Annotated in this window: 185 protein-coding genes, 2 tRNA genes, 1 rRNA gene and 3 pseudogenes (1 of these 191 only partly in view); 82 read left to right on the plus strand and 109 right to left on the minus strand. The window is 68.3% G+C overall.

Annotation, left to right across the window (positions count from 1 at the left end; genetic code table 11):
• Positions 1–233 precede the first annotated feature (233 nt).
• Together AB3X08_RS01495 and AB3X08_RS01500 are read left to right on the plus strand one after the other, a co-directional pair.
• Positions 234–1,037 carry a pseudouridine synthase gene (locus tag AB3X08_RS01495; RefSeq protein WP_369938376.1) on the plus strand — a complete coding sequence of 268 codons (804 nt, stop codon included), beginning with the start codon at positions 234–236 and terminating at the stop codon, positions 1,035–1,037.
• Positions 1,038–1,206: 169 nt separating this feature from the next.
• Positions 1,207–1,536 (plus strand): hypothetical protein, encoded by a 330-nt coding sequence (locus AB3X08_RS01500; RefSeq protein ID WP_369935751.1) that lies wholly within the window; start codon positions 1,207–1,209, stop codon positions 1,534–1,536.
• A 292-nt stretch (positions 1,537–1,828) separates the two neighbouring features.
• Here the strand turns inward: AB3X08_RS01500 and AB3X08_RS01505 are convergent, their stop codons facing one another.
• On the minus strand, positions 1,829–2,356 hold the full coding sequence (locus tag AB3X08_RS01505) for a DUF2059 domain-containing protein (protein WP_369935752.1): 528 nt from the start codon (positions 2,354–2,356) through the stop codon (positions 1,829–1,831).
• Positions 2,357–2,868: 512 nt separating this feature from the next.
• Between AB3X08_RS01505 and arfB the strand changes: the two genes are divergently transcribed.
• Both arfB and AB3X08_RS01515 read left to right on the plus strand, forming a co-directional pair.
• The gene (gene arfB / locus AB3X08_RS01510) at positions 2,869–3,300 is read left to right on the plus strand and encodes an alternative ribosome rescue aminoacyl-tRNA hydrolase ArfB (RefSeq protein WP_179571101.1); all 432 of its coding nucleotides are present in this window, start codon (positions 2,869–2,871) and stop codon (positions 3,298–3,300) included.
• Positions 3,301–3,303: 3 nt separating this feature from the next.
• Positions 3,304–3,906 carry a lysophospholipid acyltransferase family protein gene (locus AB3X08_RS01515; protein ID WP_184413894.1) on the plus strand — a complete coding sequence of 201 codons (603 nt, stop codon included), beginning with the start codon at positions 3,304–3,306 and terminating at the stop codon, positions 3,904–3,906.
• 615 nt (positions 3,907–4,521) lie between these two features.
• Here AB3X08_RS01515 and AB3X08_RS01520 read toward each other — a convergent pair.
• The 3 genes from AB3X08_RS01520 to AB3X08_RS01530 form a co-directional block, all read right to left on the minus strand.
• On the minus strand, positions 4,522–7,560 hold the full coding sequence (locus tag AB3X08_RS01520) for a TonB-dependent receptor (protein WP_369935754.1): 3,039 nt from the start codon (positions 7,558–7,560) through the stop codon (positions 4,522–4,524).
• Between the two features lie 106 nt (positions 7,561–7,666).
• A complete protein-coding gene (locus tag AB3X08_RS01525; protein ID WP_369935756.1) occupies positions 7,667–8,803 on the minus strand; it encodes a FecR family protein in 1,137 nt (378 codons plus the stop codon).
• A complete protein-coding gene (locus AB3X08_RS01530; protein WP_369935757.1) occupies positions 8,730–9,302 on the minus strand; it encodes an RNA polymerase sigma factor in 573 nt (190 codons plus the stop codon). The genes AB3X08_RS01525 and AB3X08_RS01530 overlap by 74 nt, the downstream gene beginning before the upstream one ends.
• Before the next feature lie 346 nt (positions 9,303–9,648).
• Between AB3X08_RS01530 and AB3X08_RS01535 the strand changes: the two are divergent.
• The 3 genes and pseudogenes from AB3X08_RS01535 to dcp form a co-directional block, all read left to right on the plus strand.
• A pseudogene (locus AB3X08_RS01535) lies at positions 9,649–10,170 on the plus strand (cyanophycinase); the annotation flags it as partial.
• Positions 10,171–10,431: 261 nt separating this feature from the next.
• On the plus strand, positions 10,432–11,397 hold the full coding sequence (locus AB3X08_RS01540; protein WP_369938378.1) for an isoaspartyl peptidase/L-asparaginase family protein: 966 nt from the start codon (positions 10,432–10,434) through the stop codon (positions 11,395–11,397).
• A 300-nt stretch (positions 11,398–11,697) separates the two neighbouring features.
• Positions 11,698–13,854 (plus strand): peptidyl-dipeptidase Dcp, encoded by a 2,157-nt coding sequence (dcp, locus tag AB3X08_RS01545; protein ID WP_369935759.1) that lies wholly within the window; start codon positions 11,698–11,700, stop codon positions 13,852–13,854.
• 114 nt (positions 13,855–13,968) lie between these two features.
• Here the strand turns inward: dcp and AB3X08_RS01550 are convergent, their stop codons facing one another.
• Positions 13,969–14,940: an IS110 family transposase gene (locus tag AB3X08_RS01550; RefSeq protein ID WP_369934106.1), complete on the minus strand. Its 972-nt coding sequence runs from the start codon at positions 14,938–14,940 to the stop codon at positions 13,969–13,971.
• Between the two features lie 412 nt (positions 14,941–15,352).
• Between AB3X08_RS01550 and lepB the strand changes: the two genes are divergently transcribed.
• Positions 15,353–15,982, plus strand: coding sequence for a signal peptidase I (gene lepB / locus AB3X08_RS01555; RefSeq protein WP_369935760.1), 630 nt, complete (start codon positions 15,353–15,355; stop codon positions 15,980–15,982).
• Between the two features lie 46 nt (positions 15,983–16,028).
• Here the strand turns inward: lepB and AB3X08_RS01560 are convergent, their stop codons facing one another.
• Together AB3X08_RS01560 and AB3X08_RS01565 are read right to left on the minus strand one after the other, a co-directional pair.
• Positions 16,029–16,958, minus strand: a complete 930-nt coding sequence (locus AB3X08_RS01560) for an oxidoreductase (protein ID WP_369935761.1) — start codon at positions 16,956–16,958, stop codon at positions 16,029–16,031.
• Positions 16,955–17,989 (minus strand): MBL fold metallo-hydrolase, encoded by a 1,035-nt coding sequence (locus AB3X08_RS01565; protein WP_369938379.1) that lies wholly within the window; start codon positions 17,987–17,989, stop codon positions 16,955–16,957. The genes AB3X08_RS01560 and AB3X08_RS01565 overlap by 4 nt, the downstream gene beginning before the upstream one ends.
• 114 nt (positions 17,990–18,103) lie before the next feature.
• Here AB3X08_RS01565 and AB3X08_RS01570 point away from each other — a divergent pair, with 114 nt between their 5' ends.
• Complete coding sequence (locus tag AB3X08_RS01570) at positions 18,104–18,736, plus strand: TetR/AcrR family transcriptional regulator (protein WP_369935762.1); 633 nt, start codon at positions 18,104–18,106, stop codon at positions 18,734–18,736.
• Positions 18,737–18,839: 103 nt separating this feature from the next.
• Here AB3X08_RS01570 and AB3X08_RS01575 read toward each other — a convergent pair whose 3' ends face one another.
• From AB3X08_RS01575 to AB3X08_RS01590, 4 genes are all read right to left on the minus strand, one after another.
• The gene (locus tag AB3X08_RS01575) at positions 18,840–19,190 is read right to left on the minus strand and encodes a VOC family protein (RefSeq protein ID WP_369935763.1); all 351 of its coding nucleotides are present in this window, start codon (positions 19,188–19,190) and stop codon (positions 18,840–18,842) included.
• Positions 19,191–19,260: 70 nt separating this feature from the next.
• Positions 19,261–19,995 carry a helix-turn-helix domain-containing protein gene (locus AB3X08_RS01580; protein ID WP_369935764.1) on the minus strand — a complete coding sequence of 245 codons (735 nt, stop codon included), beginning with the start codon at positions 19,993–19,995 and terminating at the stop codon, positions 19,261–19,263.
• Positions 19,996–20,127: 132 nt separating this feature from the next.
• Complete coding sequence (locus AB3X08_RS01585) at positions 20,128–21,390, minus strand: cation:proton antiporter (RefSeq protein ID WP_369935765.1); 1,263 nt, start codon at positions 21,388–21,390, stop codon at positions 20,128–20,130.
• Between the two features lie 251 nt (positions 21,391–21,641).
• Complete coding sequence (locus AB3X08_RS01590) at positions 21,642–22,610, minus strand: LysR family transcriptional regulator (protein ID WP_184413905.1); 969 nt, start codon at positions 22,608–22,610, stop codon at positions 21,642–21,644.
• Positions 22,611–22,718: 108 nt separating this feature from the next.
• Here AB3X08_RS01590 and aceB point away from each other — a divergent pair, with 108 nt between their 5' ends.
• The 4 genes from aceB (at position 22,719) to AB3X08_RS01610 (ending at position 29,738) form a co-directional block, all read left to right on the plus strand.
• On the plus strand, positions 22,719–24,362 hold the full coding sequence (aceB, locus tag AB3X08_RS01595; protein ID WP_369935767.1) for a malate synthase A: 1,644 nt from the start codon (positions 22,719–22,721) through the stop codon (positions 24,360–24,362).
• Between the two features lie 120 nt (positions 24,363–24,482).
• Positions 24,483–25,778: an isocitrate lyase gene (gene aceA / locus AB3X08_RS01600; protein WP_369935769.1), complete on the plus strand. Its 1,296-nt coding sequence runs from the start codon at positions 24,483–24,485 to the stop codon at positions 25,776–25,778.
• 289 nt (positions 25,779–26,067) lie between these two features.
• A complete protein-coding gene (locus tag AB3X08_RS01605) occupies positions 26,068–27,114 on the plus strand; it encodes a sensor domain-containing diguanylate cyclase (protein WP_369935771.1) in 1,047 nt (348 codons plus the stop codon).
• 26 nt (positions 27,115–27,140) lie between these two features.
• A complete protein-coding gene (locus AB3X08_RS01610; protein WP_369938381.1) occupies positions 27,141–29,738 on the plus strand; it encodes a putative peptide modification system cyclase in 2,598 nt (865 codons plus the stop codon).
• On the opposite strand, the pseudogene AB3X08_RS01615 reads toward AB3X08_RS01610, so the two are convergent.
• From AB3X08_RS01615 to AB3X08_RS01635, 5 genes and pseudogenes are all read right to left on the minus strand, one after another.
• Positions 29,680–29,847, minus strand: a pseudogene (locus tag AB3X08_RS01615) (NHLP-related RiPP peptide); the annotation flags it as partial. The gene AB3X08_RS01610 and the pseudogene AB3X08_RS01615 sit on opposite strands and share 59 nt — an antisense overlap.
• A 24-nt stretch (positions 29,848–29,871) precedes the next feature.
• Positions 29,872–31,086 (minus strand): putative peptide maturation dehydrogenase, encoded by a 1,215-nt coding sequence (locus AB3X08_RS01620; RefSeq protein WP_369935773.1) that lies wholly within the window; start codon positions 31,084–31,086, stop codon positions 29,872–29,874.
• A 565-nt stretch (positions 31,087–31,651) separates the two neighbouring features.
• Positions 31,652–32,458: a DUF2884 family protein gene (locus AB3X08_RS01625; protein ID WP_369935775.1), complete on the minus strand. Its 807-nt coding sequence runs from the start codon at positions 32,456–32,458 to the stop codon at positions 31,652–31,654.
• A gap of 122 nt (positions 32,459–32,580) precedes the next feature.
• Positions 32,581–33,090 carry a cupin domain-containing protein gene (locus AB3X08_RS01630; protein WP_369935777.1) on the minus strand — a complete coding sequence of 170 codons (510 nt, stop codon included), beginning with the start codon at positions 33,088–33,090 and terminating at the stop codon, positions 32,581–32,583.
• A 217-nt stretch (positions 33,091–33,307) separates the two neighbouring features.
• Positions 33,308–34,930, minus strand: a complete 1,623-nt coding sequence (locus AB3X08_RS01635) for a SulP family inorganic anion transporter (protein WP_369935779.1) — start codon at positions 34,928–34,930, stop codon at positions 33,308–33,310.
• Between the two features lie 446 nt (positions 34,931–35,376).
• On the opposite strand from AB3X08_RS01635, the gene AB3X08_RS01640 reads away from it, so the two are divergent.
• From AB3X08_RS01640 to AB3X08_RS01655, 4 genes are all read left to right on the plus strand, one after another.
• A complete protein-coding gene (locus AB3X08_RS01640; protein ID WP_369935780.1) occupies positions 35,377–35,796 on the plus strand; it encodes a hypothetical protein in 420 nt (139 codons plus the stop codon).
• A gap of 172 nt (positions 35,797–35,968) precedes the next feature.
• The gene (locus tag AB3X08_RS01645) at positions 35,969–36,175 is read left to right on the plus strand and encodes a hypothetical protein (RefSeq protein WP_369935782.1); all 207 of its coding nucleotides are present in this window, start codon (positions 35,969–35,971) and stop codon (positions 36,173–36,175) included.
• A 31-nt stretch (positions 36,176–36,206) separates the two neighbouring features.
• The gene (locus AB3X08_RS01650) at positions 36,207–37,298 is read left to right on the plus strand and encodes a DUF3182 family protein (protein WP_369935784.1); all 1,092 of its coding nucleotides are present in this window, start codon (positions 36,207–36,209) and stop codon (positions 37,296–37,298) included.
• A gap of 2 nt (positions 37,299–37,300) precedes the next feature.
• The gene (locus AB3X08_RS01655) at positions 37,301–38,188 is read left to right on the plus strand and encodes an alpha/beta hydrolase family protein (RefSeq protein WP_369935785.1); all 888 of its coding nucleotides are present in this window, start codon (positions 37,301–37,303) and stop codon (positions 38,186–38,188) included.
• Between the two features lie 81 nt (positions 38,189–38,269).
• Here the strand turns inward: AB3X08_RS01655 and AB3X08_RS01660 are convergent, their stop codons facing one another.
• Together AB3X08_RS01660 and dkgB are read right to left on the minus strand one after the other, a co-directional pair.
• Positions 38,270–38,587 carry a hypothetical protein gene (locus tag AB3X08_RS01660; protein ID WP_369935786.1) on the minus strand — a complete coding sequence of 106 codons (318 nt, stop codon included), beginning with the start codon at positions 38,585–38,587 and terminating at the stop codon, positions 38,270–38,272.
• Positions 38,588–38,868: 281 nt separating this feature from the next.
• Positions 38,869–39,672: a 2,5-didehydrogluconate reductase DkgB gene (gene dkgB, locus AB3X08_RS01665; protein ID WP_369935788.1), complete on the minus strand. Its 804-nt coding sequence runs from the start codon at positions 39,670–39,672 to the stop codon at positions 38,869–38,871.
• A 285-nt stretch (positions 39,673–39,957) separates the two neighbouring features.
• Between dkgB and AB3X08_RS01670 the strand changes: the two genes are divergently transcribed.
• The 3 genes from AB3X08_RS01670 (at position 39,958) to AB3X08_RS01680 (ending at position 42,400) form a co-directional block, all read left to right on the plus strand.
• Positions 39,958–40,860 (plus strand): LysR substrate-binding domain-containing protein, encoded by a 903-nt coding sequence (locus tag AB3X08_RS01670; RefSeq protein WP_369935790.1) that lies wholly within the window; start codon positions 39,958–39,960, stop codon positions 40,858–40,860.
• Positions 40,861–41,034: 174 nt separating this feature from the next.
• Positions 41,035–41,478 carry an Rrf2 family transcriptional regulator gene (locus AB3X08_RS01675; protein WP_369935791.1) on the plus strand — a complete coding sequence of 148 codons (444 nt, stop codon included), beginning with the start codon at positions 41,035–41,037 and terminating at the stop codon, positions 41,476–41,478.
• Positions 41,468–42,400 carry an NAD(P)/FAD-dependent oxidoreductase gene (locus AB3X08_RS01680; RefSeq protein WP_369935792.1) on the plus strand — a complete coding sequence of 311 codons (933 nt, stop codon included), beginning with the start codon at positions 41,468–41,470 and terminating at the stop codon, positions 42,398–42,400. The genes AB3X08_RS01675 and AB3X08_RS01680 overlap by 11 nt, the downstream gene beginning before the upstream one ends.
• A gap of 69 nt (positions 42,401–42,469) precedes the next feature.
• Here the strand turns inward: AB3X08_RS01680 and AB3X08_RS01685 are convergent, their stop codons facing one another.
• The 3 genes from AB3X08_RS01685 to AB3X08_RS01695 all read right to left on the minus strand — a co-directional run bounded on the left by AB3X08_RS01685 (position 42,470) and on the right by AB3X08_RS01695 (position 45,316).
• Positions 42,470–43,690, minus strand: coding sequence for an RtcB family protein (locus AB3X08_RS01685; RefSeq protein ID WP_369935794.1), 1,221 nt, complete (start codon positions 43,688–43,690; stop codon positions 42,470–42,472).
• Positions 43,691–43,746: 56 nt separating this feature from the next.
• Positions 43,747–44,868, minus strand: a complete 1,122-nt coding sequence (locus AB3X08_RS01690) for a slipin family protein (protein WP_369935796.1) — start codon at positions 44,866–44,868, stop codon at positions 43,747–43,749.
• A gap of 371 nt (positions 44,869–45,239) precedes the next feature.
• Positions 45,240–45,316: transfer RNA gene (locus tag AB3X08_RS01695), tRNA-Lys, on the minus strand.
• A gap of 912 nt (positions 45,317–46,228) precedes the next feature.
• On the opposite strand from AB3X08_RS01695, the gene AB3X08_RS01700 reads away from it, so the two are divergent.
• A complete protein-coding gene (locus AB3X08_RS01700) occupies positions 46,229–46,717 on the plus strand; it encodes a nuclear transport factor 2 family protein (RefSeq protein WP_369935797.1) in 489 nt (162 codons plus the stop codon).
• 254 nt (positions 46,718–46,971) lie between these two features.
• Complete coding sequence (gene pcaD, locus AB3X08_RS01705; RefSeq protein WP_369935799.1) at positions 46,972–47,751, plus strand: 3-oxoadipate enol-lactonase; 780 nt, start codon at positions 46,972–46,974, stop codon at positions 47,749–47,751.
• A 67-nt stretch (positions 47,752–47,818) separates the two neighbouring features.
• On the opposite strand, the gene AB3X08_RS01710 is transcribed toward pcaD, so the two are convergent.
• Both AB3X08_RS01710 and AB3X08_RS01715 read right to left on the minus strand, forming a co-directional pair.
• A complete protein-coding gene (locus AB3X08_RS01710) occupies positions 47,819–48,865 on the minus strand; it encodes an NADP-dependent oxidoreductase (RefSeq protein WP_369935801.1) in 1,047 nt (348 codons plus the stop codon).
• A complete protein-coding gene (locus AB3X08_RS01715; protein WP_369935803.1) occupies positions 48,862–49,821 on the minus strand; it encodes an aldo/keto reductase in 960 nt (319 codons plus the stop codon). The genes AB3X08_RS01710 and AB3X08_RS01715 overlap by 4 nt, the downstream gene beginning before the upstream one ends.
• A gap of 174 nt (positions 49,822–49,995) precedes the next feature.
• On the opposite strand from AB3X08_RS01715, the gene AB3X08_RS01720 reads away from it, so the two are divergent.
• On the plus strand, positions 49,996–50,853 hold the full coding sequence (locus AB3X08_RS01720) for a class I SAM-dependent methyltransferase (protein ID WP_369935805.1): 858 nt from the start codon (positions 49,996–49,998) through the stop codon (positions 50,851–50,853).
• A 112-nt stretch (positions 50,854–50,965) separates the two neighbouring features.
• Positions 50,966–51,502 (plus strand): pseudouridine synthase, encoded by a 537-nt coding sequence (locus AB3X08_RS01725; protein WP_369935807.1) that lies wholly within the window; start codon positions 50,966–50,968, stop codon positions 51,500–51,502.
• A gap of 331 nt (positions 51,503–51,833) precedes the next feature.
• Here the strand turns inward: AB3X08_RS01725 and AB3X08_RS01730 are convergent, their stop codons facing one another.
• Both AB3X08_RS01730 and hrpB read right to left on the minus strand, forming a co-directional pair.
• Positions 51,834–52,235: a hypothetical protein gene (locus tag AB3X08_RS01730; RefSeq protein WP_369935809.1), complete on the minus strand. Its 402-nt coding sequence runs from the start codon at positions 52,233–52,235 to the stop codon at positions 51,834–51,836.
• A gap of 394 nt (positions 52,236–52,629) precedes the next feature.
• Positions 52,630–55,212 (minus strand): ATP-dependent helicase HrpB, encoded by a 2,583-nt coding sequence (gene hrpB, locus AB3X08_RS01735; RefSeq protein ID WP_369935811.1) that lies wholly within the window; start codon positions 55,210–55,212, stop codon positions 52,630–52,632.
• Between the two features lie 110 nt (positions 55,213–55,322).
• Here hrpB and AB3X08_RS01740 point away from each other — a divergent pair, with 110 nt between their 5' ends.
• Positions 55,323–56,120, plus strand: a complete 798-nt coding sequence (locus AB3X08_RS01740; protein WP_369935812.1) for a TatD family hydrolase — start codon at positions 55,323–55,325, stop codon at positions 56,118–56,120.
• A 242-nt stretch (positions 56,121–56,362) separates the two neighbouring features.
• Here AB3X08_RS01740 and AB3X08_RS01745 read toward each other — a convergent pair whose 3' ends face one another.
• The 19 genes from AB3X08_RS01745 to AB3X08_RS01835 form a co-directional block, all read right to left on the minus strand.
• Positions 56,363–56,866 (minus strand): hypothetical protein, encoded by a 504-nt coding sequence (locus tag AB3X08_RS01745; RefSeq protein WP_369935813.1) that lies wholly within the window; start codon positions 56,864–56,866, stop codon positions 56,363–56,365.
• A gap of 468 nt (positions 56,867–57,334) precedes the next feature.
• The gene (gene panE / locus AB3X08_RS01750) at positions 57,335–58,279 is read right to left on the minus strand and encodes a 2-dehydropantoate 2-reductase (protein WP_369935815.1); all 945 of its coding nucleotides are present in this window, start codon (positions 58,277–58,279) and stop codon (positions 57,335–57,337) included.
• A gap of 87 nt (positions 58,280–58,366) precedes the next feature.
• Positions 58,367–59,560, minus strand: coding sequence for an OmpA family protein (locus AB3X08_RS01755; protein WP_369935817.1), 1,194 nt, complete (start codon positions 59,558–59,560; stop codon positions 58,367–58,369).
• Positions 59,526–60,134, minus strand: a complete 609-nt coding sequence (locus tag AB3X08_RS01760) for a hypothetical protein (RefSeq protein ID WP_369935818.1) — start codon at positions 60,132–60,134, stop codon at positions 59,526–59,528. Before AB3X08_RS01760 ends, AB3X08_RS01755 begins: the two co-directional genes overlap by 35 nt.
• Positions 60,134–60,862, minus strand: a complete 729-nt coding sequence (locus tag AB3X08_RS01765; RefSeq protein ID WP_369935820.1) for a TadE/TadG family type IV pilus assembly protein — start codon at positions 60,860–60,862, stop codon at positions 60,134–60,136. Before AB3X08_RS01765 ends, AB3X08_RS01760 begins: the two co-directional genes overlap by 1 nt.
• Positions 60,805–61,194, minus strand: a complete 390-nt coding sequence (locus AB3X08_RS01770) for a DUF192 domain-containing protein (protein WP_369935822.1) — start codon at positions 61,192–61,194, stop codon at positions 60,805–60,807. The genes AB3X08_RS01765 and AB3X08_RS01770 overlap by 58 nt, the downstream gene beginning before the upstream one ends.
• Positions 61,191–62,081 (minus strand): type II secretion system F family protein, encoded by an 891-nt coding sequence (locus AB3X08_RS01775; RefSeq protein WP_369935823.1) that lies wholly within the window; start codon positions 62,079–62,081, stop codon positions 61,191–61,193. Before AB3X08_RS01775 ends, AB3X08_RS01770 begins: the two co-directional genes overlap by 4 nt.
• Complete coding sequence (locus AB3X08_RS01780; protein ID WP_369935825.1) at positions 62,078–62,926, minus strand: type II secretion system F family protein; 849 nt, start codon at positions 62,924–62,926, stop codon at positions 62,078–62,080. Before AB3X08_RS01780 ends, AB3X08_RS01775 begins: the two co-directional genes overlap by 4 nt.
• Positions 62,926–64,650, minus strand: coding sequence for an ATPase, T2SS/T4P/T4SS family (locus AB3X08_RS01785; protein ID WP_369935827.1), 1,725 nt, complete (start codon positions 64,648–64,650; stop codon positions 62,926–62,928). Before AB3X08_RS01785 ends, AB3X08_RS01780 begins: the two co-directional genes overlap by 1 nt.
• A 31-nt stretch (positions 64,651–64,681) precedes the next feature.
• Complete coding sequence (locus AB3X08_RS01790) at positions 64,682–66,256, minus strand: type II and III secretion system protein family protein (protein ID WP_369935829.1); 1,575 nt, start codon at positions 66,254–66,256, stop codon at positions 64,682–64,684.
• Positions 66,257–66,258: 2 nt separating this feature from the next.
• Positions 66,259–67,038 (minus strand): Flp pilus assembly protein CpaB, encoded by a 780-nt coding sequence (cpaB, locus tag AB3X08_RS01795; RefSeq protein WP_369935830.1) that lies wholly within the window; start codon positions 67,036–67,038, stop codon positions 66,259–66,261.
• Positions 67,039–67,134: 96 nt separating this feature from the next.
• Complete coding sequence (locus AB3X08_RS01800) at positions 67,135–67,329, minus strand: hypothetical protein (protein ID WP_369935832.1); 195 nt, start codon at positions 67,327–67,329, stop codon at positions 67,135–67,137.
• Positions 67,326–67,919 carry a hypothetical protein gene (locus tag AB3X08_RS01805; protein ID WP_369935833.1) on the minus strand — a complete coding sequence of 198 codons (594 nt, stop codon included), beginning with the start codon at positions 67,917–67,919 and terminating at the stop codon, positions 67,326–67,328. The genes AB3X08_RS01800 and AB3X08_RS01805 overlap by 4 nt, the downstream gene beginning before the upstream one ends.
• A 95-nt stretch (positions 67,920–68,014) precedes the next feature.
• Positions 68,015–68,827, minus strand: coding sequence for a TadE family protein (locus AB3X08_RS01810; RefSeq protein ID WP_369935835.1), 813 nt, complete (start codon positions 68,825–68,827; stop codon positions 68,015–68,017).
• 5 nt (positions 68,828–68,832) lie between these two features.
• Positions 68,833–69,639 carry a hypothetical protein gene (locus AB3X08_RS01815; protein ID WP_369935837.1) on the minus strand — a complete coding sequence of 269 codons (807 nt, stop codon included), beginning with the start codon at positions 69,637–69,639 and terminating at the stop codon, positions 68,833–68,835.
• Positions 69,636–71,150, minus strand: coding sequence for a pilus assembly protein TadG-related protein (locus tag AB3X08_RS01820; RefSeq protein WP_369935839.1), 1,515 nt, complete (start codon positions 71,148–71,150; stop codon positions 69,636–69,638). Before AB3X08_RS01820 ends, AB3X08_RS01815 begins: the two co-directional genes overlap by 4 nt.
• A 159-nt stretch (positions 71,151–71,309) precedes the next feature.
• Positions 71,310–71,588, minus strand: coding sequence for a pilus assembly protein (locus AB3X08_RS01825; RefSeq protein ID WP_184413945.1), 279 nt, complete (start codon positions 71,586–71,588; stop codon positions 71,310–71,312).
• An 846-nt stretch (positions 71,589–72,434) separates the two neighbouring features.
• Complete coding sequence (locus AB3X08_RS01830) at positions 72,435–73,250, minus strand: ABC transporter permease (RefSeq protein WP_369935841.1); 816 nt, start codon at positions 73,248–73,250, stop codon at positions 72,435–72,437.
• A gap of 20 nt (positions 73,251–73,270) precedes the next feature.
• Positions 73,271–74,278: an ABC transporter ATP-binding protein gene (locus AB3X08_RS01835; RefSeq protein ID WP_369935843.1), complete on the minus strand. Its 1,008-nt coding sequence runs from the start codon at positions 74,276–74,278 to the stop codon at positions 73,271–73,273.
• A 139-nt stretch (positions 74,279–74,417) separates the two neighbouring features.
• On the opposite strand from AB3X08_RS01835, the gene AB3X08_RS01840 reads away from it, so the two are divergent.
• From AB3X08_RS01840 to AB3X08_RS01865, 6 genes are all read left to right on the plus strand, one after another.
• A complete protein-coding gene (locus AB3X08_RS01840) occupies positions 74,418–75,128 on the plus strand; it encodes an FAD-binding oxidoreductase (protein ID WP_369938383.1) in 711 nt (236 codons plus the stop codon).
• A 336-nt stretch (positions 75,129–75,464) separates the two neighbouring features.
• On the plus strand, positions 75,465–76,043 hold the full coding sequence (locus tag AB3X08_RS01845; protein ID WP_369935844.1) for a hypothetical protein: 579 nt from the start codon (positions 75,465–75,467) through the stop codon (positions 76,041–76,043).
• Entirely contained in the window at positions 76,040–76,240 is a 201-nt protein-coding gene (locus AB3X08_RS01850) for a helix-turn-helix transcriptional regulator (RefSeq protein ID WP_003472309.1), read from the plus strand. The genes AB3X08_RS01845 and AB3X08_RS01850 overlap by 4 nt, the downstream gene beginning before the upstream one ends.
• An 82-nt stretch (positions 76,241–76,322) precedes the next feature.
• A complete protein-coding gene (locus AB3X08_RS01855; protein WP_369935846.1) occupies positions 76,323–77,840 on the plus strand; it encodes an alpha/beta hydrolase in 1,518 nt (505 codons plus the stop codon).
• 31 nt (positions 77,841–77,871) lie between these two features.
• Complete coding sequence (locus AB3X08_RS01860; protein WP_369935848.1) at positions 77,872–78,618, plus strand: ATP-binding cassette domain-containing protein; 747 nt, start codon at positions 77,872–77,874, stop codon at positions 78,616–78,618.
• Positions 78,615–79,796, plus strand: coding sequence for an ABC transporter permease (locus tag AB3X08_RS01865; RefSeq protein ID WP_369935850.1), 1,182 nt, complete (start codon positions 78,615–78,617; stop codon positions 79,794–79,796). The genes AB3X08_RS01860 and AB3X08_RS01865 overlap by 4 nt, the downstream gene beginning before the upstream one ends.
• A gap of 200 nt (positions 79,797–79,996) precedes the next feature.
• Here AB3X08_RS01865 and AB3X08_RS01870 read toward each other — a convergent pair whose 3' ends face one another.
• Entirely contained in the window at positions 79,997–80,554 is a 558-nt protein-coding gene (locus AB3X08_RS01870; RefSeq protein ID WP_369934171.1) for a transposase, read from the minus strand.
• Positions 80,458–80,898, minus strand: a complete 441-nt coding sequence (locus AB3X08_RS01875) for an IS110 family transposase (protein WP_369935852.1) — start codon at positions 80,896–80,898, stop codon at positions 80,458–80,460. The genes AB3X08_RS01870 and AB3X08_RS01875 overlap by 97 nt, the downstream gene beginning before the upstream one ends.
• Positions 80,899–81,466: 568 nt before the next feature.
• Between AB3X08_RS01875 and AB3X08_RS01880 the strand changes: the two genes are divergently transcribed.
• Positions 81,467–82,402 carry a CPBP family intramembrane glutamic endopeptidase gene (locus AB3X08_RS01880; protein ID WP_369935853.1) on the plus strand — a complete coding sequence of 312 codons (936 nt, stop codon included), beginning with the start codon at positions 81,467–81,469 and terminating at the stop codon, positions 82,400–82,402.
• Positions 82,403–82,504: 102 nt separating this feature from the next.
• Here AB3X08_RS01880 and AB3X08_RS01885 read toward each other — a convergent pair whose 3' ends face one another.
• Both AB3X08_RS01885 and AB3X08_RS01890 read right to left on the minus strand, forming a co-directional pair.
• Positions 82,505–83,515 (minus strand): energy transducer TonB, encoded by a 1,011-nt coding sequence (locus AB3X08_RS01885; protein ID WP_369935855.1) that lies wholly within the window; start codon positions 83,513–83,515, stop codon positions 82,505–82,507.
• A gap of 177 nt (positions 83,516–83,692) precedes the next feature.
• On the minus strand, positions 83,693–84,301 hold the full coding sequence (locus AB3X08_RS01890) for a TIGR00645 family protein (protein WP_369935856.1): 609 nt from the start codon (positions 84,299–84,301) through the stop codon (positions 83,693–83,695).
• A 110-nt stretch (positions 84,302–84,411) separates the two neighbouring features.
• On the opposite strand from AB3X08_RS01890, the gene AB3X08_RS01895 reads away from it, so the two are divergent.
• The 4 genes from AB3X08_RS01895 (at position 84,412) to AB3X08_RS01910 (ending at position 90,159) form a co-directional block, all read left to right on the plus strand.
• Positions 84,412–85,101, plus strand: coding sequence for a glutathione binding-like protein (locus tag AB3X08_RS01895; protein ID WP_369935858.1), 690 nt, complete (start codon positions 84,412–84,414; stop codon positions 85,099–85,101).
• A 75-nt stretch (positions 85,102–85,176) separates the two neighbouring features.
• Entirely contained in the window at positions 85,177–87,408 is a 2,232-nt protein-coding gene (locus AB3X08_RS01900) for a S9 family peptidase (RefSeq protein ID WP_369935860.1), read from the plus strand.
• Between the two features lie 38 nt (positions 87,409–87,446).
• Positions 87,447–88,040 (plus strand): cytochrome c oxidase assembly factor Coa1 family protein, encoded by a 594-nt coding sequence (locus AB3X08_RS01905; protein WP_369938385.1) that lies wholly within the window; start codon positions 87,447–87,449, stop codon positions 88,038–88,040.
• A gap of 325 nt (positions 88,041–88,365) precedes the next feature.
• Positions 88,366–90,159: a DUF885 domain-containing protein gene (locus tag AB3X08_RS01910; RefSeq protein WP_369935861.1), complete on the plus strand. Its 1,794-nt coding sequence runs from the start codon at positions 88,366–88,368 to the stop codon at positions 90,157–90,159.
• A gap of 226 nt (positions 90,160–90,385) precedes the next feature.
• Here the strand turns inward: AB3X08_RS01910 and AB3X08_RS01915 are convergent, their stop codons facing one another.
• Complete coding sequence (locus AB3X08_RS01915) at positions 90,386–90,853, minus strand: hypothetical protein (protein WP_369935862.1); 468 nt, start codon at positions 90,851–90,853, stop codon at positions 90,386–90,388.
• Positions 90,854–91,030: 177 nt separating this feature from the next.
• On the opposite strand from AB3X08_RS01915, the gene AB3X08_RS01920 reads away from it, so the two are divergent.
• Together AB3X08_RS01920 and hemB are read left to right on the plus strand one after the other, a co-directional pair.
• Positions 91,031–91,279: a hypothetical protein gene (locus tag AB3X08_RS01920; RefSeq protein ID WP_369935863.1), complete on the plus strand. Its 249-nt coding sequence runs from the start codon at positions 91,031–91,033 to the stop codon at positions 91,277–91,279.
• 207 nt (positions 91,280–91,486) lie between these two features.
• The gene (gene hemB, locus AB3X08_RS01925) at positions 91,487–92,479 is read left to right on the plus strand and encodes a porphobilinogen synthase (RefSeq protein WP_369935865.1); all 993 of its coding nucleotides are present in this window, start codon (positions 91,487–91,489) and stop codon (positions 92,477–92,479) included.
• 144 nt (positions 92,480–92,623) lie between these two features.
• On the opposite strand, the gene AB3X08_RS01930 is transcribed toward hemB, so the two are convergent.
• Positions 92,624–93,634, minus strand: a complete 1,011-nt coding sequence (locus tag AB3X08_RS01930; RefSeq protein ID WP_369935866.1) for an NAD-dependent epimerase/dehydratase family protein — start codon at positions 93,632–93,634, stop codon at positions 92,624–92,626.
• Between the two features lie 95 nt (positions 93,635–93,729).
• Between AB3X08_RS01930 and AB3X08_RS01935 the strand changes: the two genes are divergently transcribed.
• Positions 93,730–94,617 (plus strand): LysR family transcriptional regulator, encoded by an 888-nt coding sequence (locus AB3X08_RS01935; protein WP_369935868.1) that lies wholly within the window; start codon positions 93,730–93,732, stop codon positions 94,615–94,617.
• A 183-nt stretch (positions 94,618–94,800) separates the two neighbouring features.
• On the opposite strand, the gene AB3X08_RS01940 is transcribed toward AB3X08_RS01935, so the two are convergent.
• On the minus strand, positions 94,801–95,553 hold the full coding sequence (locus tag AB3X08_RS01940) for a DNA/RNA non-specific endonuclease (RefSeq protein WP_369935869.1): 753 nt from the start codon (positions 95,551–95,553) through the stop codon (positions 94,801–94,803).
• A gap of 196 nt (positions 95,554–95,749) precedes the next feature.
• On the opposite strand from AB3X08_RS01940, the gene AB3X08_RS01945 reads away from it, so the two are divergent.
• The gene (locus AB3X08_RS01945; RefSeq protein ID WP_369935871.1) at positions 95,750–98,254 is read left to right on the plus strand and encodes a PepSY domain-containing protein; all 2,505 of its coding nucleotides are present in this window, start codon (positions 95,750–95,752) and stop codon (positions 98,252–98,254) included.
• Between the two features lie 249 nt (positions 98,255–98,503).
• On the opposite strand, the gene AB3X08_RS01950 is transcribed toward AB3X08_RS01945, so the two are convergent.
• Complete coding sequence (locus tag AB3X08_RS01950) at positions 98,504–99,403, minus strand: TolB-like protein (RefSeq protein WP_369935872.1); 900 nt, start codon at positions 99,401–99,403, stop codon at positions 98,504–98,506.
• A gap of 52 nt (positions 99,404–99,455) precedes the next feature.
• On the opposite strand from AB3X08_RS01950, the gene aroE reads away from it, so the two are divergent.
• The 8 genes from aroE (at position 99,456) to AB3X08_RS01990 (ending at position 108,213) form a co-directional block, all read left to right on the plus strand.
• Positions 99,456–100,304 carry a shikimate dehydrogenase gene (gene aroE, locus AB3X08_RS01955; RefSeq protein WP_369935874.1) on the plus strand — a complete coding sequence of 283 codons (849 nt, stop codon included), beginning with the start codon at positions 99,456–99,458 and terminating at the stop codon, positions 100,302–100,304.
• A gap of 29 nt (positions 100,305–100,333) precedes the next feature.
• The gene (locus AB3X08_RS01960; RefSeq protein ID WP_369935875.1) at positions 100,334–100,663 is read left to right on the plus strand and encodes a hypothetical protein; all 330 of its coding nucleotides are present in this window, start codon (positions 100,334–100,336) and stop codon (positions 100,661–100,663) included.
• 132 nt (positions 100,664–100,795) lie between these two features.
• Positions 100,796–101,137, plus strand: a complete 342-nt coding sequence (locus tag AB3X08_RS01965; RefSeq protein ID WP_369935877.1) for a hypothetical protein — start codon at positions 100,796–100,798, stop codon at positions 101,135–101,137.
• A gap of 57 nt (positions 101,138–101,194) precedes the next feature.
• Entirely contained in the window at positions 101,195–101,548 is a 354-nt protein-coding gene (locus AB3X08_RS01970; protein WP_369935879.1) for a hypothetical protein, read from the plus strand.
• A gap of 57 nt (positions 101,549–101,605) precedes the next feature.
• Complete coding sequence (gene dinG, locus AB3X08_RS01975; protein WP_369935881.1) at positions 101,606–103,735, plus strand: ATP-dependent DNA helicase DinG; 2,130 nt, start codon at positions 101,606–101,608, stop codon at positions 103,733–103,735.
• Positions 103,736–103,955: 220 nt separating this feature from the next.
• Positions 103,956–105,479 carry a catalase KatB gene (gene katB, locus AB3X08_RS01980; protein WP_369935883.1) on the plus strand — a complete coding sequence of 508 codons (1,524 nt, stop codon included), beginning with the start codon at positions 103,956–103,958 and terminating at the stop codon, positions 105,477–105,479.
• A 71-nt stretch (positions 105,480–105,550) separates the two neighbouring features.
• The gene (locus tag AB3X08_RS01985; protein ID WP_369935885.1) at positions 105,551–106,096 is read left to right on the plus strand and encodes an ankyrin repeat domain-containing protein; all 546 of its coding nucleotides are present in this window, start codon (positions 105,551–105,553) and stop codon (positions 106,094–106,096) included.
• 536 nt (positions 106,097–106,632) lie between these two features.
• Complete coding sequence (locus tag AB3X08_RS01990; protein ID WP_369935886.1) at positions 106,633–108,213, plus strand: SDR family NAD(P)-dependent oxidoreductase; 1,581 nt, start codon at positions 106,633–106,635, stop codon at positions 108,211–108,213.
• Between the two features lie 51 nt (positions 108,214–108,264).
• On the opposite strand, the gene AB3X08_RS01995 is transcribed toward AB3X08_RS01990, so the two are convergent.
• The 3 genes from AB3X08_RS01995 to AB3X08_RS02005 all read right to left on the minus strand — a co-directional run bounded on the left by AB3X08_RS01995 (position 108,265) and on the right by AB3X08_RS02005 (position 109,371).
• On the minus strand, positions 108,265–108,570 hold the full coding sequence (locus AB3X08_RS01995) for a hypothetical protein (protein WP_369935888.1): 306 nt from the start codon (positions 108,568–108,570) through the stop codon (positions 108,265–108,267).
• A 7-nt stretch (positions 108,571–108,577) separates the two neighbouring features.
• Positions 108,578–109,003: a hypothetical protein gene (locus AB3X08_RS02000; RefSeq protein ID WP_369935890.1), complete on the minus strand. Its 426-nt coding sequence runs from the start codon at positions 109,001–109,003 to the stop codon at positions 108,578–108,580.
• A 140-nt stretch (positions 109,004–109,143) separates the two neighbouring features.
• Complete coding sequence (locus AB3X08_RS02005) at positions 109,144–109,371, minus strand: hypothetical protein (protein ID WP_369935891.1); 228 nt, start codon at positions 109,369–109,371, stop codon at positions 109,144–109,146.
• Positions 109,372–109,479: 108 nt separating this feature from the next.
• Here AB3X08_RS02005 and AB3X08_RS02010 point away from each other — a divergent pair, with 108 nt between their 5' ends.
• Positions 109,480–109,917: a TfoX/Sxy family protein gene (locus AB3X08_RS02010; RefSeq protein WP_369935892.1), complete on the plus strand. Its 438-nt coding sequence runs from the start codon at positions 109,480–109,482 to the stop codon at positions 109,915–109,917.
• A gap of 36 nt (positions 109,918–109,953) precedes the next feature.
• Here AB3X08_RS02010 and AB3X08_RS02015 read toward each other — a convergent pair whose 3' ends face one another.
• Positions 109,954–110,421, minus strand: a complete 468-nt coding sequence (locus AB3X08_RS02015; RefSeq protein ID WP_369935893.1) for a metallophosphoesterase family protein — start codon at positions 110,419–110,421, stop codon at positions 109,954–109,956.
• 105 nt (positions 110,422–110,526) lie between these two features.
• Between AB3X08_RS02015 and AB3X08_RS02020 the strand changes: the two genes are divergently transcribed.
• On the plus strand, positions 110,527–110,871 hold the full coding sequence (locus AB3X08_RS02020) for a hypothetical protein (RefSeq protein WP_369935895.1): 345 nt from the start codon (positions 110,527–110,529) through the stop codon (positions 110,869–110,871).
• Positions 110,872–111,030: 159 nt separating this feature from the next.
• Here the strand turns inward: AB3X08_RS02020 and acpA are convergent, their stop codons facing one another.
• From acpA to ilvD, 21 genes are all read right to left on the minus strand, one after another.
• Positions 111,031–112,731, minus strand: a complete 1,701-nt coding sequence (acpA, locus tag AB3X08_RS02025) for an acid phosphatase (protein WP_369935897.1) — start codon at positions 112,729–112,731, stop codon at positions 111,031–111,033.
• A 209-nt stretch (positions 112,732–112,940) separates the two neighbouring features.
• The gene (locus tag AB3X08_RS02030) at positions 112,941–113,219 is read right to left on the minus strand and encodes a hypothetical protein (RefSeq protein WP_369935898.1); all 279 of its coding nucleotides are present in this window, start codon (positions 113,217–113,219) and stop codon (positions 112,941–112,943) included.
• 261 nt (positions 113,220–113,480) lie between these two features.
• Positions 113,481–113,768 carry a hypothetical protein gene (locus AB3X08_RS02035; RefSeq protein WP_369935900.1) on the minus strand — a complete coding sequence of 96 codons (288 nt, stop codon included), beginning with the start codon at positions 113,766–113,768 and terminating at the stop codon, positions 113,481–113,483.
• Between the two features lie 55 nt (positions 113,769–113,823).
• Entirely contained in the window at positions 113,824–114,312 is a 489-nt protein-coding gene (locus tag AB3X08_RS02040; protein ID WP_369935902.1) for a YcxB family protein, read from the minus strand.
• 78 nt (positions 114,313–114,390) lie between these two features.
• The gene (locus AB3X08_RS02045; RefSeq protein WP_369938386.1) at positions 114,391–115,377 is read right to left on the minus strand and encodes an AI-2E family transporter; all 987 of its coding nucleotides are present in this window, start codon (positions 115,375–115,377) and stop codon (positions 114,391–114,393) included.
• A 210-nt stretch (positions 115,378–115,587) separates the two neighbouring features.
• Positions 115,588–115,998, minus strand: coding sequence for a hypothetical protein (locus AB3X08_RS02050; RefSeq protein WP_369935904.1), 411 nt, complete (start codon positions 115,996–115,998; stop codon positions 115,588–115,590).
• 215 nt (positions 115,999–116,213) lie between these two features.
• Positions 116,214–116,759, minus strand: a complete 546-nt coding sequence (locus AB3X08_RS02055) for an NADAR family protein (RefSeq protein WP_369935906.1) — start codon at positions 116,757–116,759, stop codon at positions 116,214–116,216.
• A 77-nt stretch (positions 116,760–116,836) separates the two neighbouring features.
• Positions 116,837–117,082, minus strand: coding sequence for a hypothetical protein (locus tag AB3X08_RS02060; protein ID WP_369935908.1), 246 nt, complete (start codon positions 117,080–117,082; stop codon positions 116,837–116,839).
• A gap of 228 nt (positions 117,083–117,310) precedes the next feature.
• A complete protein-coding gene (locus AB3X08_RS02065; protein WP_369935910.1) occupies positions 117,311–117,634 on the minus strand; it encodes a hypothetical protein in 324 nt (107 codons plus the stop codon).
• A 63-nt stretch (positions 117,635–117,697) separates the two neighbouring features.
• Complete coding sequence (locus tag AB3X08_RS02070) at positions 117,698–118,018, minus strand: hypothetical protein (protein WP_369935911.1); 321 nt, start codon at positions 118,016–118,018, stop codon at positions 117,698–117,700.
• Positions 118,019–118,084: 66 nt separating this feature from the next.
• Positions 118,085–118,891, minus strand: a complete 807-nt coding sequence (locus AB3X08_RS02075) for a trypsin-like serine protease (RefSeq protein ID WP_369935912.1) — start codon at positions 118,889–118,891, stop codon at positions 118,085–118,087.
• 84 nt (positions 118,892–118,975) lie between these two features.
• Positions 118,976–119,209, minus strand: a complete 234-nt coding sequence (locus AB3X08_RS02080; RefSeq protein ID WP_369935914.1) for a hypothetical protein — start codon at positions 119,207–119,209, stop codon at positions 118,976–118,978.
• Positions 119,210–119,267: 58 nt separating this feature from the next.
• Complete coding sequence (locus AB3X08_RS02085; RefSeq protein WP_369935915.1) at positions 119,268–119,489, minus strand: hypothetical protein; 222 nt, start codon at positions 119,487–119,489, stop codon at positions 119,268–119,270.
• Between the two features lie 728 nt (positions 119,490–120,217).
• Positions 120,218–120,529 carry a DUF3658 domain-containing protein gene (locus AB3X08_RS02090; RefSeq protein ID WP_369935916.1) on the minus strand — a complete coding sequence of 104 codons (312 nt, stop codon included), beginning with the start codon at positions 120,527–120,529 and terminating at the stop codon, positions 120,218–120,220.
• Positions 120,530–120,771: 242 nt separating this feature from the next.
• Positions 120,772–120,978: a hypothetical protein gene (locus AB3X08_RS02095; RefSeq protein WP_369935918.1), complete on the minus strand. Its 207-nt coding sequence runs from the start codon at positions 120,976–120,978 to the stop codon at positions 120,772–120,774.
• An 85-nt stretch (positions 120,979–121,063) separates the two neighbouring features.
• The gene (locus tag AB3X08_RS02100; protein WP_369935919.1) at positions 121,064–121,465 is read right to left on the minus strand and encodes a hypothetical protein; all 402 of its coding nucleotides are present in this window, start codon (positions 121,463–121,465) and stop codon (positions 121,064–121,066) included.
• 84 nt (positions 121,466–121,549) lie between these two features.
• Positions 121,550–122,080, minus strand: a complete 531-nt coding sequence (locus tag AB3X08_RS02105; RefSeq protein WP_369935920.1) for a DUF6438 domain-containing protein — start codon at positions 122,078–122,080, stop codon at positions 121,550–121,552.
• Positions 122,081–122,497: 417 nt separating this feature from the next.
• Positions 122,498–122,761, minus strand: coding sequence for a hypothetical protein (locus tag AB3X08_RS02110; RefSeq protein ID WP_369935921.1), 264 nt, complete (start codon positions 122,759–122,761; stop codon positions 122,498–122,500).
• 161 nt (positions 122,762–122,922) lie between these two features.
• Positions 122,923–123,240, minus strand: a complete 318-nt coding sequence (locus AB3X08_RS02115; protein WP_369935923.1) for a hypothetical protein — start codon at positions 123,238–123,240, stop codon at positions 122,923–122,925.
• A 61-nt stretch (positions 123,241–123,301) separates the two neighbouring features.
• Entirely contained in the window at positions 123,302–123,691 is a 390-nt protein-coding gene (locus AB3X08_RS02120; protein WP_369935925.1) for a hypothetical protein, read from the minus strand.
• 859 nt (positions 123,692–124,550) lie between these two features.
• A complete protein-coding gene (gene ilvD, locus AB3X08_RS02125; RefSeq protein WP_369935926.1) occupies positions 124,551–126,389 on the minus strand; it encodes a dihydroxy-acid dehydratase in 1,839 nt (612 codons plus the stop codon).
• A 242-nt stretch (positions 126,390–126,631) separates the two neighbouring features.
• Here ilvD and AB3X08_RS02130 point away from each other — a divergent pair, with 242 nt between their 5' ends.
• The 4 genes from AB3X08_RS02130 to AB3X08_RS02145 all read left to right on the plus strand — a co-directional run bounded on the left by AB3X08_RS02130 (position 126,632) and on the right by AB3X08_RS02145 (position 130,521).
• Positions 126,632–127,993 carry a glycoside hydrolase family 5 protein gene (locus AB3X08_RS02130; protein ID WP_369935928.1) on the plus strand — a complete coding sequence of 454 codons (1,362 nt, stop codon included), beginning with the start codon at positions 126,632–126,634 and terminating at the stop codon, positions 127,991–127,993.
• A 102-nt stretch (positions 127,994–128,095) separates the two neighbouring features.
• Entirely contained in the window at positions 128,096–128,644 is a 549-nt protein-coding gene (locus tag AB3X08_RS02135; RefSeq protein WP_369935929.1) for a DUF1190 domain-containing protein, read from the plus strand.
• 40 nt (positions 128,645–128,684) lie between these two features.
• Complete coding sequence (locus AB3X08_RS02140; protein WP_369935931.1) at positions 128,685–129,866, plus strand: glutathionylspermidine synthase family protein; 1,182 nt, start codon at positions 128,685–128,687, stop codon at positions 129,864–129,866.
• The gene (locus AB3X08_RS02145) at positions 129,859–130,521 is read left to right on the plus strand and encodes a hypothetical protein (RefSeq protein ID WP_369935932.1); all 663 of its coding nucleotides are present in this window, start codon (positions 129,859–129,861) and stop codon (positions 130,519–130,521) included. Before AB3X08_RS02140 ends, AB3X08_RS02145 begins: the two co-directional genes overlap by 8 nt.
• A 1,052-nt stretch (positions 130,522–131,573) precedes the next feature.
• Here AB3X08_RS02145 and AB3X08_RS02150 read toward each other — a convergent pair.
• Positions 131,574–132,173 carry a hypothetical protein gene (locus tag AB3X08_RS02150; RefSeq protein WP_369935933.1) on the minus strand — a complete coding sequence of 200 codons (600 nt, stop codon included), beginning with the start codon at positions 132,171–132,173 and terminating at the stop codon, positions 131,574–131,576.
• A gap of 559 nt (positions 132,174–132,732) precedes the next feature.
• On the opposite strand from AB3X08_RS02150, the pseudogene AB3X08_RS02155 reads away from it, so the two are divergent.
• Positions 132,733–132,909: pseudogene (locus AB3X08_RS02155) on the plus strand (phage integrase N-terminal SAM-like domain-containing protein); the annotation flags it as partial.
• A 31-nt stretch (positions 132,910–132,940) separates the two neighbouring features.
• Here the strand turns inward: AB3X08_RS02155 and AB3X08_RS02160 are convergent.
• The 9 genes from AB3X08_RS02160 to AB3X08_RS02200 all read right to left on the minus strand — a co-directional run bounded on the left by AB3X08_RS02160 (position 132,941) and on the right by AB3X08_RS02200 (position 142,556).
• Positions 132,941–134,239, minus strand: coding sequence for a DUF58 domain-containing protein (locus tag AB3X08_RS02160; RefSeq protein ID WP_369935934.1), 1,299 nt, complete (start codon positions 134,237–134,239; stop codon positions 132,941–132,943).
• Positions 134,240–134,402: 163 nt separating this feature from the next.
• Positions 134,403–135,395 carry an AAA family ATPase gene (locus tag AB3X08_RS02165; RefSeq protein WP_184414003.1) on the minus strand — a complete coding sequence of 331 codons (993 nt, stop codon included), beginning with the start codon at positions 135,393–135,395 and terminating at the stop codon, positions 134,403–134,405.
• Positions 135,392–136,579, minus strand: coding sequence for a DUF4350 domain-containing protein (locus AB3X08_RS02170; RefSeq protein WP_369935936.1), 1,188 nt, complete (start codon positions 136,577–136,579; stop codon positions 135,392–135,394). Before AB3X08_RS02170 ends, AB3X08_RS02165 begins: the two co-directional genes overlap by 4 nt.
• Complete coding sequence (locus AB3X08_RS02175; protein WP_369935938.1) at positions 136,576–138,273, minus strand: DUF4129 domain-containing protein; 1,698 nt, start codon at positions 138,271–138,273, stop codon at positions 136,576–136,578. The genes AB3X08_RS02170 and AB3X08_RS02175 overlap by 4 nt, the downstream gene beginning before the upstream one ends.
• Positions 138,263–139,288, minus strand: coding sequence for a stage II sporulation protein M (locus AB3X08_RS02180; protein ID WP_369935939.1), 1,026 nt, complete (start codon positions 139,286–139,288; stop codon positions 138,263–138,265). Before AB3X08_RS02180 ends, AB3X08_RS02175 begins: the two co-directional genes overlap by 11 nt.
• The gene (locus tag AB3X08_RS02185) at positions 139,285–139,962 is read right to left on the minus strand and encodes an RDD family protein (protein ID WP_369935940.1); all 678 of its coding nucleotides are present in this window, start codon (positions 139,960–139,962) and stop codon (positions 139,285–139,287) included. Before AB3X08_RS02185 ends, AB3X08_RS02180 begins: the two co-directional genes overlap by 4 nt.
• Before the next feature lie 229 nt (positions 139,963–140,191).
• Positions 140,192–141,127, minus strand: coding sequence for a DUF2167 domain-containing protein (locus AB3X08_RS02190; protein ID WP_369935941.1), 936 nt, complete (start codon positions 141,125–141,127; stop codon positions 140,192–140,194).
• 80 nt (positions 141,128–141,207) lie between these two features.
• Complete coding sequence (locus AB3X08_RS02195) at positions 141,208–141,759, minus strand: gamma carbonic anhydrase family protein (protein ID WP_369935943.1); 552 nt, start codon at positions 141,757–141,759, stop codon at positions 141,208–141,210.
• Between the two features lie 569 nt (positions 141,760–142,328).
• Positions 142,329–142,556 (minus strand): hypothetical protein, encoded by a 228-nt coding sequence (locus tag AB3X08_RS02200; RefSeq protein WP_369935944.1) that lies wholly within the window; start codon positions 142,554–142,556, stop codon positions 142,329–142,331.
• A 35-nt stretch (positions 142,557–142,591) separates the two neighbouring features.
• On the opposite strand from AB3X08_RS02200, the gene AB3X08_RS02205 reads away from it, so the two are divergent.
• From AB3X08_RS02205 to AB3X08_RS02220, 4 genes are all read left to right on the plus strand, one after another.
• Positions 142,592–143,449 carry a PA4780 family RIO1-like protein kinase gene (locus AB3X08_RS02205; protein WP_369935945.1) on the plus strand — a complete coding sequence of 286 codons (858 nt, stop codon included), beginning with the start codon at positions 142,592–142,594 and terminating at the stop codon, positions 143,447–143,449.
• A 467-nt stretch (positions 143,450–143,916) separates the two neighbouring features.
• A complete protein-coding gene (locus AB3X08_RS02210; RefSeq protein ID WP_369935946.1) occupies positions 143,917–145,038 on the plus strand; it encodes an efflux RND transporter periplasmic adaptor subunit in 1,122 nt (373 codons plus the stop codon).
• Between the two features lie 9 nt (positions 145,039–145,047).
• Positions 145,048–148,176: a multidrug efflux RND transporter permease subunit gene (locus tag AB3X08_RS02215; protein ID WP_369935948.1), complete on the plus strand. Its 3,129-nt coding sequence runs from the start codon at positions 145,048–145,050 to the stop codon at positions 148,174–148,176.
• On the plus strand, positions 148,173–149,615 hold the full coding sequence (locus tag AB3X08_RS02220) for an efflux transporter outer membrane subunit (RefSeq protein WP_369935950.1): 1,443 nt from the start codon (positions 148,173–148,175) through the stop codon (positions 149,613–149,615). Before AB3X08_RS02215 ends, AB3X08_RS02220 begins: the two co-directional genes overlap by 4 nt.
• A gap of 189 nt (positions 149,616–149,804) precedes the next feature.
• Here the strand turns inward: AB3X08_RS02220 and mnmG are convergent, their stop codons facing one another.
• Both mnmG and AB3X08_RS02230 read right to left on the minus strand, forming a co-directional pair.
• A complete protein-coding gene (gene mnmG / locus AB3X08_RS02225; protein ID WP_369935952.1) occupies positions 149,805–151,694 on the minus strand; it encodes a tRNA uridine-5-carboxymethylaminomethyl(34) synthesis enzyme MnmG in 1,890 nt (629 codons plus the stop codon).
• Between the two features lie 501 nt (positions 151,695–152,195).
• Entirely contained in the window at positions 152,196–152,756 is a 561-nt protein-coding gene (locus AB3X08_RS02230; RefSeq protein ID WP_369935953.1) for a hypothetical protein, read from the minus strand.
• A gap of 164 nt (positions 152,757–152,920) precedes the next feature.
• Between AB3X08_RS02230 and AB3X08_RS02235 the strand changes: the two genes are divergently transcribed.
• The 3 genes from AB3X08_RS02235 to AB3X08_RS02245 are packed head-to-tail and all read left to right on the plus strand — an operon-like array spanning position 152,921 to position 154,963.
• A complete protein-coding gene (locus AB3X08_RS02235; protein ID WP_369935954.1) occupies positions 152,921–153,880 on the plus strand; it encodes a pyridoxal-phosphate dependent enzyme in 960 nt (319 codons plus the stop codon).
• Complete coding sequence (locus tag AB3X08_RS02240; protein WP_369935955.1) at positions 153,865–154,482, plus strand: YdcF family protein; 618 nt, start codon at positions 153,865–153,867, stop codon at positions 154,480–154,482. The genes AB3X08_RS02235 and AB3X08_RS02240 overlap by 16 nt, the downstream gene beginning before the upstream one ends.
• A 52-nt stretch (positions 154,483–154,534) precedes the next feature.
• Entirely contained in the window at positions 154,535–154,963 is a 429-nt protein-coding gene (locus AB3X08_RS02245) for a ketosteroid isomerase-related protein (protein ID WP_369935956.1), read from the plus strand.
• 204 nt (positions 154,964–155,167) lie between these two features.
• On the opposite strand, the gene bioC is transcribed toward AB3X08_RS02245, so the two are convergent.
• The 7 genes from bioC to bioB form a co-directional block, all read right to left on the minus strand.
• Positions 155,168–156,058 (minus strand): malonyl-ACP O-methyltransferase BioC, encoded by an 891-nt coding sequence (gene bioC / locus AB3X08_RS02250; protein WP_369935958.1) that lies wholly within the window; start codon positions 156,056–156,058, stop codon positions 155,168–155,170.
• A 123-nt stretch (positions 156,059–156,181) separates the two neighbouring features.
• Positions 156,182–156,964, minus strand: a complete 783-nt coding sequence (locus tag AB3X08_RS02255) for an SDR family oxidoreductase (protein ID WP_369935959.1) — start codon at positions 156,962–156,964, stop codon at positions 156,182–156,184.
• 425 nt (positions 156,965–157,389) lie between these two features.
• Positions 157,390–157,878, minus strand: coding sequence for a hypothetical protein (locus tag AB3X08_RS02260; protein WP_369935961.1), 489 nt, complete (start codon positions 157,876–157,878; stop codon positions 157,390–157,392).
• A 390-nt stretch (positions 157,879–158,268) separates the two neighbouring features.
• A complete protein-coding gene (bioH, locus tag AB3X08_RS02265) occupies positions 158,269–159,030 on the minus strand; it encodes a pimeloyl-ACP methyl ester esterase BioH (RefSeq protein WP_369935962.1) in 762 nt (253 codons plus the stop codon).
• 46 nt (positions 159,031–159,076) lie between these two features.
• On the minus strand, positions 159,077–159,430 hold the full coding sequence (locus tag AB3X08_RS02270) for a DUF7079 family protein (protein ID WP_369935963.1): 354 nt from the start codon (positions 159,428–159,430) through the stop codon (positions 159,077–159,079).
• Between the two features lie 24 nt (positions 159,431–159,454).
• Positions 159,455–160,660: an 8-amino-7-oxononanoate synthase gene (gene bioF / locus AB3X08_RS02275; protein WP_369935965.1), complete on the minus strand. Its 1,206-nt coding sequence runs from the start codon at positions 160,658–160,660 to the stop codon at positions 159,455–159,457.
• A gap of 120 nt (positions 160,661–160,780) precedes the next feature.
• Entirely contained in the window at positions 160,781–161,836 is a 1,056-nt protein-coding gene (bioB, locus tag AB3X08_RS02280; protein WP_369935966.1) for a biotin synthase BioB, read from the minus strand.
• 49 nt (positions 161,837–161,885) lie between these two features.
• On the opposite strand from bioB, the gene AB3X08_RS02285 reads away from it, so the two are divergent.
• Both AB3X08_RS02285 and AB3X08_RS02290 read left to right on the plus strand, forming a co-directional pair.
• Positions 161,886–162,611, plus strand: coding sequence for a ComF family protein (locus AB3X08_RS02285; protein WP_369935968.1), 726 nt, complete (start codon positions 161,886–161,888; stop codon positions 162,609–162,611).
• A 99-nt stretch (positions 162,612–162,710) separates the two neighbouring features.
• Positions 162,711–163,166 (plus strand): SecDF P1 head subdomain-containing protein, encoded by a 456-nt coding sequence (locus tag AB3X08_RS02290; protein WP_369935969.1) that lies wholly within the window; start codon positions 162,711–162,713, stop codon positions 163,164–163,166.
• A gap of 68 nt (positions 163,167–163,234) precedes the next feature.
• Here the strand turns inward: AB3X08_RS02290 and ubiA are convergent, their stop codons facing one another.
• Entirely contained in the window at positions 163,235–164,137 is a 903-nt protein-coding gene (gene ubiA, locus AB3X08_RS02295; RefSeq protein WP_369935970.1) for a 4-hydroxybenzoate octaprenyltransferase, read from the minus strand.
• A gap of 270 nt (positions 164,138–164,407) precedes the next feature.
• Between ubiA and AB3X08_RS02300 the strand changes: the two genes are divergently transcribed.
• A tRNA-Arg gene (locus AB3X08_RS02300) sits at positions 164,408–164,484 on the plus strand.
• A 500-nt stretch (positions 164,485–164,984) separates the two neighbouring features.
• Positions 164,985–165,815 (plus strand): alpha/beta fold hydrolase, encoded by an 831-nt coding sequence (locus AB3X08_RS02305; RefSeq protein WP_369935972.1) that lies wholly within the window; start codon positions 164,985–164,987, stop codon positions 165,813–165,815.
• A 275-nt stretch (positions 165,816–166,090) separates the two neighbouring features.
• Here the strand turns inward: AB3X08_RS02305 and AB3X08_RS02310 are convergent, their stop codons facing one another.
• Positions 166,091–167,650: a YifB family Mg chelatase-like AAA ATPase gene (locus tag AB3X08_RS02310; RefSeq protein ID WP_369935974.1), complete on the minus strand. Its 1,560-nt coding sequence runs from the start codon at positions 167,648–167,650 to the stop codon at positions 166,091–166,093.
• A 13-nt stretch (positions 167,651–167,663) separates the two neighbouring features.
• Positions 167,664–167,933, minus strand: a complete 270-nt coding sequence (ubiK, locus tag AB3X08_RS02315; RefSeq protein ID WP_009595755.1) for a ubiquinone biosynthesis accessory factor UbiK — start codon at positions 167,931–167,933, stop codon at positions 167,664–167,666.
• Positions 167,934–168,109: 176 nt separating this feature from the next.
• Here ubiK and AB3X08_RS02320 point away from each other — a divergent pair, with 176 nt between their 5' ends.
• Together AB3X08_RS02320 and AB3X08_RS02325 are read left to right on the plus strand one after the other, a co-directional pair.
• Positions 168,110–168,448, plus strand: coding sequence for a P-II family nitrogen regulator (locus AB3X08_RS02320; RefSeq protein WP_003480503.1), 339 nt, complete (start codon positions 168,110–168,112; stop codon positions 168,446–168,448).
• A 666-nt stretch (positions 168,449–169,114) separates the two neighbouring features.
• Positions 169,115–171,094, plus strand: a complete 1,980-nt coding sequence (locus tag AB3X08_RS02325; RefSeq protein WP_369938387.1) for a beta-N-acetylhexosaminidase family protein — start codon at positions 169,115–169,117, stop codon at positions 171,092–171,094.
• 169 nt (positions 171,095–171,263) lie between these two features.
• On the opposite strand, the gene AB3X08_RS02330 is transcribed toward AB3X08_RS02325, so the two are convergent.
• Both AB3X08_RS02330 and speE read right to left on the minus strand, forming a co-directional pair.
• Complete coding sequence (locus AB3X08_RS02330; RefSeq protein WP_369935975.1) at positions 171,264–171,995, minus strand: hypothetical protein; 732 nt, start codon at positions 171,993–171,995, stop codon at positions 171,264–171,266.
• A 123-nt stretch (positions 171,996–172,118) separates the two neighbouring features.
• Entirely contained in the window at positions 172,119–172,970 is an 852-nt protein-coding gene (speE, locus tag AB3X08_RS02335) for a polyamine aminopropyltransferase (protein WP_369935976.1), read from the minus strand.
• 300 nt (positions 172,971–173,270) lie between these two features.
• On the opposite strand from speE, the gene speA reads away from it, so the two are divergent.
• Positions 173,271–175,160: an arginine decarboxylase gene (gene speA / locus AB3X08_RS02340; RefSeq protein ID WP_369935978.1), complete on the plus strand. Its 1,890-nt coding sequence runs from the start codon at positions 173,271–173,273 to the stop codon at positions 175,158–175,160.
• 319 nt (positions 175,161–175,479) lie between these two features.
• A complete protein-coding gene (locus AB3X08_RS02345) occupies positions 175,480–176,598 on the plus strand; it encodes an acyltransferase family protein (protein ID WP_369935979.1) in 1,119 nt (372 codons plus the stop codon).
• Between the two features lie 56 nt (positions 176,599–176,654).
• Here AB3X08_RS02345 and AB3X08_RS02350 read toward each other — a convergent pair whose 3' ends face one another.
• Positions 176,655–177,563: a LysR substrate-binding domain-containing protein gene (locus AB3X08_RS02350; RefSeq protein WP_369935981.1), complete on the minus strand. Its 909-nt coding sequence runs from the start codon at positions 177,561–177,563 to the stop codon at positions 176,655–176,657.
• A gap of 105 nt (positions 177,564–177,668) precedes the next feature.
• Between AB3X08_RS02350 and AB3X08_RS02355 the strand changes: the two genes are divergently transcribed.
• The 4 genes from AB3X08_RS02355 (at position 177,669) to AB3X08_RS02370 (ending at position 179,807) form a co-directional block, all read left to right on the plus strand.
• A complete protein-coding gene (locus AB3X08_RS02355; RefSeq protein WP_369935983.1) occupies positions 177,669–177,992 on the plus strand; it encodes a carboxymuconolactone decarboxylase family protein in 324 nt (107 codons plus the stop codon).
• A 21-nt stretch (positions 177,993–178,013) separates the two neighbouring features.
• On the plus strand, positions 178,014–178,412 hold the full coding sequence (locus AB3X08_RS02360) for a tautomerase family protein (protein ID WP_369935985.1): 399 nt from the start codon (positions 178,014–178,016) through the stop codon (positions 178,410–178,412).
• Complete coding sequence (locus tag AB3X08_RS02365; protein WP_369935986.1) at positions 178,409–178,978, plus strand: DUF4865 family protein; 570 nt, start codon at positions 178,409–178,411, stop codon at positions 178,976–178,978. The genes AB3X08_RS02360 and AB3X08_RS02365 overlap by 4 nt, the downstream gene beginning before the upstream one ends.
• A 73-nt stretch (positions 178,979–179,051) precedes the next feature.
• Complete coding sequence (locus tag AB3X08_RS02370) at positions 179,052–179,807, plus strand: SDR family NAD(P)-dependent oxidoreductase (protein WP_369935988.1); 756 nt, start codon at positions 179,052–179,054, stop codon at positions 179,805–179,807.
• A gap of 201 nt (positions 179,808–180,008) precedes the next feature.
• Here the strand turns inward: AB3X08_RS02370 and AB3X08_RS02375 are convergent, their stop codons facing one another.
• The 3 genes from AB3X08_RS02375 to radC all read right to left on the minus strand — a co-directional run bounded on the left by AB3X08_RS02375 (position 180,009) and on the right by radC (position 183,368).
• Positions 180,009–180,833: an SPOR domain-containing protein gene (locus AB3X08_RS02375; RefSeq protein ID WP_369935989.1), complete on the minus strand. Its 825-nt coding sequence runs from the start codon at positions 180,831–180,833 to the stop codon at positions 180,009–180,011.
• Between the two features lie 15 nt (positions 180,834–180,848).
• Positions 180,849–182,537 carry an arginine--tRNA ligase gene (gene argS, locus AB3X08_RS02380; protein ID WP_369935990.1) on the minus strand — a complete coding sequence of 563 codons (1,689 nt, stop codon included), beginning with the start codon at positions 182,535–182,537 and terminating at the stop codon, positions 180,849–180,851.
• Between the two features lie 156 nt (positions 182,538–182,693).
• The gene (gene radC / locus AB3X08_RS02385) at positions 182,694–183,368 is read right to left on the minus strand and encodes a RadC family protein (protein WP_369935991.1); all 675 of its coding nucleotides are present in this window, start codon (positions 183,366–183,368) and stop codon (positions 182,694–182,696) included.
• Between the two features lie 97 nt (positions 183,369–183,465).
• Between radC and coaBC the strand changes: the two genes are divergently transcribed.
• Genes coaBC through AB3X08_RS02400 form a run of 3 tightly spaced genes read left to right on the plus strand, consistent with a single transcriptional unit; the run spans position 183,466 to position 187,559 of the window.
• On the plus strand, positions 183,466–184,734 hold the full coding sequence (coaBC, locus tag AB3X08_RS02390) for a bifunctional phosphopantothenoylcysteine decarboxylase/phosphopantothenate--cysteine ligase CoaBC (protein WP_369935992.1): 1,269 nt from the start codon (positions 183,466–183,468) through the stop codon (positions 184,732–184,734).
• Positions 184,731–185,201, plus strand: a complete 471-nt coding sequence (gene dut, locus AB3X08_RS02395; RefSeq protein ID WP_369935993.1) for a dUTP diphosphatase — start codon at positions 184,731–184,733, stop codon at positions 185,199–185,201. Before coaBC ends, dut begins: the two co-directional genes overlap by 4 nt.
• A 15-nt stretch (positions 185,202–185,216) precedes the next feature.
• Positions 185,217–187,559, plus strand: coding sequence for a phosphomannomutase/phosphoglucomutase (locus tag AB3X08_RS02400; RefSeq protein ID WP_369935994.1), 2,343 nt, complete (start codon positions 185,217–185,219; stop codon positions 187,557–187,559).
• Between the two features lie 1,048 nt (positions 187,560–188,607).
• On the opposite strand, the gene AB3X08_RS02405 is transcribed toward AB3X08_RS02400, so the two are convergent.
• Together AB3X08_RS02405 and pyrE are read right to left on the minus strand one after the other, a co-directional pair.
• Entirely contained in the window at positions 188,608–189,288 is a 681-nt protein-coding gene (locus AB3X08_RS02405; RefSeq protein ID WP_369935995.1) for a hypothetical protein, read from the minus strand.
• 15 nt (positions 189,289–189,303) lie between these two features.
• The gene (gene pyrE / locus AB3X08_RS02410; RefSeq protein WP_369935996.1) at positions 189,304–189,963 is read right to left on the minus strand and encodes an orotate phosphoribosyltransferase; all 660 of its coding nucleotides are present in this window, start codon (positions 189,961–189,963) and stop codon (positions 189,304–189,306) included.
• 135 nt (positions 189,964–190,098) lie between these two features.
• Between pyrE and AB3X08_RS02415 the strand changes: the two genes are divergently transcribed.
• The 3 genes from AB3X08_RS02415 (at position 190,099) to AB3X08_RS02425 (ending at position 192,513) form a co-directional block, all read left to right on the plus strand.
• Positions 190,099–190,899, plus strand: a complete 801-nt coding sequence (locus tag AB3X08_RS02415) for an exodeoxyribonuclease III (protein ID WP_369935997.1) — start codon at positions 190,099–190,101, stop codon at positions 190,897–190,899.
• Complete coding sequence (locus tag AB3X08_RS02420) at positions 190,896–192,215, plus strand: AmpG family muropeptide MFS transporter (protein ID WP_369935998.1); 1,320 nt, start codon at positions 190,896–190,898, stop codon at positions 192,213–192,215. Before AB3X08_RS02415 ends, AB3X08_RS02420 begins: the two co-directional genes overlap by 4 nt.
• Positions 192,216–192,285: 70 nt before the next feature.
• Entirely contained in the window at positions 192,286–192,513 is a 228-nt protein-coding gene (locus AB3X08_RS02425) for a hypothetical protein (protein ID WP_369936000.1), read from the plus strand.
• A 42-nt stretch (positions 192,514–192,555) separates the two neighbouring features.
• Here AB3X08_RS02425 and AB3X08_RS02430 read toward each other — a convergent pair whose 3' ends face one another.
• Together AB3X08_RS02430 and AB3X08_RS02435 are read right to left on the minus strand one after the other, a co-directional pair.
• The gene (locus AB3X08_RS02430) at positions 192,556–193,686 is read right to left on the minus strand and encodes an anhydro-N-acetylmuramic acid kinase (protein ID WP_369936001.1); all 1,131 of its coding nucleotides are present in this window, start codon (positions 193,684–193,686) and stop codon (positions 192,556–192,558) included.
• Between the two features lie 90 nt (positions 193,687–193,776).
• Positions 193,777–195,246: a peptidoglycan DD-metalloendopeptidase family protein gene (locus AB3X08_RS02435; RefSeq protein WP_369936002.1), complete on the minus strand. Its 1,470-nt coding sequence runs from the start codon at positions 195,244–195,246 to the stop codon at positions 193,777–193,779.
• A gap of 167 nt (positions 195,247–195,413) precedes the next feature.
• Here AB3X08_RS02435 and tyrS point away from each other — a divergent pair, with 167 nt between their 5' ends.
• On the plus strand, positions 195,414–196,625 hold the full coding sequence (tyrS, locus tag AB3X08_RS02440) for a tyrosine--tRNA ligase (protein ID WP_369936003.1): 1,212 nt from the start codon (positions 195,414–195,416) through the stop codon (positions 196,623–196,625).
• Between the two features lie 608 nt (positions 196,626–197,233).
• Positions 197,234–197,472, plus strand: a 16S ribosomal RNA gene (locus tag AB3X08_RS02445) (it continues 1,306 nt past the right edge of the window).

Raw genomic sequence — 197,472 nt, forward strand, 5'->3', positions numbered from 1 at the left:
TGCCGGCACCCCGCCGCCTTGGCGAAGAAACCCTAGATGCCTGATCGCGCATCTTGCGCGCATTGGCCAGTTCGCCGGCCTTGGTGGCGCAGACCGGCTTGCCGTCGGCGCCGGTCACCACCGCGGCTGGAGCGCTACGATGCCAGCGAACCGCGGTCAGCAGCGACAACAGCAGCCAGTATTTCATCGGGACTCATTGGCGAGCCGTGACGTGGCGCCGTCAACGGTCCGGCATGGGACGCTGCGTGACGTGCGCATTGTGGCCAGGGCCGCTGCGCGCGGATAATCCCGCGGTGAGCATGTCCCCCGATTCCCTGCAGATCCTCTATCTGGACCCGTTCCTGGCCGTGGTCGACAAGCCGACCGGGCTGATGGTCCACGACAGCAAGCTGGCCCGCGGCGAGGACGACTTCCTCGCCGATCGCCTGCGCGCGCAACTGGGGCGTCCGATCTTCCTGGTGCACCGGCTCGACCGCGCCACCAGCGGCTGCCTGCTGCTGGCCTTCGACCGCGACACCGCCGGCGCGCTGGGCAAGGCGCTGATGGCGGGAGCAGTGGACAAGGACTACCTGGCGATTTGCCGCGGCTGGCCGGCCGAGGAACGCTTCGACGTGGACCACGACCTCGACGGCGGCCCCGGCAAACCGGTGAAGAAGCCGGCGCAGACCCGCTTCGAGCGCCTTGCCTGCGGCGAGCTGCAGGTACCGTCGGGCGAGTTCGGCACCTCGCGCTACGCGCTGCTGCGCTGCAGTCCGGTGACCGGCCGTTTCCGCCAGATCCGCCGCCACCTCAAGCATCTGTCGCATCACCTGATCGGCGACACCAGCCATGGCGACGGCCGCCACAACCGCATCTTCCGCATGCAGGGCGTGCACCGCATGCTGCTGCACGCCGAGCGCCTGGCGTTCCCGCATCCGGACGGGCGCCAGATCGAGGTGCGCGCGCCGCTGGATGCGGAGTTCGTGCGGGCATTCGGGTTGTTCGGGTGGGATCCTGCGCTTTGGCAGGCGGATGCGGGACGTGGTGTGGCGGGATAGCACCGCCACCATGAGGCTGTTGTCTGGCAAGGTACGCCCGCTGACTGCGGTGACCTGTTCGAGGCTGGTCTTTTGTACGCGCAGTGCCAATGCTTCCGGGGCGGGATGGCGGCGACGTTGGGTTTAGTCTATCTTGCCAGACTGAATTCCGTAGTTTCCAGGGGGATATATGTGGAATAAAGTTCGTTTGGCTCTTGCTGTCTCGATTATTTTCATGCTGCCATTTTCTGCATCGGCAGGAGATGCGTCGGGGAAAGTTGCACAGCTCATGGTGCACTCTCAAGATGTCGTATTTTTCGGCCTCGATGGGCCCTACAAGAACGCGCCCGCATGCTCCAGCACGTCGTTGGCGTTGTCATTGGCGACCCAAACGGGAAGAGCCCAGTACGCAATGCTGCTAAGCGCTTCCGCACAAGGCAAGGTGGTCTATGTGCATGGAACAGGCAATTGTGCTGTCTGGGGCGATCGCGAAACGGCCGATTATATTTTTATGAACTGAAGTGCTGCGTTATCCGGTGGGGTATTGCGGGGCGCGAAATATCGATCGTGCTGCTAGCACAATCATGGAACGCTGTAGCGCATCTCTGAGCGGCGAGCTGTAGGAGCGGCTTAAGAGCATCTCTAATAACCGCAAAAAACTCGGTTAAAACGCTTGCAAGTCATTGATGCGCATAACACGTAAATCTGGAGCTGAGCTTATTAGAAGTGCCCTTAAGCCGCGGCCGGGCTTCATAGGTAATGCCCGGTCGCGGCCGAACCCGCTCCTACGAATGCAAGATCGGTTCTAGGCGTTACTTGGCCGGCGGCGCGTTGACCGTTTGCTCCAGATCCTTCTGCAGGTCCACGAACAGCGGGGTGATCTTCTGCTGGATCGCGCCCATCAGGTTCTGCATCAGCTGCGGGGTCTTGTCGAGCATGCTCTGGCCGGCCGGGCTCTCATAGAACTCGGCCATCGCCAGCACGTCCTGCTTGGAGAACGACTGCTTGTACAGGTTCACATACAGCGGGCGCATTTCCTGCCACGACAGCGCCTTGCGCACGGTGGCCTGGGTGCGCTCCTGGATCTGCTGCACCTTCTGCTGCTGTGCCGCGTCGAGCGGGTGCTGCGCGGTCAGCTGCGCGAATTGCTGGCGCTGCATCGCCTCGATCTGCGGCAGCATGCTGTCGAGCATGTTCTGCGCGCGCGAGGCCGACAGCAGGCGGTTGATGTCGCCATCGCTGGGCGGTTCGGCCAGGGCGGGCGCGGCGGCCAGGGCCAGCAGCGCGGCCAGCAGCAGGCGTTGCGGCCAGCGACGGGAAAGGAGCGGGGTCTGGTTCATCGAGCGTCCTGCAAGGCTATGACCGGCGGCCAGGATACGGGAATCGCCGCGGCCTCGCCGTTTGCGGGTTTCGTCGATTCGCTCCTCCGGCGCTTCGCCGGACCCGGCGGCGATGAACGCGCGGACGGCCCGAATTGGCCCAAGCGGCGCGACGGCGTCGGGAGGAAAAGTGGCTGGCACTGTCGAATGGCGGCGCAAGCGCATGGCGTGCTTCGGCAAGTACGACGAGGCCGGCGAGTGGATCCTGCCGTCCACCGACGAGCTGACCCCGGCGACGATTGGCCGGCACCGGCGCGCTTTTTTAGGGTTGGTTGCGCGTTGGGTTTCCCCGCAGACCATGGGCCGGCGTGGAGGCCTTGTCTGGATGGGCAACATGGGGCGGGCGCGCCAAGCCGCATGGGTTCCGGCTCCGGGAGGCAGGCGACCCCGCAATCGCCGCCGCTTGCGTCCGCCGTTCAGGCCGGGGGAGCGTCGAAAATCAAGCCGTCTGGCGGATGCCCTACAATCCGCGGATGGGTACAGGGGCCATCCACATCTCGAACAGCCTGGCGATTCCGGAGAGCGAAATCGTCGAGCGCTTCGTGCGCGCCAGCGGCGCCGGCGGGCAGAACGTCAACAAGGTCTCCACCGCGGTGGAGCTGCGTTTCGATCTGGCCGGTTCGCCGTCGCTGCCGGAGCCGTTGCGGGCGCGATTGCTGGCGCGGCGCGACCGGCGCATCACCGCCGAAGGCGTGCTGGTGATCGATGCGCAGCGCTTCCGTACCCAGGACCGCAACCGCGACGATGCGCGCCAGCGCCTGGCCGAGTTCATCGCCGCCGGGTTGTCGGTGCCGAAACGGCGCATCGCCACCAAACCCTCGCACGGCGCCAAGCTGCGGCGTCTCGACGCCAAGCGCGAGCGCAGCCAGATCAAACGCGGCCGTTCGCCCGGCCGCTGGGAGTGACTTTTGAGCGAACGCGATTTTTCGTTGCCCCCCGCCACCCCGAACATGCCGATGGTCAAGCCCAGCCGCTTCGTCCGCTGGCTCGGCCGCACCGCGCTGCGCCTGACCGGCTGGCGGGTGGTGGGCGAGTTCCCGGACGTGCCGAAGCTGGTGATGATCGTCGCCCCGCACTCGTCCAACTGGGACGGGTTCCTTGGCTTTGCGGTCAAGTTCGCGGTCGGCTTCGAGGTGCGCGTGCTCGGCAAGACCCAGCTGTTCTGGTGGCCGCTGGGCCCGCTGCTGCGCAAGCTCGGCGGCATCCCGCTGGACCGCAAGTCGCCGCGCGGCGTGGTCGAGCAGGCGGTGGCGCTGATCCGCCAGGCGCCGCGCATGTGGTACGTGATCACCCCGGAAGGCACGCGCAAGCGGGTGGAAAAGTGGAAGGCCGGTTTCTGGAAGATCGCGCACGGCGCCGAGATCCCGATCTTCCCGGTGTACTTCGACTATCCCAGCCGCACCGTCGGCCTCGGCCCGCTGTTCCACACCGGCGCCGACATGAACGCCGACATCGCCGCGATCCGCACCTGGTACCGGCCGTGGCGCGGGAAGCATCGCGACACGTTGTAAGGCGGGTTGGCGCGTTGATGTGACACGGCTCCTGTAGGAGCGGCTTCAGCCGCGACAGAGCGTTACCGGTAATACCCTGTCGCGGTTGAAGGGCACCTCTAGTACCCGCCCAAAAAAAGCACGTCGATGCACTTGCGAGACGCCGACACGCCAGCCTGCAGGCTCGGGCATCGATACGTTCCAGATGCCATGGAGTGGCAAAGGCGCATTGGCGGTAGACGGTGGCGTTGCGGCCGCGTTTTTCATGGACGCCTTGGCATCACGGCCGCTTCGTCCTCCTGTCGCGGCTGAAGCCGCTCCTACACGAGCACGGCGCGCATGTGTAGGAGCGGCTTCAGCCGCGACAGAAAAAGGAACACGCCATCGCCACGCGCAGCGGGCAGCTTCCGGAATGGAGTTATTAGAGGTGCACTGAAGCCGCTCCTACAGGAGCGCGCCTACGTGCAACCTGCGTCGCGACGGTTCGCTTCTTACAGTTGGCGAAATGTTGTGGGAGCGACTCGGTCGCGACGGGCTCTACCGGGAAGGCCCGTCGCGACTGAAGTCGCTCCCATAAGATCGCCGCGACCTGCGAAGACTCGAAAAGCCCCGGGCGCGGTCTCTGGCGACTATCCGCTACAGCGCGCTGCCGCCGAACTTGTGCGTGTACTGCAGGTACAGGCTGCGGCCCACGGTGTCGAACCAGGACACGTCGTAGTACGGATACGACGTATAGGTGCGATCGCGCGGCGGCATCTTGTCGAACAGGTTGGTCACCGTCAGCGACAGCTGCGCGTGATCGGTGAAGCGGTACTGCACCGAGGCGTTGTAGCGGTAGGTGGCGCCGATCCACGGGCTGTCGCCGCTGTCCGGATCGTAGACCTGGTCGTAGGAATCGGAACTGGGCAGGCGGCCCAGGCGCTCGCCATGCAGCGTCGCCGACCACGCCTTGCGTTCCCACGACACGCTGGCGCTGGCCTTGGTGCGCGGGATGTCGTAGCCGCTGTTGACCGCGAACTCGTCCACCATCGCTTCGCCGGCGTAGACCTGGATGTCGTGGCGGCGCACCCAGGTGTAGCTGCCGCTGAAACGGAAGGTGCCGATCCCGGTGTCCAGCCGGTAGTGGGTGCTGAGGTCGATGCCGCTGGTGCTCTCGCGGGCGATGTTGATCGGGTTGACGTAGACCCCGTACAGGTCGCCGTCGGCGCTGCGGGTGACCCGCGCCAGCGCCTGCTGGCAGGTGGTCGATGCCGCATCCAGGTTGCCCAGCCGGCACTCGGATTCGTCGCGCAGCACCTGGTCCACGCGCAGGTCCTGCACCTGGTTGCGCATGTCGATGTCGAAGTAGTCCACCGACACGTCCAGCTCCGGGGCCGGCGACCAGACGAAGCCGGCGGTCCACGAGGTGCTGGTCTCCGGATCCAGTTTGCGGTTGCCGCTGCGGCCGCGGATGATCGCCTCGTCGTTGTAGCTGCAGTCCTCGATCGCCACGCCCGGTTCCTCGCTGGCGCAGCGGTAGTAATCCACCCCGGAGGTTTCGTCGTTGCCGGGGCCGGCGTAGAGGTAGTGCAGGTCCGGTGCGCGGAACGCGGTGCCGTAGGAGCCGCGCACCAGCAGCGTGTCCAGCGGCCGCCATTCCAGGCCGCCGCTGTAGGTGAACTTGCCCAGGGTGCGGCCGGAGAAACGGTACTGGTCGTAGCGCCCGGCCAGGCTCAGCGCCAGCGTCGACAGCACCGGCAGGCGCAGCTCGCTGGCCAGCGCCCAGCGGTTGCGGCTGCCGTGGCCGTCGGAGTCCTTCCAACTGTAGTAGTAATACTGGGTGGCCAGCGGATCCGGGCGCAGGTCGTAGCCCTGGTTGCCGAATTCGGCGGTGGCCGACAGCCCCGCATCGCCGCCGGGCAGCGCGAACAGGCTGGGGTTGGTCACGGTGAAGGCGGCGGTGTCGGTGTGCGAGCGCGGCTGGTACACGGTGCGTTGGGCGATGTTGTCGTATTCGTCGCGGGTCAGCGGCGTGTACAGGCGCTGCGGGTCGGCGTTGAAGATCGGCAGGCCCGAATCGTCGTCCACGCCCAGCTGCGGGCCGAGGAACAGCGCGTTGGCGCGTTCGGCGACGATCTGCGGCCAGCTGATCGTGGCCTGGTACTGCGAGTGGCTGAGGCTGGCCTCGTAGTCCCAGTCGCCGCCCAGCTTGCCCTTGAAGCCGGTGGTCAGGCTGAAGGTCTTTTGCCGGGTGCGGATGGTGCCGGCGTTGAGCCCGCCCATTTCCTCGGGACTGAACTGGCGGCCCCAGGCTTCGATCTGGTCGGTGGCCTGGTTGTAGAAATAGCCTTCCTCGTTGCCATCCGGGGCCATGTAGCCCCACTGGGTCACGTCGCGGAACAGCGACAGTTCGTGGTAGCCGAGCTGCAGGTCGGCGAACCACTCGGTGCCGCCATCGAAGGCATAGCGCAGCGAGGCGTAGGCGTTGATGCCGCGGCGCTTGTTGGTGATGGTCCCGTAGCCGATCGAGGCGCTGCTGCCGCAGAACTCGCCGTAGCCCGGGCGCGAGGCGTAGCCGGTGCTGCCGCCGTTGAGTCCGGAGACCGCCTCGCAGGTGGCCGCGCCCGGATCCAGATAGTTGTCGTCGTAGTCGGTACGCAGGAAGGTACGGCGCGGCACCTGCGAGCGCTCGGTGGGGCCGTCCATGGTGCTGTCCTGGCGGCTGCGCCGGTAGGCCCACAGCGGATTCTGGGTCACGACCTCGGCGCCGAACACCGCATCGAACGCGCCGCGCGAGAAGCCGCTGCTGACGCTGAGGTTGAAGCTGTCGCCGCCGCCGCCGCTGGTGTCGCCGAAGCGATAGTCCAGGGTGGTGCCGTCGGCGTGCTTCTTGAGGATGAAATTGACCACGCCGGAGATCGCGTCCGAGCCGTAGATCGCCGAGGCGCTGCCGGTCAGGATCTCGATGCGGTCGATCATGCCCAGCGGGATGTTGGAGATGTCGGTGAAGTTGCTGCGGCCCTTGAACGGCATCGGGAAGTCGGCGATGCGGCGGCCGTTGACCAGCACCAGGGTGTGGTTGGGGCCGAGTCCGCGCAGGTCCACCTGCTGCGCGCCGGGCGAGAAGTCGGCGCCGCTGGCCGACTGCGGACTCTGCGTCTCGCCGCCGTTCTGGGTCATCGCGCGCAGCACGTCCGGCACCGAGGTGAAACCGTTGGCCTTGATCTGTTCGGCGCTGATCACGCTGATCGGCGCCGGCCCTTCAAGTTGCGCGCGCGGAATGCGCGAGCCGGTGACCTGCAGTGTCTGCAGGTCGGCCACCGGTTCGGCGGGCGCGGCGGCCGGCAGCGTGGCGCGCACCGGTTGCGCGCGCGGTGCCGGCGCAGGGTCCTGGCGCCGCACCAGCCAGGCGCCGGAGGCATCGCGCTGGGCGACGAAGCCGCTGCCGCGCAGCACCTGCTGCAGTGCCTGCGCGGTCTCCAGTTGGCCGTGCGCGCCGGCGCTGCGCGCGCCGTCGAGCTGGTCGGCGCGGTAGATCAGCTGCGCGCCGGATTGCTGCGCCAGCGCCTCCAGCGCCGCGCGCAGCGGGCCGGCGGGAATGTTCACTTGCATGCCGGCAGCTTGGCCGTCGGCAGCGGATTGCGCCTGCGCCGCGCAGGCGGTCGCGCAGGCCATGCTCAGCAGCAGGACACGCATCGGATATCGCATCGAGTTTTCTCCCCTAACACAGGCGCAGGGCCACGCCCCCGCTAGACAGGACGAACGAGCCGCGCAAATCCCCCCATCCCCGATCGCGCGGCGCTCAGCGGCTGTGCAACAGCACCTGCTCGCCGCGGCGCTCGGCGCGGATCGGGAAGCCCTGCTCGAGCAGGCGTACGAACGCCTCGGTGTTGGACCAGCGGAAATTGCCGCCCACACGCAGCGCGCCGGCATCGGCGTCGGCCACCTGCAGCTTGACCGTGTTGTAGCGGTTGAACTCGGCCACCGCCGCCTGCAGCGGGGTGTCGTCGAAGGTCAGGTAGCCGTTGCGCCAGTCCAGCGCGCGTTCGGCCTCGGCCAGCGCGACCCGCCGCACCAGCACCCCGTGCGGGCCGGCCAGGGCGATGCTGCCGGCCGGCAGCAGGGTCGGCGGCGCCTGCGGGTTCGCCGCCGATTCCAGCCGCACCGTGCCTTCGGTGACCACTACGCGCAGCGCGTCGGCGTCGTGGCGCACCGCGAAGCGCGTGCCCACCGCGATCACGTTGCGCGCGCCGCTGGCGACCACGAACGGCCGCGCCGGATCCTTGCTCACTTCGAAGAAGGCCTCGCCGCGCTGCAGGTCGATATGCCGCTGCGCGCGCGACAGCGCCACGTCGATGCGGCTGTCGCTGCTCAACGTGGCGTGCGAGCCGTCGGCCAGCGCCAGCGGGCGCAGGCTGCCGGTGGCGCTGGCGTAGGCGACCGGCGTTACCGTTGCGGAGTGGCGCCAGCCCAGGCCGAGCGCGACGCCAAGCAGCAGCGTCACGGCCAGCGCCAGCGGCCAACGCCGTCGCGCACGTGCGGGCGGGCGCGGCGCGAAGCGCAGCTGGCCCAGGTCGGCAGGCGGGCCGGGTACGGCGACCGGTGCGCTGTCGCGCGCTTCGGTGTCGTTCGCCACGTTGTCGCCAGCCGCCAGCCCGCGCCAGCTGCCGCGTGGCGGAATGCCGCCGTCGCGCTGGCCGGCGCCCAGCGCCTGCAGCCGCCCGCTCTCCTGCCACGCCGCGCGCAGGCGCAGGAACGCCACCCGGTGCGCCGTGGCCGCGGCCAGCCACGCCTCCAGCCGCGCCTGCTGCTGCGGCGTCCAATCGCCGCGGTCGCAGCGCGCCAGCCAGGCCGCCGCGCGCAGCTCAATCCGCCTGCTGTCCATCCAGCGCCCGGGTTCGCCGCGGCGCCGCGGGCGCACGCGCGCCGTCGTCGCCATGAAAATGATCGGCCAGCAGGCGCATGCCCTTGGCCACGTGCTTTTCCACGGTCTTCTCGCTGATGCCCAGACGCATGGCCACCTCCCTTTGCGACAGTTCCTCGACCCGCCGCAGCCAGATCACGCTGCGGCAGCGGTCGGGCAGGCGGTCGAAGGCGGCCGCCAGCCGTCCCAGTACCTGCCGTCCGCCGCACCAGCGTTCCGGCGACAGCTCGTCTACCAAGACGTGCATCGACTCCAAATCACCCACTGCCTCGATCGACACCACCCGGCTGCGGCGCAGCCGGTCGGTCATCAGGTGCCGCGCGGTGGCGAACAGGAACGACTTGGGCATGCTCGGGCGCGCCTTGCCGGCGGCCTCGTAGACGCGCACGTAGATCTCCTGGCGCAGGTCGTGCCATTCCTCGCGCTGCGGCCAGCAGCGCCGCAGGTAGCCGCTCAGCGCCTGCTCGTGGACGAGGATCTCGTGGACGAACCAATCGTCGAGGGAGGCGGGCATGCGCCCAACATTAGCCGATCGTCCGCCCGCGTGGCAGCGCGCGCAACGCTGCGGCACGGTACAACCACAGGGGGGAAACCGCGCCGCCGTTCGTCCCCTGTCTGCAACGAACCGCCCGTTCGGTTCCCGTCCGCCCCTCGAGGAGATCCGCATGACCCGTTTCGTCGGCACGTTCCGGCCCTGGATGGTGGCGCTGCTGGGCCTGTGCCTGGCTGCGCCCGCCGCCGCGCGCGACTACCGCCAGTACATGATCGGCGACCCGGCCGCGCCCACGCCTGGCCCGGTCGCGCCGGGGCTGCTGCTGATGGGCGGCGGCGACCGCAATTACGATGCGTTGCGCTGGTTCATGGCCAAGGCCGGGCACGGCCACGTGGTGGTGCTGCGTGCCTCGCAGGCCAACGAAGTGGCCGAGGAGTTCTACCGCGATGTCGGCGGCGTGGCCTCGGTGGAGACGTTCGTGTTCAAGGGCCGCGGCGCCTCCAGCGATCCGGCGCTGCTGCGCAGCCTGGCCCGTGCCGACGGCATCTTCATCGCCGGCGGCGACCAGTCGCGCTACGTGCGCTACTGGAAGGGCACGCCGGTGGCCGCCGCGCTGGACGCGCACGTCCGCGCCGGCAAGCCGCTCGGCGGCACCAGCGCCGGCCTGGCGATGCTCGGCGAATACCTGTACGGCGCAATGGACGGCGGCAGCATCACCAGCCCGGCGGCGCTGGCCGATCCGCTGGGGCCGGCGGTCACCATCGAGACCGACTTCCTGCACCTGGACCTGCTCAAGCGGGTCGTCACCGACACCCACTTCAAGGAGCGCGACCGGCTTGGCCGGCTGTTCGCGTTCCGCGCCAAGGCGGCGACGCTGGCGCCGAAGGACGCGCCGCTGATCGGCCTGGGCGTGGACGAGAGCGCGGCGCTGGCGGTGGAAGGCGACGGCAGCGCGCGGGTCTACGCCACCGATCCGCACGCCGGCGCCACTGTGGTCGCCGGCCCGCTGCAGCCCACGCCGCAGGGCAAGCCGTTGCAGGCCGCGCGCATTGAGACCGTCGGCGTCGGCCCCGGTTCGACCCTGCACCTGCCCGAGGGCCGGGTCGACACGCCGGTGTTCCATCGCTACTACACCGTGCAGGACGGGCGCATGCGTGAGATTCCGGCCACCACGCTGGTGATCCACGGCGGCGCCGGGGTCGAGCGCGCCAGCAGCAGCGCTGCCGACCTGGCCGAAGCGCGTGCGGCGATGGAAACGGCCCTGCGTACCGGGCAGGCGCTGCTGGCGCAGGGCAAGCCGGCGGTGGACGCGGTCGCCGCGGCGATCGCGGTGCTGGAGGATTCGCCGCAGTTCAACGCCGGCAAGGGCGCGGTGTTCACCCACGACGGCCGCAACGAACTGGACGCGGCGATCATGGACGGCGCCAGCGGCAAGGCCGGCGCGGTGGCCGGCGTGCACCGGGTGAGGAACCCGATCCAGCTGGCGCGCGCGGTGATGGACCAGTCCGAGCACGTGATGCTGGTCGGCGACGGCGCCGAGGTGTTCGCGCGCCAGCACGGCGTGACCCTGGTCGATCCGTCCTACTTCCGCACCGACAAGCGCTGGAAGCAGCTGCAGCAGGCGCTGAAGGAAGAGGCGAACAAGCAGGCACACGCCGACCTGCAGACCGCCAAGCACTTCGGCACGGTCGGCGCGCTGGCGCTGGACACACAGGGCAACCTGGCCGCGGGTACCTCCACCGGCGGCATGACCAACAAGCGCTACGGCCGCGTCGGCGACTCGCCGATCATCGGCGCCGGCACCTACGCCGACAGCCGCTGCGCGGTGTCCGGCACCGGCTGGGGCGAGTTCTACATCCGCGCTGTGGCGGCCTACGACATCTGCGCGCGGGTCAAGTACGCCGAGCAGAGCCTGGCGCAGGCGGCCGACGCGGTGATCGACCGGCAGATCCCCAAGGCCGGCGGCGACGGCGGCGCGATCGCGCTGGGCGCCGATGGCAGCGTCGCCTTCCCGTTCAACACCGAAGGCATGTACCGCGGCTGGATCGGCGCCGACGGCGTGCCGCACGTGGCCATCTTCAAGGACGAGGCGCTGCCGCTGCCCGGGGCGCCGTAACCCGAGCGGGTGTGCTGACCGGCTGGCGGTCGCCAGCCGGGCCATGCATTCCGGGCAAGGCCCGTCGCGACTGAAGTCGCTCCCACAAGGAACCTGACCGTCGCTGCCGTGTCGGCCAAGCCCACTGTGGGAGCGACTTCAGTCGCGACGCGGCAAGCCTTCAGCCCAGGCAGCGCTTGTGGCATCGACAACCCGACCGGATGGTCCACTCCCAGATCCAATGGCACATGCCGCCCTGGCGCAAAGCGCGTAGCGTGCGCGGCTGCCCCGCCACCATGTCCCTGTCAGGAGTTCCACCCCATGTCGCGTACCGTCGTTCTGGCCGCCGCCATCAGCCTGGCGCTGGCCGCCTGTTCCGGTAAGGAGTCCACCCCCGTGCCCGCCGCCCCCGCCGCTTCGCAGTCCCCCGCACCCGCCGCCGCCAATCCGCTGTTGAGCGCCAGCACGCTGCCGTTCCAGGCGCCGCCGTTCGACAAGATCAAGGACGCCGACTACCAGCCCGCGTTCGAAGAGGGCATGAAGCAGCACCTGGCCGAGATCCGCAAGATCGCCGACAACGCCGAGCCGGCCACCTTCGCCAACACCATCGAAGCGATGGAACGCAGCGGCGAGACCCTGAACCGGGTCCAGCGCATCTTCTTCGGCCTGGTCCAGGCCGATACCAACGACGCGCGCCAGAAGATTCAGGAAGCGGTGGCACCGAAGCTGGCCGAGCACCAGGACGAGATCAACCTGGATCCGAAGCTGTTTGCGCGGATCAAGAGCATCTACGACCAGCGCGACACGCTGAACCTGGAGCCGGAACAGAAGCGCCTGGTCGAGCGCGACTACGAGGAATTCGTGCGCTCCGGCGCGCAGCTGTCCGATGCCGACAAGGCGACGCTGCGCAAGCTCAACGTCGAGGAAACCACGCTGGCCACCCAGTTCCACACCAAGCTGGTCGCGGCCACCGCCGCCGGTGCGGTGGTGGTGGACGACAAGGCCAAGCTCGACGGCCTGTCCGAGGGTGACATCGCCTCGGCCGCGCAGGACGCCGCGGCGCGCAAGCTCGACGGCAAGTACCTGCTCGCGTTGCAGAACACCACCCAGCAGCCGGTGCTGGCCTCGCTGAAGGACCGCGAGCTGCGTACCCAGGTGATGGCCGCCTCGCAGTCGCGCGCCGAGAAGGGCGACGCCAACGACACCCGCCAGACCATCCAGCGCCTGGCCCAGCTGCGCGCGCAGAAGGCCAAGCTGCTCGGCTTCGACAGCTACGCCGCCTACAGCCTGGGCGACCAGATGGCCAAGACCTCGGCTGCGGCGCTGAAGCTGCTCACCGATACCGTGCCGGCCGCCACCGCCAAGGCGCGCAGCGAGGTGGCCGAGATGCAGAAGGTGATCGACGCACAGAAGGGCGGCTTCAAGCTCGCCGCGTCGGATTGGGACTTCTACGCCGAGCAGGTGCGCAAGGCCAAGTACGACCTGGACGAGTCGCAGATCAAGCCGTACTTCGAGCTGGACAACGTGCTCAAGAACGGCGTGTTCTACGCCGCCACCGAGCTGTACGGCATCACCTTCAAGGAACGCACCGACATTCCGACCTACAACCCGGACATGAAGGTGTACGAAGTGTTCGACCAGGACGGCACCTCGATGGCGCTGTTCTACACCGACTACTACAAGCGCGACAGCAAGTCCGGCGGCGCGTGGATGGACGTGTTCGTCGAGCAGGACGGCCTCACCGGCGCCAAGCCGGTGGTGTACAACGTCTGCAACTTCACCAAGCCCGCACCCGGCCAGCCGGCGCTGCTCAGCTTCGACGACGTTACCACCATGTTCCACGAGTTCGGCCACGCGCTGCACGGCATGTTCTCCAAGGTGAAGTACCCGTCGATCGCCGGCACCGCCACCTCGCGCGACTTCGTCGAGTTCCCGTCGCAGTTCAACGAGCACTGGGCCTCGGATCCGAAGGTGTTCGCGCACTACGCCAAGCACTACCAGACCGGCGCGGCGATGCCGGCCGAACTGGTGGAGAAGATCAAGAAGGCGCGCACCTTCAACCAGGGCTACGCGACCACCGAATACCTGTCGGCGGCGCTGCTCGACCTGGCCTGGCACACCCAGCCGGCCGACGCCCCGCTGCAGGACGTGGACAAGTTCGAAGCCGACGCGCTGAAGAAGTTCAAGGTGGACGTGGCCGAAGTGCCGCCGCGCTACCGCACCACCTATTTCGACCACATCTGGGGCGGCGGCTATTCGGCCGGCTACTACGCCTACTTCTGGTCGGAAGTGCTCGACGACGACGCGTTCGAATGGTTCAAGGAGAACGGCGGTCTGTCGCGCAAGAACGGCGACATCTTCCGCGCCAAGATCCTCTCGCGCGGCAACACCGTCGACCTGGCCACCCTGTACCGCGATTTCCGCGGCAAGGATCCCAGCGTCGAACCGCTGCTGGAGAACCGCGGCCTGAAGGACTGAGCCGCGCGTCGCCGCCAGCGGTGATCGAGAACGGGATGGCCCAACGGCCATCCCGTTTTTCGTTGCGGCAACCACGGAACGCCGCGGCGCCTTTTGTAGATACCGTCTTCCGGCCTAACAGGCAATGGCCTTTTGAGGGTCGAAGGGCGTGCGCGATTTGAGCACGCCGTAGGCGATGTGCAGCAGCTTGCGCATGGCGGCGCAGATGATCTGCTTGTTGGCCTTGCCGCGTTGTCGCATGCGCTGCTTTAGCGCACGGACGACCGGATTGTGGGTCATGGCGACCAAGGCCGGCAGGAACAGGCCAGCACGCAGGCGCGAGGAGCCAGTGCGGGAGATGCAGACCTGCCCCTGGCGCTTGCCGGACTCTTGCAGGCGTGGGTTGAGCCCGGCAAAGGCGGTCACCGCCGAAGCGCGGGCGAAGCGGTCCACGTTGCCAAGTTCGGCCAGCATCAAGGCCGCGCTGGTGTCGGCGATTCCGTCGATGCTCACCAGCAACTCGCGCTGCCCGCGCAAGGTGGGATCCTGGTCGATATGATCGTCGATGGCCCGTTCGATCTGCGCGATGCGCGCCTGCAACTGGCCGATGTTCTCCAGGATCGAGTCGCGCACCACCAGTGTAGCCACGTCCAGGCGGTTGCGCTCCATCTGCAGCATCTGCAGCAGGTCGTCCCGACGCCGCACCAGCGCCTTGAGCTGCTTGAGCGCCGGCGGATCGGGCTGCCAGCGCCGCAGCGACTCCCGGTGACGCAGGCCATAGCTGGCGATCAGCTTGGCATCGCTGCGGTCGGTCTTGACCCGGGTCAGCTGGCTGCGTGCATACAGCGCCATCTGCGCCGGGTTGAGCACGCACACGCGATAGCCCTCCCCATGGACAAACTCGGCCAGCGCCTCGTGATAGGTGCCGGTGGCTTCCATGACGATCCAGCTGTCCGGCTGCGCATGGGTCCGCAACCACGCATGCAGGGCGTGGAAGCCCTTCGGATCGTTGGGTAGCTTGGCCTTGGTGCGGTACTTGCCGTTGGCCAGGTCGATGGCCAGGTCGAAACTGCGTTTGGCGACGTCGATGCCGACGACTGGGGACATGAGAATTCCTCCGTCGGATGGGGATCACGATCATCGCTGCGCCCGGTCCTGCCTTGTGGATGCGAGTTCACGCCGAGGGCGGACTCTGGATACCGTTCGGACACCGTGGGCCAGCATGTGGAGGGCGGGAGCCGATCTACAGCACAAGCTCGAAGCTTCAGGAGCGACTGGACTTCCAGCACCTCCTCCGATGATCAGTCGGAAGACATAACGTCCTAACGGCGTCATGTCCAGATACAAGGAGCGGCTTCAGCCGCGACCGCCTCCCAGACGGAGGACGTATCCGCGCCTACCTTGCAACGGCGCAAGCGCGCCCCTCCATGCCTTCCGTCACTGGTCCCCGTACCGCGACGCGCGCACTGTCGCAATCGCAGTGCCGCGCTGTGCTCCTTCCCAATCCCACAGGTGCCTCATGACGTCGACCAACCCGCAAGACTCCCGCCTGCACCGCGCCGCGCGCTGGACGCGCAAGGAACTGCTGCCGATCGCGGTCATGCTGCTGTTGCTGACCGCCGCGCGCTCCTCGTTCGCCAATCACTACGTGGTCCCGAGCGGCTCGATGCAGCCGACCCTGCAACCCGGCGACCGCGTCGCCGTCGATATGAGCGCCTACGGCCTGCGCGTGCCGTTCACCGACTGGCGCGTGCTCGAGCGCGGCCATCCGCAGCGCGGCGACGTGGCGGTGTTCGATTCGCCGCGCGACGGCACCCGCCTGATCAAGCGCGTGGTGGCGGTGGCCGGCGATCGCGTGGACATGCGCGACGGCCACCTGTCGATCAACGGCCAGCCGCTGCAGATCGGTGGCGACGGCGACAAGGAACGGTTCGGTGGGCGCGTCGCGCAGCTGGACCTGGACGCCGGCGGCGGCCCGGACCTGTACGACGTGCGCGTGCCGCCCGGCAAGCTGCTGGCGGTCGGCGACCATCGCGGCGACAGCCTGGATGGCCGCTACTTCGGTTTCGTCGATGCCGACAGCGTCTACGGCAAGGCGCTGGCGGTGTACTACCGCCGCGGCGAAGGCCTGGAGTGGTTGCGCCTGTAGACAGCCAGCGCTCGCGGCGGCAGGCGGCGTCGTCGCCGCGTCGCGTTCAGAACGCGACGTCGGCGAGCGTACAGGCCACGTCCCACAGTCGCGCGGCCACCTGCGGATCGCGCGCCTGCCGGCCGATCCTGGCCGGTGCCGGCGCGCCTTTCAGTTCGAACGCGCCATCCGGGCCGTAGTACCCGCCGCCCGGTGCCTGCGGCGAGGTGGCGGCGTAGAGCGTGGGCAGGGCCCCGGCGGCGGCGGAATGGCTGATCCATGGGGCCAGCCACTTGGTGGCCGCGCCGATCGCGGTGCGGCGCCCGTCTACAGCCGGGCCATTGGCAACCAGCGCGGTCTGGGCGATGCCGGGATGCGCGGCGAGCGCGCGCAGGCCCCAACCCTGCGCGTCGCTGCGCCGCTGCAGTTCCAGCGAAAACATCAGCATCGCCAGCTTGGACTGCCCATAGGCCTTCCACGGCCGATAGGGACGTTCGGTCTGCAGATCGTCGAAATCGATGCGGCCTTGACGATGCGCCAGGCTAGACAGGTTCACCACGCGTGCTTCCGGCGCGGCGCGCAGCAGCGGCAACACCCGCGCGGTCAGCGCGAAATGGCCGAGGTAGTTGCTGCCGAACTGCAGTTCCAGGCCGTCGGCGGTGGTCTGCCGCTGCGGCGGCGCCATCACTCCGGCGTTGTTGATCAGCAGATCCAGCCGCGGATAGCGCGCCGCGATGCGCTGCGCGAAGGCGGCCACCGAGGCCAGCTGCGCCAGGTCCAAAGTCTCCACGTGGACATCGGCCGCCGGATGCACGGCCAGGATGGCCTGCCGCGCGGTCTCGCCCTTGCCGGGGTTGCGCGCGGCCAGCACCACGCCGGCGCCCGCGCCGGCCAGCGCCAGCGCGGTCTCGTAGCCCAGTCCGCCGGGGCTGGCGCCGGTGACGATGGCGATCTTGCCGCGCTGCGACGGCAGGTCGGCCAGGGTCCAGCGGCTCACGGCGCCACCTCCTGCGCCAGCGCGCGCCACCAGCGCTCGCCGTTCGCCGGCTGCGCCATGTCCACCCGCTCGCCCATGCGCGGCGTCGCCAGTGGCACGCCCGCCGCCGCGGCCAACGCGACGATGCGCTCGAACGGTTCGTGCCAGGCATGCAGGGCCAGGTCGAAGGTGCCGTTGTGGATCGGCAGCAGCGTGCGTCCGCCCACGTCCAGGTGCGCCTGCAGGCTCTGCTCCGGCTGCATGTGCACGTGCGGCCATTGCGCGTCGTAGGCGCCGGTTTCCATCAGGGTCAGGTCGAACGGGCCCAGCCGCTGGCCGATCGCCTTGAAGCCGTCGAAGTAACCGCTGTCGCCGCTGAAGAAGATCTTCAGCGCGTGGTCCTGGATCGCCCACGAGCACCACAGCGAGCGGCCGCTGTCGAACAGTCCGCGGCCGGAGAAATGCTGCGACGGCGTCGCGGTCAGCGTCACCCCGTCCACCGTGGTCGATTGCCACCAGTCCAGCTGCCGCACCTTGGCCGGATCCACGCCCCAGCGCAGCAGCGTGTCGCCCACGCCCAGCGGCGTCACGAACACGCCGACGCGGTCGGCCAGGCGGCGAATGGTGGCGCGGTCCAGGTGGTCGTAGTGGTTGTGCGACAGGATCACCCCGGCGATCGGCGGCAGCGCGTCCAAGGCGATCGGCGGCGCATGGAAGCGCTTGGGGCCGGCGAACGCGAACGGCGAGGCGCGCTCGGAGAACACCGGGTCGGTCAGCCAGAAGCCGCTGCGCAGCTTCATCAGCACCGTGGAGTGGCCGAGCCGGAACAGGCTGTGCTCCGGCGCGGCCAGCAGCTGCGCGCGGGTCAGCGGCAGCACCGGCAACGGCAGCGACGGCACCGTGTGCGCCGGCTTGTTGAACAGGAAGTCCCACATCAGGCGCAGGGTCGGGATAACGCCCAGCGTGCTGGTCGCGGTGGGCACCGCATTGCGGAAGCGTCCGTTGCGGAACTGCGGCGAGGCCGAGTGCGGGGACGACGAACAGCGGGGCATCGGGCGGGCGGAAGCGAGCACGGCGTTGTTCCGGAAGAGGGAGGGGATCGTAGTTACACTACACAGTGTAGTTTCCTTTGAGGAAAAGTAAACCGCTCGGTGTAAAATGTCCACATGTCCAGTTCATCCCAGCCCGCGCCGGCCCCGATGCGCCTGACCCAGCGCAAGCGCCAGGCCATCCTGGAGGCGGCGATCGCCGAGTTCCGCAGTCAGGGCTTCGACGCCACCAGCATGGACCGGGTGGCCGCCAGCGCCGGCGTGTCCAAGCGCACCGTCTACAACCACTTCCCGAGCAAGGACGCCTTGTTCGCCGAAATCCTGCGCGGGCTATGGCAGCGCAGCGTGGACACGCTCGATGTGCCGTACCGCGCCGACCGGCCGTTGCGCGAGCAACTGCTGCAACTGCTGCAGCAGAAGCTGCGGCTGCTCGACGACCCGGCCTTCATCGACCTGTCGCGCGTGGGCATCGCCCAGGGCGTGCACTCGCCCGAGCGCGCCCGCGAACTGATCGCGCAACTGGGCAGCAAGGAAGAGGGCACCACGGTCTGGATCCGCGCGGCCCTGGCCGACGGCCGCCTGCAGCCGCTGGATCCGGAGTTCGCCTCGCAGCAGCTGCAAGGCCTGGTCAAGGGCTTCGCGTTCTGGCCGCAGATCGCCATGGGCCAGCCCGCGTTGAACGCCGCGCAGCAGGCGCAGGTGGCGGAGTCGGCGGCGGATATGTTCCTGCGGCACTACGCGCGCGAATGACTGCCGCGCGCGGGCGGCGCGCCCACGCGCCAGTGCGCATTCGCCCATCGGCGGCAATGCCGCAAGCGCGCAGCGGCCTATGCGACGCTGTCGTAGTCGACCCTCAGCCCTCCGACCACACCGCCACCTCGTAACCGTCTTGATCGGCGAAATGGAAGCGGCGGCCCCCGGGAAATGCGAACACCGGGCGCACGATGCGGCCGCCGGCGGCTTCGATGCGCGCCTGGGTGTCGGCCAGGTCGTTGGAGTACAGCACCACCAGCGCGCCGCCAGGTTGCGCGGTGCCGTGGAAGAAGCCGCCGCTGAGGCGGCCGTCCCGGAATTCGCAGTAGTCCGGGCCGTAGTCCTGGAAGCTCCAGTCGAAGGCCTGGCCGTAGAACGCCTTGGCCGCGGCGATCGAGGCGACGGCGAATTCCAGGTAGTCGATGCGGTGGTGCTGGTCGGCGCGGCTCATGGCGGGCTCCGTCAAAAGGGCCGCCAGTATCCATCGCCGCGCCGCTGCCGGCTTGGCGAAAACGGCCAGCTCAGCGTGCGTGCCGCTGCACCAGCTCGCGCGGGCTGAGGCCGGTCAGCTGGCGGCTGTCGCGCACCAGGTGCGGCGCGTCGCCGTAACCGGCTTGCAGGGCGGCCGCGGTCAGCGTGGCGTGGCCGGAGGCGATGCGCAGGAAGCGCTGCAGGCGCAGGATGCGCTCCAGGGTCTTGGCGCCGTAACCGAACGCGTCCTGGCAGCGGCGCCGTAGCGAGCGTTCGCTGATGCCCAGGCTACGCGTGAGCTCGGCCATGCGCGGCGCATCGTCGCCGGCCAGTTGCGCGAACACCCAGGCCATCGGCTGGTCCGCCACGAGTGGCCGGCTGGCGCATAGCGCATGCAGCACCGCCAGCGGTTCGCTGCCCTCTTCGAGCCGTGCCTGCCAGTCGCGGCCACGGCCGTTCCACAAGGCGTCCAGCGCGATGCGTTGGTCGGCGATGGCGTGCAGCGGGACGCCGAGCAGGCTTGCGCCCGCGCCGGCAGCCAGGCGCACCCCGCTCAGCACGCTGCCCGGCGCCAGGGTCGCGACGCTGGCGCCGCGGTCCGGCCCGGCCACGAACAGCACGCGTCCGTCCCAGATCAGGTCCACGCAACCATCCGGCAGCACTTGCGTCGGCAGCGGATCGGCAGCGCCCTGGCGAAAGCGCCAGCTGCAGCGCAGGCGATCGCGCAACGCCGGCGGCGCGTCGATTTCGGCGTAGCGGGAAGACGCGGGCAAGGCGCTGGTCATCGGCGGCTGGGCGATGCATTGCAGATTACGCCATGCACCGCTGCCCGATGGCGTTGCGCCTGCTTCGCGCATGCCGCGCAGCGCTCGCGCTGCACGCGCAACGCTGGCGGCTCGCTCGACATCGCGCGGCGCTCAGCGATGGGCGCGGCCCGGGTCCAGCGCGTCGGCGCCGGGCGCCTGCCGCTGCCGGTGGAACCACGCCACCATCGGCGAGGCCATCAGCGTGGTGACCAGGGTCATTCCGAATAGCAGGGTGAACAGGTCCGGGCCGATCACGCCGCTGTCCAGGCCGATCTTGATCACCACCAGTTCCATCAGTCCGCGCGCGTTCATCAGCGAGCCCACGGTCAGGCTGTCGCGCCAGTCGTGGCCGCTCAGGCGCGCGCCCAGCGTGCAGCCGACCAGCTTGCCGAGCACCGCCACGCCGACCACCAGCACGAAGCCGGCGATGCCGGCACCCGCGAACGCGCTGGGGCTGGTGGCCTGGCCGGCGACCGCGAACAGCACCGGCATCAGCAAGGTGATCGCCAGCGGTTCGATGCGCCCCGCCAGGTGTTCCAGCAGGCGGTCCTCGCGCGGCAGGCAGATGCCGAACAGGAATGCGCCGAAGATGGCATGCAGGCCGATCCACTCGGCCGCGGCAGCGCAGGCCAGCAGGCCGATCAGCACCCAGACCAGGGCGGTCGGCGCATAGCGGCCATCGTGCGCGCGGGGCTGCAGCAAGCGCGCGAACGCGGGGCGCAGCACGCCGAACACCACTGCGATCAAAACCAGTGCGCCGAGCGCGGTGAAGCCGACGCCGCCGTGCGCATTGCCGCCGGTCAGGGTCAGCACCACGGCCAGGAAGATCCACACGGTGGCGTCGTCGATCACCGCCGCGCCCAGCGCCAGGCGGCCGGCCGGCGTGCGGGTCATGTTGCGGTCCTTGAGGATGCGCGCCAGCACCGGGAACGCGGTGACCGACATCGCCGCGGCGATGAACAGCGCGAACGGCCAGAAGCCGATGCCGTGCGGCGCGAAGCGCGGGTACAGCCATGGCGCCGCGGCCAGGCCGAGCAGCAACGGCAGCGCGATCCCGGACAGGCCGACCGCCACCGACGAGCGCACCTGCGCCCTGGTGCCTTCCGGCGCGCGCAGCTCCACGCCGACAATGAACATGAACAGCACGACGCCGAGGTTGGCCAGCCCGGACAGCGGCGGCAGGCTGACAGGTGCGAACAACGCGCCGTGCAGGTCCGGCAGCCATGCGCCGAACACGATCGGCCCCAGCAGCAAGCCGGCGGCCATCTCGCCGATCACCGGCGGCTGCCCGATGCGCTGCAGCAGCACGCCGCACAGGCGCGCCGCGCCCAGGATCACCGCCAACTGCACCAGCAACAGCGTGGTTGGATTCATCGCCTCAGCCCTTCCCCTGGATCGAATCGGCGTGCACGTCAGGACGCGCGCGGTGTGCGCGTTCGTCGCCCCCTCCCCCTGCTGCGCCGGTCGAGCGGACCGAGAGGCGCAGCGTGCGATCAGTCTATGCCGATCGCCGCGCGCGAGTCAGCCGCTGCGGCGGACCGGGAACCCTGTCTCGGCTTCACGTGGATGCGGGCTGCCTCTGCCGGCCGAAACACTGCGCTGCCGATACGCGCCGTAGGCACGGATCAGCGCTCCGACGGCCCGCTCTCGTCGTAGCCGCGCGGGGTGAACAGGTCCGGCTGGATCAGTTCGATGAAGGCGCGCGCCTGCGGCGACAGGAACTTGCCTTTGCGCACCACCACGCCATAGCTGCGCGTGGGGAAATAGTCGCCGAGCGAGCGCGTGGCCAGCTTGCCGCGGTCGGCCTCGGTGACGCAGATCGAACTGACGATGGAGATGCCCATGCCCATCGCCACGTATTGCTTGATCACCTCCCAGCCGCCCACTTCCAGCGCCACGGTGTAAGGCACCCGCGCCTGCTGGAACACCAGGTCGACCAGGCGGTAGGTCACCTGGCGCTTGGGCGGCAGGATCAGCGGATACGGCGACAGGTCGTGCAGGCTGAGCTTGGGCGTGTTCGCCAGCGGGTGGTCGCGCGGGGCGATCAGTAATTGCTCGAAGCGGTACACCGGCGCATAGCTGAGGTCGGCCGGCACGTCGAGCATCGAGCCGACCGCCAGGTCCACCGCGTCCTCGCGCAGCAGCTCGGTGCCGTCGGCGCTGATCGCGTTGTGCAGGGTCAGGCGCACGTCCGGGTGGCGCGCGCGGAAGTTCTCCACGATCTTCGGCAGCAGGTACAGGATGGTGGAACTGTTGGCGGCGATGTTGAGTTCGCCGGCATCCAGCCCGCGCGCCTTCTCGCGGAAATCGGCCTCCAGCCGGTCCAGGCTTTCCACCAGCGGCTGTGCCATTTCGTACAGCAGTTGGCCCTCGCGGCTGGGGATCAGGCGCCGCCCGCTGCGCTCCAGCAGGACCACGCCCAGCTCGCGCTCCAGCGCCTGCAGTTGCAGGGTCACCGCCGGCTGGCTGACGAACAGCGCCTCCGCCGCCCGTGAGACCGAGCCCAGGCGTACGGTCTGGCAGAACGCGCGCAGCGGCTTCAGCCGGTCGGATTTGTAAGGAAAACGCGGAGTTGCGGTGCCGCGCGTGGCCATGGCGTGACAAATATAAGGTGGACTTATTTAATGCATTGATAAAACTGTATTGTCAAATACATGCCGCGGAAGCACGGTGAGGGCCCGGAAACACCGAGGAACCCCACCATGTCCGCCGCCGCCTTCGCCGCTTCATCCCCGTCCGCCGACCGCTCCACCCCCGGCATCACCCTGACCGCCGCCCTGGCCGGCCAGGACGCGCTCCTGCCGCCGGCGGCGCTGGCCTTGCTGGTGTCGCTGCACCGGGCGATCGAACCCGAGCGACAGGCGCGGCTGGCAGCACGCCGCGAACGCCAGGCCTATTTCGATGGCGGCGGCCTGCCCGACTTCCGCGCCGACACCCAGGCGATCCGCGACGGCGACTGGCGTGTGGCGCCGCTGCCGGCCGCGCTGCAGGACCGCCGCGTCGAGATCACCGGCCCGACCGATCCGAAGATGGTCATCAACGCGCTGAACTCCGGCGCCAAGGTGTACATGGCCGATTTCGAGGACTCGACCGCGCCGACCTGGCGCAACCTGGTCGCCGGGCAGCGCGCGCTGGCCGAGGCGGTGGCTGGCACGCTGACCTTCAGCGCGCCGCCGGCGCGCGACGGCAGCCCGGGCAAGCGCTACGCGCTCAAGCCCTACGACGAACAGGCGGTGCTGATCGTGCGCCCGCGCGGTTGGCATCTGGACGAGAAGCACGTGCTGGTCGACGGCCAGCCGCTGGCCGGCGGCCTGTTCGACGCGGCGCTGTTCGCCTTCCACAACGGCCGCGCGCTGCAGGCCAAGGACCGCGGCCCGTACCTGTACCTGCCCAAGCTGCAATCGATGGAAGAGGCCGCGCTGTGGGAGGCCGCGCTGTCGCACATCGAGGCGATGCTGGGCCTGCCGCAGGGTCAGATCAAGGTCACCGTGCTGATCGAGACGCTGCCGGCGGTGTTCGAGATGGACGAAATCCTGCATGCGCTGCGCGAGCGCATCGTCGGCCTGAACTGCGGCCGCTGGGACTACATCTTTTCCTATCTGAAGACCTTCCGCCGCCACCCCGACCGGGTGCTGCCCGAGCGCGGCCAGGTGACCATGACCCAGCCGTTCCTGAAGGCGTATTCGGAACTGCTGATCCGCACCTGCCACCGCCGCGGCGCGCATGCGATGGGCGGCATGGCCGCGCAGATCCCGATCGGCCACGACGAGGCGGCCAACGAACAGGCGATGGCGCGGGTGCGCGCGGACAAGCTGCGCGAAGTCACCGCCGGTCACGACGGCACCTGGGTCGCGCATCCGGCGCTGATCCCGATCGCCCGCGCCATCTTCGACGAACACATGCGCGCGCCGAATCAGCACGACGTGCGCCGCGAAGACGTGCAGGCCGATCGCGACACGCTGATCGCGCCGTCCGCCGGCACCATTACCCGCGCCGGCTTCGAGGGCAACATCGAAGTGTGCGTGCGCTACCTGGCGGCGTGGCTGGACGGCAACGGCTGCGTGCCGATCCACCACCTGATGGAAGACGCGGCCACTGCCGAGATCAGCCGCAGCCAGCTATGGCAGTGGTTGCACGTGGGCGGCCTGCACCTGGACGACGGCACCGCGATCGACTTCGCACTGTTCGACGCCTGCATGCGCCAGCTGCCGGCGCGCCTGGGCGAACGCGCGCTGCTGCCCGGCGGCACGCGCCTGGACGACGCCATCGCGCTGCTGGACACGCTGACCCGCAGCGACGAGCTGGCCGAATTCCTGACCTTGCCGGCTTACCAGATGATCGATTGAACGTCGGGATTGGGGAGTCGGGATTGGGGATTCGCAAGAGCGGATTTCCATCCTTCCCCCGAGTCGACCGCAACACCTCCACCGTTTCATCGCCGTATCCATTTCCGAGGAGAACGCAAGATGAGCACCACGTTGCAGACCGCCGAACAGATCCAGCACGCCTGGGATACCGATCCGCGCTGGGCGGGGATCACCCGCAACTACACCGCCGCCGACGTGGTGCGCCTGCGCGGCACCGTGCACGTGGAGCATTCGCTGGCCCGGCTCGGTGCCGAGAAGCTGTGGAAATACCTGCACGAAAAGGACTTCGTCAACGCGCTGGGCGCGCTGACCGGCAACCAGGCGATGCAGCAGGTCAAGGCCGGACTCAATGCGATCTACCTGTCCGGCTGGCAGGTCGCCGCCGATGCCAACCTGGCCGGGCAGATGTATCCGGACCAGTCGCTGTACCCGGCCGACTCGGTGCCGGCGGTGGTCAAGCGCATCAACAACACGCTGCTGCGCGCCGACCAGCTGCACCACGCCGAAGGCAAGGACGAGATCGACTTCCTGCAGCCGATCGTGGCCGATGCCGAGGCCGGTTTCGGCGGCGTGCTCAACGCCTTCGAACTGATGAAGGCGATGATCGAGGCCGGCGCCGCCGGCGTGCATTTCGAAGACCAGCTGGCCTCGGTGAAGAAGTGCGGGCACATGGGCGGCAAGGTGCTGGTGCCGACCCGCGAGGCGATCGAGAAGCTCAACGCCGCGCGCCTGGCCGCCGACGTGCTGGGCGTGCCGACCCTGCTGGTCGCGCGCACCGACGCCGAGGCCGCCGATCTGGTGACCAGCGACATCGACGCCAACGACCGCCCGTTCACCACCGGCGAGCGCACCGTCGAAGGCTTCTTCAAGACCCGCAAGGGCCTGGACCAGGCGATCAGCCGCGGCCTGGCCTACGCGCCCTATGCCGATCTGATCTGGTGCGAGACCGGCAAGCCGGACCTGGAATTCGCGCGCAAGTTCGCCGAGGCGATCCACGCCAAGTTCCCGGGCAAACTGCTGGCCTACAACTGCTCGCCGAGCTTCAACTGGAAGAAGAACCTGGACGACGCGACCATCGCCACGTTCCAGAAGGAAATCGCGCGTTACGGCTACAAGTTCCAGTTCATCACCCTGGCCGGCTTCCACGCGCTGAACTACTCGATGTTCAATCTGGCGCACGGCTATGCGCGCCGGCAGATGAGCGCCTTCGTCGAGTTGCAGGAAGCCGAGTTCGCCGCCGCCGACCGCGGCTTCACCGCGGTCAAGCACCAGCGCGAGGTCGGCACCGGCTACTTCGACGCGGTGACCCAGGCGATCCAGCAGGGCCAGTCCTCCACCACCGCACTGAAGGGCTCGACGGAAGAAGAGCAGTTCCACGGCGAAAAGGCCGCCTGACCTGCAGCCAGGCGTCCATTGCTTGCCGATCCCCATGGGAGGGGAGAGCCCGGGTTCGCCCGGGCTTTTTTTGCATGCGCGGTGGCGCGCGTGTCGGCGGCGGTCCTGTGTCTACCAGGTGCGACAGGACAGGTGCGGCGTCGCCGTACCGTTCGGCGCCATGCCGATTTCAGGTCCTTTTGCCGTCTCCGCCCGAGCGAGATTGGCTGTGATCCCATCGGCGGCGATGCGCTCAGATGCTATGCTTTGCGCAAGATGGCGGGCGACGCCAGGAGCAGTAGGGGGCTGGATGAGCTGCGACAGCGCCGCGTCCAATGCACGCGAGACAATTCCGACGGTTGCTGTGGTTGCCCCCAAGCCCAATGAGCTGACGGTGCTGACCGCGGCGGAGTTGCGTCTGTTTTCCGAGTTCGGCCGCGCGCGCAGCGTGCGCGCCGGCGACGTGCTGTTCCGGCGCGGCGACGGCGGCAGCGCCATGTTCGTGATCAGCAGCGGCGTGATCGATCTGGATTTCGGTGAGGACCTGGTCGTCAAACATCTCGGACACGGCGAATTCTTCGGCGAACTCGGCCTGCTGATCGGCAACCACATGCGCAGCGCCGACGCCATCGCCGCCAGCGACGGAGTGCTGGTGGAACTGGACCACGACGATTTCCAGCGCCTGGTGGAGCGCGATCCGGGGCTGGTCGCCTACTTCCTGCGCCGTACCATCATGCGCGTGGTGATGAACGAACAGACCCTGATCCGCCAGTTGCGCCGCCGCAACCACGACCTGGAAGCGGCGCTGGACAATCTGTACGCCACCACCCACCAGCTCACCCAGACCGAAGAGCTGGTGCGCACCGACGAGCTGACCGGCCTGCACAACCGCCGCGGGCTGATCCTACGGCTGCAGGAATGCCGCCGCGACGGCCGTTCGCCGGGTCCGGGCCTGCTGCTGATCGACTGCGACCGCTTCAAGCGCATCAACGACGAGCACGGCCATCTGGTCGGCGACCGCGTGCTGCAGAACGTCGCCAACATCCTGCGCTCCGTCGCCGGCCAGGACGACATCGCCTGCCGCCTCGGCGGCGACGAATTCTGCCTGCTGGTGTCCACCGGCAACGCCGACGATCTGCGCCGCATCGGCGAGTTCGTGATCGCCACGGTGCAGAACCTGCTCGGCGTGCCGCACCCGTTGCCGCACATCTGCCCGGTCAGCATCGGCATCAGCCGGGTCGATCCGCAATCGGACTGGAACGACTGGTACGCCAATGCCGATGCCGCGCTGTACGAGGCCAAACGTCTCGGTGGCAACCGCTTGTATTGGCACGACCTCGCCTCCGGCTCGCACTGAGCCCACCAAGAACCCTCGAGCTGCCCATGAACGACGTCCACCAGCCGCAGCCCGACGCCCCGCAACTGCGGACGCTGCTGCTGACCGACCTGTGCGATTCGATGGCGCTGGTGGAACGGCTGGGCGACACCAACGCCGCCGAGCTGTTCAAGCTGCACGACTCGCTGGTGTTGGAACTGCAACAGCGCTGGCGTGGGCGCCTGATCGACCGTTCCGACGGCCTGCTGTTGCTGTTCGAGCGGCCGATCGACGGCCTCGGTTTCGCCCTGGACTACAGCCGCGGCCTGCGCGAGTTGGGCGCGCAGCGCAACCTGGAACTGAAAGTGCGCGCCGGCCTGCACGTGGGCGAGGTGCTGACCTGGCGCAACAGCGATGCCGCGGTGCAGGTCGGCGCCAAGCCGCTGGAAGTGGAGGGCCTAGCCAAGCCGACCGCGGCGCGGCTGATGACCCTGGCCCGGCCCGGGCAGATCCTGCTGTCGGCGGTGGCCGAATCGCTGACCCACCGCGCCGCGCGCGAACTGGGCGAGCGCGGCGAGCGCCTGCTGTGGAAGTCGCACGGCCGCTGGCGCTTCAAGGGCGTGCCGACGGCGCAGGAGATCTACGAAGTCGGCGAGATCGGCAACACCCCGTTGCGCGCGCCGAAACCGACGCCGAAGGCATGGCGGGACATCCCGCTGTGGCGGCGTCCGGCGGCGCTGCTGGCCGAGGCCGGCCTGATCGCCGCGGTCGCGGTCGGCGTCTGGTTCGCCACCCGTCCGCAGCCGGCCATCGCCTTCGCCGAGCGCGACTGGGTGGTGGTGGGGGATCTGCGCAATCTGACCGGCGACACGCTCTACGACGATACGATCGAGACCGGGCTGCGCATCAGCCTGGAACAGTCGCGCTACGTCAATGTGCTGGCCGATGCGCGCGTGCGCGAGGCGCTGAAGATGATGCAGCGCGACCCCGGCGTTGCCGTGGATCGCAAGCTCGGTGCGGAAATCGCCCAGCGCACCGGCGCGCGCGCCTTGTTGCTGCCCACCGTTTCCGACGCGGACGGAAAGGTGCGGATCAGCATCGAAGTGGTCGATCCGGCCACGGAAGCCACGGTCGTCACCGAGTCCGCGACGGCGCGCGGCCCGGGATCGGCGGTGGCGGCGTTGGGCGAGGCCGGCGACTCGTTGCGCAAGGCGTTCGGCGAGAGCGTGGCGTCCATCAAGAAGAGTTCGGCTCCGCTGGAGCGGGTAACCACCGACAAGCTCGATGCGCTGCGTGCGTTCTCGCTGGGCCAGAAATCATTTGCGGAGCAGAATCTGCCAGCGGCGGAAATGCAGTTCAGGCAGGCGCTGAACCTCGACCCGAACTTCGCCATGGCCAAGATCGGCCTGGCGCGCGTGGCCTACAACAAGACCGACGTGTTCAGCGCGCAGCAGCAAATGGCCATGGCGATCGGGGATACGGGCAGGCTGACCGACCGCGAACGGCTCTATGCGATGGCGCAGATGGCGCTGTTCCGATGGGAAAAGGATTATCCCGGCAAGTGGGTCGCCCTGTCGTCCCTGTATCCGGATTATCACGTGGCCGCCTTCAATGTGGCGTCCAGCATGCGCGACGGTGCACGCTTCAAGGAGATGTTCGAATACAGCGACCGCGCTTCGGCAACGCAGGCCGTTACCCGTCCGGTCGCACTGACTTTCAGGGCGATCGCACGCTCGGCCTTGGGCAACGTGGCCGAGGCCGAACGCGACTATCTCCAGGCCGAAGCCTTGGGTTACCGCAAGAATTCCGTCGAGTTTTCGCTGATCAAGGCCGCCGAATCGAAGTTCAAGGAAGCCGACGCGATGTTGCGTCCGGTTCCCGGAGAGCCGCCATTCGCGAAGAACGAGCGCGCCGCCGCGAACCTCAACGTGATGGCCGATCAAGGCGAGTGGGACAAGGCCGCGCAGCAGGCCGACGCGCTCAGGGCTGCGGTTGCCGATCCGCATACGCCGTTCGAATGGGGCGCGCGGACCTCCGCGCTGGCGATCATGCGCCATACCTCCGACAGAAAGGCGGTTGTGCGGGAAGCGCAGACGCTGGTGACGCTGGCGGACAACGGCCTGCACAACAGCGCGGGCCGGGCGCAGGAAGCGGTGGCGAACGCGGCGCTCTATGCGGGCTATGTCGCGGCGTGCGAAGGCGATATCGCCACCGCCCAGCGTGCCTTGAAAGTGGCCAAGCCGATCGCCGACATCGCCCCCTATCCTCTGCTGAAGAATTCTTCGGCCATCGTCGAGGCCCGGATCGCGATGCGGTCGGGAAAGCCCGACGCAGCGCTGGAAATCCTGAAACCCTTCGATCAGCCCTGGGCGCTGACCTTGACCAAGGTCGAGCGGCTATCCGCCGAGGCGGCGCTGGGTCGGGATGTGGGCGAGCAACTCGCCGCCATGAAAACGGTGGCCTGGCGCGGTCGCGTCTATGCCGAATGGGCGGCCGAACGGCCGCCCGTGATCGAATCGCTGTCGTCGCTGCAGCAACTCAGCGACAAAAAACCACCCAGCCAAGGCTCGCTTCGAACTGCTTCGCCAGAAGGTCCAGATTCGCTTCGATCTCTTCCTTGCTCGGGAGATTCACGCTCTCGGGCAAAATGCTCGGATCGAGGTTGAATCCATATTCGGCGAACGCCGCGGCAGGATTCTGTTCCATGGCAGCGCGGAAGGCATCGTCGCTGGCGAGGCGTTGCAGCAGGGACCGTGCATTATCTAGTGTGGTCATTTAGTTTGCGCTCGTGGATGGTTTTTATTGCCCAAGTGATTGATGCGTCGCGATCAACGGCTTGGGATTCAAGTGTAGCGTGTTTTTCGTGGCATCAATGTTGCCGACGCCGTTGGCGCCGATCACCATCGTCGTGAGCGGGTCCAGCGACAGCAGCCGGCCTGCATCGATATCGTTGATGGCGGCCGTATAGAAGGCGCCGAGATCGCGTTCCGTCGCCAGCAGGTAGAACGTCTGGCTCAGGTGGCCGGAGTCCAGCAGCACCGCCTTGTAGGCCTTGGGGTGACGGCGGTATTTCCAATGGTGCCGATCCAGCCGCGCGACATGGAAGACGAGCGCGCTGGAGTCGGCGAAGTAGGTTTGTCCGATGGTCAGGTCGGCGGCCAGCGTTCTGGCTTCGGCCTCGGTCAGGTCGATTATCTTGACGAGCCTGTGGGCATCGGATTCGTAGTGATAGAACCCCGGCGCCAATCCTTCCACATCGATTATCAAGGGGTATGCCTCGATCGGGTGCAACGACCCGCCGGAAGGGCTGGTGCGGCGTACGGCGACATGACCGGGTGCGATTTCCTCGGCCCCGATCGCGCCGAACGTACCGAACAGCATGCGCGACAATTCGGTCAGGGCGAGTGGGCGCGTCCGATCGAAATGCCGGGTGGTGCGCCTGGCAAGCAGGACATCGGCAACGTCGCCTTGCAGCGTTTCGGTGGGAAGCGGGACCGCACCGATCCCGTCCTCGCGCTTCGGGAAATGCGGGGGAAGCGGGCCATACGTGGCAATGTGCTTGTCCAGCCGCGCGCGCTCGGCCGCATTCCCGTGCTCGCGGCTGCCTTCGTCGCCGACCACGCCCGACCACGCGCTCATGCGGTGATAGACGCTGGCCAGCGGATGCCACCCCACGGTTTCGAGCGTCGCCTGGCCGGCCAGGATGGCGGCGCTTGTGCTGTCCGGAACGTCGCAAAGCACGATTTCGTCCGCGATCATCCTGTCGATGAAGGCGGCATCGCAATTGTGCTTTTGCATGACCTCGCCAGCTTCGGTCCAGGAATTCCCCGGAAGCGAGGCGACGATGGCCAGCGCCTCGGGCGAAAGCGGAATGCGTTTGCCGCTGAGGGGGCACAGCAGGGCGGTGGCGATGCTGGTATCGAGGACGACCGAGCCGTTGAGCAGCGCGCTGATATTGGGGAAGAGCACATCCCCGATTTCGATGATGCAGTGAAGTCTTCGGCGTAATTTCATCTGGATGGGTTTGATCGCTGACGGTAATGCGGACGAAGTTGACAGACCTGGCGCTGTGTCGCGCGTAAGGGCGGACCGATGACGTATCGTTTCCACCGTTCAAGTCTTGTGCGCTGGCATGCGATCAGTATGCCGAAGGAAATGGCCGCGGCGTGGCCGTTGCGACAGTTGATCGGCATCCACCCTGGCTTGCCGCACGACCGGCCATCGGGTGCGGGGACGAGTGCGCCGGTTTAGGTCCCGGATCGTGTCGCCATGCGGTATCGGAAGCGGGGTGCCCCGCACCGGCCGACGAAGTGGACAGCGCATGCAGCGGGCACGGATCCGTTGCGCCAAGAGCCGCTGGTGGTCTGCGGCTTCGGTTGGCCGGCGCCGGCGTTGACCACCACGGAGTTAGATCCGACCGATGCGGTGTGGCAGGCCAGCGACTCCCCATGCTCCGACAAGTACGCGTAGCAGTGGTAAGGCATCTCCCGTCAGCGTCAGCGCGGATGCCGCAGCACTGCGGCTGCGCCGCTGTAGTCGCGTTGCCGTCTGGCGCTAGTCGCTGCCGTGTTCAGCGGCCCTAGCGGTGCGCCGTTGCGGTTGCAGCCGCGGTCGCTTCGTCGGATGCCGCCGATTTGGCCGGCTTGTCGGTGTGTTCGAGCAGATCCAGGCGCTTGCCGCCCGGCAGCCGGTAGTCCAGTTGCTGCTCCAACGCATCGAGCTCTTTGACCTGCACGCACAGCGCGTTGGCCCTGGCTTCCAGCACCTTGCCACGTGCCTCCATGCGCCGCTCCATGTCCTTCTCCATCGCGTCGGCACGTTTATCGATGTCGTCGGCGCGGCCGGTGAACACCGCGAACATCACCCCGCGGGTCAGCGCGCCGGCCATTTCCTCGGCGGCAGCGCTGACGTCGGCTTCGAACGCCTTGTCGAACGGTTCCTTCTGCCATTGGCCTTTGCCGAGCGTGCGATCGAGGTGGGCGAGGGCGTCGTCGCGGTGCCGCTCGATCTCGCGCGCCTTGCTGCGGCTGCCGGTGAGCGCTTCGACCACACCGCCCAAGGCGTCGAAGGTGATGCCGACCACTTCGCGGGCGATGCTTGCCACCTCGGGCATCAGTGTCTGGGCACCCTGTTCCATCTGCCGCACGCGTTGGACGTCGGCACTGCTGAGCGGCTGCGCGACCCCGTCCACCTGCAGGCGTCCGTCGTGCAGGAACACGCTCTTCGGGGTGCCGGCGCTGCGGGTCAGGGCGACGCCGGTCCTGTCGACGATGACGTCGTAAGGCGTGGAGAAGCCGCATTGCTGCGAGGAGAACTGCGGGCCGGCGCTGGCGCTTGCGGCGGCGCCGAGCAGGGAGAGGGTGCAGACGGAAAGCAGCAGGCGCATGGCGGCGGTTCCTTCAACGATGGCAGCAGCATCGCGGCCCGGCCGTGCCCTGTCGTCTGCGGGAAGTCAGGGTGCGGGAAGTCATGCCCGCATCGCGGCGCGCCAGCGAGCCCACGCGGGGTCTAACCCGGCGGGCTCTCGGGCATTTTCCAATGCTGGAGCAGCGGGCCGTGCAGGCCGGCGACGGGGTCGCTGGACGGAAACGGCAGCTGGGCGATGCGCTGGATCGCCTCGGCGCTGGGCGCCTGCCGGCAGACGTCCCAGGCCTGCCCGGCGGGATAGGCGCCGACCACCAGGAAGTCGCTGCTGGAGGCGATGCAGCGATGGCCGGTGCCGGCAGGCAGCAGCAAGGCGTCGCCGGCCGCCAGCGTGGTGTCGGGGCCGCCCGGGCCGCCGATGACCAGCCGCGCGCTGCCGCTGGCCACGCCAAGCACCTCGTGGGCCGTGGAGTGGTAGTGGTGGTAATCGTAGATGCCATCGCGCCATTGCGGCGGCCAGCCGTGGGCGGCGAAGCGGCGTTCGAAGCCGGCAGCATCGCTCTCGGCGTCGGCCTGGCGGTACAGCAGGACCGGCAGGAACGGATGATTGGGGACCCAGTCGTGCGGTGGCAGCAGCCAGTGTTCCAGTTGCATCGGCGATTCCTCGAGGCATGGCGTGGCGGGCGGCGAGTGGCCGCCGTCGCGGATCATGCTAGCCAGGCCGCGTCGCCGCGACGTCATGGCGCGATGCGGCGGCATCGCCACGCTGTATTGCGCATGCATCGGCCGATACGGAAGTGCCGAAGCCATCCGCCGGCTTGCGCCACGACCGCGAGCGCTGTCGGGATCGCCCGCGCTGCCGCTATTCGCTTCAGTGCAGAGGGGCCGGCCCCGCGTCGACACGATGGTGCGTGCCCAGGTCCCCGACCATGGCGGCGCTGGCGGCGTTCAGTCCCGCCACCTGCACCTGCGCGCCATGGCGGCGGAACTTCAGCACCACCTTGTCCAGCGCGCCGATGGCGCTGATGTCCCACAGATGCGCCTGCGACAGATCGAGGGTGACCCGCGCTGGCGCGTGGGCGTAGTCGAACGCGGCGGCGAAGCTGCCGGCCGAGGCGAAGAACAGCTGGCCGCTGATGCGGTAGGTGTGGCCGCCATCGGCGTCCTCGGTCCTGGCGATATCCAGCATGCGCCCGACCTTGCGCGCGAAGAACAGCGCCGACAGCAGCACGCCGGTCAGCACGCCGCGCGCCAGGTCGTGGGTGGCCACGGTCACCACCACGGTGGCGAGCATCACCAGGCTGGAGCTCTTCGGATGCGTACGCAGCTGCGCCAGCGAGCGCCAGCTGAAGGTGCCGATCGAGACCATGATCATCACCGCCACCAGCGCCGCCATCGGAATCTGTCGCACCCATGGGCCGGCGAACACCACCAGCATCAGCAGCACACTACCGGCGACCAGCGTCGACAGGCGGCCGCGGCCGCCGGATTTCACGTTGATCACCGACTGCCCGATCATCGCGCAGCCGGCCATGCCGCCGATCAACCCGCTGGCGATGTTGGCCGCGCCCTGGCCGATGCATTCGCGGTTCTTGCCGCTGGGGGTGTCGGTCATGTCGTCGACGATCTGCGCGGTCATCATCGATTCGAGCAGGCCGACGACCGCCATCGTCGCCGACACCGGGAACACGATCTTCAGCGTTTCCAGCGTCCGCGGCACGTCAGGCAGCAGGAACGTCGGCAGACTGTCGGGCAACTGGCCCTTGTCGCCGACGGTGGGCACGGCGATGCCGAAGTACAGCGCCATGCCGGTCAGCAGCACGATCGCCACCAGCGGCGACGGCAGCGCGAGCGTGCGCGTCCAACGATGGCCGAGCAGCAGGGCCGCGGCACCGACTGCCGCCACGGCATACAGCGCCCGCGTATCGAGGCTGCCGGCGGTCAGCGCGGCGCCGAGCAACAGCAGCCACAGGCCGAGTCCGGCAAAAGTGCGCTGCGACAGCCATGGCAGGCCGTAGATCACCAGCAGGCCCAGCGCCACCAGCGGGTAGACCGGTGCGGGCACGCCGATCAGTTCCGGCAGCTGCGCCATGAAGATCAGGATCGCCAAGGCGTTGACGAAACCGGTGATCACCGAGCGCGACACGAAGCGCATCAGCGCGCCGAGCTTGAGCAGGCCGGCGCCGATCTGCAGCACACCGGTCAGCAACGTCGCCGCGAGCAGGTACTGCAGGCCGTGTTCCTTGACCAGGCCGACCATCAGCAGCGCCATCGCGCCGGTGGCGGCGGAAATCATGCCTGGCCTGCCGCCGACGAAGGCGATCACCACGCAGATGCAGAACGAGGCGTAAAGCCCGACCTTGGGGTCGACCCCGGCGATGATGGAGAAGGCGATGGCCTCGGGGATCAGCGCCAGCGCGACGACCAGGCCGGCGAGCACGTCGCCACGGAGGTTGCCGAGCCATTGCTGGCGCAGCGGGGGATAGAGATTCACGAGAAAACGCTCCTGGCGCCGCGCCCGTCGCGGGGCGGCGCTACACGAATGGAAAACCAGAACACACCGGGCGTCCCGCCAGGGGACAGCGTGGAAAAGCGCGGCGCGGGTGTCAGGGTGGCGTCATGTCGTGGCGTGGGAAGCGGAAGCGGGCGGCGATGCGCTGCGTGCGGCGCAAAGTATAAAACAATCGTGCCGATGCCGGTCTGGCGCTGCTTCCCATTTGCGCGCGCTGCGATGGATGCAGCGCTGCATCTGCCGGCATGCGGCCATGCGGCGAGGAGCACGCTGCCTCCCGATGCGGCCGTGCATCGCCGAAGGCGTGCCTGCCGAGGTCTGGCCGCGGAACGCGCCGTCCCATCGCCGGAGGGGAAGTGGCTCACAATCTCCTCACTATTTGCGCGCAAAATGCACGGATCGGAGTGCGCGACGTGGAGCGCCAGCGAATGAACGACTTACGCATCGACCATATCGACGCTGCCTTGTCCGCACTGGACCAGATCGACCCGCAACGCAAGGCGGCGTTATGGCAGTGGGCGTATCTGGAGATGCTGCACGAAACCCTGAGCGCGATGCATCAGTTGTCGCACCGGGTCGGCGTGGCCGAGCTGGTCGCCGATGCCTGGCTGGCGCCAGTGGACGTGATCGCACTGGACCAGACGTTCCTGGACCGTGCCACGCTGGCCGATCCGCGCGTGCAGGCCTTCGCGTTGGTGTTGGCCGACGCATCCTCGCGCCAGTCGCGCGCAGAGCTGTGGCGCAGCGGCTACGCCAGCGCTGTGCAGGCCACGCTGCAGGGTATGCAGGCGCTCGCCGGCAAGCACCGGATCGATGCGCAGGTCGCTGCGCCGTTGTCGTCCGCCTGAGCGCTGCCTCGAACGGTAATGCGGCGCGGAGAACGTTGCTGGTGACGTGCGCGTAGCGTGCGCGCCCGCTGCAGGCAAAACTGTTGGTTGCATTTCGTCACCAGATGCCAGCTAACGCGCTCGGCACGCAGCGTTCACCTTGGTGCAACGCCGTTGCCGACAGTCTTGGACCATGGTCGACCCCCACCGCCAGTCCCCAACGCAGGCGACGGCCAGGCATCAGGCGCCGCCTGCGAACGACATTCCCGACAACGCTCCAGGCGTTTCGGAAGCGGGTGCCTGGTGGCGGCAATTGTTCGCCGCAGTGCCGCGCTGGCTGCTCATAACGGTCGCGCTGTTCGCGCTGGGCCTGCTGCTGTTCTGGTACGCCCGTGCTTGACCTCCTGTCCCCCTCGCGTGGAGAGCCGTGTATGGCGCCATCTGCCGCACACGACCATGTCCGCCGCTGCAGCGTTCGCCTGCATCCGCCCGGTGGGCACGAGGTCGCCACGCACGCCTGGATCGCCGCCGAAGTCGCGCGGCTGATGCGTCTGCCGTTGCGGGAGGCTGACCCGGCACAGAGCGGTTTCTACGTGCCCGACGACACCCTGACCGCAGCGCAGGCGCAGCAGCTGGGCATACGCGCGGCGGCCGACCTGCTTGGTGGCGTGGTCCCGCATGCGTTCGTCGCCACCAAGGCGATTAGCCATCCGCTGGTCGATCCCGACGCGGCCGCGCCGCAAGGCTGGAACCCTGCGCTAGGCAGCGCATTGGCCGAAGCAACGGTACCCGGCTACACCGCATTCGCGGCGGACGATGCGCGCGCGGCGTATGCACGCCTGTGCGGCGGCGGACAGGTGCGCTTGAAGTTGCCGCATGGCATCGCCGGACGCGGCCAGCTGTTGCTGCACGACCCGCAGGCATTGGATACCGCACTGGACGCATTGGCGGCGGCGGATCTGGCGCAGCAGGGCGTGGTGCTGGAGCGGCAACTGGACCGCTCCACGACCTTCAGTGTCGGCGAAGTGGACTGCGCCGGCATGACCATCGCCTATTACGGCACGCAATCGGTCACCGGCGACGCTGCCGGCCACGAAACCTACGGCGGCTCGCAACTGTTCGTGATCCGCGGCACCCTGGACGCGCTGCTCGAACGCACGCTGCCGGCGCCGCAGCGCGCAGCGGTGCTGAAGGCGCGCCATTACGATCGTTGCATCGCCCACGCCTATCCCGGCTTCTACGCGTCGCGCCGCAATTACGACGTGATCGACGGCATCGCCCAGGACGGGACGCGCATGAGCGGAGTGCTGGAGCAATCCTGGCGCGTCGGCGGCGCCACGCCGGCAGAACTGGCCGCGGTCGATGCCTTCCAGCGCGATCCGGCGTTGCACGCGGTGGTTGCGGCGACGGTCGAGCGCTACGGCGTGCCGGCGTTGCCCGCGGACGCCGAGGTCTATTACATGGGCGAGGATCCGCGCGCGGGCCGCCTGACCAAATACCGCTACGTGAGCGCTGCGGACTGACGATGGAAACCAAGCTCTCCAGCATCGATATCGCGGTGGACGGCGATGCCTTGAGCGGCACCTTGCTGACCCCGACCAACGGCATGCCCGGCGTGCTGTTCGTGCATGGCTGGGGCGGCAACCAGCATCACAACCTGGTGCGCGCGCGCGAAGCGGTCGGTCTGGGCTGCGTGTGTCTGACCTTCGACCTGCGCGGCCACGAAGGCATGGCGTCGATGCGCGAAACGGTGACGCGCGCGCAGAATCTGGACGACATCAGGGCGGCGTACGATCGGCTGGTGGATTCGCCGCAGGTGGATCCGGAGTCGATCGCGGTGGTGGGCCTGAGCTACGGCGGCTACCTCGCCTCGCTGCTGACCCTGGAACGGCCGGTGGAGTGGCTGGCGTTGCGTTCGCCGGCGCTGTACAAGGACGCGCAGTGGGATGACCCGAAGGTGGCGTTGAACCGCGATCCGGACTTGATGCCGTATCGGCACCGCGCCATCGCGCCGGAGGACAACATCGCGCTGGCGGCATGCCAGCGCTTTCGTGGCGACGTCTTGCTGGTCGAAGCCGAGCAGGACGTGATCGTGCCGGGGCAGGTGCTGAAGAATTACGCCGCCGCGTTCTCCAATGCGCGTTCGCTGACCTCGCGGGTGATCAAGGGCGCCGACCACGCGCTGACCCGCAAGGAGCATCAACTCGAGTACACCCGCTATCTGGTCGACTGGCTCACCGAGATGGTGGTCGGGCGCCGCGTGGCGCTGGCCAAGAACGTGGTCGAACGGCGCAAGCAGCAACTCAAGAGCACCCAGGGCGATGCCGCGACATCGCCCGGCCAGGGGTCGAAGGAATTCCAGGGCCGCATCGAGGCCAAGGAACGCACCTCCGACGCCACGCCGTCGCGGTGAAGCGGCGCCGCGACGACGCGACAATTCGGTCGCGCTGCGGCTTGCAGCGCGACCCCGAACGCATTGCGCTCGCGGATGCCGTCAGTGGCTGCGCCCGGATTGCTCCAGATGGTGCCAGGCGTGGCGGACCAGCCAGCGCGCCTCATCCCACGGCACCGACAGCGACGGCGCCAGATGGTGATAGGACTCCTGCAGCACGCGGTACAGCTGCGCTTCGCTGGCGCGCGGATAGGCCAGATAGACGTCGTAGCCCATCTTCAGCAGCGAGGCATAGTCAGCGAAGCCATGGCGGCCGAGCTGGCCATTGGCATGCGCATGTCGCCAGTAGGCCATTTCGGCCTCCAGATCGACGGCGCGACGAGCGTGGGCAGGACGAGCGAGAGCGGGAGCGGTCTGCATGGGTAGGACTCCTCTCGAAGCTACCCCCCTGTCGCTCCGATCCTAGCGGATAGTTGCCGCGATTTGCGCCTACAGCGCGATATCGTGCGCGAATTGCTGAACCGATAAGCGAGGTGAGCGTACAAACGCCCTGAGGCGTCTGCAGCGCTTGGAGAGGGCGTACCGCTCGAGGCCGCATGCCGCATGCCGCGTGCCCGGCGGCGATACGTGATGCGACGGGGCACCAGGCCCGCGTCGCATATCTTGCCCCGCGTCACATGCCGAACATGCAGGCCGCAGCTTCAGTCCCAATCCGGGGCGATACCGGCCGGGTTCGCCAGTCGCTCGCCGCGGTCCAGCGTGGCGATCTGCGCCATGTCCGCTTCCTCCAGGCGCAGCGATTGCGCGAGCAGATTGCTGGCCAGGTTTTCGCGTTTGGTCGAGGACGGAATCACCGCATACCCTTGCTGCAGCGCCCAGGCCAACGCCACCTGCGCCGGCGTGGCGGCATGGCGCTTGGCGATGGCGACGATCAGCGGGTCCTGCAGCACCTTGCCGTACGCCAGGGTCATGTAGGAGGTGACGTGGATGCCCTGTTGCTGCAGATAGCCGATCAGCGTGCGGTTCTGCAGGTAGGGATGCACTTCGATCTGCTGGGTGGCGATCGCCTCGGCACCGAGGATCGCGATCGCCTGCTCGGTCAAGGCGATGGTGAAGTTGGACAGGCCGATCTGCCGGGTGAGGCCTTGCCGCTGCGCATCGGCGAGCGCATGCAGATACTCGGTCATCGGCACCGCATCGCGCGGCGAGGGCCAATGCACCAGGGTCAGGTCCACGTAGTCGCTGCGCAGCTTGTCCAGGCTCTGGCGCAGGCTCGGCAGCAGCTTGTCGGGGGCCAGGTTGTCGGTCCACACCTTGGTGGTGACGAACAGCTCCGCGCGCGGCACGCCGGAGGCGGCGATGGCCTCGCCGACCTCGGCCTCGTTGCCGTAGATCTGCGCGGTATCGATGGCGCGGTAGCCGAGTTCGAGCGCGTTGCGGACCGAGTCGACGACGACCTGGTCCTTGAGCCGGAACGTGCCCAGGCCGAAAGCGGGAATGCTCATGCGGTGACTCCTTGCGTGGAAAAGGGGAGAGCGTTGGATTTCAGTATGCGAGCGGCGCGGTCACGCCGGCGTCGCCGCGGCGCGCATCGCACCGGGTTTGCCGACCGGGAGTGCGCTGAGGAAGGCGCTCACCCGCAGGCGGAGCAAAAGCAGAAGCGCGAACACGACCGAAGAAAACAGGGATGCAGTCTGGACCCGTCCCCGGCGCCGAAAAACCCATCGCCAGACCAATCACCTTTGCGTTCTGGTCAATAATCGAGGCCCGATTCCGCCATCCGCCTTGCCATGAAGACGACACTGGACGAACTGCAGGCCTTCATCGCCGTGGTCGACACGCATTCGATCACCGCGGCCGCCGACGCATTGGGGCAGACCGCTTCCGGGGTCAGCCGCGCGCTGGCGCGGCTGGAAGAGAAGCTGCAGACCACGCTGTTGCGGCGGACCACCCGGCGCCTGGCGCTGACCGAGGAAGGCCAGGTCTTCCTGCAGCGCGCCCGCGAGATCGTGGCCGCGGTCGAGCAGGCCGAAGAGCAGATGGTCGCGCGCCGCCAACGCCCGGCCGGGCGCCTGCGCGTGGATGCGGCCACGCCGTTCATGCTGCATGCGATCGTGCCGCACGTGGCCGGCTACCGTGCACGCTATCCGGACGTGGAGCTGGAGCTGACCAGCAACGACGGCATCATCGACCTGCTCGAACGCCGCACCGACCTGGCGATCCGCATCGGTACGCTGCGCGATTCCAGCCTGCATGCGCGCGCACTGGGCAGCAGCCGCGTGCGCGTGCTGGCCAGTCCAGACTATCTGGCCCGGCGCGGCGTGCCGCGCCGCGTGGACGCGCTGGCCGGGCACGACCTGCTCGGGTTCACGCAGCCCGAGTCGCTCAACGAATGGCCGCTGCGCCGCAGCGATGGCACTGCGCTGCACATCCGCCCGACGCTCGCCTGTTCCAGCGGCGAAACCCTGCGCCAGCTGGCGCTGGCCGGCGAGGGCATCGTCTGCCTGTCCGATTTCATGACCACGGCCGATCGCCGCGACGGCCGCCTGGTGCAGCTGTTGCCCAAGCAGACGCTGGACGTGCGCCAGCCGATCCACGGCGTCTACTACCGCAACACCGCGGTGTCGGTGCGCATCGCCTCGTTTCTGGACTACCTGGCCAACGCGCTGGGGCCGACGCCCTTTACGGCCTAGTGCCGCCGCGCGCCATGCACGCGACGCGGGCGGCGGCGCGGACGGCGGCGCCGAGACCTGGCATGCGGTGCACACGGCACTGCGCGCAGCATTCGCGCGTGCCGGCGAGCAGGCCCGGCACTGGCGTGGCATCGCCACTGGACGCGCCTTCGGATATGTAACTATGATGGTTACATGAAGCGAAACACGCAACTCTCCGACGTCCTGCATTTGCTGGTCCATATGGCGCAGCACGGCGAACCGATGACTTCCGAGCAGATGGCGGCCTGCCTGCAGAGCCACGCGGTGGTGGTGCGGCGGTTGCTGGCGCGACTGCGCGAAGCGCAACTGGTCGATTCCAGCCGCGGCCATGGCGGCGGCTGGCAGTTGGCGCGTGCGCCGGAGGCGATCAGCCTGTACGAGGTCTATGTCGCCCTGGGCGAACCGCTGCTGCTCGGCCATGGCGTGCGCGGCCCGCATCCGGGCTGCGCGATCGAGCGCGCGGTCAACGATGCGCTCGACGACGGCTATCGGCAGGCGCAGGCCGCCTTGGCCGCCCAGTTGCAGGCATTGACGCTGCGCAAGCTGGTCCAGCGCGTACAACGCAAGCACAAGCAGGAGAAGACTCATGCAGCATGACGCAATCGTCATCGGCGGCAGTTTTGCCGGCCTCTCGGCGGCCCTGATGCTGGCGCGCGGGCACCGCAAGGTGCTGGTGGTCGACGCCGGCCTGCCGCGCAACCGCTACGCCACGCATTCGCATGGCTTGCTGGCGCTGGACGGCCTGCCGGGCAGCGCAGTGCTGGCCCAGGCCAGGACGCAGTTGCTGGCCTATCCCACCGTCGAATGGTGGGACGGACAGGTCGAGGATGCCACGGCCTTGCCCGGCGGCTGGGAGGTGGCGCTGGCCGATGGCCGGCGGGCAAGCACGCGCGGCATGGTGCTGGCGACCGGCGTCGCCGACCAGTTGCCGGACCTGCCGGGCGTGGCCGAGCGCTGGGGGCGCACGGTCATGCACTGCCCCTACTGCCATGGCTACGAACTGGGCCGGCAGGCGCGCATCGGCGTGCTCGGCAACGGTACCCACATGTCGGCGGAACAGGCGCTGATGCTGGCCGACTGGGGCCGGGTGACATTGTTCGCGCAAGGCATGCCGCTGGACGACGCCGAACTGATGGCCAAGCTGGCCAGACGTGGCGTGCAGCTGGAAACGCGGCGTGCGGTTGCGCTGGAAGGCGAGGGCACCGCCATCGACGCCATGCGCGTGGACGACGGCGCTCGGGTGGAGATCCAGGCGCTGTTCCTGTCCGCGCCGACACGCATGGCCAGCCCGCTCGCCGAGCGCCTGGGCTGCCGCTTCGACGAAGGCCCGCTCAGCCCTTATCTGAGCGTGGACGAGAAGAAGCTGACCAGCCTGCCGCGGGTCTACGCGGCAGGCGACGCGGCGCGCATGCACGGCAACGCGACGCTGGCCTCGGCCGACGGCATGCTGGCCGGCATCGGTCTGCACCATGCATTGATTGCCGAAGACAGCGGGCAGGACACGGTCGCCGCGGCATAAAAAAAGGCCGTCCGCGAACGGACGGCCTGCCATTGGCGCATGCGCCGCCGCACATGCGGGTATGCGGCCTCAGCCCTTCACGCACAACACCTGACGCAAGGTGTGCACCACTTCCACCAGGTCGCTCTGCGCGGCCATCACCGCATCGATCGACTTGTACGCTGCCGGCGATTCGTCGATCACCGCCGCATCCTTGCGGCACTCCACGTGCGCGGTGGCCTCGCGGTGCTGGGCCAGGGTGATCTGCTGGCGCGCGGCGGTCCGGCTCATCACCCGCCCGGCGCCGTGGCTGCAGCTGTGGAAGCTGTCGCCATTGCCCAGGCCGCGCACGATGAAGCTCTTCGCGCCCATGCTGCCGGGAATGATGCCCAGCTCGCCCGCACGCGCGCTGACCGCACCCTTGCGGGTCACCAGCAGTTCCTCGCCGGCGTGCATTTCCTTCTGCACGTAGTTGTGGTGGCAGTTCACCGCCAGCTTTTCCAGCTGGAACTTCGGCAGGCGGTGGCGCATCTCCGCCAGCACCCGCGCCATCATCGCCTCGCGGTTCTCGCGCGCGTAGTCCTGCGCCCAGGACACCGCTTCCACGTAGTCGTCGAACAACGGCTCGCCCTGCATGAAGAACGCCAGGTCCTTGTCCGGCAGGTGGAAGCCGAGCACGCGGTGCGCCAGTTGCTCGCGCGCCTGTTCGATGAAATAGCTGCCGATCAGGTTGCCGGTGCCGCGCGAGCCGCTGTGCAGCATCACCCACACTGCGTCGCTCTCGTCCAGGCACACTTCGATGAAGTGGTTGCCGCCGCCGAGCGTGCCGATCTGGCAATCCAGCTTGTCGGTGCGGATCCGGCGGTGCCTGGCCTTGATCGTGTCCAGGCGCTCGACCAGCCCCGACTGCGCGATGCGCGTGGCGATGCTGTCGGGCAGCTTGCGATGCTCGCCGCCGCGGCCGTTGCCGACCGGCACGCTGCGCTCGATGCTGGAGCGCAGTTGCGCCAGGCTGTCGGGCAAATCGGCCGCGCGCAGCGTGGTCCGCACCGCGGCCATGCCGCAGCCGATGTCCACGCCGACCGCCGCCGGGATGATCGCGCCGCGGGTCGGGATCACCGAGCCCACGGTCGCGCCCTTGCCCAGGTGCACGTCCGGCATCACCGCCACCCACGGCCCCACGAACGGGATCGCGGCGATGTTGCGCAGCTGCTCGTGGGCCTGCGCTTCCAGCGGCACGCCGCGCACCCAGCCCTTGATCGGCGTGGCGCTGCCCTCGGCGTGCAGCAATTCGTAGTTCTGCATAGTCATGTCTTTCATTCCTTCGAGGCCACGCGCGGCGCTTCCTTGCGCCGCGCATGGCGGTCCTACTTCATCGTCACCAACTGCTTCAGCACGCCATCCAGGCCGCCGAACACGGTGAGCTTGTCGATCTTCTCGGTGACCTTCTCCAGCGCCTCCAGCTCCTTCAGCCGCATCAGCACCGGGTTGTCCTCGATCAGCTTGGCGGTGTTGAGCAGCGAGCGCGTGGCGTTGGCCTCCTCGCGCCGGCGGATCACGTTGGCCTGCGCCGACTTCTCCGCCTGCACCACCGCGTTGAGGATGTCCTTCATCTCGCCGGGCAGGATCACGTCCTTGACCCCGACGCCCAGCACCTCGATGCCGAAGCCGGCGACCTGCTCGCGCACGTAGCCGAAGATGTCCGCATCCAGCGACGCCTTGTCGCCCAGCAGTTCGTCCAGCGTCTTCGCCGACACCGCACGGCGCAAGCCGTACTGCAGCTCGCGATACAACTGGTCGCCGTACTTGGCCACCCGCGTCCGCGCGGCGACCGGGTCGGCCACGCGCATGCTTGCGGCCAGGTTGACGCGCAGGCTGACCTTGTCGCGGGTCAACAGCTCCTGCCCGGACACCTCCACCGACTGGATGCGCAGCTCGATCACCTCGGCGACGATGTTCTTGCGGAAGTTCCAGAACGCATAGTGCCCAGGCGCCAGGGTCTGCTGCAGGCGCCCGTCGACGAACACCAGTCCCGCCGACTCGGCCGGAACATCCAGCGCCACCGCGAAACGCGACAGCAGACCGAGCTGACGCAGCCGCTGGGCGACATCCGCCGGCACCGCCAGGCTCTCGCCCAGCGGCAGGCGCATCACCTCCACCGCGATCAGCCCGCGCCAGTACAACCGGCGCGTGCCGGGCGCCAGCACGTCTTCGAGCTTGCCCTGCTTGAACACCAGGCCGACCTCGTCGCTGCCCAGGTCGGCCAGCACGAAGACCTCGTGCAGCTGTGGGTCCAGGCGTGCGATCAATGCATCGACATCGGTGTCGGCGTATTCCGGCATGGCGATATTGCAGGTCTTCACTTCGATCCGCTGCGACGGGTCGAACAGACGGTAGACGCCGGGCGCGAGCACGCGCTCGAAACGCCGGTTGCGATACATCAGGCCGCGCTCGCTGTCGCCGATCACGATCCGCTTGGTCCAGAACATGGCACGTTCTCCTTGTGGCTCTGGTGGTCCGGTCCGGTGGATGAAGTCGCCGCGCCGGACCGACGAGCGCGAGGACGCCGCGTTGCCAGCGCCATGGGCGCGGCAACGCGGCAGGAGAAGTGCAAGTGCGCGCACGACGTCGTCACGGCGGCCAGCGGGCGCTGTCGGTGCGGAGGCCTGCGCGTGTGGTCGGCATCGCGTTGCACTGCGATACGCCCGTCGGCGCAGGCGCGCACGTCCAAGGCGGCGCGGCGGCGGCAGCGACGCTGCGGCGCATGCCGCACGCAACGCCGGTGGCGATGCGTGCGGCGTGTCCGCGCGGCGCGACTTGCTGGGCTTGCGCCCGGTATTGCACATGACGTGAAAGGTCATGGTTCTCGGAGCGGGAATCGAACCCGCAACCCTCGGATTAAGTTTCCGATGCTCTAACCAATTGAGCTATCCAAAAGCGACGTGCCGGAGTCGAACCGGCGACCAGTGGACAAGCCACCGCTCTACCTCTGAGCTAACGTCTGGTGGAACTGCGCGTCCCGGCCGCAGGCATACGCGACGGCAGCGCCGTGCGCACCGGACGGGATGGCATCCCGTACCGCTAGCGGCCATTAAGTGCAGTTTCCCATTGCCGTCTCCTTCGAAACGGCAAATTCTGCGTCGATTCCATTCCCGCCGCCCGCGTCCGGCACCTGGACGCAGCGCTTGTGCGCCTCACGAGCGAAACTTCCCTGTTTCCGGGCATTCCATGCCCGGGTGCCTTGGGATTTTGAATCGACAAAACAAAAAAACATACGAACGCGCAAAGCAAAACGCCCCCGGCATGGTGTCCGAGGGCGTTCGCGTTCCTCGGAGATCGATGCAACCGATCTCCGCAACGGGCGATCAGTCGATCAGGTGGTGGGATCCAGCCGCAGCGCGGTATCGCACAGCGCACGCAGTGCCGCTGCGCGCGTTTCGCGCTGCAGGCTGGGCAGATGTGCGTTGAAGGGTCGGAAGTTCATGGTCGTCTGATTCGTCGCTGCCGAACGTGTCGGCTGATGGGCGCGCACATTACCCGTGTTGTTTTCATTGCGCAAGAGGTTTGTCGAATTATTTTTATCGCGTCGATGTCGATCGCGCGCCTTCCTCGGCCGAAAGATTCGCAGTGGCCGGGAAGGCATTTCCAATTCTGGTGTTTTGGTTACTGTGGGCGGCTGCTCAGAGCGGGAAGATTTATCGATGCATCGTCGAATTTTCTCTGGCGATCGCCGCTCTGGCGCAATGCGCGCTGATAGGCTCGCGCTGCGTCTTCCGTCAGCCAGACACTTACTTTCCGGTTGCTGGATGGCGCCTGCGATCAAGTCACTTCCCCGACGGAGTCATCGAAATGAAAATTCGCCTGCATGCCTCTCTGCTCGCATTGCTGCTCGTGCTTCCCGTTGCTTCGGCATTCGCGCAAACCGCGGTCACCGCCAATCCCAACCACCAGCAGCTGCTGCAGGGATCGGATTGGCGTACCGAGGCGAACAAGCGCCTGGTCTACGACTTCTGGCGCATCGTGTTCGAAGCCGGGCACACCGAGTACGCGCCGATGTACATGGCCAAGGACTACATCCAGCACAATCCGACCGTGGCCAACGGCCGCGATGCGTTCCTGCAGTTTCTGACCGCCTTCGTCAAACCGCAGCCGATCAAGCCGCGGGTGCAGCTGCCGCTGGTGGCGATCCTCGCCGAGGGCGATTACGTGACCCTGGTATCGGTGCGCACGCTGCCCGACCCCAAGGACGCGACCAAGACCTATACGACCACCTGGTTCGACATGTTCCGCATCCACAACGGCAAGATCCAGGAGCATTGGGACCCGGCGACCAAGTGACCTCGGCCGCGACGTAGGCCGCCGCGGTGCCGTCGTCGCTGCAGCGGTGCCGCGGCGATGGCGCGGCGCGGCCTGCGCGCAATCGGCCGTCGCGTTGGTGCGTTGGTCCGGCCGGATGCCCTGTGTCCGGGCATGCGCCGCGCAGCAGTGTTCCGCTGCGCGCCGGCCTGGTGTGCCGACGGGGCACGAGGAGGCTAGACTCCAAGGGCGGCCGACGGTCGCGCGCGCCTCCTTCACCAGCCGACATCGCCGCCATGCCCTTCCTCGAACTTCCGACGCATCGCCTGCATTACCGCATCGACGGCAGCGAAGGCCGTCCGTGGCTGACCTTCTGCAATTCGCTCGGCACCGACCTGCACATGTGGGACGCGCAGATCGATGCGCTGGCGCCGTACTACCGGGTGCTGCGCTACGACCGCCGCGGCCACGGCGCCTCCAGCGCCGCGTCTGGCCCGTATCGGATCGAGGCGCTGGCCGGCGATGTGCTGGCGCTGCTCGATGCGCTGTCGGTGGAGCGCACCCATTTCTGCGGCCTGTCGATCGGCGGCCTGACCGGGCAATGGCTGGGCCTCCACGCCGGCACGCGCCTGCATACGCTCACCGTGTGTGCGACGGCGGCCAAGATCGGCAACGAGGACAGCTGGCAGGCACGCATCGCCCAGGTGCAGGCCGATGGGTTGGCGCCGCTGCTGGCCGGCACCCGCGAGCGCTGGTTCACTCCGGCCTTCGCCGAGATGCAGCCGGCAACGGTCGAGGCGATCCTCGCGACCTTCCTGGGCACCGATGCGCAGGCCTATGCGGCCTGCTGCGCCGCAGTGGCCAGTGCCGACTTCCGTGGCGCGCTGGGCGAGATCGACACGCCGCTGCTGGCGCTGGCCGGGCATGACGATCCGGTCTGCCCGCCGGCCGATCTGCAGGCGATCGCCGCGCAGGTGGCGCGCGGCAGCTTCGCCGAGGTGCATGGTCGGCATCTGTGCAATGTGGAATCGCCGCACGCCTTCAACGACGCGCTGCTGCGCTTCCTGTTGCAGTAGCCACGCTCAGGGCGGCGGCACCGGTCGCCGCGCGATCCGCGCGGCCCAGGCTGCTTAACCGCCAATCCTAATCCCGGCTCTCGTCCAGCTGCACGACCAGCTTGCCGAAATTGCCGCCGCCGAGCATGTCGATGAAGGCCTGTGGCGCGTTCTCCAAGCCGCGCACGACATGCTCGCGATAACGCACGCGGCCGTCGGCCAGCCACGCGCCCATCTCGCGCAGGAACTCGGGATAGAGCTTGATGAAGTCGCCGACGATGAAGCCGCGCAGGGTCAGCCGCTGGCGCAATACCTGGCCCATCAGCGCCGCCAGGCGGTCCGGCCCCGGCGGCAGCTCGCCCTTGTTGTTGTAGGTGGCGATGGTGCCGCACACCGGCACGCGTGCGAAATCGTTGAGCAGCGGCAGCACCGCGTCGAACACGTGGCCGCCGACGTTCTCGAAGTAGACGTCGATGCCGTCCTTCGCCGCGGCACGCAGTTGCTCGGCGAAATCCGCGGCGCGATGGTCCAGCGCCACGTCCACGCCCAGTTCCTCGCGCAGGTAGCGGCATTTCTCGGCGCCACCGGCGATGGCGATCACCTTGGCGCCGCGGAGCCGGGCGATCTGCGCCACGCTGGCGCCGACCGGGCCGGTGGCCGCGGCGACTGCCACGGTTTCGCCGCTCTGCGGCTTGCCGATCTCATGCAGGCCTGCATAGGCGGTGAAACCGGGCATGCCGTAGACACCGAGTGCGGTGCTGGGCGGCAGCGGCGATTGCGGGTCGAGCTTGCGCCGCAGGCTGGCGCCGTCGGCGAGCAGATGCGTCTGCCAACCGCCGTTCTGCACCAGCACCAGATCGCCTGGCTTGACGTCGGGGTGATGGGAGTCCAGCACCTCGGCGACGGTGCTGCCGACCATCACCTCGTCCAGTTGCACCGGTGGCGCGTACGAGGGCGCATCGCTCATGCGCCCACGCATGTACGGATCCAGCGACAGCCAGCGGTTGCGCAGCAGCACCTGGCCGGGACCGGGCGCGGCCAGCGGCGCCTGTTCGATTCGGAAATTCTGCGCGGTCGGCGCGCCCTGCGGGCGCGAGGCCAGGACCACGCGGGTGGTATGGGACGCGGTGCTCATACGGTTTCCTTGCTGGCGGTATCCAGTTGCGCGATATCGTCGGTCGACAGCGCCAGGCGCGCGGCGGCCAACAATTGCTGCAACTGCTCGATGCTGGTGGCGCTGGCGATCGGCGCGGCGATGCCGGGACGCGCGATCAGCCACGCCAGGGCGACCTGGGTCGGCGTGGCCGCATGCTTGCCGGCGATGTCGTCGAGCGCGGCGAGGATGCGCAGGCCGCGCGCGTTGAGATAGCGCGCGATCACGCTGTCGCCGCGCGCCTGGCTCTTCGCCGCATCGGCCGGACTGCGGTACTTGCCGCTGAGGAAACCGCGGGCCAGCGCGTAGTAGCAGATCGTGCCCAGGCCCTGCTCGCGCACCAGCGGTTCCAGGCCGGCTTCGTAACCGGCGCGATCGTACAGGTTGTATTCGGGCTGCAACGTCTCGTAGCGCGGCAAGCCGTACTGCGCCGACACCTTCAGCGCTTCGGCCAGGCGTTCGGCGCTGTAGTTGGAGGCGCCGATCGCGCGCACCTTGCCTTGCTCGATCAAGCGTCCGAAGGCGGCCAGCGAGGCTTCCAGCGGCACCGACTCGTCGTCCTCGTGGGCCTGGTACAGATCGATTACGTCGGTCTGCAGGCGCTGCAGCGACTCGTCCACCGCCGCGGCGATATTGTCGGCCGCAAGGCCAGGGCGTTCGGCCCATTTGCCGACCTTGGTCGCGATCAACACCTTGTCGCGCTTGCCGCTGCGTTTGAGCCACTGGCCGATGATGGTTTCCGACTCGCCGCCGCGGTTGCCGGGTACCCAGGCCGCATACGCATCGGCGGTGTCGATCAGGTTGAAGCCTGCTTCGACGAAGGCGTCGAGCAAGGCGAAAGAGGTCTTGGCGTCGGCACTCCAGCCGAACACATTGCCGCCGAAGGCGAGCGGCGCCGCGTGCAGGCCGGAACGGCCGAGTTCGCGCGTGTGCAGCATGGGAGCGCTCCGCTGTGGGGAAGGGCGACAGGATAGTCGCCGCAGGTTTCGGTATCGCGGCGATGGTCGCGAAAACAGCGTTCCGTTTGCGTGATTCGCGCTAACGCGAAGACAACATTCGGCTGTGCGCGTATGCGTGCTAGGCTCGCGTCACACCGACAACGGACGTACGCCATGCGCCTTTGCACCACGCTTGCCTGCGCTTGTACCCTTGCCATCGCCGCGACGCTGGCGATCCCCGCCGCACAGGCGATCAAGCCTGCCGACAGCGCCAGCCTGCCCGCGCCCGATGCGGCCTTGCAGAAGGCCATCGACGGCAGCTGGCGCGACCGCGTCTACGTCGAGCGCGATGCCTATCGCCACCCGGGGCAGACCCTGGCGTTCTTCGGCATCACGCCGACCCAGACGGTGATCGAGATCACCCCCGGCGGCGGCTGGTATTCGGAAATCCTGGCGCCGTACCTGCGCGAGCGTGGTCAGTACATCGCCGCGGTGGTCGATCCGGCGGCGGTGCCCGAAGGGCGCACCCGCGAGTACCAGCAGAAGGCGCGCGCGACGCTGGAGCAGAAGTTCGCCGCCGCGCCGGCGCAGTACGACCACGCCAAGCTGGTGGCGTATTCGCCGACTGCGCCGGTGTTTGGTCCGGCAGGTTCGGCCGATCTGGTGCTGACCTTCCGCAACGTGCACAACTGGCGCATGTCCGGCCAGGCCGAGGGCATGTTCAAGGGCTTCTATGAGGTGCTCAAGCCCGGCGGCGTGCTCGGCGTGGTCGAACACCGCGCCAAGGCCGATGTGCCGGCCGACGACAAGAGCGGTTACGTCGGGCAGGCGCAGGTGATCGCGATGGCCGAGGCCGCCGGCTTCAAGCTGGCCGGCAAGAGCGAGGTCAACGCCAACCCGCGCGACACCAAGGATTATCCCGGCGGCGTGTGGACGCTGCCGCCGAGCAACAGCCACGATGCCGCCGACGACGCCAAGTACAAGGCGATCGGCGAGAGCGATCGGATGACGCTGAAGTTCGTCAAGCGCTGAGAGCGGCCGGCGCGGGGGCGGGAAAAGGAATCCGGCGTGGGAGAATTGCCCGCGTCGCGCGCGGCGCCGAGGCTCGCCAATCCCGAATCCCCACGCTCCCTTCCCCGCTTCCATGCTGATCGCGTTCAACAAGCCGTTCAATGTGCTGTGCCAGTTCACCGATCACAGCGAACCGCCGCGGCGCACGCTGGCCGAGTTCGGCTTGCCCGCCGACGTGTACGCGGCGGGGCGACTGGACTACGACAGCGAAGGCCTGCTGCTGCTCACCGACGACGGGGCGCTGGCGCATCGCTACACCGACCCGCGGCACAAGCAGCCGAAGACGTATTGGGTGCAGGTGGAAGGCGTGCCGCAGCCGGAACAGCTGCAGCGCCTGCGCGATGGCGTGGTATTGAACGACGGCCCCACCGCGCCGGCGCAGGCCAGCGTGCTGGAGACGGCGCCGGACCTGTGGCCGCGCGACCCGCCGGTGCGCTTCCGCAAGACGGTCGCCGATGCGTGGCTGCAGATCGTGCTGCGCGAAGGGCGCAACCGCCAGGTGCGGCGCATGACGGCCGCAGTCGGCTTGCCGACCCTGCGCCTGGTCCGCGTGGCGATCGGCACGCACCGGCTGGACGGGTTGGCGCCGGGCGCGTGGCGGGCGCTGTAAGCCTTCCGGCAACGCCCCCTTGTAGGAGCGGCTTCAGCCGCGACATGGTCTTGCCGAAGACACGGTCTCGCCGGAGTGCCTGTCGCGGCTGAAGCCGCTCCTACAGAACGGAGCAGGCTGATCACCAATCCCGGATCGAGAAGCGCGTACCGCGTTGCGTATCCGCAGGCGTTGGACGATCGCTGTCGCAGCGGCTTCGTGGCCCCGCTGAAAATCGCCGGGACATCGCGTCCTCCGAAGCCCTTAAACGAAAACAGCGGCCGGATACGATCCGACCGCTGTTTTCGAAAGCGCTGCTGTCGTCGCTGTCGCGGCGACACTACGGCAATGCTTATTCTTCGGTGGCGTCCTGCGCGGCCGCGGCACGGCGCGAGCTGCGTGCTGCCGAACGACGGGCGCCGGCGTTGCCGCGCTTGCTGGCGGCGATGCGCTGCGAGTCGCCTTCGATCGGTGCGGTGTTGTCGCGCTGGCGCTTGCGGTAGATCGCGTAACCGAGCAGGCCCACGCCCACCGCCGCGGCGGCGATCGCGATGACCGGATTGCGGCGCACCGCCGTCCGCGCGACCTTGGTGCCGGTCTTCACCGCACCCAGCGCCGCGCCGGTCTTCAGCGCACCCATGGCGGCGCCGGACTGCAACCACTTGTTGGCCTGCGGCCCGATGTGACGGAGGCTGTCGCCGGCATGGCTGGCGAGATCCAGCGCGCGATCGGTGATGATGGTCAGCTTGCTCATGGGCGTCCCTACTGGCAGGAATAAGGGCTGCAGTGTCCCTCGGGTTCCGTATAGACCGTGTTAGCGCGGCGGCGTGGAGTCGTCTGCCGGCTGAATGCGCGGGCGGTTCGGATGCGGCGTGTGCTGCGATTGCCGCAGTGGGGGTCTCTGGAGGGACGGCGTGCCGGTGCTGGCCGCTTTGCCGCACGCGACGCTGGCCGGTCATCGGTCGCGCCGAGCCCGTCGGCCTTCGCCATCCATGGCCAGCCGCGGGTAACGCGGCGCTCGCCGGGATCCGTGCCGGGCGCGCTCGCAGGATCCGGGCAGAAGCGCGGCATGAGGCGGCACGTCCTGCTCGCCGCTGTCGCGCGGCTCCAATGGCTGCGACCCCGCGGCACGGCGGGCAATGCACCGCTCAGGTGCCGCGTGGCTTGGCGCGATGGCTGGCGGTGGCGGTCCACGGATCGTCCGGCCACGGGTGGCGGGGATAGCGGCCCTTCATTTCCTTCTTCACTTCCGGATAGGTGCTGGACCAGAAGTTGCGCAGGTCCTGGGTCACCTGCAGCGGGCGCCCGCCCGGCGAGAGCAGGTGCAGCAGCAGCGGCACGCGGCCGTCGGCGACGCGCGGGGTGTCGGCCAGGCCGAACAGTTCCTGCAGCTTCACCGCCAGCACCGGCGGTTGCGCCTGGCCGGCGTGGTCGAGCGCGTAGTCGATGCGCCGCTCCATGCCCGAGGGCACGCTGATCCGCGTCGGCGCATGCCGATCGACGGCCTGCCGCTGGTCCCATGGCAGCAGCGACTTCAGCGCCTCGCCCAGCTCGTCTTCGCCCAGCGCGTCGAGCCGGGTCTTGCCGGCAAAGGCCGGTCGCAGCCAGCCGTCCAGGGTTTCCAGCAACGCCGCGTCGCCGAGATCGGGCAATCCCAGCTCCGGCATCCATGTGCGCAGTGCGACCACGCGCGCGCGCCACTGGGTCAGCGGCTCGCTCCACGGCAGCGCCTGCAGGCCGAGTTCGCGCACCGCCTCGGTCAGCGCCGCTGCCGCATGCGCCGGATCGACGCGGCCGGCGGGGCGGCTGTCGAGCACGATGCGGTCGAAGCGGGTTTCGCGCAGCGCGCTCAGCGCGCGCCGTTCGGCGTCCCAGCGCACCACGTCCTGCTGCACGAAGCGCTGCGGGAAATCCGCGCGCAGCCGCGCCTCGTCCACCGGCGCGGCGCGCAGCAGCAGCGCGTCCTTGGCTTCGTAGCGCAGTTCGGTGGCGACCAGCCACGGCTCGCCGCGCAGGTCGCTGTGCTCGAACAGGCGTGCGCTGCGGCCGTTGGCCAGCAGATAGCGCAACGGATCGGCCGGATGCCGGGTGGCGATGCGGTCGGGGAAGGCATGGGCGAGCAGGTCGCCCAGTTCGTGCGCTTCCACGCTGTCCGGCGCGGCGGCGTCGCTGCGCAGGCGCCGCCGCCACTGCTTGGCCGCCGCGTCGATCGCGGCCAGGCCGCCGCGGTTGGCGTCGTGCGGGGCGCGGCCGCGGCGGAACCCGGCCAGTGCGCGCCAGCGCGCCGCCAGCGCGTCGCCGCCCTGACGCAACGGGTCGCGCGCCTCGACCAGCGCGGCCAGGTCGCAGGCCAGCGCCTGCGCCCGTGGGTCCGGCGCAGCCAGCAACATCGCCGCCAGTCGCGGGTGGGTGCCCAGCGCGAGCATGCGCCGCCCGTTCGCGGTGATCGCATGGTTCTCGCTCAAGGCGCCCAGCCGCTGCAGCAGTTCGCGCGCGGCGGCCAGCGCGCCGGGCGGCGGCGGATCGACGAAGCGCAGCGTGTCGCTGCCCCAGGCCGCCAGTTCCAGCGCCAGCCCGGCCAGTTCCACCTGCAGCATTTCCGCGCGTCGCTGCGCCTCCAGGCGCTGCGACTGCGGCCACAGCCGGTAGGCCCAGCCGGAGGCGACACGGCCGGCGCGGCCGGCGCGCTGGTCGGCCGAGGCCTGGGCGATGGCGGTGACGTCCAGCCGCGAGAAGCCGCTGTTGGGGTCGTAGTGCGGCTCGCGCGCCAGGCCGGCGTCGATCACCACGCGCACGCCGGGCAGCGTCACCGACGATTCGGCCACGTTGGTCGCCAGCACCACGCGGCGGCGGCCGTGCGGATCGGGCTGCAACACCTTGCTCTGCTGCTCGACCGGCAACTCGCCATGCAACGGCAACACGTCGACACCGTTCCCTTCTCCCCCCGGGAGAAGGTTGCGCGCAGCGCCGGATGAGGGTACGGCAGAAGCGGTGCCTGACGGCGCACCCGACCCCACCCCGGCCGCCTCCAACGCCGCCTGCACCCGCGCGATCTCGCGCTGTCCGGGCAGGAACACCAGCACGTCGCCGGGATGCTGTTGCAGCGCGTGCTCGACCGCGCGGCGGGTCTGCGCTTCCAGCGCCTCGTCGCGCCGCGCCGGGAAATGCGCGATCTCCACCGGATAGCTGCGGCCGGCACTGGACAGGCGCGGCGCGTCCAGGAACTGCGCCAGGCGTTCGCCGTCCAGCGTCGCCGACATCACCACGATGCGCAGGTCCTCGCGCACCTGCGCCTGCACGTCCAGCGCCAGCGCCAGGCCCAGGTCGGCGGCCAGATGGCGTTCGTGGAATTCGTCGAACAGCAGCGCACCGACGCCGTCGAGCATCGGATCGTCCTGGATCATCCGGGTCAGGATGCCCTCGGTGACCACTTCGATGCGGGTGCGCGCGGAGACCTTGTTCTCGAAGCGGATGCGGTAGCCCACGGTCTCGCCCGGCGCTTCGCCGCGCTGCCTGGCCATGAACGTGGCGGCGCTGCGCGCGGCGACCCGGCGCGGCTCCAGCATCACGATGCGGCGGCCCTGCAGCCAAGGCGCCTCCAGCAACGCCGGCGGCACCTGGGTGGTCTTGCCGGCGCCGGGCGGGGCTTCCAGCACCAGCCGCGGATGCGCGGCGAGGCTGTCGCGGATCTGCGGCAGCAGCGGATCGATCGGAAAAGCGGGAGAGGCCATCGGCCAAGGATACGGATCGGCTGCGCCGCTGTAGAGCGCAGCCCGCTCGCCGGCAGCGCCGGCCCCGTACAATCTCCGGCTTTGCTGCCCGGCTTTCTCGGCATTTCCGCATGACTCTGATCGATATCGGCGCCAACCTCACCCACGATTCCTTCGATCGCGACCGCGACGCGGTGCTGCAGCGCGCCCGCGATGCAGGCGTCGCGCAGTTGGTGGTCACCGGCGCCAGCCGCGAGCATTCGCCGCTGGCGTTGCAGCTGGCGCAGCAGCATCCCGGCTTCCTCTACGCCACGGCGGGCGTGCATCCGCATCACGCCGTCGAATACACCGCCGAGTGCGACGCGGAACTGCGCGCGCTGCATGCGCATGCCGAGGTGGTGGCGGTGGGCGAGTGCGGGCTCGACTATTTCCGCGACCTCGCGCCGCGCCCGGCGCAGCACCGCGCCTTCGAGCGCCAACTGCAGTTGGCCGCCGACACCGGCAAGCCGCTGTTCCTGCACCAGCGCGACGCGCATGCGGATTTCCTGGCGCTGATGCGCCAGTTCGACGGCAAGCTCGGCCCGGCGGTGGTGCATTGCTTCACCGGCACCCGCGAGGAGCTGTTCGACTACCTGGACCGCGACTGGCATATCGGCATCACCGGTTGGCTGTGCGACGAGCGCCGCGGCGCGCACCTGCGCGAGCTGGTCAAGAACATCCCGGCATCGCGGCTGATGATCGAGACCGACGCGCCGTACCTGCTGCCGCGCACGCTCAAGCCGCTGCCCAAGGACCGGCGCAACGAGCCGGCGTTCCTGGCGCACATCGTCGAGGAACTGGCGCGCGACCGCGGCGAGGACGTGGCGGCGACCGCGGCGGCGACCACCGCCACCGCACGCGGGTTCTTCCACCTGCCCGACGCCGGGTGAGCGGCGTCCGTCGCTGGCTGCGGCTATCGCCGGCGGGCGTGGCGATGCGCCTTTGTCTTGCACGGATCGAATTGCCGGTGGCAGGCGCGCTGCCGCAGGGTTCGAACGCGTCCTTGCGCCAGCCATGCCCTGTAGGAGCGGCTTCAGCCGCGACAGGTATTTTCGGTAGAGCGTTGCGGCTGAAGCCGCTCCTACAGGGGCGTTCACTGCGTAGCGCCGGTTTTTCGTGGCGCGGAGCGGCGCTATTCGATCTGCGCGTCCTCGCGCTTGGCTTCGGCCATCGCTTCCGGCTCCAGCTCCTCGGCGCTGCGGTTGAGCTTGACGAACACGCCCCAGGCGACCAGCAACAGCGCCGCGCACAGGCCGACCGCGGTGGCGTAGGGCAGCTTGGCCGGGTCGTCGTGCATCAGCTCGAAGATCGACACCAGCGTTTCGATCGCCAGGGCGATGACGATGACCACGAAGAACCGCGACAGGTAGCGGCGCACCCGCGTCGGGCCACTGACCTTGACGTCGCGCTGCACTTCTTCCTCGAAGATGGTCTGGCCCAGCTCCAGGGTCACCAGCGCCACGGTGAGCAGGCCGATCGCCTCCAGCACCACGTTGAAGCGGTCGCGGATCACCAGGTCGCCGCCGGGGGTGAGGCCGTGCCACAGCTCCAGCACCGCCATCGCCACCAGGCCGGCGGCGCACAGCAGGAACAGCAGGATGATCAGAAAATGGCCGCCGCGGAATAGTTTTTCCATGAACTTCGTCGCCGCTTGCCGGGATCAGGTCGGCGAGCATAGGCGCGGCGGGCGTCAGCGGCGCGCGAAGAGGCGAGATGGACGAGGGGGCCGGGCCGCAAGCGAGAAGTGGCTGGCACGCAATGCGGTCCGCGGGACCCCCAGGGAAGCTGGCGTCCGGCGGTGTTGCACTGCTCGGTCGGGTTGGTCAGGGACTGCAGGCGGGACGCTGACCTGGCCGGTCGCTGGTCGCTGGTCAAGATTGAAACCACTACTCGCCGGGCAACGGATGGCCGGCCGAGTGCACTGTGGGAGGGACTTCAGTCCCGACGCCTGTCCACTGCAGCCGACCCAGCCCTGCTGGTTGCGGTCTGCCAGCTCGCACAAAACGAATGGCGGGCATGGCGATGTGCCGGAAAAACCTGCGGGGGCCTGAGCCTCCCGCTGCCACTTTCGCGACTGCCAGGGTGTGGCCCCGCCGCCCCGCTTTCAGCCCTGCGCCAACCCGGCCTGGTAGGCCTGCAGATGGCAATAAGCGGCCATCAGCCATGGCGCGGTATGGCCGGCAGCGCGGGCGCGCGCCAGCATGTCGCCGACGATGTGCTGCGCTTCCACCTGCTGCCCGGCTTCCAGGTCGCGCAGCATCGACGCCTTCATCGGCGAGCCGGGCTGGGTCAGCAACTGCAGCGCGTTGGCCTGCGCCGCTTCCGGCACCGGCTCGCCCGCGGCGGCGGCGACCGCCGTGCATTCGGCATACAGTCCGCGCAGCAGCGCCACGCCGTCGTCGCTGGCGACGATGCGGCCGGTCGGCGCGCGCATCAGGCAGGTGGCCGCGGCCAGCGCGGTCAGGAAGGTGTACTTGATCCACTGTTCCTGTGCGATCCGCGGCGTGGCCAGGTGATCGATGCCGGCCTGCGCGCAGGCGGCGGCCAGCTCGCGCACGCGCGCGCTGTCGGCGCCGCGCCCGTCGCGCTCGCCGAAGGTCAGCGAGGCCGGCTTGGCCAGGTGCTGGATGCTGCCGTCCGCGTCCAGCGTGGCGCTGATGAAGCACAGGCCGCCGAGAACGCGTTCGGCCCCGAAGCGGGTGTCCAGCAGCGGATAGTGGCGCAGGCCGTTGAGGATCGGCAGCAACGCGGTGTCGCGGCTCATCGCCGGCGCCAGCGCGTCCAGCGCGCTGTCCAGGTCGTAGGCCTTGCAGCTGAGGATCGCCAGGTCGAACGGCTGCGCCGCGGCGGTGGCCGGCAACGTATCGGCGGTCAGCGCGGCCACCGCGATGTCGGCGTCGCCGCGCGGGCTGCGGATGCGCAAGCCGTCGTGCTGCAGGCGCGCGGCCCGCGCCGGACGGACCAGGAAGGTGACGTCGGCGCCGGCCTGGGCCAGACGTCCGCCGAAGTAGCCGCCGGTCGCGCCGGCGCCGAGGATCAGGATGCGCATGCGCCGATGGTAGCAGCGGCGCCGGCCGGCTTCAGCGTGGCGTGCCGCGTGCTTCCGGTGTGCGCAAGCCGTCCGGCGCCGCGAAGCCTAGCGCTTGACCAGCTCGACCCTGCGGTTTTGCGCCTTGCCCGCTTCGTTCGCATTGTCGGCTACCGGATCGGCGTCGCCAAACCCGGCAGAAGACAATCTGGAGGCATCGATGCCCTGGGCTGTAATGGCAGCGGCGACGGCCTTGGCGCGGCCTTCCGACAGCGTCTTGTTGTGCGCCGGGTCGCCGGTGTTGTCGGTGTAGCCGTTCACGGCCAACTTCAGCGACGCATCCTGCCTGAGCAACTGCACGACCTGCTCGATCTGCGGCTGCGAGTCCGGCAGGATGTCGGTCTTGTCGGTGGCGAAGTTGACGTGCAATGCCACCTTGCCGGTCTTGTCGATCTGCGCCTTCAGTTCGCTGGCCGGCAGCACGCTGGCGGTGATTTCCAGCGGCTTGGTTTCGGCGATCAGCAGTCCGCCGCCGAACTGGTAGCTGCACAGGTGGATCCAGATGTCGCGATCGGCGCGATGCACGACGAATACCTGCGTGGGATTGTTCCAGACATCGCCCAGGCCGCTGTTGTACTTGACCGCGAAGTCGCGCGGCCATTCCTTGATTTTCTGCCCGGCCTGCTCGGGAATCTTGCCGTCGAAGATCTTCTTGCCGCCCAGCGAAGCGACCACCGCTTCGATGTTGCGTTCCAATTCCACGTCCGAGAAGGTCTTGCCTTGCGCGGCATCGATGTGCGCCGACCAGACCTTGCCTTCCACCGTTTCCAGGCGATCGCCTGTCCAGAACGGCACCTGGTCGAAATCGGCGAGATCCGGCGTGCTTCCGGTGACGTAGCCGTTGGGAAGGGCGATATACGGGAACGCGCCCAGCGGTACGCTCGACACCGGCAGGCTGGACGCATCGAAGCCCTTGGCGGCTGCCTCCTGCTGAGGTTGCGACGCCGGCGGACTGCTGGCCGCAGCCGCGGACGCGGCGGCATGCCCGTCGTTTTGCGCCGGTTGCTGCTGCTTCTTGCAGGCACCAAGACCCAGGGTGATCGCTACAACCAACGTCGCCGCTACTGCCTTTTTCACAGAGGTACTCCTTGCCGGGGGACGAAAAAACAGTGTAGCCGCGAACCCGGCCGATCTTCCTGCGCCACGATGAACACCGATCGATCGACGACGCGAAATGGCACGCGGCGCAAGCCGCCGGCGCGCGCGACTAGCGGGTCGGCTCGGGCGGCTGGAACAGCGCATCGGGTTGCGGGCGGTATTCCACGCGCTGGATGTCCCACTGCTGCTGTTGTTGCAGGCCGGTCTTGCCGCGATATGCGAGCACCAGGCCGGTGTCGCGATCCAGCCACATCGTGCCCTGCCGGGTCATGCCGGGGCCGCCCGCATTGGAAAGCCGGTATCGCCACTGCACCGCGGGCCGGCCGGCATGGACGCCGATATCGGCACGTTGGCAGTCGGCGAACATGCCCAGGCCGGCGCACGGCTGTTCCGGGTCGAAGCGCAGCGGCCAGCGCATGCCGGGCACCGGCATGCCGTCGCCCTGCTGTCCCACGATCCAGCCAACGGGTGCGTCCTTGGTCAGGATCAACGCGTACGGCGTACCGCTGGCGTCCTTGAACTGCACGCGCAGCGCATCGTCGCGGAAATACAGGGTCACCGGCTGCGGCGCGTCCTTGGGGCGGATCCGGCTCAATCCGCTCAGCTGGTTGGTCGTCACCTCGGCCACGCCGGAGAACGGAAACTCCTCGGCGCGCGTGCTTTGCGCAAGCGCAGGGGAGATCGCGAGCGCACATGCCAGCACCGAACGCCAAAGCATCACTTGTCCAGATTGCCCTGTTTGTAGATCGGCGATTGCATGCGCACGATCGCATAGCTTTCGATCGGCAAGCGATTGGTCAGCGGTTGCAGCGTCGAGGATTCGAAGGTGCCTGGCTTGAGGTACTGGGACTTCCCCCCCAGTACCCAGCCAACGAACGGCACTACCAGCGGCGCGTCGTAGACGACTTTGACTTTCAGGATGTTGGCGTCCTGGACATTGACGCCGCTGCTGCCGACCGCGGTGCTGCGATAGGCGAGCGTATCGTTGGGCAGGGCGTACTGGCCGTTGTACTGCCGCTCCTTGAAGTTGCCCCATGCCGCGCGCGTCGGGTTGATCACGGTGATGTGCCCGCGCCTGAGCACGTTCAAGTCCGCATACGCCTTGCCATACGCGACTTCCAATGCGACCTGCCCGGTCTCATTGGAGTAGAGCGGCATCATGCCCTTGGCGAAGCTCCTCTGCATTTCGCCGCGGTCCACGCCGGTTACCGCGCCTGTGCGCGCGACCATCAGCGCGGCGTAATCGAGCGTCGTCTTCATTCGGTACAACAGCACCGCCTGGATGACCGCCAGCAGCAGGAACAGCAGGACCGGGGTGATGATCACCAGTTCCACCATGGATTGGCCGCGCATCGAGCGCCGGCTGCGCAATTCCCGCATACGTGTTTTCATGACCATGCTCCGGTGTCGGGCGGCGGCGCGACCGTTGCGGTGCGCCAGCGCCACTGTTCGCCTTGCTGCGGCTGCAGCCGGTCCAGCGCGCCGCCATGGAATTCGACGGTGGCCACGGCGCGCCGGCAGGCCGCGGCGCGGTACGGCCTGACGTTCTCGCGCCATTCCAGCACGACGTCGTCGCGCGCGAGGAACACCAGGTCCAACGGGTAGGCCATGCCGATGGTGTGCACACTGGCGCAGGGCCGGATCAACAGGGCTTCCGATCCGTCCTCGGCCAGTGCCGGCCGGGCCAGCAAGCCGCGCATCCGCGACCACCAGGTGTCGGCGGACCACACGTGCGGGATGGGAGCGCCCCCGCTGCGCTCGATGTGCCCGTGCTTCACAGGATTCCCTCCTGCAACATCTTCAAGTAGATGAAGTAGCCCAGGAACAGGAAGATCAGCGGGAAGAAGAACATCACCAGCGGCAGCATCATCTTCACCGGCGCCTCCAGCGCCAGCTTCTCCGCGCGCAGGAAGCGCTCTTCGCGGCGCTGGTTGGCCTGCGCGCGCAGGGTGTCGCTCAAGTTGGCGCCGACCTTGTCTGCCTGAATCAGCGCGCTGGTGAAGCTGGTGATCTGGCCGATGTCCATGCGCTCGGCCATGCGCCGCAGCGCTTCGGCCCTGGGAAGTCCGGCACGCAGATCGCGGAGCATGCGCGAGAACTCCTGCGACAGCGCACCGGCCGGGCCCTTGGCCACGGCCTGCTCGATGCCGCCGGTCACATTCAAGCCGGCTTCCACCGACATGGTGATGAAATCCAGGTAGACCGGCAGGTCGCGCACCACTGCCTTCTGCCGCGCCTTGCGGCGTTCGCCCAACCACAGCACGGGGTAGAGCCAACCCAGCACGCCCCCGAAGAACAGGCACATCAGCCCCGCGCCGACCGCGAGCTTGCCGAGCATCGCCGTGCACAGCAGGAACACCGCGGTCACCACGATCGCGCTGGCCATGCGCAGGCCGTAGAACTCTTCCGGGGTCAGGGTGAAGTCCTGTCCGGCCGCCTGCAGTTGGCGATGGGTCTGCTCGAGCTGGGTGACGCTGAGGTGCGGCGCGATGCGGCGCGTCAGCACCGTCACCAGTGGCCACATCAACTGCATCAGGCGCGGCAGCGGGTCGTAGTAAGTACGGTCCTCCAGCTCGACTTCGCGGATCACCCCGCGCGTGCCGATGATCACCAGCGCGACGGCGCCGGCAGCCAGAAGAGCGACGAGGGCGAGCATCCAGGTCATACGTCGATCGTCATGATCTTCTTGCAGAGGCGATAGCCCAGATATTCCATGATCAGGCAGATGGTGATCACCACCCATCCGTGCCAGCTGTGGAACATGGGCTGCATGGTTTCGCTGTACATCAGGCTCAGATAGCCGATCAGGAAGACCGGCAGCATCGCCATGACGATGCCCTGCAACCGGCCTTGCGCGGTCAGCGACTTGACCTTCTTTTCCATGGTCAGGCGCCGGCGCAGCGTTTCGGCCAGCGTCGCCAGGGTTTCGGCCAGGTTGCCGCCGACCTCGCGCGAGATGTTCACCGCCGACACGAACAGCTCGGCGTCGGTGATCGGCACCCGCTTGCTGAAGTTTTCCATCGCCTCTTCGGCGCGGATGCCCATGTGCTGCTCACGCAGCACCAGCGCCAGTTCCTGCGCCAGCGGCGGCTGGCCGTCGTGCACCAGCACTTCCATCGCCGGCGCGAAGCCCACGCCGGCACGCAGGCTGCTGGACAGCATCTGCAACGCATCCGGGAGCTGCTCCTGGATCCTCTCCAGCCGCCGCCGGCGCAGATACGCATAGATCTTGCGGGGCGCGAAGATCAGGAAGATGCCGATCAGCACCGCGATGACCAGGCTGCCGGTCAGCATCCAGATGAGCAGCGGGATGATCACCATCACCACGGCGCTGACCATGTAGACCTGCGCGGGGTCCATGAACAGGAACATGTCCGCCAGGTTCATGCGCGCCTGGTCCATGAAGCTCTCGCGGTAGCGCTTCATGAACCGCTCGCCGGAACGCGCAACCAGCAGAACGCCCATCAAGGCGCCGCCGAACACCAGCAAGGCGATCAACCACAGGGCCATCAGCGCGTACTTCCCTGGTTGCGGAAAATATCCAGATTCACCGGCACGCCGCGTTCGGCCAGCTCCTCGTAGAATTCGGGCACCGCGCCGGTCGCCACGAAATTGCCGGCGACCTTGCCGTCCGGTCCGTGGTAGGTGGTCGGCTTGAACAGGAACAGGTCCTGCATCTGGATGGTGCCGCTTTCGATGCCGGTGATTTCGGTGATGTGGCTGACCTTGCGCGACCCGCAGGGATAGCGGCGCTGATGCACGATGAGGTTGACCGCCGAGGCGATCTGCTCGCGCACGACCGTCATCGGCAGCTCCATGCCGGCCATCATCACCATCACTTCCAGACGCGACAGCGTTTCGCGCGGATTGTTGGCGTGCGCCGTGGTCAACGACCCTTCATGGCCGGTGTTCATGGCCTGCAGCATGTCCAGGCTCTCGCCTCCGCGACACTCGCCGACCACGATCCGGTCGGGGCGCATGCGCAACGCGTTCTTGACCAGGTCGCGGATGGTGATCTGGCCCTTGCCTTCCATGTTCGCGGGGCGGGCCTCCAATGCGACCAGGTTCGGCTGCACGAGCTTCAGTTCGGCCGCGTCCTCGATGGTGACGACGCGGTCGCCATCGGGAATGAAGTTCGACAGGATGTTCAACAGCGTGGTCTTGCCCGAGCCGGTACCGCCGGACACCACGATGTTGCGGCGCTCGCGCACGGCCATGATCAGGAAGTCCAGCATCGGCTGGTTCAAGGAGCCGTATTTCAACAAGTCTTCGCCCATCAAGCGGCGCGTGGCGAATTTGCGGATGCTGATGCTCGGCCCGCGCAGGGCCACCGGCGGGATCACCGCGTTCACACGCGAGCCGTCCTTCAGGCGCGCATCGACGAGCGGCGAGCTTTCGTCGATGCGCCGGCCCAACGGGGTGACGATGCGTTCGATCGCCGCCAGGCAGGCGCGTTCGTTGGAGAACACCACCTCCGACTTCTGGATGCGCCCGGCCCGCTCGATGAAGATATCGTCGTGGGCATTGACCATGATTTCGGTGACGGTCGGATCCTCGATCAGATCTTCCAGCGGCCCCAGACCGATGGCTTCGTCCAGCACCTGTTTGGCCAGGCGGCGCGGATTGATGTCAGAGGGCAGGTCGGCGAACTCGCGCGCGAGGATGTCGTCGATCAGATTGATGGTGCTGTCGCGAAGCGCGCTGTCGTCCATGCTGCGCACGTCCATCCGGCGCAGGTCCATTTGCCGGACCAGCGCCATGTGCAGCTTGGTGCGCCAGGTGGCGATATCCGGCGGTGGCGGGCCGGCCAGCACCAAGTCGGTGGACGCCGGCGCGGCCGCCTGGGCTGCGGACGCCGCGTCGGCCGACGTCGTTGCAGGTTCGGCTACACGCGCGGCGATGCCATCGTTGGCTGCCGGGGTGTGCTTGGCGATCCGCGCATCGTCGCCACTGACCTTGAGCACGTAGTGTCCGATGCGGATCTCGTCCTTGCCGTCGATCGGACCCTGCTTGGCCAGGACGACCTTGCCGTTGAGCGTGATCGGCTCGCGCCCGCCCAAGGGCAGGATGAAGACACCCTCGTCTTCGCGCAGCAGCGTGGCATGCTTGCCGGCGATATTCCAGCCCTGGAGCATTACCAGGTTCGCGTCGGCGCGCCCGATGCCGCACTCCCGATGCATGCATTTGACCTGGCGAGTATCGCGGCCCGGCGTATTGATCAGCACTGTGAACATGACGATGACCTTCCGCACTACGTGGGGTGGATTACTTGATCAACTTTTCCTGCCTGGGGCTGATCTCGTCCTGCAGGCCCTTTTCCATCGCGTCGCCGCGCTGCAGGTCCTGCAGATTCTCCGGCGAGGTCGGACTGACGATGCGCGGGGTCACGAAGATCACCAGTTCGGTCTTGTTGCCGCGAAACCCGTCGGAGCGGAACAGCTTGCCCAGGATCGGGATGTCGCCGAGGATCGGCAGCTTGTCCACGGCTTTGGAGGCCTCGCGGTCGAGCAGGCCGGAGATGACGATGGTCTGGCCGGCGTTGACGTTGATTTCGGTCTCGGCACGCCGCGTCAGGAAGCCCGGCACGCCCTGCACCGACACCGAAGGATCGATCCTGCTGACCTCCGCCATGATCGAGGTGTTCACCTGATTGGAAGAGTTGACCGTCGGGTTGATGTTGAGGCGGATGCCGTATTCCTTGTATTCGATCTGGGTCTGCCCTAGCACCGACGGCACCACGATCGGCACTTCGCCGCCGACCAGGAACGAGGCGCTGCTGCCGCTCTTGGCGCTGAGTTTCGGCTGGGCCAGCACCCACGCCTTGCCACGGCTCATCAGCAGGTTGATCTGCGAGCCGATGGTGGTGGCGATGCCGAAGTAGCCCTGCGGTCCGGGCAGCTTGGTGGGCAATGTGTCCTTGACGTCCTGAAACGTCTGGTTGTTCTCGGGAAGCACGCGGAAGTAGCCGTTGCTGGTGACATCGCGGATCAATCCGCCGATCGGACCGTCGATCGTGGTGTCCCAACGGATACCCAGGTCTTCCACCGCGTTCTTGTTGAACTCCATGATGGAAACGTCCATCTGGATCATCGGCCGCATGCCGACCGGATCGGCGCCGGCAAAGTTCAGGACCTGCGGATAGAGCTTCTGCAATGCCTGGATCTTTGCGGTGGTGGCCGCATCGATGTCGTTGCCCGAGATGACGACATTGGAGCCGATCGCCCGCACGGTGACCCCAGGCGTATTGCCCAGCAGCTCGCGCACGGTCTCGGCCACGCCTTCCGACTTGCCGCCCGTCACCGTCACGCTGACGTCGCGCTGGCTGCCGTCCGCCATCCACAGATGCACATTGGTGTCGCCGGGTTTGGTGCCGATCATGACCAGTTCGGACTTGCCGACCGAGAACACGCTGAGCACTTCGCCATCGCCGACCGCGATGCGGCGCAGGGCGCCGTGCACGCGGCGAACCACGGCCTCGCCCGCATAGACGGTTTGGGCAGGCTGCAACGGCGGCGCCACGGACGGCTTCTTGTCGCCAGCCAGGGCGACGCCGCCCGAGGCTGTACCCGCTCCCAGTTCCTGGATCTGCGATTCGGCCGCACGCTTGAGCTGGTCGACCTGGCGACCTTGCGCGATCAACCGCGCCTGTTCGGCCGCCGCCTCGTCCGACGGTGCGCCGGCGGCGGGTGCCGCTGCAGGATGCGCGGTCTTTGCCGTGGCTGGTGTGGCGGCCTGCTGGGCCGACGCATTGAGGCCTCCAATTCCCGCCAACAGGAGGCCGGCCAGCCACGCCGCCGATCTACCTGCCTTGTTTCCGCTACGTCCTGTTGCTTGCCTCATGCTCAACCCTTTCCGCCAATGATGAACTCAACGCGGCTGCTTCCGGTGCCGGTGCTTTCCGGATCGCCCGATCCCAGCGATCGCAGTAATTGACTCTCGCTCATGCCTGTCGCCGCGCCGGGCGAGGTGTCCTGAAGTTCGCGCAGCAGTACACGCACTGCGCCCACCTTCGAGGCCATGGCCAACTGCTTGGCCTGGTACTGGTCCAGTTCCAGGGTGACGCTGGAGAATCCGGCCGATTCGTTCGACTCCTCTCCCTCCTTCGGCGTCGGCACATCGCCGATCCGGCTGCCGGCGGCCAGGACCTTGATCTTCTGCAGCAGCGGAAATACCTGGGCGCCGCTGCCCGAACCGGGGGCGCCGCTGGTGGAGGCATCCTTCACGAAGAAGATGTCGATGAGGTCGCCCGGGGCGATCATGCCGGAGATCGAGTTGTTCTCGTCCACGCTCATCGTGTAGGCGACCTTGCCCTTGGGAATCAGCCGGGAGAACTGTTCGTACAAGGGCACCAGCGCGCTGGCGCTCAGCGGTGCGCCGCCACGGGCCGGAGCGCGCAGCATGCGGCCTTCGTACTGGCCGTGGTTTTCCGGCGTGACCGCATCGGCAGGCGCGAATTCGGCAGGAATCGGCCGCGATGCCAGATCGCTGCCCTGCAGGATCGCGCCCTGCGGCAGGTCATTCACCGGCACGGCCACCTCGACCATGGGCCGCGTGTCCTGGGTGCGCTCGGCGACGGTGTTGCGGATGTAGCTCACTGCGATGAAGGCGGCGAAAGCCGCCATCACCACGGCGATCAGGATGAACAGGACGTTCTTGCTGAGTTTTGGTTTCTGCATGAAGAGTTGCCGTCGAGGCAGGCCGTGGCGAGGGAATGGAGGTCAACCCACCAGGATGTCGGACGCCGAGATGGCGTAGACAAAGGCGGCATAGAGGTCTTTCAGGGCGGTGACCACGTCGGTGATCACGTTCGGGTTGGCGATCAACACGATCACCAGCGCCATCACCACCACGGTGTATTCGATCGTGGATTGACCGCGTTGGGTGCGCTTGCGGGGCATGGCGGCGCGGATCATTCGACCACCGCCACGACCACGGTGCCGGTCTTGCCGCGGCTGGACGTCACCGTCACGCGGTCTTCCTGGCGGATGAAGCGGCCGACGCAATGCGGACTGGTCGCCGCGCAGGCCGACGAGGAGCCATCCCGCACGTAGCCTTGCGCTGCGAAGTAGCGGGTGTAGTACTGCTGATTCTGCAGCGGCGTATAGCGGTTGAGCATGCTCAAGGTCCTGACATGGCGCGGCGTGTCCATGTAGACGATGTCTTCGGCGACCTGCGTATCCGGCAGCCGTCCGAAGCCCTTGCCGACGCCGTCCGCCGGCAGGTCTTTCTTCGGCAGCTGCATGACGCCGATCTGGCCGCGCGTGCTGGTGGCGTCTCCGCTCAATTCGACAGTGACGTAATAGCCGCCTGCTTCCATGTGGCCGAGCACGGTCTTGTTGCCCATGGGAGTGGCCACGACCCCCTTGCCCCATTCCTGTCGATAGAACTGTTCCACCTGACGCGGCGGTGCGGCCACGGTGAAACGGCTGGCGCGCATCGAAACGCCGTTGTAGACCATGTGCTCGGACACGATCTCGCCGGAGGCCTGATCCGGCACAGGCACATCCGGCCAATCCGCAGCGCGTGCAGGGTGGGCGGCGAGCCCCAACAGGACCGGGCCCACCATCTGCGCGAGCAGGCGGCTGGAAGGTCGCCCGCTCATTGCTTGACCGGGTAATTGGCCAGCTTGTCCGCGGGGACGACATCCGGCTCGATCGTGCCGATTTCCAGATCGCCGAGCGATCCCACCATCGGCATGATCGGCTCCAGCACCTTCAGGGTGTCGAAGATGCCGTCCAGCCCTTCGAAATACGACAGCGGCGCCAACGGCTTCACGGTGCTGACCACGCTGCGCGGTCCGCTGCGTGGGCCGGACGCATTCCAGGCATCCGCCAGCAGGGTCTGGTGGCGTTTGTCGACCAGGTTGAGGCTGTCCAGCGGCTCCAGGAAATGCGCCGGCCGGCCATCGGCGGTCTTCAGGTCGCGGTAGTTCAGCGATACTTCTGCGCTGACGTAGCCCTTCCGATTGGGCGGGAAGGCATTGTCGAAATAATTTTTCGGCAACAGCGTCGCCGCTTCGTCGACGTAGCCGGGTGAATTGGCGTTGGCGGTCCGCGTGATCGACAGGTCGTTCTTTTCCAGCAACTTCCTGTTCGAAAACGTATTGAGCATCTGGTCGCCGAACGCACCGCTGCTGTTGCCGGAGGTGGCCGATTTGATCGGCGCATCGGCATCGGCGAAATTGCGGTCGAGCGCCTTGCTCTGCAATGCGCCCCGGCTGGGCGGCTGGTAGTTGTTGGCTACCGTGGCTTCCCAGGCGGCATTGCGCGCGGCCTGCATTGCCATCTGCTTGCCGTGCCCGAGCTTGGCCACGACCGGGATCAGCAGAAAGAGCGGGACCAGCACGGCGGCGCAAACGGCCAGTTCCACCATGCCTTGCCCGCGCATGCTGCGCGGCGACGCAACGGACATCGTTTTCATCCTGCCTGCTCCTTGCCCGTCACCTCGCCGGCGGGGTCCTCGGGAAGCAGCCCCTTGCCGAGGCTGAACGACTTGACCTGCAGCAGGCAGCCATTCCCGCCTTGCAGCGGCTTGGCTTCCAGCGGAATGGAATTCAGGTAGCTGCCCGCGCTGTCCACCGTGCAACCCGCCACGTCGGCCGGCGCCTCGCCGAACCCCCACTTCATGCCGCCGGACCACATGCAGACCTCCTGCTGACCGTTTTGCCAGCGTGTGCACGGCTGGCCCTTGATCTGGCCCTCGCCCATGAGCTTCCAGCCGGTGCCCTGTACGTCCTGGCGTTCCTGGGAACGTGCGCCGCTGTCGATCGCCTGGTACATGCCGGTCGCGTCTTCGATCGCGTCGTGGTCCTCGTGTTGCTCAAGCTTGGCGAGGCAGGCGCTTCGCCCGTCTTCGCCATCGGCGCCAAGCGTCCAGCTGACCTGATGCGCGAACTGGCGCCGCGCGTCGATCATGATCTCGACTTCGCCGGTCCCCAGCTTGGCTTCTTCCTGCGGCGATAGCGCGCGCATCGGCATGCCGGAGCCGCTGCAGGCGTCCATCTTGGCGTGATAGTTCTTGCGCTCCATGTTCTCGCCGCCCAGGCGCGATTCCCAGGCCAGAACGACATGCAGCGCGGGCAGTGACTTGGCGCCGTCGTCGGATGCCGAGGCGTCCGTCAGGCCGCCTTCGGCTGCATCGCGCGAATGGCAGCCGCCGGTGAAGGCAAGCAACGCAACGCAGCCTGCGGCCAGGACGCGGAATCTTTGTTCGAACAACATCATGGAGCGGCCACCAAAAGAGTGCGATCCGCCACTGGCGTCTGCACCAGGCGGGCCTGCCAATACGGACTGAACAAACTGCCCTTTTCGAATTTCCCGTCGCCTTTGCCCCAGACCGAACGCCGGAAGGCGGCCAGTTCATAAGGGCGGTTGAAATAGACCTGCGCGCTGGCCATCGCGCGCAACTGGTTTCCGCGCGCCTCGTCCTTCAGTTCCATGCGGCCACGCCCGATCTTCAGCGTGGAACTGGTGCGCGCCTTTTCGATCTTGGTACCCACCTCGACCGTGTAGATCGGCCCGGCATTGGCGCCTTCGGGGGTCTGCGAATAGGTGCTCTTGACATCGTGATACTGCGGGCTGATGCCATAGCGGTAGCCGTTGAAGAAGGCCTTGTCGCGCTTGAAGTCCTCCCTGACGGCTGGATCGGCTTCGATGAACCGGCCGGCGATGTCGCTGCGCTTGGTGCCGTTGTAGGCCTTGTAGGTCCGGTTGTCGTACGGCGATTTCCATCCACGCCCGTTATTCATCCCGCCGAAGAAATTCGGCTTGCGGCCATCGACGGCCTGGGTGCCGCCCCAGCCGAGCGGAATCTTGACGTCGTCGAGCGGCCAGGGAAGCGGCAGCTTGAACTGAAATGCATCCACGGCCGACCAGCGATCGTATTCGACCATGTCCGTGCCGCCGTTGTTGTTGAACACCCCGAAGGCCGTGCCGTCGCGGGCTCGCGTAAAGGTGTCGCGCGATGCCATGACCACGTTGCGGTAGCGCTCGCCGCCGGGATTGGTGCTGGTCAGGCCTTTACGCTGGCCGGGGCTGTAGCGTTCCAGCTGGTTGCCCGCCGAGACCACGTTCTTGGCCAGCACGCCCTTGCCGACCAGGGTCAGCTCCGCATCCGGTGCGTTGTCCTTGACCACCTTGTTGGCGAGGAGGAAGACGTTGGCTTCCGAAGCGAGCGTGCCGACCGCCGCGTCCGCCGCGAGCGCATACGGGTGATCCAGCACCTGGTCCAGTACGCGGATTTCGCCGTTCGCCACTTCCATGAAGCCTTGCCGGAAGACCTTCAGCGCCTTGTTGATCGCGGTCATGGCGCGGTCGAGTGCGATCAGCACCTCGCCCAGGCCGGGCACCCAGAACAACAAGGTTTCGGCGACCTTGGTGAATTCCCCGAAATGCACGGAGGTGGAGTGCACCATGGTCAGCCACGAATTCAGACTGACCGTTTGCGCGATCGCCACTTCGTTGGCGACGCGTCCGCGGTTCAAGTAAGCGGCGAAGTTGCGCGCGCGTGCCTGCTCGACCGCAATGCTGTACGCAGCGGCATCGGCGGCATTGGTGATTTCCACCTTCTTGCCGACGACCTGTCCGGTGTTGAAGGTCACCAACAGGCCGACGCACAGCACCATCAAGAATGCCAGCACCATCGGCATCGACTGCCCCGACATGTCGGAACGGACGCGTCCCAGCCGTGGCGTAACGCCCCTGGTAGACGGATCGGCGGCGGCGATGATCCCCATCTGGTGTCCTTCCGGAAAAACGCCGTGCGAAGAACGCCATGGATGCGTTCAGCTCGGCTGGGTCCATTTAGAGGTGTTTGAAAAAACGCCGAGGCGTGCCCACGGCGGTGACGACGACAGGCCACCATCTGCCCGGCCGGGCAGATGGTGGCGAAGGCCTTACTTGTTGCCGTTGTACGCGGCCATGCCCTTGTCCTTGTCGGCCTGACTCTGCGCCTTGCCGGCGTTGGTACCGGCGCGGTTGATCATCTGGCTAGCGTCCTGCTTGCCAGACAGCTCCTGCGCCATGCCGGCGACCTGGCTGCGGACGGTGCCGCCGAAGAAGGTAAACACGCCGATGGCGGCGATCGCGATCAGGGCCACGATGATGATGTACTCGGTCATGCCCTGGCCGAGCTGCTTACGGCCGAAACGAATATGCCTGCGTTGGTTCTTCATTGAATCCTCTCCTTGGCTCTGGCGCCCACTGGACCGGCAGCACACTTACGTCCGCGCGGCGCGTGTAGGCGTGTGGGTTGCATACGTGAAAAGTGCACAGATTATGAAACTGATCCTTGGCCCGCATTTGACATCGGCTGACAAATGTATCTCGGACGGCGCCACTTTAGCGTCAACAAATTGCCGGAACAAGAAAACTAGCGTTAATGTTTTGACACATTGTGGAATGCATATCCCGGAACTGAGTCAAACTCTAGGCGCACCGTTCTATGAATTGATTCACTCTGTGCTGATTCCGGGATGCCGGGATGCAGAGTCGATTTAAAAGCGCGTCGCGTTCGACGTCGCGAGTTCTTGACTAAACAAAACAGCCGGCCGGTTTTTATTTTTTATGAATAGGGAATCCAAGCCGGATTCACCGAGATCGGCTGGATAAATCTTGCGTAATAATAGGGATAAATATCCCAAAATTTAGCGGTCTGCCAAAAGGGCGATTGCCATGTGCATCACCGCTCGCCGCCGCCTGCGACGCGGCGGGCCTAAATGCCAACGTCGTATCGGCCAGCGAGCATAGGGCCGCCGCTAGCGCGGCATTGGCGCTAAGGAAATGGAGCGTTGTCGGACGCACGCTACGGCCGCCACGAGGTCGCTACGAGGGAGCGTGGGCATTGCAACTGCGCCTCCGGCACCAGCGGATGTTTTGCCGACGCCGGCGATGCCTTGCGCCGAGCGCGTTCAAGCGGCTCCCGCCGCCAGCCGTCTCGCTGCTTGCGAGGCAGGACTTGTCTTGGATCTTGATGTGCAGCCCGCTGCATGCGGGCTGCACACGTCAGAGCAGCGCTCCGATCAGCTGCGCAACCCCACCCCACGCCGCAGCAACCACAGCGCCAGCGCGCTGAGCACCGCGACGAAACCCAGCATCAGCGCGTAGGCCACCCAGACCGGGACGTCGCTGCTGCCGAGCAGGCCGTAGCGGAAGGCGTTGACCATGTAGAAGATCGGGTTGGCGTGGGTCGCGGCCTCGGCCCAGCCGGGCAGCAGCTTCACCGAATAGAACACGCCGCCCAGGTAGGTCAGCGGGGTCAGGATGAAGGTCGGCACGATCGCCACGTCGTCGAACTTCTTCGCGTACACGGCGTTGATGAAACCGGCCAGCGAGAAGATCGTCGCGCCCAGCAGCACCGTGGTCAGCGTCACCAGCGGGTGCGGGATGCGTACCGGGGTGAAGAACATGGCGATGATCAGCACCAGCACGCCGACCATCAGGCCGCGCAGCACCGCGCCAGCCACGTAACCCCACAGGATCACCCAGTTCGGCATCGGGCTGACCAGCAGTTCCTCGACGTGGCGCCCGAACTTGGCGCCGAAGAAGCTGGAGCTGATGTTGCCGTAGCTGTTCTGGATCACGCTCATCATCACCAGCCCGGGGACGATGAACTGCATGTAGCTGTAGCCGCCCATGTCGCCAACGCGCGAGCCGATCAGCCCGCCGAAGATCAGGAAATACAGGGTCATGGTGATCGCCGGCGGCACCAGGGTCTGGCCCCAGATGCGCAGGATGCGCTTGACCTCGCGGCGCACCACGGTGCCCAGCGCGACCCAGTTGCGCTGGGCCGGCGTGGTCTCGGGAAGAACGGATTGCGGTTTGGTGGTGGTGTTCATTGGTGTCCAGCGAATAGGGGTCAGGCGGCGGCGGGCGGCTGCTTCGGCGAGCCCGGGGCCGAGGCCGGGCCGCTTGCGCCGTCCCGGTTGTCTCCGGTGAGGCGCACGAACAGCTCTTCCAGGCGGTTGCTCTTGGTGCGCATCGAGCGCACGCGGATGCCGGCGGCGCCGAGCGCGGCGAACACGCGGTTGAGGTCCATCGCCCGCGGCATGTCCAGGTCCAGGGTGTGCGCGTCCTGCGCGAGCAGGGTGGTGCCCTCGATCGCCGGCAGCTGCGGCGGCAACTCGCCGTCGATGTCGAGCAGGAAGCCTTCCACGTCGAGCTTGGCCAGCAGTTCGCGCATCGGGCCCTGTTCGACGATGCGGCCGCGGTCGATGATCGCCAGGTTGCGGCACAGGCTCTCCGCTTCCTCCAGGTAGTGCGTGGTCAGGATGATGGTGGTGCCGGCGGCGTTGATCTCGCGCAGCACGCGCCACATGTCGCGGCGGATCTCGATGTCCACGCCGGCGGTGGGTTCGTCCAGGATCAGCAGGCGCGGCTGGGTCATCATCGCGCGGGCGATCATCAGCCGCCGCTTCATGCCGCCGGACAGGGTGCGGCTCATCACCTGCGCCTTCTCCCACAGGTGCGCGCGCTTGAGTTCCACTTCGGCCTGGCGCTCGGCCTCCGCGCGCGGCACGCCGTAGAAGCCGGCGTAGTTGACCAGGATGTCGAAAGGCTTCTCGAACAGGTTGAAGTTGATCTCCTGCGGCACCAGGCCGAGCAGGCGCATCGCCGCGCTGCGCTGGGCGGTCAGGTCGGTGCCGAACACCTCGACCTGGCCGGCGCTGAGGTTGACCAGCGAGCTGATGATGCCGATCAAGGTGGACTTGCCGGCGCCGTTGGGGCCGAGCAGGGCGAAGAAATCGCCGGGCAGCACGTCCAGCGACACGCCATGCAGCGCCTGCACGCCGTTGTCGTAGGTCTTGCGCAGCTCGCGCACGCGCAGCGCGGGCACCGGGGAGGAGAGCGGGGAGGCGATATTCAAGGCGGACCCTTTCGCGCCCTGTTGACGGCGCAGGAGAAATGCAGCCGCTATTATAGAAGACCTCGTGGGCTCGGCCCCGGCCATAGACTGTTGCATCCGCGTGCCTGCCCAATTCCCGTTGAAACTGGTCGACCGCCACATGCTGGCCCCGGCCGTCGGCCACTACCGCTTCGTCCGCGACGACGGCCAACCGCTGCCGTTCGTACCCGGCCAGTTCGTGCAGGTGCACTTCCACTACGCCGATGGCATGGCGACCAAGCGCAGCTATTCGCTGGCCACCCGCCACGATCCGGCGCAGCCGGCCGATGCGACGGTCGAGATCGCGGTCAGCTTCGTCGCCGGCGGCGCGGCCACGGCGCTGTTCGAAGGCCTGGAGATCGGCGGCCAGGTCTGCGCCAGCGGTCCGTACGGCCGCTTCTGCCTGAACCAGGGCGACAGCAACCGCCGCTACCTGCTGATCGCCACCGGCACCGGCGTCACCCCGTACCGTTCGATGTTGCCGCTGCTGGAAGCGGCGATGGCCGAGCGCGGCGTGGAAGTGGTGTTGCTGCTCGGCGCGCGCACGCCGGCCGAGCTGCTGTACGGCGACGAGTTCCGCGCCTTCGCCGACGCGCATCCGGGGTTCCGCTTCGTCCCGTGTTTCTCGCGCGAACTGCCGGAGGCGCCGCATGCCGACGTGCGTCACGGCTACGTGCAGCAGTTCCTGGGCGAGTTCGCGCCGCAGGCCGATGGCGATATCGCCTACCTGTGCGGCAATCCGAACATGGTCGATGCCTGCTTCGAGGCGCTGAAAGAGGCGGGTCTGCCGGTGCCGCACATCCGCCGCGAGAAGTACGTCAGCAGCAAGTAGCGATCGCCGTCGGCGCCGGTCTCGTCGGAGCGGCTTCAGCCACGATCGCCTCGCGGGAAGTTCCTGTCGAAGGTGCGTCGCGGGCGAAGCCGCGTGCTCTCGAAGCGGCGAGTGCGCTTCGCGCCCTTACCCTCACCCCAACCCCTCTCCCGGTGGGAGAGGGGCTAGCCGCGTCGGTTTGTCGATGTTTTGGACTCGTCTGTAAAGGACGCTTGACAGGCGTTCCCGCGACGCGCATTCTCCTGTCAAGCGTGCTTGACAGGGGAAAAGTCAGCACGACATGGGGCGCAGCGGAACGGGCGCCGGATCGGGTGGGACTGACATTGGGGGCATGGGATGGTCAACTGCAGGCGCAACGCGATCGCAGTGCTGTGCGTGAGTCTGGCGCTGCTTGCGGCGGCGGCCTCGCTGCCGTTCGGCCGCAGCGACTATCTGCGTGGACTGTGCATGGGCGTCGGTATCGCCGGCCTGTTCATGGCGCTGCTGCTGTGGTGGTCGCGGGGCAGTTTGCGCGACAGCGCGCCGCGGGCGCTGGCGCGACGCTACTACCGCGAGTTCCTGCCGCCGATGGGCGCCTACGTGGTCGTGATGCTGTTCTGGAGGCGCCTACTCGACGATGTCGACGCGCTGTGGCTGCGGACGTTGGTCGCACTGCTGCCGGCCGTACTGCTGGCGCTGGTGATCCGGGCGGTGGCGCGCTTCGTGCGCGACTCCGACGAACTGCAGCGGCGCATCGAGCTGGAGTCCATCGCCATCGCCGCCGGGCTGACCTGCGGCGTCTACATGGCCGCCGGGTTCCTGCAGGCGGCGCAGGTCATCGCGCTGTCGGCCTCGAGCGCGATGCTGTGGGTGTTTCCCGCGCTGTGCATGACCTATGGGGTGGTCAAGGTCGCGAACGCGCGCCGCTACCTATGAACAGCCGCATCCGCGAACTGCGCGAGGCCCGCGGCTGGTCGCAGGGCGAGCTGGGCGAGCGGCTGGGCGTGTCGCGGCAGACCATCAATGCGCTGGAAACCGGCAAGTACGATCCGAGCCTGCCGCTGGCGTTCCGTATTGCGCGGCTGTTCGCGCACAGCATCGAGCAGGTGTTCCTGTTCGACGATTCAGAGTAGTCCTTCCGACCTGCCATCGGTCACCTACGACGCCATGCTCCGGCATGGCATCCTGCAAGCCATGAACTCAAGGATGCGAACCATGCGACACCCATGCAGACCGCTCGCCGTCGTCGCGGCGACCTTGCTGCTCGCCGCCTGCCAAGGCGGACACGGACCGGCACCGCAGAATGCGGGGCGCAGCTACGGCACGCTGCATTTCCATCCGTGCACGTTGACCAGTCCGGTCGCGTCCAACAACGTCGAGGCGCAATGCACGCGCATGCCGCTGCCGGAAAATCCGGCGGTGCCTGGAGGGCGCAGGATCGAGCTCAACATCGCCTGGTTGCCGGTCACCGGACAGGGCGGCACCGACCCGGATCCGGTGTTCTTCCTCGCCGGCGGCCCGGGCCAGGCGGCGACCGAGGTGGCCAGCATCGTCGACATGGCCTTGCGCGAAACGCGCAAGCGCCGCGACGTGTTCCTGATCGACCAGCGCGGCACCGGCCAGTCCAATCCGCTGACCTGCCTGGGCGCGGACGGCAAGGAAATGCAGTTGGCCGATCCTGCGCGCGCGCCCACCGCCAGCGAGTTGCTCGATTACGCGCGGCGTTGCGCGCAGTCGCTGCAGGGCCGCGCCGACCCGCGCTACTACACCACCACCCAGGCCGTCGCCGACCTGGACACCGTGCGCGCCGCGCTCGGCACGGACAAGATCAACCTGATCGGCGGTTCCTACGGCACCCGCGTCGCCCAGCAGTACGCGGCGCGCTATGCGGCGCACACCCGCAGCGTGGTGATCGACGGCGTGGCGCCGAACGACCTGGTGGTCGGCGGCGAATTCGCCACCACCTTCGAAGATGCGATCAAGCTGCAATCGGAGCAGTGCAAGGCCACCCCGGCCTGCGCCAAGCGCTTCCCCACCGACACCCGCGCGCAGCTGCGCACGGTGGTGGAACGGCTGCGGCAGGCGCCGGCGGACGTGGACTACCGCGACCCGGCCAGCGGCGAGAGCAAGCACGACCGGGTGACCGCCGACACCGTCACCAGCCTGGCGTTCTCGTTCTCGTATGCGCCGCAGACCGCGTCGTTGTTGCCGCTGGTGCTGGACGAAGCCGCGCACGAACGCTATGCGCCGCTGATGTCGCTGGCGAAGATGATGGGCAAGCAACTGGACGGGCAGATGAATCGCGGCATGCAGTGGTCGGTGATCTGCGCCGAGGATGCCGACCGTTACCACCCGCCTGCCGCCGGTGGCGAGACCCTGCTCGGCCCGGAGGTGGCGCAGATGTTCTTCGCCGCCTGTCCGGCATGGCCGACCGGGACGCGTCCGGCCGGTTTCACCGCGCCGTTCAAGTCCGAACTGCCGGTGCTGCTGACCTCCGGCGAGCTGGATCCGGTGACCCCGCCGCGCTACGCCGCGCGCGTGCTGCAGGGCCTGCCCAATGGCCGCCACCTGGTGGTGCGCGGCCAGGGCCACGGCACCATGACCCTGGGCTGCATGCCCAAGCTGCTGAGCCAGTTCTTCGAGAACGCCGATGCCAAGCAGCTCGATGCCACCTGCCTGGACGCGATGAGCGGCGTGCCGGCCTTCACTTCATTCAACGGATGGGAACCATGAGCCGCGCAGCGTTTCGCAGGGGAGAGTGCGCATGATCGTCGCCGACAATCTGCACAAGGCGTTCAAGACCAAGGCCGGCACCGTGCAGGCGGTGCAAGGGGTCAGCTTCGCCGCCGCCGACGGCCAGATCACCGGCCTGCTCGGTCCCAACGGCGCCGGCAAGACCACCACCTTGCGCATGCTGTACACGCTGATGGCGCCCGACCAGGGCCAGGTGCGCGTGGACGGCATCGACGTGGGTGCCGATCCGCTGGCGGTGCGCCGCGCGCTGGGCGTGCTGCCCGACGCGCGCGGCGTGTACAAGCGCCTGACCGCGCGCGAGAACATCGCCTACTTCGGCGAACTGCACGGGCTGTCGGCGGCGCGCATCGCCGAGCGCACGCGGCTGCTGTCGGCGGCGCTGGACATGGACGACATCCTCGACCGCCAGACCGAGGGCTTCAGCCAGGGCCAGCGCACCAAGACCGCGATCGCGCGCGCGCTGGTCCACGATCCGCGCAACGTGATCCTCGACGAACCCACCAACGGCCTGGACGTGATGACCACCCGCGCGATGCGCGGCTTCCTGCGCGGACTGCGCGCCGAAGGGCGTTGCGTGATCTTCTCCAGCCACATCATGCAGGAGGTGGCGGCGCTGTGCGATCGCATCGTCATCGTCGCCAAGGGCACGGTGGTGGCCGCCGGCACGGCCGACGAACTGCGCGCGCTGACCGGCGAAGACAATCTGGAAGACGCCTTCGTCAAGGCGATCGGCAGCGACGAGGGACTACACGCATGAGCCTGTTCCGCACCGTTTTCACCGTGATGCGCAAGGAATTGCGCGACCTCGGGCGCGACCGCCGGACCCTGGCGCTGGCGCTGCTGCTGGGCCCGCTGCTGTACCCGGCGCTGATCCTGGGCATGGGCGCGCTGGCCGAGAGCCGGGTGCGCACGCAGATCGACAAGCCGCTGGACATTCCGGTGATCGGCCGCGAGCGCGCGCCGAACCTGGTCGCGTTCCTCGCCGCGCAAGGGCTCAACGCGGTCGCGCCGCCCAAGGACCTGACCGCGGCGATCCGCAGCCAGGACGTGGACCTGGCGCTGAAGATCGACGAGGACTACGCCAATGCCTGGCGCGAGGGGCGGCCGGCGCTGGTGGAGATCGTCAAGGACAGCACCCGCCGCGATGCCGACATCCCGACCACGCGCGTGCAGACGGCGCTGAGCCTGTACAGCCAGCAGGTCGGTGCGCTGCGGTTGTTGGCGCGCGGCGTCGATGCGCAGGTGGCGCGGCCGCTGGACATGGCCATCCAGGACCTGGCCACGGCCGAGGCCAAGCGCGGCGTGCTGCTGGCGATGCTGCTGCCGGTCCTGCTGAGCATCACCTCGTTCATCGGCGGCGCCTACCTGATCCTCGACGCCACCGCCGGCGAACGCGAGCGGCAATCGCTGGAGCCGCTGCTGGCCACACCGGCCTCGCGCGGCGCCATCGTCAGCGGCAAGATCGCCGCCGCCTGCGTGGTCGGGCTGGCCTCGCTGCTGCTGACGTTGCTTGCGTTCAAGCTCAGCGCGCAGGTCGCCAGCGGCGTCGGCCGCCAGCTCAACGTCAGCTTCGTGGCGATGTTGCAGATGCTGTTCGTGCTGCTGCCTATGCTGTTCATCGGCACCTCGCTGCTGACCCTGCTGGCCGCGGCGGCCAAGAGCATGAAGGAAGCGCAGAGCCACATGACCTGGCTGATGCTGCTGCCGATGCTGCCCGGCTATGCGTTGATGGTGTATCCGCTGAAGACCACGTTGTGGCAGTTCGCGGTGCCGTTCCTGGCGCAGAACCAGATGCTGCTGAAGATCATCCGCCGCGAACCGATCGACCTGCAGATCTGGGCGGTGTACCTGGCCGCCGGGTTCGGCCTGGCGGCGGTGCTGTGGCTGGCCGCGGTGCGCCGCTACCGGCAGGAGCGCCTGGCGATCTCCGGGTAGGGCAGGCGCGGGGCCGGGCGCGATGACAGCGGGTCCGGCGGCCGCGCCGGGACGGTCGCCGCGGGGCGGCCTAAGGGCACGTCTAATAACTCCATTCCGGAAGCTGCCCGCTGCGCGAGGCGATGGCGTGTTCCTTTTTTCTGTCGCGGCTGAAGCCGCTCCTACAAGCACGGCGCGCATGTGTAGGAGCAACTGTCTTCTCACCCGGTTGCCTCTTGCCATGGTGTGCGATCACGCGCCATGGCGTTGAGGCGGATCAGCAGCACGCGCATGCACGCGGTGATGGCCACCTTGGCGGGCTTGCCGCGTGCCCGTAGCTGGTGATAGCGCTCCTTGAAGGAGGCTTGGGTGCGCACGCCGCTCCAACAGGCCATGTAGAGCACCCGTCGGATCGGGGCCCGCCCGCCGCGGATGCGGCGTTTGCCACGGTGCTTGCCGCTGTCCACGTTGTAGGGCGCCACGCCGACCAGAGCCGCGATCTGGCGGCGGTCCAGGGTGCCCAACTCGGGCAGGTAGGCGATCAGGCTGGCCGTGGTGACCTCGCCGATGCCAGGGACCGCGCTCAGCGAGCGCGCCAGTGCATCGTCGAGCTGGTGCTGCACCTGCTTGATCGCCTGGTTCATCCGCTGGAGACGGCGACGCAAGTCGCCGATCTGTTGGATCAGACACTCACGCACGACGGCCAGGGTCGCCTGATGCAACCGACGGCGCTCGTCGTCGCGCTGCTGGACCAGTTGTTCGCGGCGCTGGACCAGCATGCGCAGTTGCTCGCGCAGGGATCGGAAGGCGGCGCGGGCGCTTGCACCAGCTGGGCCATGCGCGCGAGCAAGGCCGCATCCAGCGGATCGGTCTTGGCAATGGTGCCCAAGGCCGTGGCGAACGCGCGCGCGCGGCGCGGATTGATCCGGGTCACCGGGAAGCCTGCCGTGGCCAGGGCGTTCATGACCGCTCGTTCGTAGCCGCCGGTGGCCTCCAGCAGCACGTTGCCGACGCACTGCCCGGCAAGCTGGTCACACAGGCGCTGGTGGCCCTGGGCGGTATTGGGAAAGGACAGCAACTGGTTCAGGGGAAGCACGTGAACGGCCAAGGTGTCCTTGGCCACATCCAGACCAATCCAAAGAGGCATAAGCGTTAGGTAGACTGAGGGGCAGGAGAGAGCTGCCTCGTGGCTGCCCACGCTTGTGAAGTTCGAGCGAGCGCTCGTTCAACTGTTCGGGCTAGGCAACGAGGTCGATGTGCGGCCGCCCTGGCTCCTACACGTGCTCGAACACTGCGGCCTGTCGGCGTGCCGCACATCGCTCTCCACTCAAACTGTAGACCAACTTCCAGACACAAGCGGCTTCAGCCGCGACAGGAGGACGAAGTGGCCGTGATGCCAAGGCGTCCATGAAAAACGCGGCCGCAACGCCACCGCGTCTATCGCCAGTGTGCCTTTGCCACTCCATGGCATCTCGAACGTCTCGATGCCGGAACCTGCGGGCTGGGCGTATCGGTGTCTTGCAAGTACATCGACATGCTTTGGGGGTTATTAGAAGTGCCCCTAAGTCGCCGCCCGCCGTCTTGCGCGCAATGCGCTAGCCTTCGCTGCCGACGTCGCCGCTGATCGGAGCAAGATGGGCAGCGCCGTCCCCCGCCGTTTCATCCATGCACCAGCTCCGATCAAGGACCCTATGCGCTCCGATCCGCTTCCTCGCCACGCCAGCGCATCCGCCGCGACCGTCGCGTTCCGCACACGCCTGATCGAACTCGGCGAATGCCGCATCCTGCACTCCGGACGGCTGCGCTGGCTCAGGGCGATCGCCTGGATGATCGTGCTGTTCCTGCTGGTGGTCGTCTCGTCCGAATCGGCGGCGCAGCTTCTGCGTGCCTGGTGGCCGGGGACGACGCCGGGTCCGATGCAATTGGCGCCGCATCTTGCGTCGGTCGTGGTCGCCCTGTGTCTCTACGCGCTGGCGGTGCGCCTGGGCGAAGACCGCCGGCCTTCCGAGATCGCGATGCGGCCGATGCTGCCGCAGCTGGCGGTCGGCCTGCCGCTGGGTGCGGCGATGTTCGCCGCGGTCATGGGCATCATGGTGGCGTGCGACCTCTACACGATCCGCTTCGCGGGTCCGGCCCCGGCGTGGAGCGCGGTCGGCAAGGCCTTGCAGGCGGGCGTGGTCGAAGAGCTGATGCTGCGCGCCATCGTGCTGCGTCTGTTGTGGAGGGCGTTCGGTCCCTGGGTGGCGTTCGCCGCATCCGCCGCGCTGTTCGGCTTCGCCCACATCGGCAATCCGAACGCGACGGTGTTCGCCGCCGTCTGCATCGCGTTGGAGGCCGGGATCATGCTCGGCGCCTTCTATGTCCTGACCGGACGCATCTGGATGTCGATCGGCGTGCATGCCGCCTGGAACTTCACCCAGGGCTATGCGTTCGGCGCGGCCGTCTCCGGTACCGCGATGGGCCCTGCGATCGCGCACAGCAGCGCACGCGCCGGCGCCCCGGAATGGTTGACCGGTGGCGCGTTCGGGCCGGAGGCCTCGTTGCCGGGGGTGCTGGTCTGCGCCGTGGTCGGCGCCGTGGTGACGTGGCGCGCCTGGCGCGCAGGCCGCTTCTCCAGCGGCCGTTGACGGCGACGCCGTCGCGGACGATCCGGCGACGGCACGGCACCTGCGGCGCGGCGGCAAGCGCCCGGCTCGCGCCGGGTGGTGCTGCCGCGGCCGACGCGCAGATCAGCCGCCGGGGTTGAACGCCAAGGTGCGCCGCGTCGTCACCGGCGCGCTGACCGGTTCGAAGCGCCAGCGCTTGGTCGCGTTCAGCGCCTCGCGGTCGAACACCCGTGCCGGAGTGGCGCGCAGGACGCGGGCGTTGGTGACCGAGCCGTCGGTGCCGACGGTGATCTCCACCAGCACTTCGCCGGCGGTGCCCGAGCGCAGCGCTTCGGGCGGGTAGCGCGGTGCCGGGGTGCTGATCGCGCGCAGCGATTGGGTGCTGGCTGCGGCGGCGGCCGGCGGGGGCGTGGCCGCCGGCTGCGCCGCTGCCGGGGTCGGGGCCGGTGTCGGCGCGCTGCGCGTCGCGGCGGCCTGGCGCTCGGCTTCCTGGCGTGCGCTCTCGCGGCGCGCGGCTTCCTGTTGCGCGGCGATCTGCTGCGCGGCCTGCGCCTCGCTGGCCTGCTGCTGCGCCTGCTTCTGCTGCTCGGCCAACAGCTTGGTCTTCTGTTCGGCCTCCTTCTTGACCTTGTCGGTCTCTTCCTGGCTGCGCTGGGCCGCGGCCTGCATGCCGTTGCTCACGCCCAGCTTCAGCCGCGGCAAGGCCGGCGCCTGGCTGTCGATCTTCTCGATCAGCGCGACCAGCCGCTGCGCTTCCGGGAAGTCCTCGCGGTTGATGCTCTGCTCGGCGGCGATCAGCGTGTACGGCATCAGGTCGGTCAGCGCGCTCTTGACCCCGGCGTCGTCCGGCTGCTTGTCGCGCAACGCCAGGTAGTACTCGACCGCGTTGTTGCCGGCCGGCGCGTACATGCGGTTCTCGCGCAGCGCCTGGCTGGCCGATGCGTGCAGCTGCTCGGTGCCCATCGACTGCACCTTGGCCGAGACCGCCGGCGCGGCCGGCGCGGTGGCCGCGGGCTTGGCCGCCGGCGCAGCGCCCGGCGCGGCGTCTTCCTGCTTGGAGCAGGCGGCCAGCGCGGCCAGCAGCAGTACCGGCGCCATGCGGCGCGCCTTCGCGAATGTCGTTACCTGCAACATGCTTCCCCCTAATCCCCGGTGATGGCCATGAATACGCAGCGGTGGTTCTCCCGCGCAGCCGGTCCGGCTCCCCCGTCCCTGCCAGCGCACCCCACCTGCCAATCTAGCATCCGCTCCCGCTGCGTGCTTGACGCCGCGTGGCGGCGGCCGCAAAAGCGTGAGCGCGTGCACGCGCGGTCAGTGCGCCGGTTTCGCCGGCGCGGCCATCAACCGGTCGGTCCAGGCGATGCCGATCGCCGACAGGATGAAGATGCCGTGGATGATGGTCTGCCACAGCACGCCGGTGGGCGTCAGCGTCGCGCAACTCTTCAGGTCCACCGTGCCCACGGCGCTGGCCAGCTGGTCCGGCGAGCACATCGGCATGCCGCCGAGCGCGCCGACCGCGATGAAGGTCTTGAGCAGGTGGATCGAGGAGATGCCGATGATCGACAGCGCCAGTTTCACCTTGAGCACGCTGGCGTTGACGTGGCTCAGCCACTCCGGCTGGTCCGGATGGCCCTCCAGGCCCAGCCGCGAGACGAAGGTCTCGTAGCCGCCGACGATCACCATCACCAGCAGGTTGGAGATCATCACCACGTCGATCAGGCCGAGCACGATCAGCATGATCTGCTGCTCGCCCAGGCTCGGCGCTTCGTGGATCAGGTGCCACAGCTCCTTGCCGAACAGGAACACGTACACGCCCTGGGCCACGATCAGGCCCAGGTACAGCGGCAGCTGCAGCCAGCGCGAGGCGAAGATCAGGCTGGACAGCGGATTCAGGCGGGGCGTCGGGCGCGGAGGGCTCATGGCGTGGGATCGAATGCTGCGTTGCAGGAAGGCGCAGGGTACTGGCCCGCCGTGATGCTGCCAAGCGCGCGGCGCGGCTACACTGGACGCCCCGTTTCCGGACCGCCGCCATGATCGATCTGTACTACTGGCCCACGCCCAATGGCCACAAGGTCACGTTGTTGCTCGAGGAAGCCGGCCTGGACTACACCATCAAACCGGTCAATATCGGCGCCGGCGAGCAGTTCGCGCCGGAGTTCCTGGCGATCTCGCCGAACAACAAGATGCCGGCGATCGTGGACCATGCGCCGGCCGACGGCGGCGCGCCGCAGAGCGTGTTCGAGTCCGGCGCGATCCTGCTGTACCTGGCCGAGAAGACCGGGCGCTTCCTGCCGGCCGATCCGCGCGGGCGCATCGTCGCGCTGGAGTGGCTGTTCTGGCAGATGGCCGGGCTCGGCCCGATGACCGGGCAGATGGGCCATTTCAATGTCTATGCGCCGGAGAAGATCGGCTACGCGATCGACCGCTACAACGCCGAGGTGCGGCGCCTGCACGGCGTGCTCGACAAGCGCCTGGCGCACAGCGAATACCTGGCCGGCGCCGAGTACGGCATCGCCGACATGGCCAGCTATCCGTGGATCGAGGTGTACAACGGGCTCACCCCCGACTACGCCGCGTTCCCGCACCTCAAGCGCTGGCACGAAGCGATCGGCGCACGCCCGGCCACGCAGCGCGCCTATGCGCTGAAGCAGCAGGTCAACCCCAACGCCGGCAAGCCGCTCAGCGACGCCGAACGCAAGCACCTGTTCGGCAAGCGCTGAGCGGTCCGCGTCGCGCTTCTCAACCCGCCGGTACGCGCGCATCCTTGCGCGCTCAGTGCCATGCCAGGAACCTTCATGCGCTCCGTGTTCGCCGCTCTCGCCCTCATGCTCGCCACGCCCCTCGTTCCCGCGCACGCCGAAAAACTGACCCTGGAAGCCATCACCGGCAGCAAGCCGCTGTCGGGGCCCACCTTGATGAAGCCGCAGGTCGCGCCCGACGGTTCGCGGGTGACCTTCCTGCGCGGCAAGGACAGCGACCGCAACCAGCTGGACCTGTGGGAATACGACATCGCCAGCGGCCAGACCCGTTTGCTGGTGGACTCGAAGGTGGTGCTGCCCGGCACCGAGACGCTGAGCGACGAGGAGAAGGCGCGGCGCGAGCGCCAGCGCATTTCCGCCTATGCCGGCATCGTCGATTACCAGTGGGCGCCGGACGCGCAGGCGCTGCTGTTCCCGCTCGGCGGCGAACTGTATCTGTACGACCTGCGCAAGACCGGCAGCGCGGCGGTGCGCAAGCTGACCGATGGCGAGGGCTTCGCCACCGACCCGAAGATCTCGCCCAAGGGCGGCTACGTCAGCTTCGTGCGTGCGCGCAACCTGTGGGTGATCGACCTGGCCAGCGGACAGCAGCATCAGCTGACCCGCGACGGTAGCGACACCATCGGCAACGGCGTGGCCGAGTTCGTCGCCGACGAGGAAATGGACCGCCACACCGGCTACTGGTGGGCGCCGGACGATTCGGCGATCGCCTTCGCGCGCATCGACGAATCCGGCGTGCCGGTGCAGAAGCGCCCGGAGGTGTATGCCGACCACACCGAGGTGATCGAGCAGCGCTATCCGCAGGCCGGGCAGCCCAACGTCAGGATCCAGCTGGGCACGATCGCGCCGCGCGCCGGCGCGCAGCCGCAGTGGATCGACCTGGGCAGGAACCCGGACATCTACCTGGCGCGGGTGGACTGGCGCGATGCGCAGCGGCTGACCTTCCAGCGCCAGTCGCGCGACCAGAAAAAACTCGAACTGATCGAGACGACCCTGGCCGGCGGCAAGCAGCGCGTGCTGGTCACCGAGACCAGCAAGACCTGGGTGCCGCTCAACCACGACCTTCGTTTCCTCAAGGACGGGCGCTTCATCTGGGGCTCGGAGCGCAGCGGCTACGAACACCTTTACCTGGCCTCGGAAGACGGTCGCAAACTGGCTCCGCTGACCCAGGGCGAGTGGATCGTGGACGCGCTGCTGGCGGTGGACGAGGGCGCCGGCAAGGTCTACTTCTCCGCGACCAAGGAGTCGCCGACCCAGACCCAGCTCTACGCCGTGCCGCTGGCCGGCGGCGCGATCGAGAAACTGTCCAGGCCCAACGGCACCCACGCGGCCAGCTTCGCCAAGAACGCCAGCGTCTACGTCGACAGCTGGTCCAACACCACCACCCCGCCGCAGATCGAGTTGTTCCGCGCCAATGGCAAAAAGATCGCCACGTTGCTGGTCAACGATCTGTCCGATCCGCAGCATCCCTATGCCCGCTACCGCGACGCGCAGCGGCCGCTCGAGTTCGGCACCCTGACCGCGGCCGACGGCAAGACGCCGCTGCACTACCGGCTGACCAAGCCGGCCGGCTTCGATCCGGCCAAGCGCTATCCGGTGGTGGTCTACGTCTACGGCGGCCCCGCCGCGCAGACCGTGCTCGACGGCTGGCCGGCGCGCGGCGACGCGCTGTTCGACCAGTACCTGGCCCAGCACGGCTACGTCGTGTTCTCGGTCGACAACCGCGGCACGCCGCGCCGCGGCCGCGACTTCGGCGGTGCGCTGTACCAGCGCCAGGGCACGGTGGAAGTGGACGACCAACTGCGCGGCGTGGCCTGGCTGAAGGCGCAGCCGTGGGTGGATGCCGCGCGCATCGGCGTGTACGGCTGGTCCAACGGCGGCTACATGACCCTGATGCTGCTGGCCAAGCACAGCGAAGCCTATGCCTGCGGCGTGGCCGGCGCGCCGGTGACCGATTGGGGGCTGTACGACAGCCACTACACCGAGCGCTACATGAACCTGCCCGCGGCCAATCCGGACGGCTATCGCGACGGTCGCGTGGCCGCGCATCTGGATGGGCTGACTTCGCCGCTGCTGCTGATCCACGGCATGGCCGACGACAACGTGCTGTTCACCAATTCCACCGCGCTGATGAGCGAGTTGCAAAAACGCGGCAAGCTGTTCGAGCTGATGACCTATCCCGGCGCCAAGCACGGCCTGTCCGGCAGCAATGCGCTGCACCGCTACCGCACCACCGAAGCGTTTCTGGCGCGTTGCCTGAAGCCCTGATCGACCCCACACCGTCTTTCGCCGAAAAGGAGTTCCGCATGTCTACGCCGCTGCCGCCGCCGCTTCCCGGTTTGCCCCCGCCCGACCCGGCCGCCGCGCCGCCGGCCGTGATGCGCAAGGGCTGGTGGGCGCGCCACTGGAAATGGGCGGTGCCGCTAGTGGCGCTGCTGCTCGGTGCGATGCTGCTGGCCTCGATCGCCGTGTTCGTGTTGGGCATCGCACGCGTCACTAAGTCGTCCGAGCCGTACCGGATCGGGGTAGCCGGAGCGAAGGTCGATCAGCGGGTCGTCGCCGCGCTCGGTGAGCCGATCGAGGACGGCATCATGCCCAGCGGCAGCATTTCCACCAGCAATGGCACCGGCAGCGCCAATCTCAGCGTGTCGCTGCACGGCTCGCGCGGCAACGGCACCTTGTACATCGAGGCCGAGCGCCATGCCGGCGAATGGCAGTACACGACGCTGAAAGTGCTGCCCGATGCAGGCGAGGCGATCTCGTTGCTCGACGGTGTCGCGCCGGACAACGAGGATGTCGGCGAAACCGATGCCGAGTCCGATCCCGACGCGGATGCCGCCAGCGACGTGCAGGCCGACGGGGATCCCTCTGCGCCGGTCGCGGCGGATAGCACGCAGTAAGCCGGTAGGCGGCCACGGCGCGAGCCGCCTGGTCAGATCCGTCGAGGGCGCTGCGTTGCGTGGCCAGGATGGATGGCGCGCATCGCACTGTCGCCGTCCTGCCGTCCTGCCGTCCTGCCGTCCTGCCGACCGCAGATCGCAGATCGCGCGGCCGGGTATACGCGTCGTGCGCCTGCGGCGGCCGTCGCGCGCTTCGGTCGCGGCCCTGGCCGCTCCCGTTTCGCGAGCGATCGCCGGCCACGCGCCACGGCCATGACCTCCGGCAGCTTGCCGGTTGCGCGCGCGCCGCGTACGGTCGCCGCATCGTCCCGCTGGAGATCCACCGATGAAGCCACTCGTCCTCGCCATCGCGCTGGCCCTGGTCGCGCCACTGCCTGTCCTCGCGCAGGCCGCGCCGGCTGCCGCCTCGGCCAAGACCGCCGGCCCGGCCTGGGTGCAGCGCAGCAACGATTTCGCGCAGATCCTGCTGCAGGCGCAGGCGCCGTTCCAACCGGAGGAAGTGAGCTTCTTCGGCGTGCCAGGGTATGACGACAAGGTCGCCGACCTGGGGCCGGACAATGCCCGCCGTTATCGCGATGCGATCGGCAAGGCCCGGCGCGCGCTGCAGGAGAAGCTGGAGGTCGAGCGCGATCCCAACGTGCGCCAGGACCTGGCGATCATGATCCATGCCGCCGACCAGGCGGTCGAAGGCAGCGCGTTGAACGAACGCCTGCTGCTGCCCTGGCAGGATGCGCCGCAGATGGTATTCGGCGGACTCAACAATCTGCTGTCCGAACAGGTGCCGGCGGCGCGCCGGGCCAAGGCGCTGGACCGGTTGCAGCGCTACGTCGGCCTGGCGCCCGGCAGCACCTCTTCGCTGCTGCTGGCGCGCCAGCGCTACGAGGAAAAGCTGGCCGACGGCGCGCTGCTGCCGCCGACCCGGCGCGAGGTCGAGCAGGCCTTGAGCAACGTGGATACCTATGCCAAGGGCATCCGCGAACTGTTCGCGACCTACAAGATCGACGGCGCCGACCCGGCGCTGGCGGCGATGGACAAGCAGTTCAAGGACTACGCCGCATGGACGCGCAAGGTGGTGCTGCCGAAGGCGCGCGAGGACGCGCGCCTGCCGCCGGAACTGTATGCCTTCCAGCTCAAGCAGGTCGGCATCGACATCGCGCCGCAACTGTTGATGCAGCGCGCGCAGCTGGAATTCATGGAGACCCGCGCGGCCATGCAGCAATTGGCGCCGCTGGTGGCCAAGGCCAAGGGCCTGAAGGTCGACAATCCCAGCGACTACCGTGCGGTGATCCGCGCGCTCAAGCGCGACACCATCGCCAACGATCAGTTGGAAACCCATTACCGCGACGTCATCGCGCAGATCGATCCGATCATCCGCCAGCAGCGCATCGTCGATGTGCCGCAGCGGCCGATGCAGATGCGGCTGGGTTCGGCGGCCGAGAGCGCGGCGCAGCCGGCGCCGCATTTCCGTCCGGCGCCGCTGGTCGGCAATACCGGCGAGCAGGGCACCTTCGTGCTGCCGCTGGGCAACCCGGACACCACCGGCAAGGGCGAGCACTACGACGACTTCAACTTCGGCTCGGCGGCGTGGACGCTGAGCGCGCACGAGGGCCGGCCCGGCCACGAACTGCAGTTCACCGCGATGGTCGAGCGCGGCGTGTCGCTGGCGCGCAGCATGTTCGCGTTCAATTCGGTCAACGTCGAGGGCTGGGCGCTGTATGCCGAGGCCGAAATGGTGCCGTACGAGCCGCTGGACGGGCAGCTGATCGCGCTGCAGTTCCGCCTGCTGCGCGCCGCGCGCGCCATGCTCGACCCGATGCTCAATCTGGGCCTGACCGACCGCGAACGCGCGCGCCTGGTGCTGGAGAACGACGTCGGCCTGTCGCCGGCGATGGCGCGGCAGGAACTGGACCGCTACATGATGCGCGCGCCCGGCCAGGCCGGCAGCTACTTCTATGGCTACAGCCGCATCATGGAACTGCGCATGCGCACGGAACTGGCGTTGGGCACGAAGTTCGACCGGCTCAAGTTCAACAACTTCCTGCTCGACCAGGGCCTGCTGCCGCCGGATCAGCTGGCGACCGCGGTGGACGAAGTTTTCCTGCCGGCGCAGCGGAAGTGATGGGGCCGTAGCGACGTCGCGCCGCTGCGGCGGTTACGCAGTCGGCTTACCAAGGGGATCTCAGGCGCTGGTCTTCCGCGCCTAGGGGCGCTTCCTTCACCCTGGGGACGGTAAAACCGGACGCTTGAGTTGGGAAAGCGAGGGCACGCATCCTCTCCCGGCCGGCCGATCGTCGGGCGACCGGCGCCTGAAGGGCGGATCCGGCCGGGTGCATCCCTTCAAGGCCTCAGCGCTCCTGCTGCGGCGACGCTTGTTGCGGCGGCGGCGCTGCCGGCACCTGCGCCCCCGGCGGCACCCAGATCGCCATGCCGGCGGCGCGTTTCTGCGTGGTCGGAATGCCGATGCCCAGGCCGCCGCCGACGTGGCCGCCGTAGCTGCCTGCGCCCACCGACACGCCGCCGCCCGAGCGCTGCGAGGCCACGCCCATCAACACCACGCCGTTGGCGCCGAGCTTGGCGGCGTCGCGCTTGAGCCGCGCCATCGCCGCATCGGTCTGGCCCTGGGTGCCGAAGCCGGCGGCGCTGGAGGATTCGAGCTGGGCGATGTCGACCGCGCCGAGCGGCGGGGTCGAATAGATCTGCACCAAGGCCGGGTCGATCGGCGGACGCGGCGCGCCGACCATCACCTTGGAGGAACTGGCGCAGCCGGCCAGCGCGCACAGCAGCGCCAGCGGCAACAGCGGTCGGACATTCATGGCATCACCCCCGGGAATCGGTACACGACGCGATGATAGGCCCCCCCGGTGAACCGCGGCGCACCCGCCATCGCCGCCACCGTGGCATGCCCGCCGTGAGTCCCGTGCCAAGAGTTGGCTTGCGCCGCCAGGGGCGCGCGCTATGGTGCGCACTGGCCATCAGCGAAGGGCAGCGGCATGGGCTTGATCAGTCTGTTGTGGGGCATCGTGGCGTTGCTGTGGATGATCCTGGCCTTCATCCCGCTGCTGGGCTGGGGCAACTGGTTCGTGATCCCGTTCGCCGCGGTCGGCGCGATCATCGCCGCGATCGGCCTGCTGTTCACGTCGGCCCCGAACCGCGGCCGCGCCAAGACCGGGCTGATCCTCAACGGCCTGGTGATCGTGGTCGGGGTGATTCGGCTGAGCCTGGGCGGCGGGCTGATCTGAGCGCGGCGCTGCGCAGCCGCCGGGCGTGGCGGCATGCTGTGTTGCAGCGGCCGGCGCCCAGCTGCGGCCGGCAGGGGTAAAATTCGGCACTGACGGCCGCCGCGTGGCGGCCGCTCCCGTTCGCGCCGGTGCGTGCGGCGCGGTCCGGGTCGCCGGCTGCCGCCGCCGGATCGTGCGCTGCCCGATCCGTCCTAGCAGGAGCCTGACGTGGCCCACCCCCATTACCGCCCCCGGCGCATGCGTCGCGACGACTTCTCGCGCCGGCTGATGCGCGAGCACACCCTGACCGCCGACGACCTGATCTGGCCGGTGTTCGTGCATGAACTGCCCGGCCGCGCGCCGATCACCTCGATGCCGGGCGTGGAGCGGCTGTCGATCGACGCGCTGTTGCAGGAAGCCGAAACCGCGCTGGAACTCGGCATCCCGGTGATCGACCTGTTCCCGGTGATCGACCCGTCCGGCAAGAGCCTGGACGCGGCCGAGGCCTGGAACGAGGACGGCCTGGCGCAGCGCGCAGTGCGCGCGTTGAAGGCGCGCTTCCCCGAACTGGGGGTGATGACCGACGTGGCGCTGGATCCGTACACCACCCATGGCCAGGACGGCATCATCGACGCGCGCGGCTATGTGCTCAACGACATCACTGTCGACGCGTTGGTCAAGCAGTCGCTGTCGCATGCGCAGGCCGGCGTGGACATCGTTTCGCCCTCGGACATGATGGACGGCCGGATCGGCGCGATCCGCCGCGCGCTGGATGCCGACGAGCATCTGCATGTGCGCATCATGGCCTATTCGGCCAAGTACGCCTCGGCGTTCTATGGCCCGTTCCGCGACGCGGTCGGCAGCGCCGGCAACCTCGGCAAGGCCGACAAGAGCACCTACCAGATGGACCCGGCCAATGGCGACGAAGCCCTGCGCGAGATCGCGCTGGACCTGGAGGAAGGCGCCGACATGGTCATGGTCAAGCCCGGCATGCCGTACCTGGACGTGGTGCGGCGGGTGAAGGACGAATTCCGCGTGCCGACCTTCGCCTACCAGGTCAGCGGCGAGTACGCGATGCTCAAGGCCGCCTTCGCCAACGGTTGGCTGGACGAGCGCAAGTGCGTGCTGGAATCGCTGATGGCGTTCAAGCGCGCCGGCGCCGACGGCGTGCTGACCTATTTCGCGCCGCAGGTGGCGCGCTGGCTGCGCGAGTCGCGCTGAGGCGGGAGCGGACATGCGATTTCGCCTGTTGTAGGAGCGGCTTCAGCCGCGACATGTCCTCTCCGGAGGGTGTCTGTCGCGGCTGAAGCCGCTCCCACAAGGGCATGATGCGCCGAGAAGAACAGACGGGCATAGGCGCCGCATTTACGCGGACGACGGTGTGGATGGATGCGCCATTGCCATCGCCGCCGGCAGGCAACCCAAGCCGCGCAGCGTCGCCTCGACCGCCTCGTCCAGCGGCGTGTGCGGTTCTTCGCCGAGCGTGCGCAGCAGGCGCGCGTTGCGCATGCGCAGCGGATGGCGCCACAGCGGGCGCATCTCGCGCAATTCGCGCGCCAGCGGCCAGAAGGGCGCGGCCAGGGTCATCAGCCACCACGGGAAGCGGCGGGTCCGCGGCGGCGCCATGCCGTGGCGTTGCAGCACGCGTGCGATCGCGGCGGCCATTTGCGTGCCGTCGGCGTCCCAGTGTCCGTCCATGTGCAGCCGCGCGAACGCCGGAAGCGTGGCGCGCTGCTGCAACAGGCGCAGCATGGTCCGCGCCACATCGGGAACGTACGCCCATTGATGGCCGACGCCGGGATCGCCCGGCAGCGCCACGCTGGCGGGCGGCTGCCCCGGTTTCACCAGGCCCTGCGCGAACCAGCTGTTGCCCACGCGCGGGCCGAAGAAGTCGCCGGCGCGCACCACGATGACCCGCGCGCCGTGCGCGGTGGCGGCCTGCAGGCGCCGCTCCAGCTCGACCCTAATCGCGCCCTTGCGCGTGGCCGGGCGCTGCGCGGCGTCTTCGTCCGGCGCCGGGTAGGCATCCGGGCCGTAGTTGTAGACCGTGCCCGGCAGCACGATGGTCGCGCCTTCGGCGCAGGCCGCGGCGATGGTGTTGTCGATCATCGGCAGCACCAGTTCGGCCCAGCGCCGGTAGCCGGGGGGATTGACCGCGTGCACGATCGCCGCGCAGCCGCGCGCGGCCTGCAGCACGTCGTCGCGGTGCATCGCGTCGCCGCGCAGCCAGTGGATGCCGTCGCGGGTTTCGCTGGCGGACGCGAGGCCGCGCTGCAGGGCGCGCACCTGCCAGCCGGCGTCGCGGAGCTGGCGCGCCAGTTCGCCGCCGATGCCGCCGGTGGCGCCCAGGACCAGGGCGGTGGAGGTCGTTGTCATGCGGATGCTCCGTTGCGGGGAAGATGCGCTCAGTGTGGTCGCCGCCCTCGTGCAAAGGAATTGGCGAACATCGGCCATCCGCTATACATTTATGTATGGACAACACAATCGGTTGGGAGCTGTATCGGTCCTTCCTCGCGGTGCTGGAGGAGGGCTCGCTGTCGGCGGCGGCGCGCGCGCTGGATCTGACCCAGCCCACGGTGGGCCGGCATGTGGCGGCGCTGGAGAAGGCGCTGGCGGTGCCGTTGTTCGTGCGCTCGCAGAGCGGATTGCTGCCGACCGATGCGGCCCTGGCGCTGCGCGGCCATGCCCAGGCCATGGGCAGCATCGCCGCCTCGCTGCAGCGCGCGGCCGGCCGCCACGGCGAGGCGGTGCAGGGCACGGTGCGGATCTCCGCCAGCGAGGTGATCGGCGCGGAAGTGCTGCCGCCGGTATTGGCCCGCCTGCGTCGCGCGCATCCGCAGTTGCGGCTCGAACTGGTGCTGAGCAACCGCGTACAGGACCTGCTGCACCGCGAGGCCGATGTGGCGGTGCGCATGACCCGGCCGCAACAGGATCTTCTGATCGCCCGCCGCATCGGCGAGGTCGCGCTTGGTCTCTACGCGCATCCGGACTACCTGGCCCGGAGCGGCACGCCGCAGCACCTGGACGAACTCGCGCAGCACGCATTGGTCGGCTTCGACACGGAGACGCCGTTCCTGCGAGCCGCAGGCAAGGCGCTGCCGCTGTGGCAGCGCGAGACGTTCGCGTTGCGTGCCGACAGCGACCTGGCGCAGCTGGCCTTGATCCGCGCCGGCTGCGGGATCGGCTTCTGTCAGACCGCCCTGGCCCGGCGCACGCCGCGCCTGCTGCCGGTATTGCCGCAACAGGTGCGCGTGGGCCTGGACACCTGGATCACCATGCACCAGGACCTGCGCGGCAGTGCGGCCTGCAGCGCCGTGTTCGCGGCGCTGGTGGAAGCGATGACCGTGCACGTGACCTGAAGCGACGTGCACGGCGATTTGCTGGTGATTCGATCGGCGAGCGGCCCGTCTACGAAAACGCGGCCTGCTCGCGAGTGCATCTGCGGACCACTTTCGCAACTCCACGTGCACCTGCGGAATCGCCCCCGTCTCAGCAGGCACCATAGCCACCAATCCCCAATCCCGAATCCCCAATCCCCGCTTTCAAGGCAACGTCAACGCGATCGCCGTGGACTTCATCGCCGCGGAGATCGACGGGAACGGATCGACGCTGGCCATGGTGATCACGTCGTCGATCGACACCACATCGCAGTTGATGCTGTCGTCGTTCACGCACAGATACGCGGCCGCGCCCACGCCCGGTTCGTACACGGCCTTCCACACGTATTCGGGCACTTCCACCTTGTCGGTGCCGATGGTCGTCGCCTTGTCGTCGAAGGCCGGGCCGGTCACCACATAGATCTCGCCGCGCTGCTTGGCCAGCTGCCGCACCTGCTCTTCGATGCGCGCCCATTCGCCGGTGTTGAGCTTGTGGTCCTGCGGCACCACGTTGGCCATCGAGAACGTCTCCTTCTCCGAGCTTTCCGTGGAGGCGTCGCCGGCCGGGGTCATGTGGCCGCGGTCGAAACCGGTGTTGGTGTAGTCCGAGCTCTTGGAGCGGTCGGCGGCGGGAATGGCGGTTTCCTCATGGAACGAACCGACCCGGCCGATCGCTTCGGCACCGGCGACCTGCTGGTCGGTCAGGTGCTCGGCCGAGTACAGCGGGCCCTTGGTCACGCCGGAGGCCAGAATCGCGTATTCGGTGTGGCAGACCTCGGTGGTGCGGGCGGTCAGCGAGGCATCGACGCTCGGTGGTTTGCCGCCGGCGTACAGCGTGGCGCAACTGGTGGCGGCCATCGCCGTTTGGGCGCTGAACAACGCAAGCAGGACCAGACAACCGCGCAGGGAGAAGGACATCGCGTACCTCGCTAGCCAAGGGGGAGTGAAGAAACTGGCGAGGGGCGATGTCGCTACGGTGACGGTTGGATGTGCCGCGCATGGCAAATGCGCGCGTGGTCACGCTTGGCGGTAGACGCCGCAGCCCGGCCCAACGCGGATTCGATAAGCGTTCTCATTTACAATGCGCGACCGCCTTTCGAATGTGCCCCGTGTCGTGACCAAGAAGGTGTTGTTCCAGCTGCACTGGCTGTTCGGCATCAGCGCCGGGCTGGTGCTGTCGGTGATGGGCCTGAGCGGGGCCACGCTGGCGTTCGAGGACGAGATCGTGCGCTGGGCCAACCCGCCGCTGGCCGAGGTGGCCGCGCGCCATGCGGCCGGCGAGTCGCCGCTGCCGCTGGCCGAGCTGGCGCGGCGCCTGGATCTGGGCGGCACGCACCGCACCACGCGCATGTTGATCGACCCCACCGGCACGCGTCCGTCCAACCTGCGCCTGGCCGGGCGCGACGGCGGACGCCTGTATTTCGATCCCTACACCGGCCACACGCTGCCGGAGCCGAGGCTGAGCGGCTTCTTCGCATTCGTCGAGGACCTGCATCGGCGCCTGGCCGCCGGCGAACGCGGCAAGGCGGTCACCGGTGCCTGCGCGATCGCGCTGATTTTTTTCTGCCTGTCCGGGCTGTACCTGCGCTGGCCGCGGCAGTGGTGGAGCTGGCGCGCGTGGTGGGTGGTGGAATGGAAGCGGCAGGGCCGCAGTTTCCTGTGGAGCCTGCATTCGGTGATCGGCACCTGGTGCCTGGCGATCTACCTGTCGATCGCGCTGACCGGACTGTATTGGTCCTACGACTGGTACCGGCAGGGGCTGGTGGCGCTGCTCGGCGGCGAGCGCGCGGACACCGAGGGCGGCGGCCGTGGCGGCAAGCCGCCGGCGGTGGACTATGCGCGGTTGCAGGCCACGCTGGATGCGCTGCCGGAGGTGCGCCGCGCCTATCTGGATCTGCGCCTGCCCGGCCGCCCCGGGCAGCCGCTGACCGCGCGCTATCTGGCTGCCGATCCGGTGCACAGCCGGGCCTTCGATGGCCTGGAGATCGATCCGCGCAGCGGCCGTATCCTGCGCCGGCTGGACTATCGGCAGCAGCCGCTGGGGCGGCAGTTGCTGAGCAGCGTGTTCGCTCTGCATACCGGCAGCTTCTTCGGCCTGGCCGGGCGCGTGGTGGTGATGCTGGCGAGCCTGTGCATGTCCCTGTTCTTCGTCACCGGCTGGCTGTTGTATCTGGACCGGCGGCGCAAGAAGCGTGCGTTGCACGCGGCGCGACGCGACTTGGTCCTGCCCGCGCGCGAGGCCGCCGAGCCTTGGCTGGTGGGCTTCGCCAGCCAGAGCGGATTCGCCGAACGCCTGGCCTGGCAGGCCGCCGGGCAGCTGCAGGCGGCCGGCATGCCGGTGCAGGTGCAGTCATTGGCGCAGCTGGATGCGGCGCAGTTGCGCAGCGCGCGGCGTGCGCTGTTCGTGGTCAGCACCTTCGGCGATGGCGAGGCGCCGGATCCGGCGCGCGCCTTCGAGAAGAAGGTGCTGCGCCAGGCGCAGGCCCTGCCCGAGCTCGGCTATGCGCTGCTGGCGCTGGGCGATCGCCAATACGCGCGTTTCTGCGGGTTTTCGCGGCGGCTGGAGCAATGGCTGACGGCGCAGGGCGCGCAGGCGCTGTTCCCGGCGGTGGAGGTGGACAACGCCGATCCGCAGGCGCTGGCGCACTGGCAGCGGCAGCTGTCCGCGGTCACCGGCGTGGCGGAAGCGGCGCCGCCGTTGCAGGCGCCGCCGGCGCTGGAGTGGCGCCTGGCCGGACGTACGTTGCTCAATCCCGGCAGTGCCGGCGCGCCGGTGTGGCGCATCGATCTGGCGCTGCCGGCACAGGCGCAGTGGCAGGCGGGCGACATCCTGGAAGTGCAGCCGTGTCATGCCGCCGATGCGGTGCGCGCCTGGCTGGCCGCGCATGGCCTGGCCGCGGACACGCCGCTGCGCGCCGGTGGCGCGTCGCTGCCGTTGCAGGCGGCGCTGGCCGATCGCGAACTGGCGCCGCCTGGAAATGCGCACGATCTGCAGGCCTGGTTCGATGCGCTGCCGCAGCTGCCGCTGCGCGAATATTCGATCGCCTCGGTGCCGGCCGACGGCCTGCTGCAGCTGGTGGTGCGCCTGACCCGGCGCGACGACGGCAGCGCCGGCCTGGGCTCGGGCTGGTTGTGCCTGCATGCGCCGCTGGGCAGCGCGGTGCAGGCGCGGGTGCGCGCCAATCCCGGTTTCCGCCGGCATGGCGATGCGCCGTTGCTGCTGATCGGCAACGGCACCGGCATCGCCGGCCTGCGCAGCCTGCTGCGCGAAGCCGAGCAGGCCGGTGTGCACGGGCATTGGCTGCTGTTCGGCGAACGCAATGCCGCGCACGACGCGCTGTTCGGCGCGGAATTGCGGGCATGGCAGGACAGCGGTCACCTGCAGCGGCTGGATCTCGTGTTCTCGCGCGACCAGCCCGGCAAGGTCTACGTGCAGGACCGCCTGCGCGACGCCGCCGAGCAGGTGCGCGCCTGGCTCGCCCGTGGCGCCACGCTGCACGTCTGCGGCAGCCTGGACAGCATGGCCCGCGGCGTGGATGCGGCCTTGCGCGAGATCCTGGGCGAGGAGGCGTTGGATGCGCTCAGCGCGGAGGGGCGGTATCGGCGCGACGTGTATTGAGGGCTGAGGCGGGTGCAGCGATTCGGGAGGGTGTTCGGCGCTGGATCGAAGTCGCTGCGGTGGTCTCCGTCGCTGTGCCTGTCGCGGCTGAAGCCGCTCCTACAAAGGCGGCAGGCGCGCCGCGCTTTTTGTAGGAGCGGCTTCAGCCGCGACCCACTGCATCGGCGATCCATCGCGATGGCGCGCGGAAACGCAGATGCAGCAACCGGCCTGCAGCACGCCCACGTATCGCCAGCGGAGCCTGCGCCCTCAGCGCGCGCCCGCACACTCGTTGCTGCCGATCGCAGCCGGGGCCTTCATCCGGTACACGTCGCGCTTGCCCGCCTTGGGCGCGCGCGCACTGCCGATCAGCAACAGTTCGCTCGGCTTGGAGGCATCCAGTACCGCGCCGCGGGTGTCGCTGTCGGCACTGTTGAACGACAGCGCCAGCGGCTGCGGCTGCACGTAGTGCCCACCGGCGCACTGCGCGAGCAACAGCCGCGCGCCTTGCGGCTTGCGTGCCCGTGCGAACACCAGCGCGCGGCCATCGCCCAGCCAAGCGGCATCGGTTTCGTCGTCGGCGCTGTTGATGCCGTACAGCGCCTGCAGTTGGCCGAAGACCTGGCCTTGCAGGCGCGCCACGAACAGGTCCATGCCGCCGGCACCGCCGTGGCCGTCGCTGGCGAACAGCAGCCGGGTGCCGTCCGTCGACAGGGTCGGCGCGCGCTCGTCGCCGCGCGAGTTGACCGCCGCGCCCAGGTTCTGCGGCGGGCCGTAGCGGCCGTCGGCCAGCACCGGCGCGCGGTACAGGTCGCTGCCGCCGTTGCCGCCGGCGCGGTCGGAGGCGAAGTACAGCCAGTGGCCATCGGCGCTGAAGAACGGGTCGTTGTCGGCGGCAGGCGAGTTCAGCGGCACCGGCAACGGCTGCGGCTCGACCCAGCGCCCGTCGCGCAGCGTGGCCTGCCACAGGTCGCCGCCGCCGGGCCCGCCGGCGCGGTCGGGGCTGGCCCAGACGATGCGCCGCCCGTCGGCGGAAACGCTGGCACGGGTCTCGTCGGCCTGGGTCGAGACCACGCCCATGCCCTCGATACCGAACTCGGAAAGCGCGAACGCCGACGGCGCGCAGAGTAAACTCGCGGCCAGCGCGAGCGGCAGAGCGGGGGTCCGCATGTCGGATTCCTTCGGATGTCGCGACCAGTCTAAAACAACCAACGAGCGTTCCATGCCCACATCCCGCTATGCCGTGTTCGGCCATCCCGTCACCCATTCGCTGTCGCCGCGCATCCATGCCGACTTCGCCAAGCAGACCGGCATCGCCCTGCGCTACGACGCGATCGACGCCATGCCGGACGGCTTTGCGGCGGCCCTGGCGGCGTTTGCCGCGGAAGGCGGCGTGGGCGCCAACGTGACCCTGCCGTTGAAGGAAGCCGCGTATGCGCTGAGCGTGGTCCACAGCGAGCGTGCGCAACGCGCCGGGGCGGTCAACACGCTCAGCTTCCGCGACGGGCAGTGGCACGGCGACAACACCGACGGCGCCGGCCTGGTGCGCGATCTGACCGGCCGCAACGGCCTGGACCTGCGCGGCCGCCGCGCGCTGCTGCTCGGCGCCGGCGGCGCCGCGCGCGGCGTGGCGCCGGCGCTGCTGGAGGCCGGCGTGCAGCAGTTGCTGATCGTCAACCGTTCGCCCGAGCGCGCCGATGCGCTGGTCGATGCGCTGGGCGATCCGGCGCGCGCCATCTCCCGCTACTGGGAAGACCTGCGCGAGCAGGGCGACTTCGAATTGATCGTCAACGCCACCGCCGCCGGTCGCGACGACACGGCGGGGGTCTCGCTGCCGCTGTCGCTGGTCAACAGCATGACCCTGGCGGTGGACCTGAACTACGGCGAGGTCGCGATCCCGTTCCTGGCCTGGGCGCGTGCGGCCAATTGCCGCGATACCGTCGATGGCCTGGGCATGCTGGTCGAACAGGCGGCCGAGAGCTTCGAACGCTGGCACGGCGTGCGCCCGGACACCGATCCGGTGTATGCCGCGCTGCGCGCGCGCGACGCGGTGCTGGTCAGCGCCGACTGAGCGTCGCTTCTCCAACACGGACTACTCGCATGCAAGATGGACTCTTAGGGCAACTGTTGTCGACGGTGCTTTTCCAGCTGCCCGTCTTCCTGGTCTACGTGATCGGCATGGGGCTGATGGTCACGCGCCGTGCCGGCCGCCCGCGCACCCTGGGCCTGTGGGGCCTGGGGCTGCTGTTGCTGGTGGTCGTCGTCGGCACCGCGCTGTCGCTGTTGCCCATGTGGCTGTTTGCGCAGGGCGCCAGCTTCAGCCAGTACGCGACCATGTTCGGGCTGCTGCGCGGGCTCACCGCGATGATGTCCGCGGCAGGCGTGCTGTTGATGGTGCTCGCGCTGCGGTTCGCCTTGCCGCCGCGCTAGCCTGCGCCGCGGCGGTGGCCCGGCCCATGCGGGTCCGGCCGCCACCGCGTTGCGCGCGGGCGCCCCGATGCTGGCGGCAATGCCGTCCCAACCCGCGCTTCGGCGCGTCTTTCTACCGCGACGGAGATTGCCATGGACCCCGGAATCCTGACCTCGATGTTGACCACGGTGGCGTTCCAGCTGCCGATCCTGATCGTCCTCGTCGTCGGCCTGGCGCTGGTGGCCACGCGCCGCCGCGCTCGTGCGCGCACGCTGGCCCTGTGGGGATTGAGCCTGCTGCTGTTCGGCGGGGTGTGCGGGACGCTGACGTCGCTGCTGCCGATGTGGGCCGCCTCGCATCAGGCGAATCTGCAGAACTACTCGGTGTTGCTGGGTGCCGCGTACTCGGTACTGACTCTGCTGCATGCGGTGGCGATGCTGCTGGTGGTGCTGGCGCTGCGCCTGGCGTTGCCGCGCAATTCGCCTGCTCCATGACGGTGGCCCGCTGCCGCTACGCTGCCGTGGACGCCTGCGGTGGTCGGGACGATCGCGATGCACGTTGAACAGTTCATGGATTTCTCGTTGCTGGCCGGCAGCATCGGCCTAGCCGCCAGGCTAGGCATCCTGGTGCTCGGCTTCCTGCTGCTATGGCGCTGCGCACCCGGCCGCCCGCGCAGCCTGTTGCAGTGGGGACTGGTGCTGCTGCTGGCGCACGTGCTGCTGCCGCGCCTGCTGGGAGGGATGGTGGGCGTGTGGCAGCTGGCGTCCCCGTCTCCCGGCATCGTGCTGTGGGTGCAACCGGCGATCCGGCTGCTGCAGGACCTGCTGTTCGCGATCGGCCTGGCGTTGCTGCTGCAGGCGCTGTGGTTAAGCTTGCCGCGCAAGCGCGGGATGGCGCAGGACTGAGCGGCGCAACGCATGCGCGGTCGCGGCGACTGCGACCAGACGTGAGAAAATGCCGCGATGAACGATGACGCCCCAGCGGCCGCGCCCCGCGCCGCCGACACGCCCCAGCGCCAGCTGACCGAGCCGCTGAAGCTGGCGATCCGCGACGCCTACACCAAGCTGCAGGCCAACACGCCGGGCTTCAAGGTGCGCCGTGCGCAGAGCCAGATGATCGGCGTGGTGTCGCGCGCGCTGGGCACCAGCGGCGGCGTCGGCGTGGCCGAGGCGCCGACCGGCGTCGGCAAGAGTCTGGGCTATCTCACCGCCGGGGTGCCGATCGCGCTGGCCAGCAAGAAGAAACTGGTGATCAGCACCGGCACCGTGGCGCTGCAATCGCAATTGGTGGAACGCGACATTCCCGCGTTCCTCAAGGCCACCGGCATCGAGGCGACGGTGGCGCTGGCCAAGGGCCGCACCCGCTATCTGTGCGCGCGCAACGTCGCCGAGCTGCACGGCGAAGCCGCGCAGGACAGCATGTTCGAGGACGAGGCGCCGCTGTACGACCGTCCGCTGAGCCCGGCCGAGGCCGAGCAGGCGCGCGCCCTGGCCAAGGCCTACGCCGACAAGACCTGGAACGGCGACCTGGATGCGGCGCCGGAGCCGATCCCGGCATCGCTGCGCGCGCGCATCACCACCAACGCCGCCGGCTGCGCCGGGCGCCGCTGCTCGTTCGCGGTGCAGTGCCCGGTACTGAAGGCGCGCAGCGATGTGCGCGAGGCGCAGATCGTGGTCACCAACCATGCGCTGCTGCTGTCGGCGCTGGCGCTGGGCGACAGCGACAACGGCCAGCCGTTGATCGCGCCGCCATCGGACATGCTGCTGGTGCTCGACGAAGGCCACCACATCGCCGGCGTCGCCATCGACCAGGGCGCGGCCAATCTGGCGCTGGACGACATGGCGCGGCGCACCGGCCGCCTGCAGGCGCTGGTCGGCGCCGCCTACCGGCTGGCCGACAAGGACACCATCGGCAACCAGTTGCCGAACGAGGCGATCGAACTGGCAACCCAGGTCAGCAAGGGGCTGAAAGCCTTCCGCGCCGAGATCGAACGCGCCTGGGTGCCGGATCCGGGCCAGGAAGAACCGATGTGGCGCGCGCCCAATGGACGCCTGCCCGAAGACTGGAAACCCTTCATCGACGCGCAGGCGCAGGACACCGCCGCGCTGCTCAACTGGGTGCAGGCCGCGCATCAGCTGGTGGCCAAGTCCAAGCAGGAAGACGCGGCCAAGGAACGCCTGCAGCGCAGCCTGGGCATGGCCCTGGAGATGGTCGAGCAGCAATACGCGCTGTGGCTGGGCTGGCGCCGCGAGGACCAGGACGGGCAGGCGCCGATGGCGCGCTGGATCACCCTGTCGCGCGATGCCGATCTGGTCTGCCATTGCTCGCCGGTATCGGCCGCGCAGGTGTTGCGCGCGCTGCTGTGGAGCGAAGTGGACTCGGCGGTGCTGACCTCGGCCACGCTGACCGGCGGCGGCGATTTCCAGTCGCTGGCGATCGACAACGGCCTGCCCATGCACGCGGAGATGGTGTCGCTGTCTTCGCCGTTCGATTTGCCCAACCAGGCCGAGCTGATCGTGCCGAAATTCCCGGTGGCGCCGGACGATCGCGAAGGCCATCCGCGCGAGGTCGCGCGCTATCTGGTCAGGGAACTGGACTGGGGCAAGGGCTCGATCGTGCTGTTCACCTCGCGCTGGAAGATGCTCAAGGTCGCCGACCTGTTGCCGATCGCGCAGCGCAACCGCGTGCTGGTGCAGGGCGAGGGTTCCAAGTCGCAGATGATCGGCGAGCACATGCGCCGCATCGGCGCCGGCGAAGGCTCGGTGCTGTTCGGCCTGAATTCCTTCGGCGAGGGCCTGGACCTGCCCGGCGAGGCCTGCACCACCGTGGTCATCACCCAGGTGCCGTTCGCGGTGCCGACCGATCCGCAGACCGCCACGCTCGGCGAGTGGTTCGAAAGCCGCGGTCTCAACGCCTTCAACCTGATCGCGGTGCCGCACGCGCTGCGCACGCTGACCCAGTTCGCCGGACGCCTGATCCGCAGTTCCAGCGACCACGGCCGGGTCATCATTCTCGATTCGCGCCTGCTCACCAAGCGCTACGGCAAGCGCATCATCGATGCGCTGCCGCCGTTCAAGCGGGTGATCGGCTAAGGCGGCGCTGTCTACATTTCGATGTCGATCGCCTGCGTATCGCGGCGCGTGTGCGAAGCGCCCATGGCACGAAGTGCAAAGCGCAACGCACATCTGTCAGGACCGCAATCACAGCGGCAGGCAAGGCATCCATCGCGCCTATCGCAGTCATAGCAACTAACGAATTCTCAGCCTGCAGCGTCACAGCGATGATTCAGCTCCCTCAACACGAGCTGACGCCATGCGCCCTGCAACCCTGTTGGTGCTCGCCCTGCTGTCGCAGACCCTGATCGCCCCCGCCGGGTTCGCGCAGACCACGCTCACCCGCGACAACGGTGCGCCGGTCGGCGACAACCAGAACTCGCAGACCGCCGGCGCCAACGGCCCGACCCTGCTGCAGGACGTGCAGCTGATCCAGAAGCTGCAGCGCTTCGACCGCGAGCGCATCCCCGAGCGCGTGGTGCATGCGCGCGGCACCGGCGTGCATGGCGAGTTCACCGCCAGCGCCGACATCTCCGACCTGACCAAGGCCAAGGTGTTCACTGCCGGCACGAAGACCCCGGTCTTCGTGCGCTTCTCCTCGGTGGTGCACGGCAATCATTCGCCGGAGACGCTGCGCGATCCGCACGGCTTCGCCACCAAGTTCTACACCAGCGAAGGCAACTGGGACCTGGTCGGCAACAACTTCCCGACCTTCTTCATCCGCGATGCGATCAAGTTCCCGGACATGGTGCACGCGTTCAAGCCCGATCCGCGCACCAACCTGGATGACGACGCGCGCCGCTTCGATTTCTTCTCGCACGTGCCCGAAGCCACGCGCACGCTGACCCTGCTGTACTCCAACGAAGGCACGCCGGCCGGCTACCGTTTCATGGACGGCAACGGCGTGCACGCCTACAAGCTGGTCAACGCGCAGGGCGAGGTGCACTACGTCAAGTTCCATTGGAAATCGCTGCAGGGCCTGAAGAACCTGGATCCGAAGCAGGTGGCGCAGGTGCAGGGCAAGGACTACAGCCACCTGACCAACGATCTGGTCGGCGCGATCAAGCAGGGCGACTATCCGAAGTGGGATCTGTACATCCAGGTGCTGAAGCCGGAAGACCTGGCCAAGTTCGACTTCGACCCGCTGGATGCGACCAAGATCTGGCCGGACGTGCCCGAGCGCAAGATCGGGCAGATGGTGCTCAACAGGAACGTGGACAATTTCTTCCAGGAGACCGAGCAGGTGGCGATGGCGCCGGCCAATCTGGTGCCGGGCATCGAGCCGTCCGAAGACCGCCTGCTGCAGGGGCGCATCTTCTCCTATGCCGATACCCAGCTGTACCGCGTCGGCACCAATGGCCTGAGCCTGCCGGTGAACCGGCCGCTGGCGGCGGTCAACAACGGCAACCAGGATGGGACGATGAATTACGGCGCCACGTCCAGCGGCGTCAACTACGAGCCGAGCCGGCTCAACCCGCGCCCGCAGGATCCGAACGCGCGCTACAGCCAGTTGCCGTTGTCGGGCACCACGCAGCAGGCGAAGATCGTCCGCGAACAGAACTTCAAGCAGGCGGGCGAGTTGTTCCGCAGCTACAGCAAGAAGGAACAGCAGGACCTGATCCAGAGCTTCGGCGAATCGCTGGCCGGCACCGACGACGCCAGCAAGCACATCATGCTCTCGTTCCTGTACAAGGCCGATCCGGCCTACGGCAGTGGCGTCGCCCGTGTCGCCAAGGGCGACCTGGCGCGAGTCAAGCAGCTGGCCGCGCAACTGCAGGATTGACCGTTCACCGCGCAGCGCGGCGGCGCCTCCCCCACGCCGCGCTGCGCCTCCTTTTTTGCCGGAGACCGAGCATGCGTCGCTTCCTTCTTCTCGTCCTGAGCCTGGTCGCCGTTTCGGCCACTGCCGCACCGGCTGCCGCCGACCCGGCCAAGATCCAGGCGCAACTGCGCGACTACTTCTTCGATGCCGCGCGCGAAGGGCGGCAGGACATGCTGGCCGAATTCATCCAGGCGCACTACGACCTCAATACCCGCGACGACAAGGGCTATACCGCGCTGATCCTGGCCGCCTACCACGGCCAGCAGCCGGCGGTGGAGCAATTGCTGCGCGCCGGGGCCGATCCGTGCGCGCAGGACAAGCGCGGCAACACCGCGCTGATGGGCGCGATCTTCAAGGGCGAACTGGCGATCGCCAGGCGGCTGATGCAGGCCGACTGCGCGCCCGACCAGCGCAACAACGCCGGCCAGACCGCGGCGATGTACGCGGCGCTGTTCCAGCGCGCCGAAGTGCTGAAGGAACTCGCCGCCAAGGGCGCCGACCTGCAGGCCAGGGACGCGCAAGGCAACGACGTGGCCAAGCTGCAGCGCGGCGAATTCGCACAGGCGCCGGCGCGCTGAGCCAGCCGCAGGAAGCGCGGTGCCCCGGCATGGATCGCCACGAGCCATCGCCCGGCTTCGCCGCTGCAAGATCTCGTTTGAGATGTCGGCCAAGGCGAGGCGGGGCAGGGCGCCCTGCTGGCCGATAGCGCCGGCCGGCACCGAATGCAACGAAAGCCGACCAGGACGCACGGCCGCCAGCGTTGCCGCACCGCGGTGTGCACCCACCTGTCCAGCGGCACGCGCATCGGTGGCGGCGATGGGACGCAAGGTCGAGATGCCCGCCGATGGAGCGCGAACGTGCGTGCCGGCAAGGTGACGCCCGCGCCTGTTTTCAAGGAAATGCACGCGTCGCCGCATGGTTCAGCGGCGACATGGCGCCCAAGCCACAGGATCGGCGAAAATACCCGACCTGCCGGCCCGTGACGGCTCCCTTCAACACATTGCGCGCTGCGCCGCCCTTCGCTGCGATACCGGGCACGGCCATCGCTGTCATCGCTGTCATCGCTGTCGGCCGCCGCCGCGCTGTCGTGCCTTCGCTTCTTCCTGGATCCGTCTTGAACACCACCGCCTCGCCCCCTGCCACCGACGACCTGCCCCTGACCGAGCGCCTGCGCGTCGCCCTGGACCTGCTCGAAGCCATCGATGCCGACCGCAGCGTGCTCGACGCGCTGCCCGAGGCCGACCGCGTGCGCCTGCATCAGGTCGTCGCCAAGGTCTACCACCCCGAGCCCAAGGCGCGCCGGCAACTGCTCAAGCAGCAGGCGCGCGAACGCCATCAGGAAAAGGTGCGCAAGGCCGAAGCGTTGCTCGAGCAGACCGGCATCCGCGCGCTGCGGCGCAAGCCGGTGTTCAGCACGCCGAACTACTTCCCGCCGCATGCCGCCGGCCTGCACGACGGCCGCAATGCCGCTGCCGAGGAACCCGCGGCGGCGCACTCGCCGGAGCTGCGCCACTGCTACGTGTGCAAGCAGAAGTTCACCCAGTTGCACCACTTCTACGACCAGATGTGCCCGGCCTGCGCCGAGCTGAACTACTTCAAGCGCACCGAGACCGCCGACCTGCGCGGGCGTGTGGCGCTGCTGACCGGCGGCCGGGTCAAGATCGGCTACCAGGCCGGGTTGAAGCTGCTGCGCGCCGGCGCCGAGCTGATCGTGACCACGCGCTTCCCGCGCGATTCGGCTTCGCGTTACGCGCAGGAACCGGATTTCGCCGAGTGGGGCCACCGCCTGCAGGTGTTCGGCCTGGACCTGCGCCACACGCCCAGTGTCGAAGCGTTCTGCAGCCAGCTGCTGGCCACGCGCGAGCGGCTGGACTTCATCGTCAACAACGCCTGCCAGACCGTGCGCCGGCCGCCGCAGTTCTACGCGCACATGATGGCCGGCGAGACCGCCGCGCTGCACGAACTGCCCGAGCACGTGCGCCGCCTGGTCGGCCACTACGAAGGCCTGCGCAGCCCGGAGCTGCTGCCGGCGGCGTCGGCGACCACGCTGTCGGTGGGCCAGGGCCACGGCATCAGCGGTGCCGACGGCCTGACCCGCGCCGCCGAGCTGTCGCAGGTGCCGTTGCTGGCCGACGAACTGCTCGGCCAGCAGCACCTGTTTCCCGAAGGCCGGCTGGACCAGGACCTGCAGCAGGTGGACCTGCGCGGGCGCAACTCGTGGCGGCTGCTGATGGCCGAAGTGCCGTCGGTGGAATTGCTGGAGACGCAGCTGGTCAATGCCATCGCCCCGTTCATCATCAACGCGCGGCTCAAGCCGCTGATGCTGCGCACGCCCGAGCGCGACAAGCACATCGTCAACGTGTCGGCGATGGAGGGGCAGTTCTACCGCAACTTCAAGACCACCCGGCATCCGCACACCAATATGGCCAAGGCCGCGTTGAACATGATGACCCGGACTTCGGCGGCCGATTACCAGAACGACGGCATCCACATGAACAGCGTGGACACCGGCTGGGTCACCGACGAGGATCCGGCCGAGATCGCCGCGCGCAAGGTGCAGGAAGAACGCTTCCATCCGCCGTTGGACATCGTCGACGGCGCCGCGCGCATCGTCGACCCGATCATCCACGGCTTCAACACCGGCGAGCACGTGTGGGGACAGTTCCTGAAGGACTACGCGCCGACGGATTGGTGAGCGGCGGCGTGGCCCTGCGTCACCCGCGCGCTTTGGAAACCGGTGCGGACATCAGTCCGGCCGGCGCAGCCGGTTGGCCTTGAAGCGGTTCGCAAGCGAAGAACCCAGATCAAGCAGCCGGCCGGCCATCCACCCCAGGCCGAGAAACCATAGGCAAACCGGCCATACCAGCAAGGCGATGGCGAGCGTCAACAGTTGGAGGTCGAACGCCGTCATCGTGCCGGCCACATAGCAATCGCCGTGCGGCGGACAGCCCAGCTCGGCGTACAGGCGCTCGATCCTGTCGGAGAGCGCCAACGGCACATAGGCGAGCGCAAGCCACCACAGGGATTGGATGATCCGCCGCAGGATCGCCATATCCGCCTCAGCTGGAGCGGTCGGAGGCGGCGGTGGCGCTGCCTTGGGCGCTTTCGCGCCCCCAGAATTCCACCATGATGGTCATCAAGGTCCACACGATCAGCGTGGGTTGCACCTTGTCGGGCAGCAGATCGTGGCCCCTGAGCATGATGTCGATCATCTTCGGCAGGGTCAGCGCCAGCAGCAGCGTGTAGATCGCGTACGCGACCCGGTGCCGGCTGCTGGAGATGAACAGAATGGAGATGACCGTGCTGGCGAGGATGCCCAGCACGATGCCGAACCGCCAGCCGTCGAGCCGTTCCGTGCCGGTGAGGACCAGGCCCAGCACGGCGCCGAAGAACGTGTTGATGCCGCTCAGATTCGCCTCGTATTCGCCCTTGGACATCTTTCCAAGGCCGGCCTTGCCGAACAGACCGCCGAACTTCTTCCACATGAGACATCCCCTTGTCTGCTACGACGTATGTCGTCTATTTTCCCTTGCACCGTGCGTTCGACGATGCCTGCGCCCCCGCGCCGCATCGGCCATGTTCCCCTTCCCGGACCATGGCGGCCTGCCCTGCGTGCAGCCCAACTTTAGCGGAGATTGGCGATGACCAGCGCACGACCGCTGCACGGACCGCCGCAGGCGCCGCGGGACCAGCGCTGCCATTTGCGCCCGGGCATCCTCGGCGCCGCAATGCAATGCGCATCGTCGAGCGGATCATCTATCGCCGCAAAGCCAGGGAGTAAGTGCAGAGCAGTTGCCGAGGACGACACACGGAAGGACGGCAGGCGCGCATCGCCATCGCGCAGCGCGGTCATGATCGCGCCGCGCAACGCGTCCTCCGGCCGTACCGGTGCCGCGGCGGCGCCGATCCGTGCATGGCAGACGGCCCCTGCCGGCGTCGGCGTGGCGAAGGATGCCTGCGCATGTATGGCCCACTGCGGCGCCGGCGCTTGCGCTTTGCGGCCGCGGTGCAGAATCCGGCATCGACCCAAGCGCAGAGCGATGCCATGGCCTCCGACGCCAGCTATGTGGATTACGTTATGGAGCAGGCGGCGCTCGGCGCTGCGCTGACCTGCAAGAAGATGTTCGGCGAATACGCGCTGTACCTGGACGGCAAGGTGGTAGCGTTCGTCTGCGACAACCAGGTCTTCGTCAAGCCGACCGCCGCCGGGCGCGCGCTGCTCGACGAGGTGATCGAACAGGCACCGTATCCGGGCGGCAAGCCGCACTACCTGATCGACGAAGGGTTGGAGGACCGGAGCCTGTTGCAGCGGCTGTTGCGCGCCACGGCCCAGGCATTGCCCGCCCCCAAACCGGCCAAGGCCGGCAAGCGCGCGAGCCCGCCGCCGACGCCGCGTTAGATCGCGTGGCGTCTCCCGGAATCCTGTAGCGCCGCTTCAGGTCAGCGCGTGCAGCTCGCCGCGGACGCCGCCCGCCTGCAGATGCAGATAGCCCACCCCGATCGGCAGGCTGAAACGGCGCGGTCCGGCGCTGCCGGGATTGACGTACAACACGCCGTCGCGGGTCTGCAACAGCGGTTTGTGCGAATGCCCGCTGACCACCACGTCCACGGAGGCGGAATCGCGCGCCAGCGTCTTCAGATCGTGCAGCACGTGCACACGGATGCCCGCGATGTCGATGTCCAGGGTGTCGGGCAGCGCCTGCGCCCACGGTGCGGTATCGATGTTGCCGCGGATCGCGTGCAGCGGCGCGATGGCGCGCAGCGCATCGAGGATCTCCGGCTTGCCGATGTCGCCGGCATGCACGATGGCGACGCAACCGCGCATCGCCGCCAGCGCCTGTGGCCGCAACAGGCTGTGGGTGTCGGAGATCAGGCCGATTCGCAGCGGTGGGACGGAAGGCATCGGAAAGTTCTGGCAACGGGATGGAGTGCTAGCCTAACCCCCACGTTCGCAAGGCCGTGTGCCGGTCCACGCGGACGGCTTCCTTCACCCTGTCGCGAGAACCACATGTCGTCTGCAGCGCTTCATCGGGAACCGGCGGCCTACGTGGAAACGGCCGACGCCGCCGCGATCCGGGTCCGCGCGATGCGTGGCGAACATGATGCCGCGCTGCGTACGCTGGGTTTCGCCGCTACCGGCGAGGCCGGCGTCTATGCCATGGCGGTGCGCGACGATGCGGAAAAGGCCGAGGCGTTCCACGCGCTGCGCGAACTGGGCCTGGCCTTTGCCGCCGGAAGGGAATGGTGCCCGGCAGAGGTCTTCGGCTATCTGCGCGACAAAGGACTGCTGAGCGGGCCGTTCCTGCGCATCGCCTGGACCCAGCCTGGCCGCTACCGATTGCAGGAGGCGTAATCGCGCGCCACGCGGACCGCCGCCAACGCATAGGGCCGCAGCAGGCTGGGAGATCATGCCGATCCCCAACGGCGGGACGGATGGCATCGGCGGCCTGTCGGGGGAGACGATAGCCAGCTGCGCCGGCGGCCACCGTTCTTCCCTGGCTTCGACTCCGGCTCAGCCGAAGTGCAGCGCGGCGGTCAGGTCGCCCGGCACCACGCTGCTGGCGGCCTGCATCGCACGTTCCCGTTCGGCCAGGCCCGGCAGCGTCTCCAGCCCGAAGCGGCGGGTGATGAAGCGCAGGATCGAGCCGGTGTCGTAGACGCTGTGGTCGACGTGCCCGCGCTTGGCGTGCGGCGACACCACCAGCGCCGGGATGCGCGAGCCCGGCCCCCAGCGATCGGCCTTGGGCGGGGCCACGTGGTCCCACCAGCCGCCGTTCTCGTCGAAGGTGATGAACACGACGGTCTTGTCCCACAGCGGGCCGTTACGCAGCGCGTCCACCACCATGGCGATGTGACGATCGCCGGCGGCCACGTCGGAATAGCCGGCGTGCATGTTGAGGTTGCCCTGCGGCTTGTAGAACGCCACCGGCGGCAGCGTGCCGGCCTGCACGTCGGCGATGAAGCGGTTGTCCGGGGCACTGTCGCCCAGCCCGCCATCGCGCAGGCGTCGCGCGCGCGCGGCCGTGCCAGGAGCGAGATTGGCGAAATAGTTCAGCGGCTGGTGGTGGATCTGGAAATTGGGGCTGGTCGGAAACTCGGCGGTGTCGCCGGTATCGCCCTTGCCCTGCACCGCCAGGCCCCAGCCGCCGGCATACCACGCCCAGTCCACGCCCTTGGCATCGAGCGCGTCGCCGATGTGGCGGTGGGTCTGCGCTGGCAGGACATCGGGGCTATCGGGGGCGGCGTAGTCGGGTCGCGCCGGGTCCTGGCTGGTGCTGGGCTGGAACGGCGGACTCAGGGTGTTGACCGCCCAGAAGTCCGGGGTCAGCGCGCCGTTGCGCACGAAGCGCGGCTTGCCGTTGAGCGCGGTGTCCGGCGAGTCTTCCTGCACGGCCAGGCGGATCTCGTCGTGCCGGTCGCTGGCCATGGCGCTGATCTGCAGCCGCGCCGGACTGGTGTCCGCATGCGGGTAGTACGGCGCCTGCGCGGCGACCAGGTATTGGTGGTTGAGGAACGAGCCGCCGAACGCGCCCATGAAGAAGTTGTCGCACAGCGTGTACTCGCGGGCCAGGCTCCACAGCCGCAACGTGGCTGGGGCGTCGGCGTAATGGCCCATCACCAGTCCGCCAGCATCGCTCCAGGCGGCGAAGCCGTCGTTGCGGCCGCCGTTGATCTGCATCTGGTTCTCGTAGAAGCGGTGCACCAGATCGCGGGTCACCACGCCGTGCGGCAGCGGTTTGCCGTCGGCCGTGCGCAGCGGGAACGGCGCATTGGGCAGCGGGCCGATCGCGTCTTCGCCGATCTTGTAGCGGCGGTGGTCCACCACCTGCTCGTCCGGCGCCAGCCCGCCCCAGATCGGCGGCAGGATGTCGAGCACGCTGCCGTCGCGATCGACCTGCCGCGCCTGCGCCGGCGTCACCGCCGACAGTGGCCGCTGCAGTCCGGGGAACTCCGGGAACAGATTGTTGAAGCTGCGGTTCTCGGCGTAGATCACCACCACGTGGTCGATCTTCTCGCGCAGTTGCCGGTCCAGAGCGCTGGCCGACAGCGGACTGCGCGGCGCGCGTTTGGCCGCTTCGGCGATGGCGTCGGCGGGACCGATGGCGAGCGCGCCGCCGGCCAGCGCCAGGCCGCCTAGCAGGCGCCGACGCTGTGGGTTTTCGGGGGTGGCATCGGTGTCGGCGGACGCAGGGTCCTGAGGCGGCTTCTTCACGTGGTCATGGGCATCGGGGGAAAGACGTCGGCCAGTGTGGGCCGCGCAAATGACAAGTCAAAGCCGGCGGGACGGCAGCCCGGCGCGGCGTTCAGCGGCCGTATCGCAGCCGACGCCGATGCCGCCGGATCAGGAGGGACCAAAAGCCCCTCTCCCTCCGGGAGAGGGGTTGGGGTGAGGGTACGGCGCGCGCGGTCGGCAGCGTCCGCTCAGCGGCGCCGCGTGGCGACGCCGAGCACGTGTTCGCACAGCTCGGCGTAGCGCCCCGAGTCGTCGCGCGCCGCCGCGCCGCTCTCGATGGCCTGGCCGAGCCGCATGTGCCCGACGCGTACAGCCAGCTCGCTCAGTTGCGCCTGAAAACCGCGCTGCATGGCCGCGATCTGCTTCGCATCGTGCCCAAGCCAGGCATACCCCTTGTCGTTGTACATCGCCGCGCCGTGTAGCACTTCGGCCAGAGCGTACGACGGGTCCTGCTGATCGGTCGGCATCGTGGCGTTCCTGGCGGGTCGCCTGATCGCCGCCGTGTCCGGGTGCGATCCGACAGAATGAGGGCGCCGATCAGCCGATCCAGTCGGTTCGGCGGCGGAGGTTTCCCGCAAGACCTTGCGTTGCGGGCAGCGCCTCATGCGAGCGGTCGACGGTATGGCCAAGATTACGCCGGCAGCGATCGGAACGCAGGCGGGAACCTGCCAACCGACGCGGCGTCGCCATGCTGCAGTGCCCGATCGCAGGGGCATCTGCCGCGTAGCCTAGGCGCCATTGAGCGGCTCGTGGCGCGCCCATGCGTGCTCGAATTCGGCGCGATCGATGCGAAACGGCTCGAACTCGTCCGCATCGAGCGGCGCATCACTGAGGCCGCCATACGCATCCTCGAGCCGGCCGCGGTGGTAGAACAGCACCTGGCCGGCGTCATAGATTTCGATCTGCCGGCTCGGCCAGAAGGCATCGTCGGTTTCGAAGAACCACCAGGAGTGACCCCACGCGTCGTAGCGATCGGCGCGGGACGCGTTCCAACGGCGTTTGTAGTAATGAGGCATGGAGTAGGCCAACCCACGTGTGCGTCGGCCACGAGCGGCCGCGACCGCATCTGCGTCAGGAAACCTTGCCCCCCGCAGCCAGGACCCGGGTGCGGATGAATTCCGCGGCCTCCGGGGTGAGGTCGGCGAGAGGCAAGGTGACGAACTGCGACTTCGAAAGCAGCAACAGCCAACAGGCGTCGAATCGCCATACCTCCGAGACGGCCGCCCAGGGCATGGTCGCGGTGCCGGCACCGGAGGAAAGCGACAGCGAGGTTTCGGACGCCTCTAGCGTGCCGAGAGGAGCGCCCATTGCGTCGAGCCTGCGCAGCGCATTGCGATAATGGGTGGCGTAGAGCGCTAAGGGAAAGGCAATGCCGAGCGCCAGTACGGTGGCCAGGACGCCGACCAACCAGGAGGCATTGCCGATGCGAACGAGGAAGATAAGCGGCCCCGCCACCAGCGCCAGGGCGACCACGTAGCGCAGGCCGAGCACGCGCCAGCAGTAGCTCGCCACGGCCTGCCGGATCAGCGTCCTGTCGTAGCTCAGCGTGGCGCGATGCATCGGATAACGTCCGCATTGGCGCCGCCGTGTGGCGGCATCGGGGATGAAGCTCCGGAGTCTACGCGCTATCCGACCGGATCAATCCGCCGGTACGGCATCGTCCGCGTCGTCCAGGGCCTGGTGGACGTACAGGTGCTTGACCAGGACGTAGAGCACCACGGTCAGCGGTGCCGCCAATACCACGCCCATCGGTCCGAACAGCGCGCCGATGCCGAACAGCGAGAACAGCAGCAAGGCCGGCGGCAGGTTCACCGCACGCGCCTGGATCAACGGTTGCAGCACATGGCCCTCGATCTGCTGCAGCACCACGAACACCAGCAGCGCGCCCAGCGCCACCTGCGGGCTGACGGTGAAGCCGAGCAGCACCGCCGGAATCGCCGCCACGATCGGGCCGACGATCGGAATGAAGTCCAGCAGCGCGGTCAACAGGCCGATGCCCAGCGCAACCGGAACGCCCAGCAGCCACAGCCCCAGGCCGGTCAACGTCCCCACGACCGCCATCGCCAGCAACTGCCCGGTCAACCACGCGCGCAGCGCCTGGCCGCTGGCGGCCAGTGCGTGATCGGCGACGGCACGCCGGTCCAGCGGCAGCAACCGCAGCAGTCCGCGCCGGTACAGGCTTGGCTGCGCGGCGAGATAGATGCCGCCCACCATCATCAGCACCGCATCGGTCACGCCGCCGCCGGCCGACAGCACGATCGATCCGGCGTGCGTGGCCAGGGTCGAGGCGCCGTCGCGCAACTGGTCGGGCAACTGCTCGATCTGCGGTCCCAGCGGACCGGACTGCAGCCACGCATGGAACTTGTTCCAGGCCGCGGGCAGCGTGGTGCGGAAGGCGTCGATCTGGGCGGCGACTTCCGCGCCGAACAGGAACACGATCGATGCCAGGATCAGCACCAACAGCAGGATCACCAGACCGAGCGCCGCCCAGTCCGGCACCGGCAGCCACTTGCGCAGCAGCATCGCCAGCCCATGCAGCAGCACGCCCACCACGACCGCGCCGAACACGATCAGCAGCAGTTCGGAGAGCTGCCAGGCCAGCAGGGCCAAGCCGCCCAGGGCCATGACGACCAGCACGCGCGCCACGAACGGCCGCAGCGGGGATGGAGAACTAGGGGCGGTGGAAAGCATCTGGCACATCCCGGCAAAACGTCGGTGTGCGGACGATACGGGCAGCACAGTGCAAAGCGAGCGAAGAACGCGCCGCGCCCCGGTTGCCTGACCATGCCGGTCCTTTACGCGGGTTCGGCGCGAATGACTGGCGCGCGTGCAGTTCTAGCATTGGAAGAAGAAGTACACGAACGCCAACGCCAGGCCGCCCACCCACACGGCGATCATTCCGCAAAATCCCAGGCCGATGACGGCGCAGCGGGAAAACCGGCGCATGCCGCGCGTACGCCGGACCAGGTAAGCGAACAGCAGCCCGCCCACGACGACGCCAAGGGCGACCACGAGCCATCCCAGCAGATTGACGATCGGAGGCTTCGGGCCGAATTCGGACGGGCACTGGCTGCTCGCGTAGGCGGGAAAGGCGAGCGCAAGCAGCGTTACGAGCGCAGTGCCAGACGAAAGTCGCGGGCACGTCGTCGTCTTCCCTGGCGCAGCGGTCGAACGACGACCGCGCGGGCGCGGAACGATGCCAAGACCACGACGGGCGAAACCGCTGGCACGGGGCGTAGGGCGCATCGCTATCTGAGCTCGTTGCCAATGACCAACGTCAAGCCCGACCAAGCTGCGTTCAGAACCATGGCGCCAAAGGATTTCCGTGTGGGCGGAAGCCTGCTGCCGTGGCGACCGAGGCTCGGCGCAGCTTGGTACGCAAGCAGGTTCAACAGGTTGAATGCGGCAGGCATCATGAGTTGCATCCATTGTCGGCGGCGCAGCGCGGTCTGCAACTTTTCCTAGCAGCCGTCGCGCACCTGCATGAGGGCGAAGCCAAGGAGATTGAGGCCGGGCCAGAGGTTCGGATTGCTTGCCCGCGCGTCATCGTGGGCCAGACCAATGCCCCAGATGGCGTCGACGGGACTCGCCTCGACGAGAATGCGGGAGCCTGTTTGCTTGAGGAACAGGCCCAGTTCCGCGTTCTGAGAAAACTTGGCCTCGTTGGCGCGGATGACGACCGAGAACCGGTTCTCCAGCCACGTCGCCTCGTCGAAGCCGCGCACCTGCCGACCCAAGGCTTTTGCTGCCGCGGGAGTGGGCGCTTTCAGCACCGATGCTCTTGTCGATTCATCTCCGAACAGCGCGGCCTTCTCCGCCATCATGAAATGCTCGGCGGTGGGATAGCGCTGCCCCGCAACGACGAACGGAGCTTCGAACCATTGGCTGAAGCAGGATGCGGTCACTTTGCCTTGGCTGGCTTGGTGGCCCCAGAAGAAGAGGTAGTTCAGCGCCTCACCCGCGTCGAAGCGGGAGCGGAGGGCTTCCAGGAGGTGTGCATCATGCATTGTGGATCATTGCCTCTGCACACGAATCAAACTGCAGCGCAAAGCGACATACGCTGGAACAGGACCGCCAGAGCGCATCAGTCCCACCAACAGGCAACGGGGTGTGTCCCGTTGGAAACCTGATACGGCTCGTAGGGCTGGTCCACGAAGCCCGCCCATGTCTCGTCGGGCTTTAGGTACTGGGGAAACCATGTCTCCACCTCCTCGGGTGTAGCGGAGGTCATGATATAGACGGTATCCGAAAACGGCCACTCGGGAACGTCGAACGCGGCGATCTGAACCCGGATGTCTTCGACATCGGGACGCGGCGCAATGGCGTTCAAGACGGCGCGGAATGCATCGGGTCCTGGAGCGCCGTCGAGGTTGCAACCGGTGCTCCCGACCTCGACGTCCTCTTCGAAGAACTCGTCGATGGTCAGCAGTGGCCGCGGAGTGCCGGGCGCGTCGGGATGGCCCAGCCGGCTGACGCGTTCGGTGATGCGGTCGAGAGGGTCATGTTGGCTCTAACGTTCGAATTGAGCTGTGGCGCGAGGAATCGCCATGGCTTGGTCTCATTCACGTCCCCGCATGTTGCTCACCTTGATCAGCCTCGTCACGCTAAAGACGCGTTTGCATACGCCAAGATTGCCATAGCTCCCTTGCGGCCCTAGTGTGCCTTGCACGGTGACATGTGATGTGCCCCAGCGCTCCGGTAACTCTGCCCTGGACATGTCGCCATTGATGCACCACTGCTCGTTCTTCTTAGCAGGGACCAGGTAGGCGAACTCAAAGTTGTAGAAGTACTCGCCTGAGTACGTGCGTGTGCCATTCGAAGTCGTGGCGCAGCCTGCGCAAAGTGTCATGAGAAGTGCTATCAGACCCGCTCGACGTTTCATGTTGCGCTCCAGCGTCTGGATTGATGACCCGCGTAGCGAAGCGGGCTTTGCTTGACTGAACCGTCAGGACTTTATGGCAGCATTACCCTGCTCTGAGAAGGCGCCGAGCAGCGTTTGTTCGAAGCCGACAATGCTCACGGTTTTGTAGTCGATCATCCGGATGCGAGAGACGGCAAGCTCGACAAGCGAGGGCTCTGCATCGACCAGGCGGTCTTTGACGCCGAGATCTAGGTTCAAGAGCGGAAAGATCCAGCGAGGATCACCAACCTCCAGAAAGTCGTGAAGAGGCAGCGTGCTTGAGCACTCGTAAACGGTAATCCAGTGGCTTCGGAAGTCACCGACTTCACGAAGCTCCAGCCCGCAGTGACTGCAATATCTGGACATCGGCCTGGCGTATGGGTTGAGCCGAGCCGCGGGCGACTTCGGCTTGAAGGAGTTGTTGGCGACCGCCTATGGTTGCATAGAGATGACGCTCTCAATCCACTCGCTGTAATGACTCAGACGAACATTGCAGGTGATCTGACCGTACCGTCCAGGCGTCCTGACAGTGCTTTGAGGATCCGACCATGACGTCAGTCCCGCCAACAGCCAATCCTTTCCAGTCTGGACAAGGACCGGCCCGCCACTGTCGCCACTTCCCGTCCCGCCCTCGAGCGGGAGGGCGTCCGACGGCTTGTCGAACGTATAGCAGAGCCAGCGGCCATCGGCGCTGGTGACTTTGTTGTAGGCGCGGCGAAGCTCGGTGCGGTGAGCGCTGCTGAACTCGTAGCCAACGATCCCGTTACCCGTAGCGCCCTTCCCTAGGACCTTGACGGTATGGCCGAACTCATCGCCGCTGTTGTCGATCGCGCCTGGACTGACATCAGTCACGGGCTGCGCCAATTTGAGAAGCGCGATGTCATCCGAGGAAGAAAGCGCGACCCTGAAAAGTGTCCAATCCCAAGTGGCCAGTGCTTGGTCAAGTAGCTTTTGCGTAGGCTTCTTGTACCCAGGGTGTACCACGAGACGTTCCACATCCCTGGGTACTCCATTGATGGTGACCTGCTTGATTTCAGATTGCCACGTGACCGCATGGGCAGCGGTCACCACCCATTGCGGTGCAATCAGCACGCCATGCCCCTCGCCAGGCATATCGACCAGAGCGGGAAATTCGGACGCAGGAACCCGATACTTCGAGTCATCGACGTCATCCCGGATGACGATCGCGCTTGCACTGAAAGAGACGACGACCAGTGCGAGCAACAAGAGTCGGGTCATATGCGATTCCTTTGGGCGGATCTCCGAGCGGCTTGCGCCTGGAACGAGTCGAATCATGAAGTGCATCGAGCATGAGCGGCAATGCTAAGCGGATGCCTCGCGCTCAATGAGCACGAAATCCTCGGCTGTCTCTGTCGTGTAGTGCACGAGCCCGGCGAAATCGGTATCGACCATGATGCCTTCGCCAAGATATGCCCAGCTCTCCTCGCCCGGCAGGTACTCGTTCGTGTCCATCGAGGCAATGACGCGGCCCCGGTAGGCTCCATCGATCCGAATGATGTCGCCAACTTTCATGTCTGTCCCATCCGCGTACTTCATGCTTCCGCCTGATGTTTGAGCCAAGTTCCGCTGCGGACCACCCCCGACTGGATGGGTGCTAGGCCGCCGCTGCGTGTCCTGGCCGCCAACCGAGGAGGCGCGCTGGCAGGAACAGGATGGCCTGCAGCAGCGCGAACACGGCGGAGAACGTGATCCCTACGAGGCGGAAGGGCAGGGTCAGCAACCAGACAATCGGCCACAGGACCAGGACCAGCAGGGCCAGCGGCCAGCACAGGACAAGGAGAAGGCACCAGGCGACTGTCGCAATCAGCGTTTTCACGATGCGGCTCCTTTGGCCCGTGAGCGGAAGCGGAAGGATTGCAGCTCCGGGGGAGATGCGGCAACCGGCCTGCGACGAACCGGCCAAAGCACCTGATGGAACGCCAGATAAGGCGACGGACACTTCCCGCAACCTAGCGCCTGAGCAAGCAGAGCCGCGAATCGGCGCCGGCCTGGATGATTTGCTAGGGGACAGGCTTGCGGATCCCTAAGAGCTCAAAATCGCTGAGCATGCCGACGACCTCGCCGCCCTCGAGCGTGCATCCGGCGACTCTGTCGCCTGAATTACGCCGATCCGTCAATGGGTTCGGCCTGAAGCCTGGTCAGCGCCCATGCTGGGACACTTGGGCAACGCTTGCAAGGTGCCTTCGTACGGCCGAGATGTCCGGGAAGCGCGAGTTATCGCTGATCTGCCCGATGCTCCTCAGGCACTCCCCTAGAGTGCTCGGACCTGATGCCGGGACAAGCCGGTACGAGCCACTGGCAACTGTGACGCCGCTGCGAATGTTTGTAGTGAGGAATTGCGCAGCTAGAGGATTCCCGGCCATGTCCCAAAAGCGCCAGCCGCCGTCCTCCACATCGATACCTTCACAGGACGCAATTGCATCGGTTGCGGCTGCGAAGACGAACAAGGTGTTCTCGTCAGTTGCCAAGGCAAAGATCATGGGTCCCAATACCTGAATTAAGCCGACCCGAGAAGCGGTTTCGGCTTGAACGAATTGTCAGGCCTCATTGCGGCACGTGTGGCAGACGAATTTCGCTGAATCTCATGCGGTGCAAGTTGCCTTGTGCCTGCAGGCGCCCTGCAGAAACCAAGACCCGAACGCGGTGTACGTAAAAGACGTCGGGAATATCCAGGTACAAGTCTGGGTGCGCGTCCATGGCCATCCCCACCACTAATGACACTTTGCGCCAGCTCGTATGGCTGGAGGCAAGAAGCGCTTGGTCGATAGCCTTGAGGTCATCAGTAGTCAGAACTTCCACTGCTCGCAGCTCGTGGATATCGGGAGGTGGATCATCTGGGTTGTCTGTTGGGTTCATGATGATGGTTCTTATGAGGCCTAGCACCTGAACTAAGCTGAACCGCGAAGCGTCGTCAGCTCGAATGAATCGTTAGAGCCCGGCCCATGCATACGCGAAGACCACGGTCTCACGAAATGCAGGATCAAGTCTGACATAGTCTGCCACCCGCTCCGCGAAATGGTTGCCGAGGTTCGTGGCAGTGTCATAAACGGAGCGCGCAGCGGTGATCTTGGGGTGGCGAGTTTAATGGATGGTCTCAACTATTTGCGCCAAGCTGAAATGATCATGCCGACGACGTAAAAAATGACCCCGGTCAGGCTCAAGCCAGCGACCAGGAAAATTCTAATGCCGTCGCTGGGCGCGGGACCCTTGGCAAGCCCCGTCAGAAAAAGGAGTGCTGCTACCGCAACCAGTACGAGGCCGGCTTTGCAATAAACGTTGAGCGACTTACCGAAGGAGATATTCATGCTTATTGATCGTCCGTGAAATTTAACAAAGGGACTAACGCCTGAATTAAGCCTAGCGTGAAACGGCTTCGGCTTAAAAGAATTTTCAGAACTCAATTGCGACATCTGCAAACCCAGCGGCCCGAAGCACCTGCACCACCTTATCCACTATTGGATCTCCGGCCGAGGTCTTGTTCTGTCCGAGGAGCTTTTGCGCGAAGCTGCGGTGGCGCTCAAGCATCACATGCCACTCCCCGAAGTTGGGGCAGCTCGGATCTTCCTCCGAACTGCCCGCCACGCACATGAGGTAGGAAACGCCTTGGTATTCCGCCTGATTGGCCCAGCCAAAGTCCTCCATGCAAATGACATCCGCGTCAACGCCCGACTCGGACAGCGCCGAGACAAGCCACTTTGAGAAGTCCTCGCCGAAGCAACAGTCATTGATGAAGTCGGGCCCGACGACAGACAAGTTGAAGCGGTCAGTTTTGCAGGTGATGTCTATGACCACGAGGCTTTCCGCATTGAGCCATAACGACTGAATTAAGTCGATCCGCGAAGTGGGCTCGACTTGAACGAATTGTTTGAGGGCGTATTACTCTTCTGGGCCCACCCATTTTGAGGCATCTGTTACATCATCGATAATCTTGGATAGGAGATCGATTTTCGAAGCGAGTGCAAAGCCGCGGCATCCGTAGTAGTAAGAGACGTGCTTCTTGCCTGTCTGCGTGGCGACAACAATGTCAACAGATGGATTGTCGGTCCATACGGATTTGCAGCCATCTTTCTCAAAATGGTACTGGTCATTCCAAGTCGAGAACTGAAGCCGCTTTATGGAGAGCGCTAAGTAGTCATAGTCACTCTTGGCTATTGACCCTTGGGATTTCCCTTTGACCTTCACATCTCGCTCGCCATCAAACGAAACGGAGCCGTCGGACTTTGCGGTGACCGTATAGACAGGGCATGTCCCGAAACATGCGGAGCGATGCATAGTTACAGACAAGATTTCTGTTTCATGGGCAGTGTTCGTATCAGGTGCTTCTTGGTGCTGTGCTGAAGTCCTTGAGCAGGCCACGGAAAGCAAGGCTACGATGAAAAAATTGATCTTGGCGCGGAGACCTTTCATAAGCCCTCTAACACCTGAATTAAGCCGCGCCGCGGAACGGCGTCGGATTGAATGACTTGTTAGGCCGCTGGCCCGGATAGGCCAAGCCCAGCGACCACGAATGCAACGGCCTGCTCAACGCTGCTCGCCGTGAGGCGGCTAGAAGAGACTGAACTTTCAAACAAGAATGGGCAAGTGCCGGTACTGGACTCGAGTTGTACCTCAAGGTCACTAGCCGGATGCCGAAAGAACCACAAGCCGTCGTCGTCAGTGCCGGGATGCAAGACGCTCTGTTGCGTTGCGGATATGTCTGGATCAAGCAGGTGTAGCTGATCAATTATTTCGTCAACATCCCGCACTTCAGCTCCTGCGGCCTGACGCCTGAGTTATGTCGCGCTGCGAAGCGGCGTCGGCTTGAACGAATTATTAGGCAGTAGATTACCCCGCGGCCGGGTCCCACGCTTTGATGGTACTTGGTAAGGGCAGCGGTGACGGATCGTCCGAGTAGCTGAAGATCTCCAAGCCGACGAACTGACCTCCGTGCGCCCACACAAGCACGCCCACGCTTTCGCCCGACGGAGTCTCGGCGATTGCGTCCGCAACAAGCTCGGCGATCTCCCCTTGGGGCAAGTGCGCGAAATCCACGGAGGCACACCCGCAACCGCAACGGCCGATGACCTGCAGGTTGGGCAGGGTTTCCATAGGGGGCATTTCGACGTCATCTCTCGGAGCGAGCGCTATAGCGCGCTCGACGACGGCCCGCTCATCATCGGAAATCGGTCTTACGGCAAGTGGTGCTTTCCCATGCGGCTTAATGCCTGAATTAGGCCGATCTGCGAAGCGGACTCGGCTTGAATGAATTGTTAGGCATCGTTGGTGAACTCAACCGAGGAGGCCGTAACTGAAATAAGGCCGCGTGCCAAATAGATATAGCTAGTTCCTGCACTCTCACCAAAAATCCCTTGACTGACATTGCCAAACTTGGCGTGCTGCTCAAGTAGCTCAAGATCGCTAAGTTGGTTGAAATGGGTGACTCCTGAGAATTGTAGCGTGCCAGCGACACGCTCAGGCGAGTCGCCGCTAGGGTAGTAAGCAAGCTTTACAATCACTGTTCTCGCCACGGGATCAAGTGCGACTGCGAGGAGACTGGCATCATGTAGTTCGAGCTGCGAGAGATCCATTTGCAGTGCCTAACCCCAGAATTAAGCCGACCCGCGAAGCGGATTCGGCTTGAATGAATTGTTAGGCGCCAACCCGGGCGCCATGCCACGTATCCAATAACTTATTTGCGACGTGCGTTTGGATTTCGCAGATGTCATGAAGATGCCAGATGAGATGGACGGCTAGCAACTGCAAGTTGCCATGCTGAATCGTGTCAAATCCTTGGGTGCTGGCCGAGAGCACTTGAGTGATAGTGCCGCGTAGGTCCGGCTCATGTGATCGAACAGCTGGCTCAAATGACACATTTGCCGCCTCACAGAGCTGCTGGACTACAAGTGCCTCGCCTGCACTATTGCTCTCGATCTCGAAGATCGCGACGTCTCCGGAAATATGGCTGCCCGCGACTTTGACCTCTGGGAGGGCATCAAGTAGCCGGCGAACGTCACTGAAAATTTGAACGACCGAAGACATGTGCTGTGGCGCCTAACACCTGAGTTAAGTCGCGCCGCTAAGCGGCATCGGCTTGAATGAATCGTTAGGGCGCATCTTACAGGCCTGGTGGGTTGCGAGCGCCACAGCCAAGCCCGTTGCGACACCCGCGACTCCGGCCATAGCGCTAAAACAAAGCATTGCCATGCCAGGAGCGACACCGATGGCCGCGGCAGTGGCATATGACGCCCGGCCAGCTCGCAGAAGCAATACGTAAGCCGGTGCAGCGAACACGACTAGAATCGGGAGCGCCACAAGGAGGCCGTAAAACACGACCACGCCCGCGAGGACCAGCAGCAACGGCCAGTCCAGTCGCGGCCAAGTTGACGCCGCACCCGAAATGACTAAGCCCACGTACCAAACGAAAGCGCACGCCACCAATGAAATGAGGCTGGCGAAGCACATCACCGAAACCGCAAAGTTGCTTCATGCGCGCCCTAACACCTGAATTAAGCCGCGCCGCGAGGCGGTGTCGGCTTGAATGAATTGTTAGGCAGTGAGTGGCCGAACGGATTGGGACAAGAACCGTGCTCCCCAGCACTGCTGCCTAGGCTGAGTGTGCCACAGCTCGCGGGGCGAAGCTTGCGCCGCCAAGGATGTGGTTACCACGCAGATCTATGCGCATGTGCTGGGGTGCGGGGCATCGGCGGTGCGCAGTCCGCTGGATGGGCTGGGCGACGGCGGCGAGCGACGCTAGCGTCAGGAAAAACAATCCAACTGTGGGCGTTTATGGTCCCGCGTCGGGACTGAAGTCCCTCCCACAGTGCGATGCGAGGGTGTCATGAAGACCGTGGGAATCAGCGGTCTTCATGGCAGCACCTCAATCGTCTAACTCAGCACCTCAACCGTCCAGCATCGCCTTGTCGCGCACCGCACCCTTGTCGGCACTCGTCGCCAGCAGCGCATACGCCTTCAGCGCGGTGGTGACCTTGCGCGGGCGTACTTCCACCGGCTTCCAGCCCCGCGCGTCCTGCGCGGCGCGGCGGGCGGCCAGTTCGGCGTCGTCGACCAGCAGGTTGATGCTGCGGTTGGGGATGTCGATCAGAATCCTGTCGCCGTCGCGGACCAGGCCGATGGCGCCGCCGGCGGCCGCTTCCGGGGAGGCGTGGCCGATCGACAGGCCGGAGGTGCCGCCGGAGAAGCGGCCGTCGGTGAGCAGGGCGCATTGTTTGCCCAGGCCCTTGGACTTCAGATACGAGGTGGGGTAGAGCATCTCCTGCATACCGGGGCCGCCCTTGGGGCCTTCGTAGCGGATCACCACCACGTCGCCGGCCTGCACTTCGTCGCCGAGGATGCCCTTGACCGCGGCGTCCTGGCTCTCGAACACCTTGGCATTGCCCTCGAACACGTGGATCGATTCGTCCACGCCGGCGGTCTTGACCACGCAGCCGTCGAGGGCGATGTTGCCGTACAGCACGGCCAGCCCGCCTTCCTGCGAATAGGCATGGGCGACGTCGCGGATGCAGCCCGCTTCTCGATCGGCGTCCAGCGTCGGCCAGCGCGTGGCCTGGCTGAAGGCGACCTGCGTCGGGATGCCGGCCGGGCCGGCCCTGTAGAAGGTGTGCACGGCGTCGGCATCGGTCTGGGTGATGTCCCATTGCGCGATGGCATCGGCGAGGGTGCGGCTGTGCACGGTGGCCTGGTCGGTATGCAGCAAGCCGCCGCGCGCCAGTTCGCCGAGGATGGCGACGATGCCGCCGGCACGGTGCACGTCCTCGATGTGGTACTTCTGGATGTTCGGCGCGACCTTGCACAGCTGCGGCACGCGCCGCGACAGGCGGTCGATGTCGCGCAGGGTGAACGGCACTTCGCCTTCCTGCGCGGCGGCGAGCAGGTGCAGGATGGTGTTGGTGGAGCCGCCCATCGCGATGTCCAGGGTCATCGCGTTCTCGAACGCTGCGAAGGTGGCGATGCCGCGCGGCAGTGCGGTCGGGTCTTCTGCGCCGTACCAGCGGTGGCACAGTTCCACCGCGGTGCGTCCGGCCTTCAGGAACAGTTGCTCGCGGTCGGCGTGGGTGGCGACCACGGTGCCGTTGCCGGGCAGGGCCAGGCCCAGCGCTTCGGTCAGGCAGTTCATCGAGTTGGCGGTGAACATGCCCGAGCACGAGCCGCAGGTGGGGCAGGCGCTGCGTTCGAACGCGGCGACCTTTTCGTCGGAGGCGGTGGGATCGGCGGCGATCACCATCGCGTCGATCAGGTCCAGGTTGTGGTCGGCGAGCTTGGTCTTGCCCGCTTCCATCGGCCCGCCGGACACGAACACGGTGGGGATGTTGAGGCGCAGGGCGGCCATCAGCATGCCGGGGGTGATCTTGTCGCAGTTGGAGATGCACACCAGCGCGTCGGCGCAGTGCGCGTTGACCATGTACTCCACCGAGTCGGCGATGATCTCGCGGCTGGGCAGCGAGTACAGCATGCCGTCGTGGCCCATGGCGATGCCGTCGTCCACGGCGATGGTGTCGAATTCCTTGGCCACGCCGCCGACGCGCTCGATCTCGCGCGCGACCAGCTGGCCGAGATCCTTCAGGTGCACGTGGCCGGGCACGAACTGGGTGAAGGAGTTGGCGATGGCGATGATCGGCTTGTGGAAGTCGGCGTCCTGCATGCCGGTGGCGCGCCACAGCGCGCGGGCGCCGGCCATGTTGCGGCCGTGGGTGGAGGTCTTGGAGCGATAGTCGGGCATGGGGCAGCGAACGTGCGGGCGGGGAGGCTGGCGATGGTGGCGCGATCGGATCGTTGCTGCTGCAACCGTCCTGGCGCTTACCGGTGGGCCGACCACGTTAGCACGCGGGCTGGCGCCGCCGCGCGCCGGGCGGGACTGGGAGGCGGGTCGCAGACCGGCCTGCCTGCGCTTGGCAGACTGCGCAGGCCGGTGCGTCAGGGGGCGTAGGCCCGGCTCGCCCACCATGACCACAGGAGGTGTCCATGCCCCGGCATGTGCGTTCGTCGTCTTCCGCTGTTTCCTTCCCCGCTCCGTCCCTTGCCTCCACGCCACCCGATCCGGGCCGCCGCAGCGTGCTGCGCGCCGGTGTCGGCCTTGCCGCCGGCGCTGCGCTGTGGGGCCTCGGCGGCCACGCCCGCGCCGCCGGCACGCTGCCGTTCGCCGGCCTCAACCTGTCCGGGCTGGCGTCCAACAACTTCGTGGACAACGCCATCATCGACAGGCACTACCGCGACATCCGCGACCAGCACATCGCTGCCGCCGGTGCCTGCCCGCTGTTCCGCCTGCCCACCACCGCCGCACGCTTCAGCAGCGGCCAGGGCATGCCGCTCAATGCCACGTATTGCGATCAGGTCGAGCAGGTGCTGGACCGGCTCGCGCTGCGCGGCAAGCTGGCGATCCTGGAATTGCACGATTACATGCGCCTGCCGATCAAGGTCGCGAGCAAGTCCGGTTACCGGCGCGATGGGGCCGGCCAGTTGATCGGGCCGGACGGACGCGCGGTCGCCGATCCCGCCGCCGATGCGGTCTGGGCCGGCACCTACCGCAAGGGCAACTTCCTGTATCTGGGCTACCACGATCCCGCCGACAGCCTGCTCAAGCTCTACGAATACCGCGTGATCGGCACGCCGGGCTGCACGCTGTACAACGCCGCCGGCCTGCCGGATCTTTGGAGCCGCATCGTGCAGCGCTTCCGCTCGCATCCGGCGATCTTCGGCTGGGGTCTGATGAACGAGCCCTACGAGGGACCGGAGTACAACGCCGACGGCAGCAAGCTGGTGATGGCCGACCACTGGCTGCGCACCGCTACCGCCACGGTGGCGCGCATCTTCGACTTCGACCGCGCGCATTACGTGTTCGTCTGCGGCAACGAATACGCCAGCGCCCGCCGCTGGGAGGATCTGTCCGAAGGTCTGTATGCGATCCCGGATCCGTACGGCCGCATCGTCTATGAGGCGCACAACTATCTGGACGAAGAAGGCCGCGGCGGCGGCGCCTGGCGCAACCCTAACGAGAGCGTCGCACCGGACACCGGCATCGAGATGGTCGCGCCGTTCCTGCGTTCGCTGGGCCGCGCCGGCAAGCGCGGCTTCCTCGGCGAGCACGGCTATCCGGCGGGCAACGCCAGCGCCGAACTGGCGACAACGCGCATGCTCGCGCATCTGCAGGCCAACAACATTCCCAGTACGCAATGGTGCTTCGGCCCCGGCTGGCCCGACGGCGACGTACTGGGCATGAGCCGCGACGTCGGCATGGACATCCAGGTCAAGTCCAACATCGCCGCAGTGCAGCCGTATTTCACCGCGCGTTTGTCCAGTTACGTACCGCCGCCACCGCCGCGTTGATCGCGTCGGCGTTTACGTTTGCGAACGCAGCGTGGCCGGTCGCGGGTTCCCGTGGCCGGCCGAACCGGGCATCATCGGGGCTGGACTCAGGAAGACGTTGCCATGAAAAGGTCGAAGACGACCGCCCTGTTGCTGCTGGGCGCCGCGCCGCTGCTGTTCACCGCCTGCGAGCGCGAGCCCGAAAACAAGACCCAGCAAGGCCTGTACACCTCGGTGGAGGCCTGCGCAGAGCAGACCCACGACATCACCACCTGCCGCGAGGCGTTCAAGCAGGCGCAGCAGCAGTCGGCCGAGCAGGGACCCAAGTACGCCAGCCGCGAGCAATGTGCGCAGGACTATTCGGCCGAACGCTGCGTGGAGCAGCGCGACCGCCAGGGGCATTCGTTCATCGGCCCGCTGATGACCGGCTTCTTCCTGTCGCAGATGCTCAACGGCAATCGCATGGCCGGTTTCAACGCCGCGCCGGCGTTCCAGGACCGGCAGAACCAGTGGCAGCGGCCTGCCGCGGCCGGGGCCGGCGCGGCCGCCGCCACCAGCCTGCGCGGCAACCAGACCATGACCCATATCGGCGCCACGCCGAACCGGGCGGTCACGGTGAGCCGTGGCGGCTTCGGCAGCTCCAGCGGCGCGCGCGGCAGCGTCGGCGGCTGATCGCCGCGCCGCTCCACGCCGCATCAACCAAGGCAAGTACATGCAACGCATCGCGATCGTCGAACGCGGCGACTGGCGCGCGCAGGCCGCCGAGTGCGGCTTTCGTTTCCACACCATCGGCGGCGAACGCTACTGGGACGAACGCGCCTATTACGCGTTCACCCTACGCCAGATCGAACGCGACCTCGAGGATCCCAGCGCCGAGCTGCATCAGATGGCGATGGGTTTGGTGGACGAGATCGTCGCCAGCGAGGAATTGATGCAGCGCTTGGCGATTCCGCCGGCGTTCCGCGACTGGATCGCCGAGAGCTGGCGGCGCCGCGATCCGCATCTGTATGGGCGCCTGGACCTGGCCTATGACGGCACCGGCCCGGCCAAGCTGTACGAACTGAACTACGACACGCCGACGTCGCTGTTCGAGTCGTCGTTCTTCCAGTGGCAATGGCTGGAAGACCAGCGCGCGCAGGGGCGCCTGACATACGACGCGGACCAGTTCAATTCGATCCACGAAAAGCTGGTGGCGCGCTTCGCCGAACTGGCGGCGCAGTTGCCGCCGCCGCTGTATTTCGCCGCGGTGCGCGAGTCGGAAGAAGACCAGGGCACGGTCGCCTATCTGCGCGACTGCGCGGCGCAGGCCGGGCTGTTCGGCGAGGCGATCGCGATCGAGGACATCGGCCTGTCCGCGGACGGGCGCTACACCGATCTGGACGACGTGGTGATCGGCGCGTTGTTCAAGCTGTACCCGCTGGAGGATCTGTTCGCCGAGCGTTTCGGCCAGGCCTTGCCGGGATCGGGCCTGCGCCTGCTGGAGCCGCCGTGGAAGGCGGTGCTGAGCAACAAGGGCCTGCTGCCGCTGCTGTGGTCGCGCCATCGCGGCCATCCCAACCTGTTGCCGGCCGCGTTCGACGACGGCGCCGCGCTGCCGCCTGGGTGGGTGCGCAAGCCGCTGCATTCGCGCGAGGGCGCCAACATCGCCTTGCATCTGGCCGACGGCCGCATGTTCGAGAGCGATGGCCCCTACCAGGGGCCGTGCATCGTGCAGCAGGCGCATCCGCTGCCGGCGTTCGACGGCCGCTACCCGATGGTCGGCAGCTGGATCGTCGGCGACGCCGCCTGCGGCATCGGTATCCGCGAGGACGACGGCCCGATCACCCGCGACAGCGCGCGCTTCGTGCCGCATGCGATCGTCGAGGCGGGGCAGGCCGGCGTGCTGTATGCCTGAGCGTGGGCCGTCGCCGATCATGCCGCGGCGGCATCGCAACGACGGTACGCCGCTCGCGGCCTATGCGGACCGGGTGGTGGTGCGCTGCCATCGCTGCGACGCGCCGGGCTGGGTGCTGGCGCAGTGGCAGCCGTACCGCTGGCAGGCGCGCTTTCGCTGCGGCCAGTGCAGCGCGGCGCTGGACAGCGGCAACGGCGACTGGGTGGGCGCGCTGCGGCTGTCGGGCCGCCGTGCCTGCGGCCATTGCGGCCACCAGTGGGTCCAGGTCTGTGCGGTCTCGACCGCGGCGGTTGCGCCGCCCGGGACTTTGCCCGGGCGCTGCGCGCATTGCGGCCAGCAGAGCGCGGTGGCGGTGCAACCGCAGCGCGTGCGCGACGCGCTGCCCTGCGATCCGCATTTCGGCATGCGCCTGGCGCTGGTGGCGCCGACCCGCGCCGGTGTGCTGTGGGCCTACAACGCGCGCCATCTGCAGGAGTTGCAGGACTACGTCACGGCCACGCTGCGCGAGCGGCGCGGCCTGTTCGGGCGCTCGATGGTGGCGCGCCTGCCGGCGTGGATGAAGCTGGCGCGGCACCGGCCGCTGATGGTCCGTGCGCTGCAGCGGCTGCAGCATGCCTGCGCGCAGTTGCCGCCGGCGCCCACTGTCGCGCCGTGACCCGGCCGCGATATGGCGGAGTGCCGGATTCGTGACGGCGCCGCGCGCTTGTCGTCCGCGATGTGGCGTGGGCGCGCTGCACGCCGTTCGCGCTGGCATGCAGCGCAAGCGCGGCGCCAAGTTAGCGGTGCCGCATACGGCGCAGATGCCGCGGGCGTCCAGTGCGCGCGTCCCTGCGATGCGGGGAAGCTTACGAGCGCAGCGGAGCAATGAAGACGGACGACGAAGCGGCAAGCGATCCGATGCACGGTGACGAGAGGGCCGCGCACCGGAGCCGACGGCTGACGCGCAAGCGCTGTTGCCGAAGACGAAAGCCGCACCGCACTTGCAGCACTACCGCCTAACACCTGAGTTAAGCCGCGCCGCAAAGCGGCGTCGGCTTGGACGAATTGTTAGGTGCTGGACCGGAGGGCGCGCACGCGCTGCCACATGTGCCGACACCACCCGGGCGCAACAAGCAGAGAGTAAACCAGCCATACAGTGCCGCTGCCAAACCCGCCAATGAAGAACGCGAAGATCGCGACCTCTGCGGCAGTGCCCCAATGGAGGAGCCCGCAGGCAACCGAAATTGCCCAAAAGGCAAAGCCGACGCCCACGCTCCACGAGGAGACGTGCCGCAGCAGGGCTAGGTTTCTGGTCTCGTACGCTCGGATTCTCACCAGGCGGCACCTAACACCTAAGTTAAGCCGGCCCGCGAAGCGGGTTCGGCTTGAATGAATTGTTAGGCCGCATGCTAGCGCAGTTGCGGCCGCCAACTAAAAGACTGACATCCAGTCGTTCGCCTCAAGTAGAGCTAAGAAAGGTCAATTGAATCGACCGATAGGTCAAACGTGGTGCGGTACCCGCCCTTTGGATGGACTCCAACAATCTCAACGTTATCCACCCCAGGCGCGCTTTGGAGCAACGCGAGAAGTTGCATCCTTTCATCGTCCGTATGAGTTGTTACGCCTTTCCGACGCATTAACCGTTGGTACTGATGCATGCTATACGGCCAACGTTTGAGATGAGAGGCGTGACCCGGCCTGCCGAGGCACGTCCTCTCGATTGAAGGGTTAGGCGCCAAGTCGCACCTCAAAGTATGGACACATCTCGACTGATGGATCGTATGAAAGCAAGAGAAATGCTCGCTTGATGTGCTGGACTTTCGCAACAAACCCTTCAAGAAAGACAGCCACAACTTCTTTTCGAAGTTCCGATTCGTCGGTGTGGACAAGCACGAAATAGCCATCCGGGTACGGCGCGTCTTTCAGATGAGGGAATCGCTTGTCCTTCTCGTCCAGCCTGCTGGAGAGTTGAGCTAAGAACTTTTCTTGACTCCACTCAGCCCATTCAGGAGCAACGCCAGCCGCTATGGACTTCTTGTGGTGATGTATTGCCAAGCCATCGACCAGTTCAGTCACTTCGATTGCGACGCGCTTTGCTTCGGCGTCCTTTGCCTCGCAGTCGGGTGGATCGCTTTGACGTCCCCGGCTCTTGATATCAGAAAGGGACGGCTCCCCGCGAACGCTCATGGATTCGGCGAGAGCTGTGGTGACTCCCCACTCTTCGAGGTCTCGATCTGTGGACCAGAGAAAGAAGTCGGCATATCCTCGACTTCGAGCTTGAGCTTCACGGATCAATCTGACGATCTCGGCTTGTTGCTCGGAGTTCATTGGCCTCTAACGCCTGAGTTAAGCCGCGCCGCAAAGCGGTGTCGGCTTGGACGAATTGTTAGGCAGCGTACTGGACACGGGCTAACCCTTAAAGATTGCCGCTTGGAACTCTTGGAGATGTTGAGCCCCAGTGAGCTCATCACTTGCCGATAACTTTCTAGGGATTGCTCTAATAGCGCGGTAAGGCCTCGCTCTTGGTCTGCGCCCGGAAAGTCTTCCTCTACGAGGCCGACGCCGTTGCGAAGCTCAGCAAAGGCGCGCTCCAGATCAATCTGTGCCTCCGGCGGGAGATAGCCCCGGACCGGGAAGTTGCTCGGCGCACATAGGACGACATAGCCCGATGAAGTCGTAGAGGCTGCTGACACTTTGGATGCGACGTTGTGACATTAGCTGCCTAGCTACTATTGGACCGCCTAAAAGCGGTGTTGCACCAAGTATCGACTAACGCCGGAGGCCTGGAAAGGGGGCGAATTCCTAACCCGTAACAATGACTTGCCCGATGGTAGTCACCGGTGCTGGCGTCGATGCTGGTTGCGTTATCCGACGTTTGAGCGGGCGTATGAGTTACACCCGTGACGATGCGGGCGTAATGGCGCGTCTGTCCCTCAAGCTGCTGGATCAGGTCCGTGGTCGGCTGCGGCTTCGCCATTACAGCCCGCGCACCGAGCAGGCCTATGTGGGCCGCATACGGCGTTTCATTCTGTCCAACGGCAAGCGACATTCGATGTCGGGAGGGGGGCGACATCGCCATGGGCCGCGGCGTCGCGCTACAGCAACCCGTCGCGTTTCACCGCGAGATAGCGCTGCACCAGCGCGCCCGGCAGCTCCTCGCCGGTGACGTCGAGCACCATCACGCCGTGGCTGCGCAACGCGTCGTGGGCGTCGCCGCGCTGTTGCAGATACCGCGCGACCGCGCCGGCCTGCACCGCTTGCTGCAGGTCCTGCACGTCCTGGCTCAGCGCCTGGTCCAGCGCCTGCTCGCGCAGGCTGGCCACGCACACCAGATGCCGGCGCTGCAGCAGCCGCACCGCCGCCAGCAGGTCTTCGATGTCTTCGTCGCGCACGTTGCTGATCAGCATCACCAGCGAACGGCGGCGCTGGCGCAGCGACAGTTCGGTCGCCGCCGCCAGGTAATCGGTGGCCACCGCCTGCGGCTGCAGGTCGTAGCTGGCGCGCAGCAACGCATCGACCGTGCCCATGCCGCGCTGCGGCGCGACCCAGCGCGCGTCGCCGCCGCTGGCCATCAGCCCCACCGCATCGCCCTGGCGCAGCGCCAGGTACGACACCACCAATGCGGCATTGAGCACGTTGTCGAAATGCGCCAGGCCGCTCTCGCTGGCCATCATCCGCCGCCCGGTGTCGATCAGCATCAGCAGCTGCTGGTTCTTCTCGTCCTGGTACTCGCGCGAGATCAGCTTGCGCGCGCGCGAGGTGGCCTTCCAGTCGATCTGGCGCAGGCTGTCGCCGACGCGGTATTCGCGCATCTGGTGGAAGTCGGTGCCTTCGCCGCGGCGCCGCTTCAGGTGCGCGCCGACCAGCCGCGACGCCTGTTCGGCGCTGAACAGGGCGAAGCGGGTCAGCGGCGCGAAGTTCGGATACACGCGCACGGTCTGCACCGCGCCGGCCACGCGCCGCTGCCGCCACAGGCGCCAGGCCGAGTGCAGGCGCAGGTGGGTGCCGGCAAAGTCGAAGCGGCCGCGCGCGGTCGGGCGCAATCGGTAGGTGAGGTGGGTCTCGGTGGCCGCGCGCAGCGTCACGCGCCGCGGCAGGCCCTGCATCCACCAGCCGCTGGGCACCAGATCGAATACGTCCAGTGTCTGCCGCTGCGCGCTGTCGATGCGCAGCCCGGCCTCGCGCTCCAGCCCCAGCGGCAAGGCTTCGGGCAGTTCGCGGCGCAGCTGCGGAGTGGGGCTGCGCCACAGCCGCCACGCATCGACCGCCGCAATCACGCCGATCGCCGCGCCCAGCGCCTGCCACGGCCACAGCGCGATGAGCTGCAGCGCCGACGCCAGGCCGCACAGTGCCCAGAGGCCGAGCAGGGCTAGCAGGAGCGGGGCGGGTCTCATGGGTGGAGGGCCGGGATTCGGAATTCGGGATTGGGGATTCGCAAAAGCGCGGTACGTGCGCTCAAGGCCGCACTGGCAGCTGCTCGGATGCGAGCAGGGAAAGCCGGCGTGGCGGCCGGCGCGGGCTTTGCCGAATCCCCACTCCCCAATCCCAAATCCCGGCTCATTTGCGCGGCGCCTCCACCTTCGCCAGCAGCGCGCCCAGCGCGTCGTCGGCGCTTTGGCCTTCGATCTGCAGTTCCGGGGCCAGTGCGATGCGGTGGCGTAGCGCCGGCTTGGCGATGTCGCGGATGTCGTCGGGGGTGACGAAGTCGCGGCCGGATAGCACCGCCTGCGCGCGCGCGGCGCGGATCAGCGCGATGCTGCCGCGCGGGCCGGCGCCGAGCGCGATGCCCGGCCAGCTGCGGGTGGCGGCGACGATGCGCACCGCGTAGTCGATCACCTGCGGGTCGACCACGATCGCGGCGGTGCCGAGCTGCATCGCCACCACATCCGCGGCGCTGAGCACGCGCGGCACCTGCGACAGGTCGAAGTCGCCGGCGCTGCGCCCGGTGGTGACCGCTTCCACCATGCGCTTTTCGTCCTCGAGTTGCGGATAGTCGATGAGAACCTTCAGCAGGAAGCGGTCCAGCTGCGCTTCCGGCAGCGGATAGGTGCCTTCCTGCTCGACCGGGTTCTGCGTGGCCAGGGCCAGGAACGGCGGCGCCAGCGGGAAGGGTTTTCCCTCGATGGTGACCTGGCCTTCCTGCATCACTTCCAGCAGCGCCGACTGGGTCTTGGCCGGGGCGCGGTTGATCTCGTCGGCCAGCAGCAGGTGGGTGAACACCGGGCCGCGGCGGATCTTGAAACTCTCGGTCTTGGGGTCGTACACGGCATGGCCGCTGACGTCGCTGGGCATCAGGTCCGGCGTGAACTGCACCCGCGCGTAGTTCAGTTCCATCGCCTGCGCCAGCGCGCGCACCAGCAGGGTCTTGCCGAGTCCGGGCACGCCTTCGATCAGCACGTGGCCGCCGGCCAGCAGCGCGATCAGGATCTGCTCGAGCACTTCCGGCTGGCCGATGAAGGCCTGGCCGACCGCGTCGCGGATCGCCTCGACACGTTCGATCAGGGCGGGGCCGGTGAGGGGGGCGACGGAGTCGGCGGGGGCGGTGGTCATAACTGGTTTCTCATCTGGACGAGGAGGCGAATGCGATCGCGGAAGGCGGCGTGTTGTTTGGGTGCTGGCGCCTGCAGCGCCTGTTCGACCTGTGCCGGCGCCAGGTTCAGGCGCTCGGCGATGGCCGCGGCCTGCGCGGGGCCCTGCAGCGCTGCGGCGAGCGGCGCGCGGCGTCGCAGCCGGGTCAGGAACGCCTGGCGCGTCGCCGCATACAGCAGTTCGGACTTGCCGTAGCGGAACAGGTGCTCGCCGCTGGCGCGCACGTGTTCCAGCAACGAGCGGCGGTCGCCGGCCGGCGAGGCGCGCAGCGGGCCGAAGCGCTGCATGCGCCACCACAGCCAGGCCAGCAGCATCAGCAGCGCCGGCACCCAGGCCGGCCAGCCGTTGACGAACAGCGTGCGCCACAGCGATGGCAGCTCGGCGGAATAGATGAGGTAAATGGTGCCGTCGCCGTAGTTGGGCGCCAGGATCTGCCGCGCCAGCAGGCGATGCGGCACGTCGCGCAGGCCGCCGCTCGGCGGAGCGGGCGGCGTGGCCAGTGGGTCGTCGCTCAAGCGGTTGCCGCCGCTGCTGCCGTTCTGCAGAAAATCCATTTCCGCCAGCAGGTCCACGCTGCCGTCGCCGTACGGCAGCCGAGCGTAGGCGTAGTCCTCGTCGCTGCCCCACAGGTTGCTCGCCGCGTCATAGTCGACCTGGAAACGCCGGCCGTTGCAGAACTCGCTGTGTTCGGGCTGCCCGGGAATGGCCAGTTTCAGGCAATGGCCGGGCTTGCCCTTTTCCAGTGCGACATCGAGCGCGTCGAAGATCGGCAGCTTGACCGTATCGTCGTCCTCGTCGGCGGCCGGCGTGCGCAGGATCAGGTGGCCGCCGCGCTCGACCCAGGCCAGCAGCGCATCGCCGTCGGGCTTGCTCAGCGCGCGCGGGTCGCCGAACAGCAGCACGCTGTCGTGCGGCTGCAGCCGCATCGCCGCCAGGTCCAGGCGCTGCCGCGATTCGGCGCGCACGCCGTCCGCGCGCAGGGTCTGGCGCAATGCGTACAGCGGGTTGTAGGCGGCCTCGCCGCGCGGCGGCAGCGCCAGCTCGCGTTCGGCGCGCTCGTAGCGGCCCAGGAACCAGACCACGAGCACGCTGGTCACCAGCAGCCCGAGCAGGAAGATCAGCGCATTGCGGGTTCCGCTGTTCATGCGCGCCACCGGTACTGCTGCTGCAGTTCGTCGAGCAAGCCGGCGAAGGCGTCGTCGTCGGGCAGGCGACCGGCGTAGGCGGCGTATTGCCAGGTGCGCACCATGCGCGCGAACAGGCTGCGGTCGGCGTCGTCCGGCAGGCGTCTGGAGGCGCGCAGGCATTGCGCTTCGGTGGCGCCCGGGGGCAGCGTCAGGTCGGCGCGTTCGCACACGGTCGCCACGCTGGCGCGGTACAGCAGCGCCAGCGCGTCGCGCTGCCGGCCCTCGCGCCACAGCCGGCGCGCGATGGTGGCCACATCGTCGGGCAGCGGCTCGGCGCTCAACACCGGCGCATGCGCCACCGGCGTCTCGGCCGCGGCACGCTTGCGCCCGCTGCCGCGCATCCACGGCAGCCAATGCTTGGCGGTCAGCAGCAGGACCAGCACCAGCATGCCGGCCAGCAACCACATGCCCCATTCGCCGATGAACGCGAACACGGCCGCCACGCTGGCCAGCAGGCCCTTGCCGAAGCGCGGATCGAGCTTGTCCGCATCGGGCTTCTTCTCGTCGTCTTCGTTGCGGTCGCGCTTCTTCCAGTAGCGGATGCTGCGTTTGCCCGACAGCAGCGGGTCTTTGTAGGCGCGGTCGGCGGCACGGTCGAAGCGCGCGTCGGCGGCGGGCACGGTATTGAAGATCTCGTCGAGCGCGGCCGGCGCGTCGTCGTCGCTGTCGCTGTCGCTGCCGCTGCCGTTGTCCTTCTCCGGATCATGGATGTCGTCACTGTCGCTGGCGTCGGTACCGTCGTCGGAGTTTTGCGAAGATGCGGTCGCCGGCGCCGAGGGCAGCGCATGCGGGTCGGCTGCGACCGGGGCGTCGCTGCCCGGCGCCGCGTTTTGCGCGCGCAGCGCAGCGCCGGGAGCGCCGAGCAGGACCAGGGCCAGCAGCAACGGCGCGGCGCCGCCCAGCCGATCGCGCAGCCGGCGTAGCGCCATCTCCACGTCCCAGGCTTCGAGTTCGGTGCGGCGGTTGAGGTACAGGCCAAAACCGGCGCCGACGAAGAACGGTTCGATCAGCGTCGTCGCCAACCAGGCGAAGGCGTTCAGGCCGACGTCGGCCCATACCGGATTCTCATCGCCGATCAGCGCCCACGCCGCGCGCACCGTTTCCGGCAGCAGGTCCACCGGCACGAACATCAGGATCGCGGCGATGCAGGCCACGAGCAGCATCGCCTCGAAATGCCAGCACACGCTGGCCAGCAGCAGCGCATGCCCGTACACCGCACCGCCCAGGGTGCGGCGGCGCTGCCGCTGCTGTTCGGGGCTGGCCCCCTCCAGCAACTCCAGCGGCAGGAACACGGTGCGCGCCGGACTCAGTCGGCGCCAGGTCAGGTAGCCGAACATCGGGCGCCAGCCCCACTTCAACTGCGCGCGCAGCGTGTCGCGCACGCTAGGCACGTCGCCGAACACGCCGCGCGAGATCACGAACAGCGGGATCCGGTCCAGCACCGGTTTCAGCCACCACAGCGCCAGGCTGGCCAGCCAGAGCTCGTCGATCGCCCAGGCGCCGAGATTGAGCAACGCGAACAGCGGCACGGTGAACAGCAGCCACGGTTTCCAGATCGCGCCGGCATGGCGGCGCACCAGCGCGCTGCCCAGCTCCATCGCCTCCCAGGCCGAGCGCGCACGCAGCACCACGTCCAGGCGTTCAATCCGCATCGTCGGCCTCCGCGATGCCGCGTCCGCCGCGCCACAGCCAGACCAGCACCAGCGTCCACAGCAGGCCCGACACGCCGTACTTCACCGCCGCCGGCAGCGAGCCGATCGAGGACCAGAAGGCCTCGATGAAGGCGGCGACCAGCAGCATGAACGCCACGCCCAGGCATAGCTTGGCGCCGATCGTGCCGCCTTCGACCAGCGCATCGATGCGCCGGCGCCGGCCAGGCGCCAGCAGCTTCAGGCCCAGCTGCAGACCGGCGCCGCCGGCGATCACGATCGCGGTCAGTTCGAACGGCGCATGTCCGGCGACGAAGCGCCAGAACGTCACGCCGTAGCCGATCTGGTGCAGATGCCCGGCCACCGCGCCGATGGTGACGCCGTTGAACAGCAGCACCAGCACCGTGCCGAGCCCGGCCAGCAGGCCGCTGGCGAAGGTGCGCAGGCCGATGCTGATGTTGTTCATGATGTAGTGGCCGAACATCTGCCAGTCGTCGCCGCTGTCGCGGCCGAGCTTGTGCGCGGCGCTGGCCGGGTCGTACATGCGTTCGATCTGCGCGACCTGCATCGGATCCATCAAGCCGTGGATCAGTTCCGGCCGGAACTGCAGCAGCACGAAGATGGTGACCAGCGGCACCACGAACAGCGCGGTGGCCGCGGCCATGCAGCCGGCCTGGCTGCGTACCAGTTGCGGAAACTCGGCGAACAGGAATTCGGCCGCGCGCCGCAGGCGCGGCCGCGGCGGCCGGTACAGCTCGGTGTGGCCCTGCTGCATCAACTGCTGCAGGCGCGCGGTGACTAGCGGGCTGTAGCCGCGCTTGCGCGCCAGCGCCAGCTGCTGGCACAGCCGCCGGTAGCGCGCCGGCATGTCTTCGTCGGCCAGGCGCCATGCGTCCGCGGCGCTGTCGGGCGCGTTGGTGACTGCGGTGGCGGGGCGCTTGCGTCCGCGCGTGTGCAGCCAGGTCTCGAAGGCCTCCCACTCGTGCTGGTGGCGGGCGATGAACTGCTCCTGCCTCATCGCCGCCCCAACAGCCAGTTGGCCATCGCATACAGCCGCAGCACGCCGGCCTGGCCGGGCGCGTGCGTCAACGGCAGCGCCAGCGTGGCCAGTTCCAGCTGCCGCGCCGGCGCCAGCCGCGGCGCGCGCTCGGCGAAGGCGATCAACGCCGCCTGCTCGGCCGGCAGCAACACCAGCGGCGGCGGCGTTGCGCTGGCGATCGGCGGCAGCCCGGCCTCGTGGCGCGGCGGCTGGTGAATGACCAGGGTGCCGGCGACCATGTCGCCCAGGCGCCGCGCGTGCACATCGAACAGGCAGGCGATCAGGCCGACGGCATAGCCGAACGGCAGCATGTCCACGGTGCGCAGCAGGTTGCGGGTGATCGCCGCCATCCATCCGGCCGGCGCGCCGTCGCGCGAGACCACGCGCAGGCCCAGCGCCTTCTTGCCCAGGGTCTGCCCGAACCAGCCTTCGAGCACGATCGGATAGGCCCAGAACACCAGGAACATCGCCACCAGGTACAGGCCCTGGCCGAAGCCGCCGAGTGCGCCGAGCAGCAGGCCCATCAGGGTCAGCATGCCGAAGCGCACCGCCAGGTCGATCAGCCAGGCCAGCGCGCGCGGCACCGCGCCGGCGGCCGGCAGGTGCAACGGCACGCCTTCGGGCGTGATCACTTCACGGTAGGTGTCGAGCATGCCACTCACCGCCGGGTTGCGGCGTGGCGCGCATGCGTGCCTGCGATGTGAGGCCGTTGTTCTGTCCGGCCGGCTGCCTGTGGCGGCATGCGTGATCTCGACTGCGTCCTGCTCCGAGCCGCGACTTTAGCCGGCGCGGCGCCAATTGCCCAGCCGGGCGCCATGGTCGGCGCCGGACGATCCTCACGCGATGGCGACGATGGCGCGGCAAACGTGCCGCACAGGCCGCTCAACGCACCGTGCCGCCGTCGCGCTTGCGCCCGGAGAACAGCTTGCCGATCCCGCCGACCAGCGCCATCAGCCCCAGCGCCACCAGCTTCCAGGCCTTGGCCAGGATCAGGCCGAGCTTGGCGAACAGGCCGGCCTTGGCCGCCAGGCCGCCGCCGATCAGCGTGGCCAGGCCGTAGCTGGCGATCTTGTCGGTGGATGGATTGTGGTCGGCGTAGCGCGCGCCGCTGTCGAACTCGGCCATCGGCAGCAACTGCTGCATGCCTGCACGCACCTGCGGCAACTCGTCCATGCTGGCGATCGCGTTCAGGCTCAGGTAGCCGTGGCGGCCGAGCACGCGGATGTCGTAGTTGAGGGTGTGGCCGTCGTTGCCCTGGAACGCCAGTTCGCGCGCCCAGTACAGCTTCTTGTTCGCGGCGTCGTAGCGCGGCGGTACCGCCCAGCCGACCAGGTCCACGCTCTCGTAGCCGGCTTCCTTGCGCTGCGCGTTCTCCTCGCGGGTTTCCTTCTGCATGTCCGCGAGCATGTCGTTGTAATCGATCTTGCTGGCGTCCTCGTCGGACACGTAGCCGTCGTCGGCATAGGTGACCACCACCGCCCAGCTGCCCTGCGCGTCGAGCGCGGGCTGGCGCGGCACGATCAGGCCGAGCACGGTGTCGTCCGGCGGGTTGCCCCAGTACGCCTCCAGCACCTGCCGCGCATCGTCCTTGCCGAGATAGCGGAAGTCGTGGCTCAGGTCGAAATGCACCTTGGCCTGCGGCACTTCGATGTGCCCATCCTGGAAATGCAGCGAGGCGACGAACTGCTCGGCGGTCATGCCGTCGTTGCCATGCGCTTCTTGAGCGTGCTCTTCTTCGGCCACGGCCGATCCGGTACCGGCGCCCAGCGCAAGCAGGAAAGCGGCCAGCAGGCCGCGCAACGGAAGTGTCTTGGTCATCGCGAATCCATTCGATGGCGTCCCCACGCCAGAGGCGCGCAGTGTCGCGCAAAAGCACCACCGCGCGCCAGTCGCCGCGGCTATTGCGGTGCCGGCGACACCATGTCCAGGTAGCGATCCTTCAGCCGCACGTAGTGCTGCGCGGAGTAGTGCAGGCTTTCGACCTCCTTGTCGCTGAGCATGCGCGCCAGCCGCGCCGGATTGCCCAGCCACAGTTCGCGCTCGCCGACGGTCTTGCCCGGCCCGACCACCGCGCCGGCGCCGACGAAGCCGTAGCGCTTCACCGTGGCGCCGTCGAGGATGCACGCGCCCATGCCGATCAGGCACAGGTCCTCGATGGTGCAGGCATGGATGATGCAGCCGTGGCCCACGGTCACGTCGGTGCCGATCAGGGTCGGGTAGCCAGCGGTGTTGAACGGGCTGTGGTGGCTGACGTGGATGATGGTGCCGTCCTGGATGTTGCTGCGCGCGCCGATGCGCACGTGGTTGACGTCGCCGCGGATCACCGTGCCCGGCCACACCGACACGTCCTCGTCCAGCACCACGTCGCCGATGAGGGTGCAGGCCGGGTCCACGTAGACGCGTGCGCCCAGCTGCGGCGTCTTGTCCAGGAACGGGCGGATCGGGTTCACGGCGTTCTCCGCGGAGCGGGGGGGGGGGGCAGGCGCCGGCACCGGGCAGCGGCGCGGCTGTCCATGATAGCGCCTGGCGGGAAAGCGCTTCTGGCGCATGGCTGGGAGATGCCCGCAATGGCGCGGTCGATCGGGAGGGTGCGTGCGGCCCTGGACGATGGCGACCGCCAGGCAGGCCCATGGCCGGCGGTGTGCCGCCGGCCCGCAGCGCTGGAGGCGCCCCGACCCGACACAGCCGCGGCCTGGACAGACGCTGGCCGGCGCGTTCGCAGCGGCTGCCGAGCGGGATGTGCCCAGGCACGGCGCAGCGACCGGCGAACGACGGCATCGCCGGACCCGAACGGCACGTGGGGGGCTTCGCTAGGCAGGCACGGACCGCGGCATCTGCGTGCAGGTCGGGCTGGTGAGGGGGCGAATCGCCCTGGGCGTAGGCGCGGCACGGTTGCCTAAGTGTCAGGAGCGCACGGGACACGGGATGCAGGATGCGGCAGCGCCGCCGGGCCGGGCCAGGGACGCCGCTCCGGCCGCAGTCCGGCGAGCCCGTCGCGCGAGCTCGCCGGAGGCGCTTGCTACTTCTTCTTTTCCTTCTTGGCCGCGCGCTTTTCCTTCAGCGTCTTGGTCGGCTGCTTCTTCTCGCTCTTCTTCTGATCCATGCCCTTGCTCATGACACCCTCTGGACGATTGCACTGTGGATTGCCGACTGCGGCCGCCGTGGCGGCGATCGCGGCTGCCACTTTACTCCGCACGCGGCCGGCCATGCCGCAGTTGTCGACCGGCCCGCACGCAAGGTTGGGCATAATCGGACTTTCCCCATCAAGGCCCCCCGCGTCCGATGAAAACCCCCCAGGGCCTGCAGCCGCTGATCGAGGACGGTGTCATCGACAGCGTGCTGCGCCCGCTCAAGAGTGGCAAGGAGGCCGCCGTGTACGTGGTCCAGGCCGGCGACGAGGTGCTGTGCGCCAAGGTCTACAAGGACATGGCGCAGCGCAGCTTCCAGGCGCGCGTGCAGTACCAGGAAGGCCGCAAGGTGCGCGGCAGCCGCCAGGCGCGGGCGATGGGCAAGGCGACCAAGTTCGGCCGCCGCGAGCAGGAAGCCGCGTGGAAGGACACCGAGGCCAACACGCTGTACCAGCTGGTGGATGCCGGCGTACACGTGCCGCAGCCGCGCGGCTACTTCCACGGCGTGCTGCTGATGGATCTGGTCACCGATGCCGACGGGCAGAGCGCGCCGCGGCTGGGCGAGGTGGAACTGGAGCCCGAACAGGCGCGCGCGTTCCATGCGCAGTTGGTCGGCGACGTGGTGAAGATGCTGTGCCTGGGCCTGGTGCACGGCGACCTGTCCGAATACAACGTGCTGGTCGCCGCCGAGGGCCCGGTGGTGATCGACTTCCCGCAGGTGGTCAGCGCCGCCGGCAACAACGCCGCGCGCGACATGCTGCTGCGCGACGTGCACAACCTGCGCGATTGCCTGGGCCGTTTCGCCCCCGAGCTCAACCAGACCCACTACGGCGAAGAAATGTGGGCGCTGTACGAGAAGGGCGAACTGCGCCCGGACAGCGCGCTCAGCGGCCGCTTCGTGTTCGACACCCGCCGTGCCGACGTGCGCGCGGTGCGCGATTCGATCGAGGACGCGCGGCAGGAAGCGATCATCCGCCAGCAGGGCCGCGAGGCCGCGGCGGACGAAGACTGAGTCGTGCGGCAGCGCGTCCTGTACGACGCGCTGCCGGCAACGCATTCCCTCGCCGATGCGCGTCGAGCGCATCGGCACGCGGCCGATCGCAGCGGCCGCCGTCTCTGCGAATCCTCCATCGCCGGCACCGATTCCGTGGCCGCGCGATGAGGCTGCGAGCGCGGCATGAGGCAGTGCCGGAACGCAATCCGCAAGCGCCCGCGATCGCGCATTTCATATTGAAATATTCGTATCCCGATGCGATACGAAGGTATCGCTCCAATACCAATCTTTCGCCAATCTTTCTGCGCGCGCACGAAAGTTGTAGTGGCAGCTGACTGCGGTTTTCGCCGCGATATATCGCGGGAATACATTTGGTGTAGCGTTGCGCGCTTCGATCTTCCCACCCCCTCGATCTGACCCCCATGCTCGACGCTTTCGCCGCGCCTCGCTGTTTCATTCTCTGTGGTTCCGTTGTCGCGCTCGCGATGGCGACGGGGTGTTCGTCGGCGCCGCAACCGCCACCGCCGATCAAGGTCGGCACGCTCGCGCTGACCGCGCACAGCCTGCCGGTGGAGCAGTCGCTGCCCGGGCGCACCGTGGCCTACGAAGTCTCCGATGTGCGGCCGCAGGTCAACGGTCTGCTGCGGCAACGGCTGTTCACCGAGGGCCAGGAAGTCCAGGCCGGGCAGGTGCTGTACCGGATCGATCCTGCGCCGTACCGGGCGGCCTACGACACGGCACGCGGGCAGCTCGCGCAGGCGCAGGCCGCCGTGGTCGCGGCGCGTCCCAAGGCCTCGCGCTACCGCACCCTGGTCGAGCAGGACGCGGCCAGCAAACAGGATGCCGACGACGCGCAGGCCGCGTTGCAGGAGGCCGAAGCCAACGTGGTGGCGGCGCAGGCGTCGTTGCAGGCGGCGCGCATCAATCTCGACTACACCCGGGTGACGGCGCCTATCTCCGGCACCATCGGCAGCTCGGCCTATACCGCCGGCGCGCTGGTGACCGCGCAGCAGGATGCGGCGCTGGCCAAGATCCAGCGGCTGGATCCGATCTACCTGGACGTGAACCAGTCCAGCACGCAGCTGCTGGCCTTGCGCAAGCGGCTCGACGCCGGGCAGATCAAGGCCACCGACGGCAAGATTCCGGTGCGGGTACGCCTGGAGGACGGCAGCTTCTATCCGCTTGCGGGCACGCTGGAGTTCGTCGGCAGCTCGGTCGATCCCGGCACCGGCGCGGTCACCCTGCGCGTGGTCGTGCCCAATCCGCAGCATCTGCTGCTGCCCGGCATGTACCTGCGCGCGCTGCTGCCGCTGGCCAGCGATCCGGGCGCGATCCTGGTGCCGCAACAGGCGGTGAGCCGCGATGCCAAGGGCGAGCCGATGGTGAAGCTGCTCGGCGCACACAACCGGGTCGAGGAACGGCGCATCCGCACCGGCGACACGGTCGGCCACGCGTGGGTGGTGGAGGCCGGGCTCAAGCCGGGCGAACGGCTGATCGTGGTCAACGGCAGCCGCGCCGAGATCGGCAAGACGGTCGTGCCGTATGCGGTCAGCGCCGCGCAGCTCGCCGCCGCGCCCGCGGTGCCGGGCGACGCCCAGGCCGACTGAGGAGCTGCCATGTCGCGTTTCTTCGTCAACCACCCGGTGGTGGCCTGGGTCATGGCCATCGTCGTCGTCCTGGTCGGCATGCTGGCCATCCACGCGCTGCCGATCGAGCGCTATCCGCAGATGGCGCCGCCGACCATCACCGTGCGCGCCACCTACACCGGCGCCTCGGCGCAGACCGTGGAGAACACCGTTACCCAGCTGATCGAGCAGTCGCAGCAGAGCCTGGACCACCTGCTGTACATGACCTCGACCAGCGCCTCGGACGGCACCGCGCAGGTCAACCTGGTGTTCGAGACCGGCACCAACGCCGACACCGCGCAGGTGCAGGTGCAGAACCAGCTGCAGTCGGTGATGTCGGTGCTGCCGCAGGACGTGCAGCAGAACGGCATCGTCATCACCAAGTCCAGCGGCTCGCTGTTCGAGGTGGTGGCGTTCACTTCCGACGACGGCAGCATGGACAACTTCGATGTCGCCAACTACATGGAATCGAACATCGACGACCAGATCAGCCGGGTCAGCGGCGTGGGCAACATCCAGCCGATGGGCTCGGAATACGCCATGCGCATCTGGCTGGACCCGGAGAAACTGCGCAAGTACGCGCTGATGCCCTCGGACGTGGAGAACGCGCTGCAGGCGCAGAACACCGACGTGTCGGCCGGCGAGATCGGCGGCCAGCCGGCGCCGCGCGGGCAGCGCCTGGATGCGACGGTGACCACGCGCAGCCGCCTGCACACGCCGGCGCAGTTCGGCGCGATCGTGCTCAAGAGCGGCGCCGGCGGCGCCGCGGTGCACCTGTCCGACGTGGCCCGGATCGGCCTGGGCCCGGAAACCTACGACAGCATCAGCCGCTTCAACGGCAAGCCCTCGGCCTCGCTCGGCATCGAGTTGAACGCCGACGCCAACGCGGTGGAAACGTCCAGGGCGATCGACGCGCGGCTGCAGGAACTCAAGCAGTACTGGCCGCACGGCTACAACTACCACATCGCGTTCAGCACCACGCCGTTCGTGACCACCTCGATCAAGGAAGTGGTCATCACCCTGATCGAAGCGGTGCTGCTGGTGGTGGCGGTGATGTATCTGTTCCTGCAGAACTGGCGCGCCACGCTGATCCCGACCATCGCCGTGCCGGTGGTGCTGATGGGCACCTTCGGCGTGCTGGCCGCGTTCGGCTACTCGATCAACACCCTGACCATGTTCGCGATGGTACTGGCGATCGGCCTGCTGGTGGACGACGCCATCGTGGTGGTGGAGAACGTGGAGCGGGTCATGAGCCAGGAAGGGCTGCCGCCGAAGGAGGCGACGCTGCGCTCGATGCAGCAGATCGGCGGCGCGCTGGTCGGCATCGTGCTGGTGCTGACCGCGGTGTTCGTGCCGATGGCGTTCTTCAACGGCGTCACCGGGGTCATCTACCGGCAGTTCTCGATCACCATCGCCGCGGCGATGATCCTGTCGGTACTGGTGGCGATGACCCTGACCCCGGCGCTGTGCGTGACCATCCTCAAGCCGCTGCACCAGGGCGAGGCGGCGATCGGCTCGCACGGCCGCCTCGGCCGGTTCTTCGCCTGGTTCAACACCCGCTTCGGCCAGCTGTCCGAGCGCTACCGCGCGCGGGTCGAGCGGGTGCTGGGCCGGCGCGCGCTGAGCCTGCTCGCCTATGCGCTGCTGCTGGTGGTCACCGGCGTGCTGCTGTGGCGCCTGCCCGGCGCGTTCCTGCCCGACGAGGACGAGGGCATGCTCAACGTACTGGTCAAGCTGCCGGCCGGTTCCACCCTGGAGCAGACCCTGGCGGTGACCGACCGCCTGACCAAGGCCGCACTGCACGAGCCGGGCGTGCGCTCGGTGTTGTCCTCGGCCGGCTTCAGCGTCACCGGCGCCGGCCAGAACGTCGGCATGGCCTTCGTCCGGCTCAAGGACTGGGACGAGCGCGACGACGATGCCGACACCATCGCCGCGCATCTCAACAGCGCCCTGGCCGACGTGCCCGACGCGGAGCTGTTCGTGACCTCGCCGCCGGCCATCACCGGCCTCGGCGACGCGTCAGGTTTCACCTTCGAGCTGATGGACTACGAAGGCGCCGGCCACGCCGCACTGGTGAACGCACGCGACAAACTGCTGCGCCTGGCCGGGCGCGATCCCAAGCTGCGCGACGTGCGCTACGCCAGCCTGGAGGACGCGCCGGTCTACGCGGTCAAGATCGACGACGACAAGGCGCAGGCGCAGGGCGTGGACCCGGGCGACATCAACGCCACGCTCAACAGCGCGCTCGGCGGCGACTTCGTCAACAACTTCATCTACAAGGGCCGTATCAAGAAGGTGTTCGTGCAGGGCGACGCGCAAGCGCGCATGGCGCCGCAGGATCTGCAGCGCTGGACGGTGCGCAACGCCAATGGCGACATGGTGCCGATGTCCGCGTTCACCACCGCGCACTGGACCAGCGCGCCGGCCGCGCTGGAACGCTACAACGGCGTGTCGGCGATGGAACTCACCGGCCAGGCGGTGCCGGGCGTCAGTTCCGGCGCGGCGATGGACGCCATGGCCGAACTCAGCAAGCAGTTGCCGCACGGTTTCGGCTATGCGTGGTCGGACATGGCCTACCAGGAAAAGCTGTCGGCCAACCAGGCCCCGGCGCTGTACGCGATCTCGCTGCTGTTCGTGTTCCTGTGCCTGGTGGCGCTGTACGAAAGCTGGACGATCCCGTTCGCGGTGATGCTGGCGGTGCCGGTGGGCGTGTTCGGCGCGGCGCTGCTAATGACCGTGCGCGGCCTGCAGAACGACGTGTATTTCCAGGTCGGCCTGCTGACCACGGTGGGTCTGGCGGCCAAGAACGGCATTTTGATCGTCGAGTTCGCGCGCGAACTCGAGCGCCACGGCGAAGGCCTGCTGGCCGCCACCCTGCACGCGGTGCAGATGCGCCTGCGGCCGATCCTGATGACCTCGCTGGCGTTCCTGCTCGGCGTGCTGCCGCTGGTGTTCAGCCACGGCGCCGGCTCGGCGGCGCGCCATTCGCTGGGCACCGGCGTCACCGGCGGCACCCTGGCCTCGATCACCCTGGGCCTGTTCTTCGTGCCGCTGTTCTACGTCATCGTGCGCAGCGTATTTCCCGGCGGCAAGCAATCGCTGCAGGAGGCCACGCCATGAGCGCGCGTTCGCCGCACCTGCTCGCATTGGCCTGCTGCGCGGCGCTGGCCGCGTGCAGCATGGCCCCGCACTACGAACGGCCGGCGGCGCCGGTGCCGCTGCAGTTCGACACGGCCGGCACCGCCGCGCCCGCGGCCGGCGCCGCGCTGGCGATGCCGGATTGGCGCGAGGTGTTCCTCGATCCGCGCCTGCGCCAGGTCATCGCCCTGGGCCTGGACAACAATCGCGACCTGCGCGTGGCGATGCTCGACATCGACAAGGCGCGCGCGCAGTACCGGATCCAGCGCGCCGCGCTGGCGCCGTCGCTGGATGCCAATGCCAGCAGCAGCCGCCAGCGGACCAGCGCCAGTGCCAGCGATACCGGGCAGGCGCAGATCGACAGCAGCGACACGCTGCAGGTCGGCATCAGCAGCTGGGAACTGGACCTGTTCGGGCGCGTGCGCAGCCTGAAGGACGAGGCGCTGGAGAACTGGTTGGCCACGGCCGAAACGCAGCGCAGCGTGCGTTTGAGCCTGATCGGCCAGATCGCCGACGCCTGGCTCACGGTCGGCGCCGACCAGCAACTGCTGGCGCTGGCGCAGCAGACTTTGGAAAGCCAGGAGCAGACGCTCAAGCGCAGCCGCATCCAGCACGACAACGGCATCGGCTCCGGGCTGGACCTGGCGCAGATCCAGAGCAGCGTGGAAGCGGCCCGCGTCGATGCGGCGCGCGCTGCCGCCCAGCTCGCCCAGGCCCGCGACGCGCTGCAACTGCTGGTCGGCGTGCCGGTGGACGCATCGCTGCTCGCCGGCACCGATGCGTTCGACGGCAGCGTGGCCCTGGCGCCGGTGCCGGCGGGCCTGGATGCCACGGTGCTGTTGCAGCGCCCCGACGTGCTCGCCGCCGAGCACGCGCTGAAGGCGGCCAATGCCGACATCGGCGCGGCGCGCGCGGCGTTCTTCCCGACCGTCACGCTGACCGCCTCCACCGGGCGCAGCAGCGACGCGCTGTCCACGCTGTTCGCGGCGGGTTCGCGCACCTGGTCGTTCGTGCCCAGCATTGTGCTGCCGATCTTCCATGCCGGCGCGCTGAAGGCCTCGCTGGACGTCTCGAAGATCAGCAAGAACATCGCCGTGGCGCAATACGAGAAGGCGATCCAGAGCGCCTTCAGCGACGTCGCCGACGCGTTGGCGCAGCGCGACCACCTCGACGCCCAGCTGAGCGCACAACGGGCGCTGGTGGACGCGGTGCGGCGCAGCCACACGCTGGCCGAAGCGCGCTACCGCGCCGGCGTGGACGACTACCTGCAGGTCCTGGACGCGCAACGTTCGCTGTACGCCGCGCAGCAGGACCTGATCGCGCTGCGCCTGCAGGACGACAGCAACCGAGTGGCGCTGTACACGGTCCTGGGCGGCGGCGCGGATGCGAGCGCGGCAGCGCCTGCCACGGCGAGCCGGTGAGCGCGTCGCGACGCGACGTGTCGACGTTCGCCCCGGCCCGAGAGATGCTCCCTGTAGGAGCGGCTTCAGCCGCGACGGGCATTACCGATAATTCCGGTCGCGGCTGAAGCCGCTCCTACAGAGCCGGCATGGACACCAAGGACGCGCAGCAGTCGTCCACGGAAAATACCTGTGCCGCCTTGCCACCGCTTACGCCACCTGGCTGCGCCGCGCGCGCTCCAGGTGCACCAGCAGCAGCGAGATCGCCGCCGGGGTCATGCCGGGAATGCGCTGCGCCTGGCCCACGCTCTGCGGGCGCACGCGCTGCAGCTTCTGCTGCACTTCGGCCGACAGCCCGCGCACCTGCGCGTAGTCGAAGGCCTCGGGAATCGGCGTGTCCTCGTGGCGCTGCTGGCGCGCGATCTCGTCGCGCTGGCGGTCCAGGTAGCCGGCGTACTTGATGCCGATCTCGACCTGCTCGGCGACCTGCGCATCGTCCACGCCCGGGCCCAGCGACGGCACCCGCATCAGCGCGGCATAGTCCAGCTCCGGGCGCTTGATCAGGTCGAGCACGGTGGTCTCGCGGCTCACCGCCACCCCCAGCGTCGCGGCGACCTCGCGGCCCAGCGCATTGCCCGGCGTGGCCCACAGCGCGCGCAGGCGTTCGTTCTCGCGCGCCACCGCCTCCTGCTTGGCCTGGAAGCGCGCCCAGCGCGCCTCGCCGACCAGGCCCAGGTCGCGGCCGATGCCGGTCAGGCGCGCGTCGGCGTTGTCTTCGCGCAGCTGCAGCCGGTATTCGGCGCGGCTGGTGAACATGCGGTACGGCTCGGTGGTGCCGTGGGTGATCAGGTCGTCGATCAGCACGCCGATGTAGGCCTGGTCGCGGCGTGGCGACCACGGCTCCAGCCCGCGCACCTGGCGCGCCGCATTGAGCCCGGCGATCAGGCCCTGCGCGGCGGCTTCCTCGTAGCCGGTGGTGCCGTTGATCTGGCCGGCGAAGAACAACCCCGGCATCGCCTTGGTCTCCAGCGAGGCCTTCAGTCCGCGCGGGTCGAAGAAGTCGTATTCGATCGCGTAGCCGGGGCGGGTGATGTGGGCGTGCTCGAAGCCGCGGATCGACCGCACCAGCTCCAGCTGCACGTCGAACGGCAGCGAGGTGGAGATGCCGTTGGGATAGATCTCGGCCACGTCCAGGCCTTCGGGCTCGACGAAGATCTGGTGGCTGGCCTTCTCGGCGAAGCGCACCACCTTGTCCTCGATCGACGGGCAGTAGCGCGGGCCGATGCCCTCGATCTGGCCGGTGTACAGCGGCGAGCGGTCCAGCGCGCCGCGGATGATGGCGTGGGTGCGCTCGGTGGTATGGGTGATCCAGCACGAGACCTGGCGCGGATGCTGGGCGCGTTCGCCCATGAACGACATCACCGGCAGCGGATCGTCGCCGGGCTGTTCTTCCATCGCCGCGTAGTCCAGGCTGCGCCCGTCGATGCGCGGCGGGGTGCCGGTCTTGAGCCGGTCCACGCCGAAGCGGCCGTCGCGCAGCGTCTGTGCCAGCGCGGTGGCCGGCGGGTCGCCGGCGCGGCCGCCGGCATACTGGGTCTGGCCGATGTGGATCTTGCCGGCCAGGAAGGTGCCGGCGGTCAGCACCACCGCCGCCGCCTCGAAGCGCAGGCCGGTCTGGGTGACGGCGCCGCGCACCCGCTCGCCTTCCACGATCAGGTCGTCGACTGCGGCCTGGAACAGGGTCAGGTTCGGCTGTGCCTCGACCAGGCGCCGGATCGCGCCGCGGTACAGATTGCGGTCGGCCTGGCAGCGGGTGGCGCGTACCGCCGGGCCCTTGGACGCATTGAGCGTGCGCCACTGGATGCCGGCCAGATCGGCGGCGTGCGCCATCGCTCCGCCCAGCGCATCGATTTCCTTGACCAGATGGCCCTTGCCGATGCCGCCGATGGCCGGATTGCAGCTCATCGCGCCCACCGTCTCCACGTTGTGGGTCAGCAGCAGGGTACGCGCGCCGGCGCGCGCGGAAGCCAGCGCGGCCTCGGTGCCGGCGTGGCCGCCGCCGATCACGATGACGTCGTAGCGGTAGAAGGAATCGCTCATCGGGGACTCATCAGCGCGGTCGCGCGGACCGGAATGGGGGCGTTTGCGCAGCCGCGCATGCCGGGAAACGGAAATTTTGGATTTCTCATCACAGTTTACGGATTCGACCCTAAAGTTGGCACGCCCTCTGCAGATATCCCTACTGCACCCAACGTGGCATTGCGTCAGGGGCGTACGACTGGAATTGGAACAGGGGCCAGTCACGCGCACGTTGGGGGAGCTGGGGGCCGGTAGTCGGGGGACTGCCGGCCCTTTTTTATGCCTGCGCTTCGGGTCGCACGCCAGCAACCGCAAGGCCCGAACGCGAAAAGCCCCGGCGAACCGGGGCTTTTCGTTTTTAGGCGCCGACGCCCGACAGGGCCGGAACAGGGGGGATCCAGATTTCCCTGTCGGACATCGACATAGACGGTGGGGCGATCCCTTCGGGTCATAAAGCGACGCAGGCGGTCACCCCGTACGACGTAGAGTGCGTCTTGTGGCCGCGTGAAATCAAGCCTTTTCTTAGGGCTCTAGTGTGCGCTTTGTCCCATTGCTACGACCCAGATTGCCAGGCCGGGGCGCGGCCGGCCGTGGCTGGGCCGCCGGGCGTGGCGCGCTGGCCGGACGCGGCTGCATCGACTGCGGCCGCGGCTGCATGGACTGGGGGCGTGGGCCGGCGTTGGCGGCATCGGGACGGCGCAGCCGGTCCAGGTCGCGCCACGGCGACTTGACCCGGCCGCCGCCGCCACCGATCACCGGCGGCGGCCGGTCCGGCGGGCGGCCGTTGTCGTCGGGCCGTGGACGCGGCGGCGGACGGTGCCGCGGCGGACCGTAGTAGTCGCGGTAGTAGTACGGGCCGCCATAGCCGTAGTAGCCGTAGCCGTAATAGCCCGCGCCATAGCCATACGGCGCTACGCCGTAGCTGTAGGGTGCGTAGTAGCCATCGGAGTAGCCGTCCGGATAGCGGTACTCCACCGAGGGGGTGCCGCGGTAATAACCGCCGCCGTTGTCGGCGTAGTCGTAGGTGGCGCAGCCGCTCAGCGTGGCCAGCAATCCAGCGGCCCAGATCAGGCGCATGTTCATGGCGAATCCTCTCCCTGAGGCTGACCGACAGGTTCGGCGTGTTGCATTGAATGCCCCCTTAACTCGCTTCGTCGTTGATTGAACGCTTAAGTCGCGTGCAACGGCTGTGTTGCCTAGCAACCCGCGCCACCGCGAACTTGGGACGATACGCTAACCTTTCGCGCATGGTCTCATCTTCACTGCCTGTTTTCGCCGACGTGATGGCCGCCGCCGCGCGGATCGCGCCGCATGCCCAGGTCACCCCGGTCCTGCGCTCGCGGGCGCTGGACGCCTCGACCGGCGCGACGTTGTTTTTCAAGGCCGAACACCTGCAGCGTGGCGGCGCCTTCAAGTTCCGCGGCGCCTGCAACGCGGTGTGGGCGCTGGGCGAGGCCCAGGCCGCGCGCGGCGTGGTCACCCATTCTTCGGGCAACCACGGTGCGGCGCTGGCGCAGGCCGCGCGTAGCCGTGGCATCGGTTGCCACGTGGTGGTGCCGGAGGGCGCGGTGGCGGCCAAGCTGGCCAATATCGCCCGCGACGGCGCCACCCTGTGGCGCTGCGGTGCCGGCATCGCGGCGCGCGAGGCGATGTGTGCGCAGGTGCAGCAGCAGACCGGCGCGACCCTGGTGCATCCGTATACCGATCCGGCGGTGATCGCCGGCCAGGGCACCGCGGCCCTGGAGCTGCTCGGCGCCAGTGGCCCGCTCGACCTGCTGGTGGTGCCGGTCGGTGGCGGCGGCCTGGCTGCCGGCAGCCGCCTGGCGCTGTCGGCGCTGGCGCCGCAGGCGCGCCTGGTATTGGCCGAGCCCGCCGGCGCCGCCGACACCGCACGCTCGCTGGCCGCCGGCGCGCTGCACGTGGACTTCGTGCCGGACACGGTCTGCGACGGCCTGCGCGGCATCCTCGGCGCGCCCAACTTCGCGCTGCTGCACGGCCAGGCCGAGACGATCGTGGTCGAGGACGCCGCCACCGTGGCGGCGATGCGGCTGCTGTGGCAGGTGCTCAAGCAGGTGGTGGAACCCTCGTCGGCGATCGCGCTGGCGGCGGTGCTGGCGCAGCCTGAGCGCTTCGCCGGGCGCCGGGTCGGGCTGATCCTGTCCGGCGGCAACGTGGATCTCGACGCCTTGCCGTGGGGCACGGCTTGAAGCCGCGGCGACGACGCGGCTGGCTGGGCTGGCTCGGGCGGCTGGCCGCGCTGCTGGGCCTGTGGCTGCTGGGCGTGGCGATCTACATCGTCTGGGTCGGCGACCGCGACCAGGCGGCGCCGGCCGACGCGATCATCGTGCTCGGTGCGGCCGCCTACGACGCCAAGCCCTCACCGGTGTTCGAAGAGCGTATCCGCCACGGCCTGGACCTGTACCAGCGCGGCTATGCGCCGACCCTGATCTTCACCGGCGGCTTCGGCGGCAACGGCGCGCGCTTCGCCGAGTCGCAGGTGGCGCGCCGCTACGCGCTGCGCCACGACGTGCCCGCCGACGCGATCCTGATCGAGACGGTCTCGCGCACCACCCGCCAGAACCTGCTCGAGGCCCGCGCGCTGATGCGCAGCCACGGCCTGCACCGGGCGATCATCGTCAGCGATCCGCTGCACATGGCGCGGGCGCTGCGCCTGTGCCGCGAGCTGCAGATCGACGCGCTGGCGTCCTCGACCCCGAGCACCCGCTTCCGCAGCTTCCAGACCCGCTGGCGCTTCCTGCTGCAGGAGGTCTACTTTTTCCACCGAGACCTGCTGGTGCCGGGCGCCTGAGCGGGCCCGGCCGCCGTATCATGGGCGCCCCGCATGGCATGAGGTGGTGGCGATGAAGATCGACGGAACCCGCGAGCAAGACCGCGCCATCGAACTGGTGCTGTCCTATTACGACGCGTTCAACCGCGGCGACTGGGCGGCGATGCTCGACAAGCTGACCGACGATGTCGCCCACGACCTCAACCAGGGCGCGCGCGAAATCGGCAAGGACACCTTCGCCGCGTTCCTGCAGCGGATGAACGCCAGCTACCGCGAACAGCTGCGCGACATCGTGGTGCTGGGCGGGCAGGACGGCCGCCGCGCCGCCGCCGAATACGTGGTGCACGGCGAATACCATCACACCGACGAAGGCCTGCCGCCGGCGCGCGGGCAGACCTATGTGCTGCCGGGCGGGGCGTTCTTCGACATCCGCGACGGCAAGATCGCCCGGGTCAGCAACTACTACAACCTGCAGGACTGGATCGATCAGGTATCGGTCTGAGCGGTAGTCGAACGCAGGCGTGCGTGCCGCGGTAGAGCTGCGGCTGTACCTGTCGAAGGCACGCCTTGGCGTGGCCGAAGCGCGTTTGCAATTGGCGAAATCCTGTAGGAGCGGCTTCAGCCGCGACAGGCCCCATCCGGAGGGTGTCTGTCGCGGCTGAAGCCGCTCCTACAAAATGACGGTATCCGGAACGAAGCGCATGCCTCACTCGCCGCGGCGGCGGATCGGAATCGCCGACACCGGCACCGCGGCGATCTCGCTGCCGCCTTCGCGGATCGGTGCGCCCGGCGGCGGCGCCCAGGCGTGCGCGTAGATCACTTCCCAACTGCTCGGCAGCTTGCCCTCGGCGTTGCGCAGCGGCTCGTAGGCGGCGCTGGCGGCGGCGAAACGGCCGCGCCCGGTCAGGGTGTGGCGGCGCGCATGCAGCGCGTTGGTCGCGCCGATCGCGCGCAGTTCGCGCATCAGCGCGGCCAGGTCGGGATAGGTGAGGGTGAACAGGTCGCGGTCCAGCACCGGGTCGCGGAAGCCGGCGTGCATCAGCGCATCGCCGAACTGCGCGATCGGCGCGAAGCGGCTCACGTGCGGCGCTTCGCGGTCGGCCTGCGCGAACGCGTCGCGCAGTTCGATCAGCGTGTCCGGGCCGAAGCTGGAACACAGCAGCAGGCCGCCCGGCTTGAGCACGCGGCGGAAGCCGGCGAACACCGCCGGCAGGTCCTCGACCCACTGCAGGCACAGGTTGCTGAAGATCACATCCACGCTGTGCTCGGCCAGCGGCAGCGCGCGCGCATCGGCGCAGACGCGGCCGAACGGTTTCCACCAGCCGGCCTGGCGCTTGGCCTGCTGCAGCATCGGCAGCGCCTGATCGAGCGCGATCACCTGCGCGCGCGGCCAGCGCTTCTTCATCGTCGCGGCGGCATGCGCCGGGCCGCTGCCCACGTCCAGCACCACCTGCGGCACGTGGTCGCCAAGGTAGTCCAACGATTCCAGCAGGCGCTTTTCGACCTCGTGCTGCAGGGCGGCGGCGGCATCGTAGCTGGCGGCGGCGCGCGAGAACGCGCGGCGGATGTGGTGGGCGTCGAACGAAGAGGAATTCATTGGCGCATTATCGCCGGCCGGCGAAAGGCCGGGAATGGGGAATGGGGAATCGGAACAGCCGCGGCGGCGAAGCCGTCGCCCGCTTCGCCCATTCCCGTTTCTCCATTCCCCATTCCCGGCCCTTCAAAACGTCCCGGGATAGGCACCGCCATCGAGCAACAGGTTCTGTCCGCTGATGTAGCCGGCCTGCGCGCTGCACAGGAACGCACAGGCCGCGCCGAATTCCTCCGCCGTGCCGAAACGTCCGGCCGGGATCTGCTCGCGCTTCTGCGCCGCCACGGTGTCCACATCGGTGCCGTTGCGCTGTGCGGCATGGGCGAAGTTGCCGCGCAGCCGGTCGGTGTCGAACTGGCCAGGCAACAGGTTGTTGATGGTGACGTTGTGCGCGACGGTGCGCCGCGCCAGCCCGGCGACGAAGCCGGTCAGGCCGGCGCGCGCGCCGTTGGACAGGCCTAGGCTGTCGATCGGCGCCTTCACCGCCGCCGAGGTGATGTTGACGATGCGGCCGAAGCCGCGCGCCTGCATCGCATCGACGGTGGCGCGGATCAGCGCGATCGGCGCCAGCATGTTGGCGTCCAGCGCGCGCAGCCAGTCGGCGCGCTCCCAGTCGCGGAAATCGCCGGGCGGCGGGCCGCCGGCGTTGTTGACCAGGATGTCGACCTGCGGGCAGGCCGCCAGTGCGGCGGCGCGTCCGTCCTCGGTCGCGATGTCGGCGGCGACCGCGAGCACCGCGCCGGCGCCTGGCAGCGCACGCAGGCCATCCGCCGCCGCATCGAGCGCTGCCTGGCCGCGCGCCACGATCACCACGTTGACGCCTTCGCCGGCCAGCGCCCGCGCGCAGCCCAGGCCCAGGCCCTTGCTCGCGGCGCAGACCAGCGCCCATTTGCCGGCGATGCCCAGATCCATGCGTGCGCTCCGCTCGTTTCGAAACCGCGATGATGGTGCATCGCCGTCGCCGCTGCCAGCCGCGCGACGCGTCGGGCCGTGTTCGGCGGCGCGGGCAGGTGAGCGGCGCGATACCAGCGCGTCGGCGGGCACGATCGGCAAGTGACCGGCCGCCGTCGCGCAGAGTGCGGGTTTGCGGCGATAAGGCGCTGCGTCGCGTGCTGCGGCAAGCTCTGCCGCGGTTTGCCTGCTCCGGGCGTCCGCGACCGCGCACGTGTGCAGGATCCTGCAGTGCGTGTGGCAGCGACGTCGCAAGCGGTCGGGCCGACCGCCAAGGGTTCCCCGTTGCGCTCATGCTTCCCGATCGGGATGGGGTATCGAGATGCTGCGCTACCGGTAGGCAGCCATCGGTCTGACACCCAGTGGCACAACCTGCGCTGTGCGCGCTACTCCGCGCGGCTGTCGTCGATGCGCCGCGCAAGCGCGGTGTAGTAGTCGGCGGATGCCCGATTGCCTTGCTGGCGCAGGCGCGCGGCGGTTTCCAGCGCCGCAGCGCGCGCCTGCGCGAACACGCGGTCGTCCTCGTCGGGATGCAACCCGTCGCTGCTCACGGCGCGCAAGGCCGCATCGAAGCGCACGGCCGCCATCAGCCCGCCTTCGTGCAGAAGAAGGACGCCTTGCGCGGGACGGCCATCCTGCATGCGTCCGGCGAAGAAGGCATACGGCTCGGCGGTGCCGGCGCGGACGATGCCGAGCCCGTCGGCCGCCCCCTGCTGGCAGTCACCGAGCCACCGCGCGGGAGCGGCGTCCAGGTCCGCCGGCGCCTCGAACCGGCACGGCGCCGGCGGCGGCGGGGTCGCCAGCGCCGGCAGGCTGGCGCATGCCGCGATCAGGCACGCCACCGTCCTGGCAGTGTTGCTCTGTATCGCGGTCATGGTCGGTTCTCCTCGGTCCTGCCCCACAGCGCGGTTGCGCGCCGGTGCCATCGTAGCGCGACGATGGTGGCACCTGCGGCGGCGTCGATCCTAGCCGATGGGCGTGAGGGTTGGTCGCCGTCGGCGAAGAGCGACGTCAGTGGCAAGAGGTTCTCGTCGGCCCGCATCGCATCGCCTCAGCGACGCCGCAGTCGGCGTCGCGTGCAGCGCGACAGCATCGGTGGACGGTCGCCTGCAGACCGGCAACGCGCAGCATCGGGTGGCCTCCGTCCGTCGTCGATTCGCCGGCATCTGCCGCATGGCATGGCGCCGGCGTGATGCGCCTTCGCGTCGGCCGGCTGCGAGCATGTCGAGCTTGCGAGACCGCGAGGCGAGCGTCTTGCGTACGCGCTAAGGCAACGCAGCGAGAAACGCCTGCAGCGTGGCGGCGACCTCGTCGGCATGGCCAAGGAACGGCGCGTGCCCGCCGCTGGCGACGATGTGCGACTGCGCCTGCGGCGCAATGGCGGCCGCAGCCTGCATGCCGGCGGCCGGCACCAGGCGGTCGCGCTGGCCGCCCAGCCACAGGCTGGGCACGCGCAACGCCGGCAACGCGCGCCGCAGGTCGGTGCGCTCGAGCAGTGCCAGCCCATCCTGCAGCGCTTGCGCATCGGGTTCGCCGCGTGCGCTCAGCGTCTCGCGCAGCGTGCGCAGTTCGCTGCGGGCATGCGCCGACCCCAGCGTGTCCAGCGCCAGGAAGCGGTCCAGCGTGCCGCGGTAGTCGTCGGCCAGGTCGTGGCCGAACTGCGCGAACACCTGCGGTTCCACCGCATGCGGCCAGTCGCTGCCACGCACGAACCGCGGCGTCGCCGCCAGCATCGCCAGGCCGCGCACCTGCGGCTGGGTCGCCGCGGCATGCAGCGCGAACAGCCCGCCCAGCGACCAGCCCAGCCACGCCGCCGGCGGCGTCGCCGCGGCGATCGCGCTGACCACGTGCGGCAGCGCCAGTGGGGTGTCGTCGCCGCGGCTGTGGCCATGCCCGGGCAGATCCACCAGGTGCATGCGGAACTGCGCCGACAGGCGCTCGACCAAGGGCGCGAAGATGCCGCCGTGCAGCGCCCAGCCGTGGATCAGGACCAGATCGGGGCCGTGCCCCAGGGTTTCGATGTGCATCGTCGATGGTGTGCCAAATGGAAAAGAGAACCGGGCGACGCCGCGCTCAGCGATGCGCGCGCAAGGCCTGCAGCCGCGGCAGCAGCAGGCGCCATTGTTCGCGTGGATAGGCGCGCGTGCGCCACGCCGGCCAGCGCCGCACGCCTTCGCCGCGCTGGATCGCCGTACTCAGCCAGGCCTGGTCGAAACCCTCCCAGACGCCGGCCACGCTCAGCAGGTTCGGCGCCAGGCGCGGATGCACGTCGTGCAGCAGCATGCGCCGCAGCGTCTGCGCTGTGTATGGCGAGGCCGCGAGCACGGCGGCGATGTGCGCGTGCCGCGCGGCGACGTCGTCGTCCAGGTACAGCTCGGACAGCGCGGCCCAGACCGCGTGGCGCGCCGCGAGGTCGCCGTGGTTCACCGCGGGCCGCTCACATCGGCCGGCTCACGCCGGCAGGCCGACCGGATGCGCGGCCAGCCGGTCGCGCGCCAGCGCCAGCGCGTCCAGCAGCGCCTGCACCTGCGCCGGCGTGTGCAACGCCGACAGCGTCACCCGCAGCCGCGACTTGCCTTCGGACACGGTCGGCGGGCGGATCGCCGAGACCAGGAAGCCGGCCTGCTCCAGCGCCGCCGACAACGCCAGCGCGCTGGCCTCGTCGCCGCACAGCAATGGTTGGATCGGCGTGTCCGAGGCCATCAGTTCCAGGCCATGGCGGCGCGCGCCGCCGCGGAACGCGGCGATGGTCTCGGCCAGGCGCTCGCGCCGCCACTGGTCGCGCCGCGCCAGTTTCACCGCGGCCAGCGAGGCGGCCGCCTGCGCCGGCGGCAGCGCGGTCGTGTACAGATAGGGGCGCGCGGTTTCGGCCAGATGCCGGATCAGCGCTTCGTCGCCGACCACCAGCGCGCCGTAGCCGCCCAGCGCCTTGCCCAGGGTCACCAGCTGCAGCGGCACATCGTCCACGCCCAGCCCGGCCTCGGCCACGCAGCCGCGGCCATGCGGCCCGACCACGCCGACGCCGTGCGCGTCGTCCACGTACATCAGCGCCTGCTGCATGCGCGCCACCAGGGTCAGCGAGCGCAGCGGGGCGATGTCGCCATCCATGCTGAACACGCCATCGGTGGCCAGCATCGCGGCGCCGTCGGCGGCGTGCTTGAGCTGGCGCATCGCGCCTTCGGTATCCAGGTGCGGATAGCGGCGCAGGCGGCAGCCGGCCAGGCGGGTGGCGTCGAGCAGGCTGGCGTGGTTGAGCCGGTCCTGCACGCACACGTCTTCTTCTTCGCTCAGCAGCGCCTGCTGCACTGCCAGGTTGGCGAGGAAGCCGCTGCCGAACAGCAGCGCGCGCGGATAGCCGAGCCAGTCGGCGACCTCGCGTTCCAGGCTCTCGTGCAGCGCATGGTGGCCGCAGACCAGATGCGAGGCGGTGGCGCCGACGCCCTCGCGCGCGGCCGCGTCCTGCAGCGCGGCGAGCACTTCGAACTGTTGCGCCAGGCCCAGGTAGTCGTTGCTGCAGAAGCCGGTCAGCCAGCGCCCGTCCAGCTCCAGGCGCACGCCGTCGCGGCGGCCCACGCTGCGGCGCACGCGGATACGGCCCTGCGCCTCGCGCAACTTGCGCAAGGACTGGATGCGGTCGTGCAGGTCGGGACGGGCCATGGGCGGCGGGGCCTGGGGTGGCGGGCTAGCGTAGCGCGTCCCCGGGCGGGCCGGGCGCCGCCGGCGATGGACGGCCGGATCGGCGGATGAACGCGCGCGCGCCGGCGCGGTGCGCTGCCGTCAGACCAGTGCCGCGGCGATCGCCGGCCGCTCCGCTGCCGGCGCCGGAGCGGTGATGTCCGCATGCACGGTGCCGGGATGGTCGTGCGCATCGGCATCCACGTGCACCTGCATCGGCGTCAGCCCCAGCCGCGCGAACAGTGCCTGGTCGCGTTCAGTGTCCGGGTTGCCGGTGGTCAGCAGTTTTTCGCCGTAGAAGATCGAGTTGGCGCCGGCGCAGAAGCACAGCGCCTGCAGTTCGTCGCTCATGCTCTCGCGCCCGGCCGACAGTCGCACCATCGCCTGCGGCATCGCGATGCGGGCGACGGCAATCGTGCGCACGAACTCGAACGGATCCAGCTCGACCGTGCCGTGCAGCGGCGTGCCGGCGACCTGCACCAGGCGGTTGATCGGCACCGAATCCGGATGCACCGGCAGGTTGGCCAGCGCCTGCAGCAGGCCGGCGCGCTGGTCGCGCGATTCGCCCATGCCGACGATGCCGCCGCAGCAGGTCTTCATGCCGGCATCGCGCACGTGCGCCAGCGTGTCCAGGCGGTCCTGGTACTGGCGGGTGTGGATGATCGTGTCGTAGAAGTCCGGCGCGGTGTCCAGATTGTGGTTGTAGTAGTCCAGCCCGGCCGCCTTCAGCGCCTGCGCCTGGTGCCCGTCGAGCATGCCCAGGGTGGCGCAGGTTTCCAGGCCCAGCGCCTTCACCTCGCGGATCATCGCCGCGACCTTGGGGATGTCGCGGTCCTTCGGCGAGCGCCACGCCGCGCCCATGCAGAACCGCGAGGCGCCGGCCGCCTTGGCCTGGCGCGCCTTGGCCAGCACCGCCTCGGTGCTCATCAGCTTCTGCGCGTCCACGCCGGTGTCGTAGCGCTGCGCCTGCGGGCAGTACGCGCAATCCTCCGGGCAGCCGCCGGTCTTCACCGACAGCAGCGTGGAGACCTGCACCTGCGCCGGATCGAAGTGTTCGCGATGCACCGCGGCGGCGCGGTGCAGCAGCTCCGGGAACGGCAGATCGAACAGGGCGAGCAGTTCCTGGCGTTGCCAGTCGTGTCGGACGACAGCGGACATGGGGGTTTCCTGACGGTCAGCGGCTGGGAAAGCGGGCAGTCTGGTGAGCATGGATATCCCTGTCAACTTCAATGGGTCGAGCCTGGTTGACGGTTGCTGGCGGCGGCTGCAGCGCTTGCTGCTGCCGGAGCGCTGCCTGGTGTGTAGCGAATCCGGCGTCGCCGGCCTGGACCTGTGCCCGGCCTGCCGCGACGCGCTGCCCTGGAATGCCGGCGCCTGCCGGATGTGCGCGCTGCCGCTGCCCGCGCTGGACGCCGCGCAGCTGTGCGGCGCCTGCCAACGCAAACCGCCGCCGTTGGCCCTGGTCGCCAGCGCCTGCGTCTACGCCGCGCCGGTGGACGGGCTGCTGCGCCGCTTCAAGTTCCACCAGGACCTGGCCGCCGGGCGGTTGCTGGCGGCGTTGCTGCAGGCGCGCTGCACAGGCTTGCCGCGTCCGCAGGCGGTACTGCCGGTGCCGCTGCATCGCGCACGGCTGCGCCGGCGCGGCTACGACCAGGCGCTGGAACTGGCGCGGCCGTTGGCCCGCGCGCTCGACCTGCCGCTATGCACCGGGCTGCAGCGCGTGCGTGCCACGGCGCCGCAGTCCGAACTCGATGCGCAGGCGCGGCGCCGCAACCTGCGCCATGCGTTCGCGGTGCAGGCGCCGCTGCCGCCGCACGTGGCGCTGGTCGACGACGTGATGACCACCGGCGCGACCCTGCATGCGGCGGCACAGGCGCTGCGCCGCGCCGGTGTGGCACGGGTCGATGCCTGGGTGGTGGCGCGGGTGCCGTGAGGTGTGCCTGACGCCCGTCCTTACTATGATGCCCGGCAGACAGAGTGTTGGAGGAACGCGATGCGCCGGATGGCACTGGGAATGACGATGGCGGTATGCATGTTCGCCACGAGCGGATGCCAGTTCCGCAACGTGGCGGCCGACGCAGATGCGAGTGCGGTGCAGGCCTCGCTCGAATGGCGCCTGGCCAGTTATGCGCCGCGCGACGGCTACACCGAAGCCGATTATCGCGGGCAACCGGTCTATCTGGCGGCCGCGCCGATGTTGCGTGTCGATCGGGCCGCGACGGTGAAGCAGGCCGAGGGTGGCGACGACCGGCCTGCGCTCGATCTGCGGTTCCCCGGGCACGGTGCGCAGCTGACCCGTGCGACGGAACAGAACGTCGGCAAGCCGGTTGCGCTGCTGGCCGACGGCAAGGTGCTGACGGTGGCGACGATCATGGCGCCACTGCCCGGCGACAGCCTGCAGATCAGCGGTCTGCAAGACGTGCAGGAGCAGCAGCGGGTATTCGCGTTGTTGACGCATGCGCCGGCCGCACGCGACGACAAGCAGTAGCGCAGGCCGCATCCGGCCCACGTGGACCGCCGCCCCGGGAGCGGTGGCGAGGCGCTGCTTCCTGTGGGTTACGCCGTACGCAGCGCCAACGCCGCGACGATGCCGGCGAAGATCGCCAGGCCGACCCAGTTGTTGTGCATGAAGGCGCGGAAGCAGGGCGCGCGTTCGCGGGTGCGCGCGATGCGGAATTCGTAGGCGACCAGTAGCACGGCCACGCCCAGACCCACCCAGTACCAAGTCCCCAGCGCGCCACGCGTGCCGACGAAGCCCAGGGCGACGAACATCAGCGCATACAGGATGCCCTGCGCGACCAGGTCCAGGTCGCCGAACAGGATCGCGGTGGACTTGGAGCCGGCGCGCAGGTCGTCCTCGCGGTCGACCATCGCGTACCAGGTGTCGTAGGCGGTGGCCCACAGGATGTTGGCGGCGTACAGCAGCCAGCCCAGCGCCGGCACTTCGCCGCGGATCGCCGCGAACGCCATCGGGATGCCCCAGCCGAAGGCCATGCCGAGATAGACCTGCGGCAGGTAGGTGTAGCGTTTCAGGTAGGGATAGCTGGCGGCCAGGAACAAGCCGACCACGCTCAGGCCGATGGTCAGCGCGTTCATCGTCAGCACCAGCGCGAAGGCGACGATCATCAGCAGCGCGAACACCGCCAGCGCCTCGCGGCCGCTGACCGCGCCGGTGGCCAGCGGCCGGCCGCGGGTGCGTTCGACCTGCGGGTCCAGCCAGCGGTCGGCGTAGTCGTTGATCACGCAACCGGCCGAACGGGTCAGCCAGACCCCGGCGGTGAACACGAACAGCGTCCACAATGGCGGCATCCCGTCGGCGGCCAGCCACAGCGCCCACCAGGTCGGCCACAGCAGCAGCAGCGCGCCGATCGGACGGTCGCCGCGCAGCAGTTTCCAGTACTGGCCCAGGCGCGCGCGCGGCGGCAGCGCGGCGGGCGTTTCGTAGCGTTCGTAACCCATCGTGCAAGGGTAGCAGCCGGGCTGCCGGGCGGCACGACACGGACGACCGCCGCGGCGGTGTCCACGGTCCGTGCATCCGCGGTGGGCGAGGCCCCCGCTGTGGCAACTGTGTGCATGCGATGCGCCTTGGCCCGACTCCGGGAGCTCGCGGGATGCCGCACCCAACCGAGCCGCTGCGTTACCGGTCAGGCGCCCGCCGGGCCGGCCGTGGCGGCAATCGGGCATGGGGGAGACGCGGCGCGCGGTTTGCCGTTAGAATGCGCGTCCGTTGCGCCCGTAGCTCAGCCGGATAGAGTAGTGGCTTCCGAAGCCATTGGTCGGGGGTTCGAATCCCTCCGGGCGCACCACATCATCCCCCAGCCTGCATGGCCTCTTCGACCGCGACTCCTGCCGGTGGTGGACATCGCATTCGGTGCTGTGGCGATCGACGGCCTGTGGCGTACGACGCCGTTGCCCGTCCTCGGACTACTCTGGATGCCGTGCTGGCACCGTCTGTATCGAAAGGCCGGCGCGCTCCGCCTCACCGTCCATCGTGCAGGGAATTCCTTCTGCCGCTGACTTGCATCGCCTTCGCCGATGCGGCGACGACCGGCGGTCGGAAGCCTTTCGGTGCCGTCGCCGCTGCACGGGATTGCGCTGGGTTGCATCGCCAGCGCGTGCGTCGCGCACAACACGGCGGCCTCCGTCGTGCCGGCACCGCCGCCGGCAGCCGCGCGGCCGAGGTTGCTTCGCTCGCGGCGCGCGAGTGCCGGGCCACTCCTTCGCATCCTCTCCAGTGCCTTGTCATCGAGCTCGCTATGCATGGCGTGGTGCGGGCTCCGTCGCGGCGCCGTGCCGGAGGCGGCGAGTGATCAGTGCGCGCACGCCCCTCGGCAAGCCTGCGGTCCACCTGCTGGGCGACGACGATGCGCTGGCCTACCTGCGGCTCGGCGCGGGCACCCCGGTGGTGCTGGTGCACGGCGCGCTGTGCGACTACCGCTATTGGGCGCCGCAACTGCGCGGCCTGGCCGAGCGCTTCGAGGTCGCCGCACTGAGCCTGGGCCAGTATTTCCCGCAGTTGCCATCGTCGCTGCGGCATCGCTTCGGCTGGCGTTGGCATGCGCAGCAGGTCGTCGGGTTCCTCGCCAGCTACGGACAACCGGTGCATCTGGTCGGTCACTCGCGCGGCGCCGCGGTGGCCTGGCAGGTCGCGCTGCAGCGGCCTGCCGCGATCGCCAGCCTGAGCCTGTTCGATCCGGGTGGGCCGCAGCCGCAGGGCCTGCCGGAGGAGGTGGTGGCGATCCGCGCACGGGCCATCGCATTGCTGCGCGACGGACAGGTCGAGGCCGGCCTGGAATGCTTCGTCGATTCGGTCAGCCAGCCCGGCGCCTGGGCGCGCAGCAGTGCGACGTTCCGGCAGATGGTGCGCGACAACGCGCAGACCCTGGTGCCGCAGATCGGCGATGCGCTGCCGGCCTACGACCGCGAGCAGGCCGCGGGCCTGGCGGTACCGGTGCTGCTGGTCAGCGGCGAGCTGAGCCCGGCGCAGTACCGCGACAACGCCACAGCGCTCGCCCAGTGGTTGCCCGACGCGCGCCACCACGTGCTCGCCGGTGCCTCGCATGGCATGACCTTCACCCATGCGCGGCGTTGCAATGCCTTGCTGGCCGAGTTCGTGACATCGGTAGCGGTGGGGTGAGGCCACGCATGCGTCCGCTGCGGCGGGGCCGTCGCTCGTCGCGCGGGATGCATCAGTAGGCACTGGCCGGCAGGGCTGCAACGTGCAGCCAGCAACCATGGTCGGCGGCAGGCGGGATGGCGCTGTCGCACAACTGCGGCGCTTTATACCCGGCGCGCCCTGTTGCGTCGCCGCCGCATTCGCTTGCTGTGCGAGTTGCGGTATGCGAAGCCGCCGCGGTTCCATGCGATGCGCGCCTGCGGACCAGGCGGTTGCCGCGCCACGCGGTCGGTGCGCTACCGCGCCGCGCGCCGCGCTGCGCCGGCGCGCACAACGGAGTCCGCTTGCGGCGATGCGGGCTCGCCGCGATCCAGTTGCCGATAGCCGATCGCTTCGGTCAGATGCGCGGTGGCGATCGTGTCGCTGCCAGCCAGATCGGCGATGGTGCGCGCCACGCGCAGGATGCGGTGCAAGGAGCGCGCCGACAGGCGCAGGCGGTCGATGGCGTGCTCCAGCAGCGCTTCGTCGCGCGGTTGCAGGCGGCAGTCACGCAGGGTCTCGCTGTGACCGAGCTGGCCGTTGGGGCAGCCGCCGCGCGCCAGCTGGCGTTGCCGCGCCTGTTCCACTCGCGCACGCACGGTGGCGCTGCTTTCGCCGGGAGCGGCGTCGGCGCGCAGCGCCTGCGGCGGCAGCCGCGGCACGTCCACGTGCAGGTCGATGCGGTCCAGCAACGGACCGGAGATGCGCGCGCGGTAGCGGCGGATGCTGTCGTCGCTGCAGCGGCAACGGCCGCTGGCGTCGCCGGCCCAGCCGCAGGGGCAGGGGTTCATCGCGGCGACCAGTTGGAACCGGGCCGGGAACTCTGCGCTGCGCGCGGCCCGCGACACCGTGACCGTGCCCGATTCCAGCGGCTCGCGCAGCACTTCCAGTGCGTGCCGGTTCCACTCGGGCAATTCGTCCAGGAACAACACACCGCGATGCGCCAGAGAGATCTCGCCGGGGCGCGGATGGGTGCCGCCGCCGACCAGCGACACCGCGCTGGCGGTGTGGTGCGGAGATCGGTACGGCCGTTGCCGCCAGCGCGCCGGATCCAGGCCGCGGCCGCTGACCGAGGCGATCGCCGCCGCTTCCAGCGCCTCGGCCTCGCTGGCCTCGGGCAGGATGCCGGGCAGGCGCGAGGCCAGCAGGGTCTTGCCGCAGCCCGGGCTGCCGATCAACAGCAGATGGTGATGACCGGCCGCCGCGATCTCCAGCGCACGCCGCGCCTGGGCTTGCCCGCGCACGTCGCTCAGGTCGGGAAACGGCGTGGCCGCGGCCGGCAGCGCTTCGGCGGCGGGCAGGGTCTTGGCGCCGTTCAACAGCGCGCAGACTTCGAGCAGGGTGCGCGCGGTGAACGCCTGCACGTGCTGCGCCAGCGCCGCTTCGGGGCCGTTGCCGGCCGGCACGATCAGCGTGCGCCCGGCCTGGGCGGCGGCCAGCGCCGCCGGCAGCACCCCGTCCACGGCGCGCAGCTCGCCGGTCAAGGCCAGTTCGCCGAGGAATTCGTAATTGCCCAGCGCCTGCGGGTCGAGTTGCCCGGCGGCGGCGAGGATGCCCAGCGCGATCGGCAGGTCGAAGCGGCCGCCTTCCTTGGGCAGGTCGGCCGGGGCCAGGTTGACGGTGATGCGCCGCGCCGGGAATTCGTATTGCGCGCACAGGATGGCGGCGCGCACGCGATCGCGCGATTCGCGCACCGCGGCCTCGGGCAGGCCGACGATCTGCGTGGCCGGCAGTCCGCCGGACAGATGGACCTCGACCCGAACCGGAGGCGCAAGCACCCCCGCGCGGGCACGGCTGTGCACCAGCGCCAGGCTCATGGTGGCGGGTGGATCAGGCTTGCGCGGACGGCGCGTCGCCGCTGCGCGCGGCTTCCAGCGCGGCGACGCTGCGCTCCAGCGCTTCCAGCTTCTCGCGGGTGCGCAGCAGCACCGCGCGCTGCACGTCGAATTCCTCGCGGGTGACCAGGTCGAGCTTGCCCAGGCCGGCCTGCAGCGCGCTCTTGAAGGTGCTCTGCAGTTCGTCGCGGGATTCGCGCAGGCCGGGCGGTACCAAGTCGCTGAGGCGGCGGGCGAGGTCGTCGAGGTGATTGAGGTCGATCATGGCGATGCTCCGGCAGGGAGCGCCAGACTGCGGCACCCTGCGGTTCGGGGCCATCGGTATCGGGCGCGGCGCGCTGTCGGAAAATTCCGGCGATGGGGCGCGCGATCATTTGAACCCGGCGGCCGGGCATCGCGCAACCGCGCTATCCTGACGCCATTGTGATTGGAGAAAGCCGCATGAAGATGATCATGGCCGTCATCAAGCCGTTCAAGCTCGACGACGTGCGCGAAGCGCTCGCCGCGCAGGGCGTGGCCGGCATCACCGTCACCGAGGTCAAGGGCTTCGGCCGGCAGAAGGGCCACACCGAGCTGTACCGCGGCGCCGAATACGTGGTCGATTTCCTGCCGAAAGTGAAGCTGGAAGTGGCGGTCACCGAGGACCAGGTCGAACGCGTGCTCGAGGCGATCGTCAAGGCGGCCGGCACCGGCAAGATCGGCGACGGCAAGGTGTTCGTGTACGACCTGGGCACGGTGGTGCGGATCCGCACCGGCGAACTGGATGCGGATGCGCTGTAAGACCTCTCGGTACGTTCTCGGTTTCCGATGACAGGCTGCATCACCAGGTTTCAGCACCCAGCAGCTTGCCGCAAGCTCCAAGCTCTGTAGGAGCGGCTTCAGCTGCGACAAGCGAAGCCACGACCCTGGCGGTTTCGCTTTTCTGTCGCGGCTGAAGCCGCTCCTACAGCGCGCCGCGCGCGCAAGCCGCAAGCTTTTGTGGGAGCGACTTCAGTCGCGACGAGCGAAGCGGTGGTGGTGCCGCGACCGGATCGCGTCGGGACTGAAGTCCCTCCCACAGTGCACCCAGCAGCTTGCCGCAAGCTCCAAGCTCTCTGTAAGAGTGGCTTCGGGTGGCCTCGGGCCATCGGCCGCGACGAACGGAGCCCGGAGCCGCACCGGCCTCGGTGAACATCCGAACTGAAGCCCTTCTTGGTCTTCAACCCAACCGGGCAGCGATTGGTCAGTGCGACCTGTTCGCCTTGCCGCTCATACCATTTGCATACCGGATCAGGCATGCGGAGGTACGCCCGCCTTTCGCATCACGCGAGCCAAGCCGAAATTCGACGAACGCGCAGCACGTCCAAACTCATCTCCCACCTCGCAGTTCGTAGCCGCACAGCTTGTCGCCGCCTCGCGACTTGCCTACTCTGTGCCGTAATACCATTCCAATACCGGAGATCCGGAATGACGCGACGCGCTACACGGGCGGGCCTGAGTCTGCTCTCGATGACGGTGGCGCTGGGTCTGGCGCTGGCGGTCCCGGCCACGGCGCAACCGGTCACGCGGCCAGCGCTGTTTCCCAGTCCGATGTCGATCCGGCTCGAGGCCGGCACCGTCGCGCTCGGCCGGAAGGTGGTACTGGTCGCCGCGCCGGGCGCAGACCCTGCATCGGTCGCGCTGGTCCGCCGCATCCTGGTCTCCGCCGGGGTCGAACACGTCGCCACCGCATCGCGCCTGCCGGCCACGCTCGAGCGAACGTATATCGTCGTCGGTACTGGCGAGGCGGCGGTCGTGCGCGAGGCATTGGCGCGCAGCAAGGCCGTGCAGGAGACCCGCAAGGAGGGCTATACCCTCGCCAGCGTCGCGGCCGGCAACGGCAGCCTGATCACGCTCGCCGGCCACGACGCCGACGGCCTGTTCCATGCCGCGCAGACCTTGCGTCAGCTTGCCGAACGCCCGGCCATCCCGACGCTGGTCATCCAGGACTACCCGGCGATGGCCATCCGCGGCACGATCGAGGGCTTCTACGGCGCGCCATGGTCGATGGCCGATCGCGCCAAGCACATCGATTTCCTCGCCCGCGGCAAGGCGAACACCTACATCTACAGCCCGAAGGACGATCCGTATGCGCGCGATCGCTGGCGCGAAGCGTATCCGGCGGCCACGCTGAAGGCACTGGGCGGCCTGGCGGCGACCGCCAGGCGCAATCACGTCGATTTCGTCTACGCGATCTCGCCCGGGCCGTCGGTCTGCTTCTCCGATCCGGCCGATGCCAAGGCGCTGCTGCGCAAGTTCGATGCCTTTCGCGCGCTGGGCGTGCGCAGCTTCTATGTGGCGCTCGACGATATCGAATACACCAAGTGGAATTGCGAGCGCGACAAGACCGTGTTCGGCCCGTCGGGCGCGGAGGCGGCGGGCGTCGCGCAGTCGCACCTGCTCAATCTGGTGCAGGCGGACCTAGTGGCCCGACACGATGCGGCGTCGGAGCTGATCATGGTGCCGACCGAGTACTACGACGCCAAGGACAGCCCGTACAAGGCTGCGTTGCGTAAGCATCTGGATCCGAAGATCGTCGTGCAATGGACCGGCACCGACGTCGTGCCGCCGGCCATTTCCATCCCCGATGCGCGCGCGGCGACCAAGGCGTTCGGGCGCAAGACGCTGTTGTGGGACAACTACCCGGTCAACGATTACGAAACCTCGGCCGGGCGCTTGCTGCTGGCGCCGTACGCGCGGCGCGAAGCCGGCCTGTCTGCCGAGTTGGAAGGCATCGTCGCCAACCCGATGAACCAGGAGGTGCCCAGCCGCGTCGCGGTGATGGGGCTGACTGCGTTCGCATGGAACGACAAGGACTACGACGCCGAGCGCACCTGGCATGCGGCGGCGCGCGATCTGGCCGCGGGCGATGCACGGGTGACCGCGGCGCTACTCGTCTTCTTCGATACCCAGCATCTGGCACCGACCTTCGGCAGCCAGCCGTGGCAGGAGCAGGCGCCGCAGTTGAAGGCCGTGCTCGACCGGGTCCGCGAAGCACTCGCCGCGGGCGACGCCGCCGCGCGCGATCAGGCGCTCGCCGAGCTTGCGCGCCGCGCAGACGAGATCGCGGCCGCGCCCGCCATCATCCGCGCGGGCGTGGCCGATCCCGGGTTCGCCGAACAGTCGCGCCCCTGGCTGGACGCGATGCAAGGCTGGGGTCGCGCGCTGCAGGCGACGGCCGCCGGTCTGCAGGCCGCCGATCGCGGCGATGCCGCGGCGTCGGGCTTGTTCGCCGAGGCGACGCGGCTCGCTGCCGAGGCCGCGGCGATCCAGTCGATTCCCGGCGCGACGCGTTTCGGCGGGCCGGTCAAGATTGCCGATGGCGTGCTGGATCGCTTCATCGCCGATGCGCCGACGTTGATCGCGCTCGGCGAACCGGCGGGCACCGCTCCAGCGACTGCGCGCTGACGGTTTGGCGCGCCTACAGGGCGCGCGCAGCCGTGCTGGGCGATGCGACCGCTTTCAGCCTGGCGTAAAGGTCTTGTCGAACACAGCGTTGGCCGGAGGAAAAATCATCATCCCGGGCATGTCGGTCGGGCCGCGCGCTATCGTCGGCATGCGCGACCTCGACCATGCATCACGCAGCGGCATAGCCGCGGCCAAGGGTCAGCCAAAAGGCGAGCACGACGATCGCGCCGGCGAGCACGATGATTCGGCTGGAGGCGGGCGGCAACACCGGCGACGCGCGCCGGGAGAGCGCGACGAACAGCAGGCCGAGCGGCGCCAGCAGGCTTTCCTGCGCGGCGTCCTTGAGCGCGGGCAACACCGCGCCGGGATAGAACAGCACGCTGGCGCACGCCACGCCGCCCGCCGCGCAATACGCGGCGAGCAGTGGTCTGCCTTTCGGCAGGCAGGGGGCGACGCTGCGCAGGACGATGCCGTAGAGCAAGAGGCCGGCCAGGCCCATGCCCAGGCGCCATACCCATGCTGGCCGCAGCGCGAGATCGCGCACGACGAACGCCAGGTCGCCGGTGTCGGTGAGTGCGGAGAAGATCAGGTAGCCCGCGCCCCACAGGCCGTTGAATGCGGCGACCAGCGCGCATACCGTACGCGCCGTGGCGTGCCGGCTGCGGTGCGCGGCGGCGCCGAACACCGCGGCGACGCAGAGATTGCTCACCGGGCCGGCGGCATCGACGAACGGATGACCCGGCTGGCAGTGGAAGTACACGGAGCTGAGCAAGGTGACGGTGCCGCCCGTGCCGAGGCAGGTCAGGCCGTGGCCGACCGCCTCGTGCGCGATGCAGGCGGCGACGAAGGCCATCGCCGCCAACGCGCACAGGGTCCAGAGGCGGGAGAGATTGGCAGGCATGTTCGCGGCGCTGCATGTGAGCGAGCGGACAGACAGTATGCGCCGGCGTCGCGGCTTGCCGGCCACCGCGTCCCTTGTGCGCGGGCACGACCGGCGCCGACCTCGTCGGCGCCGGCCTGGTACTTACCCGCCCAGCGCCTCGGCCACGAACGGCGGCAGCACCTGGGTGCCGGTGTGCAGGTGCGCGCTGTAGTAGCGCGTAGCGAACGGCTTGGCCGCGGCATCGGCTTGGCGGAAGTCGAAGCCGCCGGACTTGCGCGCCAGGGTCACGCTCCACCAGCCGGTCGGATAGCACGGCTGCGGGAACGGCACGGTGTGGAAGCTGGCGAAGCCGGCCTTGCCCATCTCGGTGCGCATTTCCTTGATCAGATCCAGCAATGCCAGCGGCGATTCGGACTGCTGCACCAAGATGCCGTCGTCCTTCAGCGCCTTGAAGCAGCTGGCGTAGAACGCCTTGTTGAACAGGCCTTCGGCCGGGCCGACCGGATCGGTGGAATCGACGATGACGATGTCCACGCTGCCCGCCGGGCAGTTGGCCATGTAGGCGATGCCGTCGTCGAACAGCAGTTCGGCGCGCGGATCGGCATTGGATTCGCACAGCTCCGGGAAGTACTTCTCGGCCATGCGCGTGACCTGCTCGTCGATGTCGCACTGGGTGGCGCTCTCCACGCCCGGGTGCTTGAGCACTTCGCGCAGGGTGCCGCAGTCGCCGCCGCCGATGATCACCACGCGCTTGGGCGCGGCATGGGTGAACAGCGCCGGGTGGCTGATCATCTCGTGGTAGAAGAAGTTGTCGCGCGTGGTCAGCATCACCGCGCCGTCGATCACCATCAGCTTGCCCCAGTCGGTGGTGTCGTAGATCTCGATCTTCTGGAACGGCGACTGCACCTCGTCCAGCTTGCCGGTGATGCGATAGCCGATGGCCGAGCCGGTGGGCTGGAAGTGTTCGATGTACCAGTTGTCGTTGGCGCTCATGCAGATGTCCTAGGAAAGCAAGAAAGAAGCAGCGTTTCCTTCTCCCTCCGGGAGAAGGTGGCGCGAAGCGCCGGATGAGGGTCGGGCGCAGCCCCGTGCAGCCGAGCCGCGCGATGCTGTCACCACACCCTCTCCGGATGAGGGTAGGGCGCAGCCTCGTGCAGCCAGACCGCGCCAGGCGCCCGCAAGCCCGGCCTGGCTCCACAGGAGCCAAGGGCGTCGGAACGGCGCGGATTGTAACGGAGCCCACGCGTAGCAGGCGTTACAATCCACGCCCCTTTTCCCCGCCGAGCCGCCACGATGAGCGATTGGTCCCTCGACCAAGCCCGCAAGACCTATTCGATCCCGCACTGGGCCGATGGGTATTTCGACGTGGATCCGGCCGGGCGGGTGGTGGTGCGCCCGCAAGGCGCCGACGGCGTGGCGATCGCGCTGCCGGAGGTGGTGGATGCCGCGCGCGCGGCCGGCGCCAAGCTGCCGATGCTGGTGCGCTTCCCGGACATCCTCGGCGAGCGCCTGGGCAAGCTGCAGTCGGCCTTCGCCCAGGCCCAGGCCGACTGGGACTACGCCGGCGGCTATACCGCGGTGTACCCGATCAAGGTCAATCAGCACCGCGGCGTGGCCGGCACCCTGGCCAGCCACCAGGGCGAGGGCTTCGGCCTGGAAGCGGGCAGCAAGCCGGAACTGATGGCGGTGCTGGCGCTGTCACGGCCGGGCGGACTGATCGTCTGCAACGGCTACAAGGACCGCGAATACATCCGCCTGGCGCTGATCGGGCGCAAGCTCGGCCTGCAGACCTTCATCGTCATCGAGAAGCCGTCGGAGCTGAAGCTGGTGCTGGAGGAGGCGCGCGCGCTGGACGTCAAGCCGGGCCTGGGCGTGCGCATGCGCCTGGCCTCGCTGGGCGCGGGCAAGTGGCAGAACAGCGGTGGCGACAAGGCCAAGTTCGGGCTGTCGCCGCGGCAGGTGCTGGACCTGTGGAAGGCGCTGCGCGACACCGAATACGCCGAGTCGCTGAACCTGCTGCACTTCCACATGGGCTCGCAGATCTCCAACGTGCGCGACATCGCCAACGGCATGCGCGAGGCCACCCGCTATTTCGTCGAGCTGTCCAAGCTGGGCGCCAAAATCAGCCACGTCGACGTCGGCGGCGGCCTGGGCATCGATTACGAAGGCACCCGTTCGCGCAGCTACTGCTCGATCAACTACGGCCTGCATTCCTACGCCAGCAACATCGTGCAGCCGCTGGCCAACGCCTGCGAAGAACACGGCCTGCCGCCGCCGCGCATCGTCACCGAGTGCGGCCGTGCGATGACCGCGCACCACGCGGTGCTGATCGCCAACGTCTCGGAAGTGGAGCAGGCGCCGGAAGGGCGCGTGCCCGACGCGCATGCCGACGAGCCGGCGGCGATCCGCCACCTGCGCGAGATCCACGACGAACTGGACGTGCGCCCGGCAGTGGAGCTGTTCCAGGAAGCGCAGCATTTCCATGCCGAAGGCCTGTCCAGCTACGCGCTGGGCCAGATCGATCTGCCGCAGCGTGCGCGTATCGACGATCTGTTCTACGCCATCGCGCACGGCGTGCGCGCGCGCCTGAGCCATGAGGAAAAGAGCCACCGCCCGGTGCTGGACGAGCTCAACGAGCGGCTGGTGGACAAGTATTTCGTCAACTTCAGCGTGTTCGAATCGATCCCCGACGTGTGGGCGATCGACCAGGTGTTCCCGATCGTGCCGATCGAACGCCTGAACGAGGCGCCGGCGCGGCGCGGGGTGATCTGCGACATGACCTGCGATTCCGACGGCATGGTCAAGACCTACGTCGAGAACGAAAGCCTGGACAGCTCGCTGCCGCTGCACGAACTGCGCCCGGGCGAGAGCTACCGGATCGGCTTCTTCCTGGTCGGCGCCTACCAGGAAATCCTCGGCGACATCCACAACCTGTTCGGCGACACCGATGCGATCGAGGTCAGCGCCGACGGCGACGGCTACCGCATCGCGCAGCAGCGCCGCGGCGACACCACCGACGTGATGCTGGACTACGTCGGTTATGCACTGGCCGACCTGCGCGCGGCCTATGCCGAACGCGTGGCCGCCGCGCAGCTGCCGGCCGCGCAGGCGCAGGCCTTGTCGGCGGCACTGGAAGCGGGGCTGACCGGCTACACCTACCTGTCGGACGAACCGCTGGGCTGATCGGCCGGACATGCAGTGGCGGCCGGCGCATGTCGGCCTGCCCGCGCTGCGCGGTGCCGGCCCGCCGCCGATGCCGCTGATAACGTCTGCGACGGTGCCGCGGCCGCCACCTCTACTGTTGAGTGTCAGCGGCCTCACAAGGGTTCTCCATCCTCCATTCCCCGAACGGGTCGCGTCGCTGTTGCGTGCGCCTGGGGTCGCGTCGTCGCCCGGGCACGGGCAACGCGCTTCTCCCATCGACGTGCTTGCGCGCTTCGCACACGACAGCGGCGGCCCTAGAATGGCGCCACGTTCCCTGCCGTGAAAGGATGCCGGCCGCATGCGCTACCCCGGACTGGATTTGCTGCGCGCGCTGGCGATCGTGTGGGTGATGCTGTTCCATTCGTTCGTGGTCGGCGGCCTGGGGCCGGACTGGGCCTGGCTGTCGCGCTATGGCTGGATGGGCGTGGACCTGTTCTTCGTGCTCAGCGGCTTCCTGATCGGCGGGCAGGTGCTGGCGCCGCTGGCGCGCGGCGAACCGCTGCGTTTCGGCGATTTCTACCTGCGTCGCGCGTTCCGCATCCTGCCGGCCTTCGCCGTGGTGCTGGCGCTGTACCTGGCCTGGCCCGGTTTCCGCGAAGCGCCGGGCATCGCGCCGTGGTGGATGTTCGCCAGCTTCACCTTGAACCTGGGCATCGACTACGCCAACCAGCAGGCGTTCTCGCATGCCTGGTCGCTGTGCGTGGAGGAGCATTTCTACCTGGTGTTCCCGCTGCTGGCGGCGCTGTCGATGCGGCGGTCGTCGGCGCCGCGTTTCGTCGCGTTGTGCGGCGCCGTGGTGCTGGCCGGGATCGCGCTGCGCACGGCGACCTGGTTGCACGACAGCGCGCTCGACCGCATCGGCGACGGACTGCAACGCAACTGGTTCATCGAGGACATCTACTATCCGACCTGGAACCGGCTGGACGGCTTGCTGGCCGGGGTGGTGCTGGCCGCGATCAAGGTGTTCCGCCCGCAGCGCTGGCAGTGGCTGCAGGCGCATGCCAACGCACTGTTGCTGGCCGGGGTGGCGGTGTGTGCGCTGGCGATGTGGCTGTTCCGCGAGCGTACCGGCCTGCTCGGCAACGCGATCGGCTGGCCGGTGCTGTCGCTGGGACTGGCGCTGCTGACGGTCGCCGGCGCCTCCACGCGCAGCTGGATCGGCCGGCGCGCAGTACCTGGGGCGGGGTGGCTGGCGGCGGTCTCGTACAGCCTGTACCTGTCGCACAAGGCTGTGTTCCATCTCACCCAGAGCTGGTTTGGCGCCGCACTCGACGGGCGCGGGCTGCTCGCGTTCGCGCTCTATGCGGCGATGGCGCTGCTGGCCGCCGCGCTGCTGCACTACGCGGTGGAACGGCCGTTCCTGCGGCTGCGCGAACGCCTGCAGCGTCCGCGCGCCGACGTGCCGGCTGCTGCCTAGGGCGACGCAGCGCATGGTGTGGGGAGACGTCGGGCGCTGTTCCGCGTGCGGCCGCCTCACTCCGGATCGGCGTAGGCCATGCGCGCCTCGTGTAGGCGCTGCTGCAGGATCTCCGCCAGACGTGCCACCGCCGGCGCCGGTTCCGCGTCGGCACGATGCAGGTTCAAGCCCAGCGCCGGCAGCGTCGGCAGGCCGCCGGCTCCTGGCGGCAGCAGCGCCAGCGCGTCCGGCAAGCCGGCCGGCGTGCGCAGGGTCAGGCCCAGGCCGGCGCGCACCGCGGCCCACACGCCGCCCAGGCTGGCGCTGGTGAAGGCGATCCGCCACGGGATGCCGGCGCGGTCCAGCGCCGTGGTCGCCGCCGTGCGCAACAGGCAGGGCGCCTCCAGCATCACCAGCGGCAGTGGCGTCTCGCTATGCCAGCCGCTCGGGTCCGGAAGCGGTGCCTGGGCCGCGGCGATCCAGCGCATCGGCCAGGCGGCCTGCGGCGCGCGATGCGCGGTCGCGGTCCCTGCATCCCAGACCAGCGCGAGGTCCAGCTGGCCGGCGTCGACCCGGGCCAGCAGTTCCTGATGGCGCGCGATGCGCGCTTCGATGCGCACCTTCGGATGGGCGCGGGCGAAGCGGCCCAGCACGTCGGGCAGCATGTGCTCGCCGAAATCCTCCTGCAGTCCGAGCCGCACCCAACCCTGCAGGGCGGAGCCGTGCAGCGCGCCGGTGGCTTCGTCGTTGAGGTCCAGCAGGCGCCTTGCGTAAGCCAGCAACACCTCGCCGGCGTCGGTCAGCGCCAGTCCGCGGCCGCTGCGGCGCAGCAGCGCGTGGCCGGCCTGGGCTTCCAGTTTCTTCAGCTGCGCGCTGATCGCCGAGGTGGAACGCCCGTGCCGGTCCGCCGCCTTGGCGAAGCTGCCCAGTTCGACGCCAGCGACGAAGCTGCGCAGCGCATCGAGATCGAAGGTGACGCGACGCATGCTATCGATCCTGTTTTATCGAAGATTGGATGCTGAATTTCCCGATTTTCAGGAACATCTTCGGTGGCTAGGCTGTGCGCAGTCAATCTCCAGCGCGAGACGCCCATGCCCCACCTGCCTCCATCTGGTGCTTCCGCGTTCGCCGACATCGCGCCGAAGTTCGCGCAACTGACCGATGACGTGCTGTTCGCCGACCTGTGGCAGCGCCCGCTGCTGTCGCCGCGCGAGCGCAGCCTGGTCACGGTCGCGGCGCTGGTCGCGCTGTACCGACCGCAGCAGTTGCCGTTCCATCTGAGCCGCGCGCTGGACAACGGCCTGGGCCGCGACGAACTGGCCGAAGCGATCACCCATCTGGCGTTCTACGCGGGCTGGCCGTGCGCCGCCTCGGCGCTGCCGCTGCTGCGCGCCGCGACCGCGTCGGCCATCTGATTCCCAAACAGGAGACATCCCATGCCCTACGCCCGTATTTCGCTGCATCGCGGCGCTCCCCCGGACTATCTGCGCGCCTTGTCCGCCAGCGTCTATCAGGCCATGCATGAAGCGTTCGAAGTGCCGGCCGGCGATTGCTTCCAGGTCATCCACCAGCACGAGCCGGGCGAACTGGTGTTCGATCGCCACTATCTCGGCGGACCGCGCTCGGACGCCTTCGTGCTGATCGCGATCACGGCCGGGCGGCCGCGCAGCGAGGCGTGCAAGCGCGCGTTCTACCGGCGCCTGGTGGAGCTGCTGGCGATCGCGCCGGGCATCGCGCCGGAAGACGTGATGGTCAATATCGTCACCACGCAGGCGCAGGACTGGTCCTTCGGCGGCGGCCGCGCCGGGATCACCGCAGCGGAGGCCGACGCATGATCGCCATGCAGTACGGCATCGCGTTGCCGGCCGACTACGACATGGCCATCATCCGGCGCCGCATCGCCGACAAGGGGCCGTTGCTGGACGATCTACCGGGGCTGGTGTTCAAGGCCTATCTCAGCGCCGATCGCGGCGATCGCGCGCTGTCCAGCCGCAACAATCTGTATGCGCCGTTCTACCTGTGGCGCGACGCCGAGGCGATGCGCGATTTCCTTGCCGGCGCCGCGTTCCGCGCGCTGACCGCGTCGTTCGGACGGCCTGCGGTGCAATTGTGGACGGTATGCGCCGCGCATCTGCATGCGGACCTGCGCAGCGCCCGCTACGCCCGGCGCGAGATCGTCGCGATTCCCGATACCGACGAGCTCGAAACGCTGGGCGAGCGCGAAACCGCGCGGGCGAGGGACGATCTTGCCGCAGGCGCGCTAGCCACAGTGAGCGCCTATGAGCCGCATGGCTGGAACCTGCTGCGACTGCGACTCTGGCGCGATCTGCCGCCGCCGTCGCCGGACGCAGGTCAAGCCTATGCCGTGGGCCACGTGTCCATGCCAGCACGCGATCACTGAGCTAACGGGTCCCGGCGTTGCGCTTTTGCTTTTACCATTCCCGGTTCCCCCCACTTCCCATTCCCGGCCTCCCATGACCAAGACCGCCCTGATCACCGGTGCCACCTCCGGTTTCGGCGCCGCCGCCGTGCGCCGCTTCGTCGACGCCGGTTGGCGCGTGATTGCCACCGGCCGCCGCGCCGAGCGGCTGCAGCCGCTGTTGGCCGAGTTCGGCGCCGAGCGCGTGCACGTGGCGGCATTCGACATCCGCGACGAAGCGGCGCTGGATGCGATGCTGGCGGCGCTGCCCGACGCGTTCCGCGGCATCGACCTGCTGGTCAACAATGCCGGCCTGGCGCAGGGCACCGCACCGGCGCAGGCCGCGTCGCTGGACGACTGGCGCACGATGATCGATACCAACATCACCGCGCTGGTGACCCTGACCCATCGCCTGCTGCCCACGCTGATCCAGCGCCGTGGCGCGATCGTCAACATCAGTTCGGTGGCCGCGCTGTACCCGTATCCGGGCGGTAATGCCTACGGCGGCACCAAGGCCTTCGTCAGCCAGTTCTCGCTGGGCCTGCGTTCGGATCTGCACGGCACCGGCGTGCGCGTGACCGCGATCGAGCCGGGCATGGCCGAGACCGAGTTCACCCTGGTGCGGACCCATGGCGACCAAGGCGCGTCGGACAAGCTCTACCACGGCGCGCAGCCGATGACCGCCGAGGATATCGCCGAGCAGATCTTCTGGGTCGCCACGCTGCCGCCGCATCTGAACATCAATCGGCTGGAAATCATGCCGGTGACGCAGTCCTTCGCCGGCTTTCAGGTGGCTAGGGGCGGGGAATAGGGAGTGGGGAATCGGGAATAGGAAAAGCGAAAGCGAAAGCAGGCACCGTTGCGCCTGCTGATTGTCGCAGCCGGGCCGCCATCAGCCGCGCTCGCTCGACTGACACAGAAAATTAAACGACTGGCCTGTGCAGACCAGTCGCAAGGAGGCAGGAGAAGTCGCTTCTCCCTATTCCCGATTCTCGATTCCCGACTCCCCGCCTCACTGCGCCTTGATCGCGATCGCCGGCAGCCCGCTGCCGGTCAGCTTCTGCTTGGCTGCGGCCAGTTCGCTGGCGGTGCCGTACGGCCCCATGCGCACGCGGTACACGGTCTTGCCGCTGATCTGCGCCGATTCCACGCGCGCCGACAGGCCCAGCATCGCCAGCTTGGCCTTGGTCGACTCGGCATCGCCGGAGGCGCCGAACGAGCCGGCCTGCAGGATGTAGCGGGCGTTGTCCGGCGCGGCGGCGGCGGTTGCCGCGGGCGCGGTCGCTGCCGGGGCCGGCTTGGTCGCCGTGGCGACCGTGTTGGCGGGGACGCTCGCTGCGGCCGTTTCGGGCAACGGGGTGGGGTTGGACGCTGCCGCCGTCGTTGCCGGCGCGGTGGCGGCCGCGGTTGCCGTCGCCGGTGTGGCGGCGGCCGGCTGCGGCGCGCGCGCCTGGCGGTTGGCCTCGGCGCGTGCGCTGGCGGCCAGTTCGGCGTCGGACATCTGCACTTCCTTGCCGGGCAGCAGGGTGTAGAAGTCGTACTGGGTCTGCGCGTCCTTCTTGGCCTCGGGCTTGGTGCTGCCGGCCGCCGCCGCTGCCGGTTTGGGCAGTTCCGGCGCCGCGTCCACATCGGCATCGGCCACCGGTGCCGGTTGCGCATCCGGGTTGGCGCGTGGGCCGCCCACGCGCAGGAAGCCGTCGCCGTCCTTCTTGAACAGGCCCGGCGCTGCCAGGAATACCACTGCCGCGATCGCCACGCCGGCGATCAGCCACACCCATCCGGGCGTGCCGTTGCCGCTGTTGCGCCGCGCCTGCGTCTTACCGCGTCGTGCTGCCATCTACCGCTTCTCCACTCACATTTTTTCCGGGGCGGACACGCCCAGGAGGTTCAGGCCGTTGGCCAGCACTTGCTGCGCCGCCACGGCCAGGGTCAACTTGGCGTTGCGCTCGCTCGCATCGTCCACCAGCACCGGAGTGCCGTGGTACCAGGTGTGGAACGCAGTCGCCAGTTCGCGCAGGTATTGCGCGATCAGGTGCGGCTCCAGCACATGCCCCGCATTCTCCACCACTTCCGGGTAGCGCGAGAGTTCCAGCATCAGTTCCAGCGAGGTCGCATCGTTCAGCCGGTTCAGCTGGCCCAGGCCATCGGCCTGGTCGTAGTCCAGTTTCTTCTCCTGCGCCTGGCGCAGCAGGCTGCACACCCGGGCATGCGCGTACTGCACGTAGAACACCGGATTGTCGTTGCTCTGCTGGCGCGCCAGGTCGATGTCGAAGGTCAGCTGCGAATCGGGCTTGCGCGCGATCAGGAACCAGCGCGTGGCATCGCGGCCGGCTTCCTCGATCAGGTCGCGCAGGGTCAGGTAGCTGCCGGCGCGCTTGGACAGCTTCACTTCCTCGCCGCCGCGCATCACCGTGACCATCTGGTGCAGCACGTACTCGGGCCAGCCCTTGGGGATGCCCAGGTCCATCGCCTGCAGGCCGGCGCGCACCCGTGCCAGCGAGCCGTGGTGGTCGGCGCCCAGTTCGGTGATCGCGCGCACGTAGCCGCGCTGCCACTTGCTCAGGTGATAGGCCACGTCCGGCACGAAATAGGTGTAGCTGCCGTCGGACTTGCGCATCACGCGGTCCTTGTCGTCGCCGAAATCGGTCGATTTCAGCCACAGCGCGCCGCCTTCCTCGTAGGTGTGGCCGGAGGCGACCAGCTTCTGCACCGCCTCCTCGACCTTGCCGTCGCGGTACAGCGAGCTTTCCAGGAAGTAGATGTCGAAGTCCACGCCGAATGCGGCCAGGTCGTGGTTCTGCTCGTTGCGCAGGTAGGCCACGGCGAAGCGGCGGATCGCTTCCAGGTCCTGCGGGTCCTTGGCGCCGGTGACCACGTGGCCTTCCAGGTCCACCGCGGCGCCGGCCAGATAGGCATCGGCCACGTCCTGGATGTAGTCGCCGCGGTAGCCTTCTTCCGGCCAGTCGGGGCTGTCGGGGGTCTTGCCCTGCGCGCGCGCCTGCACCGAGCGCGCCAGATTCTCGATCTGGCCGCCGCCGTCGTTGTAGTAGAACTCGCGCTTGGCGTTCCAGCCGTTGGCCTCGAGCAGCCGCGCCAGGCAGTCGCCGATCGCCGCAGCACGGCCGTGACCCACGTGCAGCGGGCCGGTCGGATTGGCCGAGACGTATTCCACGCCCACGGTGCGGCCATTGCCGACCAGGCTGCGGCCGTAGTCCTCGCCCTGCTTGATCACCGCGAGCACTTCGCGCTGGTAGGCGCTGGGGCTGAGGTGGAAGTTGATGAAGCCGGGGCCGGCGATCTCGACCCGGGTCACTTCGTCGCTGGCCGGCAGCGCGGCGACCAGTTGCTGGGCCAGGGCGCGCGGATTGCCGCGCGCGGCCTTGGCCAGCAGCATCGCGGCGTTGGTGGCGAAGTCGCCGTGCTCGCGGGTCTTGGGCCGTTCGACCACGAAGTCCGGCGGCAGGGTGTCGGCCGGCAGGGTGCCGTTGGCGCGCAAGGCTTCGATGCCTTGACCGATCAGGGCGCGGAGTTGGGATTTCACGTGATCTCTGCTTGAAGCGCGGAACCGGCGATTTTACCCGACCCGCCGCCTCCCGGCCCGTGCCGGGTTCAGCCCGACCTCAGGCCGTCGGCCGATGGCGGGGCATTGGCGATGCGCAACGCCGCCGCCACGCTGCCACGGCTCCCGGAATCCGGCTCAGGCCCACCCGCGCGCAGCCATCGACACCGGCGCCCCGTCGCCGACGATGAAATGGTCCAGCAAGCGGATGTCCACCAGGCCCAGCGCCTGTTTCAGGCGGTGGGTGACGGCGCGGTCGGCGGGCGAGGGTTCCGAATTTCCCGAGGGATGGTTGTGGCCGATGATCACCGCGGCCGCGTTGTGCGCCAGCGCGCGCCGCACCACTTCGCGCGGATGCACCTCGGCGCCGTCCAGGGTACCATGGGACAGTTCTTCGAACGCCAGCGAGCGGTGCTTGGTGTCCAGGAACAGCACCGCGAACACCTCGTGCGGCCATGCCCGCAGCCGCTGCGCGAAGTAGCGGCCGGCCGCCCCCGGATCGGTCAGGGTGGTGCCGCGCTCCAGCTCGGCGGCCAGGTGGCGCTTGGCCAGCTCCAGCGCCGCCGACAGCTTGCAGGCCCGCGCCGGGCCGAGTCCCGGCAGGCGCACCAATTCGCGTGGCGGGCGGTCCAGCAGCATGCGCAGCGGTCCGTGCCGCTTCAGCAGGTCGCGCGAGGTCCGCACTGCGTCGCTGCCGGGCAGGCCGGAGCCGAGGAAGATCGCCAGCAGTTCGGCGTCGGAGAGCGCGCCGGGACCGTGCGCCAGCAGCTTTTCCCTTGGACGTTCGGTGTCGGGCCAGTCGTTGATGTGCATATCGCCAGATTGGCGGGCGATATGGCGCAACGGTATCAGGGCCGCAAAGGGCCATCGGGTAAGCTAATCGTTCTTGCATGGGTAGGACATTCCCGACGTGACCGGTACTTTCGAGGGGCCCCTGCAGGGGCGGCGTGTGCTGTTGTGCGTAGGCGGCGGCATCGCTGCCTACAAGGCGCTGGAGCTGGTGCGACGGCTGCGCGCGGCGGGTGCCGAGGTGCAGGTGGCGATGACCGCCGGCGCGCAGCAGTTCGTCACGCCGCTGAGCTTCCAGGCGCTGTCCGCGCACCCGACCCGCACCAGCCTGTGGGACAGCGCCGCCGAGCAGGCGATGGGCCATCTGGAGCTGGCGCGCTGGGCCGATCGCGTGGTGGTGGCCCCGGCCACCGCCGACCTGCTGGCGCGGCTGGCCCATGGCCTGGCCGACGACCTGGTGACCACGCTGTGCCTGGCCACCGACGCGCCGCTGACCGTGTGCCCGGCGATGAACCACCGCATGTGGCTGCACCCTGCCACCCAGGCCAATGTCGCCACGCTGCGCCAACGCGGCGCCAGCGTGGTCGGGCCGAACGACGGCCCGCTGGCCGAGGGCGAGTCCGGTCCCGGACGCCTGGCCGAGCCGGAAGAGATCGTCGCCGCGCTGGGCGATGGCCGCGCAGCGGCCGCCGTCGCGGCCCCTCTGGCGGCGCCTGCGCCGGTCGCGGCCACCACCGGTGGCGGTCCGCTGCACGGCCTGCGCCTGCTGATCAGCGCCGGGCCGACCTACGAGGACCTGGACCCGGTGCGCTACCTCGGCAACCGCAGCAGCGGCAAGATGGGTTACGCCCTGGCCGCCGCCGCGGCGCGGCAGGGCGCGTCGGTGGTGCTGGTCAGCGGCCCGGTGCACCTGCCCACGCCCGACGGCGTGCAGCGCATCGACGTGCGCTCGGCCGCGCAGATGCGCGCCGCGGTGCTCGGCGCGTTGCCGGCCGACATCTACATCGGCACCGCCGCGGTCGCCGACTACACGCCCAAGCAGGTCGCCGCGCAGAAGATCAAGAAGAGCGGCGAGGTGCTGACCCTGGAACTGGTGCGCACCCCGGACATCCTGGCCGAGGTCGCCGCGCAGACCCAGGCGTTGAAACTGGTGGTCGGTTTCGCCGCCGAGACTCACGACATCGAACGCTATGCGCGTGGCAAACTCAACGACAAGCACCTGGACCTGATCATCGCCAACCAGGTGGGGGTGGCCGGCAACGGCTTCGAGAGCGACCAGAATGCCGCCACCGCCTACTGGCAACAGGGCGCGCGCAGCTTCCCGGCCGTGTCCAAGGCGCAACTGGCCGAACAACTGCTGGCCCTGATCGCGGAGCGACTGCACGCATGACCACCCCCACGCCATACCCGCTGCAGGTCAAGCTGCTCGATCCGCGCTTCGGCGACAGCTGGCCGCTGCCGGACTACGCCACCGAAGCCAGCGCCGGGCTCGATCTGCGCGCGGCCACCGAGGCGCCGCTGACCCTGGCGCCGGGCGATACCGCGCTGATTCCCAGCGGGCTGTCCATCTACATCGCCGATCCGCAGCTGTGCGCGGTGGTCTTGCCGCGCTCCGGGCTGGGCCATCGCCACGGCATCGTGCTCGGCAACGGCACCGGCCTGATCGATGCCGACTACCAGGGCCCGCTGCTGATCAGCGTCTGGAACCGGGGCCGCGAGCCGTTCACGGTCGCCCCCGGCGACCGCATCGCGCAGCTGGTGGTGATGCCGGTCGTGCGCGTTGCCCTGCAGGTGGTGGATACTTTCGCCGACAGCGCCAGGGGAACGGGTGGATTCGGCCATACCGGAGTGCGCTGACAGGGGATCGTCTGCATGAGCGAGGCAACACAACGGCCGCCGGCGCCGGAGGGTTTGCGCAAGGCGGCGCCGCTGCTGGCGCTGCTGCTGGCCGCACTGGCCGGCTGGTTCGGCTGGAGCGGCGCGCAGCAATGGCGCCATGAACAGAGCGCCACGGCGCTGCAGCAGGCGCGCGACGCCGCGGTGGCGCAGACCTCGCAGGCGCTGGCGGCGGTCGCCAAGCGCTTCGTCGCGCAACTGCAGCAACCCGCGGTGCAGGCCGCCCTGGCGCGCGGCGACGCGACGACGGCCGCGCAAGCGGTGCGCGAGGGCTGGAAGGATGCGGAAGACGCCCTGGTGCTGCCGGGCGATCTGAATGCCGGCTACGCCGATGCGGGCGGCTTCGGCTATGGCCGCCTGGCGCTGCTGGAAAAGGCGTTGCTGACCAACGCGGTCGCCAGCGCGGTGGTGCGCGATGGCGGCGGGGCGCGCTTGGGCTTGGCCGCCCCGGTGACCCTGGACACGGGCGCCGGCGTGGCCTATCTGCGCCTGCCGCTGCGCGTGCTGACCGCGCCGGTGGCGCAGGCCGCGGTCCCGGCCAGCGGCTATCTGGCGCTGCGCCAGGGCAGCTACGACGTGATCGGCGCCGGCGATGCAGGCCTGGCCGACCATGGCGATGCATTGTCGCGGCCGGTCGGCACGACCGGGCTGCGGGTGGTCGCGGCCTTGCCCGACGCCGAGATCGGCCCGCTCGGCCTGGACGCGCTGCCATGCCTGATCGTCGCCGGCCTGCTCGGCTTTTTGGCGCTGGCGGTGCTGCTGGCCGCGCGTGGCCGCCTGCCGCAGCCGCGCCGCGCCAAGGCCGCCGCCGCGGCGACCGAGCAGGAACCCACCCTGCGGCAGAGCCTGCAGCATCGGGAACCGCCACCGCCGCCGCCATTGCCGGAGGGCGAGACGGCGCCGGCCAAGGTGGTTCCCGCACTGACCGTGCCGGCCGCGATCTTCCGCGCCTACGACATCCGCGGCGTGGTCGGCCGCGACCTCAGCCCGCAGGTCGCCGCCTTGATCGGCCAGGCGATCGGCGCGGTGATGCAGGAGCAGGGCTTGAACGAGGTGGTGGTCGGCCGCGACGGCCGCCTGTCCGGCCCGGAACTGTCGGCGGCGCTGATCGAGGGCCTGCGCCGCGCCGGCTGCCATGTCACCGACATCGGCCTGGCGCCGACCCCGGTGGTGTATTTCGCCAGCTTCCACCTGCGCGCCGGCAGCTGTGTGGCGGTGACCGGCAGCCACAACCCGCCGGACTACAACGGTTTCAAGATCGTGGTCGGCGGCGAGACGCTGTCCGGCGCGGCGATCACCGACCTGTACGCGCGGATCAGCGAAGGCCGCCTGCCGACCGCGGCCGAACCGGGGCGGCTGGAGCAGCGCGACGTCGGCGACGACTACATCCAGCGCATCGCCGACGACGTGCAGCTGGATCGCCCGCTCAAGGTGGTGGCCGATGCCGGCAACGGCGTGGGCGGCGAACTGGCGCCGCGGTTGCTGGAGGCGATCGGCGCGGAGGTCATCCCGCTGTATTGCGACGTCGACGGCACCTTCCCCAACCATCACCCCGATCCCAGCGAGCCGCACAACCTGGAAGACCTGATCCAGACCGTGAAGCGCTTCGATGCCGACCTGGGCATCGCCTTCGACGGCGATGCCGACCGGCTCGGCGTGGTCACCAAGGAAGGCGCGGTGATCTATCCCGACCGCCTGCTGATGCTGTTCGCCGCCGACGTGCTGCAGCGCAATCCCGGCGCGCTGGTGATCTATGACGTCAAGTGCACCGGCAAGCTGTCGGACTACGTGCTGCGCAATGGCGGCAGCCCGATGGTGTGGAAGACCGGGCATTCGCTGATCAAGGCGAAGATGCGCGAGACCGACGCCGAACTGGCCGGCGAGATGAGCGGCCACTTCTTCTTCAAGGAGCGTTGGTACGGTTTCGACGACGGCCTGTACGCGGCGGCGCGGCTGCTGGAGATCCTGGCGCAGCGCGAGGAGAGCCCGTCCGAGGTGCTGGCCGAGCTGCCCGACAGCGTGTCCACGCCGGAGATCAAGCTGCCGCTGGCCGACGGGCAGGACGCGCATGCGCTGGTCGCGCAGCTGGTCGCGGCCGCGCAGCAGGAAGGCTCGGCATTCGCCGGCGGGCGGCTGCTCACCATCGATGGCCTGCGCGCGGACTTCGCCGATGGCTGGGGCCTGGTGCGCGCGTCCAACACCACGCCGGTGCTGGTGCTGCGCTTCGAGGCCGACAGCAGTGCCGCGCTGGAGCGGATCAAGGACCTGTTCCGCGGCCAGCTGCAGGCGCTGCTGCCGTCGCTGGCGATGGGGTTCTAAGGCGTATGCCGTGTGCGTCCGGCGGCGCGCCGGGCGAGGCGGCGTAGCGCCGCCGGCATGCGGATGCTTGCGGAGCGGCGTCGGTCCCCGGCAGCGTTGCCGAGCGCGCGGCGGTTCCGTGCTGCGCTCTTCGCGACCGAAGGGCACTTCTGATAACCCCGAAAGCAGGTCGATGCACTTGCGAGACGCCGACACGCCCGGCCTGCAGGTTCCGGCATAGAGACGTTCGAGATGCCATGGAATCGATACGTTCCAGATGCCATGAAGTGGCAAAGGCACATTGGCGGTAGACGGTGGCGTTGCGGCCGCGTTTTTCATGGCGCCTTGGCATCACGGCCGCTTCGTCCTCCTGTCGCGGCTGAAGCCGCTCCTACAAGAGCAAGGCGCGCATGTGTAGGAGCGGCTTCAGCCGCGACAGAAAAAAGGAACACGCCATCGACACACGCAGCGTGCAGCTTCGGAATGGAGTTATTGGAGGTGCCCTGAAGTCGCTCCCACAAGGGACTCGCGGCCTACTCGCTGGGTGCACTGTGGGAGGGACTTCAGTCCCGACAGCATCCGAAACCGCAGGGCATCCAGGCTTCGTTCGTCGCGACTGAAGTCGCTCCCACAAGGGACTCGCGGCCTACTTGCTGGGTGCACTGTGGGAGGGACTTCAGTCCCGACAGCATCCGAAACCGCAGGGCATCCGGGCTTCGTTCGTCGCGACTGAAGTCGCTCGCACAAGGACGCGCGGCCTACTTGCTGGGTGCACTGTGGAGGGATTTCAGTCCCGGCAGTATCCGAAACCGCAGGGCATCCAGGCTTCGTTCGTCGCGACTGAAGTCGCTCCCACAAGGGACTCGCGGCCTACTCGCTGGGTTCACTGTGGGAGGGACTTCAGTCCCGACAGCATCCGAAACCGCAGGGCATCCAGGCTTCGTTCGTCGCGACTGAAGTCGCTCGCACAAGAGACTCGCGGCCTACCCGCTGGGTGCACGTGGAAGGGACTTCAGTCCCGACATCGCTCCCGCGGCGACCTAGTTGCCGCCGCCGGCGCGCGTCGCGTTTAACCGCTATTCGTCGTCGCAGCCGGCGCGGTTCCGGTCGCGGGCCGCTTCGCCGCACGGTAGCGTTGCAGCGTGTCGTCGATTTCCTGGTTCAGGCCGAGCCGCTGCTGTTCGAAGTTCTTCTGCATGCGCAGCTGCCACAGCAGCGCGCGATGCCGCTGCTGCACGTCCTCGGCGATCTTGCCGGCCACCTTCTGTCCGGCCAGTTCGCGCGCGCCGGCGTTGGCCAGCAGGCCGACCAGGCCTTCGCGCAGGCTGTTGACGTTGTAGCGGGCGGTGTTGATGTTGTTGTCGACGATGCCGATGCGCTCGGAGAACACCCGGCGCAATTCCTCTTCGCTCTGGAACGACAGCAGCATCGCCTGGTCGGTGCGCTTGCGCGTCTCCAGCGCCGCCTGGTCGGCGCGCTGCTGGGCGGCATCGGCGGCGGCCGCGGCGCGCTCCTCGGCATTCAGCGCGCGGCCGACCGCGCCGCTGCGCATCCCGCTCTTGGCGTTGAATTCGTCGCGCGCCTGGTTCACCGCTTCCGGCGGCAGCGCATCGCTGCACATCCGCTGCCCGCCCTGATTCCAGCAGTACAGCTTCTTGGATGGCGCCGGCTGCGCCGCGGTCGGCAACGCAATCAGCGCGAGCAGGACCGGCAACGCGGCCCGGGCCCATGGTGGTTGGATCGGCATCATGGCAGCCCCCTGCTGTCAGCCTGACGGATCGCAGCCGTAGCGTGCCCGGTAGGCCAGCAGCGGTTCGCGGAAGCCGACAAGGTCGGCGTTTCCATCGATGAATGCAAGCAGATCGCCCAGATGCGCGACCGACACCACAGGAACCCCCGCTTCCGCCGCCACCGCTTGCGCCGCCGAGCGCCGGTCGTGCTCGCCGGCGATCTCCTGGCGGTCCAGCGCGACCAGGATCGCCGCCGGGATGCCGCCGGCCTCGCGGATGATTGCCAGCGCCTCGCGGATCGCGGTGCCGGCGGTGATCACGTCGTCCACGATCAGCACCCGGCGCCCGGCCAGCGGCGCGCCGATCAGGCTGCCGCCTTCGCCATGGGTCTTGGCTTCCTTGCGGTTGAACGCCAGCGGCAGGTCGCGGTCGCGCTGCGCGTACTCGCAGGCCAGCGCGGTCGCCAGCGGGATACCCTTGTAGGCCGGGCCGAACAGCAGGTCGAAGTCGAGACCGGCGGCGTCGGCCGCGTCGGCGTAGCACGCCGCCAGGCGCGCCACCGTGCTCCCGGAATCGAAGCGACCGGCATTGAAGAAATAGGGGCTGATGCGCCCGGACTTCAGCGTGAACTCGCCGAAGCGCAGCGCCTGCGCATCCAGGGCCAATTGCAGGAAACGGTGCCGGTAGTCGGTCATTGGGATGCCGGGATTCGGGATTGGGGATGACGGGATTTGTGAAAGCATAGCTGGTCGCGGCCATGCAGCGTCCACGCATGGGGTACGCTTTCACGAATCCCCAATCCCCCTATCCCGAATCCCGGCTCTCCATCCATGCGCATCATCAGCTTCAACGCCAACGGCCTGCGTTCGGCCGCCACCAAGGGCTTCTTCGAATGGTTTTCCAGCCAGCACGCCGATGTGCTGTGCGTGCAGGAAACCAAGGCGCAGGAGCATCAGCTGGCCGGGCCGGCGTTCCTGCCGGACGGCTACCGCGCCTGGTTCCGCGATGCCAGCACCAAGAAGGGCTACAGCGGCGTGGCCATCTACAGCAAACGCGAGCCGGACGAGGTGCGTACCGCGCTCGGCTGGCCCGAATTCGACGAGGAGGGTCGCTACCTGGAAGCGCGCTTCGGCAACCTGAGCGTGGTCTCGTTCTACATTCCCTCCGGCTCGTCGGGCGAACTGCGCCAGGGCTACAAGTTCCAGGTCATGGACTGGCTGCGGCCGATCCTGGTGGAATGGCTGCACAGCGGCCGCGACTACGTGCTGTGCGGCGACTGGAACATCGTGCGCTCGGCGCTGGACATCAAGAACTGGAAGTCCAACCAGAAGAATTCCGGCTGCCTGCCGGTCGAGCGCGACTGGCTCAACGGCCTGTGCGCCGACCGCGCCGAGGAGGCAGACCCGGCCAGCGGCCGCGGCTGGGTCGACGCCTACCGCGCGCTGCACCCCGATGGCCAGGACTACACCTGGTGGAGCAATCGCGGCGCGGCGCGCGCCAACGACGTGGGTTGGCGCATCGACTACCAGTTCGTCACCCCGTCGCTGCGCGAACGCCTGCAGGGCTGCGCGATCTACACCGCGCAGCGCTTCTCCGACCATGCGCCGTTCACGGTGGACTACCGCGAATGAGCGGTGGTGCTTCCGCGGCGCCGGTGTCCTACAAGGGCTGGGCCGGGATCAAGCGCGCCTTCGCCACGCCGTCGGCGGCGACGATGGCGCTGCTGGGCTTCGGTAGCGGCCTGCCGTTCCTGCTGATCGCCTCGCAGACCCTGTCCACGCGCCTGCGCGACGTCGGCCTGGACTTGGGCAGCATCGGCTTGATCAGTCTGGCCAGCTTCTTCTACCTGCTCAAGTTCCTGTGGGCGCCGCTGCTGGACCGCTATCCGTTCCCGCTGGTCGCGTTTCTGGGCCGGCGCCGCTCGTGGCTGTTGGTGGCGCAGTTGGGGGTCGCGATCGGCCTGGTCGCGCTGGCGCTGATGCGCCCGGAGCTGAGCATCGGCGGCCTGGTGCTGTGGGTGCTGATCGCCTCCTTCGCCGGCGCCACCCAGGATTCGGTGGTCGATGCGTACCGGATCGAGATCGCCCCGGCGGCGGCCCAGGCCGCGCTCGCCGCGACCTACACCTTCGGCTACCGCATCGGCCTGATCCTGTCTGGCGCTGGCGCGCTGTACCTGGCCCAGTTCGGCGACTGGACCCTGGCCTATCTGGTGATGGCCGGGCTGATGCTGCTGCCGATCGCCACCACCTTGCTGTGCCGCGAACCGGAAGTGCCGGTGGCCACGGTGGTGCGCAAGATCGACGTGGTCGGCGCGTTCTGGCAGCCGATCTCTAGCTTCTTCACCAGCAATGGCCTGGCGTTGGGGCTGGGGCTGTTGCTGTTCGTGGGCCTGTTCAAGTTCCCCGACCAGGTGATCGGGGTGATGTCCGGGCCGTTCTACCTGGATTCGGGCTTCAGCAAGGCCGACATCGCCACGGTCTCCAAATTGTTTGGCGTGTGGATGGGCATCGCCGGCGCCTTCGCTGGCGGCCTGGCGGTGGCGGCGTTCGGCTTCCGGCGCATGCTGTTCGTCGCCGCGCTGGGCGTGGCGCTGTCGAACCTGGCGTTCCTGTTGATGGCCCAGCATCCCGGGCAGATCTGGTCGTTCTACGCCGCGCTCAGCGCCGACAACCTGTTCCAGGGCTTCGCCGGCACCGTGCTGGTCGCCTTCATGTCGTCGCTGACCGACCGCAACTTCACCGCCACCCAGTACGCGCTGCTGGTGTCGCTGGCCAACCTGCCGGGCAAGTTCGTCGGCGGCGCCTCGGGTTACATCGTCGAGGCTACCTCCTACAGCACCTTCTTCGTGCTCAGCGCGTTCACGGTGATCCCGACCCTGCTGCTGCTGGCCTGGCTGTGGCCGCGGATCCGTGAACAATCGGCGCCCGCCGCGCCGCCGGCGGATTGAAAGCCCGCCCGGACTTGCGGATGATGCAGGGCGGCGCATGGGGTGCGCCGCCGTCCGCTCGGGAGTGCGCATGACCGATCTGCTGTTGCGCGACATCGACCCCATCCTGGTCGACCGGATCCGCCGCATCGGCGTGGCCCGCGGCTGGACCCAGCACCAGACCGTGCTCAACCTGATCGAGCAGGGCCTGTTCGCCAGCGAGCACGAGGTACGCAGCGGCTTCGAGAATCCGGAAGTGGATGCCCTGTCCGAAGCGATCGCCGCGCTGCGCGAACTGCCCGCCGGCGCCGGCTTCTGAGCCACGCACCGGCGCCCGTGGCGCTGAGCCTTGCCGCCGCCGTCAGGCCAGGTGGATCGCGCCCAGGATGCGCGGTCCGCGTGCGCCGCTGACCGAAGGCATATTGCCGGGCAAGCCGGCCAGCGTCTGCCGTGCCAGCCAGGCGAAGCCCATCGCTTCCACGTAGTCCGGATCCAGGCCGCACGCCTGGGTCGACAGCACCTGTACGCCCGGCAGGCGCGCCTGCAGCCGCGCCAGCAGCAGCGGGTTGTGTACGCCGCCGCCGCACACCACCAGTTGTCGCGTGGCCGGCTGCTGCGCCAGCAGCGCATCGGCGACGGTGGCCGCGGTCAGTTCCAGCAAGGTCGCCTGCACCGCCGCGGCCGGATGCGCGGCCGGCTCCAGCAACGCGTCCACCCAGCGCAGGTGGAAGTGCTCGCGCCCGGTGCTCTTGGGCGGGGCCAGCGCGAACCAGGGATCGGCCAGCAGGCGCTGCAGCAGGCCGTCGTCGACCTGGCCGCTGGCGGCGAAGGCGCCGCCGGCATCGTAGGGCTGGCCCAGATGGCGCTGGCACCAGGCATCGAGCAGCGCATTGGCCGGGCCGGTGTCGAACCCGCGCACGCTGCCGTGCGCCGGCAGCAATGTCAGGTTGCCGATCCCGCCCAGGTTCAGCACCGCGCGGTCCTCGTGCGCCGCGCCCAGCATCGCCGCGTGGAAGGCCGGCATCAGCGGCGCGCCATGGCCGCCGGCGGCAACGTCGCGGCGGCGGAAATCGCATACCGTGGCGATGCCGGTCAGCTCGGCGATGCGGTTGCCGTCGCCCAGTTGCCAGGTGAAGGCGGGCTCGGCCAGCGGCCGGTGGCGCACGGTCTGCCCGTGCGAGCCGATCGCGCGGACCTCGGCGGGCACGACACCGGCGTCCTCGAGCAGGCGCAGCGCGGCCTCGGCGAAGGCGATCGCCACTTCCGCATCGAGCCGGCCCAGCGTGTCCAGGGAATCGATGTCGCCGCCTTCGCCCAGTGCGATCAGCGCCTCGCGCTGCTGCGGCGCCCAGGCATAGGTCCGGCCCAGGCGCAGCTGCGCCTGGCCATCGGCGGCGAAGCGCACCAGCGCGGCATCGATGCCATCGGCGCTGGTGCCGGACATTAGGCCGAGAAACAGGGCCGCGTCATCGCGTGCGATCGGATTGGGCATTGCAAGGCACCAGGCAGCGTCAGCGTCGCAGCGTGGGCGAGGTGCGGCGGCGCGTCAATCCGCGCCGCCATGGCGGGACCGGTACGCGGCTCAGCCGGCGTCGCTGGACTGCGCCGACCTGGCCGAAGCGACAGCCTTCTTCTTCTTCGCCGGAGCATCGCCCTTCGCCGGTGCGGCATCGGCGTAGATCAGCTTCTCCACGCGCTGGATGCGCGCCAGCGCGGGCGAGGTCTGCGCACGGAACGCGGCCAGCTCGGTACCCGCCAGCGGCGTCGGCGGCGGCATCGTCACCGAGGCCGGATTGCGCTGCACGCCGTCCACGCGGAATTCGTAGTGCAGGTGCGGGCCGGTGGCCATGCCGGTCATGCCGACGAAGCCGATCACCGTGCCCTGGTTGATGCGCTGGCCGGCCTTGATCCCGCCGAAGCGCGACATGTGCCCGTACAGCGTGCTGTAGCCCTTGCCGTGGTCCAGGATCACCACGTTGCCGTAGCCGCGCTGGGTACCGACGAACTGCACCCGCGCATCGCCGGCGGCCATGATCGGCGTGCCCGACGGCGCCGCGTAGTCGATACCCTTGTGCATGCGCATGGTGCCCAGCACCGGATGCTTGCGCGCGCCGAAGGTCGAGCTGATGCGGCTGTAGGACACCGGCATGCGGATGAAGCTCTTCTTCAGCGGCCGCCCGGTGACGTCGAAGTACTCGGCCGGCTTGCCGTCGCGCTCGAAGCGGAAGCCGCTGTAGGTCTTGCCGCGGGTGGTGAAGGTCGCCGCCAGGATCTTGCTGGTGTCGATGCGCTCGCCTTCGCGCCAGGTCTCGTCCATCACCACGCTGAAGCGGTCGCCCGGCTGCAGGTCCTTGTCGAAGTCGATGTCGTACTTGAAGATCTCGTCGGTCATCGTCGCGATCGCCGACGGCGACAGCCCGGCCTTGCGCGCGGCCACGTACAGCGAGCTGCTGATTTCGCCGCTGATGACCGCGGTGCGGGTGCTGGTCTCGCGCTCGGTCACCTTCTCGCGGATGTCGTCGCCGAGCAGCGACAGTTCCACGCGGTGGGTGGCGTCGCGGTCGAAGCGGATGCCGCGCAGGCTGCCGGCCACCGGCAGGTCGAAGCCGATCTCGGCGCCGGGGCGCAGCTTGGTCAGCGCCTCGCGCGTGCCCGGGTGATCCAGGACCTGATGCATCACCGTGGCCGGGATGTCGAGCTGTTCGAACACCGCGCCCAGGGTCTGCCCGGGCTGGATCCGCACCACCTGCCAGCTGTCGCCGGCCACGCCCTGCTGCTGGGCCAGCGAGATCGGCGGCAACGGCAGCGCCAGGGTCGCGTGCGTGGTCTGCAGCGGCACATCGATCGCATTGGAGAAGCCGGGCACGATCGTGGCCACCAGCGCGCCGATGGTGGCGAACAGGCTGGCGTGGATCCAGTGGCGGCGCGTCCAGCGGCCGGCGGGGAGATGCTGCGTCAGCTGTCGATGCAGTGCGGTGTCGTGAAGCACATGGAGACGTTGCTGGAAGCGCTGCTTGCGCGCGCGTTCCTGTTCGGTTTCGCTGTTCTGCATCAAGGCTTCCTCATGAGCCCGAAGCGCGAGCTCAAAACTCGGCTACCATAAACATCGATCAACAGCGCGTCAAACCATTGAACCGGCTCAGGTTTTCGTCGGACGCGCAGTTAACTCGCACTTAACGTCATTCATGTTGCCTGGCGGCAACCCGTCGGAGTTCCGTTTTGTCCACGATTGAAGAGTCTCTTGCCCTGATCGGCCGCGGTGCCGACGAAATCCTCAAGCGCGAAGAGCTGGAAGCGCGGCTGCGCAGCGGTCGCCCGTTGCGCGTGAAAGCCGGCTTCGACCCGACCGCGCCCGACCTGCACATCGGCCATACCGTGTTGCTGAACAAGATGCGTCAGTTCCAGCAGCTGGGCCACCAGGTGATATTCCTGATCGGCGACTTCACCGGCATGATCGGCGACCCCACCGGCAAGAACGTCACCCGCAAGCCGCTGACCCGCGAGGACGTGCTCGCCAACGCGCGTACCTATGAAGAGCAGGTGTTCAAGGTGCTGGACCGCGAGCGCACCGAAGTGCGCTTCAATTCGGAGTGGTTCGGGCAGATGAGCGCGGCCGACATGATCCGCTTGGCCGGCCAGCACACGGTGGCGCGCATGCTCGAGCGCGACGACTTCGCCAAGCGCTATGCCGCGCAGCAGTCCATCGCCATCCACGAGTTCCTGTATCCGCTGGTGCAGGGCTACGATTCGGTGGCCTTGAAGGCCGATGTCGAACTGGGCGGCACCGATCAGAAGTTCAATCTATTGATGGGACGTGGCCTGCAGGAGCATTACGGGCAGGCGGCGCAGATCGTGCTGACCATGCCGCTGCTGGAGGGCCTGGACGGGGTCAACAAGATGTCCAAGTCGCTGGGCAACTACATCGGCATCAGCGAGCCGGCGATCGACATCGTCACCAAGACCATGAAGATCGGCGACGAACTGATGTGGCGCTGGATCGAGCTGCTGTCCTTCGATATCAGCCTGAACGAGGCGCAGGAACTGAAGCGGCAGGTGCAGGCCGGCGCATTGCATCCGCGCGAAGTGAAGCTGCGTCTGGCCCGCGAGCTGACTGCGCGCTTCCACGACGCCGCGGCCGCCGAGCAGGCCATCGTCGGCTGGCATGCGGTGGTGACCGGGCAGGGCGACACCAGCGCATTGCCGCTGCAGGACGTGGCGGTGCCGGCCGAAGGTCTGCGCATCGCCGCACTGCTGACCGCGGCCGGGCTGACCGCCAGCAATTCCGAAGCCAGCCGCAAGCTCAAGGAGCGTGCGGTAAGGGTGGAGGGCGAGGTGGTGGAAGACCCGCAGCACAGCTTGATGCCCGGATTCGAAGGCGTGTTGCAGGTGGGCAAGCGCACCTTTGCGCGCGTACGTCTGGTCTCGGGCTGAGCCCGATGGCGGCCAGGTGCCGCCATCGTTGGTGCTGATGGTCTAAGTAATAGAGCCTGGGCTGCGAGCTGCGTGCTTACTGGTGATGCGTATCGCATTGGCATGTGGTGCGACGGCGCAGTGAAAAAATCTTTCACACCCCCTTCCCAAGCGACGGGTTTGCGGCCATACTTTCCCTCCCCCGACGCAACGCCTTGCGGCAACGCAACAGCAACGCGGCGGGGTTGTCAAAAACCTCCTCAAAAAGGTATTGACGGCAACAAAAAAGCCGCTATGATGGGCGGCTCGGTTCAGCGGAAAGCCTTCGGGGTTGAAGTGGAGCCGGCGTCAACCGCCTCGAAATGAGGTGTTGACGGAAAGAAAAAGTCCGCTATAATGGGCGGCTCGCTACGACGGAAACGTCGCAAGTGAAAAGGGAAAGGCGCTGAGGCCGGCCCCGAAGTTCTTTGACAGTGTGCGCAGGTAACTTGTGAGGGCGCCTGCAGGTGGAAGTATGTCCATCTTGCAGACGTTCGAATCAAGAGCAACAAATCAATTGCTAAGCAAGCGATACGTAAGCTTGGTTTGAACTCTGCATATCAAAGTATTGACCTTCGGGTCTGTAATTTTAAGTGAAGAGTTTGATCCTGGCTCAGAGTGAACGCTGGCGGCAGGCCTAACACATGCAAGTCGAACGGCAGCACAGTGGTAGCAATACCATGGGTGGCGAGTGGCGGACGGGTGAGGAATACATCGGAATCTACCTTTTCGTGGGGGATAACGTAGGGAAACTTACGCTAATACCGCATACGACCTTAGGGTGAAAGCGGAGGACCTTCGGGCTTCGCGCGGATAGATGAGCCGATGT

It is taken from the genome of Xanthomonas sp. DAR 34887 (assembly GCF_041245805.1).
Classification (GTDB): Bacteria; Pseudomonadota; Gammaproteobacteria; order Xanthomonadales; family Xanthomonadaceae; genus Xanthomonas_A; species Xanthomonas_A tesorieronis.

Excerpts from the sequence above, each read along its gene's own strand:
- AB3X08_RS01920 (WP_369935863.1), top strand. The coding sequence starts at position 91,031 with ATGGGCTTGATCAGTCTGTTGTGGGGCATCGTGGCGTTGCTGTGGATG.
- AB3X08_RS02105 (WP_369935920.1), bottom strand. The coding sequence starts at position 122,080 with ATGAAAGGTCTCCGCGCCAAGATCAATTTTTTCATCGTAGCCTTGCTT.
- AB3X08_RS01680 (WP_369935792.1), top strand. The coding sequence starts at position 41,468 with ATGCAGCATGACGCAATCGTCATCGGCGGCAGTTTTGCCGGCCTCTCG.
- AB3X08_RS02170 (WP_369935936.1), bottom strand. The coding sequence starts at position 136,579 with ATGAACAGCGGAACCCGCAATGCGCTGATCTTCCTGCTCGGGCTGCTG.
- AB3X08_RS02320 (WP_003480503.1), top strand. The coding sequence starts at position 168,110 with ATGAAGATGATCATGGCCGTCATCAAGCCGTTCAAGCTCGACGACGTG.
- AB3X08_RS01720 (WP_369935805.1), top strand. The coding sequence starts at position 49,996 with ATGCGCCTTTGCACCACGCTTGCCTGCGCTTGTACCCTTGCCATCGCC.
- AB3X08_RS01590 (WP_184413905.1), bottom strand. The coding sequence starts at position 22,610 with ATGGCCACGCGCGGCACCGCAACTCCGCGTTTTCCTTACAAATCCGAC.
- AB3X08_RS02080 (WP_369935914.1), bottom strand. The coding sequence starts at position 119,209 with ATGAAGTACGCGGATGGGACAGACATGAAAGTTGGCGACATCATTCGG.
- AB3X08_RS01670 (WP_369935790.1), top strand. The coding sequence starts at position 39,958 with ATGAAGACGACACTGGACGAACTGCAGGCCTTCATCGCCGTGGTCGAC.
- AB3X08_RS01915 (WP_369935862.1), bottom strand. The coding sequence starts at position 90,853 with ATGAATGTCCGACCGCTGTTGCCGCTGGCGCTGCTGTGCGCGCTGGCC.
- AB3X08_RS02230 (WP_369935953.1), bottom strand. The coding sequence starts at position 152,756 with ATGAACATGCGCCTGATCTGGGCCGCTGGATTGCTGGCCACGCTGAGC.
- AB3X08_RS01620 (WP_369935773.1), bottom strand. The coding sequence starts at position 31,086 with ATGAAATTACGCCGAAGACTTCACTGCATCATCGAAATCGGGGATGTG.
- AB3X08_RS01820 (WP_369935839.1), bottom strand. The coding sequence starts at position 71,150 with ATGGGGATCATCGCCGCCGCCGATCCGTCTACCAGGGGCGTTACGCCA.
- hrpB (WP_369935811.1), bottom strand. The coding sequence starts at position 55,212 with ATGGCCTCTCCCGCTTTTCCGATCGATCCGCTGCTGCCGCAGATCCGC.
- AB3X08_RS02235 (WP_369935954.1), top strand. The coding sequence starts at position 152,921 with ATGGTCTCATCTTCACTGCCTGTTTTCGCCGACGTGATGGCCGCCGCC.
- AB3X08_RS01740 (WP_369935812.1), top strand. The coding sequence starts at position 55,323 with ATGACTCTGATCGATATCGGCGCCAACCTCACCCACGATTCCTTCGAT.
- aceB (WP_369935767.1), top strand. The coding sequence starts at position 22,719 with ATGTCCGCCGCCGCCTTCGCCGCTTCATCCCCGTCCGCCGACCGCTCC.
- AB3X08_RS01895 (WP_369935858.1), top strand. The coding sequence starts at position 84,412 with ATGATCGATCTGTACTACTGGCCCACGCCCAATGGCCACAAGGTCACG.
- AB3X08_RS01690 (WP_369935796.1), bottom strand. The coding sequence starts at position 44,868 with ATGTTCTGGACCAAGCGGATCGTGATCGGCGACAGCGAGCGCGGCCTG.
- AB3X08_RS01930 (WP_369935866.1), bottom strand. The coding sequence starts at position 93,634 with ATGACAACGACCTCCACCGCCCTGGTCCTGGGCGCCACCGGCGGCATC.
- AB3X08_RS01755 (WP_369935817.1), bottom strand. The coding sequence starts at position 59,560 with ATGCGCTGTTCCAGCCGCCCGAGCCGACCCGCTAGTCGCGCGCGCCGG.
- AB3X08_RS01745 (WP_369935813.1), bottom strand. The coding sequence starts at position 56,866 with ATGGAAAAACTATTCCGCGGCGGCCATTTTCTGATCATCCTGCTGTTC.
- AB3X08_RS02405 (WP_369935995.1), bottom strand. The coding sequence starts at position 189,288 with ATGATGCCGATCCAACCACCATGGGCCCGGGCCGCGTTGCCGGTCCTG.
- AB3X08_RS02430 (WP_369936001.1), bottom strand. The coding sequence starts at position 193,686 with ATGCCCAATCCGATCGCACGCGATGACGCGGCCCTGTTTCTCGGCCTA.
- AB3X08_RS02175 (WP_369935938.1), bottom strand. The coding sequence starts at position 138,273 with ATGCGGATTGAACGCCTGGACGTGGTGCTGCGTGCGCGCTCGGCCTGG.
- AB3X08_RS01810 (WP_369935835.1), bottom strand. The coding sequence starts at position 68,827 with ATGTCCGTTGCGTCGCCGCGCAGCATGCGCGGGCAAGGCATGGTGGAA.
- AB3X08_RS01675 (WP_369935791.1), top strand. The coding sequence starts at position 41,035 with ATGAAGCGAAACACGCAACTCTCCGACGTCCTGCATTTGCTGGTCCAT.
- AB3X08_RS02055 (WP_369935906.1), bottom strand. The coding sequence starts at position 116,759 with ATGCATGATGCACACCTCCTGGAAGCCCTCCGCTCCCGCTTCGACGCG.
- ubiA (WP_369935970.1), bottom strand. The coding sequence starts at position 164,137 with ATGGGTTACGAACGCTACGAAACGCCCGCCGCGCTGCCGCCGCGCGCG.
- AB3X08_RS02090 (WP_369935916.1), bottom strand. The coding sequence starts at position 120,529 with ATGAACCCAACAGACAACCCAGATGATCCACCTCCCGATATCCACGAG.
- bioH (WP_369935962.1), bottom strand. The coding sequence starts at position 159,030 with ATGCACATCGAAACCCTGGGGCACGGCCCCGATCTGGTCCTGATCCAC.
- AB3X08_RS02370 (WP_369935988.1), top strand. The coding sequence starts at position 179,052 with ATGACCAAGACCGCCCTGATCACCGGTGCCACCTCCGGTTTCGGCGCC.
- AB3X08_RS01495 (WP_369938376.1), top strand. The coding sequence starts at position 234 with ATGGGACGCTGCGTGACGTGCGCATTGTGGCCAGGGCCGCTGCGCGCG.
- AB3X08_RS01790 (WP_369935829.1), bottom strand. The coding sequence starts at position 66,256 with ATGAGGCAAGCAACAGGACGTAGCGGAAACAAGGCAGGTAGATCGGCG.
- AB3X08_RS01840 (WP_369938383.1), top strand. The coding sequence starts at position 74,418 with ATGCTGGCCCCGGCCGTCGGCCACTACCGCTTCGTCCGCGACGACGGC.
- AB3X08_RS02290 (WP_369935969.1), top strand. The coding sequence starts at position 162,711 with ATGTTCGCCACGAGCGGATGCCAGTTCCGCAACGTGGCGGCCGACGCA.
- AB3X08_RS01730 (WP_369935809.1), bottom strand. The coding sequence starts at position 52,235 with ATGAGCAAGCTGACCATCATCACCGATCGCGCGCTGGATCTCGCCAGC.
- bioC (WP_369935958.1), bottom strand. The coding sequence starts at position 156,058 with ATGAATTCCTCTTCGTTCGACGCCCACCACATCCGCCGCGCGTTCTCG.
- AB3X08_RS02325 (WP_369938387.1), top strand. The coding sequence starts at position 169,115 with ATGACGCGACGCGCTACACGGGCGGGCCTGAGTCTGCTCTCGATGACG.
- AB3X08_RS02050 (WP_369935904.1), bottom strand. The coding sequence starts at position 115,998 with ATGCGCCCTACGCCCCGTGCCAGCGGTTTCGCCCGTCGTGGTCTTGGC.
- AB3X08_RS01710 (WP_369935801.1), bottom strand. The coding sequence starts at position 48,865 with ATGAGCACCGCGTCCCATACCACCCGCGTGGTCCTGGCCTCGCGCCCG.
- AB3X08_RS02140 (WP_369935931.1), top strand. The coding sequence starts at position 128,685 with ATGCAACGCATCGCGATCGTCGAACGCGGCGACTGGCGCGCGCAGGCC.
- AB3X08_RS01650 (WP_369935784.1), top strand. The coding sequence starts at position 36,207 with ATGGCGCCATCTGCCGCACACGACCATGTCCGCCGCTGCAGCGTTCGC.
- AB3X08_RS02350 (WP_369935981.1), bottom strand. The coding sequence starts at position 177,563 with ATGCGTCGCGTCACCTTCGATCTCGATGCGCTGCGCAGCTTCGTCGCT.
- dkgB (WP_369935788.1), bottom strand. The coding sequence starts at position 39,672 with ATGAGCATTCCCGCTTTCGGCCTGGGCACGTTCCGGCTCAAGGACCAG.
- AB3X08_RS01900 (WP_369935860.1), top strand. The coding sequence starts at position 85,177 with ATGCGCTCCGTGTTCGCCGCTCTCGCCCTCATGCTCGCCACGCCCCTC.
- AB3X08_RS01880 (WP_369935853.1), top strand. The coding sequence starts at position 81,467 with ATGCGCTCCGATCCGCTTCCTCGCCACGCCAGCGCATCCGCCGCGACC.
- AB3X08_RS01530 (WP_369935757.1), bottom strand. The coding sequence starts at position 9,302 with ATGCCCGCCTCCCTCGACGATTGGTTCGTCCACGAGATCCTCGTCCAC.
- AB3X08_RS01580 (WP_369935764.1), bottom strand. The coding sequence starts at position 19,995 with ATGACCAGCGCCTTGCCCGCGTCTTCCCGCTACGCCGAAATCGACGCG.
- AB3X08_RS02425 (WP_369936000.1), top strand. The coding sequence starts at position 192,286 with ATGACCGATCTGCTGTTGCGCGACATCGACCCCATCCTGGTCGACCGG.
- AB3X08_RS01585 (WP_369935765.1), bottom strand. The coding sequence starts at position 21,390 with ATGAATCCAACCACGCTGTTGCTGGTGCAGTTGGCGGTGATCCTGGGC.
- AB3X08_RS01565 (WP_369938379.1), bottom strand. The coding sequence starts at position 17,989 with ATGCCCCGCTGTTCGTCGTCCCCGCACTCGGCCTCGCCGCAGTTCCGC.
- aroE (WP_369935874.1), top strand. The coding sequence starts at position 99,456 with ATGCCCACATCCCGCTATGCCGTGTTCGGCCATCCCGTCACCCATTCG.
- arfB (WP_179571101.1), top strand. The coding sequence starts at position 2,869 with ATGGGTACAGGGGCCATCCACATCTCGAACAGCCTGGCGATTCCGGAG.
- AB3X08_RS02355 (WP_369935983.1), top strand. The coding sequence starts at position 177,669 with ATGCCCCACCTGCCTCCATCTGGTGCTTCCGCGTTCGCCGACATCGCG.
- AB3X08_RS01815 (WP_369935837.1), bottom strand. The coding sequence starts at position 69,639 with ATGATGTTGTTCGAACAAAGATTCCGCGTCCTGGCCGCAGGCTGCGTT.
- AB3X08_RS02120 (WP_369935925.1), bottom strand. The coding sequence starts at position 123,691 with ATGTCTTCGGTCGTTCAAATTTTCAGTGACGTTCGCCGGCTACTTGAT.
- AB3X08_RS01645 (WP_369935782.1), top strand. The coding sequence starts at position 35,969 with ATGGTCGACCCCCACCGCCAGTCCCCAACGCAGGCGACGGCCAGGCAT.
- speA (WP_369935978.1), top strand. The coding sequence starts at position 173,271 with ATGAGCGATTGGTCCCTCGACCAAGCCCGCAAGACCTATTCGATCCCG.
- AB3X08_RS02110 (WP_369935921.1), bottom strand. The coding sequence starts at position 122,761 with ATGGAAACCCTGCCCAACCTGCAGGTCATCGGCCGTTGCGGTTGCGGG.
- AB3X08_RS02165 (WP_184414003.1), bottom strand. The coding sequence starts at position 135,395 with ATGACCACCGCCCCCGCCGACTCCGTCGCCCCCCTCACCGGCCCCGCC.
- AB3X08_RS02160 (WP_369935934.1), bottom strand. The coding sequence starts at position 134,239 with ATGAGACCCGCCCCGCTCCTGCTAGCCCTGCTCGGCCTCTGGGCACTG.
- cpaB (WP_369935830.1), bottom strand. The coding sequence starts at position 67,038 with ATGGCGGCTTTCGCCGCCTTCATCGCAGTGAGCTACATCCGCAACACC.
- AB3X08_RS02205 (WP_369935945.1), top strand. The coding sequence starts at position 142,592 with ATGAAAACCCCCCAGGGCCTGCAGCCGCTGATCGAGGACGGTGTCATC.
- AB3X08_RS02255 (WP_369935959.1), bottom strand. The coding sequence starts at position 156,964 with ATGGATCTGGGCATCGCCGGCAAATGGGCGCTGGTCTGCGCCGCGAGC.
- AB3X08_RS02070 (WP_369935911.1), bottom strand. The coding sequence starts at position 118,018 with ATGTCCAGATATTGCAGTCACTGCGGGCTGGAGCTTCGTGAAGTCGGT.
- AB3X08_RS01575 (WP_369935763.1), bottom strand. The coding sequence starts at position 19,190 with ATGAGCCGCGCCGACCAGCACCACCGCATCGACTACCTGGAATTCGCC.
- AB3X08_RS01865 (WP_369935850.1), top strand. The coding sequence starts at position 78,615 with ATGAGCCTGTTCCGCACCGTTTTCACCGTGATGCGCAAGGAATTGCGC.
- pyrE (WP_369935996.1), bottom strand. The coding sequence starts at position 189,963 with ATGACCGACTACCGGCACCGTTTCCTGCAATTGGCCCTGGATGCGCAG.
- AB3X08_RS01940 (WP_369935869.1), bottom strand. The coding sequence starts at position 95,553 with ATGTCCTTCTCCCTGCGCGGTTGTCTGGTCCTGCTTGCGTTGTTCAGC.
- AB3X08_RS01890 (WP_369935856.1), bottom strand. The coding sequence starts at position 84,301 with ATGAGCCCTCCGCGCCCGACGCCCCGCCTGAATCCGCTGTCCAGCCTG.
- AB3X08_RS02010 (WP_369935892.1), top strand. The coding sequence starts at position 109,480 with ATGTATGGCCCACTGCGGCGCCGGCGCTTGCGCTTTGCGGCCGCGGTG.
- AB3X08_RS02310 (WP_369935974.1), bottom strand. The coding sequence starts at position 167,650 with ATGAGCCTGGCGCTGGTGCACAGCCGTGCCCGCGCGGGGGTGCTTGCG.
- AB3X08_RS01935 (WP_369935868.1), top strand. The coding sequence starts at position 93,730 with ATGGACAACACAATCGGTTGGGAGCTGTATCGGTCCTTCCTCGCGGTG.
- AB3X08_RS01985 (WP_369935885.1), top strand. The coding sequence starts at position 105,551 with ATGCGTCGCTTCCTTCTTCTCGTCCTGAGCCTGGTCGCCGTTTCGGCC.
- ubiK (WP_009595755.1), bottom strand. The coding sequence starts at position 167,933 with ATGATCGACCTCAATCACCTCGACGACCTCGCCCGCCGCCTCAGCGAC.
- AB3X08_RS01775 (WP_369935823.1), bottom strand. The coding sequence starts at position 62,081 with ATGACCTGGATGCTCGCCCTCGTCGCTCTTCTGGCTGCCGGCGCCGTC.
- aceA (WP_369935769.1), top strand. The coding sequence starts at position 24,483 with ATGAGCACCACGTTGCAGACCGCCGAACAGATCCAGCACGCCTGGGAT.
- AB3X08_RS02015 (WP_369935893.1), bottom strand. The coding sequence starts at position 110,421 with ATGCCTTCCGTCCCACCGCTGCGAATCGGCCTGATCTCCGACACCCAC.
- AB3X08_RS01780 (WP_369935825.1), bottom strand. The coding sequence starts at position 62,926 with ATGGCCCTGTGGTTGATCGCCTTGCTGGTGTTCGGCGGCGCCTTGATG.
- AB3X08_RS02215 (WP_369935948.1), top strand. The coding sequence starts at position 145,048 with ATGTCGCGTTTCTTCGTCAACCACCCGGTGGTGGCCTGGGTCATGGCC.
- dut (WP_369935993.1), top strand. The coding sequence starts at position 184,731 with ATGACCACCCCCACGCCATACCCGCTGCAGGTCAAGCTGCTCGATCCG.
- AB3X08_RS01760 (WP_369935818.1), bottom strand. The coding sequence starts at position 60,134 with ATGCTTTGGCGTTCGGTGCTGGCATGTGCGCTCGCGATCTCCCCTGCG.
- AB3X08_RS01905 (WP_369938385.1), top strand. The coding sequence starts at position 87,447 with ATGTCTACGCCGCTGCCGCCGCCGCTTCCCGGTTTGCCCCCGCCCGAC.
- AB3X08_RS02095 (WP_369935918.1), bottom strand. The coding sequence starts at position 120,978 with ATGAATATCTCCTTCGGTAAGTCGCTCAACGTTTATTGCAAAGCCGGC.
- AB3X08_RS01660 (WP_369935786.1), bottom strand. The coding sequence starts at position 38,587 with ATGCAGACCGCTCCCGCTCTCGCTCGTCCTGCCCACGCTCGTCGCGCC.
- AB3X08_RS01785 (WP_369935827.1), bottom strand. The coding sequence starts at position 64,650 with ATGTTCACAGTGCTGATCAATACGCCGGGCCGCGATACTCGCCAGGTC.
- AB3X08_RS02020 (WP_369935895.1), top strand. The coding sequence starts at position 110,527 with ATGTCGTCTGCAGCGCTTCATCGGGAACCGGCGGCCTACGTGGAAACG.
- AB3X08_RS01825 (WP_184413945.1), bottom strand. The coding sequence starts at position 71,588 with ATGAAGAACCAACGCAGGCATATTCGTTTCGGCCGTAAGCAGCTCGGC.
- AB3X08_RS02035 (WP_369935900.1), bottom strand. The coding sequence starts at position 113,768 with ATGCCTCATTACTACAAACGCCGTTGGAACGCGTCCCGCGCCGATCGC.
- ilvD (WP_369935926.1), bottom strand. The coding sequence starts at position 126,389 with ATGCCCGACTATCGCTCCAAGACCTCCACCCACGGCCGCAACATGGCC.
- dinG (WP_369935881.1), top strand. The coding sequence starts at position 101,606 with ATGAACGATGACGCCCCAGCGGCCGCGCCCCGCGCCGCCGACACGCCC.
- AB3X08_RS01855 (WP_369935846.1), top strand. The coding sequence starts at position 76,323 with ATGCGACACCCATGCAGACCGCTCGCCGTCGTCGCGGCGACCTTGCTG.
- AB3X08_RS01520 (WP_369935754.1), bottom strand. The coding sequence starts at position 7,560 with ATGCGTGTCCTGCTGCTGAGCATGGCCTGCGCGACCGCCTGCGCGGCG.
- AB3X08_RS02375 (WP_369935989.1), bottom strand. The coding sequence starts at position 180,833 with ATGGCAGCACGACGCGGTAAGACGCAGGCGCGGCGCAACAGCGGCAAC.
- AB3X08_RS01970 (WP_369935879.1), top strand. The coding sequence starts at position 101,195 with ATGCACGTTGAACAGTTCATGGATTTCTCGTTGCTGGCCGGCAGCATC.
- AB3X08_RS02285 (WP_369935968.1), top strand. The coding sequence starts at position 161,886 with ATGGATATCCCTGTCAACTTCAATGGGTCGAGCCTGGTTGACGGTTGC.
- AB3X08_RS01700 (WP_369935797.1), top strand. The coding sequence starts at position 46,229 with ATGAAAATTCGCCTGCATGCCTCTCTGCTCGCATTGCTGCTCGTGCTT.
- AB3X08_RS02210 (WP_369935946.1), top strand. The coding sequence starts at position 143,917 with ATGGCGACGGGGTGTTCGTCGGCGCCGCAACCGCCACCGCCGATCAAG.
- dcp (WP_369935759.1), top strand. The coding sequence starts at position 11,698 with ATGTCGCGTACCGTCGTTCTGGCCGCCGCCATCAGCCTGGCGCTGGCC.
- AB3X08_RS02075 (WP_369935912.1), bottom strand. The coding sequence starts at position 118,891 with ATGACCCGACTCTTGTTGCTCGCACTGGTCGTCGTCTCTTTCAGTGCA.
- AB3X08_RS02415 (WP_369935997.1), top strand. The coding sequence starts at position 190,099 with ATGCGCATCATCAGCTTCAACGCCAACGGCCTGCGTTCGGCCGCCACC.
- AB3X08_RS01630 (WP_369935777.1), bottom strand. The coding sequence starts at position 33,090 with ATGCAACTGGAACACTGGCTGCTGCCACCGCACGACTGGGTCCCCAAT.
- AB3X08_RS01570 (WP_369935762.1), top strand. The coding sequence starts at position 18,104 with ATGTCCAGTTCATCCCAGCCCGCGCCGGCCCCGATGCGCCTGACCCAG.
- AB3X08_RS01950 (WP_369935872.1), bottom strand. The coding sequence starts at position 99,403 with ATGCGGACCCCCGCTCTGCCGCTCGCGCTGGCCGCGAGTTTACTCTGC.
- AB3X08_RS01860 (WP_369935848.1), top strand. The coding sequence starts at position 77,872 with ATGATCGTCGCCGACAATCTGCACAAGGCGTTCAAGACCAAGGCCGGC.
- AB3X08_RS01540 (WP_369938378.1), top strand. The coding sequence starts at position 10,432 with ATGCGTGAGATTCCGGCCACCACGCTGGTGATCCACGGCGGCGCCGGG.
- AB3X08_RS02145 (WP_369935932.1), top strand. The coding sequence starts at position 129,859 with ATGCCTGAGCGTGGGCCGTCGCCGATCATGCCGCGGCGGCATCGCAAC.
- AB3X08_RS02115 (WP_369935923.1), bottom strand. The coding sequence starts at position 123,240 with ATGGATCTCTCGCAGCTCGAACTACATGATGCCAGTCTCCTCGCAGTC.
- AB3X08_RS01685 (WP_369935794.1), bottom strand. The coding sequence starts at position 43,690 with ATGACTATGCAGAACTACGAATTGCTGCACGCCGAGGGCAGCGCCACG.
- AB3X08_RS01640 (WP_369935780.1), top strand. The coding sequence starts at position 35,377 with ATGAACGACTTACGCATCGACCATATCGACGCTGCCTTGTCCGCACTG.
- AB3X08_RS01885 (WP_369935855.1), bottom strand. The coding sequence starts at position 83,515 with ATGTTGCAGGTAACGACATTCGCGAAGGCGCGCCGCATGGCGCCGGTA.
- panE (WP_369935815.1), bottom strand. The coding sequence starts at position 58,279 with ATGCGCATCCTGATCCTCGGCGCCGGCGCGACCGGCGGCTACTTCGGC.
- AB3X08_RS02220 (WP_369935950.1), top strand. The coding sequence starts at position 148,173 with ATGAGCGCGCGTTCGCCGCACCTGCTCGCATTGGCCTGCTGCGCGGCG.
- AB3X08_RS02045 (WP_369938386.1), bottom strand. The coding sequence starts at position 115,377 with ATGGCCCTGGGCGGCTTGGCCCTGCTGGCCTGGCAGCTCTCCGAACTG.
- AB3X08_RS01845 (WP_369935844.1), top strand. The coding sequence starts at position 75,465 with ATGGTCAACTGCAGGCGCAACGCGATCGCAGTGCTGTGCGTGAGTCTG.
- AB3X08_RS02130 (WP_369935928.1), top strand. The coding sequence starts at position 126,632 with ATGCCCCGGCATGTGCGTTCGTCGTCTTCCGCTGTTTCCTTCCCCGCT.
- bioB (WP_369935966.1), bottom strand. The coding sequence starts at position 161,836 with ATGTCCGCTGTCGTCCGACACGACTGGCAACGCCAGGAACTGCTCGCC.
- AB3X08_RS02040 (WP_369935902.1), bottom strand. The coding sequence starts at position 114,312 with ATGCATCGCGCCACGCTGAGCTACGACAGGACGCTGATCCGGCAGGCC.
- AB3X08_RS02180 (WP_369935939.1), bottom strand. The coding sequence starts at position 139,288 with ATGAGGCAGGAGCAGTTCATCGCCCGCCACCAGCACGAGTGGGAGGCC.
- AB3X08_RS02435 (WP_369936002.1), bottom strand. The coding sequence starts at position 195,246 with ATGCAGAACAGCGAAACCGAACAGGAACGCGCGCGCAAGCAGCGCTTC.
- AB3X08_RS02420 (WP_369935998.1), top strand. The coding sequence starts at position 190,896 with ATGAGCGGTGGTGCTTCCGCGGCGCCGGTGTCCTACAAGGGCTGGGCC.
- AB3X08_RS01800 (WP_369935832.1), bottom strand. The coding sequence starts at position 67,329 with ATGATCCGCGCCGCCATGCCCCGCAAGCGCACCCAACGCGGTCAATCC.
- AB3X08_RS01500 (WP_369935751.1), top strand. The coding sequence starts at position 1,207 with ATGTGGAATAAAGTTCGTTTGGCTCTTGCTGTCTCGATTATTTTCATG.
- AB3X08_RS01655 (WP_369935785.1), top strand. The coding sequence starts at position 37,301 with ATGGAAACCAAGCTCTCCAGCATCGATATCGCGGTGGACGGCGATGCC.
- AB3X08_RS01995 (WP_369935888.1), bottom strand. The coding sequence starts at position 108,570 with ATGGCGATCCTGCGGCGGATCATCCAATCCCTGTGGTGGCTTGCGCTC.
- AB3X08_RS01910 (WP_369935861.1), top strand. The coding sequence starts at position 88,366 with ATGAAGCCACTCGTCCTCGCCATCGCGCTGGCCCTGGTCGCGCCACTG.
- AB3X08_RS01525 (WP_369935756.1), bottom strand. The coding sequence starts at position 8,803 with ATGGCGACGACGGCGCGCGTGCGCCCGCGGCGCCGCGGCGAACCCGGG.
- AB3X08_RS02185 (WP_369935940.1), bottom strand. The coding sequence starts at position 139,962 with ATGCTCGACACCTACCGTGAAGTGATCACGCCCGAAGGCGTGCCGTTG.
- AB3X08_RS02260 (WP_369935961.1), bottom strand. The coding sequence starts at position 157,878 with ATGACCGCGATACAGAGCAACACTGCCAGGACGGTGGCGTGCCTGATC.
- AB3X08_RS01625 (WP_369935775.1), bottom strand. The coding sequence starts at position 32,458 with ATGCGCCTGCTGCTTTCCGTCTGCACCCTCTCCCTGCTCGGCGCCGCC.
- AB3X08_RS01715 (WP_369935803.1), bottom strand. The coding sequence starts at position 49,821 with ATGCTGCACACGCGCGAACTCGGCCGTTCCGGCCTGCACGCGGCGCCG.
- AB3X08_RS02245 (WP_369935956.1), top strand. The coding sequence starts at position 154,535 with ATGAAGATCGACGGAACCCGCGAGCAAGACCGCGCCATCGAACTGGTG.
- radC (WP_369935991.1), bottom strand. The coding sequence starts at position 183,368 with ATGCACATCAACGACTGGCCCGACACCGAACGTCCAAGGGAAAAGCTG.
- AB3X08_RS02345 (WP_369935979.1), top strand. The coding sequence starts at position 175,480 with ATGCGCTACCCCGGACTGGATTTGCTGCGCGCGCTGGCGATCGTGTGG.
- AB3X08_RS01870 (WP_369934171.1), bottom strand. The coding sequence starts at position 80,554 with ATGCTGGTCCAGCGCCGCGAACAACTGGTCCAGCAGCGCGACGACGAG.
- AB3X08_RS01605 (WP_369935771.1), top strand. The coding sequence starts at position 26,068 with ATGAGCTGCGACAGCGCCGCGTCCAATGCACGCGAGACAATTCCGACG.
- AB3X08_RS01960 (WP_369935875.1), top strand. The coding sequence starts at position 100,334 with ATGCAAGATGGACTCTTAGGGCAACTGTTGTCGACGGTGCTTTTCCAG.
- bioF (WP_369935965.1), bottom strand. The coding sequence starts at position 160,660 with ATGGCCCGTCCCGACCTGCACGACCGCATCCAGTCCTTGCGCAAGTTG.
- AB3X08_RS02365 (WP_369935986.1), top strand. The coding sequence starts at position 178,409 with ATGATCGCCATGCAGTACGGCATCGCGTTGCCGGCCGACTACGACATG.
- AB3X08_RS02005 (WP_369935891.1), bottom strand. The coding sequence starts at position 109,371 with ATGACCGCGCTGCGCGATGGCGATGCGCGCCTGCCGTCCTTCCGTGTG.
- AB3X08_RS01725 (WP_369935807.1), top strand. The coding sequence starts at position 50,966 with ATGCTGATCGCGTTCAACAAGCCGTTCAATGTGCTGTGCCAGTTCACC.
- AB3X08_RS02000 (WP_369935890.1), bottom strand. The coding sequence starts at position 109,003 with ATGTGGAAGAAGTTCGGCGGTCTGTTCGGCAAGGCCGGCCTTGGAAAG.
- katB (WP_369935883.1), top strand. The coding sequence starts at position 103,956 with ATGCGCCCTGCAACCCTGTTGGTGCTCGCCCTGCTGTCGCAGACCCTG.
- AB3X08_RS01550 (WP_369934106.1), bottom strand. The coding sequence starts at position 14,940 with ATGTCCCCAGTCGTCGGCATCGACGTCGCCAAACGCAGTTTCGACCTG.
- AB3X08_RS02330 (WP_369935975.1), bottom strand. The coding sequence starts at position 171,995 with ATGCCTGCCAATCTCTCCCGCCTCTGGACCCTGTGCGCGTTGGCGGCG.
- AB3X08_RS02135 (WP_369935929.1), top strand. The coding sequence starts at position 128,096 with ATGAAAAGGTCGAAGACGACCGCCCTGTTGCTGCTGGGCGCCGCGCCG.
- AB3X08_RS02200 (WP_369935944.1), bottom strand. The coding sequence starts at position 142,556 with ATGCCCAACCTTGCGTGCGGGCCGGTCGACAACTGCGGCATGGCCGGC.
- mnmG (WP_369935952.1), bottom strand. The coding sequence starts at position 151,694 with ATGAGCGATTCCTTCTACCGCTACGACGTCATCGTGATCGGCGGCGGC.
- AB3X08_RS02400 (WP_369935994.1), top strand. The coding sequence starts at position 185,217 with ATGAGCGAGGCAACACAACGGCCGCCGGCGCCGGAGGGTTTGCGCAAG.
- AB3X08_RS02065 (WP_369935910.1), bottom strand. The coding sequence starts at position 117,634 with ATGAAACGTCGAGCGGGTCTGATAGCACTTCTCATGACACTTTGCGCA.
- AB3X08_RS02360 (WP_369935985.1), top strand. The coding sequence starts at position 178,014 with ATGCCCTACGCCCGTATTTCGCTGCATCGCGGCGCTCCCCCGGACTAT.
- AB3X08_RS02030 (WP_369935898.1), bottom strand. The coding sequence starts at position 113,219 with ATGCCGACCGATCAGCAGGACCCGTCGTACGCTCTGGCCGAAGTGCTA.
- AB3X08_RS01850 (WP_003472309.1), top strand. The coding sequence starts at position 76,040 with ATGAACAGCCGCATCCGCGAACTGCGCGAGGCCCGCGGCTGGTCGCAG.
- pcaD (WP_369935799.1), top strand. The coding sequence starts at position 46,972 with ATGCCCTTCCTCGAACTTCCGACGCATCGCCTGCATTACCGCATCGAC.
- lepB (WP_369935760.1), top strand. The coding sequence starts at position 15,353 with ATGACGTCGACCAACCCGCAAGACTCCCGCCTGCACCGCGCCGCGCGC.
- AB3X08_RS02150 (WP_369935933.1), bottom strand. The coding sequence starts at position 132,173 with ATGAACTCCGAGCAACAAGCCGAGATCGTCAGATTGATCCGTGAAGCT.
- AB3X08_RS01505 (WP_369935752.1), bottom strand. The coding sequence starts at position 2,356 with ATGAACCAGACCCCGCTCCTTTCCCGTCGCTGGCCGCAACGCCTGCTG.
- AB3X08_RS01965 (WP_369935877.1), top strand. The coding sequence starts at position 100,796 with ATGGACCCCGGAATCCTGACCTCGATGTTGACCACGGTGGCGTTCCAG.
- AB3X08_RS01830 (WP_369935841.1), bottom strand. The coding sequence starts at position 73,250 with ATGAACACCACCACCAAACCGCAATCCGTTCTTCCCGAGACCACGCCG.
- AB3X08_RS02190 (WP_369935941.1), bottom strand. The coding sequence starts at position 141,127 with ATGACCAAGACACTTCCGTTGCGCGGCCTGCTGGCCGCTTTCCTGCTT.
- AB3X08_RS01610 (WP_369938381.1), top strand. The coding sequence starts at position 27,141 with ATGAACGACGTCCACCAGCCGCAGCCCGACGCCCCGCAACTGCGGACG.
- speE (WP_369935976.1), bottom strand. The coding sequence starts at position 172,970 with ATGAGCGCCAACGACAACTGGTACATCGAACACTTCCAGCCCACCGGC.